The 230,686-nt window shown below is 40.8% G+C and carries 187 protein-coding genes, 2 tRNA genes, 1 other RNA gene, 1 pseudogene and 1 riboswitch (2 of these 192 cut by a window edge); of the genes and pseudogenes, 112 read left to right on the top strand and 79 right to left on the bottom strand.

Features of this window, described 5'->3' with window-relative positions:
• Positions 1-37, bottom strand: the 5' end (the start) of a protein-coding gene (rsmD, locus tag FFF34_006375) for a 16S rRNA (guanine(966)-N(2))-methyltransferase RsmD (protein TSD67022.1). It extends 515 nt beyond the left edge of the window; 37 of the gene's 552 nt are visible here — the first part of the coding sequence; its start codon is at positions 35-37; the stop codon falls past the left edge of the window.
• Positions 13-825: a DUF3822 family protein gene (locus tag FFF34_006370; protein ID TSD67021.1), complete on the bottom strand. Its 813-nt coding sequence runs from the start codon at positions 823-825 to the stop codon at positions 13-15. Before FFF34_006370 ends, rsmD begins: the two co-directional genes overlap by 25 nt.
• Before the next feature lie 64 nt (positions 826-889).
• Between FFF34_006370 and FFF34_006365 the strand changes: the two genes are divergently transcribed.
• Positions 890-2,329: an AAA family ATPase gene (locus tag FFF34_006365; GenBank protein TSD67020.1), complete on the top strand. Its 1,440-nt coding sequence runs from the start codon at positions 890-892 to the stop codon at positions 2,327-2,329.
• Between the two features lie 223 nt (positions 2,330-2,552).
• Here the strand turns inward: FFF34_006365 and FFF34_006360 are convergent, their stop codons facing one another.
• On the bottom strand, positions 2,553-3,884 hold the full coding sequence (locus FFF34_006360; protein ID TSD67019.1) for a HAMP domain-containing histidine kinase: 1,332 nt from the start codon (positions 3,882-3,884) through the stop codon (positions 2,553-2,555).
• Positions 3,885-4,082: 198 nt separating this feature from the next.
• On the opposite strand from FFF34_006360, the gene clpB reads away from it, so the two are divergent.
• The 13 genes from clpB to FFF34_006295 all read left to right on the top strand — a co-directional run bounded on the left by clpB (position 4,083) and on the right by FFF34_006295 (position 21,317).
• Entirely contained in the window at positions 4,083-6,695 is a 2,613-nt protein-coding gene (clpB, locus tag FFF34_006355; protein TSD67018.1) for an ATP-dependent chaperone ClpB, read from the top strand.
• A gap of 256 nt (positions 6,696-6,951) precedes the next feature.
• Complete coding sequence (locus FFF34_006350; GenBank protein ID TSD67017.1) at positions 6,952-7,296, top strand: glycosyltransferase family 1 protein; 345 nt, start codon at positions 6,952-6,954, stop codon at positions 7,294-7,296.
• Positions 7,297-7,635: 339 nt separating this feature from the next.
• Entirely contained in the window at positions 7,636-8,877 is a 1,242-nt protein-coding gene (locus FFF34_006345) for an insulinase family protein (GenBank protein TSD67016.1), read from the top strand.
• A gap of 2 nt (positions 8,878-8,879) precedes the next feature.
• Positions 8,880-10,157, top strand: coding sequence for an insulinase family protein (locus tag FFF34_006340; GenBank protein ID TSD67015.1), 1,278 nt, complete (start codon positions 8,880-8,882; stop codon positions 10,155-10,157).
• Between the two features lie 175 nt (positions 10,158-10,332).
• Positions 10,333-11,802 carry an IMP dehydrogenase gene (gene guaB, locus FFF34_006335; protein TSD67014.1) on the top strand — a complete coding sequence of 490 codons (1,470 nt, stop codon included), beginning with the start codon at positions 10,333-10,335 and terminating at the stop codon, positions 11,800-11,802.
• 88 nt (positions 11,803-11,890) lie between these two features.
• Positions 11,891-12,475: a TIGR00730 family Rossman fold protein gene (locus FFF34_006330; GenBank protein TSD67013.1), complete on the top strand. Its 585-nt coding sequence runs from the start codon at positions 11,891-11,893 to the stop codon at positions 12,473-12,475.
• Positions 12,476-12,736: 261 nt separating this feature from the next.
• Entirely contained in the window at positions 12,737-14,365 is a 1,629-nt protein-coding gene (locus FFF34_006325) for an acyl-CoA carboxylase subunit beta (GenBank protein ID TSD67012.1), read from the top strand.
• Between the two features lie 164 nt (positions 14,366-14,529).
• Positions 14,530-15,705 (top strand): membrane dipeptidase, encoded by a 1,176-nt coding sequence (locus FFF34_006320; protein ID TSD67011.1) that lies wholly within the window; start codon positions 14,530-14,532, stop codon positions 15,703-15,705.
• Position 15,706: 1 nt separating this feature from the next.
• Entirely contained in the window at positions 15,707-16,660 is a 954-nt protein-coding gene (locus tag FFF34_006315) for a hypothetical protein (GenBank protein TSD67010.1), read from the top strand.
• Positions 16,661-16,733: 73 nt separating this feature from the next.
• Positions 16,734-17,690, top strand: a complete 957-nt coding sequence (trxB, locus tag FFF34_006310) for a thioredoxin-disulfide reductase (protein ID TSD67009.1) — start codon at positions 16,734-16,736, stop codon at positions 17,688-17,690.
• A gap of 263 nt (positions 17,691-17,953) precedes the next feature.
• The gene (locus FFF34_006305; GenBank protein ID TSD67008.1) at positions 17,954-20,266 is read left to right on the top strand and encodes a family 20 glycosylhydrolase; all 2,313 of its coding nucleotides are present in this window, start codon (positions 17,954-17,956) and stop codon (positions 20,264-20,266) included.
• Between the two features lie 17 nt (positions 20,267-20,283).
• Positions 20,284-21,006, top strand: coding sequence for a hypothetical protein (locus FFF34_006300; protein ID TSD67007.1), 723 nt, complete (start codon positions 20,284-20,286; stop codon positions 21,004-21,006).
• Positions 21,007-21,029: 23 nt separating this feature from the next.
• On the top strand, positions 21,030-21,317 hold the full coding sequence (locus FFF34_006295; protein TSD67006.1) for a hypothetical protein: 288 nt from the start codon (positions 21,030-21,032) through the stop codon (positions 21,315-21,317).
• 1 nt (position 21,318) lies between these two features.
• Here FFF34_006295 and FFF34_006290 read toward each other — a convergent pair whose 3' ends face one another.
• Positions 21,319-22,416 (bottom strand): endonuclease/exonuclease/phosphatase family protein, encoded by a 1,098-nt coding sequence (locus tag FFF34_006290; protein ID TSD67005.1) that lies wholly within the window; start codon positions 22,414-22,416, stop codon positions 21,319-21,321.
• The gene (locus FFF34_006285) at positions 22,376-23,140 is read right to left on the bottom strand and encodes a ChbG/HpnK family deacetylase (GenBank protein TSD67004.1); all 765 of its coding nucleotides are present in this window, start codon (positions 23,138-23,140) and stop codon (positions 22,376-22,378) included. The genes FFF34_006290 and FFF34_006285 overlap by 41 nt, the downstream gene beginning before the upstream one ends.
• A gap of 599 nt (positions 23,141-23,739) precedes the next feature.
• Between FFF34_006285 and FFF34_006280 the strand changes: the two genes are divergently transcribed.
• The 12 genes from FFF34_006280 to FFF34_006225 all read left to right on the top strand — a co-directional run bounded on the left by FFF34_006280 (position 23,740) and on the right by FFF34_006225 (position 38,295).
• Positions 23,740-24,525, top strand: a complete 786-nt coding sequence (locus tag FFF34_006280; GenBank protein TSD67003.1) for a polysaccharide export protein — start codon at positions 23,740-23,742, stop codon at positions 24,523-24,525.
• 15 nt (positions 24,526-24,540) lie between these two features.
• Positions 24,541-26,970 (top strand): polysaccharide biosynthesis tyrosine autokinase, encoded by a 2,430-nt coding sequence (locus FFF34_006275; protein TSD67002.1) that lies wholly within the window; start codon positions 24,541-24,543, stop codon positions 26,968-26,970.
• A 48-nt stretch (positions 26,971-27,018) separates the two neighbouring features.
• The gene (locus tag FFF34_006270; protein TSD67001.1) at positions 27,019-28,071 is read left to right on the top strand and encodes an NAD-dependent epimerase; all 1,053 of its coding nucleotides are present in this window, start codon (positions 27,019-27,021) and stop codon (positions 28,069-28,071) included.
• A gap of 54 nt (positions 28,072-28,125) precedes the next feature.
• Positions 28,126-29,655 carry a lipopolysaccharide biosynthesis protein gene (locus FFF34_006265; protein ID TSD67000.1) on the top strand — a complete coding sequence of 510 codons (1,530 nt, stop codon included), beginning with the start codon at positions 28,126-28,128 and terminating at the stop codon, positions 29,653-29,655.
• A gap of 213 nt (positions 29,656-29,868) precedes the next feature.
• Positions 29,869-30,930, top strand: coding sequence for a hypothetical protein (locus tag FFF34_006260; GenBank protein ID TSD66999.1), 1,062 nt, complete (start codon positions 29,869-29,871; stop codon positions 30,928-30,930).
• The gene (locus FFF34_006255; GenBank protein ID TSD66998.1) at positions 30,927-32,078 is read left to right on the top strand and encodes a glycosyltransferase; all 1,152 of its coding nucleotides are present in this window, start codon (positions 30,927-30,929) and stop codon (positions 32,076-32,078) included. Before FFF34_006260 ends, FFF34_006255 begins: the two co-directional genes overlap by 4 nt.
• 14 nt (positions 32,079-32,092) lie before the next feature.
• Complete coding sequence (locus FFF34_006250) at positions 32,093-33,181, top strand: glycosyl hydrolase (GenBank protein ID TSD66997.1); 1,089 nt, start codon at positions 32,093-32,095, stop codon at positions 33,179-33,181.
• Positions 33,182-33,197: 16 nt separating this feature from the next.
• On the top strand, positions 33,198-34,157 hold the full coding sequence (locus FFF34_006245) for a glycosyltransferase family 2 protein (GenBank protein ID TSD66996.1): 960 nt from the start codon (positions 33,198-33,200) through the stop codon (positions 34,155-34,157).
• Positions 34,154-35,023 (top strand): glycosyltransferase, encoded by an 870-nt coding sequence (locus tag FFF34_006240; GenBank protein ID TSD66995.1) that lies wholly within the window; start codon positions 34,154-34,156, stop codon positions 35,021-35,023. Before FFF34_006245 ends, FFF34_006240 begins: the two co-directional genes overlap by 4 nt.
• Before the next feature lie 11 nt (positions 35,024-35,034).
• Entirely contained in the window at positions 35,035-36,102 is a 1,068-nt protein-coding gene (locus FFF34_006235) for a hypothetical protein (protein ID TSD66994.1), read from the top strand.
• 4 nt (positions 36,103-36,106) lie between these two features.
• Positions 36,107-37,195, top strand: a complete 1,089-nt coding sequence (locus tag FFF34_006230; protein ID TSD66993.1) for a glycosyltransferase family 4 protein — start codon at positions 36,107-36,109, stop codon at positions 37,193-37,195.
• Positions 37,195-38,295: a glycosyltransferase family 1 protein gene (locus FFF34_006225; GenBank protein TSD66992.1), complete on the top strand. Its 1,101-nt coding sequence runs from the start codon at positions 37,195-37,197 to the stop codon at positions 38,293-38,295. Before FFF34_006230 ends, FFF34_006225 begins: the two co-directional genes overlap by 1 nt.
• A gap of 4 nt (positions 38,296-38,299) precedes the next feature.
• On the opposite strand, the gene FFF34_006220 is transcribed toward FFF34_006225, so the two are convergent.
• From FFF34_006220 to FFF34_006185, 8 genes are all read right to left on the bottom strand, one after another.
• Entirely contained in the window at positions 38,300-38,779 is a 480-nt protein-coding gene (locus FFF34_006220) for an exopolysaccharide biosynthesis protein (protein ID TSD66991.1), read from the bottom strand.
• Between the two features lie 6 nt (positions 38,780-38,785).
• The gene (locus tag FFF34_006215) at positions 38,786-39,253 is read right to left on the bottom strand and encodes a polysaccharide biosynthesis protein (GenBank protein TSD66990.1); all 468 of its coding nucleotides are present in this window, start codon (positions 39,251-39,253) and stop codon (positions 38,786-38,788) included.
• 239 nt (positions 39,254-39,492) lie between these two features.
• The gene (locus FFF34_006210) at positions 39,493-40,680 is read right to left on the bottom strand and encodes a glycosyltransferase family 4 protein (protein ID TSD66989.1); all 1,188 of its coding nucleotides are present in this window, start codon (positions 40,678-40,680) and stop codon (positions 39,493-39,495) included.
• 71 nt (positions 40,681-40,751) lie between these two features.
• Positions 40,752-42,047 carry a hypothetical protein gene (locus FFF34_006205; protein ID TSD66988.1) on the bottom strand — a complete coding sequence of 432 codons (1,296 nt, stop codon included), beginning with the start codon at positions 42,045-42,047 and terminating at the stop codon, positions 40,752-40,754.
• Between the two features lie 30 nt (positions 42,048-42,077).
• Positions 42,078-42,734 (bottom strand): hypothetical protein, encoded by a 657-nt coding sequence (locus FFF34_006200; protein TSD66987.1) that lies wholly within the window; start codon positions 42,732-42,734, stop codon positions 42,078-42,080.
• Positions 42,735-43,126: 392 nt separating this feature from the next.
• On the bottom strand, positions 43,127-44,233 hold the full coding sequence (gene glf / locus FFF34_006195) for a UDP-galactopyranose mutase (GenBank protein TSD66986.1): 1,107 nt from the start codon (positions 44,231-44,233) through the stop codon (positions 43,127-43,129).
• 25 nt (positions 44,234-44,258) lie between these two features.
• Entirely contained in the window at positions 44,259-45,158 is a 900-nt protein-coding gene (locus FFF34_006190) for a glycosyltransferase (protein TSD66985.1), read from the bottom strand.
• Between the two features lie 70 nt (positions 45,159-45,228).
• Complete coding sequence (locus tag FFF34_006185; protein ID TSD66984.1) at positions 45,229-46,551, bottom strand: flippase; 1,323 nt, start codon at positions 46,549-46,551, stop codon at positions 45,229-45,231.
• Positions 46,552-46,694: 143 nt separating this feature from the next.
• Here FFF34_006185 and FFF34_006180 point away from each other — a divergent pair, with 143 nt between their 5' ends.
• Both FFF34_006180 and FFF34_006175 read left to right on the top strand, forming a co-directional pair.
• Positions 46,695-47,933: a glycosyltransferase gene (locus FFF34_006180; protein ID TSD66983.1), complete on the top strand. Its 1,239-nt coding sequence runs from the start codon at positions 46,695-46,697 to the stop codon at positions 47,931-47,933.
• 7 nt (positions 47,934-47,940) lie between these two features.
• Complete coding sequence (locus FFF34_006175) at positions 47,941-48,582, top strand: class I SAM-dependent methyltransferase (protein ID TSD66982.1); 642 nt, start codon at positions 47,941-47,943, stop codon at positions 48,580-48,582.
• A 256-nt stretch (positions 48,583-48,838) separates the two neighbouring features.
• Here FFF34_006175 and FFF34_006170 read toward each other — a convergent pair whose 3' ends face one another.
• Positions 48,839-49,309, bottom strand: coding sequence for an SRPBCC domain-containing protein (locus tag FFF34_006170; protein ID TSD66981.1), 471 nt, complete (start codon positions 49,307-49,309; stop codon positions 48,839-48,841).
• Positions 49,310-49,427: 118 nt separating this feature from the next.
• Here FFF34_006170 and FFF34_006165 point away from each other — a divergent pair, with 118 nt between their 5' ends.
• On the top strand, positions 49,428-50,408 hold the full coding sequence (locus tag FFF34_006165; GenBank protein TSD66980.1) for a helix-turn-helix domain-containing protein: 981 nt from the start codon (positions 49,428-49,430) through the stop codon (positions 50,406-50,408).
• 7 nt (positions 50,409-50,415) lie between these two features.
• On the opposite strand, the gene FFF34_006160 is transcribed toward FFF34_006165, so the two are convergent.
• A complete protein-coding gene (locus FFF34_006160; protein TSD66979.1) occupies positions 50,416-51,312 on the bottom strand; it encodes a helix-turn-helix transcriptional regulator in 897 nt (298 codons plus the stop codon).
• 153 nt (positions 51,313-51,465) lie between these two features.
• On the opposite strand from FFF34_006160, the gene FFF34_006155 reads away from it, so the two are divergent.
• The 5 genes from FFF34_006155 to FFF34_006135 all read left to right on the top strand — a co-directional run bounded on the left by FFF34_006155 (position 51,466) and on the right by FFF34_006135 (position 55,659).
• Positions 51,466-52,317 (top strand): aldo/keto reductase, encoded by an 852-nt coding sequence (locus tag FFF34_006155; GenBank protein ID TSD66978.1) that lies wholly within the window; start codon positions 51,466-51,468, stop codon positions 52,315-52,317.
• A 15-nt stretch (positions 52,318-52,332) separates the two neighbouring features.
• Complete coding sequence (locus tag FFF34_006150) at positions 52,333-52,821, top strand: nuclear transport factor 2 family protein (protein ID TSD66977.1); 489 nt, start codon at positions 52,333-52,335, stop codon at positions 52,819-52,821.
• 18 nt (positions 52,822-52,839) lie between these two features.
• Entirely contained in the window at positions 52,840-53,640 is an 801-nt protein-coding gene (locus FFF34_006145) for an ATP/GTP-binding protein (GenBank protein ID TSD66976.1), read from the top strand.
• 18 nt (positions 53,641-53,658) lie between these two features.
• The gene (locus FFF34_006140) at positions 53,659-54,819 is read left to right on the top strand and encodes a sorbosone dehydrogenase family protein (protein ID TSD66975.1); all 1,161 of its coding nucleotides are present in this window, start codon (positions 53,659-53,661) and stop codon (positions 54,817-54,819) included.
• Between the two features lie 249 nt (positions 54,820-55,068).
• Positions 55,069-55,659 carry a dihydrofolate reductase gene (locus FFF34_006135; GenBank protein ID TSD66974.1) on the top strand — a complete coding sequence of 197 codons (591 nt, stop codon included), beginning with the start codon at positions 55,069-55,071 and terminating at the stop codon, positions 55,657-55,659.
• Positions 55,660-55,679: 20 nt separating this feature from the next.
• Here FFF34_006135 and FFF34_006130 read toward each other — a convergent pair whose 3' ends face one another.
• The 4 genes from FFF34_006130 to FFF34_006115 form a co-directional block, all read right to left on the bottom strand.
• Complete coding sequence (locus tag FFF34_006130) at positions 55,680-57,176, bottom strand: PAS domain-containing sensor histidine kinase (protein ID TSD66973.1); 1,497 nt, start codon at positions 57,174-57,176, stop codon at positions 55,680-55,682.
• Positions 57,177-57,278: 102 nt separating this feature from the next.
• Positions 57,279-58,061: an exodeoxyribonuclease III gene (xth, locus tag FFF34_006125; GenBank protein TSD66972.1), complete on the bottom strand. Its 783-nt coding sequence runs from the start codon at positions 58,059-58,061 to the stop codon at positions 57,279-57,281.
• A gap of 56 nt (positions 58,062-58,117) precedes the next feature.
• Complete coding sequence (locus FFF34_006120) at positions 58,118-58,291, bottom strand: DUF3606 domain-containing protein (GenBank protein TSD66971.1); 174 nt, start codon at positions 58,289-58,291, stop codon at positions 58,118-58,120.
• 95 nt (positions 58,292-58,386) lie between these two features.
• Positions 58,387-58,914, bottom strand: a complete 528-nt coding sequence (locus FFF34_006115; GenBank protein ID TSD67974.1) for a peptidylprolyl isomerase — start codon at positions 58,912-58,914, stop codon at positions 58,387-58,389.
• Positions 58,915-59,128: 214 nt separating this feature from the next.
• Between FFF34_006115 and FFF34_006110 the strand changes: the two genes are divergently transcribed.
• Complete coding sequence (locus FFF34_006110; protein ID TSD67973.1) at positions 59,129-59,707, top strand: hypothetical protein; 579 nt, start codon at positions 59,129-59,131, stop codon at positions 59,705-59,707.
• A 60-nt stretch (positions 59,708-59,767) separates the two neighbouring features.
• Here the strand turns inward: FFF34_006110 and FFF34_006105 are convergent, their stop codons facing one another.
• The 7 genes from FFF34_006105 to FFF34_006075 all read right to left on the bottom strand — a co-directional run bounded on the left by FFF34_006105 (position 59,768) and on the right by FFF34_006075 (position 63,322).
• Entirely contained in the window at positions 59,768-60,697 is a 930-nt protein-coding gene (locus tag FFF34_006105; protein TSD66970.1) for a manganese catalase family protein, read from the bottom strand.
• A gap of 144 nt (positions 60,698-60,841) precedes the next feature.
• Complete coding sequence (locus FFF34_006100) at positions 60,842-61,576, bottom strand: AAA family ATPase (GenBank protein TSD66969.1); 735 nt, start codon at positions 61,574-61,576, stop codon at positions 60,842-60,844.
• A gap of 308 nt (positions 61,577-61,884) precedes the next feature.
• A complete protein-coding gene (locus tag FFF34_006095; GenBank protein ID TSD66968.1) occupies positions 61,885-62,196 on the bottom strand; it encodes a plasmid stabilization system in 312 nt (103 codons plus the stop codon).
• A gap of 4 nt (positions 62,197-62,200) precedes the next feature.
• Entirely contained in the window at positions 62,201-62,425 is a 225-nt protein-coding gene (locus tag FFF34_006090) for an addiction module component CHP02574 family protein (GenBank protein ID TSD66967.1), read from the bottom strand.
• Positions 62,426-62,518: 93 nt separating this feature from the next.
• Positions 62,519-62,606, bottom strand: a tRNA-Leu gene (locus FFF34_006085).
• A gap of 46 nt (positions 62,607-62,652) precedes the next feature.
• Positions 62,653-62,728: transfer RNA gene (locus FFF34_006080), tRNA-Gly, on the bottom strand.
• 111 nt (positions 62,729-62,839) lie between these two features.
• Positions 62,840-63,322: a regulatory protein RecX gene (locus tag FFF34_006075; protein ID TSD66966.1), complete on the bottom strand. Its 483-nt coding sequence runs from the start codon at positions 63,320-63,322 to the stop codon at positions 62,840-62,842.
• Between the two features lie 54 nt (positions 63,323-63,376).
• Between FFF34_006075 and FFF34_006070 the strand changes: the two genes are divergently transcribed.
• Positions 63,377-65,839: a bifunctional UDP-N-acetylmuramoyl-tripeptide:D-alanyl-D-alanine ligase/alanine racemase gene (locus tag FFF34_006070; GenBank protein TSD66965.1), complete on the top strand. Its 2,463-nt coding sequence runs from the start codon at positions 63,377-63,379 to the stop codon at positions 65,837-65,839.
• A gap of 14 nt (positions 65,840-65,853) precedes the next feature.
• Positions 65,854-66,447, top strand: a complete 594-nt coding sequence (locus FFF34_006065; protein TSD66964.1) for a DUF502 domain-containing protein — start codon at positions 65,854-65,856, stop codon at positions 66,445-66,447.
• Here the strand turns inward: FFF34_006065 and FFF34_006060 are convergent.
• From FFF34_006060 to FFF34_006045, 4 genes are all read right to left on the bottom strand, one after another.
• Positions 66,431-67,690, bottom strand: a complete 1,260-nt coding sequence (locus FFF34_006060) for a TCR/Tet family MFS transporter (GenBank protein TSD66963.1) — start codon at positions 67,688-67,690, stop codon at positions 66,431-66,433. The genes FFF34_006065 and FFF34_006060 overlap by 17 nt on opposite strands.
• Before the next feature lie 48 nt (positions 67,691-67,738).
• Positions 67,739-68,959 (bottom strand): TCR/Tet family MFS transporter, encoded by a 1,221-nt coding sequence (locus FFF34_006055; GenBank protein ID TSD66962.1) that lies wholly within the window; start codon positions 68,957-68,959, stop codon positions 67,739-67,741.
• Positions 68,960-69,031: 72 nt separating this feature from the next.
• On the bottom strand, positions 69,032-69,739 hold the full coding sequence (locus tag FFF34_006050) for a TIGR00730 family Rossman fold protein (GenBank protein ID TSD66961.1): 708 nt from the start codon (positions 69,737-69,739) through the stop codon (positions 69,032-69,034).
• Positions 69,740-69,829: 90 nt separating this feature from the next.
• Positions 69,830-71,317, bottom strand: coding sequence for a sodium:solute symporter (locus FFF34_006045; protein TSD66960.1), 1,488 nt, complete (start codon positions 71,315-71,317; stop codon positions 69,830-69,832).
• A 129-nt stretch (positions 71,318-71,446) separates the two neighbouring features.
• Between FFF34_006045 and FFF34_006040 the strand changes: the two genes are divergently transcribed.
• Complete coding sequence (locus FFF34_006040; GenBank protein ID TSD67972.1) at positions 71,447-72,217, top strand: tryptophan synthase subunit alpha; 771 nt, start codon at positions 71,447-71,449, stop codon at positions 72,215-72,217.
• Here FFF34_006040 and FFF34_006035 read toward each other — a convergent pair whose 3' ends face one another.
• From FFF34_006035 to sucC, 4 genes are all read right to left on the bottom strand, one after another.
• The gene (locus FFF34_006035; GenBank protein TSD66959.1) at positions 72,218-72,667 is read right to left on the bottom strand and encodes a hypothetical protein; all 450 of its coding nucleotides are present in this window, start codon (positions 72,665-72,667) and stop codon (positions 72,218-72,220) included.
• 60 nt (positions 72,668-72,727) lie between these two features.
• Positions 72,728-73,348 carry a threonylcarbamoyl-AMP synthase gene (locus FFF34_006030; protein ID TSD66958.1) on the bottom strand — a complete coding sequence of 207 codons (621 nt, stop codon included), beginning with the start codon at positions 73,346-73,348 and terminating at the stop codon, positions 72,728-72,730.
• Between the two features lie 144 nt (positions 73,349-73,492).
• Positions 73,493-74,029: a YceI family protein gene (locus tag FFF34_006025; GenBank protein ID TSD66957.1), complete on the bottom strand. Its 537-nt coding sequence runs from the start codon at positions 74,027-74,029 to the stop codon at positions 73,493-73,495.
• A 211-nt stretch (positions 74,030-74,240) separates the two neighbouring features.
• Positions 74,241-75,434 carry an ADP-forming succinate--CoA ligase subunit beta gene (sucC, locus tag FFF34_006020; GenBank protein ID TSD66956.1) on the bottom strand — a complete coding sequence of 398 codons (1,194 nt, stop codon included), beginning with the start codon at positions 75,432-75,434 and terminating at the stop codon, positions 74,241-74,243.
• A gap of 180 nt (positions 75,435-75,614) precedes the next feature.
• Between sucC and FFF34_006015 the strand changes: the two genes are divergently transcribed.
• From FFF34_006015 to FFF34_006000, 4 genes are all read left to right on the top strand, one after another.
• Positions 75,615-76,274 carry an ABC transporter ATP-binding protein gene (locus FFF34_006015; GenBank protein TSD66955.1) on the top strand — a complete coding sequence of 220 codons (660 nt, stop codon included), beginning with the start codon at positions 75,615-75,617 and terminating at the stop codon, positions 76,272-76,274.
• Between the two features lie 3 nt (positions 76,275-76,277).
• The gene (locus FFF34_006010) at positions 76,278-76,586 is read left to right on the top strand and encodes a hypothetical protein (GenBank protein ID TSD66954.1); all 309 of its coding nucleotides are present in this window, start codon (positions 76,278-76,280) and stop codon (positions 76,584-76,586) included.
• A complete protein-coding gene (locus tag FFF34_006005; GenBank protein TSD66953.1) occupies positions 76,567-77,184 on the top strand; it encodes an HAD family hydrolase in 618 nt (205 codons plus the stop codon). Before FFF34_006010 ends, FFF34_006005 begins: the two co-directional genes overlap by 20 nt.
• Positions 77,185-77,245: 61 nt before the next feature.
• Positions 77,246-78,775, top strand: a complete 1,530-nt coding sequence (locus tag FFF34_006000; GenBank protein TSD66952.1) for a hypothetical protein — start codon at positions 77,246-77,248, stop codon at positions 78,773-78,775.
• Between the two features lie 72 nt (positions 78,776-78,847).
• Here the strand turns inward: FFF34_006000 and smc are convergent, their stop codons facing one another.
• The 6 genes from smc to FFF34_005970 form a co-directional block, all read right to left on the bottom strand.
• Entirely contained in the window at positions 78,848-82,393 is a 3,546-nt protein-coding gene (smc, locus tag FFF34_005995; protein ID TSD66951.1) for a chromosome segregation protein SMC, read from the bottom strand.
• A 189-nt stretch (positions 82,394-82,582) separates the two neighbouring features.
• Positions 82,583-83,377 carry a PhzF family phenazine biosynthesis protein gene (locus tag FFF34_005990; GenBank protein TSD66950.1) on the bottom strand — a complete coding sequence of 265 codons (795 nt, stop codon included), beginning with the start codon at positions 83,375-83,377 and terminating at the stop codon, positions 82,583-82,585.
• A 10-nt stretch (positions 83,378-83,387) separates the two neighbouring features.
• Positions 83,388-84,044, bottom strand: coding sequence for an ATP-binding cassette domain-containing protein (locus FFF34_005985; protein TSD66949.1), 657 nt, complete (start codon positions 84,042-84,044; stop codon positions 83,388-83,390).
• The gene (locus FFF34_005980) at positions 84,041-84,346 is read right to left on the bottom strand and encodes a hypothetical protein (protein ID TSD66948.1); all 306 of its coding nucleotides are present in this window, start codon (positions 84,344-84,346) and stop codon (positions 84,041-84,043) included. Before FFF34_005980 ends, FFF34_005985 begins: the two co-directional genes overlap by 4 nt.
• 14 nt (positions 84,347-84,360) lie before the next feature.
• The gene (locus FFF34_005975; protein ID TSD66947.1) at positions 84,361-85,065 is read right to left on the bottom strand and encodes a deoxyribonuclease V; all 705 of its coding nucleotides are present in this window, start codon (positions 85,063-85,065) and stop codon (positions 84,361-84,363) included.
• 64 nt (positions 85,066-85,129) lie between these two features.
• Positions 85,130-85,990, bottom strand: coding sequence for an RNA polymerase sigma factor RpoD/SigA (locus tag FFF34_005970; GenBank protein ID TSD66946.1), 861 nt, complete (start codon positions 85,988-85,990; stop codon positions 85,130-85,132).
• A gap of 222 nt (positions 85,991-86,212) precedes the next feature.
• Here FFF34_005970 and FFF34_005965 point away from each other — a divergent pair, with 222 nt between their 5' ends.
• Entirely contained in the window at positions 86,213-86,863 is a 651-nt protein-coding gene (locus FFF34_005965; protein ID TSD66945.1) for a DUF2975 domain-containing protein, read from the top strand.
• 3 nt (positions 86,864-86,866) lie between these two features.
• Positions 86,867-87,070, top strand: a complete 204-nt coding sequence (locus FFF34_005960) for a helix-turn-helix transcriptional regulator (protein ID TSD66944.1) — start codon at positions 86,867-86,869, stop codon at positions 87,068-87,070.
• 120 nt (positions 87,071-87,190) lie between these two features.
• Here FFF34_005960 and FFF34_005955 read toward each other — a convergent pair whose 3' ends face one another.
• Complete coding sequence (locus FFF34_005955) at positions 87,191-88,030, bottom strand: MBL fold metallo-hydrolase (protein TSD66943.1); 840 nt, start codon at positions 88,028-88,030, stop codon at positions 87,191-87,193.
• Between the two features lie 90 nt (positions 88,031-88,120).
• Between FFF34_005955 and FFF34_005950 the strand changes: the two genes are divergently transcribed.
• The 12 genes from FFF34_005950 (at position 88,121) to FFF34_005895 (ending at position 101,625) form a co-directional block, all read left to right on the top strand.
• Positions 88,121-88,810, top strand: a complete 690-nt coding sequence (locus tag FFF34_005950) for a class I SAM-dependent methyltransferase (GenBank protein ID TSD66942.1) — start codon at positions 88,121-88,123, stop codon at positions 88,808-88,810.
• A gap of 8 nt (positions 88,811-88,818) precedes the next feature.
• Complete coding sequence (locus tag FFF34_005945; GenBank protein TSD66941.1) at positions 88,819-89,925, top strand: family 43 glycosylhydrolase; 1,107 nt, start codon at positions 88,819-88,821, stop codon at positions 89,923-89,925.
• Between the two features lie 88 nt (positions 89,926-90,013).
• On the top strand, positions 90,014-90,565 hold the full coding sequence (locus tag FFF34_005940; GenBank protein ID TSD66940.1) for a hypothetical protein: 552 nt from the start codon (positions 90,014-90,016) through the stop codon (positions 90,563-90,565).
• A gap of 181 nt (positions 90,566-90,746) precedes the next feature.
• Complete coding sequence (locus FFF34_005935; protein ID TSD66939.1) at positions 90,747-91,688, top strand: hypothetical protein; 942 nt, start codon at positions 90,747-90,749, stop codon at positions 91,686-91,688.
• A 7-nt stretch (positions 91,689-91,695) separates the two neighbouring features.
• A complete protein-coding gene (locus FFF34_005930; GenBank protein ID TSD66938.1) occupies positions 91,696-93,240 on the top strand; it encodes a phosphatase PAP2 family protein in 1,545 nt (514 codons plus the stop codon).
• Positions 93,241-93,253: 13 nt separating this feature from the next.
• Positions 93,254-94,057 (top strand): hypothetical protein, encoded by an 804-nt coding sequence (locus FFF34_005925; protein TSD66937.1) that lies wholly within the window; start codon positions 93,254-93,256, stop codon positions 94,055-94,057.
• 73 nt (positions 94,058-94,130) lie between these two features.
• A complete protein-coding gene (locus tag FFF34_005920; GenBank protein ID TSD66936.1) occupies positions 94,131-95,225 on the top strand; it encodes a hypothetical protein in 1,095 nt (364 codons plus the stop codon).
• A 99-nt stretch (positions 95,226-95,324) separates the two neighbouring features.
• The gene (locus FFF34_005915; GenBank protein TSD66935.1) at positions 95,325-95,789 is read left to right on the top strand and encodes a RidA family protein; all 465 of its coding nucleotides are present in this window, start codon (positions 95,325-95,327) and stop codon (positions 95,787-95,789) included.
• Between the two features lie 3 nt (positions 95,790-95,792).
• A complete protein-coding gene (locus FFF34_005910; protein TSD66934.1) occupies positions 95,793-96,902 on the top strand; it encodes a D-TA family PLP-dependent enzyme in 1,110 nt (369 codons plus the stop codon).
• Between the two features lie 9 nt (positions 96,903-96,911).
• Entirely contained in the window at positions 96,912-97,982 is a 1,071-nt protein-coding gene (locus FFF34_005905; GenBank protein ID TSD66933.1) for a peptidase M19, read from the top strand.
• A 9-nt stretch (positions 97,983-97,991) separates the two neighbouring features.
• Positions 97,992-100,595, top strand: coding sequence for a glucosidase (locus tag FFF34_005900; GenBank protein ID TSD66932.1), 2,604 nt, complete (start codon positions 97,992-97,994; stop codon positions 100,593-100,595).
• 103 nt (positions 100,596-100,698) lie between these two features.
• Entirely contained in the window at positions 100,699-101,625 is a 927-nt protein-coding gene (locus FFF34_005895) for a sugar phosphate isomerase/epimerase (GenBank protein TSD66931.1), read from the top strand.
• 21 nt (positions 101,626-101,646) lie between these two features.
• Here the strand turns inward: FFF34_005895 and FFF34_005890 are convergent, their stop codons facing one another.
• The 6 genes from FFF34_005890 to FFF34_005865 all read right to left on the bottom strand — a co-directional run bounded on the left by FFF34_005890 (position 101,647) and on the right by FFF34_005865 (position 108,018).
• Positions 101,647-101,910 (bottom strand): hypothetical protein, encoded by a 264-nt coding sequence (locus FFF34_005890; protein TSD66930.1) that lies wholly within the window; start codon positions 101,908-101,910, stop codon positions 101,647-101,649.
• 4 nt (positions 101,911-101,914) lie between these two features.
• On the bottom strand, positions 101,915-102,433 hold the full coding sequence (locus tag FFF34_005885; protein TSD66929.1) for a DUF4251 domain-containing protein: 519 nt from the start codon (positions 102,431-102,433) through the stop codon (positions 101,915-101,917).
• A gap of 188 nt (positions 102,434-102,621) precedes the next feature.
• The gene (htpG, locus tag FFF34_005880) at positions 102,622-104,505 is read right to left on the bottom strand and encodes a molecular chaperone HtpG (protein TSD66928.1); all 1,884 of its coding nucleotides are present in this window, start codon (positions 104,503-104,505) and stop codon (positions 102,622-102,624) included.
• Positions 104,506-104,670: 165 nt separating this feature from the next.
• The gene (locus FFF34_005875; GenBank protein TSD66927.1) at positions 104,671-105,255 is read right to left on the bottom strand and encodes a DUF255 domain-containing protein; all 585 of its coding nucleotides are present in this window, start codon (positions 105,253-105,255) and stop codon (positions 104,671-104,673) included.
• Between the two features lie 56 nt (positions 105,256-105,311).
• Positions 105,312-106,670 (bottom strand): HAMP domain-containing histidine kinase, encoded by a 1,359-nt coding sequence (locus FFF34_005870; protein TSD66926.1) that lies wholly within the window; start codon positions 106,668-106,670, stop codon positions 105,312-105,314.
• Positions 106,660-108,018, bottom strand: a complete 1,359-nt coding sequence (locus FFF34_005865; GenBank protein ID TSD66925.1) for a sigma-54-dependent Fis family transcriptional regulator — start codon at positions 108,016-108,018, stop codon at positions 106,660-106,662. The genes FFF34_005870 and FFF34_005865 overlap by 11 nt, the downstream gene beginning before the upstream one ends.
• A gap of 299 nt (positions 108,019-108,317) precedes the next feature.
• On the opposite strand from FFF34_005865, the gene FFF34_005860 reads away from it, so the two are divergent.
• The 20 genes from FFF34_005860 to FFF34_005765 all read left to right on the top strand — a co-directional run bounded on the left by FFF34_005860 (position 108,318) and on the right by FFF34_005765 (position 149,134).
• On the top strand, positions 108,318-109,574 hold the full coding sequence (locus tag FFF34_005860; protein TSD66924.1) for an efflux RND transporter periplasmic adaptor subunit: 1,257 nt from the start codon (positions 108,318-108,320) through the stop codon (positions 109,572-109,574).
• Positions 109,575-109,708: 134 nt separating this feature from the next.
• Positions 109,709-110,386, top strand: a complete 678-nt coding sequence (locus tag FFF34_005855; protein TSD66923.1) for an ABC transporter ATP-binding protein — start codon at positions 109,709-109,711, stop codon at positions 110,384-110,386.
• Between the two features lie 160 nt (positions 110,387-110,546).
• Complete coding sequence (locus tag FFF34_005850; GenBank protein ID TSD66922.1) at positions 110,547-112,922, top strand: FtsX-like permease family protein; 2,376 nt, start codon at positions 110,547-110,549, stop codon at positions 112,920-112,922.
• 14 nt (positions 112,923-112,936) lie between these two features.
• Positions 112,937-115,294 (top strand): FtsX-like permease family protein, encoded by a 2,358-nt coding sequence (locus tag FFF34_005845; protein ID TSD66921.1) that lies wholly within the window; start codon positions 112,937-112,939, stop codon positions 115,292-115,294.
• A 129-nt stretch (positions 115,295-115,423) separates the two neighbouring features.
• A complete protein-coding gene (locus FFF34_005840) occupies positions 115,424-117,811 on the top strand; it encodes an FtsX-like permease family protein (GenBank protein TSD66920.1) in 2,388 nt (795 codons plus the stop codon).
• Between the two features lie 29 nt (positions 117,812-117,840).
• On the top strand, positions 117,841-120,303 hold the full coding sequence (locus tag FFF34_005835; GenBank protein ID TSD66919.1) for an FtsX-like permease family protein: 2,463 nt from the start codon (positions 117,841-117,843) through the stop codon (positions 120,301-120,303).
• 46 nt (positions 120,304-120,349) lie between these two features.
• A complete protein-coding gene (locus FFF34_005830) occupies positions 120,350-122,704 on the top strand; it encodes an FtsX-like permease family protein (protein ID TSD66918.1) in 2,355 nt (784 codons plus the stop codon).
• Between the two features lie 75 nt (positions 122,705-122,779).
• Entirely contained in the window at positions 122,780-125,185 is a 2,406-nt protein-coding gene (locus FFF34_005825; GenBank protein TSD66917.1) for an FtsX-like permease family protein, read from the top strand.
• 209 nt (positions 125,186-125,394) lie between these two features.
• Positions 125,395-127,791: an FtsX-like permease family protein gene (locus FFF34_005820; GenBank protein ID TSD66916.1), complete on the top strand. Its 2,397-nt coding sequence runs from the start codon at positions 125,395-125,397 to the stop codon at positions 127,789-127,791.
• Between the two features lie 113 nt (positions 127,792-127,904).
• Complete coding sequence (locus FFF34_005815) at positions 127,905-128,933, top strand: DUF4097 domain-containing protein (protein ID TSD66915.1); 1,029 nt, start codon at positions 127,905-127,907, stop codon at positions 128,931-128,933.
• Between the two features lie 56 nt (positions 128,934-128,989).
• Entirely contained in the window at positions 128,990-131,359 is a 2,370-nt protein-coding gene (locus FFF34_005810; GenBank protein ID TSD66914.1) for an FtsX-like permease family protein, read from the top strand.
• Between the two features lie 20 nt (positions 131,360-131,379).
• Positions 131,380-133,779: an FtsX-like permease family protein gene (locus FFF34_005805; protein TSD66913.1), complete on the top strand. Its 2,400-nt coding sequence runs from the start codon at positions 131,380-131,382 to the stop codon at positions 133,777-133,779.
• A gap of 201 nt (positions 133,780-133,980) precedes the next feature.
• Positions 133,981-136,398 (top strand): FtsX-like permease family protein, encoded by a 2,418-nt coding sequence (locus FFF34_005800; GenBank protein ID TSD66912.1) that lies wholly within the window; start codon positions 133,981-133,983, stop codon positions 136,396-136,398.
• 122 nt (positions 136,399-136,520) lie between these two features.
• Entirely contained in the window at positions 136,521-138,947 is a 2,427-nt protein-coding gene (locus FFF34_005795; protein ID TSD66911.1) for an FtsX-like permease family protein, read from the top strand.
• A 233-nt stretch (positions 138,948-139,180) separates the two neighbouring features.
• Positions 139,181-141,553, top strand: coding sequence for an FtsX-like permease family protein (locus tag FFF34_005790; protein TSD66910.1), 2,373 nt, complete (start codon positions 139,181-139,183; stop codon positions 141,551-141,553).
• 117 nt (positions 141,554-141,670) lie between these two features.
• Positions 141,671-144,136, top strand: coding sequence for an FtsX-like permease family protein (locus FFF34_005785; GenBank protein TSD66909.1), 2,466 nt, complete (start codon positions 141,671-141,673; stop codon positions 144,134-144,136).
• 135 nt (positions 144,137-144,271) lie between these two features.
• Positions 144,272-146,635, top strand: a complete 2,364-nt coding sequence (locus FFF34_005780) for an FtsX-like permease family protein (GenBank protein TSD66908.1) — start codon at positions 144,272-144,274, stop codon at positions 146,633-146,635.
• A gap of 237 nt (positions 146,636-146,872) precedes the next feature.
• The gene (gene recR / locus FFF34_005775) at positions 146,873-147,487 is read left to right on the top strand and encodes a recombination protein RecR (GenBank protein ID TSD66907.1); all 615 of its coding nucleotides are present in this window, start codon (positions 146,873-146,875) and stop codon (positions 147,485-147,487) included.
• Entirely contained in the window at positions 147,487-148,335 is an 849-nt protein-coding gene (locus FFF34_005770) for a glycosyltransferase family 2 protein (GenBank protein TSD66906.1), read from the top strand. Before recR ends, FFF34_005770 begins: the two co-directional genes overlap by 1 nt.
• Positions 148,319-149,134, top strand: coding sequence for an SDR family oxidoreductase (locus tag FFF34_005765; protein TSD66905.1), 816 nt, complete (start codon positions 148,319-148,321; stop codon positions 149,132-149,134). The genes FFF34_005770 and FFF34_005765 overlap by 17 nt, the downstream gene beginning before the upstream one ends.
• Positions 149,135-149,153: 19 nt before the next feature.
• Here FFF34_005765 and FFF34_005760 read toward each other — a convergent pair whose 3' ends face one another.
• On the bottom strand, positions 149,154-150,098 hold the full coding sequence (locus tag FFF34_005760; GenBank protein TSD66904.1) for an ion transporter: 945 nt from the start codon (positions 150,096-150,098) through the stop codon (positions 149,154-149,156).
• 209 nt (positions 150,099-150,307) lie between these two features.
• Between FFF34_005760 and trpD the strand changes: the two genes are divergently transcribed.
• From trpD to FFF34_005695, 13 genes are all read left to right on the top strand, one after another.
• Positions 150,308-151,297, top strand: a complete 990-nt coding sequence (gene trpD, locus FFF34_005755; GenBank protein TSD66903.1) for an anthranilate phosphoribosyltransferase — start codon at positions 150,308-150,310, stop codon at positions 151,295-151,297.
• A 1-nt stretch (position 151,298) separates the two neighbouring features.
• Positions 151,299-151,937 carry a phosphoribosylanthranilate isomerase gene (locus FFF34_005750; GenBank protein TSD66902.1) on the top strand — a complete coding sequence of 213 codons (639 nt, stop codon included), beginning with the start codon at positions 151,299-151,301 and terminating at the stop codon, positions 151,935-151,937.
• Positions 151,921-153,102 carry a tryptophan synthase subunit beta gene (gene trpB, locus FFF34_005745; GenBank protein ID TSD66901.1) on the top strand — a complete coding sequence of 394 codons (1,182 nt, stop codon included), beginning with the start codon at positions 151,921-151,923 and terminating at the stop codon, positions 153,100-153,102. The genes FFF34_005750 and trpB overlap by 17 nt, the downstream gene beginning before the upstream one ends.
• A 201-nt stretch (positions 153,103-153,303) precedes the next feature.
• Positions 153,304-155,733: an FtsX-like permease family protein gene (locus FFF34_005740; protein TSD66900.1), complete on the top strand. Its 2,430-nt coding sequence runs from the start codon at positions 153,304-153,306 to the stop codon at positions 155,731-155,733.
• 45 nt (positions 155,734-155,778) lie between these two features.
• Positions 155,779-158,190, top strand: coding sequence for an FtsX-like permease family protein (locus FFF34_005735; GenBank protein TSD66899.1), 2,412 nt, complete (start codon positions 155,779-155,781; stop codon positions 158,188-158,190).
• A gap of 92 nt (positions 158,191-158,282) precedes the next feature.
• A complete protein-coding gene (locus FFF34_005730; GenBank protein ID TSD66898.1) occupies positions 158,283-160,649 on the top strand; it encodes an FtsX-like permease family protein in 2,367 nt (788 codons plus the stop codon).
• A 61-nt stretch (positions 160,650-160,710) separates the two neighbouring features.
• On the top strand, positions 160,711-163,107 hold the full coding sequence (locus FFF34_005725) for an FtsX-like permease family protein (protein ID TSD66897.1): 2,397 nt from the start codon (positions 160,711-160,713) through the stop codon (positions 163,105-163,107).
• A 34-nt stretch (positions 163,108-163,141) separates the two neighbouring features.
• Complete coding sequence (locus tag FFF34_005720; protein ID TSD66896.1) at positions 163,142-165,526, top strand: FtsX-like permease family protein; 2,385 nt, start codon at positions 163,142-163,144, stop codon at positions 165,524-165,526.
• Positions 165,527-165,589: 63 nt separating this feature from the next.
• Positions 165,590-167,998, top strand: coding sequence for an FtsX-like permease family protein (locus FFF34_005715; GenBank protein TSD66895.1), 2,409 nt, complete (start codon positions 165,590-165,592; stop codon positions 167,996-167,998).
• A gap of 62 nt (positions 167,999-168,060) precedes the next feature.
• Positions 168,061-170,475, top strand: a complete 2,415-nt coding sequence (locus tag FFF34_005710; GenBank protein ID TSD66894.1) for an FtsX-like permease family protein — start codon at positions 168,061-168,063, stop codon at positions 170,473-170,475.
• Positions 170,476-170,774: 299 nt separating this feature from the next.
• On the top strand, positions 170,775-171,452 hold the full coding sequence (locus FFF34_005705) for an ABC transporter ATP-binding protein (protein TSD66893.1): 678 nt from the start codon (positions 170,775-170,777) through the stop codon (positions 171,450-171,452).
• 13 nt (positions 171,453-171,465) lie between these two features.
• Complete coding sequence (locus tag FFF34_005700; protein ID TSD66892.1) at positions 171,466-172,800, top strand: TolC family protein; 1,335 nt, start codon at positions 171,466-171,468, stop codon at positions 172,798-172,800.
• A gap of 156 nt (positions 172,801-172,956) precedes the next feature.
• Positions 172,957-173,556, top strand: a complete 600-nt coding sequence (locus FFF34_005695) for a PorT family protein (protein TSD66891.1) — start codon at positions 172,957-172,959, stop codon at positions 173,554-173,556.
• A gap of 67 nt (positions 173,557-173,623) precedes the next feature.
• On the opposite strand, the gene FFF34_005690 is transcribed toward FFF34_005695, so the two are convergent.
• On the bottom strand, positions 173,624-174,733 hold the full coding sequence (locus tag FFF34_005690; protein TSD66890.1) for a DUF3667 domain-containing protein: 1,110 nt from the start codon (positions 174,731-174,733) through the stop codon (positions 173,624-173,626).
• Between the two features lie 85 nt (positions 174,734-174,818).
• The gene (locus FFF34_005685; protein TSD66889.1) at positions 174,819-176,078 is read right to left on the bottom strand and encodes an MFS transporter; all 1,260 of its coding nucleotides are present in this window, start codon (positions 176,076-176,078) and stop codon (positions 174,819-174,821) included.
• 152 nt (positions 176,079-176,230) lie between these two features.
• Between FFF34_005685 and FFF34_005680 the strand changes: the two genes are divergently transcribed.
• Complete coding sequence (locus tag FFF34_005680; protein TSD66888.1) at positions 176,231-176,833, top strand: PorT family protein; 603 nt, start codon at positions 176,231-176,233, stop codon at positions 176,831-176,833.
• A 51-nt stretch (positions 176,834-176,884) separates the two neighbouring features.
• On the opposite strand, the gene FFF34_005675 is transcribed toward FFF34_005680, so the two are convergent.
• Genes FFF34_005675 through FFF34_005665 form a run of 3 tightly spaced genes read right to left on the bottom strand, consistent with a single transcriptional unit; the run spans position 176,885 to position 179,255 of the window.
• On the bottom strand, positions 176,885-177,481 hold the full coding sequence (locus tag FFF34_005675; GenBank protein TSD66887.1) for a hypothetical protein: 597 nt from the start codon (positions 177,479-177,481) through the stop codon (positions 176,885-176,887).
• A gap of 26 nt (positions 177,482-177,507) precedes the next feature.
• Positions 177,508-178,485 (bottom strand): electron transfer flavoprotein subunit alpha/FixB family protein, encoded by a 978-nt coding sequence (locus FFF34_005670; GenBank protein TSD66886.1) that lies wholly within the window; start codon positions 178,483-178,485, stop codon positions 177,508-177,510.
• A 32-nt stretch (positions 178,486-178,517) separates the two neighbouring features.
• A complete protein-coding gene (locus FFF34_005665) occupies positions 178,518-179,255 on the bottom strand; it encodes an electron transfer flavoprotein subunit beta/FixA family protein (GenBank protein ID TSD67971.1) in 738 nt (245 codons plus the stop codon).
• A gap of 77 nt (positions 179,256-179,332) precedes the next feature.
• Between FFF34_005665 and FFF34_005660 the strand changes: the two genes are divergently transcribed.
• A complete protein-coding gene (locus FFF34_005660) occupies positions 179,333-179,671 on the top strand; it encodes a tetratricopeptide repeat protein (GenBank protein TSD66885.1) in 339 nt (112 codons plus the stop codon).
• A gap of 194 nt (positions 179,672-179,865) precedes the next feature.
• Here FFF34_005660 and dnaB read toward each other — a convergent pair whose 3' ends face one another.
• On the bottom strand, positions 179,866-181,431 hold the full coding sequence (gene dnaB / locus FFF34_005655) for a replicative DNA helicase (protein ID TSD66884.1): 1,566 nt from the start codon (positions 181,429-181,431) through the stop codon (positions 179,866-179,868).
• Between the two features lie 283 nt (positions 181,432-181,714).
• Between dnaB and rlmB the strand changes: the two genes are divergently transcribed.
• Positions 181,715-182,488 carry a 23S rRNA (guanosine(2251)-2'-O)-methyltransferase RlmB gene (gene rlmB / locus FFF34_005650; GenBank protein TSD66883.1) on the top strand — a complete coding sequence of 258 codons (774 nt, stop codon included), beginning with the start codon at positions 181,715-181,717 and terminating at the stop codon, positions 182,486-182,488.
• A gap of 82 nt (positions 182,489-182,570) precedes the next feature.
• On the opposite strand, the gene FFF34_005645 is transcribed toward rlmB, so the two are convergent.
• A complete protein-coding gene (locus tag FFF34_005645; GenBank protein ID TSD66882.1) occupies positions 182,571-183,656 on the bottom strand; it encodes a mannose-1-phosphate guanylyltransferase in 1,086 nt (361 codons plus the stop codon).
• Positions 183,657-183,898: 242 nt separating this feature from the next.
• Between FFF34_005645 and recQ the strand changes: the two genes are divergently transcribed.
• Entirely contained in the window at positions 183,899-186,091 is a 2,193-nt protein-coding gene (gene recQ / locus FFF34_005640; GenBank protein TSD67970.1) for a DNA helicase RecQ, read from the top strand.
• Between the two features lie 73 nt (positions 186,092-186,164).
• On the opposite strand, the gene FFF34_005635 is transcribed toward recQ, so the two are convergent.
• The 3 genes from FFF34_005635 to FFF34_005625 are packed head-to-tail and all read right to left on the bottom strand — an operon-like array spanning position 186,165 to position 188,904.
• Positions 186,165-188,066, bottom strand: a complete 1,902-nt coding sequence (locus tag FFF34_005635) for an OmpA family protein (protein ID TSD66881.1) — start codon at positions 188,064-188,066, stop codon at positions 186,165-186,167.
• 59 nt (positions 188,067-188,125) lie between these two features.
• Positions 188,126-188,749, bottom strand: a complete 624-nt coding sequence (locus FFF34_005630; protein ID TSD66880.1) for a 7-carboxy-7-deazaguanine synthase QueE — start codon at positions 188,747-188,749, stop codon at positions 188,126-188,128.
• A gap of 2 nt (positions 188,750-188,751) precedes the next feature.
• Positions 188,752-188,904, bottom strand: a complete 153-nt coding sequence (locus FFF34_005625) for a hypothetical protein (protein TSD66879.1) — start codon at positions 188,902-188,904, stop codon at positions 188,752-188,754.
• A gap of 35 nt (positions 188,905-188,939) precedes the next feature.
• On the opposite strand from FFF34_005625, the gene FFF34_005620 reads away from it, so the two are divergent.
• Positions 188,940-189,701 carry a hypothetical protein gene (locus FFF34_005620; protein ID TSD66878.1) on the top strand — a complete coding sequence of 254 codons (762 nt, stop codon included), beginning with the start codon at positions 188,940-188,942 and terminating at the stop codon, positions 189,699-189,701.
• 63 nt (positions 189,702-189,764) lie between these two features.
• On the opposite strand, the gene FFF34_005615 is transcribed toward FFF34_005620, so the two are convergent.
• Both FFF34_005615 and lepA read right to left on the bottom strand, forming a co-directional pair.
• A complete protein-coding gene (locus FFF34_005615) occupies positions 189,765-190,646 on the bottom strand; it encodes a bifunctional 5,10-methylene-tetrahydrofolate dehydrogenase/5,10-methylene-tetrahydrofolate cyclohydrolase (protein ID TSD66877.1) in 882 nt (293 codons plus the stop codon).
• Positions 190,647-190,651: 5 nt separating this feature from the next.
• Complete coding sequence (gene lepA, locus FFF34_005610) at positions 190,652-192,439, bottom strand: elongation factor 4 (protein TSD66876.1); 1,788 nt, start codon at positions 192,437-192,439, stop codon at positions 190,652-190,654.
• A gap of 421 nt (positions 192,440-192,860) precedes the next feature.
• Between lepA and FFF34_005605 the strand changes: the two are divergent.
• Positions 192,861-193,291: pseudogene (locus FFF34_005605) on the top strand (DUF1801 domain-containing protein).
• A gap of 26 nt (positions 193,292-193,317) precedes the next feature.
• Here FFF34_005605 and FFF34_005600 read toward each other — a convergent pair.
• The 5 genes from FFF34_005600 to FFF34_005580 all read right to left on the bottom strand — a co-directional run bounded on the left by FFF34_005600 (position 193,318) and on the right by FFF34_005580 (position 200,080).
• Positions 193,318-194,928, bottom strand: a complete 1,611-nt coding sequence (locus tag FFF34_005600; protein TSD66875.1) for a hypothetical protein — start codon at positions 194,926-194,928, stop codon at positions 193,318-193,320.
• Between the two features lie 102 nt (positions 194,929-195,030).
• Complete coding sequence (locus FFF34_005595; protein ID TSD66874.1) at positions 195,031-196,311, bottom strand: DNA polymerase IV; 1,281 nt, start codon at positions 196,309-196,311, stop codon at positions 195,031-195,033.
• 46 nt (positions 196,312-196,357) lie between these two features.
• Positions 196,358-196,741 (bottom strand): acyl-CoA thioesterase, encoded by a 384-nt coding sequence (locus FFF34_005590; GenBank protein TSD66873.1) that lies wholly within the window; start codon positions 196,739-196,741, stop codon positions 196,358-196,360.
• Positions 196,742-196,791: 50 nt separating this feature from the next.
• Positions 196,792-199,095: a 5-methyltetrahydropteroyltriglutamate--homocysteine S-methyltransferase gene (gene metE, locus FFF34_005585; protein TSD67969.1), complete on the bottom strand. Its 2,304-nt coding sequence runs from the start codon at positions 199,093-199,095 to the stop codon at positions 196,792-196,794.
• A gap of 154 nt (positions 199,096-199,249) precedes the next feature.
• Positions 199,250-199,452: riboswitch (cobalamin riboswitch) on the bottom strand.
• Positions 199,453-199,555: 103 nt separating this feature from the next.
• Positions 199,556-200,080 (bottom strand): damage-inducible protein DinB, encoded by a 525-nt coding sequence (locus tag FFF34_005580; GenBank protein TSD66872.1) that lies wholly within the window; start codon positions 200,078-200,080, stop codon positions 199,556-199,558.
• Between the two features lie 227 nt (positions 200,081-200,307).
• Here FFF34_005580 and FFF34_005575 point away from each other — a divergent pair, with 227 nt between their 5' ends.
• Together FFF34_005575 and FFF34_005570 are read left to right on the top strand one after the other, a co-directional pair.
• Positions 200,308-202,809: a glycoside hydrolase gene (locus FFF34_005575; protein TSD66871.1), complete on the top strand. Its 2,502-nt coding sequence runs from the start codon at positions 200,308-200,310 to the stop codon at positions 202,807-202,809.
• Positions 202,810-202,811: 2 nt separating this feature from the next.
• Positions 202,812-204,164 carry an N-acylglucosamine 2-epimerase gene (locus tag FFF34_005570; protein TSD66870.1) on the top strand — a complete coding sequence of 451 codons (1,353 nt, stop codon included), beginning with the start codon at positions 202,812-202,814 and terminating at the stop codon, positions 204,162-204,164.
• 14 nt (positions 204,165-204,178) lie between these two features.
• On the opposite strand, the gene FFF34_005565 is transcribed toward FFF34_005570, so the two are convergent.
• Positions 204,179-204,655, bottom strand: coding sequence for a hypothetical protein (locus FFF34_005565; GenBank protein TSD66869.1), 477 nt, complete (start codon positions 204,653-204,655; stop codon positions 204,179-204,181).
• A gap of 225 nt (positions 204,656-204,880) precedes the next feature.
• Entirely contained in the window at positions 204,881-206,182 is a 1,302-nt protein-coding gene (locus FFF34_005560; protein TSD66868.1) for a DEAD/DEAH box helicase, read from the bottom strand.
• Between the two features lie 116 nt (positions 206,183-206,298).
• Here FFF34_005560 and FFF34_005555 point away from each other — a divergent pair, with 116 nt between their 5' ends.
• Positions 206,299-206,904: a hypothetical protein gene (locus FFF34_005555; protein ID TSD66867.1), complete on the top strand. Its 606-nt coding sequence runs from the start codon at positions 206,299-206,301 to the stop codon at positions 206,902-206,904.
• Between the two features lie 67 nt (positions 206,905-206,971).
• Here FFF34_005555 and FFF34_005550 read toward each other — a convergent pair whose 3' ends face one another.
• Positions 206,972-208,348, bottom strand: coding sequence for a sigma-54-dependent Fis family transcriptional regulator (locus FFF34_005550; GenBank protein ID TSD66866.1), 1,377 nt, complete (start codon positions 208,346-208,348; stop codon positions 206,972-206,974).
• A 162-nt stretch (positions 208,349-208,510) separates the two neighbouring features.
• Between FFF34_005550 and FFF34_005545 the strand changes: the two genes are divergently transcribed.
• Positions 208,511-209,533, top strand: coding sequence for a hypothetical protein (locus FFF34_005545; protein TSD66865.1), 1,023 nt, complete (start codon positions 208,511-208,513; stop codon positions 209,531-209,533).
• A 67-nt stretch (positions 209,534-209,600) separates the two neighbouring features.
• Here the strand turns inward: FFF34_005545 and rnpB are convergent.
• The 6 genes from rnpB to FFF34_005515 form a co-directional block, all read right to left on the bottom strand.
• An RNA gene (gene rnpB, locus FFF34_005540) (RNase P RNA component class A) lies at positions 209,601-209,987 on the bottom strand.
• A gap of 101 nt (positions 209,988-210,088) precedes the next feature.
• Positions 210,089-210,550, bottom strand: coding sequence for a hypothetical protein (locus tag FFF34_005535; GenBank protein ID TSD66864.1), 462 nt, complete (start codon positions 210,548-210,550; stop codon positions 210,089-210,091).
• Between the two features lie 4 nt (positions 210,551-210,554).
• Positions 210,555-210,974: a cytochrome c gene (locus FFF34_005530; protein TSD66863.1), complete on the bottom strand. Its 420-nt coding sequence runs from the start codon at positions 210,972-210,974 to the stop codon at positions 210,555-210,557.
• The gene (locus tag FFF34_005525; protein ID TSD66862.1) at positions 210,971-211,630 is read right to left on the bottom strand and encodes an SCO family protein; all 660 of its coding nucleotides are present in this window, start codon (positions 211,628-211,630) and stop codon (positions 210,971-210,973) included. The genes FFF34_005530 and FFF34_005525 overlap by 4 nt, the downstream gene beginning before the upstream one ends.
• Positions 211,627-212,037 carry a hypothetical protein gene (locus FFF34_005520; protein ID TSD66861.1) on the bottom strand — a complete coding sequence of 137 codons (411 nt, stop codon included), beginning with the start codon at positions 212,035-212,037 and terminating at the stop codon, positions 211,627-211,629. Before FFF34_005520 ends, FFF34_005525 begins: the two co-directional genes overlap by 4 nt.
• A 13-nt stretch (positions 212,038-212,050) precedes the next feature.
• Entirely contained in the window at positions 212,051-212,539 is a 489-nt protein-coding gene (locus FFF34_005515) for a hypothetical protein (protein ID TSD66860.1), read from the bottom strand.
• 272 nt (positions 212,540-212,811) lie between these two features.
• On the opposite strand from FFF34_005515, the gene FFF34_005510 reads away from it, so the two are divergent.
• Positions 212,812-214,167: a beta-glucosidase gene (locus FFF34_005510; GenBank protein ID TSD66859.1), complete on the top strand. Its 1,356-nt coding sequence runs from the start codon at positions 212,812-212,814 to the stop codon at positions 214,165-214,167.
• On the opposite strand, the gene FFF34_005505 is transcribed toward FFF34_005510, so the two are convergent.
• Entirely contained in the window at positions 214,135-216,273 is a 2,139-nt protein-coding gene (locus tag FFF34_005505) for a GHKL domain-containing protein (protein TSD66858.1), read from the bottom strand. The two genes, FFF34_005510 and FFF34_005505, sit on opposite strands and share 33 nt — an antisense overlap.
• A gap of 82 nt (positions 216,274-216,355) precedes the next feature.
• Positions 216,356-217,537 carry an acyl-CoA dehydrogenase gene (locus FFF34_005500; protein ID TSD66857.1) on the bottom strand — a complete coding sequence of 394 codons (1,182 nt, stop codon included), beginning with the start codon at positions 217,535-217,537 and terminating at the stop codon, positions 216,356-216,358.
• 209 nt (positions 217,538-217,746) lie between these two features.
• On the opposite strand from FFF34_005500, the gene folB reads away from it, so the two are divergent.
• Both folB and FFF34_005490 read left to right on the top strand, forming a co-directional pair.
• The gene (gene folB, locus FFF34_005495) at positions 217,747-218,103 is read left to right on the top strand and encodes a dihydroneopterin aldolase (GenBank protein ID TSD66856.1); all 357 of its coding nucleotides are present in this window, start codon (positions 217,747-217,749) and stop codon (positions 218,101-218,103) included.
• A gap of 5 nt (positions 218,104-218,108) precedes the next feature.
• Positions 218,109-219,506, top strand: a complete 1,398-nt coding sequence (locus FFF34_005490) for an FAD-binding protein (GenBank protein TSD66855.1) — start codon at positions 218,109-218,111, stop codon at positions 219,504-219,506.
• Between the two features lie 88 nt (positions 219,507-219,594).
• Here the strand turns inward: FFF34_005490 and FFF34_005485 are convergent, their stop codons facing one another.
• On the bottom strand, positions 219,595-220,041 hold the full coding sequence (locus tag FFF34_005485; protein TSD66854.1) for an acyl-CoA thioesterase: 447 nt from the start codon (positions 220,039-220,041) through the stop codon (positions 219,595-219,597).
• Positions 220,042-220,176: 135 nt separating this feature from the next.
• Between FFF34_005485 and FFF34_005480 the strand changes: the two genes are divergently transcribed.
• The gene (locus tag FFF34_005480) at positions 220,177-220,614 is read left to right on the top strand and encodes an Hsp20/alpha crystallin family protein (GenBank protein TSD66853.1); all 438 of its coding nucleotides are present in this window, start codon (positions 220,177-220,179) and stop codon (positions 220,612-220,614) included.
• 202 nt (positions 220,615-220,816) lie between these two features.
• On the opposite strand, the gene FFF34_005475 is transcribed toward FFF34_005480, so the two are convergent.
• Positions 220,817-221,308 carry a YajQ family cyclic di-GMP-binding protein gene (locus FFF34_005475; protein ID TSD66852.1) on the bottom strand — a complete coding sequence of 164 codons (492 nt, stop codon included), beginning with the start codon at positions 221,306-221,308 and terminating at the stop codon, positions 220,817-220,819.
• A 161-nt stretch (positions 221,309-221,469) separates the two neighbouring features.
• Between FFF34_005475 and ppk1 the strand changes: the two genes are divergently transcribed.
• From ppk1 to FFF34_005435, 8 genes are all read left to right on the top strand, one after another.
• Positions 221,470-223,524: a polyphosphate kinase 1 gene (gene ppk1, locus FFF34_005470; GenBank protein ID TSD66851.1), complete on the top strand. Its 2,055-nt coding sequence runs from the start codon at positions 221,470-221,472 to the stop codon at positions 223,522-223,524.
• A complete protein-coding gene (locus FFF34_005465) occupies positions 223,521-224,396 on the top strand; it encodes an exopolyphosphatase (GenBank protein TSD66850.1) in 876 nt (291 codons plus the stop codon). Before ppk1 ends, FFF34_005465 begins: the two co-directional genes overlap by 4 nt.
• A 227-nt stretch (positions 224,397-224,623) precedes the next feature.
• A complete protein-coding gene (locus FFF34_005460) occupies positions 224,624-224,869 on the top strand; it encodes a hypothetical protein (GenBank protein ID TSD66849.1) in 246 nt (81 codons plus the stop codon).
• 41 nt (positions 224,870-224,910) lie between these two features.
• The gene (locus tag FFF34_005455; protein ID TSD66848.1) at positions 224,911-225,477 is read left to right on the top strand and encodes a UbiX family flavin prenyltransferase; all 567 of its coding nucleotides are present in this window, start codon (positions 224,911-224,913) and stop codon (positions 225,475-225,477) included.
• 164 nt (positions 225,478-225,641) lie between these two features.
• Positions 225,642-226,961: a tRNA (N(6)-L-threonylcarbamoyladenosine(37)-C(2))-methylthiotransferase MtaB gene (mtaB, locus tag FFF34_005450; protein ID TSD66847.1), complete on the top strand. Its 1,320-nt coding sequence runs from the start codon at positions 225,642-225,644 to the stop codon at positions 226,959-226,961.
• 31 nt (positions 226,962-226,992) lie between these two features.
• Positions 226,993-228,174 carry a diacylglyceryl transferase gene (locus tag FFF34_005445; GenBank protein TSD66846.1) on the top strand — a complete coding sequence of 394 codons (1,182 nt, stop codon included), beginning with the start codon at positions 226,993-226,995 and terminating at the stop codon, positions 228,172-228,174.
• Positions 228,167-228,652, top strand: a complete 486-nt coding sequence (locus FFF34_005440; GenBank protein ID TSD66845.1) for a GtrA family protein — start codon at positions 228,167-228,169, stop codon at positions 228,650-228,652. The genes FFF34_005445 and FFF34_005440 overlap by 8 nt, the downstream gene beginning before the upstream one ends.
• Entirely contained in the window at positions 228,618-229,409 is a 792-nt protein-coding gene (locus FFF34_005435; protein TSD66844.1) for an inositol monophosphatase, read from the top strand. The genes FFF34_005440 and FFF34_005435 overlap by 35 nt, the downstream gene beginning before the upstream one ends.
• 117 nt (positions 229,410-229,526) lie before the next feature.
• Here FFF34_005435 and FFF34_005430 read toward each other — a convergent pair whose 3' ends face one another.
• Positions 229,527-230,078, bottom strand: a complete 552-nt coding sequence (locus tag FFF34_005430; GenBank protein TSD66843.1) for a NifU family protein — start codon at positions 230,076-230,078, stop codon at positions 229,527-229,529.
• A 113-nt stretch (positions 230,079-230,191) separates the two neighbouring features.
• Between FFF34_005430 and FFF34_005425 the strand changes: the two genes are divergently transcribed.
• Positions 230,192-230,686: the 5' portion of a hypothetical protein gene (locus FFF34_005425; GenBank protein ID TSD66842.1), read on the top strand. 72 nt of this gene lie beyond the right edge of the window; only the first 495 of its 567 coding nucleotides appear in the window; its start codon is at positions 230,192-230,194; the stop codon falls past the right edge of the window.

Here is a 230,686-nt window from a genome sequence, read left to right as displayed (position 1 = left end):
GCCTTAGGCCCTTTAGTTTTCCTCCGATGATGCGCATAACGTAAGGGCAGCAAGGGTAAGTACTTTGTGCGATTGTACCTGCTCGGGCAAGGTTAATATAGCCAGTTGGTTTAGGCTTACCTTATTAAAAAATCCGGCCAGGTAGGTAAAGTTACGGTCGGTAGCATTAATATCGCCGCTTATTATAAGCGTAACGTTATGTGGCTGCAGTTTTACCTCGTTTACAGCAAGCGCGGTATAATATGCCAGTTCCTCGTGGTTTTTAAAGGTATACGCGTTGTAAAAGCGCAGGCTTCGGTTATTAAAATAAAGCACTTCAACCTTTTCGTCGCTTAGGTTTAAATATATTTCATCATCATTAGGGCGGCTGTCGGCCACTATGGTAACCCAACCTTTGGCGCTATAGTTAACCGTTTGGTTATCCAAGGTTGTAATAGCCGATGCTATGCTATCGTCAACTTTGTATATGATCACGTTATCATCAGTAAGTTGCTGCCAGTAAACCTTTTCGTGGTGGTTTACATCAAGCAGGCGTGCCACTGCGGCTACCCGGTTTTTATCAAACAAGTTACCCGGCATTAAGGTAAACACTGCCGACGACAGGCCAATAATAACCTGCTTGTAATTGGCTGTTAAAATATCGCGCAGTATTTGCGGGTCGCGCAGTTCCTCAACCGGATAGTTTTCGCCCCAGGCAAGCAATTGCTTTTTAAAAACTATGCCGTAGCTAAACGTATTGGCATCAATTTGTAACAACAAATTGTAACTATTGGCCTGGGTAAGGCTAAGATCATCGCTGGTGTAATTATATCTGTGGTCGCTCATGCAGGTTAACAAAAGTAATATTTTTTGAATTACTTAATTAACATACTTATCAGCATTTTTGCATGTGCCCACATCAGACCATATCACCGCCGCTTTCCCACACGAGCCAACCGCCCAGCAACTGGAGCTGTTTGGCAAGCTGCATACCTTTTTACAAAGCGATAACGGCGACGAATGCTTTATACTAAAGGGTTATGCCGGTACAGGTAAAACGACCGTGCTGGGGGCTTTGGTAAAGGCGCTGCCTAAGTACAATTTTAAATCGGTATTGCTGGCACCTACAGGCCGAGCGGCCAAGGTTATCACCAATTACTCGGGCCGCAAGGCCTTTACCATTCACAAGCGCATTTATCGTAAAAAATCAGCATTAAATGTCGATGAATCTTTTATGATAGCCGATAACCTGAGCGCCAATACGCTTTTTATTATCGACGAGGCATCTATGATATCTGACGAGCTGACCGGCAATAACCGCGAAACGCTGCTGCACGACCTGGTCAAATACGTTTACAATACCAAAAACTGCAAGCTGATGCTGGTTGGCGATACCGCCCAGCTACCACCCGTAGGTGCCGACGACAGCCCCGCGCTGGATGTTAAGCTAATGAAAGACCAGTTTGGTCTGGATGTTTATACTTATGAGCTTACTGATGTATTGCGCCAGCAAAAAGACTCGGGCATATTGTTTAATGTAACCAAAGTACGCGAGATCATTCGCCAGGGTAAAGAGCTGATGCCACAGATCGTGACCAAAGGCTACAAGGATGTTTACCGCATGCGCAGCGATGTTTTGGAGGATGGTTTAAATTATGCCTATAACAAGTACGGGCACGATGGCACCCTGATCATTTGCCGCAGTAATAAAAACGCCAACCTGTATAACCGACAGATACGCGGTCGCATTTTAATGCGCGAGGAAGAGCTAACCGGCGGCGACCAGCTAATGGTGGTGCGTAACAATTACTTTTGGCTGCAAGACCAGGAAGAGGGGAGTACTGGCTTTATAGCCAACGGCGACATAGCTAAAGTGCGCAAGGTGCGCCGGATAGAGGAGATGTATGGCTTTAGGTTTGCAGATGTACAACTCGAGTTTACTGATTATGCCGAAGACCCGGTGCTGGATTGCAAAATACTGCTGGATACGCTATACTCCGAATCGCCCGCATTGCAGTCAATAGATCAGAAACGCTTTTATTTGGAGGTGATGAAGGATTACGACCATATACCAAATAAACGAGCCAAACATAACGAGTTAAAGCTAAACCCATATTACAATGCTTTGCAAGTTAAATTTGCGTACGCTATTACCTGCCACAAGGCACAGGGCGGCCAGTGGGAAGCCGTTTTTGTTGACCAGGGCTACCTAACCGACGAAATGGTGAACACCGATTTTTTACGCTGGTTTTATACCGCCTGTACCCGCGCCACAAATGAGCTGTACCTGGTTAACTTTAATGAAAAGTTTTTTAAGAATTCCCCCGGATTGGCGGACGCTGATTTTTAATTTAAAGCTCCCCGCACTGCAATTTTTCGGCGATCGGAATTTTAGTTTTTTTGTGACTCGTTTTTTGAAATTAAATAACCAACCTGCTGTTTTCACTTTTTTAATTGAAAAATAATTTTATATTAGTGAGTGCAGGGTAGCGAAAAAAGTGAAAAAAATCCCTGTGTAAGCAACAAAAAAGTGGAATAATTAATAGCGGGGTGTGGAAAGTATAAAGCAATAATTAATCTGCCTGCGGTAATACAATTGTAAAGGTGCTGCCCTTGCCTTCCACACTGTCTGCTGTAATTTTACCGCCGTGGCTTTCAACAATTTCCTTAACAATACTTAGCCCTATACCGGTAGACTGCTCGCCCTTTAAACCAGTACGTCCGGCACCCGAAAACCGCTCGAATAGCTTGGTTATCATATCCTTAGGCATACCTAAACCATGGTCTTTTACCTGTATAACAATGTTGTTTTTCTCGCGGTTAAGGTGCACTTCTACCTTGTCGGTCTCCTTAGAGAATTTGAGCGCGTTACTGATAAGGTTATCAATCACCCTAGGGAATTTCTCGTGGTTTATTTGCGCGTAAACAGTCTTTATATTACTGATTAACAGCACGTTGCTATTGCCGCCCTGTTGTATTTTCCAGGTGTTTACAATGCCTTGTAGTAGTTTATTTAACTCGGTTTTTTTGGTGTCGAGGGTGTTGGCGTTCTCGTTACGGGCAGCATCAAGCAAGTCGTCTATAATGGTACGTGCCTTCACACATGATTCCCGCATCATGGTTAGGTTTTCCTGTGTTTCTTCGTCAATATCCTCCAGTTCCATCATCATCGCTAACGACTCAACCGCTGCTATTGGATTGCGTAAATCGTGCGCCACGGTGCCTAAAACCTGGTTTTTAAAGGTATTGGCTTTCTCGATCTCAGCATTCTTCAGCCTGATTTCTACTATTTGCCCGTAGTAGCTGGCTTTATAGGAAAAGAAATACCTTGATGTTAAATAAAAGCCACACAACAATATTGCCGAAATAAGCTGATTATGAGTCATTTCCGTAGGTCCGGACTGTGCATGAAACAGCAACACCGTAAAAAGCGCCTCGATGCCTATTAATAGAATTATCGTTTCGTAATACTCAAATACAAACAGGAAGCTAATGATACTCAGTGCTATAAGGTATAAAGTTAAGGCGTTGCTTGGGTCGGATGTTGATATAAAGCTGCTATACATGCCGCATACAATAATGTATATGGCAAACACAAAAACAAACAAAGCCATAGATGCGCTGGCACGTTTGGTTTTCTTCATTTGCTGCACCAGTAAGTGGCTAAACAAGTAAAAAAAGGGGGTTATTATAATGAAAATCCAGTTGATAAAGTTAAATTCCGGGAAGTTTTGCGCTTTGGTCAAACTCTCGGGGAATACATGATAAAAGATTCGGATAATCAAATTCAGCGTTAAAAATATAAAGCTTGCCGTACGCACACTTGTCAGGTTTTGATAAGTGTAGTAATTACGATAGGCAATCCTGTATTTAGGCGCTAATGATGTGAAAAAGTGAGTATCCAACGTTTAATTATGTAAGGGTAGTCAAAAAATATTAAAAATATTTTTTCATGGTATAAAAGTAGTATAATTCCCATTAGTTGTTAATGATATGGCTTTGTATATAGCTGTTTCTTGACAATTTGTCGGGTAAATTTAATTTTCAATGTCATTTCTTCATAAATCAGGTTGTGGCAACGGTTTTGAGGATGATATTGTACTATGAATTTTAACAATTTTACCATTAAAGCCCAGGAAGCTGTTCAAAAGGCTTCCGAAATTGCAACCGGTAACCAGCAGCAAGCCATTGAGCCAGCGCATATGCTGAAAGGGTTATTATTGGTTGATGAGAACGTTATATCGTACCTGTTAAAAAAACTTAACGTTAACCTTAACAGGTTAAATACTATATTGGATGAGCAAATAGCATCTTTCCCAAAAGTAAGCGGGAGCGACGTTTACCTATCATCGGGTACAAATACTGCTTTGCAAAAAGCGCAATCCTTTCTAAAGGAATTTAAGGACGAATTTGTATCTGTAGAGCATATATTGCTTGGTATTTTAGCTGGCAGCGATAAAACATCGGGCGCATTAAAAGACGCTGGTGTTAACGAAAAAGACCTAAAAAAAGCTATCGTAAGCCTGCGTGGCGATAATAAGGTGACCGACCAAAATGCCGAAGCTACCTACAATGCTTTAAATAAATATGCCCGCAACTTAAACGAGTATGCCGAAAGTGGTAAGCTTGACCCTGTTATAGGCAGGGACGAAGAGATAAGGAGGGTGATACAAATATTATCGCGCCGTACTAAAAACAACCCTATATTGGTTGGTGAGCCGGGTGTAGGTAAAACAGCTATTGCCGAAGGTATTGCTTTTCGAATTATTAAAGGTGATGTGCCCGAAAGCCTGAAAACTAAAACAGTTTACTCGTTAGATATGGGTGCACTTATTGCAGGTGCCAAATATAAAGGTGAATTTGAAGAACGCCTGAAAGCCGTGATAAAAGAGGTTATCCAAAGCGATGGCGAGATAGTTTTATTTATCGACGAGATACACACCCTTGTTGGTGCAGGTGGTGGCGAAGGCGCTATGGATGCCGCAAACATATTAAAACCAGCACTTGCCCGTGGCGAATTACGAGCCATTGGTGCAACTACATTGAATGAATATCAGAAATATGTAGAAAAGGATAAAGCCCTTGAGCGTCGTTTTCAAAAGGTAATGGTTGATGAACCGGATACCGCCGATGCCATATCCATCCTTCGCGGGTTGAAAGAGCGTTATGAGGCCCACCATAAAGTGAGGATAAAAGACGAAGCTATTATAGCATCGGTTGAAATGTCGCAACGCTACATATCAGATAGGTTTTTACCTGACAAGGCGATAGATCTAATGGACGAGGCTGCCTCAAAACTACGTTTAGAGATGGACTCTGTACCAGAGGCGGTTGACGTGTTGGAGCGCAGCATTATGCAGCTTGAAATAGAGCGCGAAGCCATTAAACGCGAAAAAGATGACGCCAAAATAAAAGAGCTAAGCAAAGAGATCGCTGACCTGTCTGCAGAGCGGGACTCGCTTCGTGCTAAATGGAGAGGGGAAAAGGATCTTGTAGATGGCATTAACCAGAAGGTTGAGCAAATAGAAAATTACAAACAGGAAGCCGAACAAGCGGAGCGTGCCGGTGATTACGGAAAAGTAGCCGAATTGCGTTACGGAACTATTGTTGAAGCACAGGCAGAGGTTGAAAAACTAAAAGCTGCGTTGTTAGAAAATCAGCAGGATAGCCGTATGCTGAAGGAGGAAGTTACTGCCGATGATATTGCAGGTGTTGTAAGCCGCTGGACAGGCATACCTGTTAGCAAAATGATACAAAGCGAGCGCGAAAAATTGCTTAATCTGGAAGATGAACTGCATAAACGCGTTGCCGGGCAACAGGAAGCCATAGAGGCCATTAGCGATGCTATACGCCGCAGTCGTGCAGGTTTACAGGATAAACGTAAACCTATAGGTTCATTCATTTTCTTAGGAACCACAGGTGTAGGTAAAACAGAGTTGGCTAAAGCTTTGGCTGAATATCTATTTAATGATGAAAATTCGCTTGTGCGTATAGATATGAGCGAGTACCAGGAACGCCATTCGGTATCAAGGTTAATAGGTGCTCCTCCGGGATATGTAGGCTATGACGAAGGCGGTCAATTAACCGAGGCTGTTAGACGCAAACCCTACAGTGTGGTTTTGCTTGACGAAATAGAGAAAGCGCATCCAGATGTGTTTAACATATTGTTACAGGTGCTTGATGATGGCCACTTGACTGATAATAAGGGCCGTGTAGTGAATTTTAAGAACACTATTATCATCATGACATCTAATATTGGCTCTAACATTATCCAGGAAAACTTCCAGGATATGGAGGATGCAAACAGGGATACCATTACCGCTAAAACAAAAAATGACCTGTTTACCTTGCTGCGTGCTACTATCAGGCCCGAGTTTTTGAACAGGATAGACGAGATTATAATGTTTACTCCGCTTAGCCGCGACGAGATAACTGATATTGTTAAGCTACAGTTTAAACAAGTGCAAAATACCCTTGCCGAAATGGGGGTAAGCATAGAAGCATCTGATGAAGCATTAGACTGGCTGGCACAATTAGGTTACGACCCGCAGTTTGGCGCCAGGCCACTAAAACGTGTGATCCAAAAGAAAATTTTGAACGAATTATCTAAACAAATACTGGCGGGGAAAGTGGATAGAGACAGTAAGATAAAGCTGGATATGTTTGATAATAACTTTGTATTTATGAATACTGGTGATAAACCGGAAACTAAATAAGCGCAATTTTATGTTATGTAAAAAGGCCCCATTGGGGCCTTTTTATTTGTTTTATTTTCGGTAAAGCGGTACATGGTTAATTAAAGGTGGAAGAAGCCTTGGTAATCTCTCATTCTTAATTAGTGACTTATCCATCATGAAATAATGAGAATTTTTACTTTTTACTTTGTATTTACTGCTATCGGCCAAAACAACATATGCTACTTTGGGGTTTAACACTTGATAAACTATATCGCAAAATATAAACTACACTATCATGAAAAATTTTGAAACATTAGTAGATGCTACTAACGACCTTACTAAAAGGGGATATACAGCTAACTTAAGCCTTGAAGGTGATACCATAGACGATAAATCTCAGGATATACATATGGCTGCAGAAGACTTTGAAATAGATGAGTTTTATCGTTTCGAAGGGCAAAGCAATCCGTCAGATATGTCAATTGTCTATGCTATTAGCTCTACTAAGTATAATTTAAAAGGGATTTTGATAAACGCTTTTGGTACTTACGCAGATGACAGTTCGTCGGCTATCGCCGCTAAACTGCATCACCATCAGGTGAGCGATAATCTGCACGGTGCCGACAGGCCGTCTGAATAGATAAGTTGGCATAGGCAGTTAGTTTATTAGGCTGCCTATTGCAAACTTTTTAAAAGCCATTTTCCAACAGATTGAACCGATGGACCACTATTGCAGCAACTAATTTTTCTAATTCTTCGACTATTTAATAGCCTATGCCCTAAGTTAAATAGTTTTTAGCAGTAAAGACCTTTACTGCTCCCTAACTTAGGGTCTGTCTTTAGATGATACTATTTATCTTGTAAGGTAAGGTCAATGCTACATTAAAGTAATTAATAGGCCAAAAGCTCCTCAAATCTTAAATCTCGTACAACCTCAACAAAAATTATACATTTGTCGTCCGTTTAATTATTGATTTACATGGTTAAATTCAACCGATTTACATTGGATAATGGCCTTAGGGCAATTGTTCACGAAGATAATACTACACCGATGGCTGTGCTCAATGTTTTATATGATGTTGGTGCCCGCGACGAAAACCCCGAACAAACCGGCTTTGCGCATTTATTTGAGCATTTAATGTTTGGCGGGTCGGTGAACGTGCCTGATTATGATAGCCCGCTGCAACGTGTTGGTGGCGAAAACAACGCTTTTACCAGTAACGACATTACCAACTATTACATCACCCTGCCTTCCGCTAATTTAGAAACGGCCTTTTGGCTGGAGAGCGACAGGATGCTAAGCCTTGCTTTTAATAAAAAAAGCCTGGAGACGCAGCGTAGCGTGGTGATAGAGGAGTTTAAGCAGCGTTACCTAAACCAGCCCTACGGCGATGTTTGGTTAAAGCTAAGGCCAATGGTTTATAAAAAGCATCCGTATCGGTGGGCAACTATAGGTAAAACCATTAAGCATATCGAAGATGCTAAGATGGAGGATGTAAAAGCCTTTTTTAAAAAGCATTATAACCCGCAAAATGCCATAATGGTGGTGGGAGGCGATGTGAAGCTTGAGCAGGTAAAACAGCTAGCTGAAAAATGGTTTGGGCCAATACCTGCAGGTGAAAAGTATCATCGTAACTTACCGCAAGAGGATGTGCAAAATGAAGAACGCCGCGAGAGTACATCGGCTAAAGTGCCGTTAAACGATGTTTATATCGCATTCCAAATGGAGGGGCGTTTAGATGATAGCTATTACAGTGTCGAGTTGATGTCTGATATCTTGTCCAGAGGAAACTCATCCCGTTTATATAAAAGCCTGGTGAAAGACCAGCCCTTATTTAGCGAAGTGCATGCCTATATTACCGGCAGCCTTGATAAAGGCATGTTTGTACTGGAGGGTAAGCCCCTGGAAGGTATAAGCATTGATAAAGCTGAGGCTGCACTGTGGGAGCAACTGGAAAAGATGAAGGCCGAAGAGGTACCTGATGAAGAGCTAACCAAAGTGAAGAACAAAACCGAGTCAACCTTGGTGTTCTCAGAAATGTCTTTATTGGATAAGGCGATGAACCTGGCATTTTACGAATTGATGGGTGATGCTGAAACCTTTAACCACGAAATTGATAAGTTTTTAGCTGTTACCGCTGCCGAAATAAAAGAGCAGGCCAATAAGTTATTTAGAAAAGAGAATTCATCCACACTGATTTACCTGTCAGAAAAGAATTAAAGATGTTAGATAGAAAGCAAGCGCCTGAATTTAACGGCGTAGAAAATATAAACCTGATAAAACCCGCTAAATCGCAACTGCAAAACGGTTGTAAAATATTCTCGTTTAACTCAGGGGGGCAAGATTTGGTGCGTATTGAGTGGATATTTAGCAATATACGCTTTAACCCCGTAAAACCGCTGTTAAATGTTGCTGCAAACACCATGCTTACCGAGGGCACCGGCACATTAACCGCTGCCCAAATTGCTGATAAAATAGACTTTTATGGCGCTTTTTTACAGGTAGATTATAGCTACGACCAGTCGCAGGTTACCTTATATAGCTTAACCAAACACTTGTATAAAACGCTGCCGGTTATTAAGGATATCTTAACCGATTCGATATTTCCGCAAAAGGAGCTGGATACGTTTGTGCGTAACCAGCAGCAAAAACTACAGGTCAGTTTACAAAAGAACGATTTTGTTGCCCGCCGTAACTTTAACAAGGCACTTTACGGCGACACAATATACGGATTAGGTGCCGAGCCCGGAGATTTTAAAAGTTTAACACAGCAGGATTTGCTTGCGCATTTTAAAGAAATGTACCAGCCGGCAAACTGTACGGTAATAATAGCCGGTAAGGCCGATCCGGAAATATTGGAAGCTGTAACCCAAACATTTGAGGGGGAGTGGGGAGCTAAAGCCTCTTCATTTGATATTACCCAACCCTCGTTAGAACCATCGGCAGAGCGATTTTTGTATACCAACAAGCCGGACGCGTTGCAATCAGCTATACGCATAGGCACCCCGCTTTTTAACCGTACGCACCCCGATTTCCCGGCTATGCAGGTACTTAATACCATTTTAGGCGGTTATTTTGGCTCGCGATTAATGGCCAACATACGCGAGGATAAGGGTTATACCTATGGTATCGGGTCGGGTATGTCTTCTTTTAAGCATACAGGAGCGTTTTTTATCGCATCAGAAGTTGGTGCAGATGTATGTAAAGCCGCCATAACAGAAATTGAAAAAGAAGTAAACCGCTTAAAGGACGAAACTGTACCTGATGAAGAGTTATCACTTGTGCGTAACTACATGTTGGGTTCGCTTTTAGGTAGCCTGGAGAATGTGTTTTCGCATGCCGACAAATTCAAAAACCTGTATTTTTCTGGTCTTGATTATGACTATTACGACCGCTATACCCAAACTGTTAAAACTATTACATCTGTAGATATACAGCAATTGGCTAACAAATACTTCGATTTTGATAGCTTTTATAAAGTTGTAGTAGGGAAGGTTTGATCTGCGAACACGTAAGTTTTGCGATTCCGGGATGTTTGTAAAGCCTGGAATCGCGAAATAAACGCCTATAATCACTCCATTGTCAGGATTGCATAAATCCGAAATCTCAATTCCAAAATCCGAAATAAAAATCTATCTTTGTCCGGCAAATAATAACTCCAAATAATTATTTGCTATGCAGTTAGACCCATCCAAATTTGTCGCCGAAGGATTAACCTATGACGACGTACTATTACTCCCCGCATATTCTGAAGTATTACCGCGCGAGGTTAACACCAGCACGTTTTTAACTAAGAAAATCCGCTTAAACATTCCTATTATTTCTGCCGCTATGGATACCGTAACAGAGGCTGGTTTGGCTATTGCCCTTGCCCAGGCCGGTGGTATAGGTATGCTGCACAAAAATATGACCATACAGGCACAAGCCGACGAAGTACGCAAGGTAAAGCGCTCTGAAAGCGGTATGATACAAGACCCAGTTACATTACTGGAAGATGCGTTATTAGCCGATGCATTTAATATAATGAAGGAAAACAGTATTGGTGGTATACCGGTAATTGATGCTGAGCACAAGCTGAAAGGTATCATCACCAACCGAGATCTGCGTTTTCAAAAGGATATGACGGTGGCGGTGAGGGATGTAATGACCAAGGAGAACCTGGTTGTGGCACCACAGGGTACAACCTTACTGGAGGCTGCTGCTATACTGCAAAGCAATAAGATCGAGAAGCTGCCGGTTGTAAACAAGGATGGTAAACTGGTAGGCTTAATTACCTATAAAGATATTCAGAAAGTAAAAAACTTCCCTAATGCCTGTAAGGATGAGTTTGGGCGCTTACGTGTAGGTGCCGCTGTTGGCGTAGCTGCAGATAACATAGACCGTGTTACTGCGCTGGTTAATGCCGGTGTTGATGTGGTTACGGTTGATACCGCGCATGGCCACTCAAAAGGGGTGATTGATATGGTTAAAGCCGTTAAAAGTCTTTATCCTGATTTACAGGTGATTGCCGGCAATATAGCAACTGCCGATGCTGCCATTGCCCTTGCTGATGCAGGTGCGGATGCCGTTAAAGTAGGTATAGGCCCCGGATCGATATGCACCACCCGTATTATTGCAGGTGTGGGTGTACCCCAGTTATATGCTGTTTATGAGTGTGCTAAGGCCCTTGAAGGCCGTGGTATACCTGTAATAGCCGACGGTGGTATAAAACAAACCGGCGATATGGTAAAAGCTATTGCAGCCGGAGCAAGCTCAATTATGGCCGGATCGTTATTTGCAGGGGTAGAGGAGTCACCAGGCGAAACCATTATATATGAGGGCCGTAAGTTTAAATCATACCGCGGAATGGGTTCTATTGAGGCCATGGCAAAGGGGTCAAAAGACCGCTATTTTCAGGATGAGACTGATGTGGTAACCAAGCTTGTACCCGAGGGTATTGTTGGCCGTGTGCCGTTTAAAGGCAACATGGCCGAAGTGGTGTACCAATATATAGGTGGTTTACGTGCCGGTATGCACTACTGTGGTGCCGCCAGCATCGAAGACCTGCAAAAAGCCAAATTTGTACGTATAACCGCAGCAGGCATGCGCGAAAGCCACCCTCACGATATTACTATAACTAAAGAAGCACCGAATTATACACGTTAGTAGGTAGTTGATCAGGTTGATTGAATAGTTAAATGACTGTCAATCAACCTGATTTTGCTTTAATACATTATAACCATTTACCAATAATATGCGAAGCATCTGTATCTTCTGCGGGGCTAATTATAACGGCGACCCTGCTTTAAAAGAGGCTATTAACCAACTTGCGCAGGTAATGGTGAGCCGTGGTATTGCCTTGGTTTATGGTGGCGGTAAAGTGGGTGTAATGGGCCTTATAGCCGATGCGGTACTTAGCAAAGGCGGGAGAGCAATTGGTGTAATACCAAAATTCCTGATAGATAAGGAGGTGGGCCACAATGGCTTAACCGAATTACATGTAGTAGATAATATGCACCAGCGTAAGCAAATGATGAACGACCTGAGCGATGCCATCATTATGCTGCCCGGAGGTTTAGGTACCTTAGAGGAGTTTTTTGAGGTACTTACCTGGCTGCAATTAGGCCTTCATAACCATCCTGTAGGGGTATTAAATGTAGGCGGCTTTTATGACCTGCTGCTACAGCAATTGGATGTTATGGTACAACAGCGCTACCTTAAGCCCGCCAATCGGGAGCTGGTTCTTACCTCGGCCAACCCAATTGAATTGATCAATTTGATGGATAACATCCAAATTAAGCCTGACGAGGTTTGGTTCCGCGACCGGAATTTGACTTAATTTTAAAGGTCACCTTTTTGCGTTTTAAGTATCAAGCAGTTTTTGCCGAATACGCTTTTTTCAATTCGAATTTATTACTTGTTTATTTTTGTCGACCTATACTTAACGAATTCCATATTTTTCGTTTTAATTCGTTATAATTCGTTTTTTTTCGTTCGGGGTGGTTAACTAATATAACATAATTAACCATATAAACAATAGGTGCCTGCCATATTCCTGATAAATTTTCCTAAAATTACATCACCAATTAACATCGCACCAATGGACATCGACTTTAATAAAAACGAGGATGTTAACAAACAACTTGTTTACGAATTTAACACGCGCCTCAAAAAAATATACCAGGGCGGCGGCGAAAAGGCCGCAGCCAAACAACACGAAAAAGGCAAGCTGCTTGCCCGCGAGCGTATAGCTTACCTGTTAGATAAAGACAAGCCCTGGCTGGAGGTTGGCGCCTTTACCGGCGATGGCATGTATGCCGAACATGGCGGCTGCCCAAGTGGTGGTGTAGTATGTGGTATTGGCTATGTAAGCGGCAGGCAATGCGTAGTGGTGGCTAATGATGCTACCGTTAAGGCCGGTGCCTGGTTCCCGATAACGGCTAAGAAAAACCTGCGCGCCCAGGAGATAGCGATGGAGAACCGCTTACCTATCATCTACCTGGTAGACTCGGCAGGGGTGTACCTGCCCTTGCAAGACGAGATATTTCCCGATAAGGAGCACTTTGGCCGCATCTTTCGTAATAACGCGATGATGAGCAGCTTGGGAATCATACAGATAGCTGCTATTATGGGTTCGTGTGTGGCGGGTGGGGCCTACTTGCCGATAATGAGCGACGAGGCGATGATCGTAGAAGGAACCGGTTCGGTGTTTTTGGCGGGCTCTTACCTCGTAAAATCGGCTATTGGCGAGGATGTGGATAACGAAACACTTGGCGGCGCAACTACACAATGCGAAATATCGGGGGTAACTGATTACAAACACCCTAATGATAAGGCTTGCCTTGATTCTATCCGTAATATTATGGATAAGGTGGGCGATTATAACAAAGCCGGGTTCGACCGTATCAAAGCATCAGCCCCTAAACTAAAACAAGAAGACATATACGGTATACTGCCCGATAACCGCGAAAAGCCCTATGATATGAACGAGATCATCCTGCGCCTGCTGGACGATTCGGAATTTGAGGAATACAAAGCAGGGTTTGGCCAGACCATTATTTGCGGCCTTGGCCGTATTGATGGCTGGGCGGTGGGCATTGTGGCTAACCAGCGCAAGGTGGTTAAATCAAAAAAAGGCGAGATGCAATTTGGTGGGGTTATCTATTCCGACTCGGCCGATAAGGCTACCCGCTTTATCATGAACTGTAACCAGAAGAAGATACCGCTGGTGTTTTTGCAGGATGTTACCGGCTTTATGGTTGGCAGCCGCAGCGAGCATGGTGGCATTATTAAGGATGGCGCTAAGATGGTGAATGCAGTTGCCAATTCGGTGGTGCCAAAGTTTACCATCGTGATAGGCAACTCTTACGGCGCGGGCAATTATGCTATGTGCGGCAAGGCCTACGACCCAAGACTGATATACGCCTGGCCATCTGCCAAGATCGCCGTAATGGGCGGCTCGCAGGCGGCTAAGGTATTGGTGCAAATGCAGTCGGCAGGTTTAAAAGCCAAAGGCGAGGAGGTGGACGAACAAAAGGAAGCCGAACTGCTTAAACAAACCACCGACCGTTATAACACCCAAACCACCCCATATTATGCAGCAGCAAGACTATGGGTAGATGGCATCATCGACCCGCTTGAAACCCGTAAGGTAATATCCATGGGTATTGAGGCGGCTAATCACGCGCCTATTGAGCGGGCGTTTAATGTGGGGGTGATACAAACTTAGGCGTAACCACCACGTCATTGCGAGGTACAAAGCAATCTCACGACTATTTATGACCGCCTGCACAGCGGTTTGTCCTGTGTAGAGATTCCTTCGTGCCTCGCAATGACGCACGGAGTAAATCCACTCCATTTTCTAATCTCCCATACATTTTCTATCTTCCACATATGAAAAATCTGCTGCTGCCATTACTACTGCTACTTGTTACCTATGCTTCGGCGCAAAATGCTGATAAGATACACCAAAGGGCTATACTGGTTGATACGCATAACGATGCCTTGTCTAACGAGTTGATTACAAAACTTGATCTGGGTAAACAGCAAACAGTAGGCAACTTTGATTTGCCTCGTGCTAAACAGGGAGGGCTTGATGTGCAGGTATTCTCCGTTTGGTGCGGCGAGCAGCATGGTAAAAACGATGCTTACGCATTTGCTAACCGCGAGATAGATTCGCTTTACGCGCTTATTAAAAGATACCCGGATAAAATTACACTGGTACGCACAGCGGCCGACTTGCAAAAAACGGTAAAAGAGCAAAAGCTGGCCGCCATGATAGGGGTAGAAGGCGGCCACATGATAGAGGACAGGCTGGATTATATTGATAGCCTTGCCAAACGTGGCATGGCTTACCTTACCCTTACCTGGAACAACAGTACCGATTGGGCAACATCTGCCCGCGATGAAACCTTAAAAGGCGACTCGTTACCCCAAAAGGGCTTAACAGATTTTGGCAAGCAGGTAGTGATCAGGTTAAACCAATTAGGGGTGATGATAGACCTGTCGCACCCCGGCGAAAAAACCTTTGCCGATGTAATGTCAATTACCACTAAGCCGGTTATTGCATCGCATAGCTGTGTTTATGCCTTAAACCCGCACAGGCGCAACTTAAAAGACTACCAGCTAAAGGCCATTGCCCAAAACGGCGGTGTAGTGTTTTTGAATTTTTACAGTGGCTTTATTGATAGTACTTACAACGCCAAAAACGAGGTGTTTTTGGCAAAGCATAAACCGGAACTCGACTCGTTATACAAAATATATAATGACGAGGACCTGGCCAGTATACGCCTGAACACCTTATATAAAGAAGAAGCCGACCTGATGCGCCCGCCCCTAAGCATGCTGATAAAACACATCGACTATATGGTAAAGCTGATAGGCGCTGACCATGTAGGCATCGGCTCGGATTTTGACGGTGCCGAATCGTACCCTTTAGGGCTTGACAGTGTTACCGACTACCCCAAAATAACCGCAGAGCTGTTAAAGATTGGGTACAGCGAAAAGGATATTGATAAAATATTAGGTGGTAATTTTATAAGAGTGCTCAAGGCTAATAAGGGGAAGTAGTATGAAAAGACTTATTGCTTTATTTATTGTTATACTTGTTTGCTTAAATGCCAAATCGCAAACATTAAAGCTTTTTTTAGATACAAATAGAAATGTTATAAATGATTCTACAAAATCCCATTTTTATGCCATAGCGCAAAAGTTAGAAGGAGATTCGGCTTGGGCAGGAAAAATCTATAATAAGCGTGGCGACGCGTTGAGTGTGGGTACTTACAAAGACGATAAATTAAAGATACCACATGGCAAGTTTGTTTTTTATGGATATGACCTTCAATTTAATACTGATTCTTCGTCCCATAAGTTATTTAGGTATTTACATAGTACAGGCTACTATTTAAATGGCGTACGATCGGGGCCATGGATGTATTTTTATAACGATGGAGTTAAAAATTTTATGTATACCTATGAAAATGGAAAGTTTAATGGACTTTATGAGCGATATGGCAGAGAAGGTGAATCTATAGAAAGGGGACAATATATAAACGATTTAAAAGAAGGAGAGTGGTTTATTCAATACGGCAAAACCATTAATGCTATTACTTATAAAAACAATCAAAAGGTTGATCAATTAGACAATAGTTCTCCAGCCGTTAAAAGACTACAGGTTGCTATTTTACACAACATTGTTATCAACGGTGGACCTGACTATGATTTTACAAAATATCTAAATCAAGCTATTAGTTCTCGTATTGCAAACGGTATTGATGGAGTTGTAGTTGTAAATTTTACGGTAGATAAAAAGGGTAAAATAAAACGGCCGAAAATCATTAGGAAGTTAAGTGATCCTGTTGATAAAGCAATTACAGATGCTTTACTTGCCGCCCCAAATTGGAGACCATTTAGACAAGATGGGAGTTATATTAGCCAGGAAATTGTGTATCATGTTATTCTCATTAATTCAAAAATTAAAATCCGTTTAACACATGACGGTCAGATCACAGATCCTTATTATTAACAACCAATCTTTTACTCCACACTGACGCTATTTAGCGGCATATTTATTAAATTCGCATCTTATAAAAATTGTAATGTCACAAGATACTGAACACGTTAAATGTTTGATCATAGGTTCGGGCCCGGCGGGTTACACTGCGGCCATTTACGCTTCGCGTGCCGACCTTAAGCCTGTAATGTATACAGGTATGCTGGCCGGCGGGCAGCTTACACAAACTACTGATGTAGAGAACTTTCCCGGTTATCCTGATGGTATAATGGGCCCCGAGATGATGGAAGATTTTCGCAAACAGGCCGAGCGTTTAGGTACCGATATCCGTTTCGGCTACGTAAGTTCGGTTGATTTTTCGTCGCTGCCGCATAAAGTAGTGGTTGACGAAAACAAAACTATACTGGCAGATACGGTTATCATTTCAACCGGTGCATCGGCAAAATGGCTGGGTTTGGAGTCTGAACAAAAATATAGCGGCTTTGGCGTATCTGCTTGTGCCGTTTGTGATGGTTTCTTTTTTAAGGGCCAGGATGTAGCTATAGTAGGCGCGGGCGATACCGCTGCCGAAGAAGCCACTTATTTAGCCAAGCTTTGCCGCAAAGTGTACATGATCGTTCGCCGCGACGAGTTCCGCGCCTCAAAAGCAATGGTACACCGTGTATTAAACACGGCCAACATAGAGATACTGTATAATACCGAAACCCTTGAAATTATGGGCGACGGCCAAAGCGTAAACGCTGTTAAGGTGTTAAATAACCAAAGCCAGCAGGAGCGTGTTTTAGATGTTACCGGCTTTTTTGTAGCCATTGGGCACAAACCCAATACCGAAATTTTTACCGACTGGATACACATGGATGAGACCGGTTATATAAAAACCAGGCCCGGATCAACAGAAACCAATGTTGAGGGCGTATTTTGCTGCGGCGATGCGCAGGATCATATTTACAGGCAGGCGGTGACCGCTGCAGGCACAGGCTGTATGGCCGCTATAGATGCCGAGCGTTATTTAGCTGCTAAAGAGCATGTTGTAACGGCGTAATTGGTAATTAGAGACTGGAGGCCAGAGGTTAGGGTATGCTAATTTTAACCTGCAATCAGAGACTGGAGATTAAAAAATTTCTAACCTCTAATACCTAACCTCAAACCTCTAACATTACCTAATTAAAATAATTTAAAAAGCTGCTTTCTTGCAAGAAAGCAGCTTTTTTGTTTCTGTTTGTGTAATTTTTAAGTGATTATAGTGCGTTTTTTTTAAAATATGCTAAATTCACCACTTCTAATATTAACCTGATTGTTTTTACTATGTATAATAAGGCCATTGCACTGCTATTTGCATTTGTTATTTGTTCAACACTTATAAAAGCCCAAAACACCGACCCATACGCCGGTATCATTCCGGCACCCGTATCTGTTAAAAAGTTAACCGGTGAGTTTATATTAAGCCAGGAAACCAAAGTACAGGCTGATACACCTAACAATAAGGCTGTTGTATTCTTCTCTTCGTTTTTAGCCGATAATATGGCCTACAACAAGCAGGTAGGCTTACGCAACACCAGCGCAACATCAAACGTAATTTACCTCACCTCAACCGGTACCGAAAATTTACCTGCCGAAGGTTACCGCTTAACCATTACGCCGCAGCAAATTACCGTAGCAGGTAAAGGCGCGGGCCTGTTTTATGGTATACAAACCCTTATACAATTAATGCCTGCCGATAGGGCCGCCACCGCCAAACTGCCTTGTGTGCAGATTGAAGATTACCCACGCTTTGGCTACAGGGGATTGATGCTTGATGTTGGTCGCCACTTTTTTTCGGTAGAGTTTGTAAAACGATACATCGACCTGATGGCTGCTTACAAACTAAATAATTTTCACTGGCATTTAACCGAAGACCAGGGCTGGCGCATCGAGATAAAGAAATATCCTAAGCTAACCCAAATAGCCAGTATGCGCGCCCAAACAGTTATTGGTAACTACCGCGACCGTACGCCGCAGCAATTTGATAATACCCCTTACGGTGGCTTTTACACCCAGGATCAGATACGCGATGTAGTAAAATATGCCGCTGCGCGATACATTAACATAGTGCCCGAAATAGAAATGCCGGGCCACTCGCAGGCTGTACTGGCGGCATACCCCGAACTGAGTTGCGACCCAAGCATGCAATACAAAACGGCCGAGACATGGGGTGTGTTTAATAACATTCTTTGTCCTAACGAAAAAACATTTACCTTTTTACAGGAAGTTTTAACCGAGGTGATGGACTTGTTTCCGAGCAAATACATCCACATAGGCGGCGATGAAGCGCCAAAAGTGGTTTGGAAAAACTCTAAGTTTTGCCAGGATATGATAAAACGCCTAAAACTGAAAGACGAACATGGCCTGCAAAGCTACTTTATACAGCGTATGGAGAAGTTTGTGAACAGCAAAGGCCGCAGCATAATAGGCTGGGACGAGATACTAGAAGGCGGGCTTGCACCAAACGCAACTGTAATGAGTTGGAGAGGCGAAGCCGGTGGTATTGCGGCTGCCCAGCAAAACCACGATGTGGTAATGACCCCAGGAAGCAATGGCTTGTATATTGACCATGGCCAGGGCAAACTAAACCAGGAGCCTTTAAGCATTGGCGGTAACGAGCCTGTATCAAAAATTTACAGTTATAACCCAACACCGGCAGCTTTAACACCCGATCAGCAAAAGCATATATTAGGCGTGCAAGCGAATCTGTGGACGGAATACATACCAACCGAGGCCAAAGTAGAGTTTATGCTGCTACCGCGTATGCTGGCCTTATCAGAGGTGGCATGGTCGCCTTTGGCTAATAAGAATTTTAAAGACTTTAACGAAACCCGCCTGCCTTACCATTATGCCTGGCTGGATAAAAACGGTTACAACTACCACGTACCGCAGGCTATAGGCGCAATTGATACTACCATGATAGGTACGCAATTAACGGTTAACTTAAAAGCACCGGTTAATGGCGCAACCATATTTTATACTATAGATGGCTACACCCCACGCGAAACGGATATGCCATACACTAAACCCATTACGTATAATGTACCAATTGATCAATACCGCGAGTTGCAAACCATTGTAATTACCCCGTCGGGTAAGCGCAGTTCGGTAAGTAAAATGGTGGTTTATAACAAAGCGCCTTTGGCACCTGTAACTTTTAACGGTACAAGCATGGGTATGAAGTATCAGGTATCGGCCGGAAGCTACGTAAACACCACTCAGATTAACCCGGCTGCCGTAATTGATACCGGCATAGCAAAAAGTTTTAGCACGGCTACCAGCGCCTTTAAAAAGGCTTTTGGTAAATATGGTGTGGTGTTTACCGGTTACCTGCGTGTAGATGCTGATGGCAACTACGGCTTCTCTACACAATCAAACAATGGGTCGGTACTGTATGTGGATGATGTACCCGTTGTTGATAATGATGGAAGGCACGGCAGCTTTGAAGAAGGCGGCGCCATACCTTTGCAACGCGGCTATCATCGTATTACTATCAAATATGTTGATGCCATGCCAACCAACAGCAGCCTGCGCGTTTTTATGACCATCCCGGGTAAGCCTAAGGGAGAGTTATCGCCCGATATGATGTACAATTAATTAATGCATTAAAATATATGTATGTTAAAAAGTGTTTACTGTTATCGGCTGCTTGCTTAGTATTGGCAAGCTGTGCCAACGATGATAAAAAGCCGCAGGATATACCGGTTATTAGTAAAAAGCCGGCATTGATGGAGCCTTTTAGATATCATAAAGATATTGAGGTTGCGCCGGGCCAAACTTACGATATAGTAAGCTGGGGCAGAGGGGCTGACACGGTAGGCTCGTTTGCCATACTACATTCCGACTCGGCAGACCGAAAATACACCACAACCACCGGCAACCTGGATGGGCACATTACCGATGTATATAATGCCGATATGGATACAGACGGCAATCCCGAGATATTGATACAATCGGAGGGGAAAGACACTATTAATTACACCAAGATATATGCCTTTGAGTTTAATGATAACCAGGCCAATAAGCTTGATTTTCCGAAACTAACTTCATCGCAAAAAAAGGGTTACCGAGGCGATGATAACTTTTATATAAAGGATGGCAAGCTGATAAGGGAGTTCCCGATATTTGACGGCAACACAAAAACCGCCAAACCAACCGGTGCAAAACGCCAATTGGAATATGGTTTGCGCGGCAACAGCTTTACCGTGCAGCAATTAAGTAAAGATTCGGTTATTGCTGCCGAACCAGTTGTCAAGCAGGAAGTTAAACAAGCCGAACCAAAAAAGAAAAGTACAGCGAGTGCGCCTAAAAAGAAAAAGCGCCGCCACCGCAGATAAGTGCAGCAGGTAATTTGAGCGATATGATACTAACAAACTTTTTAGACAGGCTTAAACAAGAATACTATACATTGGATGGTTTAAGCCAGGAAAACTATTATGCACGCTTATCTGGTTTATTTGTGTTGCTGGAGCTTGATGGCGAACGCCTTAACGTTGAGCAAGACCTGAATATAGATCAACTGTTAGAAAGGTTTGCCAACATTAACGAAGAAGAACTGCGAACTGACCTGTCGGCAAATGAACTGGCGCTTATCAAGCTTAAAGTTAAAGCAGGCTTAGCTATACTAATCAACACTATTGAGGGTTGATTTACTTGAGCAAAACATCGCTTATAACAGGCTTATGGTCTGATAGCTTGTTGTCTGCCGTAAAATAGTTAAGAATATCAAAGCTTTTACCAGTAAAAATAAAATCTATCTGCAAGGGGTAATTGCTGTAATAAGTTTTTAAAAACCCACTCCCTTTTGCTTTGAACGCATTTTGTAGACCACGCCCAATGGTATTTACCGAATAGGAAATAGGGGTGTCATTAAAATCGCCGGTTATTATGACCGGGTAGGGGCATTTATTAATATGCTGTTTAATAACGTCGGCCTGCTGGCTTCTTTTTTTAAACGCGCTTATCAGTTTGTTTTCTATAAATAAGGTTCTGTTAATAGATATCCTGCCTTCAAGGAACTTTGCCTTCTCCTCATCCTGAATTTGTACCGCCGCAAGGTGAACGCTGTATACCCTTACTATTTTACCCTGTATTTTAACATCGACATATATAGCCCTTGTAAAATCACCATTATTAAATAACACAGCCCCTGAATGTATAATAGGGTATTTGCTAAATATGGCATTGCCGGTAGAGTCGGTAGGGGTGATTTTAAATGGTTGAAAATATTTATACTTCGACTGCATTACCCTTCGGATAGAATCAGTTACATCACCATTATTATAAATAACTGAATAGAATTCCTCCATGCTAATAATATCCGGGTTGGTATTTCTCAGGAAGTTATAAATGCCTTTTTGTACAGCCTTTCCATTGTCGTCAAAAATGCCAAACGCACGTACATTAAATTGCATAATGCGTATAACTCCCATAGGCTTTTGTTGGCCTAAACTACTTTTAAAGTGCATACCGCAATAACATATAATATAACTAAAGCCAATGATAACACTTACCAGGGATAGTAATGAGTAAAGTTTAATGGGGCGAATTAGCCAATAAATTATAAAAATCATATTTACCGGCACCAGTATTGGATAGGCAAAACCCAAAACAGCTATTAAGCCGAACTTAGCCGGGTTGGCATATGGAGCAAGGTAGCTCATCAATAAAAATAAAGTGGCTACAATATTTATACAAAGGACTATCTTATCGGTAATAATTAACTTTTTCTTGAATATTGGCAACATTTTCTTTTTTAATATAGTTGATCCATTCCGTCAATACCGAGCCTTCAAAATGATCGGTAAGGTTGCCGTTAGTATCTAAATCGGGGTGCAGCATTATTTCTGTAACTACATTATTTACGTGGGCGTTATTCAAATAATAGCCAACCGTTTCAAACCTGTCCGAGTAGTTAAGATCATTAGCTATTAACTTGTTGTTAATGTATTTGCGATAGGTATATTTAATGTAGCTGTTCTCTTTATATGATTGTGCAAGCCTTAGTTTAAGATTGTGTTTTTTTGCGGCATTAAAAAAAACACCTTGAAATTGCGGCAGTGTGTGTACGTGATTATGGGAATCGAAATGTGTAATGGTAACATTATGGGATAGGGCCTTATTTATCTGAGCATCTATTTCAGCAGTAAAGGCGGTCTTCGCTTCGGCATTTAAAATGCTAAGCACTTTTGTGGTTTTTAAACTGTCCCAGTTACCCTCACTGTCCAGGTATTTTTTTAGTTTAAAGTTGCTAACAGGTTTACCTTCAGTAAAATTAACATGTACACCTACGTTTTGTATGACTGGGTTTTGATGTAAGGTATTTACGGATTCTTCAAATAAAATAGTGTTTGTTAAAAACGATGTACTGTTAATAACACTCAAATCAAAGCACTTTAATATAGCCCGGTTTACAGAAGAACTTAAGCCAAAATCATCTGCAGTGGCAATTACATTTTTATTTAGCAGCATTTATAAATTTAGCTAATTAATAACTATAAACCATCATTCAGCTACCTTACCCAAGGTACTCAACAAATCTCGCCAAATTAGTAGGATAAACAATATTGATTTCTATCTTAAAGAGTTTGTTTATTTTTAATAAAATCTTTGGGTTTAATATTGCGTAAAATGTTAAAAAAATATACGTAAAAATCATCTCATTAACTATAAATTTATAATTATACCTTTTTATTAATCCATACAAATGTTAATAGAAACATTGCATAACTATAAAAAAGTGCAATAAAATGTTAGTATTATTTAATTTAATGAAATTTTAATGCGCATTCTGTCATAAAATATAATCTAAGAGTGATTTTTTTTATTATTTTTGGGACGTAATCTAATTGATTTAATAATATTGATAATGCCTTTAGCAATCGCATTTTTTGAGGTTGTTTTGGCTTAAACACTTAACAAAAACTATTACTTGAGCTCGTTTCACTTTGCTCACAAATATGAATCGTTTCTATTTCAAATGGAATATTTTGTATTTAAATGTCGATATATATTTATCGTGCGCATATCCGTGCTCATGGCTTCATAATTAATGCTATCAAATAATAAACATGAAATTTAAAAACTTACATTTTACATTTTTTATTTTAATACTCATTTCATTTTGTTCATGTACCAGTTATAAAAATGTACCTTATTTTCAGAATCTAAAAAAAGATAGCCTTTTAGTAACGGAAACCATAAACAATTACGCCCCGTTAGCCATTCAACCGGGCGACTTGTTGGGCTTGCACGTAACCAGTTTAAACCCCGAAGCTGATGCGGCTTTTAACTATAATTTGCAGCGCCTAAATGGAAACAATCTGGATCTAAGAAACGCCAATGAAAACGCTGTATTGGGTTTTTTGGTTGATCAGGACGGAAATATAACCCTGCCTTATGTAGGTGCGGTTAAAGTTGCAGGGTTTACTACCTCGCAAATAGCTGCCGATGTTCAATCAAAGCTTACTAAGTATTTAACCAACCCAAATGTTAATGTGCGTATACAAAACTTTAAAATTTCTGTATTAGGAGACGTTGGACGCCCGGGTACTTATGATGTATTTAACGAACGTATAACTTTTACCGAAGCATTAGCCCTTGCTGGTGATTTGAATGTTACCGGTGTACGAAACAATGTATTGCTGGTAAGAGAGGTGAATGGTAAAAGAGAATATTACACTGTAAACTTAACACAGAAAGAGCTATTCAATTCGCCGTATTATTACCTTAGAAATAATGATGTAATATACGTGCAGCCAAACCGCGACAAGGTTTCGTCAAGCGACTCGGCCTATCAAAAAGCTTCATTGGCAATAGCCGCATTATCCATTTTGGCCATACTATTAACTCGATAATATTACTTCGTTTTTATGAGCAAACAGCAAACTCAAATCACTACTCTTGCACTTCCTGCCGGCGGGAATGACCCGTCATCTAACCTGAGTATCTTAATTAAGAAATATTTATATCACTGGCCATTATTTGTTGTAGGTGTAGTATTGGCTTTAACAGCCGCTTATTTTTATTTGAAGCTTGCTAAGCCCGTTTACCCTATTGTAGCTACGCTTGAATTTAAAACGCCAACAGCATCATCAGCTTCATTAACTGTAAATCAAAGTTCGACAGAGCAACAGCTTGATCCTATTGATAAGCCTGTTATTGTCGAAAACGAGATAGAAGTAATGAAATCGAAAAAACTGATCTATCAAGTAGTTGATAATTTGCAGTTGTGGGTTTCATATTATCAAAAAGATGGGCTTAGAAGTGTTGATTTGTATGGCAGAAATCCTGTAAAGTTTCAGTTTGTAAAAAAACATGAAAATGTTGGCCCTGCAGGTCAAGTGATTGATGTTATATTAAACACAAATTCTTTTATACTAAAAAATAAGATAGAAGGTGACAAAACTTATAATTACGGTAGCCCGGTAGCAACTAGCTTTGGTACCTGGAAACTTGATGCAACAGACGACTTGCAAGGCAGTATTGGTAAAGACCTGAAAATAATAGTTCAAGACCCTGATTTGGTAACAGATGGCTACCAGGGTGGGATCAAAGTAGAATTGGAGAATAAGGATGCCCCGTTTGTAAACCTAACATCTACAGATCAGGTGCCTCAACGTGGTAAGGATATACTAAACTCACTTTTGGCTTTGTATCTTCAGTATGCAATGGAGGACAAGAATAAGCTATCTCAAAAAACATTAAAGTTTATTGATTTTAGGCTTGATTCGCTTAAAAAAGAATTAAATTCAATTGAGGCACAGTTTGAGCAATATAAAAGCAGTAACAACATAACTGATATTAATGCGCAAGCGCAAAGTTACAGAGACTTACAATTGGCTAATACCCGCTCGCTTAACGACATTAATTTACAATTAAGTATACTCAACTCGCTTGAAAGATATGCTAATTCTTCTCAAAACTCGCAAAAAATGCCTGCGATAAATGCAAACCTGGGCGATCCAACCTTAGTTGTGTTATACGACCGGTTAACTCAGTTGCATTTAGACAGGCAAAAACTTCTGGCAACAACGCCCGAGGCGAACCCCTTATTTATACCAATTGATAAACAAATAGTTACTTTAAAAAATGATTTTAAAGATAAAATTGGCATTATAAAATCATCATTACTTGCTCAAAAAAAGCAAATAGAAAGCGTAGGTACAGGTGTGCGTTCTGACTTGAAAATGATACCTGGTCAGGATAAAGAATACTCTTCTTTAAAGCGTTTGCAAGAAACCAAAGAGAACGTATATAAATTTTTGTTAGAGAAACACGAGCAGGTTGCTTTGCGTTACGCTTCCTCAATATCCGACTCGGAAATTGTTGATGATGCCCATGCCGGAAAAGTTAAATGGCCAATTGTGCCTTTAGTATATGGGCTTGCTTTTATAATAGGGCTTGGTGCCGCCGCAGGTTTGTTATTTGCAAGAGAAAGCTTTAACGATTTAATTACCAGCCGTAAACAAATTGAAGATGAAACTGAGATCCCTATTTTGGGTGAACTATCTTATCAAACAACAGATAAACAAATTGTTGTAACCGAGGGCAGGAGCAAATTTGCTATTGGAGAACAGTTTAGGGTGCTGCGTACCAATTTATATCACCTACACGGCAATAGCGATAAAGGCCGTGTAACACTGTTTACGTCAAGTGTAAGCGGTGAAGGTAAGAGCTTCGTTAGCTCGAATCTTGCAGTGACCTTGGCGTATGCGGGTCGTAAGTCGATAATTTTGGAGATGGACTTACGTAAACCAAAGGTGTCCATAAGCTTCGGTTTATCACCGGATAACCCTGGTATCAGCGATTATTTAGCAGAATTAACAGACGATGTAAAAAGACTTATCCAGCCATCTGGAATACCAGGACTTGATATTTTAAGTTGCGGCCCAATCCAACCTAACCCATCAGAGTTATTGGAGAAAGACAGGTTAGACCAGTTGATTGAAAAATTGAAAGAGATGTACGACGATGTTGTGATAGATTCACCACCAATACACCTGGTAACAGATGCACTGATCATATCAAGGGTTGCAGATGCATCTTTATACGTGGTTCGTCAGGGGTATACCCATAAGTACGAACTAGAGTTTGTTAACGGCATTAACGAAGCTAATCGTTTCCCTAAATTTACTATCGTATTTAACGGTATCAATAAGGATTCGGGCGGTTACGGCGGCTATGGCTATGGGTATGGTTACGGCGGCTATGGCGGCTATAGTAATTCATACAACTCGTATGCTACAAAAGAAAAAACCACCTTTAGAAGCGTAATGAAAGGTGTTTTGAGTAGGTTTTAATTTAAAGATGTACTAAGTACTCATTTACTATTTTATAACAGTACAATAATGAAGATACTTGTTACAGGTGCGGCTGGTTTTATTGGCTTTCATTTAGTTAAAAAATTAATAGATAATGATACCGAGGTGGTTGGCGTAGATAATATTAACGACTACTACGACCCGCAATTAAAGTTTGCCCGCCTTGCAGAATGTGGGATTGATAAAGAAAGTGTAAACTGGCATTGCGAAGTAATAAGTTCTACGTATAACAACTATCGTTTTATACGGATGAACTTGGAAAGTAAAGGGGAGTTAGTGTCTCTTTGCCATAAAGAAGGCTTTGATATTATAGTGCATTTGGCCGCACAGGCTGGTGTACGATATTCCATCCTCAACCCCGATGCATATGCGCAATCTAACCTGGTAAGCTTTTTAAACATTTTAGAGGTAAGCCGTAATAACAAAATAAAGCACTTGGTTTATGCAAGTTCGTCAAGCGTTTATGGCTTAAATGCTAACATGCCTTTTTCAGTACATGACAATGTAGATCATCCGGTATCTTTATACGCTGCAAGTAAAAAGGCTAACGAGTTAATGGCCCATACCTACAGTCATTTATATAAGATACCAACTAGCGGTTTACGTTTTTTTACGGTTTACGGCCCGTGGGGCCGGCCGGATATGGCCTATTTCTTATTTGCCGATGCCATATTAAACGGTAAGCCGATAAAAGTTTTTAACCATGGTAAAATGAAAAGAGATTTTACCTATGTGGATGATATTGTTACCGGTATTATTAATGTAATGAATAAACCGGCAGAACCGGATGAGAATTGGGATGCTAAAAATCCCGATCCCTCGCGGTCTACCGCGCCCTACAGAATATATAATATCGGCAACAACACGCCGGTAGAGTTAATGGATTTTATAAAACAGATAGAAACCAGCATAGGAAAACAGGCTGTTTTACAATACCAGGATATTGAACCGGGTGATGTAACATCTACCTGGGCAAATGTTGACGACTTGATAAACAATTTTAATTATAAGCCAAATACTACTATCGAAAATGGCTTAAATGAATTTGTGGAATGGTATAAAGGATATTATAGCGCATAAAGCAATGTGCCTTAATGCTTAATGAATTAGTCCCCGATAACTACATTTAACTAATTGGAAACATCTAACAATAAACGTATAGCCAAAAATACCTTTATGCTGTATTTTAGGATGCTGCTTAGTATGGTAGTGTCTTTATATACAGTTAGGGTAGTATTGCGAACGTTAGGAGTTGTAGATTATGGTATATTTAATGTTGTTGGTGGAGTTGTAGAGATGTTTTCGTTTTTAAGTATCACTATGGCATCTGCTACACAAAGATTTTTTTCATTTGAGTTAGGACGTAATGATTTAGTTAAACTTAAACGAACTTTTAGCTTGACGGTAATTATATATGCGTTAATTGCTTTTATTGTTTTGATTATGGCAGAGTCTGTGGGCCTTTGGTTTTTAAACAATAAGATGGTTATACCATTAAATAGAATTGTAGCTGCAAACTGGATATATCAATTTTCAATTCTGTCTTTTATTTTCGCTATGATGACTATCCCTTATGAAGCAATTATTATTGCTAGAGAGAATATGTCATTTTATGCTTATATAAGTATAGCTGAAGTACTACTGAAATTAATAATCGTTTACCTTTTAGTTTTATTTTCTGTTGATAAATTGAAGTTATATGGCTTTTTGGTTTTTACTATTACTGGTATAATTACTTATTTATATCGTTTAGTATGCCGTCGCAATTATGAAGAAAGTCGTTTTCAATATCATTGGGATAAGGAACTGTTTAAAACTTTAATTAATTACTCGGCGTGGAATTTATTTGGAGCAATTACATATGTTGCTAATAACCAGGGAATGAATATTATATTAAATATATTTTTTGGACCAGTTGTAAACGCCGCCCGCGCAATAGCTTTTAGGGTTAGTACATCTATTAATTCATTCTCAACAAATTTCTATACAGCAGTGAATCCACAAATAGTGAAATCTTATGCTTCGGGAAAACGAGAAGATATGATTACACTTGTTTTTAAAAGTTCTAGAATATCATTTTATCTTTTATACATAATAGCCTTACCTATTTTATTAGAGCTGGATGTTTTTTTAAAAATTTGGCTAAAGAATAGTACTGAATATATGGTGGTTTTTACACGTTTGGCAATAGTATTTTCATTAATAAATTCGTTAGAAAACCCATTAACACAAACAGCAAGGGCAACGGGAGATATTAAGAATTATCAGGTTTGGGTAGGTTCGTTTACTTTACTAACCTTGCCAATCTCTTATATATTATTTAAAAAAGGTTTACCCGCAGAAACAACCTTTTATACGTTAATATTGGTATATTCGATAGCGCTCTTTATCAGACTATTAGTGTTACGTAAATTGATTAATTTATCAATCTATAGTTATGTAAAAGAAGTTTTATTCACTGTTATATTTGTCTCTGTTTTGGGTTTAGCTATACCGACATTTATAAAGCTGCTAATTGGTGATGGATTTTTCCAATTTTTTACGGTTGAGATATCAGCTGTATTATGGGGAATCATTGTTATTACAGTTGTGGGCTTAAAGAAAGACGAGCGGCAATCCTTATTCAATTTGGCGAAATCACGTTTCACAAAGTCATTTAATTAAAAAGGTAAAATTTAGGTCTCCTATAATATGGCTTCTAAAAGATATACTGATACATACAATTCTTACGAAGTATTTCAAAACCCATCTTATAAAGCTAATCGTTTTTTTGAGTATACTTTTAAATTTGGATACCTGCTTTTATTTCTGCAATCGTTATATTCATGGTTTACGTGGGATTTGACCCAATTGGTTACATCAATAATTTGTTTAATAATGAGCTGGCCATTTATATGGCAAGTAAGAGCATCATCGTTAAAATTTAATGCAAAGACTATAGTTCCATCTATTCTTTTAATAATTGCATACTTTTTAACGATTGATCTTAATACCGAGCTCAATTTAAACTTCTTTGTCGGAGGGTTCCTTCCAATTTTACCTATAATACTACTTATTCAACTACATGATTCCATTAAAGTGGATTTGTTGAAGTTTATTACTACAACTGTAGCCGTCATTTTATTTTTTTCAATACTTATTTGGATTTTACTTTTATCAGGTATAGACTTACCAAGTTTAGGTAGAGTGTCAAATCCTGCATGGGATGCTTATGTATATGACAACTATTTTTTCTGTTTAAGAAATATCCTATTATATCCTAACAGGTTTTGCGCAATATTTTTAGAACCCGGGCATTTAGGTATGGTAGGGGCATTTCTGCTTTATGCTAATAATTTTCAAATACGTCGGTTGCCTGTATTAATTATTTTAATAGCTATTTTTTTTACCCTTTCATTAGCTGCTTATATCCTAACCATTTTCTCATTTACCTTATACGTTCTTATCTATTCTCGCCAAGTGCTAATATACTTGGTTATCTGGCTTATATTACTAATTAGCGGGTATTACTTTTTTACTACTTATCAGGGAGGGGCAAATGTTATTAATAAAAAGATCATTTCGAGATTGGAATACAATGAATCTAAAGGAGATATTGAAGGGAATAACCGGGTGCAAAAATCGTTTGATAATTATTATTCGTCCTTAATAAATAAGGATGATATTTGGTTTGGTATTGGAGCAAAAAGATATAACGAATTGAAGTTTGGACAGGGTGGTAACGCTGGCTATAAAGTTTACTTAGTTCAAAATGGTATAGCGGGAACGGCTATTGTCTTTTTGTTTTACCTTTCTCTTGTTTTATACAATAGGTCTAAATTAGGCTTAGCGCTGCTTGTTATATATATATTGGCATTTATTCAACGGGCCTATCCGCTTTGGTCATGCGAATTAATTATATTTATTACGGTTCTTCCACCTAAATTGTATGACGAATGAAATCTATAAATGTAGCCTATGTGATGCATTCTTCGACGCTTCAAGAAGGTTCTAATAGATCATTATTAAACATGTTAGATGGATTGATGATGAAAGGAGTGTCGCCATATTTGATTTTACCGGAAAATGAAGATAAAAGTATTTACGACGAAATTAACAAGAGGAAAATTCCTTATATTGTATTAACTTATTTCCTGTCGGTTTGGCCTTATGTTGGTGGTTTAAAAGACTATGTTTTGTTTATTCCCAGGTACATTAAGATACGAATGTGCAATCTTATCGCATTATTAAAAATAATGCGTTATGTAAAACTTAACAAAGTTGATATAATACATTCAAATGTTGGGCCATTGTTAATAGGTTATCAGTGCGCCCGAATACTCAATATCAAGCATGTGTGGCACTTAAGAGAGTATCAAGATTTAGATTTTAATTTTAAAACTCTCTACAGTAAAAAATCCTTTAAAAAAAAACTTCTAGCAGCAAACAATCATGTAATAGCTATTACATTGGGGATTTACAATCATTTTGATTTATCCAAAAACTCAAGGATAATTTATAATGGTATAATGAGGTCAAATGAAGTTTATTTTTCTGAGCATAAAAAAAAATATTTTTTATATGTTGGGCGATTAACAGAAAATAAAGGTGCAAGGGTTTTGGTGGAAGCATTTATAGAATTTACAAAAGATAACAATGAATTTTATTTATATTTTGCTGGACAAGTAACACCTGACTATCAACAAACGCTGATTGATTTAGCTAAAAAGAATGGTATAGAAAATCAAATAAAATTTTTAGGACCTAGGGATGATGTATACGAATTAATGCGTCATGCTTATACTTTAATTGTTCCTTCGTTACACGAAGGATTCGGCCGTATAACGGTTGAAGCTATGTATAATGGATGTTTAGTTATTGGGAATAATTCAGCAGGAACCAATGAGATTTTAGAGAGAGATAAATTAGGGATACTCTATACCGGAACAAAAGGTTTATTACATGCAATTAAAAATGTTGTGAACAATGGCATAGAATTTTATTTTCCGATGATACATATGGCTCAAATTACTGCAGCCAAGCTATATTCTCAGGAAGCAAATTCGACTTCAGTTTATAATTATTACAAAGAAATCATAACACACTAATACCACTCTTGAACATGGAAGTGCAAAAAAAGCTCAGAGCGATATCAATATATTTACCACAATACCATCCGATTGCAGAAAATGATAAATGGTGGGGCCGAGGTTTTACTGAATGGAGAAAGGTTGTTAAAGGAAAAAAAATACATAAAAATCAGTACCAACCACATTTGCCTGCCGATTTAGGTTTTTATGATTTAAGATTGCCTGAAATTAGGCAACAGCAAGCTCAGTTAGCTAAAGAAAATCAAATTTATGGTTTTTGCTATTATCATTATTGGTTTAATGGAAAACTTCTTTTAGAAAGACCACTTCAAGATGTAATAAAGTTAAAAGAGCCAGACTTTCCATTTTGTATTTGTTGGGCTAATGAAAATTGGACAAGGAGATGGGACGGAGAAGAACAAGAGATATTAATAAAACAAGATTACTCGCTTGAAGACGATATTAAACATATGCGATATCTATGCGAAAATATTTTTTGTGACGCCAGATATATCTCGGTCGAATCTAAGCCGGTTTTTATAATTTATTCACCCCAATCTATTCCTGACTTTAATAAAACAATTGACATTTGGAATAAAACTGCTAAAGAATATGGCTTTGATGGACTTTACATTATTGCCTTTGTAAAATGGAACACAAGCACATCATATGCAAATAATATTAATGTAAACGCACTTGCTGAATTCGCACCATTTTTTAACGTTCCTCCAATAAAAAGAACACTTTTAGACAAAGTTTTAGTTAAACTTAAAATACCACTTACAGTCAAACAGAAAAATAATCTTTATAATTATAAGGATATGTTAAAGGCGCCTAAAAAATATTTTGATAAATTATTGTATCCCTGTGTTACGCCAATGTGGGACAATTATGTTAGAAGGAATAGGGGTAAGGCAAGTATATATTTAAATTCTACACCGGATTTGTATAAGCAGATATTACAAAAGCGATGCGATGAATTTAGCCCGGGTAAAAGTGATGAAAACTTTGTTTTTATAAATGCGTGGAACGAATGGGCTGAAGGTAATCATTTAGAACCATGCGAAAAATGGGGTGACGCCTATTTAAAGGCAACAGCAGAGGTCATGAGGCGATTTTAGCTTAATAGCTATCATAATGATGTCAACTAAAAAACTAGCAATTGTAATTCCAGCATATAAAGATACTTATCTTGAGGCTACATTAAATTCTATTTTATCACAAACCGATAACCGTTTTACAGTATTCATAGGTGACGATGCCAGTCCCTTTGATTTATATTCAATCGTGTCGAAGTTTGAAAATAAAATTGATATTAATTATGTAAGGTTTAAAGAGAATTTAGGTGCTAAGAATTTGGTAGCTCATTGGGAGAGATGTATTGATTTATGTAACGAAGATTGGATATGGCTATTCTCAGATGACGATATAATGGATGCAACTTGTGTTGAGTCTTTTTACATTGAAGTTGAGTCTCACCCCGAAGAAGCACTGTTTCATTTTGATGTTGAGATAATTGATAAAAATGGTAAAACAATATCATATCTACCATTTTCAAAACAATTGAATGCTGAAATATTTTTTTGGGGTAAAGTAACCCGACAGTTATCAAGTTTTGTTGTAGAGTATATCTTTAAAAGGACATTATATATTGAAAAGGGGGGGTTTGAAGAGTTTGACCTTGCGTGGGGAAGCGACGATGCTACATGGATAAAGTTTATGGGTAATAAACCAGTATATACTATATTCGGATGTAAGGTTTATTGGCGTTTCAGTAGTTCTAATATCTCCTCAAATAATGGTGACAAGAGTTTTGTAGAGCGCAAGATTAAAGCGAACCTCCAATATTTGTCTTGGATCGATAGATATTTTAAAGACAATGATTTAATAGATATTACAACCAAGTTAGATAAACTACGATGGATGATTGAAAGTATTAAATATACTAATATTGGTTTGGGCAAAAAAATTCAAGTGATGAAGTCAGCCTCTAATGGAATTAATGCCGGCCGATATTACACTTTATTTGGAGCAATTTATTTAATATTATTTACTTTAAAGACATACACAAAGGGTTTTACTTTATTTAAAAAATGATTAACTACAGTATTATAATTTCAACCTATAATAGGGCGAGTTACTTAGAAGATACAATAAAATCGGTTTTGGAAGCTCTTGTTAATAGAGATGATTTCGAACTACTTATTATTGATAATAATTCTACAGATAGTACTAAAACAGTTATTGAATCATTTTTAAAAAATTTAAGTGTACGTTATATAGCTGAATACAATCAGGGGCTATCTCACGCACGTAATCGAGGCATTAAAGAATCAATTGGAGATGTGTTAGTTTTTTTAGATGATGATCTGGAGCTTGATATTAATTACTTTAAAATATTAGATAGCAAATTTCTAACACCAGGTAATGACATAATTGGAGGTAAGGTGTTGCCATATCAAGCAATTATACCTAATTGGTTACCTTCAAAGTATTATTATTTGGCGAGCGTTTTTGATTTAGGCGATGAAGAGAAAGAAGTAGGCGTGGTGATGGGGGCAAATTATGCGATGAGAAGACTGGTTGCGGTTAATATTGGAAAGTATGATATACACCTTGGGCGTAATGGTAAAAAGTTATTAGGTGGTGAAGAGGTAGATTATATGAAAAGGGCCACATTAAAAAATTACAAAATTCTTTATACACCACAATTAATTGTTTATCATAAAATAAATGAAAAGTTAAACCAAAATTACATCTATAATTACGCCTATATGCTAGGTAAGTCTGAAATTATTATTGATGGCCTATACAGTATCAAAAAAGCTAACTTTAAAAAGATAAAGGCAAAATTGATGGTTTTATTTTACCCGCTCATAAATATAATGGTGTTAAATTCAAAAAGTAAAAGCTATCTAAAAATAGCAAATGAGTTTTCTCGGGGATATTTAAATATTAACTAATTTTGGTACTTATGATTATGTCAGTATTCAATAAAATACTTATTATAAATATCGCATGTTTAATATGCCTTAACATACCCTCATTTGCTCAAACAAAAAATGTGAAGGTTGGCGCGTATTATTTTGACGGCTGGACAGGCACTTACCCGTATCATATAACTGATAAGCTAAAAAATACATATAGCGAGCGTAAGCCGATATGGGGATGGATCACGAGTTCGCAAAAAATTGTAGATAAGCAAATACTGGCAGCTTCGCAATCAGGCTTATCTTTTTTTAGCTTCTGTTGGTACAATGATGTAAAAGATACCGCCACACCTTTAAACAACGCTTTATCATATTACTTAAAATCTCCTTATCAAGACAAATTGAAATTTTGTTTAATGATAGCTAACCATAAAGGTAATGAGGTACGCGAACGAGACTGGGATAAACTCACTACCGAATGGATAAAGTTATTTAAATCAAAAAATTATTTAACCGTAAACAATAAACCGTTGATCATATTTTTCACGCCGAAAGGCCTTAATGAGGAATTTGGTTCGTTTATAAACGTTAAACAGGCTTTTGATAAATTTCGGCAAAAGGCAATTGCATGCGGCCTTAAAGGTGTAACAATAGCAGCATGCGTAGGAAGTAACGGTGTAGATATAGCATCGGCTAAGTTATGCGGATACGATGTGTTAACAGGATATAACTACCACTACGCCGGATTCACGGGGTCCGAAAAAGTTGTCCCGATTGAGAAGCTCCAGCAGAATGAAACGAAGGAATGGAATAAGATTTCAGGAAACAAATTACCTTATATACCGGTATCTACACTAAACTGGGATCCAAGGCCATGGGCGGATCAAAACCAATCATATGCAAACTCACCCCGGTACACCGGATTTTCTACAAACTCTGTATATAAGTCGGTAGCTAATATTTGCAAATGGGTAAATACTCATCCTAATAATACGCCTAAAGAACGGATTGCTTTGCTTTATGCTTGGAACGAATATGGGGAAGGTGCCTGGTTAACACCTTCAAAAACAACAGATTTTTTACCTGCAATTAAACAAGCTAACAATCAATAGTGAAATGCTTCGAGTTTTAATGATTGCCAGAAATACTTTAAATTTAAGCCCTGGGGGTGATACAATTCAAATAATTTCTACGGCTAAATATTTACAGAAACTAAATGTAAAAGTAGATATCCATTTAACTGGTGACATAATTGATTATTCGCAATACAACTTAATACACTTCTTCAACATTATTCGCCCTGATGATATTATACCACATATCATACGTTCAAAGTTACCTTTCGTAACGTCAACAATATTTGTTGACTATAGCGAATATGAAATTAGAAATAGAAGTGGTTTGACTAATTTATTTTTGAGACTTTTAAATAAAGATCAAATTGAATATCTTAAAGTGATAGGCAGGTTTTTAAAAAATGGAGATAGAATTAACTCATTATCTTATTTATTAAAAGGGCATAGGGCATCGGTTAGGTATGTGGCCAAACGTTCGGCTATTTTGCTGCCAAATTCTCATAATGAATATAAAAGGTTCACAAATCACTATTGTGTAGATGCGAAATATAAAAAAGTTTTTAATGCAATAGATACTGAAGTGTTTAACGAAACAATTGAGGTAAATGAACAATTCAAAGATTATATCATATGTGTAGGTCGAATTGAAGGTAGAAAGAATCAACTCAATTTGATTAAAGCCGTGTTAAACACCGATTTAAAACTTGCAATAATTGGAAAGCCTTCTCCTAATCACATGTCTTATTATAATGAATGTAAAAGCCTAGCTGAAGGTTCTAATAATGTAGTTATTATTGAACATATCTCACAAATAGAGCTTAGGGCGATTTATAAGGCAGCAAAAGTTCATGTGTTAGCAAGCTGGTTCGAAACTACCGGTCTAAGTTCACTTGAAGCAGCAATTATGGATTGTAATATAGTAATAACTAATAAAGGTGATACTAAAGAATATTTTAAACAATATGCTTTTTATTGTGAGCCAGATAATGTAACTTCAATAAAATCCGCTATAATTAAAGCATATACTACTTCTGTAAATCCAGGTCTGAAAGAGTTAGTTTGCCAGTATACATGGTTAAGAGCAGCCGAACAAACCTTGGAGGCATATAAAGAAATACTTAAAGACTGATGCGAATTGCAATAATAGGAACCCGAGGAATTCCTAACCATTATGGAGGTTTTGAACAATGTGCGGAATATTTAGCATTCGGCCTTGCAAAGCGTGGTTTCCAGGTTGTTGTATATAACTCGCACACACATCCTTATAAAAGTAAAGAATGGAATGGTGTTGAGATTGTACATTGTTATGACCCTGAAAACATGTTGGGTACTGCCGGGCAATTTATTTATGATTTAAACTGTATTTTAGATAGTAGGAAAAGAAATCTCGATATTATCTTACAATTAGGCTACACAAGTAATAGTTTGTGGGGGATGTTATTGCCATCTAAAGCGGTAATAACGACCAATATGGATGGATTAGAGTGGAAACGGACAAAGTATTCCAAACCTGTGAAGTCTTTTTTGCTTTATGCTGAGAAATTGGGCATTAAACACAGCGACCACTTAATCGCCGATTCTCTTGGTATCCAAGAGTACCTATTTGAGAAATATGGTAAAAAATCAACTTTTATCCCTTATGGCGCCCACTTGTTTGAAAATCCGGATTTAAGTGTCTTAGATAATTATCAATTAAAGGTGTTTCAATATAACTTATTAATAGCTCGGCTAGAACCTGAAAATAGTATTGAAACTATCTTAGATGGGGCTGTTTTAGCAGAAAGTAATTTAACCTTTTTAGTTATCGGAAAGCATACAACTACATTTGGCGAATATTTAAAAAAGAAATTTGAACAACATAATAACATAAAGTTCATTGGCGGTATATATGATATAAACCAATTAAATAATCTTCGCTATTTTTCTCAATTGTATTTTCATGGGCATACTGTTGGCGGTACTAATCCATCATTATTAGAAGCAATGGCATCTAATAGTTTGATATGCGCTAATGATAACCCATTCAATAAATATATATTGGGCGATGATGCATTATATTTCACTAACAGTACGGATGTGCGAGATGTAGTAAAAAAGGCGGACAAAACTGATAATAAATCTGCGAGGATGTTATCTAACAATCATCAAAAAATCGAAGAAAAATATAGCTGGAAAAGTATTGTAGATCAATACGAAGAGCATTTTAAAGCAATAGCTAAAAGGAAGTAATCAATTACAACTTTTTCAAATACTCTAATATCACATCAGATATATTTTCTTCTACAAAAGGGTAGGGCACCGGTTTAAATGTGGGTATCTTGTTGATAATATCCTCAAGCTTTTCTCCTTCGTTCCATCCTAATATGTACCCTTTGTTTACAAAAGTGTTCAGGATATCTAATTGATGGTCATCTATATGCTCTTCGTACCTTGCAAGGCGGGCTACTGATATAACCTTCTTATTGCTTTTTAAGCCATGCATAATAGAGCCTTCTCCCGCTTGTACTATAACAAACGATGCATCTTCATATAATCGCTCAAAATCTATTTTATCATAAAAGGGCTTATGTTCAAATAAATCAAAATCACAAGGTGTATTACCAGTTTGTACTATAACCTGTTCGGTTATAATACCATCTTTAACTAATCTTTCTACTTCCTTTAAAAGGCGATAAAATGGCATAGTCCAGGTACCAAAAGCTACAAGTATCATTCGTTATTAAAAAAGGGGTCCAACATAAATAGCTTTTTTGTAAAATTTCTTCATGTCTTCCCACTGTACAAAAAATAAATCGGCAATAGGGTAAATGAGGTTCGCGCTCATGGCTTTCGATTTAATTCTTGAAAAGGAAAGTATAAAGGCAACTTTACATCCAAGTAATTTTCCAATATAGCAAAATGGAACTGCAGTATGGCTGCCGGCTGAGACAATTATATCTGGCCTGTACTTCATTATGATCTTAAAAGAAACGAAAAAATTAATAATCAAATTTTTCCAAAACTTTAAGTCACGGTTCTTTCCGTTACTTCTAACAAACTTATAATCATAACCATTTAATATGGTCTTATTGATCGGAATGTCTTCTGTAACTACTAAACAATCGTGTTCTGCAAAGAGTTTTTTCAATTGTAATACCTCGTTCAAATGCCCGCCTGTTGATGATACAATTAAAATTTTTTTCCTCATTTTATAATCTAAAGATTCATAGTAAAATCTAAACCAATTAAGTTTTTACTATTAATGTGTAATTACGACTTATAAACTAATATAGATTTATCAAGTTAAATTAACCTTTATTAGTATCAAAAGTACTTAAAATATGCGTCTGTTATGCTAATTATTTGAATTTAACTGTAAGTATGTTGTTATATAAATAATTAAAAAAATTCAAATCAGTTAATATTAAAGCCTTATTAATAGGCTTTTTAAATCTTATCCCACCCTAATGTATTGTACCGGCCGTCCCAGGCGTTTATTATGGTAGAATTAAATAACCCAGGTTTTTTAAACCTGCTGCCGGCAATTTTACTTAATCCATTATACAAACTATGCCCCATATTTTGATAATCCATCGCTTCAATCATTTTTAGGGAAGCAGCGGACATCTTTTGTTTCTTATCAGTATCCAATTCAATATATCTAAGTATGGTGTTTGCCATCCCATTAATATCTAACGGGGCAAAGCTATAACCATTAAAGTTTTCCTTTAATAAGCTGCTTATAGCATTTACTTTGTTGCTAAGCAAAATTGGTAAACCCGCTGCCATTGCTTCATTAACTACCAAGCCCCAAGTCTCAGATAAACTAGGTAATATTAGCGCATCTGAATAATAATAATGCTTTGCAATGCCTGCATTATCAACATTGCCTAAAAAGCTTACACTGTTAAGATTAAGGCTTGCATGTATGCTTTGCAAATAATCGTGTTGCTGGCCGCTACCGATAATATTAAGTTGATATCCAGTATTACTTTGTTCAACTATTTTCCATGCCTTAAGTAAGTTGTCTAAGTTTTTTACCGGCACTAATCGTGCAACGCATAGTATGCTTTTATTATTAAGCGGCTTGTTTTCTTTGTAATAAAAAAGGCTATTATCAATACAACTAAGTCCATGAAAATACGTCATAGGCTTGCCCAGCATTTTGTCATAGGCCATATCATAATCCACATCAGGAACCCATAGAGCATCTGATTGTTTCATGATTAAATTCTTAATGGTCTGCACAAAAAAATTTCTTTTAACTTGTATGGGCTTGATATCATCAAACATCACGAATTTTTTTTTGTTCTTTTTGGCCCATTGCATACCAAGGGCACCGGCAAAAAAAACTATTGAGGGGGCAATAACAATATCCGGATTTACTTTATCAAGAAAATCAAAAGTAATATTTTTTATTGTATTTTTTGATAAATCGTTTGAACTGTGATCAGGAAATAAACAATTCCACCAGGCATGTTCATTATTGTATTGGTCAAAATCATAAGCCGTACCCTTACCAAAAAACTCTGCAGCGGTAAATTCTATATTTTTTTCGGCAAAATATTGATGAAGGAATTTTAATCTGCCTTTCCAATAAACTCTGAAATCATTATTTAAGATAGTAATTTTCAATAGATCATTTATTTGAGATGTACATAATCGTGAAATTAGGCTATTATTTGGCTTAAATTATGGCTCGCTATTTAATTCTCTATTTTTAATTTAGTCTTAATGGGAGGCATATCAAGATCGGAAAATTTAACTCTACGTACTTTAGCGTTAAATAAGTTTAGTTGTTTTAAATCAATAAATAAAAATATTAAAAATAAAGGCAGGGTTAATACAGGTTCACCAAAACCAAGTATCAAAAATATCAACAAAAAGTAAATTAGATGTTCTATATTTCTTATATAGTTTAAACAAAATTTTGAATACTTATATAGTACATATATCAATCCAAGAAATCCAAATCGTGCTGCGAAATCAAAGATTCCATTTGATATATCGATGTCGTAAATCTTGTTGGCAATTACCTCGTATTTGTTACTAACACCTAATAACAACTTAAAGCCAAAAGTATCGTAAATAAAAGCCATGCTTGAAAATCTATTTAAAGGAATTTGAGACCTGATATGCCTATAAAAAGGTGCCAGCTTATTTAGGCGGTTTAAATCAGCCATATCTTTCGTATAGGTGTTTGTGATTTTGTCACCTAATACTGGTATATAAATAACAAGAATAACGGAGATCAAAACCAAAAAAATAGCACCGACATTAAGTTTGACCACTTTTATTCGATATCTACAAAACAAAAGAACCAGCAATGAAACGTAATTAGTTGTAGATAATGTTGTTAACATTGCGACAATTAAAATTTTTGCCTTTCTGTCAATTGTAAAATTGTTTAAAAAGAAGTTTAATATCATTGTGATAATAAGGAAACAACCAAAAGCGCCAGGTTCCCATACAAATCCTGCGTTCCTGAATTCAGAACCTCTTAAAAAGGTGAAAATGATAAAATTGGTATAGTCTTCAAAATCGCTTTTTGATTTTAAACCCAAGGCAGAGGAGTATTTGAAAATATAATCACCTAAACCAATTAATTGTAACGCGTAAAAAACAAAAGAAATAATTGTTAAATGCACCACAACTTTAACAACATATGTTGCAAGTTTTTCCTTTAATATTTTACAGAATACAAAACTTAATAAAATATACTTAAAAAGGTATAATGTATCGCTTACAATAAAATCTAAGTCTAATTTATTAATAACAATATCTCTAAAAAAATATAATATAAGATAAGCCAGCGCAAATGTTGAAAATATCCTGACGTCCTTTAAATTTATTAGTTTTTTTACAGCAGCAACAGAACACATAAATAACAAAATCAAAAACCAAATAACATCGTTAGAAGCCAGTATATTGGCATTTGAAGATAGCAGCAGGAAAAGTAAAGTAACTATGTAATATATATTGATTTGTTTAAAAAAATTCATCGTTATTCTGTTGAAAGGATATTTTTAATATTATAAATGCTGTCGAACTTGTTTTAAAGATAAAGTTAAATATTGTCCGGTAGTTACATTTTTATTGAATTGTTTTAGATTGTTTTTGAAAGCTTGATACTCCTTATAAGTTATGTTTAATAACTTATCATCAATATCGTGTAAGCTGCTTATCGTAAATCCAATCCCATTATTTATTACAAAATCAGCCAGGGCAGCTTGTTCCCAAATAATTATGGGCATATTAATAGCAATATACAGCGATAGTTTATGCGGGTTATTCATTTTTAGATATTTGCCATATACCCCGCTACAGGTTTCAATAGAATCGCCATCCCAAATTAATCCAAAATGCGAACCTGCCTCAATAATTGGCATATTTGGATCAAAACTACCGTGGTATTTAGTAGTTATAGTTTGTATGTCTTCTTCAAGGCCCAAACCATACAAGTTTAACAACCAGTTTTTTTTATCGAGTTTGTTTGCCAAATAAATGAAACTGCTTTTTACTCGGTTTAAGTTACCGCAATATATAACATCCCATTTTTGGGGTATACTTTGGGTTTGCAGCGGCTCAATTAAATTTTGTTTGTAGATATCATTAAGCAAATAATCAAAAATACCTAATGGGTATAGTTTTATATTAGGGTCTAAACGATCCGCTAAAAAGCTTTTCATGATTTGGTTGTGTACGATAATAGAATTAAAGCACGACATGTACTTATCTTCTAAGTGCCTTGCGAAATCATATCGTTCCCCTTCAACATCATGTATCAATAAAATAAGGTGGTTTTTTCTAAATCGCATTATCTGCGTTGCTAATATCAAAAAACGCCAGTTAGTTATGGGGTTTTCCATAAAAACAATAGCATTTGATAAACGAAGCGTTTTTAGAATAATAAGCAGGCTATGATAATATCTGGATAATCTGCCTTTAGCGTCAGATATATATACAATAGGTATAAAGCCTTCTTTATCCAGTGTTTTATAAGTATCGGCCTTTGCTTTCGGCCCGGCATCCAAATCTTTTTTTACAGCTTGTTTTATGTAATACCTGCCAGTCACTTTTATTAAAATTTGCTTACAATATCTAAAGCTTCTGCTATCACATGGTGCATATCCATGTATCTGTAGGTGGCTAAGCGACCTAAAAAGGTATAGTTATTTAATTGATGTAGTTCTTGTTGATATAAGGCCAGTTTTTCCATGTCGTCCTTTAATCTTTTAGGATAAAAAGGAACATCTTCTGTTGTAGTTTCCTTGCTATACTCTTTAAAATATACAGTTTTCTCGTGCTGCTCCCACGGCGTAAAGTGTTTATGTTCGTGCACGCGTGTGTAAGGGATATTGGCATCTGCATAGTTAATAACCGCATTGCCCTGGTAATCACCACTAGCCTCGCCCTTTTCAAAAAATACAGTACGATAACTCAGCCGGCCATGTTTGAACCCAAAAAATGAATCTATAGGGCCTGTATAAAAAATATGATCGTAGCCTGCTGTATCAAACGCACTATCGAACTTTGTATTCAATAAAACATCAATACTTGGATGATTAAGCATTTTCTCAAAAATAGCCGTATATCCATCCTTTGGGATACCTTGGAGGGATGTATTATAATAGTTGTCATTATAATTAAAGCGAACCGGCAGGCGCTTTAAAATTGATGCAGGCAGGTCGGTAGGTTCGCACCCCCATTGTTTTTTGGTATAACCATAAAAAAAAGCTTTGTAAAGGTCGTGCCCAATAAATTTTATCGCTTGTTCTTCAAAGTTTTGCGGCTCTTGTATGCTCTTATCGCCAATTCCATCTATAAATTCTTTTGCCTGCTCTGGGTTAAATGTCTTATTAAAAAACTGGTTAATAGTATGCAGGTTAATAGGGAAGGAATATATAGTATTTTGATAGTTTGCCTTAACACGGTTTATGTATGGCATCATTTGGCAAAACTGCTGTATATATTCCCAAACTTCATGATTATCTGTGTTGAAGATATGAGGCCCGTAAGTATGTACCATTACGCCGGTGTCGGCATCCCGTTCGGTATAACAATTGCCGCCTATATGTGTGCGTTCGTCAATTAGGGTTATAGTACAATTTTGTGTGCGGCTTAAACGTTCGGCAATAACCGCCCCCGAAAAACCCGCCCCAATTATTAGGTAGCGTTTAGTGCTCATTTACGTTAACTAAGGTTAATATTACTCAAACTATTTTATCAATTTTGGGATCGAAAAATACCGATCTCCAGGCCGAATTTAATACAACGCTTATAAATTTAAACTTATCACCTTTACGTATGCGCAGGATGTTGTAAATTTTTACAATAAGCGTTTTTATAAGCCATATAGAGTAATAAAATAACCCTTTATTTTGTTTTGCCATAAAAAATTCATTCCGGAAACCATAACTGTGTTTCCACAAATTTGGAACCGTATCGTTATAAAAATCAGGAAAATAATTAACCTTTGTTTTATGTAAAGCAAGGCTATCAAAACAGTACAAGCCTAAATAATTATTATTTGTTATGCGTTTTGTATACTCCTGATCGTCGCCCCAAATAAAAAACTCCTTGTAGGGGAGGCCAACAGCGCGCACCGCTTCGGCATTAATAAGTATCGATACAAAAGACGACATCTCTGCTAACAATAACCCTTTGCTATCATACTTGTTAAATGGGGTGTTTTTATACACTGCGTTTTTTATCACAGGTATATTCATCAAATGCGGGTTGCCATCTGTCCAAATGCACTTACTACCTATAAAACCTACTGGTTCTTCAACAAAAGGCAGTTTTTCTACTAACCTAAGCAATGTATCAGGCTGGCATATGGTATCATCGTCCATTAGCCATATCCAGTCTGCGCTGTTTGCTGTAGCTGCTTTAATACCTGTATAAAATCCTCCGGAACCACCCAGGTTTTGCTGGTGAATAACTGTTATATCGGTTTGAGCATCAAGCCACTGGTGGGTGCCATCATTACTATCGTTGTTTACTACAATAATGGTGGTTGGTAGATACGTTTGTAGCCGTAAAGCCTCAACCGCTTCTTGTAATAGGGCGAGCCTGTTATTTGTAACAATTACAGCAGCTATATTAAGCATATTATCAGCAGTAAAAGTAATTAAAAAAGCTTAATCCTATATATTATTAAGTGCTTACCCATATATATGGCTACTTCCTTTTTAGAGAGGACAGAGTTGATTGAAATAGCAGTTGGATTTTTTTTGGGTGAAAATCTGCTAATGCAAAAATGTTGATGTTTTGTTTAAGCAGGTACACGATAAAAGCGATAGTAATAAAACTTTCGGTTATAATTAAACTAAACCCCGAACCCAGACCACCATATAATGGTACTAATAAAAAGTTTGAACAGATGCTTATTATACAGCCGCAGGTGGTTATCCTAAAAAACGCCTTATCCATTTTTAAGCTTAACATTACGTGCAAGCCATAAACGTTGCTTACACAAATTAAAAACGGAACTAATGATAGTGTGACGAAGATTGGAATACTGGGTTGAAACTTAGCGCCATAAAATAAGCCCAGCACCAGCGGACCCAATGTAACCATACCCACAAATGCTGTTAAGCTAATAAGTGCTACAATGGGCAATACTTTGCGAGCTGCTGCTATACCTTCTTGTTTACTTCTACCAAATGCGGTACTTACATAAGGGAAAAAAGAATTGGATAACGGTAATGTAATAAGGGATTGCGCTATCTGTATAAACCTTAAAGCAGCCGAATAAAACCCTACCTGGGTATTATCTGCCAAACTCCCTAAAATAACAGTGTTAGTGGCTGTGTACAGATATATAACTACCTGCGAGAAAAAAAGTATGCGATCATCCTTTATAATGGTGATGATTTTTTTTAAAGGGATGGCAATAACACGTAAATTATATCTGCGCAAAGCGTATCTGAAAGAGTAAAACCCTATTATTACCTGTGCTGCACCTAATACAAGTGGCTGGTAAACGTAATCTGATTTTTGCTTTACAATAAGTAAAATAGATATAGTGAATATTAGTTTTACTAAAATATTAAATACTGCTACCCGGTGTAATTCCTGCATACCCTGGTAAAGCCAGTTAGTAGTAACTACTGATGATATAAGTATAATGTAGCTATAAGCCATTAATTTCCATTCTGCCTTAAATAATGGAAAAATGGCGAAGCAAGCTAAAAATATGATGAGTGTGAATAGGAAAAATAACAGCTTGCTCCAAAGTACTGTGCTAAAAAGCTCTTCCAAGTAAGCATTGTCATCCTTGTTTTGGGCTACTTTACGGGTTGCAGTAAGGTTAAAGCCATAATCAACAATAAGTACAAAGTAACCTATAACTGCCGCAGCATAATTAATTAGCCCAAACTTATCCGGACCTATTATGCGTACTATTACGGGTATACTAATCATGGGCAGCACATAGTTGGCTACCTCTACCGAAAAAAGGCTTGATATATTTCCTAATAAAACCCTTTTTTCTTTACTCATATATTATATGCTCTTTTAAAAGCCCTAAAGTACTTGTTTAATCATTAAGTTATAATTAGTTTTAGGAGAAAAACGCAACAGATATAGTTTAAAACAATTTGTAGTTTTGTGCTAATATTTATATAAAAAACTAAAAATTAAACTTGAAAGTACTTTGGTTTTCCCTTTCTCCAGGTTTAGGAGATGTACATCTCAATGATAACAATAAAGGCATTGGATGGATAAAAGCACTTCAAAAAAACATACAGGACAGTGTCCAACTATCTATTGTTTTTTACCTTGATACTAATGTAGAGCCCTTTACCTTGGGGACAACCCGGTATTTCCCGGTTAATAGGTATCGCAGCGGCAAAATATTGAAAGCTAAAGAGCGGATGCTTAACGCCATTGAACCGGAAGCAGATCAGCAGGTATTTTTAACTATAATAGAGCAGGTTAAGCCAGATATCATTCATATACACGGTACAGAAAGCCCCTTCGGTCTAATTCAAAAATACACTCAAATTCCAACGGTAGTATCTATACAGGGTATTATTACTGTATACAGGTATAAATACTATTCCAAAATATCTTATTGGGACGTTTTGCGCAATTCGGCATTTAAAAGTTTTTTATATCAGCGCGGTTTTAATAATATATATAAGCGCTTTGCTGGCATGGCACAGCGCGAAAAAGAGATTTTTAAACTATCGGGTCATATTATAGGCCGCACCGATTGGGACAGAAGAGTAACTACAGTGTTGTCGCCCAATGCCATTTATTACCATAACGATGAAGTGCTGCGCGAATCGTTTTATAAACATGCATGGAATAACACATTATCTGGCTGTCTGACACTGTTTACTACCACAGGTGCCGATCTTTATAAAGGGATAGAAACTGTGCTATATTGCGCCGCGCTCCTGGACAAAATAGGCGTTAACTACCAATGGCAGATAGCGGGCCTAAGTAAAAGTGATGAACTTGTACATATTGCCTCGCGATGTATAAAAACTCCAATATCGCCCAATATTAAGTTTTTAGGTGGTTTAAATGAGAAGGCTCTTGCACAATCGCTATTAAATGCACATATTTACATAGCCTGCTCGCATATTGAGAATAGCCCCAACAGTTTATGCGAGGCGCAAATATTAGGCTTACCCTGCATTGCAACTAATGCAGGAGGTACAAATACCTTATTAAAGGATAAAAAGGACGGCCTCCTAATTCAGGATGGTGACCCTTACTCATTGGCAGGCACAATTATAGAACTAAGAGATAATTATGCACAGGCAATTGCATATGGCAAAAGTTCAAGACAAAAAGCGCTTTTAAGGCACAATCCGGCTAAAATAACCGCTGAATTATTAGAAATTTATAAAAAAGTCATACAATCAAATTAAACTCCTGATGAAAAAAAACTACTTGAACTCAATTATAAAATTAAATATTTATAAGGTGTTTTATTCTACCATATTATATCGCTTTGGTTTTGGTTACAGAGTAGGAAAGGCCGTTTGGGATAAAGAGTATGAAAATAACGAATGGGAGTATCTTGCTTCAGAGGATGAAAAAGAACATTACAAAGCTACTATAAACCAGGTTAATAGCTACGGAGGCGCACCTGTGATATTAGACATAGGTTGCGGCCATGGAGTGTTATATAAGTATTTTACCAAGCTATTAAAGCCTGGCTTTGGCTATCTTGGTATTGATATATCAGACGTAGCTATAGAGAAAGCAACAGTAAACCACCCGGAAGCAGCGTTTAAAGTAGTTGATTACGATTTTGAAAAGGTTGAAGGGGAATTTAATATTATTGTTTTTAACGAGGTGCTCAATTATTTCGTTAAGCCTATAAAAACCCTTTTAAAGGCATGTAACGACAATTTGTCCGAAGGGGGTGTTATCATTATATCTATGTATCAGCACGATAATGGAAAGGTAAACCTTATCTGGAAAGATATAGATAAGAACTTTAAGGTGCTAAACTCGGAGGTGGTTACAAATGATAAGGGCTTAAGCTGGACTATTAAAACAATCACACTATAGTTTACAGGTCTCCCTATAAACCATTCCATATTTTTGCGTATAATTCGTTTTTATTCGTTTATTTTCGTTTGAGGTTATTAACTAAGATAACATTATTTGGCATATAAACAAGCGAAAAAAGCGTCAAACGGAATTTTGGATAAGCGTTTCGCGCAAAAAACCGGTGATTGCAACTGCCTTTTTTCGGATATCGTTAATTAGTTGGGGGGGCCGTGCATCTTTGAATCAGGTTATTAAAACTATCATCCGGGGTAGCTTAGGTTTGTTTATCAGCTATCGCTTTTGCAAGCACATTGGGGTTGGCCTTACCGGTAGTAATAAAAGGCAGCAGGCTCAGCTGCAAATAGTGTGTCCACCCGTTCGAGCAATCTTTAAAGCATTGTATTTTTGGTGTCAGGCCTAAATGGCTAAAGGTGAGCCTGGTTTTATCGCCTTCTGTTGCAATGTCGAATACACAGGTAGTGCCGTTCCATTCCTTTTTGTCGTTCAGGAAGCTTAGGTGGCTATCAAGTGTTAGCCATACCACTTTTTGGTTAGGCACCAGTTGGGTTATTTTGTGTTTGGAGTAATGCACATCGGCAAAGCGTACCGCAAACTCGTCGCCCTGGTTTTGTGAGCTGCCGCTAAAATCTTCCGACCACCAGGTTTGTACATTGTTAATGGCGTCAAATACCTGCTCAGGGCTTTGGTCTACCAAAAAAGTGAGGCTGAAATTCTGATCGTTCATGGTATATATGCGTACGTTGATACAACAAATGTATCGCCAATATCATTAATATGTGGGGTGCCAAATAGACATTATGGTGGGTTGATTTAGACATTCATGTTTACGTATCTTTACTACCATGAAGCATATCACCATACTGGCGCCCCTTGGGCAAAACAACTTAAGCAGCATTGTAGGCAGTTATAAAATACTGATGCGGGCCAACCAATACTGGCAGCAAAAAGGCAACCGCAGTTTGTATAACATACAGGTAGCCGGCGTAAGCGACAAGGTGGAATATTACGATGGCCTGTTTGCCGTAAAGCCGCACACCCATATAACCGATATCAAAAAAACTGACCTGCTCCTGATCCCATCACTCAACCATAACTACCAAAGCGCGATAGAAGATAACCAAGAAATGATAGACTGGATAGCCGCGCAGTATAAGAACGGGGCCGAAGTGGCCAGCGTTTGTACAGGGGGCTTTTTGCTGGCTGCTACAGGGCTGCTGGATGGAAAAAGCTGCTCTACACATTGGATAGCTACCGACGACTTTCGTACTATGTTCCCTAAGGTGCAATTGCAGGCCGATAAGCTGATCACCGACGAGAATGGCATCTATACAAATGGCGGTGCTTATTCTTTCTTAAACCTGCTTATTTACCTTATAGAAAAGAAGTTTGACCGCGATACGGCCATTTACTGCGCCAAGGTTTTTCAGATAGAGATGGACCGCCAAAGCCAGAGCGCCTTTATTATATTTAAAGGGCAAAAGCAGCATCACGACGAAATGGTTAAACAAGCGCAAACCTATATCGAAACCAACTTTAGCGATAAGCTATCGGTAGAGCACCTATCGGCCAGGTTTGCCATAGGCCGCCGCAATTTCGACAGGCGTTTTATAAAGGCAACCGGTAATACCCCGGTTGAGTATTTGCAGCGCGTAAAGATAGAGACCGCCAAGCGCGCCTTTGAAAGCAACCGCAAAACCATCAACGAGGTAATGTATGAGGTGGGCTACCAGGATGTAAAAGCCTTTCGCGAGGTGTTCCGCAAAATCACCGGCATGTCGCCGCTGGAGTATAAGAGCAAGTATAATAAAGAGGTGGTAGGGTAGGTGGTGGCTAATTAAGATTACGATAATCTAGTGGGCTATGGCCTACTCGTTTTTTAAATACCCTGGCAAAATGTTGAGGATATTTAAAGCCCAATTCGTAGGCCACCTGGTTAATGCTTTTACTGCCATCAAATACCTTTTCTTTGGCTATATCAATCAGTTTGGCCTGTATATATTCCTGCGCGGTTTTGCCTGTTTCTTTTTTTACAAGGTCGCCAAAGTAGTTAGGCGATAAATTTAAGTTATCGGCACAATAGGCAACGGATGGTAAGCCTATGGTTTGGGGCTTTTCGGATACGAAGTAGTCGTTAAGCAGTTTTTCAAATTTTTCTATTACACCCTGGTAAACATGGTCACGGGTAATGAATTGTCTGTCGTAAAAACGCACGCAGTAGTCTAAAAACAAGCTGATGTTAGATACGATCAACCGTTTACTGTGCTTGTCAACACCACGCTCAAGTTCATAGTCTATTTTCGAAAAACAATCTAAAACAATACTTTTTTCTTTTTCGGATAAATGCAACGCTTCGTTAGATTGGTAACCAAAAAAATTATAATCCTGAATATGCTTACCAAGCGAGCTACCATGTATTAAATCTGCATCAAATGCAAGCACATGTCCTTTGGGTTGGTAATACTCGCCATTACTATTTACACCCGCTACCTGGCCCGGTGCCATAAATACTAAAGTGCCTTCCTGGTAATCATAAGTATTACGGCCGTAAGTAAGGTCGCCGCATATCACATCTTTTAAAAAAACAATATAAAAGCCAAAATACATTTTTGAGCCCTGCCGCGGGGCTGCCTTTGACAGGTCTACCACGCTAATCAATGGGTGTTTGGTTTCGTTGTTATTAAACGCGTTGTATTCGCCGATAGTGTTAAAACGCCTAATGGTATCCATAGCCTGTTGTTTTAGTATTCAAAGCTACTTTAATATTTAATGCTTTATAAATATGATAGTTAAAATCAGTAAAAATGGTATATGTTGCCGTAATATGTATCATTAGTATACCAATTATAGGTACGACCTTTGTAATGTTGAGTGAAAAAGATTATGCAAACAGTAAAATTAAATAACGGTGTAGATATGCCCATATTAGGGTTTGGTGTGTTCCAGGTTACCGACCTGGCCGAGTGTGAGCGGAGTGTTGCAGAAGCTATTGAAACCGGCTATCGCCTGATAGATACGGCGCAATCTTATATGAATGAAGAGGCGGTTGGCAAGGCCATTAAACAATGCGGTGTTCCCCGTGAGGATTTATTTATTACCACAAAACTTTGGATACAATCTAAGGGGTATGAGGGTGCGAAGAAAGCCTTCGAAAAGTCCTTAAAAAAGCTACAGCTTGATTATCTGGACCTGTACCTGATACATCAACCATTTGGCGATGTGTATGGCGAATGGCGGGCAATGGAAGAGCTTTACAAAGAAGGGAGAGTTAAGGCGATAGGTGTAAGTAATTTCCATCCCGATAGATTGATAGACCTAATCATACATAACGAGGTGGTACCGGCTGTTAACCAGGTAGAGACGCATCCATTCCATCAACAATATGCTGCGCAGCAGTTTATGATGGATAATAATGTACAGATAGAATCGTGGGGGCCATTCGCCGAAGGTAAGAATGACCTTTTTAAGAATGAGGTATTAAAGTCCATAGGGGATAAGCACAATAAGTCAATTGCTCAGGTGGTTTTACGTTGGTTAACACAGCGGGGCGTTATAGCCATTCCTAAATCTGTACGCAAGGAACGTATGGCCGAGAACTTGAACAGCCTCGACTTTGAATTAACTGCGCATGATATGGAAGCTATTAAAACACTTGATACCAATGCCAGCAGCTTTTTTGACCACCGCGACCCTAAGATGGTGCGTTGGTTGGGTGAAAGAAAACTAAATAATTAAATATAAACCAAAATTATGAGAATTACCATTATCGCGTTGTTCCTGTGTATTGCAGGTGTACAACTATCCTTTGGCCAGGCCAATTTACCCGGTACCGCCACAACAAGCACAAATAAAGATGAACAGGAACTGCTTGAGCTATCAAAAACCAAATGGCAGTGGATGGCCGACAAAAACGTAGATGCGCTGACCGGCTTATTTGCCGAGAAATGCGTGTTTGTACATATGGGTGGCAGTTGGGGCAAAACCCAGGAACTGAATACCATAAAAGGCGGCTTTATATGGTATAAAAAGGCCGAAGTATACGGTGCATCGGTAAATATTTTTGGTAACACTGCCATCCTGTTAAATGATATTGACCTGTTGGCAGTAGTGGGTAATAACGAAGTAACCCACGCTTTTATGGTAACCGAAGTTTACCTTAAAGAAAACGGCAAATGGAAAATGGGCTCGCTTACTTTTTCGACGCTGCTTAGGCCTGTTAAGATGAATAATCAGAAGTAATAACCTAAATGCTTTATTATGAAAAAGTTATTGTTGTTAATTGTTATTACGCTGCTATGCGCAACATCCTTCGCACAGCATAACCTTGAAAAATTATGGGAGTCGGATTCGGTAACCATAAAAGGGCCGGAGTCGGCACTATTTGATGCAAAGTCAAACTCACTTTATGTTTCCAGTATGGGCTCGGGCGCTGTTGTCAGGCTTGATCTAAAAGGAAAAGTGATCAAGGCTGACTGGGCAACCGGTTTGAAATCTAACAAAGGGTCGGCATTTTTTAACGGGATGTTTTATACAGCCGAAACCTCGGCTGTTGCTGTAATTGATAGTAAGGGTACGGTTATAAAACGTATACCTATTGAGGGTGCAGGAATGCTGAATGACTTGGCGATAGATTCAAAGGGTGTAATTTATGTAAGCGATACACGAACAGGAAAAGTACACCGTATTGAAAATGATAAACCAACTGTTTACCTTGAAAACATCCCCGGAGCAAATGGCTTGTTTATTGCAAATACCGACCTATACGTAGTGGGATCTGCTATTTTCGAAAAAGTGAATGCCAATAAAGAGGTTACCAAAATAGCCGACGGTTTTGAAAATGGGCTTGATGGTATTGTAATGTTATCAGATAGGGAATTTATATTGAGTAATTATACGGGCATTTTATACTATGTTAATGCAGATGGAACAAAACAGGTACTACTTGATAGCCGAGCTAACCGTATAATGGCAAACGATATTAGTTACGATGGCAAAACAAAAACCCTTTACGTTCCCTCTTTTAGTACTAATCGCATCATTGCCTATAATGTTAAATAGTATTTAAATCAACTCCACATGAATAAAATAATTATACCCTTTGCAGCTGGTTTAACCGGTTTGGTTTTACTTGTTAATACAACTTCGCCAACAATAAAAATTAACGACGGTTCGGTTGCTGCCATTACCCATGCAAGCGCTGCTTTACCGCTTGATAAAATAAAAATGCCCGCTGGTTTTTCTATCAGCGTGTATGCCGAGGTTGCAGGCGCACGATCTATGGTAATGTCGCCATCGGGGACGCTTTTTGTTGGCACCCAAAGAGGCGGTAAAGTTTATGCCGTAAAAGATGCCGACGGAGACAATGTAGCAGATAAAAAATGGGAGATTGCCACAGGTATGAACAACCCTAATGGTGTAGCTCTTAAAAACGGCGCGTTATATGTTGCCGAGATAAGCAAGGTTACCAAATTTGTTGATATCGAAAAAAACCTGGCGGCGCCGGGTAAGGGCGAGGTTATCTACGATAAATTCCCTACCGAGTGGGCGCACGGTTGGAAATATATTGCATTTGGCCCTGATGGTAAACTTTATGTACCTGTAGGCGCTCCCTTTAATATTGGTATGCCAGACGACCGCCATGCGGCTATATTTAGAATGAACGACGATGGAACCGGGATTGAGAAATTCGCCAGTGGCGTGCGTAATACCGTTGGTTTTACCTGGAGCCCCACCACAAAAGAGATGTGGTTTACCGATAATGGCCGCGACATGCTTGGCGATGACGTTCCATTTTGTGAATTGAATACTGCACCAAAGGCAGGTATGAACTTTGGATATCCTTACTTTCATAGTGGTACAATTAAGGACCCTGAATTTGGCGGTACGCATCAGGCATCAGAATTTACTGCCCCCGCGCAAAACCTTGGCGCTCACGTAGCACCGCTTGGCCTTAAATTCTATACAGGTGACATGTTCCCCGCGGTATATAAGGATCAGATATTTATTGCGGAACATGGCTCGTGGAACCGCAGTAAGAAAAACGGTTACAGGGTAAGCCTGGTTAAGGTAAAAGATGGTAAAGCCGCCGGATACGAAACATTTGCAAGCGGCTGGATGGATGATACTACCCAAGGAGTTTGGGGCAGGCCGGTAGATGTGCTTGTACTCACTGATGGCTCTATGCTGGTTTCAGATGACATGGCCGGTGTTATTTACAGGATATCTTATAAAAAATAGTAAACCAAAAGTAATGGTGCAGCAATAAAAGCTGCACCATTACTAATTCGGGTTTAAATCCGACATCGCATACTTGCTAATTGTATGTATTGGCTATTCCCTCGCCCCTCAAGCAAAATCTTATATTAATTCCTACCTGATCTATACATCTATTTGTCGCATATTGCCCTTATAATGGCGGTATTGCACCCTTTGCAAGTGTATTGCCTGTTTTATCTTTGGAGTATCAATTAAACCAATACCAACAACATGAGAAAGATAAAGATCATCGAACACATATCGCTGGATGGTGTCATCCAGTCGCCGGGTGGGCGCGAGGAAGACGCACATGACTTTGCTTATGGCGGATGGACGACAGCATTCGGCAGCCCTGCCGCATACGAAGCAGTGTTGGAAGCACATGGCAGCAGTTTCGATCTGTTGCTTGGCCGCCATACCTACGATATTTGGAGCGGCTATTGGCCACACGCGGCAGCCAGCCCTTTATCAAACGGTATTAATGGTGCTACAAAGTACATTGCCACCCACCGGCCCGATAGCCTTAGCTGGGGACCCGTACAGCACCTGGGGACAGATATTGTAGCAGGTATACGCGCCCTAAAATTAACAGATGGCCCCGACCTGATACTTTGGGGCAGCTCGACCCTAACGCCGGTGTTGCTCGAAAACGGACTGGCGGACGAGGTGGTGCTATTTATATACCCCGTGTTACTTGGCCAGGGCAAGCGTTTCTTCCCGGTTGATGGCAACCCCTGCCAACTGGCCTTTACAGGTACCAAAACCACACCAACGGGCGTGTTTATAAATACCTACAAATTTATTGGGCCGCTGCAAAGTTAAGTAACGCCGCCTGGTTTGGGTTATAATGGTAAGGTAAACCAAAAGGTGCTGCCAACGCCGGGCTGGCTTTCGGCCCATATGCGGCCGTTGTGCCGTGTCACTATCTCATGCGACAGGTATAGCCCTATACCCAGGCCGGATATATTAGGGTTGGCGTCATCAACACGGTAAAAACGCGAAAATATTTCGCCCAGTTTACTTGGTTCAATACCAACACCAAAATCCTGTACGCCTATCTTTACCTCATTAGCTTCGGCGGTAAGGTATACCAGTATATTGTTACTACCCGGCGAGTAACGTATGGCGTTGGTAAGCAGGTTAATAATTACCTGCTCTATGCGGTTAGGGTCGCCAATTACCTTTAGTGATGTTATATTGGTATTCAGCTGTATTTGGTACTTGTTGTTGCCGTTTGATAGTAGCTCTATAGCGTCGTCAAGCACCTGCCTTATGTTAAACGTTTCTACAGACAGGGCCAGTTTGCCTGCCTCAATTTTAGATATATCGAGCAAGTCGGACACCAGCGCGCCAAGTTTTTTTACCTGCTGCCTTGTTTTATCCACAAACGAGCGGGCCTTTTCATCAGTTATAATACCACTTAATATTTGCAGATAACCGCTTATGCTGGTTAAAGGGGTTTTTAATTCGTGGCTGGCCAACCCTATAAACTCGTCTTTTTTGTCGTTCAATATTTTTACCTGCTCATACAGTCGTGCCTTTTCTTCCTGGGCATTTAACCGTTCGCTTATATCGCGTATGATCTTAGAGGCACCAATAATATTGCCCGACCAATCGGTAACGGGCGATACGGTTACAGACAGGGCAATATCAACGCCGTTTTTGGTTCGGCGCTTAGTTTCAAAATGGTCTATTTTATTACCACCGGCAATATTGCTGATGATCACCTCTTCTTCGCCTAATCTGTCGGGCGGGATGATAAGCGAAATATGTTTGCCTATTGCTTCAGCTTCGGTATAACCAAACATCCTTTCGGCTGCGGGGTTCCAGCTGGTGATAATACCCTGAAGCGTTTTGCTGATAATGGGATCGTCTGAACTGGCAACAATGGCCGCCAGTATCGATTGCTTTTCGTAGGCGGTATGCCGGTCTCTTATATCGCGGGCTATTTTTGATGCACCTACCACATTACCATTGCTGTCTTTTATAGGTGATACCGATAAAGATATAGGGATAAGGCTACCGTCGCGCGCCACGCGTATGGTTTCAAAACGCTCCACACGTTTGCCCTGGGTTATTTGCCCTATAATGTAAGCCTCTTCATCAATCCGCTCAGGCGGGATGATAATGGATATGTGCTTACCTATAGTTTCACTCTCGCTATATCCAAACATGCGCTCGGCCGCCGGGTTCCAGCTGGTGATAATGCCCTGTAACGTTTTGCTGATTATCGTATCGTCGGATGCGGCAATTATCGCGGCAAGCACCGCTTGCTTTTGCTCGGATAGGCTAAGGCTGTCTGCCAATAATCGCGATTGGTTCAGTCCATCTTTATGCATAAACAAATTAACTATTAATATTCCATTTTGTTGTAAAGTAAAATAAATGTATTAGTAGATAAGATAAGTAAGCTGTAGGTATCAGTTGGTTAAGGCTGTTTTTTATTGGCCGTCATTTTCAAGTTCTATCCAAACGGGTGCATGGTCGCTGGTACCTTGCCAGCCGCGTACATGTTTATCAACCGTAGCGCTTAGCAAGCGGGGGGCAACTTTTTTATTTAACAAAAAGTGGTCTATCCTCATGCCCGCATTGCGGCCATAAGCATTGCGAAAGTAGTCCCAAAATGTATATATCTGTTCGTTTGGATAAAGCTTTCTAATGGCGTCGGTCCAGCCCTGGTCTACCAGGTTTTTATATGCCTCTCGTGTTTCTACCCTAAATAATGCATCATTCAGGTATTTCTCCGGTTTATAGGTATCCATCTCTGTAGGCATCACATTATAGTCACCAATAAGTAATACCGGCAGGTCGCGGTCAACCAGGTCTTTGGCATGTGTGGTCAGCCTGTTAAACCAGCGCAGTTTGTAGTCAAACTTGGGGCCGGGGTAGGGGTTGCCATTAGGCAGGTAAATACAACCTATTACCATGCCATTTATAAAAGCTTCGATATAACGGCTGTGAGTAAATTCATCATCTTCGCCCGGCAGATCTTTTCGCAACTCCTTTATCTCGGTTTTTGAGAGGATGGCAACACCGTTCCAGCTTTTTTGGCCATGCCATATCGCGTTATAGCCGGCATTTGCTATAGCTTCTTGGGGGAATTTGTGGTCTTCGGCTTTTAGTTCCTGCAGGCATACAATATCGGGCTGCGTTTCGTTTAACCAGCGCAGTAGTATTTCTAATCGTCCGTTTATACCGTTAACATTATAGGTGGCAATTTTCATGGGCTAAATATAACAAAGCCCCTTGTAGGGGCTTTTATTTTTAAGGTCGGTACGGCTTATTTTTTACCGTTAAGTTTGCTCTCAACTTTACCGCGTTGATTAGAGCCGGTCGATTTTTTTGCGTCTTCAACCTTTTTGGCGGTTGTGCCTTCTTTCCGTGCTTCGTAATTTAATTCATGTGGTTGTTCCGATATGGAATGCCTCTCCACTTTTGCTCCTCTGGTTGCCATATTTTATTTATTAGTAAATTATTTAACTACAACAGCCAAATTAAAAAAGGGTTTTACTATTGGATTTATGACGATCAATACTGTACCGTAATTTCCTATTCCCTGCTTATGCTGTAAATTACAATAGGTTTAATAAGGTATTGCGCGTCGTCTTTTTGTGCTTGTATTTGTTTAACCACAGCCATACCTGCTGTTACTTTACCAAACGCGGCAAAGCCTTGCCCATCCGGGTTGCGGGCACCACCATAATCTAATGCAGGCTGATCGCCGATGCATATAAAAAATTGACTGGTGGCGCTGTTTGGGCCCATGCGCGCCATAGATAGGGTGCCATCCTGATGTAACAGACCGGTTGTTTTGGTGGTTTCTATTTTTATACTATCCATACTTAGGCTGTCGGGCACATTACCGCCTTGTATTACCTGTATCTTTACCTTCCGTGTGGCTTCGTTAGCAGGGGTGCACACCCTGAAAAAGCTGCTGCCATTGTAAAGTTTCTTATCAACATATTTTAAAAAGTTAGCTACAGTTGCCGGGGCTTTATCAGGGTAAAGCTCAATAGTTATATCGCCTAATGAAGTTTTAATAAGGCAGTGTACAGGCGCTTGCGCAAACGTAAACATTGGTAATACTATGGCTATATATAGGATGATGATTTTTTTCATATAATTAATGGGTATCAGGCAGTAAGTTACTATTTTATTAAGCTTAATTTATTTATTCCTGCTATTTTAGTGCAGCCTATCAATAACAAATCAGCATGGAAAAGCAATTGCAGCCACAGCAGCAAGCAGAGCTAGTAGGTACTTTAAAGGTATAATTTTATAAATTTTGATGATGAACCCGGAAGTTGATTTCTTTTTTACCAAAGCCAAAAAATGGCAGCAGGAGATACTACAGTTGCGCCAAATAACCCTTGATAGCGGCTTGAACGAAGAATTGAAGTGGGGCTGCCCTTGTTATACCCGTAATGGCAATAACATTGTGCTGATACATACTTTTAATGAATATTGCGCGCTGCTGTTTTTTAAAGGCGTTTTGTTAAACGACCCCAGTGGAGTTTTGGTACAACAAACGCCAAATGTACAGGCTGCCCGCCAAATAAGGTTTACCGGTTTAATGGATATAGTAGACAAGGAAGCCGATATAAAAGCCATCATCAGGCAAGCCATTGCGGTAGAAGAGGCTGGCTTAAAAGTAGAGTTGAAAAAAACTACTGAATTTACCGTTCCAGATGAATTTCAGTATCAGTTAGATCATATCCCTGCCTTAAAAGCAGCGTTTGAAGCTTTAACACCTGGCAGACAGCGGGCCTATTTGCTACATTTTGGCGCACCCAAGCAAGCCAAAACCCGCCAGGCACGTGTAGAAAAGTATATGCCGCAAATTATGGATGGAAAAGGCCTGAACGATTAGCAATAAAAAAGCCCGATACTTTTGTATCAGGCTTTTTAAACAGTTAACACTTAATTTGTTCTAATAAGTGCTCCACTGAGCCACGCCTTTAGGGTCGGCCTTTTTTACTTCTTCACTTTTTTCGGCGCTCATTTCTTTGTTAAGTTTTTCGGTAGCTTTTAGTTCTGCATTCATTTCCTTGGGTTGTTTGGTTAAACCCTCGCTTTCGCGTACGTAGGTTACCGGGTTTTCTACATATACAAAGCTTTTACCCATGCCTTTAATTTCGCCTTCATTCCACGGGCCGCGTACTGTTGTACCGTCAGACATGTTGTATGCTTGCTGCAAATAGCGCGGGTCGGCAGCTAAAACAGCAGGAGGGAAGTTTGGCTGTATGCTATCTAAGGCAGCCTCAAACATTTTATAGTGCGTAACCTCCCTTGTCATTAAAAACGATAGTGTTTCCTGTACATAAGGGTCGTCGGTAAATTTCATCAGGTGCTCATATACCAATTTAGCTCTCGATTCTGATGCCAGGTTGCTGCGCAGATCTACCGTTAAATCGCCATTTGAATTAATATAAGATGCACACCATGGTATACCCTGGCTATTGCGCGGTGTCGGCCCGCCACCCGTAATAATAGGGAACTGAGGGTTGGCTGTTAGGGCTGCGTGTATAATATTTTCCTTGGCTTCGGTGCCGTTCATCACCTGCATTATTTCCGAATTGTCTGCAGCGTCTTTCAGTTCGCCGTTTACACCCGTTAAAAGCATTTGTATGGTAGCGCCAACAATTTCCAGGTGACTAAACTCTTCGGTAGCTATGTCCATCAACATATCGTATTTGTCGGGATGGGGCACTTTTGCGCCAAAAGCCTGCGTGAAATATTGCATTGCAGCAGCAAGCTCGCCGTTTTCGCCGCCAAACTGTTCTAATAACAAATTAGCGAAACGCGGATCGGGTTTAGAAACCCTTGCATTAAACTGGAGGTCTTTTACGTGGTGAAACATATTTTTAGTGGTTGGTATATATAAATAATCAATCGTACTAATATATGTTTTAAATTAAAATATTTATTTAAAAAGATAATTTATACTGTTGTAATTAATCATAACGAATACTATAGCTTTTTTTTTTAAAGATTATAGCTGCTGTTATTCATCCATTAAGTGCCTAAGGTAAAGCGATGGGTTGTTTAAAAATGATTTTGTGAGCGAGAAATGTTCGGTATTCTCATATGTAGTTTCATTTACGCCTGTGTCATCAAACTGGTAAATAGCAGCACCGGGGTAGCAAATAAGCATGGGCGAATGGGTAGCTATTAAAAACTGAGCCCTGCCGCTTTTATCAAGTTGGTGTATAACAGCCATAAAGGCCATTATCCGGGCCGGAGAAAGCGCAGCTTCGGGCTCATCAAGTATGTAAATACCGGCTTCGAACTGATTATTGAACAAAGATAAAAACGACTCGCCATGCGACTGCTCATGTAACGACCGGCCGCCATATGCTTTTAATATCCGGTTATCATCCCTGGCTAATTCATCAATATACGAGGCGAAGTTAAAAAAGCTTTCGGCGCGCATAAAAAAGCCCTCGCTAATGCGGCGCGGTGTCCAGGCTAAACTTAAAATTTGTGCCAGTGCCGATTCGTAGCCTTCAAACCGATAGCCGGTATTATGGTTATGATTGCGGTTACCGCCCCTTAGGCTAAAACCACATTGCTCTGCAATACCTTCCAGCAGGGTAGATTTGCCCGAACCGTTCTCGCCCACAAAAAAGGTTACATTCTGTTTCAGGTTTAGGCGCAAGCCATTCTTTAGGCTGGGGATATTTTCCAAATAACCGGCATGCTGTAGCGGTGGGAGGGATATACCGGATAAAAATGGCATGTGATATAGCTTGTTATAACAAAACTACAATTCTTATCGTGTTTTATATAATGTGGTTGTTTTTAACACAAAGTTCACTGAGGAAGCGCAGAGGAACACAGAGGTGTAATTCACTATGTTTTAGCTGCGCTCTTTGTGTCTTCTCAGTGCGCTCTGTGGTTAAATAGGATTTACTAATTAATATAAACTATCAAAGATGGGGAAAAGCTTTAAACAAAAAAGCCCGACACGGGCATATATCGGGCTTTGTACTCAGAGCGGGAATCGAACCCGCACTCCTTTAATGGGAACAGGATTTACCATTTGAGTCACATTTCATCGCTTCTGTTATAAGGTAATGATGGATTTCTGCGTTGATGGATAATCGCAATAATTACTACATGTTGTGCATCCTCATCAATGTAGAAATGTACGGCATACGGAAAAACTTCTGTAAAAGCTGTTCTTACATTTTTATATTTAACTTCATATCCCAATGGATTTTTCTGTAAACGGAAGATGCATTTTTTAACTTCAAGAGCAAAATATTTGTCTAAGCCGACTTTCTGATTTTTATACCACACTTTTGCTTCCTTGATGTCGGTTTTAACAACATCAAGATAATGTATAGTGAAAGCCATTTAATTACTTATCCAATTCATCCAATAATTCCGAAATTGGCCTGATAAGTTGTGGGTTTTTCTCTATAGCATCCAATCGGGCATCTATAAGGTCTTTATGCCATTGTGGAAGTTTAGCATCTAAATGATCTACATCAGGATACTTGATCTTTATCAATTCCCATTCTTCAATAGGTAATTGCACTGCGGTAACCTGCCCTTTTTCGTCAGAAAGATATTGAATGCTCATATAATCAAATTTAACTAATTAATATAAATTATCAAAGAGGGAGGTAGGAAAGGACTTTAAACAAAAAAGCCCGACACGGGCATGTATCGGGCTTTGTACTCAGAGCGGGAATCGAACCCGCACTCCTTTAACGGGAACAGGATTTTAAGTCCTGCGTGTCTACCAGTTCCACCATCTGAGCAGGCGATTAACCTTTTAACAATAAATCCCTTCGGTAAGGAAGGGATTTGAGCGAAAGACGAGATTCGAACTCGCGACCCCGACCTTGGCAAGGTCGTGCTCTACCAACTGAGCTACTTTCGCGTTTGGTATTCCGTTTGGCTGCTAAGGTTGTTACCTCTTTGCCTTGCGGAGTGCAAATATAGGCAGAAAAGCATATTCTGCAAGGAAAAGATCAAACTTTTTTAAACTTTTTTATAAGTCGCTGTTTTTCAAAAGGTCAGCGGTAAGGTCGGTTTCGTATCCGCGGCTTAAAGCGTACTGTTGTAGTTTATAACGGCGTTTATAGGTATCTTTTTCCGGTAGGGTAGCAGCCTTTTTAGCTATTACCTTTTGCAGGGTCAGGCGGTAATCGTCTTCATCGATGGTTAACAATGCCTTTTTTATCAGTACCGGCGATACGTTTTTTAGCTTAAGGCCCATCTTAATTTTAATTTTGCCCCATTGCTTTTGGTTAAATTTGCCTTTGGTGTAGGCTTTGGCAAAGCGTTCTTCGTTTAAAAAGTTATCTTCTATTAACCTGCTTATAATGTTTTCTACAGCTGCCGTCCATAGCCCCCATTCGTATAATTTATTGCGTACTTCCTGCTGCGATCGTTCCTGGTAGGCGCAATAATTTTCGGCTTTGGCTAATGCGGCCTTTTCATCGGTTATTTTTTTTGCTTTGGGGCTATCCATTAAAACCAAAATTCGCTAAAATTCTTCTATTCGTATAAATATAAGCAAATTCGTATCATGCAAAATTCCTACACCGTAAATGATGTAAAGCAGGTTATAAATGCCACAGGCGATGTGGTAAACAACGAAACCATTAGCACCCTGCTTACCGATAGCAGGCGTATTATAAAACCTGCCGGTTCGTTGTTTTTTGCATTAACCGGCCGCCGCGAAGGTGTAGACTTTATTGTTGACGCCTACACAGCAGGGGTACGTAGCTTTGTGGTAAAGCACCGCCCCGATACGGTAATGCCCGATGCTAATTTTTTAGTAGTAGCTGATGTATTGACCGCTTTACAGGCACTTGCTGCACATAGGCGCAGTCAGTATAGTTTGGAGGTAATAGGCATTACAGGCAGCAATGGCAAAACCATTGTTAAAGAGTGGCTGTACCAGTTGCTTTGCCCCGAAAAGAACATTGTACGTAACCCTAAAAGTTATAATTCGCAAATTGGTGTGCCGCTTTCGGTATGGCAAATAAACGAGGCTAACGACCTTGGTATTTTTGAGGCCGGGATATCAACCACAGGTGAAATGGAGCAGCTTGAGGCCATCATACAGCCTACTATAGGGATATTAACACACATGGGCACCGCACACGATGAGGGTTTTGCATCACCAAAAGAAAAATTAGAGGAGAAATTAAAGCTGTTTAAGAACAGCAAGCTACTGGTGTATAATTACGAAACACTGCTTGATTACAAGGATGAATTAAAAACCCGCGAGTGTTTTGTATGGAGCCGTACCTTTAATCAGGCCGACCTGTATGTGTTCAGCGAAACCAGTATATCGGGCAAGTATTACCTGCGCGCCATGTATAAACAGCAGGAGATAGAATGCCTGATACCATTCAGGGATGCGGCATCAGTAGAAAATGCTATTGTTTGCCTGGCCACTATGCTGGCACTGGGTTATAAGCCTGAGGTAGCAGACGACCGTATCGAGCGCTTAATAGCCGTTAGCATGCGCCTTGAGCTTAAAAACGGCATTAATGATTGCTCGGTGATAGATGATTCGTACAATTCGGATATACAATCTCTGGAGATAGCCCTTAACTTTTTAGATCAGCAAAATCAGCATCAAAAGCGCACCCTCATATTATCTGATATCTATCAATCAGGCTTAGGACAGGATAGCCTTTACCGCCAGGTTGCCGAAATGATAAGCAATAAAAAGATAGACCGCTTTATAGGGGTAGGCGCATCTTTACAGGAGCATCAGCAGTATTTTGATGTGCCCGATATGCACTTTTACCCCGATACTGCTACGCTGCTTAAACAATTGGGCAAACTGCATCTAAACCAGGAGACTATACTGATAAAGGGATCGCGTAGCTTTGAGTTTGAAAAAGTAAGCCGTGCATTAGTACAAAAAGCCCACGAAACGGTTTTAGAGATCAACCTGAACAATATGCTGGGTAACTTAAACTATTACAAATCAAAGCTGCATCCTGGTGTTAAGCTTATGGCAATGGTTAAGGCATTCTCGTATGGCAGCGGTACTTTTGAGGTAGCTAATATATTGCAATATAACAAAGTTGATTACCTGGCGGTTGCCTATACCGACGAAGGTATTGCCCTGCGCGAAACCGGTATAACCTTACCGATAATGGTGTTAAACCCAGAGCCGCAGGCATATGATAAGTTGGTAGCTAAAAGGTTAGAGCCATCTATATATAGTTTTACTTTGCTTGATGAATTTGTAAAATATGCCCAAGATGCTGATGTAGTTAACTACCCGGTACACCTTAAAATTGATACCGGCATGCACAGGGTGGGTTTTGAGGAGACCGACATGGATGCCTTATGCGACTTGCTTGAAATTAACCAGTATATACATGTACAAACCGTTTTCTCACACCTGGTAGCCAGCGATTCGGAACAGCATGATCTGTTTACATTGAAGCAAATTGGCCAATTTGAAAAAGCATTTGCAGCCATAGAAGCTGCCCTTGGCTATAAGGTTGTTAAACATATATGTAATACGTCGGCTATAGTGCGCTGGCCAACCGCGCAGTACGATATGGTAAGGTTGGGTATAGGTTTGTATGGTATAGACGCTGCCGTACCGGCCGACGATACAGCATTGAAACCAATAGCTACGTTAAAAACTACGGTATCGCAGGTAAAAAAGGTTTTGGCGAGCGATACCATTGGCTATAACCGCAATGGCAGCCTTAAAACCGATGGAAAAATAGCCACCGTACGTATAGGCTATGCTGACGGCTATTTGCGTGCGTTTGGTAATGGTGTAGGCAAAATGCTGGTAAATGGCACCCTTGTACCTACAGTTGGCAATGTATCAATGGATATGTGTATGCTGGATGTTAGCGCCGCCGAGGTGAAAGAGGGAGATGAGGTAATTGTATTTAACGAGCAACAACGGATAGAAGAGCTGGCCCTGCAAATAGGTACCATACCCTATGAAATATTAACAAACATTTCGCAACGGGTAAAAAGAGTGTACTTTTACGAGTAGATACACTTGGAGTTATGAAAAGGATTTTTAGAGCCTTATTAAATTACTTTGCTAAGGGGCTGTTGATAGTAGTGCCGCTCGGCGCCGCTTTCTTTTTAATATTCTGGGCCGTTTCGCGGGTGGATAGCGCGCTTAACTTGAGCAGCGAGATATGGGTTGATAAAGCAGGTAAACCTGTATATATACCCGGCCTGGGCATATTAAACGTAGTGGTGGTGATACTGATTGCCGGCATACTGGTAACCAACGTAATTACTGATCCCATAAAAAGCTGGTTTAACCGCTGGATAAACCGACTGCCTCTTTTTAAGTTCCTTTATTCATCCATTAAAGACCTTACCGAGGCATTTGTTGGCGAAGAAAAGAAATTCAATGAACCGGTTTTAGTGGAAGTGAACGAATTTGGATTAAAAAAGATCGGTTTCCTGGTACAAAAGGATCTTAATGTTATAAACCTGCCCGGCGAGGTTGCGGTATACTTCCCGTATTCTTACTCGTTTGCGGGGCAGGTGGTTATTATATCGGCCGATAAAGTAAAGCCTATTGACAAAAGCGCCGCAGATGTAATGAAATTTGTAATATCAGGCGGTGTTAGTGGCCTGGAGTAGTTTGCACCAATAACTTTTTTGGTGCTTTCTTTTTAAAGCTCCGATAGGCTAAAATAATACTTACTGCCATTAAAATAGCCCCCATTAAAAATGGCGCGCCGGGGAAATAAACCGAAGCACCGGGTATGGTAAAATGATGAAATAGGGTAGTCATGATCAATGGCCCCACCACATTGGTAACGCTTGAAAGGCTGGTAAGCGCGCCCTGCAGCTCACCTTGTTCGTTAGCGGGTACATGTTCGGATATAAAGCCCTGTAACGCGGTACCGCCTATGCCCCCCAGGCAATAAGGGATCATAAACAAATACATTAACCAGCCGGTATTATTAAAGGCAATGAGTATTAAGCCTATACCATAAAAAGTTATACCCGACATGATATTGCGCTTTAACCCAAATTTTGGTATGGCCCAGCGCACCAGGCCGCCCTGTATACCGGCTATTAATACGCCAATAAATATTCCCAGTAAACTTATACTGTGTAACGACCATTTAAATTTTTCGAGCAGGTAAAAAGGCAGGGTACTTTCAATAGCCTTTTGGCCAATATAAACCAGTGTGTAGGCAGTAATTAAAGTACTTACAGCCCTTGAGTAATGCCTTAAACGCAACAACGACCCAACAGGGTTTGCGCGTTTCCATTCAAATTTTCTGCGGTTTTCTAATGATAATGATTCGGGTAATATAAAGTAACCATATATGGCGTTTAAAAATGCCAAACCGGCGGCAACCATAAAAGGCAGCTTTATATTTAAGGTACCCAAAAAGCCACCCATACCTATGCCCAATATAAACCCGAGTCCTGTAGCCGCGCCAATTAAACCAAAGTTAGCAGCGCGCTTGTCTCCGGTGCTTACATCGGCAATATAGGCAGTGGCAGTTGTTGTGCTTGCACCAGCTATGCCCGCAATAAAACGGCCTACAAAAAGCCATATAATGGTGGGAGCAAAGGCCATAAACAAATAGTCGACCCCGAAACCGAATAAACTCAATAGCAACACCGGCCTGCGCCCAAATCTGTCGCTTAAATTGCCCAATACCGGTGCAAAAACAAACTGCATAGATGCATAGGTAAATGTAAGGTAGCCGCTGTATTGACTGGCCATACTTAAGTCGATATGCCCTAATTGCTCTAATAATTTTGGAAGAATAGGGATGATGATACCTAAACCAAGCACATCAATAAACAGAGTAACAAATATAAATCCTAACGCAGCTTTGCCCTCACCAACAGGTTTATTCATAAAATTACGTGTCCTTAAAGGTATAAAGGTTTAGCGGGGGCATTTGTGTTATTTTTTCTTAAAACTACGTACAGCTAATATAGCGCTTAAAAGCATTAATGCCGAAGCGATAAAATATGGGGCGCCCGGTAAATAAACAGGCGCTTTAGCACTGGTAAAGTAATAAAAGGTATAAGTCATAAACCATGGGCCGAATATCGAGCTTAAACTCATTAAACTGGTTAAACCGCCCTGTAGTTCGCCTTGTTCGTTAGGTGGTACTTCGCTGGTCATTACCCCTTGCAGGGCCGGGCCGGCAATACCGCCCATGGCATACGGCACCATAAAGGCAAACATCATCCAGCTGTGGTTAGCCAGGCCAAATAACAGCATGCCTACGCCGTATAGTACCAAACCTATCCATATACTGCGTTCCTGCCCTAATTTTGGGATGGCAACACGTATTAGCCCGCCTTGTACAGCGGCTATACTTAAACCTATAAAGCCTAACGAGTAACCTACAATATCTTCGGTCCACTTAAACTTTTCCATTGTGTAGAAGGTCCACACGCTTTGTACCGCGTGGCTTGCAAAGTATATAATGAAAAGGCATAGGGCCAGGCCAATAACAGCCGGATACTTTTTTAATTGTAATAATGAGCCCAGCGGATTAGCCCTTTTCCATTCAAATTCGCGGCGGTGAGACTTATCTAATGATTCGGGCAGGATAAAGAAACCATAGGCGGCGTTTAACAAAGCCAGTGCAGCAGCGGCATAAAACGGGTAGTGGGTATCCATTTTTCCTAATATACCGCCTATTACGGGCCCTATGATGAAGCCAAGCCCAAATGCAACACCTATCATCCCGAAGTTTTGCGCTCGTTTTTCGGGTTCGCTTACATCGGCAATGTAAGCCGATGCTGTGGTGAAACTGGCACCGGTAATACCGGCTATTATACGGCCCACAAATAACCAGCCTATACTTGGCGCAAACGCCAGGAATAAATAATCGATTCCAAAACCTAATAACGAAAATAGTAATACCGGCCTGCGGCCATATTTATCGCTAAGGTTGCCTATAATGGGCGAGAACAGGAATTGCATCACCGAATACGCCACCAGCAATAAGCCCGAATAGCGTGATGCCTGGCTAAGGTTGCCATGTATTAGCTTCTCTATTAGCTTTGGAAATACCGGGATAATGATAGCCAAACCAATAATGTCTATCAGCAGGGTAACAAATATAAAGCTTAACGCGGCCTTCTTTTTAGGTTGGTCTAAGGTGTTCATTGGTTTAAATAGCCAGCTAAAATAAGCTTATGCGGCCATATTGCCAAAGCCGGGAGCATATAATATTGTTTGTCAGAAGTTTGGCTTTAATACATACTTGTCGTAAAAACGGAAAATATGCTCGGCTGCTTCTTCGGCGGTATCAACAACGCGGTAAAGGTTAAGGTCATCAGGGCTAATATTATGCTCATGCTCCAGCATTTTTTCTTCTACCCATTTAAACAGGCCGCTCCAATAATCAACGCCTAAAAATACAATAGGGAAACGGGCTATTTTACCGGTTTGTATAAGGGTTATAGCCTCAAAAGATTCATCCATGGTACCAAAACCACCCGGCAGAACGATAAAACCCTGCGAGTATTTCATGAACATTACCTTGCGGATAAAAAAGTAATCAAACTCCAGTATCTTATCCCTGTCGATATATTTATTATGGAATTGCTCAAAGGGCAGCTCGATATTTAAACCTACCGATTTACCCCCGGCTTCGTAAGCACCTTTGTTAGCAGCCTCCATTATACCAGGCCCGCCGCCCGATATTACACCATAACCACGCTCGGTAAGCAGGCGCGCGGTGTTTTCGGCCAGTTTGTAGTATTTGTTATCGTTATGGGTGCGTGCCGACCCAAATATGGATACGCAGGGGCCAATTTTGGCCAACTTCTCAAAGCCGTCAACAAATTCGGCCATTATCTTAAATATTTGCCAGGAGTCGGTTACCTTAATTTCCTGCCAGTTTTTGTTCTCGAATGCTTGTCTTATTTTTTCGTCGCCTGTCATGGTTTTATTTTGATCCGAACTACCGAAAAAGCAGGTAAGGCCCGGAAGATATATCTTAATAATACAATAATGTGCTTTTTAGGTTTGCTGCTATGCTACTTTAGTACTCGCCGCTTTACTGCGCGAACACAGCAACAAGCCGGCAAATGTAATTAATCCGTTCACAATGATAAGCTCGTTGTCGAAAACATAACCACCCAAAAGTGCCTTAGATTCGGTACTTAAGAAGAAACATACAGCCGGGGATATTAAACAGATAAAAGGTACCAGTTTGTCGTTCACCTGCCTGCTGCTCATAAATAAGCCAAAGCTATACAGGCCTAACAATGGCCCGTAAGTATACGATGCTACCTTAAATATAGCCGTTACTACCGCATCGTTATTTAAGGCGTTAAACAGGATGATTGTTAAAAACATCAGCCCCGAAAACGCGATATGCACATAGTGGCGCACATTTACCATCTTTTTACTATTTGTATCGCCGCGTTTGTTAAAGTTTAAAAAATCGACACAAAAAGAGGTCGTTAACGCCGTAAGTGCCGAATCGGTAGTGGCAAAGGTGGCGGCTGTTAAACCAAGCATAAACACCATTGCCGGTATAACGCCCAGGTATTTTAAGGCGATGGTAGGGTATAAGTAGTCGGTTTTCTCAACAGTGATGCCGTAGCGTTGCGCGTATATGTACAACAAGGCACCCACGCTTAAAAAGAAGATGTTAATGATAACAAATACGCCGGTAAAGCTGAACATATTTTTTTGCGCTTCTTTAATGTTTTTCAGGCTTAAGTTTTTCTGCATAAGGTCCTGGTCAAGCCCTGTCATACCAACAGTAATGAACAAACCCCCAAGGAATTGCTTGCCTAAATGGAAGTGGCTGCTCATAAAATCGTCGAGGAAGAATATTTTAGAATAGCTGCTGTTTTTAATGGCTTCGGCCGCTTCAAATACATTATAATTGAGGCTTTTGCATATAAAGTAGATGGATAAGAATACCGACGCTACCAGAAAGAATGTTTGCAGACTATCGGTTATTATAATGGTTTTTAAGCCACCTTTAAACGTATACGACCATATAAGCACCAAACAAATAAGCACTGTTACCGCAAAGGGAACGCCATAGCTATCAAAAATGAATTTTTGCAGTACAATAACCACCAGGTATAGCCTGAACGACGAGCCGATAGTACGACTAAGCAAAAATATGCCTGCTGCTGTTTTATAACTCCAGGTGCCTAATGCCTGCTCTATGTAACTATAAATAGATGTAAGCCTTAGGCGATAATAAAGTGGCAGCAACACCGTAGCGATGATAATAAAACCCGCTGCATTACCTAGTACGAATTGGAAATAGGCAAACTGGTCGCCGCTTGGTGCACCTACCTTGCCTGGTACCGATATAAAGGTAACCCCGCTTAACGCGGTACCTATCATCCCGAAAGCTACCAAATACCATTTAGAGTTGCGGTTGGCCACAAAAAAAGTATCGTTATCTGATGATTTTTTTGAGGTGAGGTACGATATCACCATCAATACCAAAAAGTAACCAATGATGAACGTGAGTAATATTCCGGGTGCCATAATTTATTCAGGTAAAATGGATAGCCCCTAAAGTAGGTGTTTAAGCGGTATCAAGCAAAAATTTAAATATCATAGCTAAAACCTGATTAATAACAATATTTTTGCTGAATGGATAATACCGCCGCTCCCATGAACCGATTGAACAAGCTTTTTACTGCAAAAAATAAAAACCTGTTATCTATATATTTTACGGCCGGGTATCCTGCGCTTAATACTACAATTGATATTGCAGAGGCGCTGGAAAAAGCAGGAGCCGACTTCTTAGAGATCGGTTTCCCATACTCAGACCCGGTTGCCGATGGGCCAACCATTCAGCATAGTTCGCAAACGGCATTAGATAACGGCATGAACTTGAATTTACTGTTTGAGCAATTAAAAGATCTGCGTAGCCGTGTTAGCTTGCCTATTTTATTGATGGGCTATGTAAACCCTATTGTACAATACGGTGTAGAGCGTTTTTGCAAACAAGCCGCCGCGGTAGGGGTAGATGGCATAATAGTACCCGACCTGCCCATGTACGAGTATGAGATGCTATACAGCAACTATTTTGAAGATAACGGATTAAGCAACATATTTTTGGTTACGCCGCAAACATCAGAAGAGCGCATTCGCAAAATTGATGGATTGAGTAACAGCTTTATTTACCTGCTGTCGTCATCATCTATCACCGGTGGCAATTTACAGCTTACTGATAGCATTGAAGGTTATTACACCCGTATAAAAGGGATGCAACTGAAAAATCCAACAATTATCGGTTTTGGCATAGCAGATAACGCATCATTTAGCAAAGCTTGCCAATACGCAAACGGCGCCATTGTGGGTAGCGCTTTTGTTAAACTATTGGCGCAAGATGATTATATGAAGAAAATACCGGGATTTATTGCAGGAGTTAAAGGATAATTACAGATCTATGTCAAGCGAAAGGGTATAACTTCTAATCATTACTTCCGGCTTGATTTGTTTTACGGTGAGTATAAACTCATCCATATTTAATAAAGTAATACGAGGATAAAAATAAACTGACTTTTCTTTGTCTTCAGAAAGATAATTTATTTTCCACATGGTTCTGTAAGTACCGTAATGGGGAGTAACAGCTATTAAATTTATATTTTCAAAAAGTACTTCTTTTTCTGCTTTACTCCCAATATACAAACGATCATTACTATAAGTAACCTTATTGGTATACCAAAAAAGACTATAAAAAGAGTTGGTTATTAAAACAAAGGCTAAAAGAAAAAATACAATAGGTATAATAGGCATAGTTATCCAAGCAACAACAACTATTAATGTAATTACAATTAATATAATTTTGTCTAAAATGAGTTTGCTTGATAGTATTACCTTGGTCATATAAAACTAATATGATAGATTATGGCTTGATTTAAGCTCATTCCAAAATAAATATAATTTTTACAAATATTCTTCCAGCTCGCCTTTACCTTCGCGGATAATTTCGAAATCGCCCGAGGTGCAGTCAACTACTGTAGACGGGATGTTATCACCATAGCCGCCATCTATTACAATATCTACCAGGTCTTCATATTTCTCGTGTATCAGCTCGGGGTCGGTTGAGTATTCGATTATATCATCTTCATCATGTATTGATGTTGATAGGATGGGGTTACCCAAAACCTTTACAATGTCGCGGGCTATGTTATTATCGGGTACGCGTATACCTACCGTTTTTTTATTGCTGCTTAACAGCTTTGGTACCGCGTGGCTGGCATTAAATATAAAGGTAAAGGGCCCAGGCAATGCCTTTTTTAATACCCTGAAAGTGGTGTTATCAATGGGTTTAATATAATCTGATATATGGCTAAGATCATAGCAAATAAAGGAGAAATTAGCTTTGTCGGGCTTTATATTCCTGATCTTGCATATCCGCTCTATTGCTTTTTGATTTGTGATATCGCAGCCCAGCCCATAAACCGTATCGGTAGGGTATATGATAATGCCACCTTTACGCAGCACCTCGGCTACCTGTTCAATAGCTTTTTCGTTGGGGTTTTCGGGATAGATCTTTATCAGCATGTTTATATGACAAATATACCGCTACAAAGTTTAAAACATCTTAAAACCTTGTAATTGTTATAATCCATAAAAAACAAAAGGGTTGCAGAGGTTTAAAGTACATACCCTTTAACCCTCTGCAACCCTTATAACCCTTTGACTTAATTACGCTTGTTTAGCAAACTGTACGTTGATGGTGAGTTTAATATCTTCGCCAACTACTATCGAGCCTGCTTCGGTTACACCGTCCCAAGTTAAACCAAACTCTTTACGGTTAATTTTTCCGGTTACTTCAAAACCAGCTTTAGTGTTACCATAAAAATCGTCGGTCGATCCGCCAAACTCTGCCTTAAGTGTTACCGGTTTGGTAACGTCTTTGATGGTCAGGTCGCCGTTTAATGTATATTCATCATCATCAGTTTTTTTGATAGATGTTGATTTAAAGCTGATTTTTGGATACGTTGCCGCATCAAAAAATTCCGGGCTTTTTAAGTGTTCATCGCGTTGTGCCTGGTTAGTATCAATACTGTTAACATCTAAAGAGAAGCTGATGTCCGAATCTTCGAAGTTGTCGTCAGTTGTGGTTAACTCACCTTCAAACGATTTAAAAAAGCCGCTTACGGTAGATATTACTAAGTGTTTAACTTTAAATTGTACTTCTGAGTGCATTGGGTCTAATACCCATTTTGTTGCTGTTGCCATGGTTTTTATTGTTTTGTTGAGACAAATGTAAATATTATATGTTTAAACATATAATATTGTTATGCAAGTTTACAATCATCAGACAAATTGTGTTTTTATAACCTACCAGGGTAGGGATTTGTTTTAATATTTGATCCACTATTCAAATTTGCAGCAACAAAAAAGGGAGCATTGCTGCTCCCTTGTATTTTTATTTAAATCTCTTATTTAATTATAAGGCTAAAACTTCTTTAACCCTGTCAGCTGCTTCTTTAAGTAATATGGCAGAGTATACTTTAAGTCCAGAGTTATCTATCAAATCTTTAGCTTCTTTGGCATTTGTTCCTTGTAAACGAACGATGATAGGTACAGGTATGTTGCCAATTTCGTGATAAGCATCAATAACACCTTGTGCAACACGGTCGCAACGAACAATACCACCAAAGATATTGATCAGGATAGCTTTAACATTAGGGTCAGACAGGATGATGTTAAAACCAGCCTTAACTGTTTGCGCGTTAGCTGTACCACCAACATCCAAGAAGTTAGCAGGTTCGCCGCCGGCTATTTTAATAATATCCATAGTTGCCATAGCTAAGCCGGCTCCGTTTACCATACAGCCAACGTTACCATCAAGCTTAACATAGTTTAAGTTGCTTTTGCTTGCTTCAACCTCGGTAGGGTCTTCCTCATCAGTGTCGCGTAAAGCGGCATAATCAGGGTGGCGGTACAAAGCGTTATCATCTAAGTTTACTTTAGCATCAACAGCTAAAATTTTGTTGTCGGATGTTTTTAAAACGGGGTTTATCTCAAACTGAGACGAATCGGTTGCATCATACGCTTTGTATAAAGCAGTAATGAATTTAACCATATCCTTAAAGGCATCGCCTGACAGGCCCAGGTTAAAGGCAATTTTACGCGCCTGGAAACCTTGTAAACCTACTTTAGGGTCAATTTCTTCTTTATGTATCAATTCAGGGGTAGAATGCGCTACTTCTTCAATATCCATACCGCCTTCGGTAGAATACATAATGATATTACGGCCTTTAGCACGATCGAGCAATACGCTTACGTAAAACTCTTTTGTTTCGCTTTCGCCGGGGTAGTATACATCCTGTGCAACCAATACCTTTTTAACCAATTTGCCTTCGGGGCCGGTTTGTGGGGTAACTAATTGCATGCCTATAATTTTGCCTGCAATTTCTTTTACTTGTTCAGCATTTTTAGCCAGCTTAACGCCACCGCCTTTACCGCGGCCACCTGCGTGTATCTGTGCTTTTATAACTGTCCAGTCCGACCCATAGTCTTCCTTCATTTTCTGAGCAGCAGCTACAGCCTCTTCGGGTGTATCTGCAACTATGCCTTCCTGTACTCTAACGCCAAAGCTTTTAAGTATTGCTTTGCCCTGATATTCGTGAATATTCATATGTATGTTGAAGAATTTGCGGTAAAGCTACTATTTTGTTTAATAAGTTGTGAGTTGAAAGTGTGGTAAAAGTGATAAGAGTTTTAAAGGTTTTACATTATTTAAATAAATACCATAAGCTAAAACCAAATTACCCATATTACTATTACAACCTTTACAACCAAAAATTTAACTTTGGCAATGCTTAAAGCACAATCAATAAATAAATCATACGGCAAGCTGCATATTTTAAAAGGGGTGAACCTTGAAGTTAACCGCGGCGAAATTGTTACCATAGTAGGGGCATCCGGCGCAGGTAAAAGTTCGTTGCTTAATATTTTGGGCACTTTAGATAATGCCGACTCGGGCCAGTTGTATATTGATGGTGTAGAGGTTAGTAAGCTTAATAATAAAAAGCTGAGCGAGTTTCGTAACCATAAAATTGGCTTTATTTTTCAGTTCCATCATTTATTGGTAGAGTTTAACGCGCTTGAAAATGTTTGTATACCTGCATTTATAGCTGGTGTACCGCGCGCCGAAGCTGAAACAAGGGCAAAAGAGTTACTGGAGATGCTGGGGCTTGGCCATAGGCTTACCCATAAACCAGCCGAACTATCGGGAGGGGAGCAGCAACGTGTGGCTGTAGCAAGGGCATTAATTAATAAGCCGGCACTTATTTTTGCCGACGAGCCATCGGGTAACCTCGATTCGGTAAATGCGTTAGAATTGCACGAACTTTTTGTAAGGTTAAGAAAAGACTTTAACCAAACATTTGTAATAGTAACCCACAACGAGGAATTAGCCGGTATGGCCGACCGTACTATATTGATGAAGGATGGTTTGATAGTAAATAGCTTATAAAACTTGAAAATACTGATAACCGCAGCTACCACCGCATTGGCACACAAGCTAAAAAGCAAGCTAAACAGCCCCGATGTAATTTTAGGCGACTACCTTGAATTACCCGCTTTTATGCTGGAAAAACAAGGAATGCTGCAATTGCCCAACCCGGCGGCAGATAGTTACACGCACTTAATGCTGGCGCTGTGTTTAGATAATGATATAGAAACAGTTTACCTCTTAAATAAAGCAGAGGCGGATGTACTTTTGCTATCAGAACAACTATTTAAAGAGTATAATATTAGCTTAGTTAATGGCACGATTGAAATATAGCGATATAGATGAACGCAAAAAGGCATTTGTATTTGAACTGGATAATGTACTTTACCCCGAAAAAGACTATTACTACCAGGTTTATTACCTGTTTGCTAACTTGTTGGAGTATACCGATCTAAATGACGCTAAAGAGACAACCGACCTGATGGTTAATACGTATAATACTAAAGGCGGCGATGCTGTTTTTGATGAGTTGGTTAATGTTTTAAAGGTTGACGAGAAGTATCGAAAAAATTTAGAGGTGCTATTGTTAACCGCTAAGCTTCCGTTAAAACTGCTATTATACCAAAATATGCTTAGCTTTATGCAAGAGGTGGTCACCGACCGTAAAAAGTTGTTTATTGTTACCAACGGCAACCCGCAGCAACAATTAAATAAGCTAAGGCAAGTAGAGTGGCATGGTTTACAACCTTATTTAGTTTGTTATTTTGCAGACGAAACATCGCCAAAGCCAGAGCCGGACGTACTGCATTTATTGATGCAGCAACATAATTTACAAAGGCGCGACCTGCTGATGATAGAAAACTCGGAAACCGACAGGTTATGTGCAGAAGCTACCGGCATTGATTACATTAATGTAAACGACTTATTGTAAATGCCGGCTATAATAATACAAATAACAAAACCGTTAAGTAACACATATTACACTATATAACATGCGCAAAATATTTTACTCAATCATATTGCTTTCGGCAATAGCTTTTACAGCTTGCAAAAAAGATAAACCTGGTACCGGTACAACCGACCCTACCGAGCCAACAAAGGTAGGTTCGACATTAGACCTGATTAAAGATTCGGTTTACCTATATTCAAAAGAAACGTACTATTGGAACGATGCGTTGCCAAGTTATGCCGACTTTAAACCTCGCTCGTACACCGGTAGTGATGATTTAACAGCCTTACAAAAAGAGGTTGATGCCATATCTCAGTTTAAAATTAATCCGGCTACAGGCAAGCCATACGAATATTCTAATTCAGACCCCGGAACAGCTAAATATTCTTTTATAGATGACGGCTCAGTATCTACCGAATTAGGAGGCACCAACGGCGACTTTGGTTTTGCACCATTTTATAATGATTACACAGACCTACGTGTTAAATATGTTTACCCCGGCTCTCCGGCTGCTGCTAAAGGCTTAAAGAGGGGCTACCAAATAGTGGCTATAAACGGCCGGACAGGATCTGGCTTAACTTACGACGGTGACGGCTCAGGTACAAATTTAAATTTTGTTATTGACGCGCTTTTTAATAGCACCAGTGTAACCATGACCCTTAAAAGGCCCGATGCTACGACCTTTGATGTTACCATAGCCACGGCCAACTACACGGTAAATCCGGTGTTGGCAACCAAGGTTATTGATGCCGGAAACGGGCACAAAATAGGCTACATAGTATTCAACACCTTTACATCAGATGCAAACGCCAAACCTAAACTTGACGCTGCTTTCAGTACGTTTGCTTCAAAGGGTGTTACCGATTTGGTGGTAGATCTTCGTTATAATGGCGGGGGATACGTATCAACAGCAGAGTATTTGAGTAACCTTATAGTTCCATCATCAAAAAACGGATCGTTAATGTACACCACTTATTATACAGACAACCTGCAGAATAACAAGCATCCGTTATTGAGCAAGATATATAATATCGGTCCTGACGATTTCTTACCTGCTAACAACAAGGTAATGTTTCAAAAAGCAGGATCGTTAAATGCGACAAGGGTATTTTTTATAGTAACCAGTAGCACAGCTTCGGCAAGCGAACTTACTATTAATAACATTTTACCACAAATGGATGTGAAGTTAATTGGCAGCACCAGTTACGGTAAACCTGTTGGTTTCTTTGGCCTTGATATTAATAAATATCAGCTATATGTGCCAAACTTTGAAACCAAAAACGCTTTAGATAAAGGTGGCTATTACGCCGGGATGACACCTGGCTCCCCTTCATATCCAGGGCACGAGGATCAGGATGATGTAACCAAAGATTTTGGTGACCCAACTGAAGGCCTACTTGCTGATGCTATAGGTTATGTTAAAACCGGTACTTTTGCAGTAAGCGGGAGAAGAATACAAAGCCTGTCGGGTGCTAAAACATTCTCTGTTGCCGAAAGCAGCCAGGCAGCTATAAAAATGAATGTCAGTAAATTTAACGGCATGATCAAGCTGAAAAAATTAAACAAGAAATAAAATAATATAAATCCACAAAAAAGGCGGTCTCAGATTTTATCAGGGACCGCCTTTTTTATGCTTTATAGATAGCTAATCTGCCAATTGCCTTAAATCCACAGGTACTACGCGCGATATGCCTTGTTCTACCATTGTTACGCCGTAAATAATATCGGTACAGGCTATGGTGCGCTTGTTGTGCGATATGATAATGAACTGCGATTCCTTTGAAAATTTACGTATAATGTTGTTGAATTTATCAATGTTGGTATCATCCAGTGGCGCATCAACCTCATCAAAAATACAGAAAGGAGCGGGCTTTAACAGGTAAAGTGAGAATAGGATAGCCGTGGCTGTCAATGTTTTTTCACCACCCGATAGTTGATTGATGGATAATGGGCGTTTACCCTTTGGCCGGGCAATAATGTCAATTTCAGATTCCAGCGGGTGCTCAGGGTCGCTCAGTGTTAAATCGCACGAGTCCTCCTCGTTAAACAACGACCGGAATACTTTTATAAAGTTTTCGCGAACCATGGTAAAGGCTGCCATAAATTTCTCTTTAGCAGTATCGTCTATCTCCTGTATGGTAGCTAATAAAGATGCTTTAGCTTCGGCAAGGTCCTTTTTTTGTGACTGTATAAATTCGTGGCGCTCGCTCATTTCGTTATAAGCTTCAACGGCCATTGGGTTTATAGCGCCAAAATCGTCTAATTGTCTTTTAAGCTTTTCGGTACGTTCGCGTATGTCATCTTCATTCTCCGTTTCGTTGCTATCAACATCCAGCAAATCGTTAATGTCAACATTAAACTCTACAGAAAGGCGCTCCTTTAACGCATTAAGCTCTAACTTAAGGTTGTTGCGCTGGTCTTTAAGCTCGTTCTCAATAGCTTCTGTATCATCTTTGCGGCGCCTTAATTTAACCACCTCATTCTCACTTTCGGTTATCTTAGCCCGCCATGCATAATATTCCTGCTCGGCCTCGGCGGTGGCCTTTTCCAGGGCATCTTTTTGCTCGTACATTTCCAGCAAGCTTTCGTCACTATCGCCGGTTTGTTGCAGGTTTTCCATTATTTGTGCCTTTACTTTTTCAAGTTCGGCACTATTTTGTTTGATGCGGATATCTAAGTGCTCCAATTGGGTTTCGCGATACTCCAGATCTTTAACCAAACCCGAAACCTTATTCTGTTGCTGATGAAAACGGATATTTTCCTGGTTATAGGTGTTTGATTGTACCGAAACCATTTCATTAAGCTCGTTAAACGCTTGTTGCTTATCCAGCATCAAATCGTTTTGTATTTCCTTTTGGGTTTTAAGTTCGGCTAGTTGCGGGCCAATATTGGCTATTTCTTCAATTATGCCGGCTACTTTATTGGCTATATCTTGCTTACGGTTAAGGCTGTTCTCAATAAACGCCTGATATTGTTCCTGTTTTGTTTTAACAGTTATCAGTTCGGTATTCAGTTGATTTAGCTCAAACTGTTTCTGGCGCACCTCGTTAGCTTTATTTGATGCTTTTAAGGCGGCCAGCCGGCTTTGTAGCTCCTCGGCGTTGGTCTTGTAATTATGAATGCGGTTTTCGGCTTGCTTTATTTCTTTAAGCAGGTTGTCTAAATTTTTTGCCCTGCCAATGCGCTTACCTTCAAACAAACCAACCGAACCGCCGGCCATAGTGTATTTAGATTTGTTGAACTTGCCGCTTTTACCTATTAGCACCACATCATTGTCCAATTTTGATGCATTTATGTCCTGCTTAGTGTTATCGTTAACCAGGTAAACATTCTTCAACAAGTGGTTACAAAGCGGCTTATAACGATCTTCAACCTCAACCACCGATAGGGCGGGGATAGCACCCGCAATTGAGGATTTCTCGTTTGCAGCACTATTAAGCGAGGTGTATTTATCCAATATAAAGAACTGCGCCCTGCCTTTTGCCGAATTGCTTAGCAAGTTTATAGCTGCTATGGCCTCATCGTAAGTGTTTACCACATAGTGGTTCATTAATGGCTCCAGGTAGTTTTCTATAGCTACCCGGTATTCTTCCTTACAAAACAATATATCGCTAAACAGCGTGACTGTTTTGGCCCATCCTGTTGCCTTCTTTAGGAAACGTATAGATTCGGGAAACCCTTCAAGGTTGTCAACAAGGCTTTTAGTTAAATTGTACTCGTTTTGCTTAGCGTCCAATTTACGGCCATCAGCTGCAATACTGTCGTTAACGGTTTTTAATTCTGTTTCTGTTTCAGCTATCTGTTCTTGCAATTTGGTTTCGGCATCAACTGCTAATTCATATTCACCTTTCAAAGTATCAACTCTACTGCCCAACTCGGCAACTACCTTATTGAAGTGCGAAAGTTCCGCCTCTTTATTGGTAGTGTCCTCCATATTACGCTGGCTTTCCTGCTCAAGCGCCTGTTGTTGAATGTTTAGTATGTCGATATCTTTTTCGGCTTTATAAACCTGGTTTTGCAAGCGGCTGTTAACGGCATTTAACTCGTTTAATTGGTTACGGGCATCAGTTTGCTGTAATCTTAATTCATCAACGGCTTCCTTTAATTCGGCAACGCGCAAGGTAATGGTGTGCAGGTTCTCATCTTCCAGCAGCTTTTCTTCTGTAAGGCGCTTTATATTATATTGAACATGCTTAAACTGATTGTTGTCGCGCTCTAGTTCGTCTTTCAACCGTGTTTCTTTATCCTGCTGATTTTTTAATTGCTCGTTCTTAACACGTTTTTCGCTTTCGTAGGCCCGTATTTTGCTGGTAAACTCGTTTGTGGTTTTTTGTTGTGCCGCCAGATTTTTCTCTTTGGTAAGGCTATCCAGCTTTTGCTGTTGTAGTTCAGCCTCAAGCGTGTCTATCTGCGTAGCAAAGCCCGATTTTTCGAGTCGTTGTACCTGTTCTTTCTCTTCAATTTGAGCTAACGACTTGCTAAAGCTGGCTATACGGAATGATGCCAGCGATATACTTAACATTTTATACTGTTCACGTAGCTTGTAATAACGTTCGGTTTTTTTGGCTTGGTTCTCTAAGGTCTTTAAGTTTTTTTCAATTTCAAAAAGCAGGTCCTCTACGCGTTCAAGGTCGGCTTCTGTATCTTTTAATTTATTAAAGGTTTGTTTTTTGCGTAGCTTATATTTAGATATGCCCGATGCTTCTTCAAACAAATTCCTGCGCGAGCCTTCTTTATTGTTAATGATCTCATCTATCATCTTTAGTTCGATGATAGCATAGGAGTCGGCACCAATACCGGTATCTAAAAAAAGATCGGTAATATCTTTTAAACGGCATTGCACATCATTTAAACGGTACTCACTTTCGCCGGTACGGTAAAGCCTGCGCGTTAAGGTAACCTGCGAAAAATCGGTAGGGAGTACGTTTTTGGTATTGTCAAACGTTAATGATACCTCGGCCAGGTTGGCTGCCTTACGGCTTTTAGTACCATTAAAAATGATGTTGTCCATTTTATCTGACCGCAGTGCACGTGTGCTCTGTTCGCCCAAAACCCAGCGGATAGAATCGACCACGTTTGACTTGCCGCAACCATTAGGGCCTACAATTGCCGTAACACCCTCATTAAAATTAATGGTGATCTTATCGCCAAAGCTTTTGAAGCCCTTGATTTCTAACTTGGTAAGTTGCATTAATAGGGTTGCGTGTACTGAAAATTTAAGTTCGGAAAATAAGCAAAAAATATGGAGCACCCAAGCCTAAATCCATTGCAGATTTTTGTATATAATTCGTTTCTTTTTATTTTAATTCGTTTTTTTTCGTTTTAATTCGTTTTAATTACTCGAAATTCGTGATTTGAATAGTTTTAGCCAAAATAACCGTTAATCTGCCAAGATTTGTATCTCGCCGCGCAAATACGTAACCGCTTTGCCGGCCATTATTACCCTGTCGCCTTTTAGCTCGCACCACAGTTCGCCTTTGCGGGCAGATACCTGGTAGGCATGCAGTTTGCTTTTGCCCAGCCTGGCGGCCCAATAAGGTATCAGGTTACAATGTGCCGAGCCGGTTACCGGGTCTTCGGGCACACCGGCTGCAGGGGCAAAAAAACGCGATACAAAATCAACATTTTTACCGGGTGCGGTTACTATGATGCCGAGTGTAGGTATCTTAGCTAAGGCAGAATGATCGGGCACCATATTTAAAATATCTTCTTCGGTTTCGTAAACCAGCATATAATCGCGGCTGCGTAAAACCTCTTTGGGCTTAGCACCGCCTAATGATGCTACCAGCCCCTCGGGCATATCTGCCGCAAATGGCGGCCTTGATGGAAAATCCATCGAATATTTATCGCCATCGCGTTTTACTACAAGCGTTCCAGCTTTCACCGTATCAAAGTAAATGGTATCCTTATCATAACCCAATTGCGTAAACAGTATATGCGCTGTAGCCAATGTAGCATGGCCGCAAAGGTCAATCTCCAATTCGGGCGTAAACCATCGTAACAAGTAGCCATTGGCATTTTTTACAAAAAAAGCAGTTTCAGCCAGGTTGTTCTCTAACGCTATTTTTTGCATAACATCATCGGGTAACCAATCGTTTAGCGGACATATAGCAGCAGGGTTGCCACCAAAAAGCTTATCGGTAAAGGCATCGGCCTGGTAAATTGGGATAGTCATGATACTTAGATTAATTACCGCTAATATAGCCGTAAGTAATTAATTCATCATTATTGGTAATGTGTTTTGTGTGGCCGTCTTTCAGTAAAATTACTTTATCACTCACATCTAAAATATTGCGGTACTGGTGGTCGGTAACAATAATACCCTTGCGTTTAGCACAAGCGCGTATCACCGGTTTAAATTCATCGGCCTGGATAGGAGAGATGTGTGTAAAGGGCTCGTCCAGCAAAATAAAGTCGGCCCGACTGTGAATGATCATCATGGTTTCTAACTGGCGCAATTCACCGCCCGAAAGCTGGGCAATGGTTTTATTAAAGCTGAGTTTATAAATGGACAGTTCGGTAAATTCATCCCAGGTTACAGGGTCAACTATAATACGGGCAAGTTTGCTTATCAATATACCCGATGGCAGGTAATTATGTTGAGGCAGGTAGGCTATACGATTATTAATATATCCTTTATGTATAAATTCGTTGTTAATACTTACATACTTATGTTGTGCTGTAAGCGTGCCAAAAATAATTTTTAACAGTGATGATTTACCGCAACCGTTACGGCCTAATAAGCCGATCACCTCGCCCTGGCTGCAGTTGATAAAAACGCTTTGCAATATTTTGCGGCCGCTAAATTCCAGTTCAACACTATCTACCTTTAGTATGTTCATGCTTTGGTGGCAAGGTAAGCTGTTAATAATATCACATAAATACAAAAGTCTATCAGGTAAGTATAGGCATACATCTTCCGGATGCTGTAACCGGCGTTGCGGTAATACATATAAACATTTTTGGCAGTGTAGCTTTGCAAAAAGGTGGTTGATGCATAGCCCATTAATTTAAAAAAGAAAACAAAGCTGTTTACTTTGGTGCCGTAAAAGGCAATTAAGCCCACACAAATAAGGGTAAATGCCAGGTTCCACAATAAAATGGGTTTGTAAAAATACCAAATAAGTGTACGCAGGTTGCCCATTTATTGTTGTGTGATCAGTCGAACAGTCCCATTTGTTTAGTAGTATTATCTCCGTCCTCTATCCTTATTTTATTTACTAACAGGTGGGCCTGCCTGGTTGGTTCGGGTATACGATAACCGCGAATGCAATTTTTAATCACATCAACGCTTTGCTGCATATCTATATTGTGCCCCGGCGAAATGTATATGGGATTGCAGTTTTTTTTGCTGCGCAGGGCTATGCCAATCAATTCGCCTTTATCATACATCGGGCTTTGGGCAAAGGGTGTGTTTGCAGGTTCTTCATATTTGCCGGTAAGCCTGCTTTTGGCACTGCCTATGGTAGGTACGTTAGTTAATAAGCCAAAATGTGTGGCAATACCTAAGCGCCGTTCATGAGCAATTCCTTGTTCATCAAGCACTAATAAGTCGGGTTTAGTATCTAATTTTTGCCATGCCTCCAGTAATGCCGGTACTTCGCGAAAAGCTAACAAGCCCGATATGTATGGAAACGTGATGGTACAAATAGTTGTTGCGGTGCCAATTATCCTCATATCAGGATAATTAAACAGTACTATACCTGCATACACCACATTTGAGTACTTGTTGAATGAAATATCAGCACCGGCGATAATACTTATTTCCTTATTAAGTGGTTTTATTTGTATTTGCCGCCGCAACTCGTTTTGATAGGCTATGGCTTGGGCTGGGGTAAGGTTTTGATAATCGGATGGCAGCATAAATTTAACAACATAAAAAAGCCCCTGCTTGTTTAAGCAGGGGCTTCAATGCTAACCTTATAGGTTATCCTAAGTATGATTTAAGGATCTTGCTCCTTGATGTATGGCGCAACCTTTGTAATGCCTTGTCTTTTATCTGGCGTACACGTTCGCGGGTTAAATTGAATTTTTCTCCAATTTCTTCCAACGATAACGGGTGATTTGAACCTAAACCAAAGAATAGCACAATTATCTCGCGTTCACGCTCGGTTAGGGTAGAAAGGGAACGTTTGATCTCTTCAGATAATGATTCGTTGATCAATATCGAATCGGTATTAGGTTCCTGGTTTTCTAATACATCTAATAACGTGTTTTCCTCGCCCTGTACAAACGGTGCATCCATAGATACATGGCGGCCACTGTTGCTCAGCGTGTCAGATATTTTATCTACAGTGGTTTCTAATATGTCGGCCAGTTCTTCCGGAGAAGGCTCGCGTTCAAACTCCTGCTCTAATTTAGAGAAGGCCTTACTAATTTTACTTAACGAACCTACCTGGTTCAAAGGCAAACGCACAATACGGCTTTGCTCGGCAATAGCCTGTAATATTGATTGGCGTATCCACCATACAGCGTACGATATGAATTTAAAACCTTTGGTTTCGTCAAAACGTTTAGCCGCTTTAATTAAGCCTAAGTTACCTTCGTTAATAAGGTCGCCAAGGGTTAAGCCCTGATTTTGATATTGTTTAGCAACTGATACCACAAAACGAAGGTTAGTTTTGGTTAAACGCTCTAATGCGGCCTGGTCACCTTCTCTAATTTTCTGTGCTAAGATTACTTCTTCTTCGGCAGTTATTAGGTCAACTTTACCAATCTCGTGAAGATATTTGTCGAGGGACTGCGACTCACGATTGGTAATGGATTGAGTTATTTTGAGTTGTCTCATTTATTTAATTAACCTCGATTCTTAATATTTAGAATTGAACGTGCAAAGGTACAAATTTGTTTCTAAAAATAATATTTAAATACTAATAAACACAGTATTTTACTATTAAATGAAAAATGATTTTTATTAATTGTTAAATAGATAATATTTATTGCTATTCAATAAATAAATTTTGATTTATAATAAACATTAGCTCTATTTGTATCATGTAATAAAATCACTATGAAAAGAATACGGTTGTTACAAATACTGGTTTATGTTGTGTTTGCCCTTTTAGTGCTTAAGGATATTGCCCCTGATGCTTATAGGGGAGCTATAGACGGTTGGAACGATGGATACAGAAGCATGGATGCTACACCTCACCATAGCCGATTATTGAGCCATGTTGCTTTAGACGGGGCTTCGTTTACAGGTAAAAAAGACACGGTATTAAAAGCCGGCACCGATTACAGTGTGCAAAATATAAGCGTTGTCGGCGATGTTAGGCTAAACCCAGATGTGGTAAATACGCCCTGGTGGTTTGATGTGGTGATGGTTGCCTTAGCTATATTTATCCTTATTTTGCTTATCAGAATAGTGCGCAACATTAACAAGGTGTTGGTTATTATATACAAAGGAACCATGTTTAATGAGGCCTGTAGTATTGTACTGCGTGATGTTGGGATAGCGTTAGTATTATATAGCATTGCCAACTACGCGTTTGAGCGGTTAAACTACATCGAGAAAACTTACCTGGTATTGCCGCCGCTTAAAGCAATTGACACATCTACATTTGATTTAGGCGCAGTATTAATGGCCATATTTGTTTTTATTATCGCTGAAGTTTTTAAACAGGGCAGCCGTTTAAAAGAAGAGCAAGACCTAACTATTTAAACTATGCCAATTATCATCAACCTCGACGTAATGATGGCCCGGCGAAAAATGTCGTTAAATGAGTTAAGCGAGCGGGTAGGCATTACGATATCTAACCTGTCTATTTTAAAAACCGGCAAGGCTAAGGCTATCCGTATAGAAACCCTCGAAGCTATTTGTAAAGCATTGGACTGTCAACCCGGAGATATTTTAGAGTATCAATCTTAAACTTTTAAATCCTAAATCCTAAACTCTAAATCCGAAATTCTAAGTTTTAATAGTATTCTCAATGTTAGATTTTTAGAGTTTGGAATTTTAGAATTTGGTGTTTAGATTTTAGTCTCTTAACTATATCTCGTCTAATCTAAATGTTTCCTTAACTCTAATTCCTTTTTCGGTTTGTTGCAGCGTGCAGCATTCATTAATAGGGTCGTGTTCCAGGTATAGGACGTATTCTTTTTCTACCGCTTCGTTCCAGTATAGTTTACGCTCGGTTAGGGTTTTAAGCGGGAACATATCATAGGCCATAACATAGGGCAGGGGTATATGCCCAACAGATGGCAGCAGATCGGCCATATATAATAATTGCTTGCCCTTGTAGGTAATTTGCGGCAGCATCATGGCATCTGTGTGGCCAAAGGCAAAACGGATGCTTATTTCGTCAGTAAATTTCACGCCATCCTCAGCCTCAATAAACTTAAGCTGTCCGCTTTGTTGTATTGGCAGTATATTATCCTTTAAAAACGATGCTTTTTCGCGCTCGTTAGGGTTTACCGCCCAATCCCAATGTTGGGGATTGCTCCAATAGTTGGCATTTTTAAATGCAGGTTGTAGTTTTTCACCATTGCGAATTACAGCGCCGCCAACGTGGTCGAAATGCAGGTGGGTTAAAAACACATCAGTAATATCATCGCGGTGAAAACCCTTTGTAGCTAACGAACTATCTATTGTTGCGTTACCATGCAGGTAATAATGGCTAAAAAACTTATCGTCCTGCTTATTGCCTATACCCGTATCTACTAAAATTAAACGTTTGCCATCTTCTATCAGCAGGCAGCGCATAGCCCATGTACATAGGTTGTTCTCATCGGAGGGATTTGTTTTTTGCCATATAGCTTTGGGCACTACGCCAAACATGGCACCGCCATCTAATTTAAAAAAACCGGTATCAATGGTATGTAATTTCATGCTGATGAATTATGCAGTGAAGTTAATATTTCTTTAATATACTTAAATGGATTTGCTTACTTTGGGTTATATAACACCATTATAATTACCGTGCAGGATATATTAGGAACCGCGTTGTCAGATCATTTTGAAAATGTGCAAAGCAACAAACTTTGGATAAATAACCGCTATGGCCCAAAGGAAGAAATGCCGCTTGATGTATTTTTTAGAGATTACGCCGATATGCCCGAGCTGGAGCAAATAGCTTTGACTAAATGCCATGGTAAAGTGCTTGATATTGGGGCAGGAGCAGGTAGCCATGCTTTAATATTGCAAACGCAGGGCTTTGATGTAACCGCTTTAGATATATCTGCCAAAGCGGTAAATATTATGAAACTGCGTGGCGTTGTTAAAGCCATAGAAGGAGATATATTTACTTACACAGGCCATAAATACGATACCTTATTATTAATGATGAATGGTATTGGTTTATGCGGCACAATTAAACAATTACACTTATTTTTACAGCAAACCAAACATCTCCTGAACCCGGGCGGCCAATTATTATTCGATTCATCCGATATTGCTTATTTGTACGATGGTGATTTACCTGCCGATAACTATTATGGTGAACTATGGTATCAATACACTTATAAAGGCAAAAAAACAGACTGGTTTAAATGGCTTTATATAGATAAGGTAGCGCTAACAAACGTTGCCAGGCAGGGGGGCTGGACGGTGGAGATTTTGTATGATGATAGTATGGACCAATACTTAGCCCGGTTAACGCCGGTAGACTGATTTGTTATATGAGAAGATATTTACAATTATTAGCGCTGTTTATTATTGCATTTAATGCTGCAAGCGCGCAGCAATTGCCAGCCTGGGCTTTCGGGCCATTTGTTAGGCCAGCGGGTGTTAATCCATTAATTAGCCCGGATAGTACCACCCGCTTTTACGACCCAATGCGCAAAAAGCAAATGGATTGGGAATCTAACGACACCTTTAACCCGGCTGCCACCATTAAAAACGGTAAAATATATATCCTATACCGGGCCGAGGATAAGTCAGGGACAGGGATAGGGGGGCGGACGTCGCGTTTGGGACTGGCGGAAAGCAGTACCGGCACATCTGTTAAACGTTCGCCGGTACCTGTGTTGTACCCCGATAACGATAGTCAGAAAGCGTTTGAATGGACAGGCGGTTGCGAGGACCCTCGTGTTGCTATGACAGCGAACGGCACCTACGTGGTTTTTTATACACAATGGAACCATGATATCCCTCGCTTAGGTGTAGCTACTTCAAAAGATCTGAAAAAATGGACCAAGCACGGGCCTATATTTCGTAAAGCTTATCATGGTAAGTTTTTTAATATCGCCAGTAAATCTGCTTCAATCATTACAAAAATAGCTGGTGGTAAACAGGTTATTGCCAAAATAAATGGTAAATACTGGATGTATTGGGGCGAAACAGGTGTGTATGCCGCAACATCTACCGATATGGTAAACTGGCAGCCGCTAATTAATGCCGACAGTACTTTAAAAGCATTGATATCCCCAAGAAAAAATTACTTTGATAGTGACTTAACAGAGTGTGGCCCTCCGGCAATAGTTACACCAAAAGGGATTTTGTTACTGTATAATGGTAAAAACAATATCAATTACGGTGATAAAAACTATACGGGTAATTCGTATTGCGGTGGCCAGGTTATATTTTCGGTTACCGACCCTACAAAACCATTGCACAGGCTTGATAAACCATTTTTTGTGCCAAAAGAGCCTTTTGAAAAAAGCGGCCAATACCCCGCAGGTACTGTTTTTATGGAGGGATTAGTGTTTTTCCATCAACAATGGTTCCTTTATTATGGCTGCGCCGACTCAAGAGTAGCTGTAGCCGTATACAAGCCGCGTAAATAAGCTTGTTTTTTTGTAATTTATTTGCATTAAATAATTAATTATATATATTTACCTTGTATTAAACCTAATTAATACCCCCTAAAGATAAGTGAAAAGGTTTTTTGCTATAATTCTGTTAAGTATGCACCTGTTTAATACAGGTGGCTATACCCTTATCTTTCAATATTTTATCCACCAATCAGAAGATCAAATTGTTAAAAGTATCTACGAAAACAAAGTAGATGCCACACAATTGGTACAAATAAAACTTCCGGTAAAAACCCCGGGTATACAGGATTGGCCCGACTATGAACATGTGCAAGGTCAAATTCAGCTAAAGGATAATTATTATCATTACGTTGGTGTTAAAATGACCAGAGACACCATGTACCTGGTTTGTATTGCCAACCCAACCAAAACACGCTTAGAAAACGCCAACCTTATCGTAGCCAAAAATATGAGCGATGTACCGGTAAGCAAAAAAGGGCAGGAATCCGCCGTTAAAAAAGTTGCTACAGGGTTTGAATGTAATATGCCCGTGGCTGATCATGAATTCCTTTCATTCACAAACTCCGCCTTAAAGAGGGAAAACCCTATATCTATCGGTTTAACAAATCCATACATCGAATCTCCCGGCAAACCGCCAAACCACATCGGTTGATTAATATTATTTAAGAACTTTTATCGCCTTACGTTAACATTTGTATTGATGCTTTTTCATTTTGTCATCAATGCTATGTAATCGCGTATGCTGTGGTATAAATATTATGCATCAACTGCTGATTTTGAGACGATTGGCAGTTGATGCCTGATATAACTTTTTATCCTTTTAATCCTTATTCATGAAACAGATTTTACAAAATACATACAGGTATTGTATGGCAGTTTTGGTTTGCATGGCCCTTTCACAATTTGCCAGCGCCCAAACCGAAACAGATGCCTTAATGATACCCAAAAATTACTTTTGCGCAGCAGGCGTTTACACACACAACAGTTGGGACCATTACTGGGAGGGAACCTTTAGACGCAAAAATTTAAACTTAGGCACAGTTAGCAGTAATGTTTACGCTGTAGGCGGCAACTATGGGTTAAGTAACCGTATCAATTTATTATTTATGGTTCCTTATATAAAAACCAATGCATCGGCAGGTACCCTTAGAGGCCAAAGCGGTGTGCAGGACATTAGCCTTGCCTTTAAATGGATGGCCGTAAAGCAAGAAGTTGGTACAGGTTTATTAAGCGTACATGGTATTTTATCAGGAAGCATCCCATTAAATAAGTACGAGGCTGATTATTTACCGCTTGCCATTGGTATGCAAAGTAAAAGCATAGCACTACGCGGATTGGTGAATTATCAGGAGGGTAGGTTTTTTATTGCCGGTGCAGGCCAATATGTACGTAAAGACAATATCACTATTGACCGCGACTCGTACTACACCACCTCAATGCACTATACCGACCAGGTGGCAATGCCAAATGCGACCAACTTTTTGTTAAGTGCCGGTTACCGCAGTTTAAAATTTAATGCCGAAGGTACCTGGACTAAAGTAACCTCGTTGGGTGGCTTTGATATCACTAAAAACAATATGCCTTTTCCAAGTAACCGAATGAATGCTACTATGGTAGGCGCAATTTTTAAATACAGCTTTCAATCGCTTGAAGGGCTTGAATTTACAGCAGGTGGTAACCACGTAGTAAGCGGCCGCAACGTAGGGCAAAACAACTCGATCTTTGGCGGCGTGTATTATGTATTTGCTGTTAAAAAGGATAAATCAGATAAATAAGAAGACCATGAAAAAACATATACTATATATAACGCTTTTATCTGCAGCTCTTTTTAATACGTCGTGTAAGAAAACGATAGAAGAGCGTAATCAGCTATACAAGCAACTAAACCCTACCAATATTGATGCCGATGCTGGTAACTGGAAAACCATATTAATAGATACGGCTACGCTTACTATAGCTACGCCAGATCCAATTACATCGCCAAACTACGCGGCCGATATTAACGAGATAAAAAGCTACCAGCAAAATCTAACCACCGAGCAAAAGAATATTATTAACTACTGGAGCGCCGGTTCGGTTTTACGTTGGAACGAGATACTACGCGAACTGGTTGCTAAACACAATCTGCCACCGTATCAAAACGATGATGGAAGCTATCCTTTCCCCGATGCTACCAATCCATTAGCTTACCCATTATTTCCTTTCTCAAACCCGCCGTATGCAGCACGTGCCTATGCTTACGTAAGTGCAGCCCAATACGATGCTTTGGTGGCCGCCTGGAAGTTTAAAAAGAAGTTTGGCCGTTTAGCCCCATACAAAAACAACCCATCTGTTAAGGCTTTGGTGCCGCAATCAACATTGCCATCGTACCCAAGCGAAGATGCTGTTGTAGCAGGTGCTACAGCTAAAATGATGGAATTGCTTTTCCCTGGCGATCTGGCTTATATACAGCAAAAAGTAGCCGAAGAAAAGTTATATCGTATAATGGCCGGTGCTAATGTGCGCTCTGATATGGATGCCGGCGAAGCATTAGGTAAACAAGTTGCCACAGTATTTTTAGCACGTGCACGTACCGATAGGGCCGGTAAAGCAATCGGCACACCCGATTACTGGAAAAGCCTTGAAACTACCACCACTGCCAAAGGCTTAACCCCATGGGTTAGTTTGGAGTTACCAAAAAGGCCACCAATGTTGCCATTATTTACAAAGGTTTTGCCATTTTTATTTGATACCCTTACCGTAGTAGCATTGCGCCCGCCTGCACCATATGCAACTGGTTCTCCTGAGTTTAAAAAGGAATCGGACGAGGTTTTACGCATGAGTGAAGACAAAAGCCGCGAGCATGAGCGTATAGTTAACTTTTGGGCCGATGGCGTGGGTACAGTAACCCCTCCGGGTCATTGGAACACTATTGCAGCAGATGAGTTTGTAAAACACAACTACAGCGAAGTGCGTTGGGCACGTAATTTTGCCTTGTTAAATATGGCCGAAATGGACGCCGCCATTGTATGTTGGGATGCTAAGTATTACTACTTTAACCCTCGCCCAACACAAATGGTAATGAATATTAAAACGCTTACTGGTATACCAAACTTTCCGTCGTATACATCAGGTCACTCTAACTTTAGCGGTGCAGCTGCAACGATATTAGGTTATTTGGTTCCCGAAAAAGCAAACGCTTTTATGGATATGGCACACGAGGCAGCAATGTCTAGACTTTACGGAGCCATCCATTACCGCAGCGATTGCGAAGTTGGTTTGCAAACCGGTGTAAAAGTAGGCCAATACGCCATAAACCGTGCGAAAATAGACGGAGCAGGCAACTAAAGAACTGACGAAGATGGCAACGCTTAAAAACGAACAAAAGATATATTACATACTGCGCATAGCAATTGCTATGTGCTTTATTGGCCATGGTGCTTTTGGTATCATAACCAAGCAAATTTGGTGTAATTATTTCGCGGTGTTTGGTATAGGCAAAGAGATGGCTTACACCCTGATGCCCTGGGTTGGTGTATTTGATATAACCATGGGCTTAACTATGTTATTTTTTCCTATACGTGCAGTTGCTTTATGGCTGGTTATCTGGGGTACATTAACGGCTTTTTTGCGGCCGGCATCAGGCGAGCCTTTTGCCGAGTTTATTGAGCGTGCAGGTAATTTTGGTGCCCCGCTTGCGCTGCTTATACTTACCGGCGGTGTGCAAAGCTTCAAACAGCTATTTAAACCAATTGATCCTGACACCGATATTGATGCAACCTCAATAAAAAATGTAACACTTTGCCTAAAATTAGTTGGCTTTATGTTATTAGCAGGCCATGGCTGGTTAAACTTAATAGAGAAAAAAGGATTGCTTAGCCAATATGCATCGCTTGGGTTTACTAACCCAGGCAGGCTGGCACAATTTATTGGTGTATTTGAATTTGCTGCCGCATTTACAGTGCTGATAAGCCCTGTGCGTAATATCCTGTTAGTAGTTATAGTATGGAAAATAGTAAGCGAATTACCTTACCCACACTATGAATTGTTTGAATGGATAGAACGTGGAGGGAGCTACGGTACATTAATAGCGCTTTGGTTTGCACTAAAACAGGTCTCGTCAGGGTTTCCTATACATTTTTTCAACCGGGCACTTAAACATTAATTATTAGCAATTACAAAATCCTGTATTTACAGGTTGCAGCTTAAGGTTGTATCACTTATTAACCTACAACACAATGAAATCATATTTAAAACTCCTTACCGGGGTTGCTTTATATTTATTTATCAATAACACTACCGCAAGCGCGCAAGGTTGCGTTGCTATTAGGGGTAACGGTTCGTTTCTAACAATGGAACATCCTATGCTTGATACTACTGCCGCGTCTGACCAGAGCTGGTATTTTACTTCATCATTCCGTTACTTTAAATCATTCCGCCACTTTAAAGGCAACGAAGAGCAGAAACAACGCCAGGTATTAGGTAACGAGGTTATTAATCACCAAACCACTATCGACCTTGCACTTACCCGTAACTTTGATAAATACTGGTCGGTAACGGTTGGTATACCTTACCTTATTAACGCCCGTTCATCATTGTATGAGCATGGTTTAACCGAAAGGCATAGCACACATTCGCACGGTTTTGGCGATATGCGTATTGTAGCCGACAGATGGATATGGGATAGCCACAAAGCTACAAAAGGTAATATACAGGCTGGTTTAGGTATTAAGTTGCCTACCGGCGATTACAACTACATGGATCATTTTTATAACGTTACCCCATCAGAACGCCCGGTAGATCAATCTATCCAGTTAGGCGACGGCGGTGTAGGTATTATTGCCGAGGTAAACGGCTTTTTAAATATAACTAACAACTTTGGCTTATACACCAACTTATATTATATGGCCAATCCGCGTAATACTAACGGTACACGTACCTATTTAGAGTTATTGAGCCCTACCTTGGCGGAGTCGGATATTATGAGCGTACCCGACCAATACTTAGCCAGGTTAGGTGCAAACTACTCATTCGGTACTACCAAGGCATTTACTATATCTGCCGGTGGCCGTTTAGAGGGTGTGCCCGCTTATGACCTGATTGGTAAAAGCGAGAAATGGCGCCGCCCTGGCTACGTTGTATCAGCAGAACCTTCGTTAAACTATAGCTTTAAGCGCATGAATATATTTGCCAACGTACCAATTGCGGTTGTTCGTAAGCGTACCCAAAGCTATAACGACAAGCAAAATTCAATAAAAACCGGAATTGTAACCTATGGTGATGCTGCCTTTGCAGATTACTCTATCAACTTCGGCATTTCTTTCAAACTTTAGTTAAAAGGGTTATATAAAGCGAAAGTCCCCTGGTTTTACCGGGGGGCTTTTTTTGTTTATGGGTGATGCTAATTTGTTTTTAAATAATAGTTTTACATTATGAATTCAGCTGAACAAAACTTTAAAGAATTGGGTTTAAGCCTGCCACCCGCACCAAAGCCGCTGGGTGTTTATAAACCATGTTTAATTGATGGCAAGTACCTGTATCTATCGGGCCACGGCACAGTAAAAGATGATGGTAGCTTAATAATTGGCCGCATTGGCGAAGATATGACACCCGAAGAGGGTAAGCTTGCGGCAAAGCAGGTAGGTTTAGCTATGCTGGCCACCATTAAAGCTAATTTAGGCAGCCTGGATAGGGTTAAACGCGTTATAAAAGTATTGGGCATGGTTAACTGCAAATCAGATTTTGAGAAACACCCATTTATTATTAACGGCGCAAGCGAATTATTTGCCAGCGTTTGGGGCGAAGACAATGGTATAGGCGTGCGCAGTGCGGTAGGTATGGGCTCGTTACCCGACAATATACCTGTTGAAATTGAAGCTTTATTTGAATTGGTTTAAACCATGGCCAATAACTGGTACAATATTAATAACGTAGCCGAACTGGATACCCCCACATTGGTAGTTTACCCTGATAGGGTAAAACACAATATTGCTTTGGTAAAAACCTTTATAACTGACGTACAGCGTTTACGCCCGCATGTTAAAACACATAAAAGTTCCGAGGTTAGCAAATTAATGCTGCAGGCCGGTATCACCAGGTTTAAATGTGCAACCATTTCCGAAGCCGAAATGTTAGGTATGTGCGATGCCCCTGATGTGCTATTGGCTTACCAACCGGTGGGGCCAAAATTGAAACGGTTTATTAGGCTTATAACAGCCTATAAGGACACTTCTTACTCTTGTGTGGTAGATAATGTTGCTACTGCCCAAACTATCGCCACAGCGGCTTTAAATGCTGATATAACTATACCGGTTTATATCGATCTTAATATTGGTATGAACCGTACAGGTATCATCCCTGCCGACGCCTTACTGTTATATGAGGAATGTATGGCTATGGACGGGATAAAACTATTAGGCTTGCATGCCTATGACGGCCATATACACGATAGTGATTATGTAACCCGGCAAATTAAGAGCGATAATGCTATGGCGCCTGTTATTAAACTTGTTGCCGCTATACAAGCTAATGGCCATGCTAAACCGGTTGTAATTGCAGGCGGTTCCCCAACGTATCCAATATTAGCCGTGCGTAACGATGTAGAATGCAGCCCCGGTACTTTTGTTTATTGGGATAGGGGGTATCAGTTGGCATTCCCTGAGCAGGAATTTCAGACAGCTGCGTTGATCGTTACCCGCGTTATATCCTTACCCGATGAAACTAAGCTTTGTTTAGATGTTGGGCATAAATCGGTATCGGCAGAGAATGAACTAAATAAAAGAATATACTTTTTAAATGCACCCAAACTTAAATTTATAAGCCAAAGCGAAGAACATTTAGTAATAGACGCAGGAGGAGATCATCAATTTAAAGTAGGGGATATTTTATATGGCTTACCTTACCACATTTGCCCTACTATAGCTTTATATGAGCGCGCTATTACTATTGAAAATGAAGACGTTACGGGTGAATGGTTGAATATAGCGCGCGACCGGAAAATAACAATTTAGCAATACACAATGTTTATTATTGATGCCCATTTAGACTTAAGTATGAACGCCCTGGAATGGAACCGCGACCTTACCCGGCCGGTCGCCGAAATAAACCAGCGTGAACTTGGGTTATCTGATAAACCCGACCGTGCCAAGGCAGTTGTATCATTCCCCGAATTGCGTAAAGGCAACATTGGCTTGGTAGTAGCTACACAAATAGGCCGTTATGTTGCACCCGGTAATACTTTACCCGGCTGGCACTCACCGGCGCAGGCCTGGGCACAAACCCAAGGGCAACTGGCTTACTATAATGTCATGGAAGACGCAGGCGAAATGTACCGGGTATACAACCTGGAATCCCTTGAAAAGCATCTGCAAAATTGGTGTAATGGCGAAGACAACGCCAATAAGCCAATAGGCTATATATTAAGTTTAGAAGGTGCAGACTCAATTGTCGACATAAGTTACTTAGACGGGGCATACCAAAATGGTTTGCGTGCAATAGGGCCTGCACATTACGGCCCCGGCAGGTATGCCAATGGCACCGATGCAACAGGCAAAATGGGGCAAAATGGTATCGACTTGTTAAAAGAAATGGAACGGCTTAATATAATATTAGATGCCACCCATTTATGCGATGACGCCTTTTGGCAGGCACTTGATAATTTTGGCGGTAATATTTGGGCAAGCCATAACAATTGCCGCGCATTGGTAAACCACAACCGCCAGTACAGCGATGAGATGATAAAGGCGTTAATTGACCGTGGCGCGGTAATAGGCGCAGCCCTTGATGCCTGGATGATGGTGCCCAATTGGGTAAGAGGAGAGTCAACGCCACGTAAAATGAATTGCAATTTGGATGTTATGGTAAATCATATCGATCATATTTGCCAGATTGCAGGCAATACACAGCACGTAGGTATGGGTACCGATTTAGATGGCGCATTTGGGCGTGAGCAATGCCCCTATGACCTGGAAACCATTGCCGATATGCAAAAGGTACCTGGTCTATTAAAAAAACGTGGCTATACCGAAACGGATATTGAAAATATGATGTATGGTAACTGGCTGCGCTTTTTAAGAAACGCGTGGAAATAAACGAAAGATATGGGCGCAGAGCAGGATAGGTTAAAAACTACAGGTTGGAAAAAATGGGGCCCTTACGTTAGCGACCGCCAGTGGGGAACGGTACGCGAAGATTATAGCGCCAATGGGGATGCCTGGAACTATGTTACTCATGACATGGCCCGTAGTAAAGCCTACCGGTGGGGCGAAGAAGGTATTGCGGGAATTTGCGATATAGGCCAGCATTTATGTTTCGCAATAGCGCTTTGGAATAAAAAGGACCGTATACTTAAAGAGCGCTACTTTGGTTTAAGCAATTCGGAAGGCAACCATGGCGAGGATGTAAAAGAACTGTATTATTACCTGGATAACACGCCAACCCACTCGTATATGAAAATGCTGTACAAATATCCGCAGCAGGCCTTCCCTTACGATCAACTGGTTGCAGAAGCAAAAAAAAGAGGCCGCGACCAGCCCGAATTTGAGATAATTGATACAGGCACTTTTAACAATGACGAATATTTTGATGTTTTTGTAGAATATGCCAAGCAGGGTAAGGATGATATCCTCATAAAAATAACTGTACATAACCGTGGTAATACTGATGCAAGTTTAAATGTGTTGCCAACCCTTTGGTTTCGTAATACATGGGCATGGGGGTACGATAGTGATAAACCTTCGCTTAAAGCTGGCGACAACAAGCATATTAGTATTTACCATAAACAGTTAGGTCAGCTTTTTTTAGCTGCCGAGAAGGAAGCCGAAACATTGTTTTGTGATAATGAAACAAATACCAGGCGCTTTTTTAATACAGGCGATGATAAACAGTTTTATAAGGACGGGATAAATAATTATATCATAAACGGCGACAAGTCAATCAACGCTGATAAAACAGGTACAAAGGCTGCCATTAATTATGATATCACCATACCGGCACAGCAAAGTACAACTATACGGTTAAGGCTATCGCCTAATGCTGATGTTGTATTCGACGATTTTGAGACCATATTTCAATCGCGGCAGCAAGAGGCGGATGAATTTTATAAAGCCATACAACCCAATCAAAATAACGACGAACGTGCTGCCATACAGCGCCAGGCTTATGCCGGAATGTTATGGAACAAGCAGTTCTATTACTATGATATACACCAATGGCTTACAGGCGACCCATCAGAGCCAACACCACCTGCCGAACGCCTGAACGGGCGTAACCATAGCTGGCAACATTTTAACAACCGTGGCGACATTATATCGATGCCCGATAAATGGGAATACCCCTGGTTTGCCGCCTGGGATCTGGCTTTTCATTGCATACCGCTGGCTAATATTGATATGGCCTTTACAAAAAGCCAGCTAACATTACTGATACGCGATTGGTATATGCACCCCAATGGGCAACTACCTGCTTACGAATGGAATTTTGAAGATGCCAACCCGCCAGTACATGCCATGGTTACCTGGAAGGTTTACCTGCAGGATAAAAAGGCAAATGGGGGCAAAGGCGATACTTACTTTTTAGAGCGCATATTTCATAAGTTGATGATCAACTTTACCTGGTGGGTTAACCGTAAAGACGAAGCAGGAAACAACATATTTGAAGGCGGCTTTTTAGGCCTGGATAATATTGGGGTATTTGATCGTAATACCAAGTTCTCAAACGGGGCGCATCTGGAACAAGTGGATGGCACCAGTTGGATGGCAATGTACTCGCTTAACCTGTTGCGTATTGCTGCCGAGCTTGCGGTGACCAATAAAGCATATGCTGATATCGCTTCTAAGTACTTCGAGCATTTTATTTATATATCAGGTGCTATGTCCAGCCTGGGCGAAGGTGGCCGTAGCGGCTTATGGGATGAGGAAGAAAGCTTTTTTTACGACCAGCTACGTTTTGCAGATGGCAGCGCCGAGAAAATGAAAGTGCGCAGTATTGTAGGTTTCATACCCTTATTTGCTACAGAGGTATTAGATGATGCAGATATAGCCAATAACCCCATATTTAGCGACAGGATGGATTGGTTTACCGCCAACCGGCCCGATCTGTCTTCGCTGGTATCGCGCTGGGATGTAAAGAATAGCTCGGGCAAACATTTAATTAGCCTGTTACGTGGCCACCGTATGATAGGCATATTAAAGTACATGCTGGACGAGAATGAATTTTTAAGCCCTTATGGCATACGGTCGGTTTCGAAATACCATTTAAATAACCCGTTTAGTATTAACATGAACGGCTCGCAATTCAGCATAAAATATACCCCTGCCGAAAGTGATATACCCATGTTTGGCGGCAACAGTAACTGGCGTGGCCCAGTTTGGGTGCCTATCAACTACCTTATCATTGAAAGCCTGAATAATTTTTATGAATACTATGGCGACGACCTGCAAGTAGAGTGCCCTACAGGGTCGGGCAATATGATGAATTTAAAAGATGTTGCCAACGAGATATATAGCCGTATATCAAGACTGTTTTTACGCGACGAAAATGGGAAGAGGGCAGCCGACGGCAACAGCGATATAATTCAAACCGACGCGAATTTTAAAGATCATATACAGTTTTACGAATACTTTGATGGCGATAATGGCCGTGGCTTAGGCGCGTCGCACCAAACCGGCTGGACAGGCCTGATAGCCAACTGTCTATATCATTAACAGGCAAATATTAATGTTATTGTGTTTTATTGACACAATAATTTTTTTATTCGCTTTTTTGATTTAGATTTACTTAAACCAAGTAAACTAAATTACCAAAAAAATGAATTTTAACAGGCGCAAGTTTTTGCAAAGTACAGGCACTTTGGTGCTTAGCAGCGCAGTTTTATCGGGTAAAGCTGCATCAATATTAAATATGGCCAAACACCCGGTAGGTGTGCAGTTATTTACCTTTTTTACATCTATAGATAACGATGTAAAAGGCACCTTAAGCCAAATAGCAGCAACCGGCTATAAAGAAATAGAATCGGCATTTAGCAGAAAAGGTGGCTATTATGGAATGAAACCCAAAGAGTTTAAAGCCGTAGTAAACGACCTTGGGATGAAATGGAAATCGCACCATGTATTGGGTGCACCATTTAAATTGCCGGCAGGTGCTAAAATGCCAACCATGCCCGATGGTAAGCCAATGACTATACCTGTAATGGCTAACCTACAAGATAATATGCAGCAACTGGTTGATGAAGCTGCCGAAGGCGGTGTTAAATACCTGGTTTGCGCTAATACGCCAACCGGTAATATGGACGAACTTAAAGCATCTATAGCGGTATTAAATAAAACAGGTGAAGCTGCTACAAAGGCAGGATTAATATTTGCCTATCATAATCATGATATGGAGTTTAAGGCTATGGATGGTAAAGTGCCTTACGACCTGCTGTTATCAGAAACAGACAGCAAACACGTAAAAATGGAACTTGACCTGGCATGGGCAGTTAAAGCCGGCAAAAATCCGGTTGAATTGTTTAAGCAAAATCCGGGTCGTTTCCCGCTATGGCATGTTAAGGATTTGGATGCAGCCAGGGAGATTATATTACCTGTAGGTAGCGGCACCATTGATTTTAAACCAATTTTTGCGGCGGCAAAAACCGCGGGAATGGATAGCTTTTTTGTAGAGCACGATATGCCTAAAGACGCGCTTGCAAGCATACAAAGCAGCTTTGCTTATATAGATAAGAATTTAAACGCTTAAATAAAAATGAATTTGTGCAGGCTATTGCAAATAAGTCTGTACAAATTCATCGTTACTTATAACGCTAACCAACGTGTTAATGATGCCTTTTTCGGGTGTATCATTATCCAGCGAAGAGGAATGATCTTCTAACTCATCAAGGTAGGCAACAGCCTGTTCCTCGCTATCAAATAACAGTATTACATCGCCGTTAATTTCCATATCTGTGCCGTTTGGCAACTTGGGTAAGCCATACTGCTCAAATACATTATGTGATATGTTTGAAGGAAGATCTATCTTTAACATGGTTTTATTTTTTTGCTTGTTCTTTTAAATAACCGTCAAAACGTATCCGCTGGCGGTTTTGGCTTATTACAGCAAGGTCGGTTCGGCCGTTGGTTTGTACGGTAAATAACAACTGTGTGGCATTGCCAACATCCTTTGGTTTAATAACAACATTCCAGCTGCCATTTTTAGCCTGCTGGCTTTTGTAGTCAAAATCGGTTGACGTAAACTTTATACCATTATCGGTACTGCTATTATAACCCGCACCCGAATACACCTCACCAAAATAGGGCAGGTAAGATATTACGCTATCTGCAGTAACCGTTACATCATACGTGGTATTTAAATAACGCAAACCACCATAAGCCGGGTACATGTTATTGGCCTGAAAAGTGAATTTTTTTGAATCGATCATTTGTTTTACATCAGCTGCTAAACTTGCCTTTTTATCGGCTTTACTTTGCTGTGCTGTAGCTGGTTTTATATTGACCGCAATAAGTGCCAAAACAACCATCATCCTTACTAAAGTTTTCATTTTAAACATCTTTTAACTTAATATTTGTTAGACTTTTTACACACCTTTTGGTTTAAACTATATAACCAATTTATAGTAGGATGTATTTATCAAAGCGTTTCCATAAAATATATTAAAATTGTTAAAATAGCTATATATTAAACAACAAAGCCACCCGATTTTAGTTCGGGTGGCTTTACTATTTTTTATGCTGTAAGTTATATAAGGCTAACGCTGCGGTTAACAAACTCTGTCAACTCAGCACCTGTTAATAAACCTTGCGATAGTAAGGCCAAATCAAAAGCTTGTTTAGCTAATTGTGCCTGTACATCTGCATTATCATCCTGCAATATGCGAGTAATTAATTTGTGGTTACCGTTAACTACTACTTTGTAATTGTCGGGCATGTTGCCGTAAAAGCCCATTCCGCCGCCCATGGCAGCCATATCTTTCATACGGCGCATAAACTCGTCCATAGTTACGGTTACAGGTAACTCATCAGGGTTAAGGCTTTCCAGTTCTACTTTGTAAGCAGGCTTATTAATAGCCTTATCAAATATCTCTTTTATTTTTGTCGACTGCTCTTCAGTTAACACATGCTCTGGGGCATCATCTTTTTTGATCAGCTTATCTGCAACATCGGCATCAACGCGCTTTAACGATGTTTTTTCAAGTTTATGCTCAAGGTGACTGATAAAGTGTGTATCAATAGGGGAGTTCATCAACAACACATCGTAACCCTTTTTATTAGCCGACTGTATAAAAGCATCCTGCTTTTGGGGGTCGTTGGTGTAAATATATACCAACTGGCCATCTTTGTCTGTCTGTAAACCTTGTACTTTTTCTTTGTATTCGTCTAAAGTAAAGTTCTCTTTAGCGGTGTTGGTTAACAAAACATAATCTTTGGCTTTATCATAAAATTTGTCTTCGCTCACCATACCGTATTTTATAAACAAGCCAATATCTGTCCATTTTTCTTCAAAGGCTTTACGGTCATTTTTAAACAGGTCGGCCAGTTTATCAGCCACTTTTTTAGTGATGTAGCTGTTTATCTTTTTAACACTGCTATCGGCCTGTAAAAAGCTACGCGATACATTCAATGGGATATCGGGCGAATCTATAACGCCATGTAAAAGCATTAGAAACTCCGGAACGATATCTTTTACCTCATCAGTAATAAATACCTGGCGGGAAAATAATTTGATCTTGTTTTTTTGGAACTCAAAATCGTTTTTCAGCTTAGGGAAATAGAGTACACCGGTAAGGTTAAAAGGATAATCAACATTCAAATGAATCCAAAATAATGGGTCTTCACTGAAAGGGTAAAGTTCTTTGTAAAACTTAAGGTAATCTTCGTCCTTTAACTCATTTGGTGCCTTTGTCCATATAGGGTTAGTATCGTTAATAATGTTATCAACCTCAATATCTGTATGTTTTGCCTTACCTTCTTCATCAACTCCATCTTCAACAGATTCGGTTTTGGTGCCGAACTTGATAGGCACAGGTAAAAATTTGCAATACTTATCTAAAATTTCGCGTAAACGGTGTTCGCTTAAAAACTCTTCCGATTCAGAATTAATATGCAGGGTTATTTCGGTACCACGCTCTTCCAGGCTGCCCTCGCTTATTTCAAACTCGGTGCTGCCATCGCATACCCAGTGCGCGGGTGTAGCGCCATCCTGATAACTTAGGGTTTCAATTTCAACCTTATCCGCCACCATAAATGCCGAGTAAAAGCCCAAACCAAAGCGACCAATAATCTCATTGGCATCTTTAGCTTCCTTAAACTTCTCCATAAACTCGGTAGCGCCTGAAAACGCTATCTGGTTAATGTATTTTTTTATCTCTTCGGCAGTCATACCTATACCGTTATCAGATATGGTAATGGTCTTTTTGTCTGCATCAAAGGCAACCTCAACACGCAGGTCGCCAAGTTCGCCGTTGTAGTTACCAAGCGAGGCAAGGCGTTTTATTTTTTGTGTTGCATCAACGGAGTTAGATACCAACTCGCGCAGAAATATCTCTGTATCAGAGTATAAGAATTTTTTAATGATCGGGAAAATGTTTTCGGTGTGTATCGAAATTGTTCCTTTTTCTTGCATGGTACTATGTTTTTAGAAAATTTTAATGATTTACTAAACCCAAATAACAATGCCCGTTCCAAAGCGAAGTATTTGCCAAATTGGCAGGGAGGGAAGATGTGAAGATTACAAATGTGTAGATGAAAGTTAATTGGCTAAGCTTGTGCTTAGCCAATTAACTGGATATTATTTAGTACCCGCAGGTTTTATAACAGGGGTAGGTTTATTTAATGCAAAACGTTTAGCTACAATAGCCAATTGGTCGTCGGTTAATTTAGATGTTGCTTTTAATATCCCGGTTAAAAAGGCAACTTCGTTATCGGCAGCAGGGCAACCTACGTTTTCGCCGGGTGTGGTTAATGCAGCGCCTGCGGGCCTCATTTGGCTATCGGCCAAAACCGTTCCTTTAGCATCTAAAACCAACCAAAAAGGTAAGCCCGATTTTTCGCCGCCAAATTTGGCCAATACTTCTGTAGAGCCCGGATTCTCCAAATTCTTTTTTTCAGGTTGCTCTAAAACATCTAAATGTGCTATAACATAGTTGGCATCAAATAGCGGCTTAAGGGCAGCATCGTTTATAGATGCGTCCATTTTTTTGCACCAGCCGCACCACGATGCATGGAATATTAATATTACTTTTTTGTTCTCTTTGGCTGCCTGTGCATAAGCCTTGTTTAGCACACTCTCTGACGATGGCAAAGCCGACTGTGCAAATGCACCTACTTTAGCAGCAAGTATAAATACAAACGATAGTAAAATAATTTTTTTCATGGCGATGTTTTGATGAGCTTAAATTACTAATAAGAATCTGCAATTCCAGCCATGGACTAATTATTAGCAAACGTAAGTATAAACGTAGAGCCTTTACCTTCGGTAGATTGTACCTGTATATTACCTTTATGCAATAGCATTATTTGCTTACATAAGCTTAAGCCTATTCCGCTACCTGTTTTACGCGTGCTGAAAAACGGGATAAATATCTTATCCAGCAATTCGTGCGGCATGCCCAAACCGTTGTCTGTTACTTTAACCAGTGTTTTACTATTGCTTTGCACCTCGGCAGATAGGGTGATACGTGCTTCTTCCCGGTCTTTTACCGCCTCAATAGCGTTAACTAACAGGTTTATCATTACCTGGTCAACCAAATTACTATCCAGTTCGATGGCTAAGGCCGGGTCGCGAAGGATAATTTCCAATTCGATGTTTTTCTTCTCTAAAGTAGGGCGCATCAGGCTGGCCAGGTTCTCGAACATGTTACGCACCAACACCTTTGTAGTATCCAGTTTGGTTATTTTGTTAAGGCTTCGGTAGCTTTCGGTAAACTTAAGCAAGCCTTCGCTGCGGCGTTTAATGGTATCTATGCCTAATGAAATATCCTCAAGGTCGGCACTTTGTATGCTGCTGGCTATATCAGGGCTCTCTAAACGGTTTTTTAGTGTATCAGCCAATGACGAGATAGGGGCAACCGAGTTCATTATCTCGTGTGTCATTACGTTTAATAGTTTCGACCATGCCTTTGATTCAGTCTCATCTAAAGCCTCGCTAACGTTTTGAAAAGCGATGAGCTTGTACATCTTTTCATCACTACGCATAATACTCGCGGTAACCAGCATTTTTACCTGCTGCTGTTCGCGGGTAATGCTCATTACCTTTGCATCACCTGGCTTTAAGGTTGTTATATCTTTGTACAGTATTGGTTCGCGTTTTTCTAATGAGTGAATGGTTTTTAAATAAGGGATGCCTATCAGTGTTTTAAAAGCCTCGTTAATCCAGCCCGTTTCGCCGGTTTCCTGCTCGTACGACAAGATACCAGTATCTACCAGTTCAAGTATCTTCTGCAGGTAATGGTATTGTGTTTCGCGTTCGCGGCTTATTAATTTAAAAGTGGTATTAATATCGTTAAAGCCTTTGCGCAGTGGCTTTAATTCGTTAGGTGCCTTGCGCACATCAAAGTGGCGGCTAAAATCGCGGTAGTGTATAGATTCTACAAACTGGTTCACCTCGTCCTGCGCCTTTTTGTTAAAGCGTATAAGGTCTAATACAGAATACACTACCAGGGGTACCGTAATTACGCCGTATAATAGCACACCATTGCCGTTTACCACAATTAACGCGGTGGCGGTAACAGCAAAAAATAATAATATAATACGCAGCACCAGCCGCCATTCGTAACGGTTAAATATCATATTTGCTTAGTCTGCGGTATAAGGCTGTGCGGGTTAGTCCTAATTCTTTAGCTGCCCGTGTAATATTGCCATTGTGCTTTTCAATAACGCGCAGTATGGCGTTTTTTTCCAGCGTGCTTAGCTGGATGTTGTCATCATCAATAATATTTTCGCCGGGTGTTTCCAGTATCGAAAAGATTAGATCGTCGGCCCTTAAAATATGGTCGTCGGCCATAATTACAGCACGCTCTATAGTGTATTGCAGTTCGCGTACATTGCCGGGATAATTGTACATCCTCAATTTTTGTAATGCTGCCGGTTCAAAGTCCATTGTAGGTTTAAGGTATTTACTGGCATACATTTTTGAGAAATGCTTAGCTAGTATCACAATATCTTCGGCGCGTTTGCGCAAGGGCGGCATGTTTATTTCAACCGTGTTAATACGGTATATTAAATCCTTTCTAAAACGGTTCTCGTTAGCCAACTCAGATAAAGGTACATTGGTGGCACATATCAGCCTTATATCTATATCAACCGCCTTGTTTGTGCCTAAGCGGGTAACCTGCCTGTTTTGCAGTACGGTTAGCAGTTTAGCTTGCTGTTGCAGGCTTATATTACCAATCTCGTCTAAAAATAAGGTGCCGCCCTGTGCATCTTCAAAACGGCCGCTGCGGTCTTCACGGGCATCGGTATAAGCACCTTTTTTATGGCCGAATAATTCGCTTTCAAACAAGGTGTCGGTTAACGCGCCAACATCTACCTTTATAAATGGTTTATCGGCCCGTAACGATCGCTCGTGTATGGCTTTTGCCATCAGGTCTTTACCGGTGCCGTTTTCGCCTAATATCAATATATTGGCATCGGTAGGGGCTATTTTATTAACCTTGTGGAATATATCCGACATCACTTCAGATTCACCTAAAATAGAGGTGTCACCCTTTCCATCTTTACCGGATGGTTTGTTAGGTTTGCCGCCACCTTCCTTTTTATCAAGCAGGTCCTTTATGGTATCTATTAGTTTCTCATTATGCCATGGTTTTACCACAAAGTCGTTGGCACCTTCCTTTAACGATCGTACAGCAAGGTCAATATCGCCATACGCGGTTATCATAATAACGCATACGTTAGGCTTCCATTCCTTTATTTTGCGCAACCAGTAAATACCCTCGTTGCCTGTGTTTATTGCACTGTTAAAGTTCATGTCAAGCAATACCAGGTCAACCTGGTTACGTTGCAGCAGCCAATTCAGGTTTTCCGGGTTCTTCTCGGTAATTATTTCCTGTGTTTCTGTTTTTAGCAATAACTTAACAGCCGTAAGTACATCGGGGTCGTCATCTACAATTAAAACGGTTGCTTTTTTAAGTATCATTATATTGTGATTAGTTCTTTGTGGCGTGTATATATACAATATTGTAAATTACTCCTGCAAATTAATAATTGGATGTTAAATATCATACCATTTATACGAATACAGCTATTAAACTGTAAATCAACCATGATTAGCGCCTGGTAACTTTTCAAGGGCTTTTTACACTGTATCATTACCGAACACATGCTGTAACAGAAGCGTACGGTGCAATATGAGGTTTATGCTTTAAAGTGTTGTAATACAGCAATTTAATTTGTGGCATGTGTTTTTGTATCTAAGTACAAATTATTAAATATACCGTGGATAGAGTTATACAAAAAAAGAAATGGAGTACCAAACGGCTAATGACCATAGCCGGAATTACAGGCTTGGTAATTTTAGTTACCGGCGCCGTGTTTTTAAACTCGGGCAAAAGCAAATTAAATGTAGATACTGAGCGTATTACAGTTAGCGATATTAAAAAAGGCCCTTTTCAGGAGTTTATACCTGTTAATGGTGTGGTGATGCCACTTACAACCATCTTCCTTGACGCTATTGAAGGCGGACGGGTTGAAGAGAAATATGTAGAGGATGGTGCAATGCTTAAAAAAGGCGACCCGATTTTAAGGTTATCAAATACCGATCTGGAGCTGAGTTTAGCTAATCAGCAAACCGCAGTGTTCAACGTGTTAACACAAATGCAAATATCGCGCGACCAGGCACAGCAAAACACCATCAGTAAATTAAATTCGATGGCCGATGTGGATAACGCCTTGAAAGAAGCTGAAAGGGTTTATAAACTGGATAAGAAGTTATACGACCAAAAAGCGATAGGATTACAGGAGTATCAATCTGCCGAAAACTTGTACAACTACCAGGTAAGGCGTAAAAGGCTTGCTTCGCAAATATTAAAGCAAGATACCGTATCTACAAGTGCTCAGCTAAAACAATCTACCGAGTCGTATGCCAACATGAAGGGAACGCTTGAGCTGATGAAGAAAAAAGTAGGCGACCTTATTGTAAGGGCACCTATTGACGGGCAGCTTACATCAATGGATGCAGAAATTGGCCAAAGCAAAAACAAAGGCGAGCACCTGGGCCAGTTAGATGCACAAAACGGCTTTAAGGTTAGGGTTGATATTGAAGAGCACTATCTGTCGCGTATATATAACGGCTTAATGGGCGATTTTACCTTCGCCGATAAAACTTACAAACTGGTTATCAAAAAGGTATTTACCTCGGTTGAAAAAACAGGCCGCTTTAACGTAGATATGCAGTTTGTTGGCGCAGTGCCTAAGGGTATACGTAAAGGCCAAACTTTACAGATACGTTTAGCACTAAGCGACGAAACTACAGCTGTATTAGTACCTAAGGGTGGCTTTTATCAGCAAACAGGTGGTAACTGGATATTTAAAGTGAGCGAAGATGGTAAAAAAGCCTACAAGGTTGATATACAGATAGGCAGGCAAAACCCCGACTATTACGAAGTTATAAGCGGTTTAAAACCTGGCGATAAGGTGATCACATCCAGCTATGAAAACTATGGTGACATACAGGAGCTGGTACTAAAAAAATAGCGGTTGTAACCTTATTAAAAAAGATGCGTCTGTTATAAAACCATAAATAGAGAGAATATAAATTATTAAAATATAAATCACAATTAAAACAAAAAGGCTTCTTCTGCACCAGCAGGAGAGGCTGGGGAGGCCAAATGATTAAAATTACAAATCTTGAGAAATTTTACCGCACCGAAGAGGTAGAAACCATTGCGTTAAACAAGCTAACGATGGAAGTTAACACCGGCGAGTTTGTTGCCATAATGGGCCCATCGGGCTGCGGTAAATCAACCTTGCTTAACATCCTTGGCATGTTAGATGATCCGGATGATGGCAGTTATGTATTTAACGGTATCGAGGTAGCTCATTTTAACGAGCGTAAACGTGCCGACCTGCGGAAACACAATATTGGTTTTGTGTTTCAAAGCTTTAACCTTATTGATGAGTTAACCGTTTTTGAAAACGTTGAATTGCCATTAATATACACCGGCGTCCCATCGGCCGAGCGTGTAAAAAGGGTAGAAGAGGTGTTAGACAAAATGCAGATCATGCACCGTCGTAACCACTATCCGCAACAGTTATCGGGTGGTCAGCAACAACGTGTGGCTATTGCCCGCGCGGTTGTTAACAAGCCTAAGCTGATACTTGCGGATGAGCCTACCGGTAACCTGGACAGCAGCAACGGTAACGATGTTATGGAACTGCTTACCGATTTAAACGAACAGGGAACCACCATTATAATGGTTACCCACTCTGAGCATGATGCCCGTTACAGCCACCGTATTATCCGTTTATTGGATGGCCAAACTGTAATGGAAAACATTATGGTATAATACAACTATCGCTGATACAAAATAGTTAATATAATATAGTTAAATGTGCCTCCTGCTACCCTCTCCACCTTAAAAAGTGGAGGGGATTGCTCGAGAATTGCCCCAATATTTGGCCCGACGGCAGCATTAAACTATCATGATTTATGTAAATAACAGTATCATGTTTAAAAACTTCATCAATATAACCTTTAGGAGCCTTACCAAAAATAAGGCTTATAGTTTTTTAAATATTTTTGGTTTAGCAATAGGGATAGCGTGCGCATCCCTTATTTTTTTATGGGTGGAGGATGAGGTAAACTTCGACTCGCACAACGTAAAAAAAGACAGGATATACCTTGCCCGCGAAAACCAGAAGTACGATACCTATGTATTTACTGAAAGCTCGACACCTGGCGTTATGGGGCCTGCTATACAAGCCGAGATACCGGGTATTGCCAATACCTGCCGCACCAATGAGGGTACCGAATCGTTAATGTTCTCTTACGCTGATAAACCTGTACTTGCAGAGGGTAAGTATGTAGAAAAATCCTTCTTTAACATATTTACCTTGCCATTTGTACAGGGTAACGCGGCTACGGCTTTTACGCAGCTACGCTCGGTAGTTATCACCGAAAAAGCCGCCAAAAAGTTCTTTGGCAACAACAAAAATATCATCGGTAAAAATATTAAGGTAGATAACAAGGAAGAGTATACGGTTAGCGGTGTACTAAAAGATCTGCCATCCAACTCAAGTATCCAGTTTGAATGGTTGATGCCTTTCCAGATATATTTTGATAAAAGCCCCTGGCTAAAAAGTTGGGGTAACCAATCGTTAAGCACCTACATCGAACTTAAGCCGGGTGTTAGCCCCGAATCAGTTAATAAACAATTATACAATGTAATTCAAAAACGCGAGCCTTCAGCTTTGGGCCATGTGTTTTTATTTGCCATGAACGACTGGCACCTGTATGATAGCTTTAAGGACGGCCTAAAAACAGGTGGCGGGCAAATAGAGTATGTGCACCTATTTACAGTTATAGCCTGGATAATACTTTTTATCGCCTGTATAAATTTTATGAATTTGGCCACAGCCCGTAGCGAAAAACGCGCCCGAGAAGTTGGTGTACGCAAAGTATTGGGTGCAGGCAAAAAATCGTTGGCCATGCAGTTTATTGGCGAAGCTTTATTTATGGCTTTTATTGCCATGTTTTTTGCAGTAATTATTCTTGCATTAGTATTGCCGGCATTTAATACCCTTGTTCAAAAACAGCTTACGCCTGGTTACGATAATGTATACCACATATTAGGTTTACTACTTATTACTACGCTTTGCGGTTTAGTAGCAGGTAGTTATCCATCATTATATCTTTCTTCATTTAACCCGGTATCGGTACTTAAGGGCATTAAATTAAAAGACAGCGGTGCATCGCTTATCCGTAAAGGTTTAGTGGTAATGCAATTTACCGCATCGGTAGTGCTTATTATCAGTACCGTAATTGTTTACCAGCAAATACAGCATGTAAAAAGCAGGCAGTTGGGTTTTAATAAAAACAATTTAGTTGAAATGAATTTGCAAGGCGACATGGCCAAAAACTATAGCGCTATTAAACAGGAAATGTTAAACACCGGCTATGTTGAGAGTATGGCCTTATCAGACCATGCGATAATTTATGGCGGTAATAATACATCAGGCCTTACCTGGGACGGCAAACCTCAGGGTTCGCAGGTGCTGATATCACAACGATATGTTACGCCTGAATTTTTAGAAACATCGGGCCTTAAACTAATAGATGGCCGTAACCTTACCGTTGCTGATACCAGTTCAAAACCCATTGCTATGCTTATTACCAAAAGCATGCAGGACCTGATGGGCAAAGGCAGCGCTATAGGTAAGCGTGTACATGGCGAAGGGGATACCACATCGGCAGTTGTTGTTGGGGTGGTTAATGATTATGTATACGGCAACATGTACGGCAAGTCTGATCCTGTTATGTTTTTTAGTTCGGCGCCACAGCATACTACTTTGATGTATGTGCGCTTTAAACAACAAAAAGGGGTAGAGGCTTCATTGGCTGCCATACAAAATGTTTTAAAGAAAGATAACCCTGCATATCCTTTTGATTATCGTTTTGTTGACGACCAGTTTAGTCAAATGTTCTCAAGTGAAATGCTGGTAAGCAAACTATCAAGGGTGTTTGCAGCATTAGCCATTATTATATCGTGCCTGGGTTTGTTTGGCCTGGCAGCTTATACTGCCGAACGCCGCATTAAAGAAATTGGCATACGCAAAGTGTTAGGTGCCAGTGTATCGGGCCTGGCAAGTTTGTTATCTAAAGACTTTTTAAAGCTGGTGCTTATATCATGCGTTATTGCGTTCCCAACGGCGTTTGTGCTGATGAAAAACTGGCTGAAAGGCTATCAATATCACATACAGATACAATGGTGGGTGTTTGCTTTGGCTGGTTTTGCGGCTGTGTTTATAGCAGTTGCAACCATTAGCTTCCAAGCTATTAAAGCGGCGTTAGCCAACCCGGTAAAAAGTTTAAAAAACGAATAATATAAACTAATACGATGTTTAAGAATTACATAAAAATAACTTGGCGCAACTTGTTAAAAAACAAGGGCTTCACCAGTATAAACATTGCTGGCTTGGCAGTAGGTATGGCCAGCGCGGCGCTTATTTTGCTTTGGGTGCAAAACGAGGTTAGTTACGATCAGTTTCATGAGAAAAAGGACCGGCTTTACCAGATGTATAACCGCTCGGTTTTTGATGGTAAGCTTTGGTGCTGGGGTACTACACCCAAGCCAATGATGAAAGCCCTTAAACAGGATTATCCGCAGGTTGAACAAACTACGCGTGTTAACAGTTCTAATTTTTTGTTCACGGTAGGCGATAAACATTTAAATATTCAGGGAATAGTTACCGATCCCGATTTTCTGACCATGTTTTCATTCCCGTTACTTAAAGGGAACCCTAAGACAGCAATAAATGACATGAAGAACATAGTCATTACCGAAAAAATGTCGAAGAAGCTTTTCGGCAATGAGGATGCAATGGGCAAAACGGTGAAGCTGGATAGCGTGGATATGTTTACGGTTACAGGTGTAATGAAAGACTTGCCTAACAACACAAGCTTTGATTTTGAATATATTTTGCCTTACTCATACACCGAAAAACTGTATGGTAACGACGAAAAGAATTGGGGCAATAACCAGTTACAAACCTACATTTTACTAAAACAAGGTGTTAACGAAGAATTTTTTGATAAACGAGTTAAAAACATTACCCGCTCGCACTCGGATATAAAGGATATTGATGTTTTTGTACACCCCATAACTAAGTGGCGCTTATATTCAAAATTCGAGAATGGCAAAATAGTTGGCGGAAAGATTGAGACGGTTAGATTGTTTAGCATAATAGCTGCATTTATACTGCTTATAGCCTGTATCAACTTTATGAACCTGAGCACCGCACGCAGCGAGAAAAGGGCGAAAGAGGTGGGTATACGTAAGGTGGTAGGCGCATCAAAAACAAGCCTGATAGCGCAGTTTATGGGTGAATCTATACTTATTGCGTTAATAGCAGGTGTGATAGCCTTGTTTGTTGTGCAGGCAGCTTTGCCGTCTTTTAATGATCTTACCCAAAAGCATTTGTTTTTGCCATTTATTAATCCGGTGTTTTGGCTGATAGTAGTTTCATTTATACTGTTTACGGGCTTAGTGGCGGGCAGTTACCCTGCATTATACCTGTCGGCATTTGCACCTGTAAAGGTTTTAAAAGGCACATTTAAAATGGCTAATGCAGCTATATCGCCGCGTAAAATATTGGTGGTTACGCAATTCACCTTCGCCATTGTGCTTATTATCAGTACCATAATTGTACGAGAGCAACTGGACTACGCACAAAAACGCGATACCGGTTACAAAAAGAATAACCTGGTATATACCACCATGTCGGGTACTATCGACAAGAATTATGCGCTTATACGCAACGAACTATTAAACAGCGGCGCGGCTACAGCCGTAACCAAAACCAGCGCTCCAATTACCCAAGGCTGGAGCGATTCGTGGGATTACAACTGGGCAGGTAAAAACCAAAACGAGAAACTGGACTTTAACGTGTTTAACACCGATGGCAGCTTTACCAAAACAATGGGGCTAAAAATAATACAGGGCCGTGATATAGACCCGGTTAATTACCCTGCCGATTCGCTTTCGATATTATTGAATGAGGCCGCACTTAAAGTAATGGGATTTAAAAACCCAATTGGCCAAATTGTAAGGCGTGGCGATACCAAATTAACTATAGTAGGTATTGTAAAAGATTTTATACTGCAATCGCCATACGAGCCGGTTAAGTCCATGATCATACAGGGCCCAAAATCGTGGTTCAATGTGGTGCATTATAAGCTCAATGATAAAAACACAACGGCTCAAAACCTTAAGCTGGCCGAGGCCGTGTTTAAGAAATTCAATTCCGAATACCCATACGAATACCAATTTGTAGATGAAGAATATAGTAGAAAATTCCAGGATGAGCAGCGTATAGGTGTGTTAGCATCGCTGTTTGCCGGCTTAACTATATTTATTTCGTGCCTTGGTTTATTTGGCCTGGCCACTTATATGGCGCAAAACCGCATTAAAGAAATTGGCGTGCGCAAGGTTTTAGGGGCATCGGTATTTGGCATTACATCAATGCTTTCAAAAGATTTCCTGAAACTGGTAGCTATATCTTTTATTGTGGCTACGCCATTAGCGTGGTATGGTATGCACCAATGGTTACAAGGTTATACCTACAGAGTTGATATACGAATTTGGGTGTTTGCCAGCGCGGCATTCTTAACTACGCTGCTCTCTATCGTAACAGTTAGTTTCCAGGCTGTAAAAGCAGCCTTAACAAACCCCGTGAAGAGTTTGCGCAGTGAATAGTGAATGGAGATAGTGAGTAATACTTACCCGTTTAGGGTTTAGGATTTTAGAGGTTAGCGTTTAGAATTTAGGGTTTAGAATTTAGCATTTAGAATTAGAGTTTACAGTTGGTGTATTAAAATAAATATCATGATAAGGAACTATTTAAAAACGGCTTGGCGAAACATATTAGGTAATAAGTTTTATGCCACCATTAATGTAGCAGGCCTTACCGTGGGCCTTGTTGTAGGCCTGTTTATGCTGCTTTGGGTGCAGGACGAACTGAGCTTTGACAGTAACAACAAAAACGCCAAACATATATACAAGGTGGGCATTGTTGCCGGTACCGGTATCAGTAAACAAATTTTTAATAATATAATTGCTCCGGTAGCAACATTTGCTAAGGCCGAGATACCTGAAGTGAAGGATGGCGTGCGCATTATGAATATTGGCAGCGCCCCTTTTAAATACAAAGACAAAGTGTTTTATGAAGACAACTTTGCCTTTACAGATCCTTCGTACTTTACGGTGTTTGATTTTAACCTGATACAGGGCGATAAACGTAACCCTTTCCCTGACAACAACTCTTTGGTTATTACCCAATCGACCGCTAAAAGGTATTTTGGCAATGAGGACCCCATTGGTAAAGTAGTAATGATGGGGCAAAACGAGCAATGCAAAGTAACCGGAGTAATTGCAGATTATCCTGAAAACTCCAGCTTTAAATACCATGTATTGTTGCCCATGTCTCGCTTCAACTACCTGGCCTATGTAAAAAGGAAGACCAGCTACGACGGTAAAAATGTGGTATCATCTATGGATGCAGACTGGAGCGCCTTCGCGTTTCAAACCTACTTGTTGGTTAAAGGAGAGGTAAACACTACCGTTTTAGAGAAAAAGTTACAAGCCATACACGAGCGCCAAAAGCCTGAAGATGCACCGGTGCCCTACTTAACACAACCCTTGCTAAAAATGCACCTGTACCAGGCAGATGGTACCGATGGCGGTTTCTCTACCGTACGCACATTTGCTATAGTGGCTTTAATGATATTGATCATCGCATGTATTAACTATGTAAACCTTTCAACAGCGCGATCTATGCTGCGTGCCAAAGAGGTAAGCATGCGTAAAATTATAGGAGCAGGCAAATTCCAGTTGTTCATGCAGTTTATGGTAGAGACCGCCTTGCTGTTTGGCATAGCGGCCATATTTGCTTTGCTGCTAATGTTTGTGCTATTACCTTATTACAACCAGTTTTCGGGCAAGCAATTAACGTTTAGCTTAAGCAGCTACAATATTTGGCTAAGCATAGGGCTTACCATGATAGGTACATTAGCCGCATCAAGTATATATCCAGCCTTGCTTTTATCATCTTTTGAACCATTGAAGGCTTTAAAGGGTAAAATAACCGTGGGAATAGGTAACGCGGCATTCCGCAGGGTGTTGGTGGTGCTGCAATTTGCCATATCTATCATACTCATCATCGGTACATTAGTTATCAGCAATCAGCTAAGCTATATACGCCATAAAAATTTGGGGTACGATAAAGAGAACGTGCTGGCATTCACCATGCGCGATGATATGGTTAAACATTTTGATGCTGCAAAAGCCGAGCTTGTAAAATCACCGGCAATAACAGCGGTTACACGCATCAGTCGCGATATAATCACAGGCGGCAGCTCTACCGGTGATAATGATTGGGATGGCAAGCCGGCAAATTCAAATATGTGGTTTAACCAGGTATATGGGGATAAGGATATGCTTGGCTTCTTTAAAATGAAGTTAGTAAGCGGGGCGAACTTTACCGGCGCTGTTGCCGATTCGGCCCACTTTATTATTAACGAAACGGCAGTGCATGAAATGGGTTTAAAAGACCCGATAGGTAAAAGGCTGCGCGTACAAACCATCAACGGAACTATTATTGGTGTTGTGAAAGATTTTCACTTTACTACCATCCATAAAAAAATAGAACCAATAGTGTTTCAGTACAACCCCGACAGATGCTGGAAATTATATATTAAAACTACCGGGCAGGGTGCGCAACAGGCTATAGCTGCCGCGCAAACTGTTTGGAAACAATACAATAACGATGTGCCTTTTACCTACACTTTTTTAGATGAAAGCTATAATAAGCTTTATACTGATGACCAGCGCCAGGGCACTTTATTCAACATGTTTTCGGCTATCGCTATCATCATATCCTGCTTAGGCTTATTTGGCCTTGCCACTTATTCGGCACAAGTTAAAACGCGCGAGATAGGTATACGCAAAGTGCTTGGCGCAAGTGTTGCCAAGATCATCGGCTTGCTGGCTACTGAATTTATGATACTGATAGTACTTGCCATTATAATAGCTGTGCCCGTTGCCTGGTATGCCATGAGTGGCTGGCTGCAGGATTACGCCTACAAAATAAACATCGGCTGGATGGTTTTCCTGATAGCAGGAGGTGGCGCCACTTTTATAGCGCTGGCTACTATCAGCATACAATCTGTTAAGGCGGCATTGGCGAACCCAGTGAAGAGTTTACGGAGTGAGTAATTTAGTCCATCGTCTATAGACCATAGTCGATGGTGATTTATAAATACTATGGACTATCGACAATGGTCTATGGACAAACAATAAAGGGCATGTTTAAAAATTATCTTAAAATAGCGCTGCGCAACCTGCAAAAGCAAAAGCTTTATAGTGCCATCAATATTACAGGGCTGGCAGTTGGCCTGGCGGTTTGTATAATGATAATGTTGTACGTTACCCACGAGATGACGTACGACCGGTTCCATGCCAATGCTAAGCGTATGTATAAACTACAGGCCAGCATAAAAATGGGCGGCAAGACCATGAATATGGATTACATGAGCCTTGCTGCAGGGCCCTTAGTTAAAGAGGCACAGCCTGCCGTGCAGGATTATATGCGCACGCTTAGCTATTTTAAACCGGTAAGTGTAAATAACCCGCTAAGCCCTAATGCTAAGTTTATAGAAAAGAATTTATTATTTGCCGACCCGGGCTTTTTCAACTTTTTCTCGTTTAAACTGCTCTCTGGCGATAGGCAAACCGCGCTGGCAAGTCCTTTTTCGGTTGTTATATCCCAGGATATGGCCAAAAAGTACTTTGGCGACAGCGACCCTATAGGTAAAACTATTACCCTACGTACCGATAGCGCCTATAACTACCAGGTAACCGGGGTGGCCGAAAATAACCCTTCAAATTCATCTATCGAGTATAGTTTTATAGCATCGGTAAGCAGTTTAATGGCTACTAAAGAGGCCAAATTATACACAGGCCAGCAGGAACTTGGCCCGGGTTCGTTCAGCTTGTACCTGTTAACAAAAAACAATGCAGATACCGCAAGGTTAGTTCACGGCTTGCAGGCTATGGTCAGCAAAAAAGAAAAAGCCGAACATGGTTACGAGACCCACTTCAAATTATCGTCTATAACCGACTTACATCTGCACAACAACTTTGGCGATTCCTCTAACATTAAATACCTAAAAATATTCCCGTTGGTTGCCGTGCTGATATTATTGCTGGCGCTGGTTAACTACATGAGTTTAACAACCGCAAGGGCTACACTACGCGCTAAAGAGGTAGGGGTGCGTAAAGTATCGGGTGCCAGCCGTAAAAGCATCGCTGCACAGTTTTATGTCGAGTCGGGCTTGTACAGTTGCCTGGCGTTTGTTTTGGGTTACTTGCTTTGCTATATGTTTAAGCCCTGGTTTTTAAACCTGCTCGATCTTAAGATAGATAATTCGTTTTTATACAGTCCGCTGGTATTAACCTTATTATTTGCTTTACTGTTATTAACAGCCTTAATTGCAGGTATTTATCCATCGGTTATATTGTCGTCGTTTAAACTGGTAATCACGCTAAAGGGTAAAATGAGCAGGCAAACAGGCGGTACTGCCGTACGCAGGGTGTTTACCACCTTGCAATTTGCCATTGCGGTAGGGCTTATCATCTGCGGTATTGTAATTGACCGCCAGTTATACTATATGCGCCATGTAGATACCGGCATGAACCGAGAGAACGTAGTGATGATACCTATTGGTAAAAGCTTTGGCAACAACTATACCGCCTTTAATAAGGATGTTAACGCGCTGGCAGGGGTAACTGATGTGGCTACATCGCACTATGCCATGTTTGGCGGCTACGACATGTATTTTATGGAGGGCAAAACCAAAGATCAAAGTATAGCGCTTTCCGCCTTGTCGGTAGACAGGCACTATCTTACAACCCTCGGCCTTAAATGGAAATATGCACCCTTGCCTAATGCAGATATTGCAGGCGAAAGCAAAGTGGTTTTAAATGAGCAGGCCGTTAAAAAATTTGAACTAACAGGCAACCCGGTAGGCCAATACCTTAAAAACGGCGACCAGCGCATATTGGTAACGGGCGTTGTTAAGGATTTTAACTTTAGTGCGTTAAACAGCCCGATTGAACCCCTTGGTTTATTTGTTGCGGCTGATACTTTAAATGCCTGGAGCCGGGTAGGTGCCAATTTGTTTGCGCGCATAAAACCGCATACCAATTTGCCATCCCTTATCAGCAATATTCAAAGCCTTTATAAGAAATACGATAACGACACCCCATTCAGCTACACCTTTATGGATGATGCCTTTAATAAGCAATACAAGGCCGAGGACAGGCTCGCGTCTATCTTTAGCACATTTACCTACATCACTATTTTACTGGCCACACTGGGCTTGTTTGGCCTTGCAGCGTTCACTATAGAACAACGCACCAAAGAGATTGGCATACGCAAGGTTTTGGGTGCAAGCCTGTCGGCCATTACTACTTTGGTATCAAAAGATTTTTTAAGGCTGGTGGTATTATCGGTTGTCATAGCGTCGCCGGTTGCCTGGTGGGCCATGCATAACTGGTTGCAAAATTTTGCTTACCGTATTACCATATCGTGGTGGGTATTTGCTGCAGCCGCCTTTATAGCACTGCTTACTACTGTATTAACGGTTAGCTATCATGCTATAAAAGCTGCCATTGCTAACCCGATAAATAGTTTGCGAAACGAATAAGCCTCACTTAGGAGGGGCCGATTAAACACTATTAAAACCAATTGTCATGATAAAAAATTATTTTAAGATCGCATGGAGGAACCTTATACGCAATAAGGGCTTCTCTATCACCAATATACTTGGCCTTACCATAGGTATCACCTGTAGTATATACATCTTTTTATGGGTAAAGGACGAAGTGTCGTTTGATAAGTTCCACGCCAACCACCAAAACATTTACCAGGTGATGGCCACAAGGGACTTTAAGAACAACATATTTACCGACCCTAACATGGCTTTCCCTTATGCTAAAGCGTTAGAGGGTGGCAACCCGCAGGTAATACGCACGGTAGTTACTTCACATCAGGAATCGCACCTGGTTGAGGTTGGCAACACCAAGCTTAAAAAAGACCTGTACCAGGTAAGCGACCAGTTTTTTAAAATGTTTAGCTGGAAATTTGTAAAGGGCAACGCGGCTACTGCTTTAGCAGACCCTAAATCAATTGTAATTACCCAATCGGCTGCAAAATCATTTTTTGGCGATAACGACCCGATAAACAAAGTAGTTAAAATTGATAACCAGGAAAATTATAAAATAAGCGCCGTAGTTGCCGATCCTCCCGGCAACTCTACTTTTAAGTTTGATTTTGTTGCACCGTTTGATTACTCGTCTGCATATTTAGTTGGCCGAATGAAAGAGTGGTACAATTCATCACACACGGTGTTTATACAAACCACACCCGATGCCAATATGAAGGCCGTAGACAGGTATGTAGATAAAGTTAAGCATGACCACGCGCCAAACGATAAAATAAGCACCTACTTTACCTTCCCGATGGATAAATGGCATTTATACGCCGAGTTTAAGGATGGTAAAAACATAGGCGGGATGATAGAATATGTAAAGCAATTTAGCGTCATCGCCATCATCATATTATTAATAGCCTGTGTAAACTTTATGAACCTGAGCACCGCCCGCAGCGAAAAACGCGCAAAGGAAGTGGGCATACGCAAAACATTAGGTTCGGATAAAAGGCAACTTATCACACAATTCTTCTTCGAATCTATAATATTGGCACTTATTGCCTTTATACTTTCGGTAGCGACTGTTTATTTGCTGATGCCTTTGTTTAACTCATTAGTTAACAAAAACCTGCACCTGGATACATTCGAGCCCTTTTTCATCCTGATGTCTGTTGGTATTGTAATATTTACCGGCATTGTTGCGGGTAGTTATCCTGCTTTATACCTGTCATCGTTTAACCCGGTTAAAGTGCTTAAGGGCACGTTTGCCGCGGGTAAAAAAGCGGTATGGCCAAGGCGCGTATTAGTTACCGGCCAGTTTGTAATGTCGATATTGCTGATATCGGCAACCATTATTGTTTACCAGCAAATACAGCACATTAAGGATCGTAAAATAGGGTATAACCCCAATAACCTGATAATGGTACCATCATCAGAAGATATTGACAAAAATTACTCGGCCATTAAACAGGAGCTGTTGGGTACAGGCATAATAAGCAGTACCACGCGCACTTCATCGCCTATCACCGAAATATGGTGGAAATCGCCTTCGCCTGATTATGCGGGTAAGCCTGCTGATGCGAGCATTATTTTTTCGGGCATGAATGCCGATGTGGACTTTACCAAAACAATGGGTGTTAAAATATTACAGGGGCGCGATTTTAATAATACCCCCGGCGATTCGTCGGCCATGCTGCTTAACAAGGCTGCTGTAGATGCCATGCACCTTAAAAACCCTATTGGTATGGAAATGCGTTACGGCAAAAAATACACTGTGATAGGGGTAATAGATAATATTGTAATGGATTCGCCATTTACGCCGGTTGACCCGCTGATGGTATACTATAACCCAAATGGATCGGCCATGGTTAGCGTACGCCTAAAAGATGGTGTGGCTCCACAAAAAGCTATAGCATCGTTAGAGGGCATCTTTAAAAAGTATAACCCAAAAAACCTGTTCGAATACCAGTTTGTAGACCAGGAGTTTGGTAAAAAGTTTGCCACTGAAGAACTGATCAGCCATATCACCAATATATTCTCGGGCCTGGCCATATTTATATGCTGTATCGGTTTAGCCGGCCTGGCATCCTTTACTATCGAAAAGCGTTTCCGCGAAATTGGCGTGCGCAAGGTAATGGGCGCGTCGGTACAACAACTGCTGATGCTGATATCAACCGAGTTTTTAATAATGGTGTTAGTAGCTTTTGTAATTGCCGTACCACTCACATGGTGGCTTATGCACAATTGGCTGCAAAAATATACCTACCACATCAGCATAAGCATTTGGATGTTTACCATTGTAGGTGTGTTGATATTACTGCTGACGCTGGTGGTGGTTAGTTTGAATACTTTAAAAGCCGCGCTCGCAAACCCGGTAAAAAGTTTGCGAAGCGAGTAAAAACGCTTTTTTTATGTGCCGTAATTTTTTTATTAGGTAAGCTACAGTGACAAATAAAACGCAAAATCTTTCCGCATGATTAAGAATTATTTAAAAATCGCCCTGCGTAATATGCAAATCCACAAGGCTACCAGCATTATTAATATTGCCGGCCTTTCGGTTGGAATGGCAGCAGCTGTACTCATATTTATTTGGGTGCAAAACGAGTTCAATTTTGATAAGGACGAGAAAGATAGTGCCAGTATTTACCGTATAAAGAGCTACCTGGCCATTGATAAAACAAGTACCTGGGTATGGGAGTCATCGCCCTACAGGTTAGGCGAGGAAGGTAAGAAACAAATACCCGAAATAGAGGATATAACGCGCATATTACCAATGACTTATGCGCCCATGTATTTTAACATTAAAGGCGATTTTTTTCCCGAAAAGAAGTGCGCTTATGTAGATGCGGGGTGGTTTAAAGTATTTAAAAATGAGGTGGTTAGCGGTAATGTTACAGCGTTTAATCAAAACCCGTTCAGCATTATATTTACAGAAAGCAAGGCCAAAAAGTACTTTAAAAACCAGGATGCCGTAGGTAAATTCATCAAAATAGACTCGATAAACTACCAGGTACAAGCCGTGATCAAAGACAGGCCGGCCAACTCCAGCTTTGTGTTTGATGTGCTGATACCCATAGCTGCCCGCCAAAGCAGAGCCAACGAAAAACGTAACGACATGAGCTGGGGCAACTTTAGTTACCTTACATTTTTAAAGTTGCGCGATGGTGCTGATAGTAAGAAGGTTGCGGCTAAATTGAAGGATATCATGCGTAAAAACCGCGATCAGGATAACCTTAAGATCGGCCTTATGCCCTTAACCGGTATACACTTCGAAAATGACCTTCAAAATTCATCTATTACGCATGGCGATAAAAAAGTGACCTATATATTTGTAGTGTTGGGCATTTTATTGCTGTTGATAGCTTGTATAAATTATGTTAACTTAACTACGGCACGTGCCAGTTTACGGGCTAAAGAGGTAAGTATCAAAAAGATAGTAGGTGCAGGCAGAAGCCAGTTGTTTATGCAATTTATAGCCGAATCGGGCCTGGTAAGTTTGCTATCGCTGGTACTTACGGTAATCATAATATCCATCTGCATGCCTGTATTTAACGAATTTACCGAACGTAATTTCAGCCTGTCGCTAAGCTCGGTATACTTGTGGATGATACTGTTAGGTACATTATTTACTGCAGTTATATTAAACAGCATCTACCCGGCGCTGCTATTATCATCCTTTAAACCTATAAATTCTTTTAGGGGGGCAAGCGTATTGCGCATGAAAGACAGCTCGTTACGTAAAGGCCTGGTGGTAATTCAGTTCACGTTTTCTATATTCCTCATCATTGGCGTAATTACCATTTACAGGCAAATGAATTTCATACGATCGCAAAATCCGGGTTATAACCGGGCGCAGGTAATGTCATTCTCGATGCCTTTTAAAGCCTTTTATAAGTATAACGACCAGCAAAGGAGCGCATTAAGTAAAAGTATTAAACAATCTTTGTTACAGGAGTCGGGCATAAACAATGTTTCTGTTATTGGTACGCACTCTATACAAGATAATAGTAGCTTTTCATCGGGTGGTGCCGACTGGGATGGCAAGGCTAAAGGATTTGACCCTGCTATATCTTATTTTAATGTAGACCCCGATTATAACAAAATTGTAAAGCTAAAGATGGTGGCAGGCAGGTGGTTTACGCCCGGCAGCCAGGCCGATGCACATAATGCCATATTAAACGAAACCGCTGTTTTGGAGTTAGGCTTGCATAAACCCTACGTTGGGCAACGTTTTATTTCGCAAGGCGATACCGGGCACGTGATAGGTGTGGTAAAAGACTTTAACTATCAATCATTTCATGCTAAAATAGGGCCTGTTGTGTTAAAAAACCATGAAGATTATGTATCCACCTTCCTTATAGGTGTGGCAGCCGGTAAACAAGCGGAAACCTTAAGCAAGGCAGAAAAGATTTGGGCAAGCAATTTCCCCGGTGAGCCTTTTGAATATACGTTTCTTGATCAGGAGTTTGATAAACTATACCGCAACGATGCCAAAACATCAGGCCTGATGTCAGTTTTTGCTGTAATAGCGGTTATTATATCTTGCTTAGGTCTATTTGGTTTGGCAGCATTTACAGCAGAACAAAGGGGCAAAGAAATAGGCATCCGTAAAGTATTAGGCGCAACGGTGTCGGGCATAGTATCGCTACTATCAAAAGATTTTGTGGTATTGGTGCTGGTAGCCCTTATTATAGCTTCGCCATTGGCCTGGTGGCTAATGAATAAATGGCTGGAAAACTTTGTATACCGCATCAATATATCCTGGTGGATGTTTATTCTGGCGGGTATAATAGCAGTGCTTATAGCCTTTATAACCGTAAGTTTCCAGGCAATTAGAGCTGCTGTTGCTAACCCGGTAAAAAGCTTGAGGTCCGAGTAGTTTTTATCGCTATAGTCTGTAGTCTTAAGTATTATTTAACTTTAGGCTACAGACTTTCGACTTTATACTTAAACCACTGTATCATAACCGAACATGCACTGTTACGCTTGCGTACGTATAATAAAATAGTTTATAATACTAAGTAGCTGATAATAAGTTATTTATTAAATTGGCACTGGATTTAAGTGTTAGTTATAAACAACATTGTTATGATAAAGAACTATTTTAAAATAGCCTGGCGAAACCTGCAAAAGCACAAGGCGTTTTCTTTTATCAATATATTTGGCCTTGCGGTAGGTATAGCAACTTTTTGGCTGATAACATTGTACGTTACCGACGAATGGAGTTTTGACCGTTTTAATACTAAAGCTGATAATATATTTAGAGTAGTACAACATGGCCAGTGGAACGGCGGTAAGTTTGATATTGCTGTTACCTCGCCACCATTTGCCCCAACGCTAAAAGCCGAGTTTCCGCAGGTGCAGGAAGCTGCACGTATTGATGCGGAAGGCGGCGGCAAAATAACCGTTGGTGAAAAGCAAATAAACGAAGGTGGTATGCTGATAACCGATAACAGCATATTTAATATATTTAGCTACCAGTTTTTATATGGCGACGCACAAAATGCCCTCACCAAGCCAAACACAATAGTTTTAACGGCTGATTTAGCCACAACCCTGTTTGGCAACGCAGAAACCGCTTATAATAAAACCATTACTATTGATAACACCCCAACCACGGTTACCGGTGTAATAGCTAATATACCGGTAAACTCGCACTTTAGTTTTAAAGCCTTAAGATCATTCCCTGCGGATTTTACAGCGAATGAAGCGAATTGGGGTAACTCAGGCATATACACCTACCTGCTTTTAAAAAACCACGACGATTATAAAACGATAGAGGCTGCATCAGACAGCTTTTTTAGTAAGCACCTTAAAGCAGGTATGGGTTCCATGAGTTTCAAGATGGAACTGCAGCCGCTTACCGATATCCACTTACGGTCTAACCTAAGCTATGAGTTAGGGTCTAATGGAAATATCACCTACATGTACGTATTTAGCATTACCGCCATTTTGATATTACTTATCGCGGTTATCAACTATGTAAACTTAACCACTGCCCGTTCATCTATCAGGGTAAAAGAAATAGGGGTACGTAAAGTGATCGGATCTGACAGGACGCAGCTAATGTTCATGTTTTTTGCCGAATCGGTGTTACTTACTTTTATTGCAACTGTGCTGGCAGCGGTTATCATTCAGTTTGCATTACCCTACTTTAATAACTTAGCAGGTAAAAACTTAATATTGCTACAGTTTGGCATGGCCAAAACTGTTACAATATTCATTGGCTTCTCGTTTTTCGCGGGCATTTTAAGCGGTGTTTATCCTGCATTATTTTTATCCGGATTTAAAACCATCCCTGCAATGAAGGGACAGTTGGGCAGCCAATTCTCCACTATATTGTTCAGGAAATCGCTGGTGGTATTTCAGTTTGTTATTACTATCGTGATGATAGCCGGGTCGTGTGTTATTTATCAGCAGCTTAGCTTTGTGATGAAAAAAGACTTGGGCTTTAACAAGGCACAAACGCTTACATTTCACTTAAGCCAGGGTGTACGCAGCAAAATAGATGGATTAAAACAACAATTACTGCAAAACCCGAATATAGAAGCAGTAGGTATAGCAGGTAACCCCATAGGCAACAATAATATAGGAGGCGGGGATTTTAATCTTGGCCCCGATGGTAAAGCAACTTCCGAATCGAAGATCGTTCAAAACCTGCAGATAGACGCTGATTTTATACCCACTCTGCAAATAAAGATGGCAGCAGGGCGTAACTTCTTAGTCTCTAACATCAGTGATGTAAAGGATGCTATAATTGTTAACCAAACTTTGGTAAATGAATTGGGTTGGAAAAACCCGGTTGGCAGGGTAGTGCGCACAGGGGTAGACCAACAGGGCAAGGTTATACAACAAACCATAGTAGGTGTTGTGAAGGACTTTAACACCTACTCGTTACAGCATAAAATTGCACCAATGGTGCTAAGCATGCCTGGCCAGGACCGCGATAAAGATAACCTGTATGTGCGCGTAGGTAAAAATAATATACAAGCCTCACTTAACTTTATAAGTAAAGTTTACACCAATTTCGATAATGAAAACAAGGCCGAGTTCCATTTTCTTGATCAGAACTTTGCCGCACAATACCAAACCGAGCAACGCCAGGGTACCATACTGTTGATATTTACCATACTGGCTATTAGTATAGCTTGCTTAGGCTTGTTTGGCCTGGTAACCTTTACTGCCGAACAGCGCGTGAAAGAGATAGGTATTCGCAAAGTATTGGGTGCAAGTGTGGCAAGTATTGTAAGCCTTTTATCAACAGACTTAATGCGATTGGTTATAATAGCTACCATAATTGCATGCCCCATAGCCTGGTACGCTATGAATGTATGGCTGCAGGATTTTGAGTATAAAATAAACATTGCGTGGTGGGTATTTGTGTTGGCCGGCGGCGGTGCCGCTTTAATAGCTTTAATCACTGTAAGCTTTCAATCTATTAAAGCAGCATTAACTAACCCGGTTAAAAGCTTAAGAAGCGAATAAAACTACGATATAATAGGGGTACACAAATACTTGGGTGTACTTAGGTAAATAATTAAATATACATGCAACTAATTCTGCTAAAAGGCAGTCTTATAAAAAACACTAAACCCATTATGAAAAAGTATCTATTCTTATTATTGATCGCTTCGCAAAGCTATGCAGCTTTGGCACAGGAGCGCACACCTTATTTTACCAAATCATTAGCTAATGATGGTATAAAAAATGTATTTGTAAAAACCAGCGGCGGCAGTATTGCTGTTAGCGGTGCCGATGGCCAGCCGGCCCGAATAGAAGTTTATGTAACCGGCAACAACGGCAACAACGACCTAAGCAAAGACGAAATTAAGAAACGTTTAGAAGAAGACTATATTCTGGATATTGACGTGCACGACGGTGAACTGCATGCTACTGCAAAAAACAGGCGCAACGGTATCAACTGGAGAAGATCATTAAGTATCGGCTTTAAAGTTTACGTGAATAAGCAAACCGCAACCAATTTAAATACCAGCGGTGGCAGCATCAGCATAGATAATTTAAATGCCGACCAAAACTTTAGCACCAGCGGTGGCAGCTTAAACGTAAACCGTATTACCGGTGTAATTAAAGGATCGACCAGCGGCGGTAGTGTAAACGTTTCTTATTCTAAAAAGGATATTGAATTAACAACCAGCGGTGGCAGCGTTACAGCACGCAGCTGCGAAGGCAACATCAGGTTAACCACATCAGGCGGCTCGTTAAACCTTAGCGACCTTAAAGGTTATATCAACGCTACTACAAGTGGCGGCAGTATACATGGCAGCAACATCAGCGGCGAGCTAATAACAGGCACATCAGGTGGCAGTGTTGACCTTAACGGCATATCAGGTGCTTTAGATGCCTCAACCAGTGGTGGTAGCATGCATGTAGAAATGCTTGCCCTGGGCAAATATGTAAAATTAGACTCAAGCTCTGGCCATATCGATCTGCAATTACCATCAGATAAGGGCGTTGACCTTGACCTGCGCGGCGACCGTGTTGACCTGGCAACCTCAGGATCGTTTAACGGCACTAAAGAAAAAGATAAAGTGGTGGGTAAACTAAACGGTGGTGGTGTACCGGTTGAGGTACGCGGCGATAGCCGGGTTACAGTAAGCTCAAGGTAATATACATTATATGGGGTGGCAGTAGCCACCCTTTTTTACATTATAACTATTGCTATATGTTTAAGAATTACTTAAAAATTGCCTGGCGCAATATCACCAAGCACAAAGGATTTTCGATGATAAATGTAGGTGGTTTGGCTTTAGGAATGGCCAGTTGCCTGCTTTTGCTGCTTTATGTGAATTACCATTTACATTACGATAAGCAATTCGATAATATCGATAACATATACTTAGTTGAAAACAACCAGCCCGGCGATGGTAAAATTTACACCTTTGCTGCTACACCAAGGTTGGCCGCAGCTACCATTAAAACCGAAGTACCCGATGTGGTACAATCAGTGCGTGTTATTGATTATACCGCCGAAGGTTTACTAAGCTATAAGGACAATAGCTTTAAAAAAGCAGGCTTATTTGCCGATGAGGGTTTCTTCAATATATTCTCGTATCATTTTATAAAGGGCAGTGCTGCAAACGCCTTAAAGCTGCCTAATTCAATTGTAATTACCCAAAAGCTGGCTAAAACCCTATTTGGCAACGAGGACCCAATGAACAAAATAGTTAAGCGCAATAACCAACTGCCCTTAACTGTTACCGGTGTAATTGCTGACTTGCCTGCAAATGCTACATTTCAGTTTGAATTTGTTTTACCATGGGTAATGTTTGAAGATTCAAATGCATGGGCAAAAGATTCGGGATGGGGAAGTAACTTTGCGCGCACAGTTGTGCAGTTAAAAAGCTCGGCCGGCTTGGCAAAAGCCAATAAAATAATGAATACCATGGTAGGCAGGCATAATGATGGTAATAAAAATCAATTGTTTTTGTACCCTTTTGCTAAGCTGCACCTGTACTCTAACTTTGTTGATGGCAAGCCCGCAGGCGGTATGATAGACCAGATACACCTGTTTATTACATTGGCCATTTGTATACTCCTTATCGCCTGTGTTAACTTCATGAACTTGTCTACTGCCAGATCTGAGGAACGCGCAAAAGAAGTGGGCATACGTAAAGCGATAGGCTCCGGCAGGGCTTCACTTATCAGCCAGTTCATCATCGAATCGGTAATATTATCGCTGGTATCAACTATTATAGCTGTTATTATCGTGGTGGTATCCTTGCCTTACTTTAACGATCTGTTGGGCATTAAACTAATTTTACCACTTACCGAAACTTACGCATGGTTAAGTATATTGGGTATCGGTTTGTTTACAGGTATACTTGCAGGCAGTTATCCGGCATTTTATCTATCGGCGTTTGAGCCAATAAAGGTGTTAAAAGGCATGTTTAAAGGCGGGGGCGCTGCATTGCCATTACGTAAAATATTGGTGGTGGTGCAGTTTTCGTGCGCGATATTTTTAATTACCGCCACTATTTGCATTTACTATCAAATAAAATTTGTGCAGGATAAATCAATAGGCTTCGAAAAAAACAACCTGGTTGAGATACCCATAGAGGGCGACTTGCTAAAACAAAGCGCTGTATTGATCAATCAGCTTAAAACCTCGGGGGCAATTACCAATGCAACCATGTTATCGCAAAGTATTACGCAAAGCGGTAGTAACACATGGGGTATAAACTGGCCGGGTAAGCGCGACGATCAGCAAATACTGTTTGATATACTGCATGCAGGCAACGATTTTACTAAAACCGCAGGCGTAAGACTATTACAGGGCCGCGAATTTTCATCAGGTAACCCCGCTGATACTGCCGGCAAAACCGTGATGATAAACGAAACGGCAGCCAAAGTAATGAATGTGAAAAATGTTGTTGGCAGTATAATAAAATGGGGCGATAATAATCCCTTAACCGTTATCGGCGTTTATAAAGATTTTGTTTGGGGCTCGCCGTACGAAAAAACAAGGCCAATGATATCAGAATATACAGGTTCCGGTTCGGTGTTAGTTTTGCGCTTATCACAAGGCCGCAGCATTACCGCCAATGTAGATGCGGTAAACAAGGCCCTAAAAGGAGTGAACCCGTTTTACCCGCCAACAATAAATTTTGTTGATAAAGATTTTGGGCAAAAATTTCAAAATGAAAAGTTATTAGCCACACTGGCAAACTTGTTTGGTTGTTTAGCCATCATTATATCCTGCCTTGGTTTGTTTGGTTTAGCAGCCTACGCGGCCGAGCAGCGTGTTAAAGAAATTGGTGTGCGCAAGGTATTGGGCGCTACGGTATTAAATTTAACCACGTTACTATCAAAAGACTTTTTGAAACTGGTTATCATAGCCATTGTAATAGCCGTGCCTTTATCTATATGGGGCATGAACAATTGGCTGCAAAAATTTGAATACCATATTACCTTAAGCTGGTGGATGGTAACTGCAGCCAGCTTTATTACTATAGCAATTGCCCTGGCAACTGTTAGTTACCAGGCAGTTAAAGCATCATTAGCTAACCCTGTTAAAAGTTTGCGGTCGGAGTGATTTATACTAATAGATAAAATATGATAAGGAACTACTTAAAAATAGCATGGCGTAACATTGTTTCTAATAAGCTTTTTACATCGCTTAATATTGTTGGTCTTGCAATAGGCATGTGTGTTTGTATCACCTTGTTTGCAAGCATTTCGTACGAACTGAGTTTTGACAGGATGTACAAAAACTCAAAAAACATTTATAGAGTAAATACACAAACTACGGCCCAGTACAACTACAAAGTTTGGGCTGAGCTGCCAAATTCTGTTGGCCCTGCAATAGCGCAAAGCATACCCCAGGTTAAAAGTACAGTCCGGCTTATTAAGCATGATTTTGGGGCCAAAGTATCGCTTAAAACCGACGAAAAAAACTTTACTGAAAAGGGCTTATACCTGGCGGATTCAACCGTGTTTGGCTTTTTTGATGTGAGGTTTGTTGAGGGTAATGCACGCACAGCTTTTAGCCAGCCAAAATCAATTGTAATATCACAATCGGCCAAACAAAGGCTTTATGGTAACCAGCCTGCATTTGGAAAGGTCATCTATATCAATAATCGCGATACGCTGCACGTTTCGGGTGTTTACGCAGATTTGCCAGCCAACAGTACCATCGACTGTGATATGATCTATAACATTATGGATTCGTGGATGGGAAAAGATGTTTACTGGAGCAATTCCAGCTATGAAACTTATTGTTTGCTGAAGGACGGCGCAAATGTTGCACAAGTGCAGGCATTGGCTACAGCTTTAATTGATAAGAATGTAAAAAAAGAGGATAAGTTTTTTACTGATTTTATATTGCAGCCATTAGCTGATATCCATCTTTATTCGGCTGATATACGTGAAGGCTATTCGGGCAAAATTGGCAGCATTGGCACAGTAAAAACATTAGCGATCTTATCGCTACTGGTTTTAATAATAGCCTGTATTAATTATATGAATTTGGCTACCGCCCGTTCGCAAAAGCGGGCCAAGGGTGTAGGCGTTAATAAGGTTTTAGGCGCAAACAGCAGGCATTTGCTGGCACTATTTTATACCGAAACCGCCTTACTATCGCTTATTGCAATTGTTATTGGCTATATACTTGCTTTAGCTTTAAGGCCAATGTTCCAAAACATTACAGGTTTCGATTTGAGCACATCGGCGTTTTTAGCACCACCAATTTTGTTGGGCTTGCTGGCAACCTGGATATTTGTAACATTAATAGCCGGTAGCTACCCTGCATTTTCGCTATCAAGTATTTCGCCGCTGGTGTTAATGAACAAACTGAAATTAAAACATTCGTTTGCCGATTTCGTCCGCCGGTCGCTGGTTGTATTTCAGTTCGCATCATCTATTGTGCTAATTATCTCGGTTGTTGTAATACTACAGCAAATGAAATATATCCGCAACCGCGACCTCGGTTATAACCCTAATGGAGTAATAGCGCTTAATATTAAGTCGGCCCAGGATAAACAACAAGTCGCATCATTTATGAATGATCTGCGTGGGGTAACTGGTGTCGAAAGCTTTTCGGCTGTTCAGTCTATTCCGGGTGATGTAGAGAGTGGCAGAAGCGTAAGGAAATTTGCTACCGATAAAGAAGGCATGCCGGTAAAAACATGCCATACCGATGGCTCAATTGTTAAAACTATGCGCCTAAAGTTACTCGCCGGCGCTTCACTCCCTCAAAAAATTGCCGAGGGTGATACCATATGTTACGTGTTACTAAATGAGTCCATTGTAAAATATCTTGGCTTCAAATCACCCCAGGACGCTATTGGCAAATACGTAAACACCGAGATGGCTAATAAATCGATAGTTAGCGGTGTGGTTAAAAACTTCAATTACCAATCGGTAAAAAGCGAGATAGGGGGCTATGTGTATTATGAAATGAATAATGCCCCCGAATCATTAAGAACACTACTTATCCGCTACAACTCCAAAAACCTGCCGGGTTTTATGCAGCTATTACAGAGCACCTTTAATAGTAACATGCCCAGTTCAAGCTTTGACTACGAATTTCTGGATAGTCATATCCAAAATTTGTACACTTCAGAACAGCGTTCAGCTAAAACCGCAACAGTGTTTTCAATATTGGCCATATTTGTTGCATGCCTGGGGTTATTTGGATTAGCTGCTTTTATTGCGGAGCAACGAACAAAAGAAATTGGAATCCGTAAAGTGCTTGGTGCAAGCGTATCGGGTATAACCAGTTTATTAACCGGCGACTTTTTAAAGCTGGTTATAATTTCCATAATAGTTGCTTCGCCGGTAGCCTGGTATCTTATGGATAAATGGTTGATGGCATTTAGTTACCGTATTAATATAAATGCATGGCCTTTTGTATTGGCCAGTATAACAGCTATTGGTTTTGCCCTGCTTACCATTAGTTCGCATGCTATAAAGGCTGCATTGGCTAACCCGGTAAAAAGTTTGCGGTCAGAATAGTATTGAATCTAAAGCCAGAAGCCTATGGTCTTAGGTGTTGAACAACAACTACTTAGATCATAAGCTTTGTATTTGTACTGTATCGTAACCGAACACCCACTGTTACGCATACGAACACACGAACAATTTCGTACTTAATGCATCTTATTGATAATCAACTAATTGAATGTTTGGTATCAAATTTACATACTTGTTATTACTATGATTAAAAATTACCTAACCATCGCATGGAGAAGCCTTACCAAAAACAAGGTATTCTCGTTTATAAACATATTTGGTTTAGCTATTGGTATTACTTGCTGTATGCTTATCAGTGCTTACATATACCAGGAAGTTAACTACGATACTTACGCTGTAAAAGCAAAAAACATATTCAGGGTTGGCCTGCATTTAACCGAAGGTACAGGTGTTACCGATTTTGCCTTAGTAGATGAAGCAGTAGGCCAGGGTATAAAAGATAATATTGCGGGCATAGAAGCATCAACCCGTATTAGTGCTCGTGGAGCGTTGTATGTAAAATTTGGCGACAAAAGTTTCAAAGAAGAGCATTTTGCAGCGGCTGATTCTAACTTTCTGTCGGTATTTTCTTTACCACTCTTACAGGGCGAAGACCGCAGGGCGTTAGTTGAACCGAATAGTGTGGTGATCACCAAAAAATTAGCGCAAAAATATTTTGGTAACACACCCGCCCTGGGCAAGTTGATGGACATACAAGGTGCAAACCCTTTAAAAGTTACCGGTGTGATAGATGAGGTGCCAGATAACTCGCACTTTCATTTTGACGCGTTTATCAGCAAAAGCACTTATCCGGCTAAGCGCGAAACCTGGAGTAATATTAGCTCATATACTTACCTGGTTTTAAAAGATCCAGCTGATGCTAAAAAAATAGAAGCACAATTCCCCCAGTTAGTGCTTAAATATGCCGCGCCCGAAATTCAGAATGACATGGGTGTTTCTTTGGCCGAGGCTCAAAAATCGGTGAATACTTTCCGCTTCTTCTTAATGCCGCTTACTGATATTCACCTGCATTCGGCTACTAAGTTTGAGATGGAAGCCAACGGCGATTTGAGTTACGTGTACATATTTAGCGCACTTGCCGTGTTTATTTTATTATTGGCTTGTATCAATTTTATGAATTTATCAACCGCGAGTTCGGTGAAACGGGCCAAAGAGGTGGGTATACGCAAGGTTATGGGCTCGTTAAAAAGCTCGTTAATATCCCAATTCCTTACCGAGTCGGTTGTGATCACCACATTTGCAATGGCAATAGCGTTGGTATTGGTTTATATCACCTTACCCTATTTTAACAGTGTGGCCGATAAACAGTTCACCATTAACCTGTTTTTAAGCCCCAAAGCCATTATAACCGAATTAATATTAGTGTTGGTGGTGGGTATTGTAGCGGGGATATATCCTGCATTCTTCCTGTCGTCATTTAAGGTTTTAAATGTGTTAAAGGGTAATGCGTCTGCAGGCCCTGCAAACCGCAACTTTTTGCGCAGTGGGTTGGTAGTTTTCCAATTCTTTATTTCTACATCGCTTATTATAGCAACCATGGTGGTATACCGCCAGCTAAACTACATGCAAAACATAAAGCTGGGTTATGATAAAGAGCAGGTTTTGGTTATAAACGATGCATACTCCTTAGGTAATAATATCGATGCCTTTAAGCAACAATTATTACGCGACACAAGGGTTAGTAATGCTACGGTAACCGGCAGTGTACCTGGTAGCCGCAGTATGGATGGCACCCAGATATATGCTAAAGAATTTAACGACAAGCAGGAACATAAAGAGATACATACCAACATTTACCACGTAGAGGATAGTTACATACCTACACTGGGCATAAAAATGGCTGTAGGCCGCAATTTCTCGTCATCCTCACCAGCAGATTCTTCGGCTGTAGTGGTGAACGAAGAACTGGTACGCGAATTAGGCTGGAGCAATACCGACCCGATTGGAAAAACCATTGTACGATCGGGCCAGCGCGAGTTTAGGGTGGTAGGCGTAGTACAAGATTTTCATTACAAATCGGCTAAAGAGAAAATAGCACCATTAATGTTATTACCCGGCCGCAGCAATATGCTAATGGCCGTTAAGGTAAAATCGGCCGATATGCAGGGCTTTTTAAATGATGTTAAGCAACAGTGGGGGGCATATCGTGCTACCGCGCCGTTCAGCTATTCTTTTTTAGATGAACAGTACGCAGCCTTATATACATCAGAGCAGCGTACGGGAAAAATTTTCACCTCGTTTGCTATTATAGCGGTAATTATAGCCAGCCTTGGTTTGTTTGGTTTGGCAGCATACAGCATAAGGCAGCGTGTTAAAGAAATTGGCATCCGCAAGGTTTTGGGCGCGTCATCGGGCACCATAACAGGTATGCTCTCTGCCGAGTTTTTAAAGCTGGTAGCAATAGCCATTGTAGTAGCTATACCGCTTACCTGGTATGCCATGTACAAGTGGCTGCAAGACTTTGCCTACCGGGTAGATATATCGTGGTGGGTATTTGTATTGGCAGCCCTGGTAGCCTTATTTGTGGCCTTTATTACGGTTAGCTTTCAATCGGTTAGGGCAGCATTGGCAAACCCGGTAAAAAGTTTACGAAGCGAGTAACCTGAACCCCATACATGTAGTCAAAGGTATTGATAGTTTATCAATACCTTTTTTAATTACGTGTAAATAGCGTAGGGGTAAACGTATAGTTAGTTGTATTAACAATATAAACCATTATCACCATGTTTAAAAACTACTTTAAAACGGCACTGCGGGGCCTAAAAAAGAATATCGGCTTTACCCTTATCAATGTGTTTGGTTTGGCCTTGGGCCTGTGCGTATGCATGCTTATTGTTTTTTATGTTATTGATGAGGTGGGTTATGATACCTACAACGCAAAAATAGACCGTGTATACCGCGTAAATAACGACGTTAAATTTGGTGGTAATGCCAACTCTTATGCGGTTTCGCCGGCACCTTTGGCTCAATCGCTATTAAATGATTTCCCCGAGATAGAAACTGCCACAAGGTTTAGGGGCTGGGGCAGCTATAAAGTACGCAAGGGCGATCAGAACGTGCAGGAAGATAAAATGATATTTGCCGACCCGCAGTTATTTGATGTATTTACCCTGCAAATAATACAAGGCGACCCCAAAACAGCTTTAAAAGAGCCTAAAACAGTGGTGATAAACGAAACCACAGCCAAAAAGTATTTCAATTCGGTAAATGTTGTGGGTAAAACGCTTACCCTAAACGATACCCTTTTATACAAAGTAACCGCTGTTATTAAAGATATACCCAAGCAATCGCACTTTAATTACGATTTTTTCCTGTCGATGCCGTCGTTGGCCGAGAGTAGGGACATCAGTTGGCTAAGCAATAATTTTAATACTTACATCGTATTAAAACCCGGTGCCGATATTAAAAAGCTGGAAGCAAAAATGCCGGCTGTGGTCGAAAAATATGTTAGTCCGCAATTGCAAACCATGGTACACATGACCTATAAGCAACTTGTAGCGGGCGGCAATTACTTTAAGCTAAATTTTACACCTTTAAAAGATATCCACCTAAAATCAAACCGTGTTGCCGAATTAAGCGGAAACAGCAATATGCAGTACGTTTACATGTTTTCGGCGGTAGCGGTGTTTATCCTTATTATTGCCTGTGTTAATTTCATGAACCTGTCTACAGCGCGTTCATCAAACCGGGCCCGCGAAGTAGGTGTGCGTAAAGTATTAGGCTCGCCACGTAAATACCTTATCTTCCAGTTTCTATCCGAGTCAATTATTGTAACTACGGTTGCTACAATAATAGCCGTTTTAGGCGCATGGATTCTGTTGCCCTTCTTTAACGACACCTCAGGTAAAGAGCTGGCCTTTACGTTAAGTACATTTGTATGGTTAACACCTGCCTTACTGCTAACCATTGTTGTTATTGGTAGCCTGGCAGGCTCGTACCCCGCGTTTTTCCTTTCGTCTTTTCAACCTATTGATGTATTAAAAGGAAAGCTGTCGGCAGGGTTTAAGGGCGGTTGGCTGCGCAGTTCGTTAGTAGTTTTTCAATTTTTTATATCCATCATACTTATCATCGGTACCATGGTGATATATCACCAGCTTCAATATATTCAAAGTAAAGACCTTGGCTATAACCGCGACCACGTGCTGGTAATAAACAATGTTGATGCCCTGGGTAATAACGGCAAAGTATTACGCGAAGAACTAAAACGCCTGCCGGGTGTGTTAAATACCACCATGACCGGCTTTTTACCAACCGGCGGCTGGCGAAACAGCACTACCTTTTTCCAAACACCAACACTTGATACCAAAACGGCGGTATTAACGCAGCTATGGGAAGTTGATGAAGATTATTTAAATACAATGGGTATGAAAATAATTGCCGGACGTAGCTTTTCAAAAGAAATGAAAACCGACTCGTCGGCACTTGTTGTAAACCAGGCCGCGGCCAAAATGCTGGGCTTTAAAGATCCGCTAAATAAAGAAGTATATTACCCTACCGATAACATGGCTAAAAACGTTAAGCGCATGCAAATAGTAGGGGTGATAAAGGATTTTAACTTTAACTCGCTGCGCGAAAACATAACCCCTGTGATATTTATTTTAAGCCATTACAATGGCGGTAATATAGCAGTGCGTTTAAATTCGGCTAACATACCGGCTTTGCTTGCGCAAGTAAAAGATAAGTGGCGTAGTATATCGCCTAACCAGCAGTTAAACTACTCTTTTATGGATCAGGATTTTGATGCCACCTACCGCACCGAACAGCGTATAGGAAAGATATTTGTATCATTCACCACAATGGCCATCCTGATAGCTTGTTTAGGCTTATTTGGCCTTGCTGCGTACGCTGCCGAGCAGCGCACCAAAGAAATTGGTATACGTAAAGTATTAGGCGCAAACATATCGGTGATCGTAGCTATGCTATCTAAAGATTTTTTAAGGCTTGTGTTCATATCTATTGTATTGGCTACACCGCTGGCCTGGTACTTTGGGCATTTGTGGCTGCAAGGCTTTGCTTACCGCGATGGTATAAAATGGTGGATACTGGCTTCAGCAGGGGTTATGGCTATCATCATCGCTTTTGTAACCATCAGTTTTCAATCTATAAAAGCAGCGCTTACCAATCCGGTTAAAAGCTTGAAATCGGAATGATAAGAGGTTTGAGATTAGGGATTAGGAAAAGGTGATTGGTATCCAGTCACCTTTTTTGATTTTAATAAAATTGTTTACACAAATCTCTAATCTCCAACCTCTAACCACTAAGGTGTATCATTACCGAACAATCACTGTTACACATGCGTACACAATTGTTTATGTTAATTCTTTTAATTAATTGCAATTCAGCAAGTTAAATAATTGGTATTGGTTTTAGGTTATATGGCATTATGATAATGAATTACTTTAAAATTGCATGGCGTAATTTGTTTAAAAACAAATTGTACAGCCTCATAAACATAGGTGGTTTGGGCGTTGGCATGGCCGTAAGCTTTATGCTGCTTTTGTATGTGTATAACGAGCTTACTTACGACAGTTTTTATAAAAACAACGATAGAATTTACCAGGTTTTGCGCAGCCAACCGGCTAATGGCGAAATTCAGACAGGTAACAGCATATCGGTACCGGTAGCTGCTGCCATGAAAAAGGATTTCCCCGAGATTGAGCAGGTAAGCCGGGCTACCTGGTTAAACAGCCGCCTTTTTAAATATAACGATAAAGCTTTAAACCTGTCCGCATTTTCGGCAGATCCATCTATATTTGACATTTTTAGTTTTGAATTTGTAAAGGGCAATAAACAAACGGCCTTTACCGATGTATCATCAATAGTATTATCCGAAAGTGGTGCAATGGCATTGTTTGGTAACGATGACCCGATTGGTAAAATTGTAAAAATAGACAATACCCGCAGCGCAAAGGTTACCGCTGTTATAAAAAACCAACCCGAAAACGCTACCCTTAAGTTTCAGGCATTAAGCTCGTGGGATATGCTGGAGGCCGACCAGCCATGGGTTAAAGACCAAAATTGGGGTAATTTCTCTTTCACCACTTATGCAATGGTTAAGCCCGGTGTAAACGTAGCGGCCTTAAACAAAAAATTGGCGGGTTTGGTAGGTAAGTATAACCCTGCTAATAAAGAAAATAAACTGTCTTTATACCAATACTCGCGTCAGCATTTATATTTCGATTTTAAAAATGGCATGCCTACCGGCAGCGGCGCTATACAATACGTACGCCTGTTTATGTTTTTAGCTATTGGCATACTGCTTATTGCCTGTATCAATTTCATGAACCTTTCTACCGCCCGTTCAGAAAATCGATCGCGCGAGGTTGGTGTGCGTAAGGTAGTGGGGGCAAGCCGCTTTTCTATCATACAACAGTTTATGGGCGAATCGTTGTTAATGTCGGCTATATCGTTTGTATTGGCCCTTATATTAACCAGTTGGTTATTGCCCTATTTTAACATTATCATAAATAAACAATTAACCATACCCTATAACTCGGTTTACTTTTGGTTGGCAGGGTTAGGTATAACTATGGTAACGGGCATTGTTGCCGGCAGTTACCCTGCATTGTTCCTGTCGTCGTTTAAGCCTGTTAAAGTATTAAAGGGTATAAACAAAGCCGGTAACGCCACCTTAAGGCCAAGGCAGGCTTTAGTTGTTATACAATTTTCGTTTGCAACATGCCTTATCCTATCAACCATTTTAATATATAAGCAGCTTATATATATCAAAAACCTGCCTGCTGGATACGATAAAAACAGCCTGGTTGAGCTGCCGCTTGATGGCCGTATATATAACGAGTTTGAAAGTTTCCGTAGGGATGCTATAAACACGGGTGCTGTTACCGATGGCGCAAGCACTTCAAACAGCATTACCGGCAGCGGTGGTGCATCGTGGGGTATCAACTGGCCGGGGCAATTACCGGGCGAGGATAAACTACCTATTTCGCAAATGGTGGCCACCTATCATTACATCAGCACGTTTAACCTTAAAATGGCCGAGGGGCGCGATTTTGATATTAGCCGCCCGTCAGATTCAACCGCTATTATGCTAAACCAGGCCGCTGTAAAACTAATGCGCCTGAAAGAACCCCTTGGCGCAAAAATAAAATGGCAGGGTGCCGATCGTACCGTAGTGGGTGTAATTAAAGATTTTATATATGATTCGCCATCTAAACCTATCGAGCCCTTAATAGTGGGTTACATGAAGGGATGGGCGGGTACTATAACCGTTAAGTTAAATAACAAATTATCGGTATCTGATGCATTGGCTAAACTAAATGCGGTTTATAAAAAGTACAACCCCGATTACCCCTTCGATTATAAGTTTGTAGATGAGCAGTACAATAAAAAGTTCCAAACCGAACAGTTATTGGGTACACTGGCAAAATCGTTCACTATACTGGCTATAGTAATATCATGCCTGGGCCTGTTCGCGCTGGCATCATTCTCGGCCGAGCAGCGCCGCAAAGAAATAGGCATCCGCAAGGTACTAGGGGCTACCATAACCAACCTTTGGATGAACCTTTCAAAAGAGTTTGTGGTATTGGTAATAATAGCTTTTGTAATTGGGGCGTCGTTCAGCTGGTATTTCATGAACCAATGGTTCTTTAGTAAATATGTGTACAAAACTGATATTAGCCCCTGGGTATTTTTGGCAACTATAGTAATAAGCTTGCTGGTTACTTTAGCTACGGTAAGCTGGCAGGCCATTAAAGCAGCTTTAACTAACCCTGTAAAAAATCTGAGGAGCGAATAAAATATAAGCTTATAGACGATAGTCCATAGCCCATAGTAAGCACTACTACGGTCTATGGATTTTGTGATGATATACTGTTAACTAAGCACTATAGACTACTAAACAAACACTTAAAAGATGATAAAAAACTACTTTAAAATTGCGCTGCGCGGGTTTCGCAGGCATAAGCTGTTTACATTGATAAACATTGTGGGCCTGTCAATAGGTATCAGCGCCGCGGTGGTTATTTACCTTATCGTTCATTTCGATTTTACCTTCGATCAATCGCATAAAGATGCCAACCTGATTTACCGTGTTACCAGCGATTACTCGTTTGCCGGAGAAGTTAGCCACAATAGCGGTGTAACCATGGCATTAAACGCCGCTGCTAAAACCGAGGCCACCGGCATTGATGTTGTAGCACCATTTTATATTTATGGCGAAACCAATGTTATTATCCCAAATGGTTCGACGGGTGATAAAAAACTAAAAAAGCAGCCTGGTTTAATATTAGCCGACGAAAACTATTTTAAGATAATAGATTACAAATGGATAGTAGGTTCGGCAAAAACAGCTTTTAAAAACCCAAACCAGGTGGTAATTACCACTACAAAAGCTAAACTATACTTCCCTAAGCTAAGCTATGGCGATGTAATTGGCAAAGAGGTGGTGTACGACGACTCCGTAAGAACTACGGTAGCCGGGGTAATAGAACCTTTAAGTTATAATACCGATTTTATCTATCAAGATTTTATATCCTACATAACCGGTACCACCAGCAGCTATTTAAAAGATAATTTCCCTGTTACACAATGGGGTAATACCAATTCGGCAGGGCAATTGTTTATTAAATTGTCGCCGAGGGCATCAGCAGTGGGGGTAGAAAAACAATTGAATGCCTTATTAAAAAAACATAACCCGCCAACCCCCGAAGACAAGGGCAATTACCACGGCTTTCATGTTCAGCCATTAAGCGATATCCACTTCGACCAGGTGTACGGTGGTATGGATGGTGTGCGTACAGCCAATAAAACCACGCTTTACGGCTTATTGGTAATAGCCGCCTTTTTGCTGATACTGGGCTGTATCAATTTTATTAACCTTACTACCGCGCAGGCATCGCAAAGGGCTAAAGAGATAGGTATACGCAAAACCATGGGCAGCAAGCGCAGCCAATTGATATTACAGTTTTTAAGCGAAACATTTTTGATCACGTTGTTCGCGGTTATCATATCAACTGCTTTGGCGCCGGTGGTGCTTAAGTTGTTTGCAGATTTTATCCCCCCGGGTGTATCAGCCAATGTGTTTGGCCAGCCTAACCTTATTGTGTTTTTAATAGTCCTCACTTTTGTAGTAAGTATCCTGTCGGGCTTTTACCCGGCATTGGTGTTATCGGGCTATAAACCGGTTGCGGTGCTTAAAAACCAGGTGACCAATACCAGCAAAACCCGTAATGCCTGGCTGCGCAAATCGTTAACGGTTACACAGTTTGTTATAGCGCAGTTTTTTATAATGGCTACCATACTGGTGAGCAAGCAAATATATTACGCCCTACATAAAGACCTTGGCTTTAAAAAGGATGCCATTGTTAACATATCTACGCCTTACAAAAGCATAGGTACTGGCAAGCAGCAGGTGTTTATGGATGCTATTAAAGCTATCCCTCAAATACAAATGATAAGTGTAGGGGGCGCGCCACCATCGTCGGGTAATACCAATTCAACCACGGTTACCTATAAGGATGGAAAAAAGGAAATTAAAACAGATCTGCAGCAAAAATTCGCCGACGAGAACTACATTAAACTTTACCAGATAAAACTACTGGCTGGCCGTAACTTACGGGCATCTGATACAGTATCGGGCATAGTTATTAATAATAATTATGCTAAGGTATTAGGCTTTAGTAACCCTAACGACGCTATAGGTAAAATGCTTGATTATAACGATAAGAAAAGGGAGATAGTAGGTGTAACGGCCGATTTTTATCAAAGATCGTTACACGCGCCAATTAAGCCTTTGGCTATACTGTTACCTCATAACCGCACCTGGAACAACCGCACTTTCCATATCGCCCTTAAACCGCAAACCGCAGGTGGTACAGAATGGAAAACCGCTATTGCCGGGATTGAAAAAGCATGGAAAAAAATATATCCCGAAGATGATTTTGAGTATCATTTTTATGATGAGGACATTGCTAAGTTTTATACCGCCGAGCAAAACACCTCAAAACTGTTAACATGGGCTACAGGGCTGTCTATCTTTATTAGCTGCCTTGGTTTGTTAGGTTTAGCTATTTATACCACCAGCCAGCGCACTAAAGAGATTGGTGTACGTAAAGTACTGGGTGCATCGGTAGCACAAATTGTTACGCTGCTATCAACAGAACTGATATGGTTGATAGTACTGGCTTTTGTACTGGTAACACCAATAGCCTGGTATGCCATGCACAAATGGATGGAAAACTTTGCCGACCGTACCACCATTAGCTGGTGGGTATTTGCGGTAAGCGGGGCAGGGATGTTACTGGCAGCCTTGTTTACTTTGAGTTTTCAAACGGTTAAAGCGGCCGTTACCAACCCGGTAAAAAGTTTAAGAAGCGAATAGTTAGGTTGACAATTACAACAAAGCATAAAATAGCGATGGGTTAAAAGCTCATCGCTATTTTGGTTTAGTTAATAGATGTTAAAAATTACTATTTAACATTTATAGTACTGATATTGTGGCTATAACCAACACCACATGATAAGAACTTACTTTAAAATAGCCTGGAGGAATATCGCCAACAATAAAATTTCGTCTGTTATAAATATTGGCGGGCTGGCAGTTGGTATGGCTGTAAGTTTTATGCTGCTGTTGTATGTGTACAACGAGTATAGTTTTGATAAGTTTCATGCAAACGGCGACCACCTGTACCAGGTGTTTAAAAACCAGCCAAGCAATGGCGAAATACGCACAAAATGGTTTACACCGCAATTGCTGGCCGGCACACTAAAAAAAGATTATCCCGAAATAGCCAACGCAGCCCGTATAAATGAGCCACAGAATATACTGGTAACCTACAAGGATAAAGGCATAAAGTTTAATACCGTAGCAATTGATGCGGCCATATTCGATATGTTTAGCTTTGAGTTTATCCAGGGCAACAAGCGCGATGCTTTGTCAGACCCTTCATCTATTGTATTAACCGAGTCGAGTGCTAAGGCGGTATTTGGCAATATTAACCCGGTAGGGCAGGTTGTAAAATTTAACAACCAATTCCCGATGAAGGTTAGCGCGGTTGTTAAAGACAATTCAAACTCCAGCCTTAACTATAAGGCCATTATATCATGGGATGCATTTATGACCCAACAGCCATGGCTAAAGGGCGAAAACTGGGACATGTATGCCTATGCCACTTATGTGCTTTTAAAACCCGGTGCATCAGCTACAGTTGTCAACGCAAAAATAAAGAACCTTATAGGCGAGCATTTTCCAAAAGATAAAGACGTTAAACTATTCATTTACCCCTTTGCCGATCTGCACCTGCACAGCGACTTTAAAAATGGCGTTAATGTAGGGGGTAGTATAGATTATGTTCGCCTGTTTTTATTGTTGGCTATCGGCATATTGGTAATCGCCTGTATCAACTTCATGAATTTATCTACGGCGCGTTCAGAAAAGCGGGCACGGGAGGTTGGTATCCGCAAGGCTATCGGCGCACGCCGTATCACGCTTATACAGCAATTCCTTGGCGAATCGTTATTAATGGCCCTGCTGGCCTTTGTCTTGTCGTTAATTATCATCATCGTATTAATGCCGGTATTCAGCAACCTTATAGGTTTGCAGCTAAGTGTGCCTTATGGTAACTGGGTAGCCTGGGCAATAGCTTTATCGGTAACTGTGCTTACCGGGCTTTTCGCGGGCAGCTATCCCGCTTTATTTCTTTCAGCATTTAACCCTATTAAGGTACTAAAAGGCCAGTTTTTAAACAGTAATGCAAGCGTTAAGCCCCGGCAGGTTTTGGTGGTTATACAATTTACATTTGCCACCTGCCTTATCATATCAAGCATTGTTATTTATAAGCAGATAAACTATATTAAAGACAGGCCGGTAGGCTATAATCGCAACGGCTTAATTGAAATGCCTGCCGATGGCGCGATGTACGATAAGTTTGAAAGCTTTAGGCAAGATGCCATTAGTGCCGGTGCCATTGTGGACGGTGCCAGTATTTCGGAGCCAATAACAAACATCACCAGCGCTACATGGCAAAACAAATGGCCGGGCCAATTAGCCGGGGAGGAGAAGACCCCGATAGATTGTATAGGTGTTACCAACCACATGTTAAACACCTACCAGATAAAAGTGATACAAGGCCGCGATTTTGCTACAGACAGGCCATCGGATTCAACCGCGGTGGTACTAAACGAAGCCGCCGTAGCCCTGATGCGGTTAAAGGATCCCATAGGCCAGAAGATAACCTGGATGAATGCAGAACGTACCATAATTGGTGTAGTAAAGAATTTTGTATGGGCATCGCCCTACGAGCCTGTAAAGCCGGCTATAATAGGGTTTGTAAAAGGTTGGTCGGGTAATATGGGGTTAAGGCTAAATCCTGCTAATTCGGTTTCAAAAAACCTGAATATGCTGCAAACCATCTATAAAAAGTACAACCCATACTATCCGTTTGATTATAAGTTTACTGATGAAAGCTTTAGCCAAAAGTTTAAAACCGAGCAGCGCTTGGGTACAATGGCCATACTGTTTACCTTGTTAGCCATCATCATATCGGGCCTTGGGCTTTTTGGGTTAGCTGCCTTCTCGGCCGAGCGGCGTGGTAAAGAAATAAGTATCCGTAAGGTACTGGGTGCCGGTACTGCCGAGCTTTGGTTAAAGCTATCGCAGGAGTTTGTAAAGCTGGTGGTGATATCCTTTATCATTGGCGCTGCAATAAGCTGGTACAGCGTGTATCAGTGGTTAAGTAGCTACAGTTACCATACATCAGTAAACCTTTGGGTATTTGCTTTAACCTTATTGCTTAGTGTGGCAATTTGCCTTGTCGCGGTAAGCTGGCAAGCCGTTAAAGCGGCCCTGGTAAACCCCGTTAAAAATTTAAGAAGCGAGTAGGAACCGGGCTACAACTCATTAAAAAAATGCCCGTTTTAACTAATGCGCTTTTTTAATTGAAATAATATTTTATATTAGTTAGTGCAGGGTAACGAAAAAAAGCGAAAAATTCCCGCTATAAGCAACAAAAAAATGGAATAATTTATAGCGGAAGGAAGAAAGCCTAAACCTATAAATGCTGTAAAGGCAAATTTTAACAATCAGCCATATCTGCGTTAAAATCGCTATTTTCGCACAATGAATTTTTCGTCGAAATTGTTGGAAGATGCCGTTGCTGAGTTTGCGAAATTACCGGGCGTGGGCCAAAAAACCGCCCTGCGTTTAGTATTGCATCTGCTTAACCGCGATAAGGATGAAGTGCAAAAATTCAGTGCAGCCATAAGCAAACTGCGCAACGAGATACAGTTTTGCCAAACCTGCCATAACATATCCGATCAGCGTATTTGCGAGATATGCGCCTCCCTAAAACGCGACCATTCACTGATATGCGTAGTAGAGGACACCCGCGATGTAATGGCCATTGAAAATACCAACCAATATAATGGCGTTTACCACGTATTAGGCGGCCTTATATCGCCCATGGATGGCATTGGCCCTGCCGACCTGCAAGTAGATAGCTTGGTAGAACGGTTAAAAGATACTGCTGTTAAAGAAATTATTTTTGCCCTTAGCGCAACTATGGAGGGCGATACCACCATTTTTTATCTTCATAAAAAATTAAAACAATTTAATATTAATATTTCAACCATTGCACGTGGCATAGCTTTTGGAGGAGAGTTAGAGTATGTGGACGAGATTACTTTAGGACGATCTATCGTAACCCGAATCCCATATGAGAATTCTTTATCCTAATGCCTATGAAACTTTCTGTAATAGTTGTAAATAATAACATGTCTGTACTACTAAGGCAATCACTTAATTCTTTAATTAATGCTTGTAAGGATATAGACTATGAACTACTTGTGGTAGATGATGCATCAACAGATAATTCTGTTACGATGTTACAGAGAGAGTTCCCCGAAACTAAGTTGATCCTAAATAAAGAAACCTTAGGCATGGCTAAATCGCGTAACCTCGCGTTAGAGCAGGCCAAAGGGCAGTATGTTTTACTGGTCAATGCGGATACAATAAGCGGCAAGAAAACTATACAGCATGTAGTAGACTTTATGGACTCTCACCACGGTGCAGGTGGCGTAGGTGTAAGGATGTTAACCCCCCGAGGAAATTATTTGACAGAATCGCGTATTGGTTTTTCAAACGCGTGGGCATCATTGTTGCGCTTAACAGGGTTGGCCAGGTTTTTCCCAAAATCGCGCCTATACAAAAACATGGATGAAAGCAGGGTAGAAGAAGACGAATTTGCAACTACCGAAGTGGATGTTATAAACGGCGCATTTATGCTGTTACGCAGCTCGGTATTAAACCATGTGGGTATGTTTGACGAGCGTTTTATGACTTTTGGAGCGGATATCGATCTTTCGTTCCGTATGCGTATTGCCGGTTACAAAAATTATTACTTCCCACGTACCTATATACTTAACTTTTGCAAGCAGTTAAAGCCTCAATTTACCTGGCACTACATTAAGGATTTTTATGGTGCTATGATTATATTCGCTGCAAAGTATTTGTTCCGCATGCCTGAAATTAAGATACCGGCCATGCAGCAAATGTTTGCCCCGAAATATGAAGTTGAAAGATAAAACAGTAGTAATAACAGGTGCATCATCGGGTATAGGCAAGGCATTAGCCATACAATTTGCCCAACAAGGGGCCAACCTTGTTTTAGCAGCCCGCCAATATGTTACCTTATGTGAAATAGCGCAAGATATTGAGAAACAGCATGATGTTAAAGCCCTGGCTGTGCAATGTGATGTTTCGATAGAAGAAGATTGTGCCCATTTAATTCAACAAGCAACCGCTACCTTTGGTAAAATAGATATTTTGATAAACAACGCCGGGATATCTATGCGGGCCTTGTTTAAAGACACAGATATTAAAGTGCTTAAAAGCCTGATGGATGTAAACTTCTGGGGCACAGTTTACTGCACAAAATACGCTCTGCCCCATATAATCCAGACCAAAGGCAGTATTGTAGGCGTATCATCAATTGCAGGCTATAAAGGGCTACCCGGCCGTAGCGGCTACTCAGCCTCAAAATTTGCCATGAATGGCTTTTTGGATGCGCTTAGGGTAGAGAATTTAAAAACAGGTGTGCATGTAATGGTAGCCTGTCCTGGTTTTACAGCATCAAATATTCGTAATACCGCTTTAGATAAAAACGGCACTCAACAAGGCGAAAGCACGCTGGAAGAAGATAAAATGATGACTGCCGAACAAGTAGCCACCATTATAGTTAAAGGGGTTGAAAATAGGGAGCGCACCCTTATCATGACAGGGCAGGGTAAGTTAACCGTATTTTTAAATAAGTTCTTACCGGCCTTTTTAGATAGCCAGGTTTACAAAGTGTTTTCTAAAGAGAAAAATCCGTTATTGAAGTAAGGCCCACTATTAAACGGCATTAATTAACCGTTGTGTATTGGCTAATTCTGCTCATATCCAATACTATACGTCCATCTTCATCACGGTCAAACGCAGGTATAAATTTGGCACCCCAAACCATATCGTTAAAGGTATAAGAGGTACGCGAATGTACGGTTTGCGAAAAAGTATCATCAAACGCCTTTAATAATACCGAAAATGCCGCTTGCGAATTTTCAAGTTCTTCGGCTGTCATATCAATCAAAGGGCTATTCTCATCAAGGGGGTGTACAATAGTCCAATTTAAAGTAAGCAGGCTAACATTTTTACGTTCAACCTCTAACGGAAAAAAACGCCTGAGCGGTTTACCATCTACTATCTCGTTATACGAAAAAATGATCTCCACCTGCAGGTCTATCAAAACATTGCGGCGTAAGTTGGCCAGTCTAAACATTAAGCCCCGGCCGTTTACCTGGTAGGGTGCAACCAGGATATTATCGCTGTAGATTATCTTGGCTGATGGTTTAGAAAAACGCCCGTATAACAAACCTGTAGCCAGTGCAAAAGCCAATAAACCTATCATAGATTCAAAGGCGGCTACACTGTTAGCTACTACACCACGAGGGCTAATATGCCCATAGCCTACAGTAGATATAGTTTGTGCGGAGAAGAAAAATGCATCTAAAAAGTGGCTACATTCGCCGCTGCCCGATGCGCCATCCAAACTGTCCATACCTATTAGCACATAAATAGTGGCAAACAAAAGATTAGCCAATAAATAGCCGCTTAATACTACAAACCAAAACTTACCCCAGCTCATTTTTATAAGCGTATGGTAATTGTCGGCAGTATTAAAAAGCGAAAGACCTTTTCGCCTAACGTTTACAGACCCATCCTTATTAATAAGCGGCTGGCTTTTAATAACAGGCTGCGGGCCAAAGCCCAGGTCATTTTCGGGATTTATTTTTTGTTGATGTATGGCCATTAGGGGGGCTTTTAACGTATCTGTGTAAAAATATCATTCTGCTTGCTTTTAGTGAAAACTATTTCCATATTTGCTTCCATAATAATATGAAAACAATAAACAACAATTGGTGGTGGCTAAACGAGATATCGTAAGGCAGCCTCATTTTTTGTTTTTTTAGATATTACAGAAGGGTTGCCACATGGCAGCCCTTTTTTTATGCATAATTTATGAAACAGATACTTAACCACTTATTTGAACATAAAACCTTCACCCGCGAGCAATCAAAAGAGATTTTGAAGAACATTGCTTTAGGTAAGTACAACAATTCGCAAATGGCAGCCTTTATGACCGCCTATTGTATGCGCAGCATTACGGTAAACGAACTGGAAGGATTTAGAGACGCCATGCTGGAGCTTTGCCTGCCTATTGATTTAGAAGCAGGCGAACTGATTGACCTTTGCGGTACAGGTGGCGATGGTAAGGATACCTTTAATATATCTACACTGGCATCGTTTGTAGTGGCAGGGGCAGGGTATAAGGTTGCCAAACATGGTAATTATGGTGTATCATCGGGTTGCGGTTCATCTAACGTGATGGAGCATTTGGGTTATGTGTTTACCAATGATACGGATAAACTAAAAAAGAGCGTTGACAAAGCCAATATTTGCTTTTTACATGCGCCGCTGTTTCACCCGGCTATGAAAACTGTGGCACCAATACGCCGCGAATTGGGCGTAAAAACCTTTTTCAATATGCTTGGCCCTCTGGTTAACCCGGCTAAGCCTAACAATCAGTTAGTAGGTGTGTTTAATTTAGAGCTGGCAAGGGTTTATGCTTACCTGTATCAAAAATCGGGTATTAACTATACCATCCTTAATGCTTTAGATGGTTATGACGAAATTTCCCTTACCTGCGATTTTAAAACGTTTAGTGCCGAGGGTGAAAAAATAAACAGTATCGAAGCCTTAGGCTTTAATAAGCTGAATGAAGATGAAATAACCGGCGGGCATACGGTTGGTGATTCGGCTGATATATTTATGAAGGTTTTAAACGACGAAGCTACAAGTGCCCAAAGCAGCGTGGTATTAAGTAATGCCGCAATGGCCATTAAAACCATCAAACCGGATAAAAGCTTTGCCGATTGCTTTTACGAGGCAGAAGAATCGTTAATAAGTAAAAAGGCGTTAAATAGCTTTAAAACATTGATAGTCAACTAACATGAAAATTAAGGTTTGCGGTTTAAAATATGCTGATAATATCGCGGATATAACCGCTTTATCGCCCGATTATATAGGCTTTATTTGCTATGATAGATCGCCACGTTTTATAGATGATTTAGATAAGGGTATTTTGCAAGCAATACCCACAGGCATAACCAAAACCGCGGTTTTTGTAAATGAGGCAGCAGAGACTATTAGCGAATTAATTACCCGATACGGGTTTGATGCGATACAGTTACATGGAACAGAAAGTCCCGATTTTTGCGAGCAGTTTAAAGGGAAAGTAGTGGTTATAAAGGCTTTTGGAGTTGATGAGGCGTTCGCCTTTGAGCAATTAAGACCCTACCTCAACAAAGTGGATTATTTTATGTTCGATACCAAAACGCCGGTGCATGGCGGGTCTGGTAAAACGTTTGATTGGGCCATTTTAACTAAATATAAGTTAAACGTCCCATTCTTTTTATCTGGCGGCTTAAGCGCTGATAATATTGAAGAGGTAAAAAGTATTAATCACCCGATGCTTTACGCACTTGATTTGAACAGCAAGTTTGAAACAGCGCCGGCATTAAAAGATATTGACAAACTAACACAGGCATTTAATACGATTAAAATATATAGCAATGAAATACGGAGTTAATGAACAGGGATACTATGGTGATTTTGGCGGCGCATATATCCCCGAAATGCTATACCCCAATGTGGAGGAATTAAGGCAACAGTACATTAAAATAATAAACGAGGATGATTTTAAAGCTGAGTTTGACCAGTTATTGCGCGATTATGTGGGCCGCCCTTCGCCGCTATACCATGCCAAACGATACTCTGATAAGTATGGTGCCAATATATTTTTTAAACGCGAAGACCTTAACCACACCGGATCGCACAAAATAAACAATGCCATAGGGCAAATATTACTTGCAGAACGCTTAGGCAAGAAACGAATCATAGCCGAAACAGGTGCAGGGCAGCATGGTGTGGCTACCGCCACGGTTTGTGCCCTAAAAGGGATTGAGTGCGTGGTTTACATGGGTGAAATAGACATGGAACGACAAGCCCCTAACGTGGCCCGTATGAAGATGCTTGGCGCAAAGGTCGTTCCGGCTACATCGGGAAGTAAAACGCTTAAGGATGCCACCAATGAGGCCCTGCGCGACTGGATAGGGAACCCTGTTGACACCCACTATATCATCGGATCGGTAGTTGGCCCGTACCCGTATCCCGAAATGGTGGCAAAATTTCAATCGATCATATCCGAAGAAACTAAAAAACAGCTATTGGAGCAAACCGGTAGAGATTTACCAACTTATGTAATGGCATGTGTAGGTGGTGGCAGCAACGCAATGGGTATGTTCTACCATTTTTTAGATGACGAGGATGTGAAGTTAGTAGCCGTAGAAGCCGCAGGCAAAGGTGTAAATAGCGGTCACTCGGCAGCCACCACTTTTTTAGGTAAGGAGGGTGTTTTACACGGCAGTCGCACTATATTGATGCAAACCGCCGATGGCCAGGTAGAAGAACCGTACTCCATTTCAGCCGGGTTAGATTATCCCGGTATAGGCCCGCAACACGCGCACTTGTTTAAAATTAACCGTGCGCAATACGTAAGTATTACCGATGACGAGGCTTTAGATGCGGGCCTGTTATGTTCACAGATGGAAGGTATTATTCCGGCTATTGAGACCGCCCATGCATTGGCTTATTTAGAGAAAATGACCTTTAGTAAAGGCGAAAACGTGGTGATATGCCTTTCGGGTAGGGGAGATAAGGATCTGAGCACTTACATCAAGCATTTCGGATTTTGATTATTTGAGATCAGGGATTAAAGTTGAAGTAATTGCTTTATCAACGGATCCCTGATCTATAATTATACTGTATCATAACCGAACACAGACTGTTACACTTACGAACACATCGTAAGTATTTGGGCTTATTTAAACTATTGACTATTAGCTTATTAACAGTTTGGTATATGTTTTAACCATAGTTGTGTAAATCACAATGCTATGTTTAAAAACTACTTCAAAATAGCCTGGAGAAATATCATCCGTCATAAGGCATATTCTATTATAAATATTTCGGGTTTAAGCGTGGGTATAGCCGCATGCCTGCTCATATTTGTTGTTTTGCAGTTTGAATTGAGTTTTAATACCAATTTTACCAGCTACAAAAACATTTACCATATTATAACCAAACAGATAGGCGAAGATGGTGAAAACTTTAACCCCGGTATATCTGTACCTGCAATTGATGCTTTACGTATCGATTTCCCTCAATATAAATTCGCAGCGATAAATTCCAGCTACGGCAGTCAGATAACCGTTCCCGGTAATAATCCTGCAAATACGTCTGATAATAAAAAATTCACCGAAAATATTGGCGTGTTTTTTATTGAGCCGCAGTTCTTCGATATTTTTAATGCAGAGTGGCTGGATGGTAATAAGGATGCGCTGAAGGAACCCAATATGGTGGTGATAGATAAAAAAACAGCCACCAAATACTTTGGCAACTGGAAAACCGCCATGGGTAAAAACCTTAAAATGGATAATTTTTTATCATTAAAGGTAGCCGGTATAGTTGGAGATTCGCCCGATAACAGCGATTTTCCTTTACGCGTGCTGGTATCTTACATCACCCTGAAACAAAATGGCGATTATTATAATTTTTCGGGCAACTGGCACAGTTTAAGCAGTAATTTTCAGGTATATACACAACTCCCCGAAAATGTAACGGCGGCAAGTTTCGAAAAACAATTAGTAGGCTTTACCAACAAACAAAGCGATCTTAATAAAAAGAAAACAACCCGCGTACACTTGCTGCAACCCCTTAGTATGTTACACTTTGATACGCGTGTAGGTAATACCCTTGGCGACCACCTAACCAGCAAAGCCACTTTAAGTACCCTAACTTTTATAGCTGTATTGATCATCATTATGGCTTCTATCAACTTTATTAACTTATCAACTGCGCAGTCGGTTGGCCGGTCAAAAGAAGTGGGTATACGTAAGGTTTTGGGTAGTACCAGGCAGCAACTTATTATACAGGTAATTGGCGAAACCACCCTTATCATTATAACATCGGTAATATTGGCTATGGCTATTGCCAAGCTGGCATTACCATTCCTTAAAAACATAGCCAGCGTGCCAGATGATATTGCCTTGCTAAACGCAGGTACAATATCATTCCTGTTAATTACAATGGTGATTGTGATTTTATTATCAGGCATTTACCCTGCCTTGGTTATATCAGGTTTTAAACCGGTGATGGCTTTAAAAAATAAAATAACCGCAGCATCAATTGGTGGCATACCATTGCGCAGGGCATTAGTTGTGGCACAGTTTGCCATAGCGCAATTATTAATAATAGGCACCATTGTAGCAGTTAACCAAATGAACTTTGTTAACCAGGCCGATCTGGGCTTTAACAAAAATGCCGTGCTGGTTATACCAGGCTCGTCAGATAGTGTTACGCTAAGTAAAATGCAGGCATTTAAGCAACAGCTTTTACAAAACCCGGAGATCAAATCGGTGAGTTTTAGTTCGGATGCACCATCATCAGAAAACAATTGGGGTACCAACTTCTATTTTAACAATTCTAAAAAAGACCCAACATTTAGCACTTTCCTTAAATATGGCGATGCCGATTATTTTAAAACCTATGGCTTAAAGTTTGCCGCGGGGCAGGGCTACGATCAAAGCGATACCGCCAGGCAGGTTGTAGTGAACGAAACCTTTATCCATAAACTGGGCATACAAAAAGCCGAAGATGCGATTGGTAAAACAGTAAAAACAGGCGGAATGCCTACCTGGGCACCTATAGTAGGAGTGGTTAAAGATTTTAAAACCAATTCGCTGCGCGATGCCGTTAAACCAATTGTAATGATGCCTTACAAAAAAGTTGAATCGCAGGCTGCTATCAAGATCGAAACAAAAAACCTTACCCGCACAGTTGCCGGCATACAAAAGCTATGGGAAACCACCTATCCGGAATATGCTTACAACGGTTTCTTCCTTGATGAAAATATAGCCCAGTTTTATAAACAGGAAAACCAACTGGCTATGGTTTACAAAATATTTGCCGCTATAGCCATTTTTATATCCTGCCTGGGTTTATATGGCCTGGTATCGTTTATGGCTGTACAACGCACCAAAGAGGTGGGTGTGCGCAAAGTATTAGGCGCATCAGTATTCAATATCGTATTACTGTTTTCTAAAGAGTTTATGATACTGATAGCCATATCGTTTGTAATTGCCATGCCAACCGCATGGTACATCATGTCAAACTGGTTGCAAAATTTTGCTTATCGGATAACGCTATCAGCAAGCGTGTTTGTGTTGGCTATATCTGTATCCATCATTATAGCCTGGGTAACCGTGGGTTATAAGGCGGTAAGGGCAGCATTAGTTAATCCGGTAAGAAGTTTACGTTCAGAGTAGAGGGCAATAGATTAGAGATCACGGTTAAAAACTTAAAATAAAAGCATGTTTAAAAATTATTTAAAAACTGCCTGGCGCAGTTTAATTCGCAATAAAAGTTACACCACTATAAACATTATTGGCCTGTCCATTGGTATTGCGGCTTGTCTGCTTATATTTTTGGTGATCAATTTTGAAACGAGCTTTGATAATTATCATACCGATAAAGATCAGATATACCGTGTTTTAACCAAGCGCATTTCACCTGATGGTGTCAAATACCGCATGGGTGTGCCGTTCCCCACAGCCGAAGCCTTACGTTTAGACTATCCCCAATTAAAATATGTAACCAATGTATTTAACGATGACGACAAGCAGTTAAACGTACTTAACGAACATAACGGGCAGTCGAAGAAGTTTAAAGAAAACGACTTGTATTTTGTTGATACGCAATTTTTTAAAGTATTTGATTTTGGGTGGTTAGCCGGCAACAAACAAACTGCTTTAACCGAACCCAACAGCGTAGTGTTAACACAGAAAATAGCCGAAAAATACTTTGGTACCTGGCAAAATGCTATAGGCAAAGTGGTTAAATATGATAACAAGCTTGATTTAAAGGTAACAGGCATATTAAAAAACCTGCCTTTAAATACTGATTTGCCTGTTAACATTGCCATATCATTCAGTACCATGAAAAGTACCGATTTTGCGGGGAGTTTAAAAGACTGGCATAGTACTTTTGGCTCAAACAGTTGCTTTGTGGTATTGCCTAAAAATGTATCAATGGCAAGCTTTGATAAAAATCTTACTGCCTTCATAAAAAAATACCGCCCCGAAAAGGATAACAAAGATAGCCAGTTTTTACAACCGCTTAGTCAAATGCACTTTGATAACAGGGTAGGTGTTTTTAGTGGTCAGGTGTTCAGTAAAGAATTAATAAACGCTTTAAGCCTGATAGGCTTGTTTTTACTGGTTATAGCATGTGTTAATTTTATAAACCTGGCAACCGCGCAGGCGGTTAACCGTTCAAAAGAAGTAGGTATACGCAAGGTGTTAGGTAGCCAGCGTAAACAGTTGATCATTCAGTTCATCAGCGAGACCTTTATTATCACATTATTTGCCATTGTACTTGCAATAGGCATAAGCGAGGCGGGTTTGCCTTACTTAAACAAGTTATTAGAATTACAGTTAAGTGGTAATTTTATAAACAACCCGGTTGTTGTTTTATTTTTAACAGTGGTACTGGTAGCGGTAACCTTTTTATCAGGTTTTTATCCTGCATTGGTACTATCGGGCTTTAACCCTATAACCGCTTTAAAAAACAAAGTTGCAGTAGCCCGTACCAATGGCATTACCTTAAGGCGCAGCCTGGTTGTTTTACAATTTGGCATTGCACAAGTGCTGGTTATTGGCACTATTGTAATTATAAGCCAGCTAAACCACATCAAAAGCACACCATTAGGCTTTAATAAAGATGCAGTTGTTACCATACAGCTGCCAAACGATAGCCTAAGCCGCTTAAATATGGGCAGCCTGCGTAATCAGCTACTGCAAAATCCGAACATTAAAGGTTTTAGTTACAGCTTCGCGTCCCCATCTGATAATACTAACTGGGGCACAGATTTTAAGTATGACGATTCGCCGAAAGAGGTTGATTTCAGGATCAGCTTAAAATGGGCAGATGCTGATTATTTTAAACTGTACGATATGCATTTTGTGGCTGGGCAGGCCTACCAAAAAAGCGATACTGTAAAGGGGTTTGTGGTTAATGAAACACTACTGAAAGAGTTAGGTGTAAAGGATCCTAAAGATGCCATTGGCAAAAACATAAGTATATGGGATGAAAAAAAGGCGCGGATAGTAGGCGTTGTTAAAGATTTTAATACTACATCGCTGCGCGAAAAAATACCCGCCGTAATAATGGCATCATGGAATGATCAATACCTAAAAGCCAACATTAAATTAGGCAGCGGCAATATAAAAGAAACACTTGCCGCAATTGAACAAGCATGGAACAAAACTTTCCCTGAAACGGTATACGAGTACAAATTTTTAGACGAAAAGATAGCCCGCTTCTATCAAAAAGAAGATCAGCTATCACAGCTGTATAAAATATTTGCCGGTATGGCCATATTTATATCCTGCCTGGGCTTATATGGCATGGTTTCGTTTATGGCGGTACAACGCACAAAAGAGGTTGGTATACGTAAAACGCTGGGTGCATCGGTGGCAAACATTGTATACCTGTTCTCTAAAGAGTTTACCCTGCTTATTATAGTCGCTTTTGTTATTGCGGCGCCTATTGCCTGGTATTTTACACAACAGTGGTTGCAGGATTTTACCTATAAAATAAAGCCGGGGGTAGGTATATTCCTGATATCCATCGCATCTTCCATCATAATAGCATGGATAACGGTAGGGTATAAAGCCGTAAGTGCTGCCCTGGTTAACCCCGTAAAAAGTTTAAAAAGTGAATAGTAAGTTGATACAATAGTTAATTAAGTACTAAGCTCTGGGTTTATATGCCCGGAGTTTGGTGTTTGTGATAATTACATCTAAAACCAAATAGCATGATAAAGAATTATTTTAAAATAGCGTGGCGCAATATGTTAAACAACAAAGTTTACAGTGCCATAAATGTTTTGGGCCTTGCCGCAGGTATGGCAGTCGCATTATTAATTGGTTTGTGGGTAAACTATCAGTATGCTTATGACAAATTTTTGCCTAACTATACGCAATCGTATCAGGTTAGGCGCAATTTTAACAGTAATGGCGATACTTTAAACTTTGCCAGCACATCGCTTAAACTGGCTGATGCATTGCGTACCGGCTACCCCGAAATTGAATATGTTGCAGAAAGCGATGGCGGCCGGGAGCATGGTTTGATGGTTGGTAATACCAAGCTGTTTTCTAACGGCGTACAAGCCGGCTCCGATTTCTTAAAAATATTCCGCTACCCGTTTGTACAGGGTAATGCCGATGGTTTAAAAGACCCTTACTCAATAGTTATTACCGAATCGACCGCTAAAGCGTTGTTTGGAAATAAAAACGCCATGAACCAAATGGTAAAAGTGGATAACAAAGACAATTTAAAAGTAACCGGTATTATCAAAGATATACCGGCAAATTCAACCTTAAGTTTTAACTACGTTATCCCCTTTAGTTATTTTGAAACTGCCGACCCGGGGGTTAAGGAGTCGCGTAAAGGAAGTTTTGGCAACAATGGCTTTGTGCTATATGCCAAACTTAAAGATGGTATTAAATACACCCAAATTGCTCCAAAAATTAAAAACATGGAGAAGTATGAAGATAACCTTAATGCTAAAAACTCCGAAGTAGTTATGCAACCTCTGCAAGACTGGCATTTGTATAACACCTACATTAACGGTAAAGCAAGCGGCGGTTTTATTGAGTATGTACACATATTCAGCATCATTGGCATCCTGGTATTGGTAATTGCCTGTATCAACTTTATAAACCTGACCACAGCCCGTTCAGAGAAACGCGCACGCGAAGTTGGGATACGCAAGGCCATAGGTTCGCAACGCAATCAGCTTATTATACAATTTTTGACAGAATCGGTGTTGATCACCTTTATAGCCTTCCTGTTTTCGGTAGGTGTGGTGCAACTGGTTTTACCTTCATTTAATACATTAACGGCCACAAATATTACCATCCCCTATACCAGCACAGTGTTTTGGATAATTACTATTGGTTGTACATTGTTTACCGCCCTATTAGCCGGTAGTCGTCCCGCATTCTACCTGTCATCGTTTAACCCTGTACAGGTATTAAAAGGTACTATACAAACAGCACGCTCGGCAGCGTTGTCGCGCAAGGCATTGGTTGTATTACAGTTTAGCTGCTCTATAGCGCTTATCATTAGTACGGTTATTATTTATCAGCAAATACAGCATGCTAAGGATAGGCCTACCGGCTACAGCACCAGCCGCCTGGTTACTACCATGACCAATGATGATTTGAGTAAAAACGCCGCTGCCTTAAAACAAGATTTGCTGCAAAGCGGAGCAGTAACCTCAATTACCACGGCAACCAGCCCGGCTACGGGTGTTTGGTGGCACAGCGATGTAGAAGCATTCCCGGGTAAAAATGCCGGCGAAACAGTTGAGATGGGTACAATATTAGTTTCAAGCGATTACTTTAAAACCCTTGGCATGCAGCTAAAACAGGGGCATGACTTTATTGGCAACGAAAAAGCCGATAGCACTAATGTAATATTAAACGAATCTGCAGTAAAACGCTTGCGTTTAGCTAACCCGCTTGGGCAAACCATTACCAAATTTGGGAGGCAAATGCACATTATAGGTGTTGTAAAAGATGCGCTGATGGAATCGCCATTCCAGGCGGCCGACCCAACCATGTTCTTTTTTACTGGTGGTAGCAATATTATTTACCGCTTATCACCTAAAGTAAATACCCACGAAGCCATTGAAAAGATAACCAACATATTTAATAAATACAGCCCGGCATACCCTTATACTTACCGCTTTGTCGACGAAGATTATAACCAAAAATTCAACCTGGAGTTATTGGTAGGCAAACTGGCCGGCATTTTTGCGGGTTTGGCCATATTTATAAGCTGCCTTGGCTTATTTGGCCTGGCTGCATACATAGCAGAACAGCGTACTAAAGAGATTGGTGTACGCAAGGTTTTGGGAGCAACGGTAACCCAGGTTTGGGTACTGCTTTCAAAAGACTTTATTGTACTGGTGCTTATTAGTTGTGTTATCGCATCGCCGGTAGCCTTATACTCTTTACAAAGCTGGCTGCTTAAATATTCGTACCGTATTACAATAGGGCCGGGGGTATTTATATTATCGGCCGCGGCAGCAATTGTAATAACACTGCTTACCATCAGTTTTCAGGCTATAAAAGCGGCTTTAGCTAACCCGGTAAGGAGTTTACGAAGCGAGTAACAGCGGCTGTTGAGTAAAAGAATACAACATCAGTTAATAGTAGATATTTAAACATTATAACATGATAAAGAACTATTTTAAAATAGCGTGGCGCAATTTATGGAAGAACAAGGTTTCTTCGGTAATTAACATTGTTGGGCTGGCCGTAGGTATGGCCGCCTGTATGGTTATTTTATTGTTTGTATCGTACGAACGCAGTTTTGATAATTTTCAGCCCGATAACGTTTGGCGGTTAAACGAGGTGCAGAAATTTCCAGGGATGGTATCATCGCAAAAAGTGGGCTTATCCATGTTCCCGATGGGCCCTGCTTTAAAAGCTGAATACCCCGAAGTGCAGGACTTTACCCGTGCCAAATGGGACGATAAATATCAAATGACATTTGGCGAAAAGCGCTTGTTTTTACCGCGTGTTTTAGCGGTTGATTCATCATTTTTTAAAATATTTAACTTTAAAGTTTTAAAAGGTGATGGCCAAAGCGCCGTTGAAAAACCTAATAGCATATTACTTACCGAAGAAACCGCCCAAAAACTATTTGGTAAAGAAGACCCTATAGGTAAAACCATTAATCACTTTGGCGGCGATACGCTAAGTTTTACCGTTACGGGAATATTGGCTAATATCCCTAAAAACTCTCAAATGCAATTTGATGCCCTGTATTCGTTACCGGGCATTAAACAAAAATGGATGGATAGATGGGGAGGCAACTGGCTGAACACCTATTTAAAAATGAAACCGGGAGCCAATATAGAAGCCTTTAATAAAAAAATGCCTGCTTTTCTAAAAAAACACATGAACGGCGACGGATGGAAATATTATGAGGTGTTTTATCTGCCCTATAAAGACATACACGCAAACACTGCAGATATAGGTTTAGATTATATCAACTTCCAAAAATTTGATAAAAATTCAACTAACCTGTTTGCCATAATAGCGCTTATTGTGCTTATTATCGCCTGTATTAACTTCATGAACCTAAGTACGGCACGCTCTGCCGATAGGGCCAAAGAAGTAGGGATACGTAAATCAATTGGTGCAAACCGTTCACAGTTGGCCTTGCAGTTTTTGGGCGAAACTATATTATTATCATTATTGGCCTTGGTGTTGGCGGTTATATTAGTAGAGCTTGCTTTACCTTATGTTAACAGCCTTAGCCAGCGCGAACTAAGCTTGCCTATATTTAATAGCCTGCAGTTTTTGTTTTATATGCTGTTAGGTACTGTGTTAGTGGGCGTGTTATCGGGTATTTATCCTGCTTTATTTTTATCGTCTTTTCAGCCGGTAAAAGTGTTAAAGGGAGCTGTAGACACCGGAAAAAGCAAGGGTATGCTGCGCAATGTGCTGGTAGTGGGTCAGTTTACCAGCGCAGTATTTTTAATGATAGCCACGGTATTTGTGTTAAAGCAACTCGACTTTATGCAAAAGAAAGACCCCGGTTTTACCCGCAACCAGGTAGTTACCATACCGCTTGACCAGATAAGCGGCCGCAACTACGAGTTGTTTAAGCAACAACTATCGGGCAATACATTAATTACCGGCGTTACGGCAGCACAAGACCAATTGGGTAGCCATTTAGATCAGTCGGGCGTTACCTTTCAATATAAAAATAACCCTAAGCGCGATATGGCATCAACACAATTAATAGTTGATCCGGATTACCTTAAAGTGTACAACATTAAATTGGCCGCCGGTAAAAACTTTTCAAACGAAAAGGCGGCAAACGGGCGAGAGTACATCATTAACGAGGAAATGGCCAAAGAGCTGTTAAAGGATTACCCCAAAGAAAAAATGGAATCGTTAATAGGCCAGCGCTTTGGTTACGACTCGCTTGGCGTTATTACAGGCATTGCCAAAAACTTCAATTTTAACTCGCTGCATTACAAGGTAGAGACCATGTTTATTGTAAACCAGAAAGATTGGGGCTACAGAACCGTATCGGTAAAAGTTAAGGCGGGATCATCCAAACCGGCCATTGCCTTTATAAAAGCAACATGGGAAAAACTTAATCCAGATTACCCTTTCGAATACCAATTTTTGGACGACCACTTTGCCGAAGTTTACAGTGCCGATAACCAGGTGAGTAAAATTGTAGGTATACTGGCAGCATTGGCCATTATTATTTCGTGCCTGGGCTTGTTTGGCCTGGCATCCTTCTCGGCAGAGAAACGGGTGAAAGAAATAGGGGTACGCAAGGTTTTAGGTGCGTCGGTACAAAACATAGTGTTGCTGTTATCCGGCCATTTTATAAAGCTGGTACTGCTGTCAAACCTTATTGCCTGGCCGTTGGCCTGGTATGTAATGAACCGCTGGCTGCAGGGATTCGCTTTCCGTATAGCTATTACATGGGGTACGTTTGCATTTGTTGCCCTGTTATCTGTGTTAATAGCACTGCTTACCATTAGCTTCCAATCGGTTAAGGCGGCTATAGCCAACCCTGTAAAAAGTTTACGAAGCGAGTGATTTTAATACTACAGTTTATAATAATACTTATATCATGATAAAAAATTATTTTAAAATAGCACTGCGTAACCTTTGGAGGCACCGCGGCTTTTCGTTTATTAATATTACAGGCTTATCTGTTGGCATAACAGCTTGTTTTTTTATTTTTATGTATGTAGCCTTCGAACTTAGTTATGACAGGTTCCATACCAAGGCCGATCGCATTTATCGTATTGTAACAGATATTAAAACACCGTCGGAAACTATTAATACCGGGGTAACCTCATGGGCTTTTGCGCCGAATTTAAAGTTAGATTTCCCCGAAGTAGAATCTTTTGTACGCATCAGCGGCGGTAGTTTTTTAGTAAGAAAGGGGAACGTAAAGTTTCAGGAAGAACGATCAATTTTTGCTGATTCGACATTCTTTAAAGTATTTGATTTTAAACTATTAAAGGGTAACCCTAATACCGCGCTTAGTGCACAGGCAAGTGTTGTTTTTACCGAAACCGCCGCCAAAAAGTATTTTGGCAATACCGACCCTGTGGGACAAACCATATTAATTACGGGCGACGCTATACCTGCACTGGTAACAGGCGTAATGAAAGATATCCCCGAAAACTCGCAGATAAAAGCCGATATGCTGATATCCATGTCATCGCTTACCCAAAAGTTTAGCAAGGGCATCGAGGAGCAATGGGGCAACTATGGTGCTGTTAGTTACTTACTATTAAAACCGGGTACCGATTGGAAAGTATTGCAATCAAAGTTCCCGGCTTTTATGGAAAAACGTAACGGTACCGAGGCTAAAAAGAGCCAAATGTTTGCTACGCTTTTTTTAGAGCCATTAAAAGATGTTTACCTGCACTCTAAACGGGGCGGGTTAGAAACAGGCAGTATAAGCAATGTTTATGTATTTAGTATTGTAGCGGTATTTATATTGCTGATAGCTTGTATCAACTTTATTAACCTTACCACGGCGCGATCGGTTGAGCGTGCTAAAGAGGTGGGCATACGTAAAGTTGTTGGTGCTGCAAAAGGAGAGTTAGCCGGGCAATTTATGGGCGAAACTGTTGTTTTGTGCCTAATAGCTTTTGTTATAACTGTTATCCTGTCTGTATTGTTATTGCCGGTATTTAACCAATTGTCTGGTAAAACAATTAGTCCGGGTATATTTTCAACTCCTTGGTATGTGCTTAGTTTATTTGGCTTATCAGTTGGTATTGGCTTGCTCGCGGGCATCTATCCGGCAATAGTGCTTTCGTCTTTTAAGCCAGTTTTGGTGTTAAAGGGCCGGTTTTCTACCGGCACCAAGGGCAGCCTTTTACGCAAAAGTTTGGTTGTGGCCCAGTTTAGTATATCTATCGCGCTTATTATAGGTACCATAATTGTATATAATCAAATGGATTTTATGCGCAACCGCGACCTTGGTTTTTCCAAAGATCAAACCCTTGTAATGGATACCAATGGCGACCCGGGTAAAGAGGCCTTTAAACAAAGTGTAAGCTTGTTACCCGGTGTAAAATCAACCACGTTATCATCAAGCGTACCCGGGGGTGGTAATGCCGGTGCATACTCCGAGATCGAAAACAAAAAAGGCGACCTGCAAATTGCCAATCTCGACCTGTATTTTGTCGACTTTGATTACGTTAACCAATTTAAAATTAAAATGGTTGCCGGCAGGCCATTCTCAAAAGATTTCATGTCTACCGATACCTCCCAGGCCATGTTGTTGAATGAGGAAGCGGTTAAAATGTTCGGCTATAGTTCGCCACAGCAGGCTATAGGCAGGCGCTTTAAACAGTGGGGCCGCGAAGGTAAGATTGTTGGGGTGATGAAAGATTTTCACTTCCGCTCGTTACAAGAAAAAATAAAGCCTTTAAGTATGCGCGTTGAGTTACGTAACCTTAACATGGTATCGGTAAAGGTATCGTCGGCTAACTTACCGGCAACCATCGCCGGAGTAGAAGCTAAATGGAAAGAGCTTATACCAAACAGGCCATTCAGTTATTTTTTCCTTGATGAGTTTTTTGATAGACAGTACCGCAGCGAGGAACGCTTTGGTAAACTATTCTTTAACTTTTCTATCCTGGCTATAGCTATATCCTGCTTAGGCTTATTGGGCCTTGCATCTTACAGCACCTATCAGCGCACACGCGAGATCGGTATACGCAAGGTTTTAGGTGCTTCAACCCCGGGTATAGTGAATATGCTATCGGTTGATTTTATGAAATTGGTGGCTATATCCTTTATAATAGCAACACCCGTTGCCTGGTACTTTATGTATAAATGGCTACAGGATTTTGCCTACCGTATAGATATACAGTGGTGGGTGTTTTTGCTGGCCGGTGTTATGGCTATGGTGGTGGCATTAGTCACCATTAGTTTCCAGGCTATAAAGGCGGCACTTAGTAATCCCGTCAAAAGTTTAAGAAGCGAATAAACCTCACGAATAATATAAATAACATGGGCCATTGACTATGGTCTATGTGTTAAAATAGACATCATGATAAAAAATTATTTAAAAACGGCCTGGCGTAACCTGGTTCAAAATAAAACCACCTCTATAATAAGTGTAGCTGGGTTAGCAGTTGGTATTTGCTGTTTTTTACTGCTTACCACTTACCTTATAAACGAGTTACGGTATGACCGCTTTAACGAAAAAGCGGACCGTATAACACGTGTGATTTACAGCTATAAATCGCCAAATTTTGATGAGCCGAGGGTTACTGCGGTAACGCCTACAGCCGCTGTGCCGGTTTTTAAACAGGAATTTTCGGAGATAGAAGATGGTGTGCGCATAGTAGATTATTCGGATATGCGCGGTGGTATTGTACAGTTTAATGATAAGTTATTCCGCGAAAAGAAAATACTAATGGCTGATGATGCCTTTTTCAAGCTGTTTACATTTAAGTTTATAGCAGGCAATGCAGCATCGGCATTAGCTAACTCCACATCAATTGTTATCACCAAAAGTATAGCCAACAAGTATTTTGGTGCTGATGATGCAATGGGTAAGATACTTAAGGTTGACGGAACCAACATGATGGTTGGCGGAGTAATACAGGACGTCCCGGAATATTCGCAGATAAAATTTGATATGATAGGCAATTACGCCAGTATGCCACGCTCGCTTACACGTGCCTGGGATTCTGCTAACGACTATGCCTACTTCCTGCTAAAACCCGGCGCAAATAGGGTAGCGGTGGAGAAAAAAATGAACACTTATTTGGATAACCTGTTTAAAGACAACAGCAGCACAGGCGAAAAGGTATGGTATAACCTGGAGCCTTTAACTAAAGTGCATTTATACTCGGCAGTAAGCGGTTTAACGCCGGCTGGCAACATAAAATATGTATATATACTTGGTTTTGTAGCTATAATATTATTGGTACTGGCTTGTGTAAATTTCCTGAATTTAGTTACAGCCCGCTCGGCAGAACGTGCCAAAGAGATAGGGGTGCGCAAGGTAATGGGTGCCCAGCGCAAGCAATTGTTCTTTCAGTTTATAACCGAGGCGGGTATTATTACGCTGTGTTCTTTACTCATAGGAATATTTTTAGCCTCCATCAGCTTCCAGGGCTTCAGTAACTTTGCTGGCCAGCAAATGGACTTTAATACCTGGAACAGATCGTGGTTAATAGAAGCCATGGTGGCCTTGTTCTTTATCGTTACTTTATTGGCGGGTACGTATCCGTCGTTGTATCTGTCGGCTTTTAAGCCTGTTATTATTTTAAAAACAAAAAGCACCGGCGCTGCGGGTGGCAACCTGTTACGCAAATCGTTAGTCGTATTTCAGTTTGTGGTATCGGTGTTCTTTATCATAGGTACGCTTATAGCCGGCAGTCAGCTGCAATACATGCGCAATTTAAACACCGGGATGGATAGGTCGCAGGTAATGGTATTAGATATTGGCGGCATGGGTTTCGATCAGCTACAGCCCTATAAAAATGCTTTAGCGCAACAACCGGGTGTGTTGGGTGCAACCGCATCATATAACTCGCCGGTTAATGTTAGGGGCGGCTATTCTATAAACAGTGCCGAGGGTAAAACATCCGACTTTAACCTGCCTGTTACCGCTACACCTGTAGAGCGCAGCTTTATTAAAGTAATGGGTATGAAATTAGTGGCCGGCCGCGATTTAGACCTCAGCGATGAAAAGCAGGTTTTAAACCAGGTAGATAGCCTGCGTAAATACAGCTTTATTTTAAATGAAACCGCAGTTGCGGCTATGGGCTGGAAACCTGAGCAGGCAATAGGTAAACATATTGGTTTAAACGGGCGCGTAGGCACCATTAAAGCGGTAGCTAAAGATTTTAACTATTCGTCGTTACATGAAAAGATAGAACCGATGGTAGTATTCCCCGAATATAGCTGGTTTGGAAAACTCCTGGTTAAAACTAACGGTAGAAACACAGCGAATACCATTGCCGCGATAGAAACGCAATGGCATAAATTTTACCCTAACTCGCCTTTTGAGTACCACTTTTTAGATGAAGAGTTTGAAGCTATGTACAAAAACGACCAGCGTACAGGCGATATATTGAAAGCTTTTACAGGTGTAACCATATTTATATCGTGCCTGGGGCTATTTGGGTTGGCTGTATTCTCAACCCGTCAGCGTGTTAAAGAAATTGGCATCCGTAAGGTACTGGGCGCCGGAGTTGGCACTATCGTACGCCTGATATCGTTTGACTTTTTAAAGCTGGTATTTATTGCCATCCTCATATCGTCGCCATTGGCGTGGTATGTAATGCACCAATGGCTGCAGGACTTTGCCTTTAGGATAAATATATCCTGGTGGATATTTGCGCTTGCCGGCTGTATGGCTGCTTTAATAGCCTTTTTAACGGTTGGTTATCAATCGGTAAAAGCGGCATTATCAAATCCGGTAAAAAGTTTACGAAGTGAATAATGAATGGAGGGTAGTGAGTAGTTCTCACGCGCTTAGTCTTTAGAAATTATAATTTAACTATTATGTTTAAAACCAACCTTAAAATAGCCTGGCGCAGTTTGTGGAAACACAAAGCCTATTCGCTTATTAACATTATCGGTTTAAGCACCGGGTTAACTGCCTGCTTAATTGTGGCTACTGTTGTTATTGATGAGTTATCTTATGACCATCAATGGAAAAACGCCGATAACATTTACCGTGTTTTATCTGCAAGCACTAATGTAAAGGGCGAGGAACTGATGCCGGTTACCTTTTCGGGCCTGGGCCCTGCGTTAAAAAAAGATATGCCGGAAGTGCAGGAGTATTGCCGCGTATCTGTAGGCAGCCGCAGGCTTGAACTTGGTAGCTATAAAGAGGGGGTGAAGTTTAAGGTTTTAAGCGCCGAACCTACTGTTTGGAACATGCTTGATTTTAAGATATTGCAGGGTAACCCTAAAAAGTTTGTAAAGGGGTACACCAACCTGGTGATCAGTAAAACCATGCAGGAACAATACTTCCCGAATCAAAGCCCCATAGGTAAAATAATAATGACTGTACCCGAGTTTGGGCAGCCACAAAAATACCTGATAACGGGCGTAGTGGCCGATCTGCAACAAAATACGCATCTGAGAGCGGAACTGATGATTATAGCGGAACCAAGACCAATTGACAATGAGGTGCCAAATGGTAGTGGTTATTATACATTTAATCCACAATACCTTTTGCTTAAACCAGGTATTAATATAGCTGCCTTTACTAAAAAGGTAAATACTTGGTACGTAATGCAATGTAAGGGCAAAAAAGCTGATTACAGTTTCAAATTCCAGCCGATGAAGGATGTGTACTTAAAGTCAGATTTCCCGGCGGTGCAGGATATTCATGGCAGTATACAAAACGTATACATATTTTCGGCAGTAGCAGCCTTGCTGCTCATCATCGCCTGCATCAACTTTGTAAATTTAACCATATCGCGGGTTTTTAGCCGCGCTAAAGAAACAGGCGTACGCAAAGTATTAGGCGCAGGCAAAGGGCAGTTACTGGTTCGTTTTTTATCAGAGTCGGTATTATTTTTTGTTATAGCATTTTTGGTAGCCATAGTGCTTTACCCGCTTTTGCTAAAACCGGTAGAAAGCTATTTGGGCCATGCATTAGTAGCTAACTTATATAATTCGGTATTTTTATTAGTAACCGTGTTAGGCGTATTGTTAGTGAGCATTGCTACCGGTTTATACCCGGCATGGTTCCTGTCGCGCCCGAAGCCGGCGGTAATCTTAAGGGATAAGGTATCAACAGATATACGCCTTAATTTGCTTAAGAAAGGATTGGTGGTTGGGCAGTTTGCTATATCGGTAACAATTATTGTAATCACTATTATTGTTCATAACCAGATAAACTTTATGAGCAGTAAAGACCTTGGCTTTGACAAAAATAACCTCATCAATATTGATTACACCGAATGGGGCAAAACAGGCGATGCCTTTAAACAAGATGTAAAGGCTATTACAGGCGTGCAAAGTGCCAGCATAACCAACTGGTACCCTTCGTCGGGCTCGGGCAATATGTCGCGCCAGGTAAAGGTGGGTGCCGAAAAAATCAACGTTTACTTTATTTGGGGCGATGCCGATTTGCCGGGTGTATTAAAGCTGCAGGTAAAATCAGGTCGGGTATTTGATCCTGCTCAAAAGAGCGACGCCATGAATGCCGACTCGCTAATGGGTGGTAATAGCAAGGAAACCAAGGCACTTAAGGATGTGCAACCCTTATTACTTACCAATTACACCGCCAACCTGCTGGATATGAAGCTAAATACCCGCTCGGCTAAGTTTGAGGGCATCCCGGTAGGTATCATTAAAGATTTTTACAGCGAATCGTTCCATAGCAAAATAAAACCAACTGTTATACAAGCCATCGAAAAGCCAGACTACGGTGCTATGCTGATACGCGTGGTACCGGGCAGCGAAAAGCAGGTGCTGGAAGCTATAAACAAACTATACAAGCAATATTACCCCTCAAAACCATTTGATTATAAATGGGTGAACGAACTGATAGACGAGCAATATAAAGCGGAGTTTAAGTTGCAGCAATTATTTACCTGCTTTAGCCTGCTTATTGTGTTTTTAGCCTGCCTGGGGCTGTTTGGACTGGTAAGCTTTACCGCAGAGCAACGGGTGAAAGAAATTGGCATACGCAAAGTATTAGGTGCCAATGTAGGGGATATAGTTGGTTTAATATCAAAGGACTACCTGTGGCTGGTGCTTATAGCGGTTGTCATCGCATCGCCAATTGCATGGTACGCTATGGATAAATGGTTGCAGGATTTTGCTTACCGCATTAACATACAGTGGTGGGTGTTTGCGCTGGCAGGCATATTGGCTGTTGTAATATCTTTATTCACCATTAGCCTGCAATCGGTAAAAGCGGCTTTAGCTAACCCGGTAAAGAGTTTAAGAAGCGAGTAGTTCTAAGTCTGAAGTCGAAAGTATTAAGTCTTAAGTTATGAATGATTCGTTTTATTCATTACTTAAGACTTTTTGTTCGGGCATATGTATAACTTAAGACTTTTGACTCAACACTCCGGACTTTAAATAACTGTATCATAACCGAACGCACGCTGTACATAAGCGTACAGTTTTTACATTTAAGTTTCTGCATAAATAACTGATAATTAGTCGATTAAAACTTTGGTATATTATTCATACTTTAATGCCAAAATCAATTCACAGATTGCGGTCAATATTTATTAATACAAATAATTAAAATGTTATCACTTCAACATATTTCAAAGTACTACCAGGCCGGCGGAAATAAAAATTTCGTTATTAACGACATCAGCCTTGATGTTGATGAAGGCGAATTTGTATCTATTATGGGCCCATCGGGCTCGGGTAAATCAACATTGCTAAACATTATAGGCATGTTAGATGAGCCATCAGAAGGGTACCACTATTTTGTTAACCAGGCCGTTCACCAGCTTAAAGAGAAACAGCGTTCGGCTTTATATAAGCAATACATTGGTTTCGTTTTTCAGGCTTACCATTTAATTGACGAGCTTACCGTTTACGAAAACATCGAAACCCCGTTAATTTACCAGGACGTAAAAAGTTCTGAACGGAGGGCAATGGTTGCCGATATGCTCGACCGTTTCCAAATTGTAGGAAAAAAGGATCTTTTCCCGGCGCAATTATCTGGTGGGCAGCAGCAATTGGTGGGTATAGCCCGCGCGCTTATTGCCAAACCAAAGCTGTTATTAGCCGATGAGCCTACCGGTAACCTAAACTCAAAACAAGGCGAAGAGATAATGGAGCTTTTCCGCAAGCTGAATAAAGAAGATGGCGTTACTATCATCCAGGTAACACACTCCGAAAAAAACGCCGAGTATGGCTCGCGTATTATTAACCTGCTGGATGGCAAGATAGAATCTTCAAGAAAATTCTGAACTATTACACAAAATGCGATACTTTAAATTTATACTTTTTAGCATAATTATATCATCACCGGTGTTGGCATACAGCCAGGCCGATACCGTAATTACCCTACAACAAGCGGTTGACATTGCCCTTAAAAATAACCTTGATGTTAAACAAAGCGCCTTGCAAATGGAGGTTAGCCATGTAAATTACAACCAGGCTAAAGACAACCTTTTACCTTCAATAAACGGCCAGGTAGACCAAAGCTTTAATCAGGGCCGTGCCTTAGATCAGTCTACCTACAGCTATATCAACCAGTCATTTAAATCGGGTAACTACGGCTTAAGCGGCGACCTTACCTTATTTAGCGGTTTGCAATACCTTAACAAAATAAAACAAACATCATTAGCATACCAGGCCGGTAAGATGGATTATCAGCAGGCAAAAGACCTGGTTACCATAAATGTAATAACCGCTTATTTGCAAGTGTTAGACAACGGCGAATTACTTAACCAGGTACAAAACCAACTGGACGTATCCAAAAAACAGGTAGAGCGGTTAAACATATTAGAAAAGGAAGGTGCTAATAAACTACCATCAGACCTTTACGACCTTAAAGGTACCTACGCTGATAACCAGGTATCGTATGTAAATGCAAAGGCAACGCTGCAAACCTCAAAACTCAACTTATTGCAGATATTAAACATCCCCTTTAACGGCGCCATTAAGTTTGAAGCCATTAGCGGGCAAGACCTTAAAAATGTATCAGAATCGGCCGACCAGGTTTATGCAACTGCGTTGCAGCAACTAGCTTATATTAAAGCCGCTACGTTAAGAAGGCAAAGTGCCGAAAAAGCTGTGGCAGCGGCTAAGGGGTCGTTGTTTCCTACCTTATCATTGTTTAGCGGTTTAAGCACCAACTACTCAAGTGCTGCGCAATTAAATAACCAAAATATCCGCTTTTACGATCAGTTTAAAAATAATTACTATTCGCAAATAGGCCTAAGCCTGCGTATACCTATTTTAAACTACCTGCAAAAACGTAATAGCGTAGCCCTTGCTAAAATAGACTTGCTTAACTACACTTATGTTGAGGATAACAGCAAAATTAAGTTAAGGCAAAATGTTGAGCAGGCCTACCTGAACATGACATCGGCTTATGAGCGATACAGTACACTGCTTGAACAAGTAGCTGCTTATAAAGAATCGTTCAGAACGGCAGAAATACGTTTTAACGCCGGTGTTTTAACCTCTGTAGATTTTGTGGTTGCTAAAAACAACTTAGACAGGGCAAACCTAAACCTTATAAATGCACGCTACGATTGTTACATCTACAGCAAAATATTAGATTATTACCAGGGTAAACTGGCCTTGTAATCATAATAAGTATTAACTTTATCACATTATATCCGGTTGAGTGCTGTAGTACACAACCGGATATTTGTATTTTAGCAGCGTCTAATTTTGATATTTAACCTATTAATAACACAATTTCTCAACTTTATCGTTAACCTTAAAAAAATCACAAATCGTATGAAAAAGTTTCTACTTACATTATCAATATGCCTGGCTGTAACAGCAGTTACCAAAGCCCAGTTAATACCAAAATTTCAGTTTGGTGCTAAGGCAGGTTTAAATTTAACCAGCCTTGCTACTAATACCAGCACTTTTAACAGTAGCAACCGCGCCGGTTACCTTGGTGGGGTATGGGCACGTTTTGGCGCATTAGGCTTCAACTTTCAGCCCGAGCTTTACTTAACAGGCAAAAACGTTAAAATAGACAATGGATCCGGCGATATTACCGATGCTAAATTTACCAGTATTGATGTGCCTTTATTATTTGGCGGCAAGGTTGGCGCATTTGGTTTAGGGGGCAGGTTTTACACCGGTCCTTTAGCATCTTTTGCTATCAATAAAAATCAAACATTTGGTGGCGCCGCTGCCAATGCTGTAAAATTGAATTATAAAGATGCCAACTTTGCCTGGACGGTTGGCGCGGGCGTAGATATTCAAAAACTATCTATTGATTTGCGTTATGAGGCCGGCTTAACCAAACAACAATATTACAATAACAGCCACACCAGGGTTAACCTGTTTAACCTTAGTTTAGCTTATACACTATACTCATTATAAAAAACATATTAAACAAAAAAGGCTCCCTGCAACATAGGGAGCCTTTTTTGTTTAAACTGGTTTTTATTTAAACGCTGGTAAGCGCTGTTATAGTGGCTAAGGTCATAAAGCAGAATACAAGCGCTATCATATTCATGAATGCTATCCCTATCATTTTACTGATTGTACGCCCCGGGCTGCGCTGATAAACGGCTCTTAACGATTTGTATACATACCAGGTACCGTATATAAAGGCAAATATCCCTATCCAGTCGTTTACCTCCTTCCAATCTCCGGGTAGGATAAGACGTAATAACAGCGTAATTGTAAACAGCAGGAAAAAATAGCAATGCAGATGGATAGCGTATATCAAATGCTCTACGTAAAATTTGTTGTTCTTTAAAAAAGCCAGCCTAAGTATTACTGCAAATAGGGGTAGCAATAAAAACATCATTTTTGGTGTATTGTGGTTAAACGACTCGGTAAACATTTCCTTACCATTTTTGCCCTGACTTTTCCACAGGTAAGCTTTCTTTTTTAAATACCTCTTCAAAAAATTATCGCGCTCATTGGCCGGTAGCTTACTTTGTTTTAGTAAATAATCATCGTAGGTATCGCTATCCTTACTATTAACACCAAACATCGACATACCGCCTCCGTCATCATCGCTTTCTTTCTTTTTAACCTTGCTTGTATCAGCCGCTTGTTTGCTGGCTTTAGCGGTATCAGCTTGCGGTACAAAACCCTTTATAGTACCGGCTATAAGCTTTCTTTGAGCTGGTGTCAGGTTCTTATCTTCTGCAAGGTTTTTATCCAGGTCGTTTTTAAAACTATAAGATAAGCCTTTCTCTGTTTTTGGCTTTTTATTTACCTCTATAGGTTCGTGCTTGTTGTTTTGAAAATACAGGAAGAAGAAAACCAAACTGATAAATATGTACATCTTAACCGGGTGCAGGTATTGCATCCTACGGCCGGCTATGTACTCGTTGGTTAGTTGGCCCGGCTTAAATAGTAAAGGTTTTAACGTATGAAAAAACTGGTGATCGAAGTGGAAGTAATCGCTTACGGCATGGTTAACCATATGCCCAAAGCTTTCTTTTATCTGCAGATTTTCCTGCCCGCAGTTATGGCAATATTTGCCTTCTAAAAGCGTACCGCAGTTAAGGCAATCGTCTTCGTGCCGGTAGTGTTTCTTCATCAGTTAATTGTGCGTCCGTTCGGTTTGTTAATATATTTCTAAGATAATAAAAAACCATTGCACGGGTGCAAAATATCAAACTCGTTTAAGCGTGTTCAATGGCATGTTTAAGCGCCGCATTATGCTTGTACCTAAATACAAAAGGGAATATAACGGCTATAACCAGCGCGTAGGCTGCAAAGGTAAGCCATATGCCGTGCCAGTTTTTACTTTGGTCGGGCAAGGTAAAAAACTTATCTATTAACAAACCGCTGGTAAAACTGCCAAATAAAGCGCCAAAGCCGTTTACCATCATCATAAACAAACCCTGCGCGCTGCCGCGTATCTCGGGTGTGGTTTGTGTTTCAACAAATAACGACCCTGATATGTTAAAGAAATCGAAAGCCATACCATATACTATGCACGATAGTACTATCATCCAAAGGCCGTTGGCAGGGTCGCCAAAGGCAAACAAGCCAAAACGCAGCACCCAGGCCAGCATGCTAAACAACATAACGTATTTGATACCAAACTTGCGTAAAAAGAAGGGTATGGCCAGTATAAACAACGTTTCGGATATCTGCGAGATAGACATGATAATAGCCGGATACTTTACGGCAATGGTATCCCTGTAAGTGGGTACATTTTTAAAATCGTGTATAAAAGTATCGCCGTAAGCGTTGGTTAGCTGCAACGCGGCACCCAACAAGAGCGAGAATGCGAAGAAGATGGCAAAGCGCGGTGATTTAAACAACGCGAACGCGTTTAGGCCCAACACATTGGTTAATGATTTATTTGCGGTGCGGCTAAGCAATGGCGGGCATTTGGGTAATGTAAAAGCATATACACCCAATGCAAGCGCTACAGCAGCCGCAATGTAAAACTGGTTAGACGATGTTTCATTATGGGTTAGGCTAACGGTCCACAAGGCCACTATAAAGCCTACAGTGCCCCATGTGCGTATAGGGGGGAAGTGTTTAACCACATCAATACTTTGGCCTTTTAAAGCCGAATAAGCTACTGTAATAGATAGGGATAGGGTAGGCATGTAAAAGGCCATATTTAGCAGCATTACCCAAAAAAAGGTAGTAGGGTTAGTTACCATGGGCAGTATACATAAAACCACTGCACCCAATATGTGCATTATGCCGTAAAGCTTCTCGGCATTTATAAATCTATCGGCTAAAACACCCATAAGGGCAGGCATAAATATGGCCGAGATACCCATGGTAGAAAAGATGGCGCCAAACTGCGCACCCGACCATTGTTTGTTTTGAAACCAGTAAGCCCCGATGGTAAGCAGCCATGCCCCCCATATAAAAAACTGCATAAAATTCATCAGTATTAAGCGGAACTTAATATTCATAGAGGCTGGCGTAATTAAATTAACAATTAAAATATAAAGGCGAAAATTAGCGAAATAATGCGGAAATGGAAAGATATATAGCCCGCTTAATAGTTTTTTGAGTGAAAGTATGTTATTAAACCATACCTTAGTTTAAACCAAAACCCAATTTCATGAACAAATTTTTTACCACATTACTTGTTGTATTGACTTTCTCTGCAACGGTATTTTCGCAAACCAAGGGCACTAATCAATTTGCTGTTCACATTGGCTATAATGCGGCTACAGCAACATCACAGTATGCAACTGCCGATTACCTTGGCGGCTTTAACGCCGGCGTTTACCTCGATCACTATTTTTCTGATAAATGGAGCTTAAAAACAGGCTTAAATTACGACCAAAAAGGTTGGGCCAATGGCTATTATGATGATGTAAGTAGCTTTACTGTAACTGATTACCGGCTGAATTACATCACCATACCCGTAATGGCTAACTGGCATTTTGGCAAAACCAAAAACTGGTATTTAAATTTTGGCCCTTACATAGGCTTTTTATTAGATGCATCAACACGCGAAGGGCAGGATGTAAAAAGCTATTTTAACTCGACAGATGGGGGGCTTGATATAGGTATAGGAGTAAAATTCCCGGTATCTAACACTACAAGGCTTTTTATTGAAGTTAATGGGCAAGCCGGTTTTTCGGATTTAAGCAACGCCACTAACGGCTCAAACGTCAGAAACAGTGTAACAGGCTTTAATATCGGCCTTGCTTTTTAAACCGGTATTTAATAAAACAAAAAAGGAGTTACCCGATGGTAACTCCTTTTTTTATGATGATTTTCTTTTGCTTAACTCGTCCCTTATCTTGGCAGCTTTTTCGTAAGCCTCGTCGGCCAGTGCTTGTTTAAGGCGGGTTTTCAACTCGTCGTCGCTAACACCGTTAAAGCCGGCCATAGGGGTGCTGGTTTTTTCTTCGGGCGTTTCGTTTATATTCTCCAGGTACACAAAATCGTTACCTTCAATCACAATGCCCGCTGTAGACAGGATAAACTCGTAAGTATAAATAGGGCAATCAAACCGTACCGATACGGCAATGGCATCAGATGTGCGGGCATCTATCTCCACCGTTTTTTTACCGTCAAAACATATCAGCTTAGCGTAAAATATGCCATCAACCAGGTTGTATATGATAATTTCCTGTACGCTGATATTAAATGCCTGCCCAAGACTTTTAAAAAGGTCGTGCGTTAAAGGGCGGCTGGGGGTCATCTTCTCTATCTCAATAGCAATAGCCTGCGCCTCAAAGCTGCCAATTATAATGGGCAACCTGCGCCTACCGCTTACTTCGCCCAAAACCAAAGCATACGCGCCGGATTGTGTTTGGCTGTAAGATAGCCCTACAATGTCCAGCTTTATCTTTTTCATGTCGTTCCCCATCACCACAAATATAATTAAGCTGAGGCTTTATATTCCTTAACGGCTGCAATTAATTTTGGCAACACTTCAAAAGCATCGCCAACAATACCATAGTCGGCCACTTTAAAAAACGGCGCTTCGGCATCTTTGTTTATCACAACAATAACTTTTGATGCACTTATGCCCGCCAAATGCTGTATAGCGCCCGATATGCCTATAGCAATGTACAAATTAGGGCTAACGGCTATACCTGTTTGGCCAACGTGCTCGCTATGGGGGCGCCATCCGGCGTCTGACACCGGTTTAGAGCAGGCTGTAGCCGCACCAAGCAAGTTGGCAAGCTCTTCTACCATACCCCAGTTTTCGGGCCCTTTAAGGCCGCGGCCGGCAGATACTACAATCTCGGCATCGGGTAACGATACCTTATCGGTAGAGCGTACAATATCCTTGATCATTTCCTTAAAGTCAGATGCCTTGGCTTCCACGCTAAAATCTTCTACAGGCGCAACACTGCTGCCATCAACTACTTTGTATGAATTTGGAGTCAGGGCTATCACCTTATTGGTTGATGTTAATTCGACCACAGCAAAGGCCTTACCGGAAAACGCTGTTTTTTTAACCGTGAATTTACCATCATTTTGTTCAGGCAGCGAAACGGCACCATCGGCAACACCGGCTTCCAGCTTAACACCCAAACGCGGAGCCAACCCGCGGCCGCTAAACGAGTTTGATAAAACCACAATATCCGCACCCTGCGCCTTAGCAGCTTCGGCAATAACCGATGCATACGCCTGGTTAATGAAATTCTTTAGCTTATCGTTAGTTACATTTAAAACCTTTGCGGCACCATATTTACCCAATGCGGCTAAATCATCATTAGCAACATCGCCTATAGATATGGCTGTAAGCGTAGTGTTATTTTGGTCGGCAATGGCTTTGGCGTATGATACGGCTTCAAAAGTTGATTTTTTGAATTTACCGCCTGCATTTTCCGCGTATATTAAAACTGACATAGTAGAATGATCTTCGTGAAAATTTGATTGAATTATATTACCCTTGCCTGCGTATGCAGCAGGTCTACCAGTTTGGCAGGGTCATCCGCAGGCACTAAGTTCACCTGTCCGCGTGGGGCAGGGGTTTCATAACTGATGATCTCTGAAAAAGTTTTTACTTCAACAGCCTCAACCACCGTAAGGGGCTTTGTACGTGCGCTCATGATACCGCGCATATTGGGTATTTTAGGCTCGGCAACACCCTCGGCACAACCGGCCACAAAAGGGAAGGGGATGGTTAACACCTCTTTACCGCCTTCTATTTCGCGTTCTACAGTGGCATCGGCAGCAGTAGCCTCCAACTTTTTAATGATTGATACCGATGGAATATCCAACAGTTCGCCCAGCATCGCGGCTACCTTCGATCCATTGTAATCGATAGACTCGCGCCCGGTCAAAATAAGGTCGAAAGGGTTGGCTTTAACATATTGTGCTACCTGGTAGGCCACATACCATGCATCGTGCGGTTTGGCGTTAATGCGTATAGCATCGGTAGCACCAATTGCTAATGCTTTGCGTATGGTGGGCTCTGTACCGGCTTCGCCAATGTTTATTACGGTAACACTGCCATTGCCGCCATCGGTTAGTTCAATTGCGCGTGCCAATGCAATTTCATCGTAAGGATTTAAGATAAACTGCACCCCGGTTGTATTAAATTGGGTGTTATTATCAGTAAAAGTTATTTTTGTAGTGGTATCCGGAACATTGCTGATACATACCAGTATTTTCATCATCACAATTGGTTTATATTTTTACAGGTATTGTTAAAGGGCTGCTGCAAATTTAGTTAAAAAAGAGAGAGTTTAAAATGGACACAAGCAGATTAGATAAGCTATTGGCATTTATACAGAACGAACCAAACGATGAGTTTTTAAAATACGCCTTAGCTACAGAGTACCTTAGGCTAAACGACAGCGAAAAGGCCTTAAGCTATTACGAGGACCTGGTGCAGAACCACCCTAACTACACCGGCACCTATTACCATTTAGGCAAGTTGTACGAAGCACTTAACCGCCGCGACGATGCCGAGCGCACCTATGTAACCGGCATGGAATTAACCAAGGCAAAACGGGACATGCATGCCTTTAGCGAACTGCAGGCGGTATACCGCGAGTTGGTGGGTTACGAAGACGAGTACGACGATTAACAGTTGCCATGATGGGCGCAAAATCACCAACCCGCTATCGAATAAAAATGTAGCGGGTCAAAAAAATAGGCTATAAAACTTGTTTATATGCCCGATTTTTTTATCTTGGTGAATGACAGGGAGCGAAAAAAACGAAAAATTTACGCATAGTCAGCAAAAAAAGCGAATGTTGCTAAGCTAAGGGAGCAATAGAATTAAAAGGGTGGCTCGTCGTCAATATCATCCATCCTTGACGGGCGAATGATAAAATTGCTTGGCTTACTCTCAAAATCCTGCGATGGGTTTAGTCCCGCAAAGGCGTTATTGGAGGCCTCAAAGCCATCCATGCCGCCATCCAGATCCTGGAATTTAACGTATTTACCCACAAATTTGAGCCTTACACGGCCGGTTTCGCCGTTACGGTGCTTGGCTATAATAACTTCGCCCACACCCTGTGTAGGGTTGTTATCTTCATCCACATCAAGCCCATAATACTCTGGCCTATAGAGGAATAGCACCATATCAGCATCCTGCTCGATAGAGCCTGATTCACGCAAATCTGAAAGCATTGGCCTTTTTGAGCCGCCTGGCCTGTTCTCAACCGCACGGCTTAACTGCGATAGGGCTATTACAGGCACGTTAAGCTCCTTAGCCACAGACTTTAACGCGCGAGATATGCTACCTATTTCCTGCTCGCGGTTGCCTCCGCCTTTGCTGCCTTCGCTCTTACCATGCATCAATTGCAGGTAATCGATGATGATCAGCTGTATGTCGTGCTGCGACTTTAAACGGCGGCATTTGGCCCTGAATTCGAATATATTAAGGGCAGGGGTGTCGTCAATGATCAATGGGGCCTGCTCTAAGCGGCCTATTTTTGAGTGTATCTGTTGCCATTCCCACTCCTCTAAAGTCCCTTTACGTATCTTCTCTTGTTCAATTTCGGTTTCGCCGGATATTAAACGGTTAACTAACTGAACTGATGACATTTCCAGTGAAAATACAACCACAGGTTTATTAAAATCAACAGCGGCATTACGGGCGCAGGTAAGTACAAAGGCTGTTTTACCCATTGCGGGGCGTGCAGCAATAATAACCAAGTCAGATTTTTGCCAACCTGAGGTCATCCTGTCCAGGTCTGTAAAACCTGATGCTACACCTGTTAAACCGTCTTTTTTGTCTTTAAGGGCCTCAATTTCCTTTAGCGTTTCGTGCATCAGGTCATCCATCTTGCGCGAGTCGCGGCGGAGGTTGTTTTGTGCTATCTCAAACAGGTTTTTTTCGGCCTTATCCAGCATATCCAGTACGTCGCTGGTATCTTCATACGCGCTGTTTATCACCTCGGTAGATATCCTTATCAGCTCGCGCTGAATGAATTTTTGGATGATGATACGGGCGTGATATTCAATATTGGCTGCTGATGCAACACGGTTAGTTAGTTCGGTAATATAGTAGGCACCGCCTATCATTTCCAGCTCGCCTTGCTGGCGCAACTGGGCTGTAACAGTTAAAATATCTACCGGAGAGGTTTTTTCAAACAAAGTATGTATAGCCTGGAATATTTTTTTGTGGCTTTCGACATAAAAAACATCAGGTTTAAGTATATCAATAACAGACGATAGCGCGTCCTTTTCGAGCATTAATGCGCCTAAAACAGCTTCTTCAAGATCTGTAGCTTGTGGAGGCAATTTGCCTAAACCGGCATACGTGGCAGGGTTGGTTATCCTGCTTCTACGGTCGGTAGTGTTCGGCTTGTAATTAGGTGATTCGTTCTCAAAATTCATGACACAACAAAAATATACAAAATATGTTCTTCAAGGCTTGCTAATAGTCCACATAGTGTATCGGGTGATTAACAAAATCATTATCAGCACTATAATTTTTAGGGTAAGTAATTAACATTGTATGTGTATAACGTGTTAATTACTTTATAAGTGATTGATTATTAAATATGTTGATAAATGTTTAGCATTGTTAGGTATTTTAAAAAAACCGATATGGTACTTCAGTACAATAAGGGTTAAATCAGTTAATATAGCTACTTTTGACGAAAATAATTTATTAAAAATGACATATAATTCTAAACCTGTGCGCGAAGGCAACCAAATGGTTTTTGGTATACGGGCCGTTATAGAAGCCATACTGGCAGGTAAAGAAATTGAGGCTTTATACCTACAGCGCGGATTAGGCGGAGGCCTGCTAAACGAACTGAAAGAAGTAATGGCTGAATATCAGATAGCAGGCCAGCAAGTGCCGGTTGAAAAGCTGAACCGTATTACGATGAAAAACCACCAGGGTGCTATTGCTTTTATATCGCCCATTATTTACCAAAAAATAGAAAACATTATACCAGAGGTGTTTGAAAGGGGCGAAGTGCCTTTAATTTTGGTATTGGATAGTATTACCGATGTCCGTAATATGGGTGCTATTGCCCGTACGGCTGAGTGTGCCGGCGTACATGCCATTGTTATCCCGGCAAAGGGCTCAGCCCAGATAAACCCTGATGCTATAAAGACATCTGCCGGGGCTTTGTATAAGATACCGGTTTGCAGGCACGATAATTTTATGCAAACGGTTAAATTTTTACAAGAATCGGGCCTGCAACTGGTTTGTTGTACTGAAAAAACGAACGATTACATCTATACCCCTGATTATACCGCCCCAACAGCTATAATAATGGGTTCTGAAGAGGATGGTATCCGTAATGAGATTATCCGAATATCAGATTACCTGGCCAAAATACCCATGTTCGGCGAAATAGAATCGCTAAATGTATCGGTATCAACAGGGGTTATATTGTACGAGGCGGTAAAGCAAAGGGAGGCGAGTCTTAAGTCTTAAGTTTAAAGTCCCAAGTTCTAGGTCAAACAAAAAAGCGATAAGTAATCTTATCGCTTTTTGTTTTATAGCTTAAAAACTGAATCTAAATATACTTGGTTCCGAACTTGTTTTTAACATCGGCTACTACTTGCTTTATGTTTTGTTCCTGGTCGCGCGGGCATATCAATAGGGAGTTATTTGATTCTACTACAATAAAATCGTGCAAGCCTTGTAATATCACCAGTTTTTCGCCGGGCACATTTACCATACAGTTTGATGAATCGTACATGATCACCTTATCTGACGGGATAACCGCGTTGCCTACATAATCCTTATCAGCTAATTGATAGATAGATGCCCAGGTACCCAGGTCGCTCCAGCCAAATTCTGACGGCAATACATATACATTTGGCGCCTTTTCCATAATACCATAATCGATAGAGATGTTTACACAGCGTTGGTAAGCCTTATGTACATAGGGTTTTTCATCATCTGTATTGTAAAATGGCCTTGCATCGGCAAATATTTCAAACATTTCGGGCAGGTGGTTACCAAACGACTCAACTATTGCTTTTGCCGACCATACAAATATGCCGGCGTTCCACAAAAAGTCGCCGCTTTGTATAAAGGTTTTGGCAATTTCTAATGTAGGCTTTTCGGTAAAGGTCTTAACCTTATGAAACTCATCATTCAGGGTGTTATCGGTGTATTGGATATACCCGTAACCCGTATCGGGCCTTGATGGTTTAATACCAAGGGTTATCAGGCACTTTTCCTCGCTCGCTGTTTTTAACGATTTTTCGATGGCGGTAACAAAGGCCGCTTCGTCTAATATTAAGTGATCTGAGGGTGCTACAACAATTGCAGCATCCGGGTTAAGGCTTTCTATTTTAAAGCAGCCGTAGGCCACGCAAGGGGCCGTGTTACGCATTACCGGCTCAGTAAGTATCTGCTGGTCGGCCATATCAGGTAATTGGTGCTTTACCAGCTTGGTATAATTCTCGTTTGTAACTACATAAATATTCTCTTTAGGGCAAACCTTTAAAAATCTATCGTAGGTATTTTGTATCAGCGTTTTGCCGGTACCCAATATGTCAATAAATTGTTTTGGATGGGATGTTCTGCTAATTGGCCAAAATCGGCTGCCAATTCCGCCCGCCATAATTATGGCATAGTAGTTTTTATTCATGTTTTAGATAAAGAATTTTTATTTGGCAAATACCCTGTAAAAGTGTACAATAGTTTGTAAATTTAGTATTAAATAAAACTAAAGTATCTACGTTATTGGTTTACCACTTCTTTAACCCGATAAATAAACAAATTGTTTTTAATAGAATAATCATTTAAGTATAAAATTTTTAACAATACCTACCGTTTATTTATAAATTTTTGTTATTTTGAAACAATATTTCCAAACGTTATTAAGTAATGATAGAGACTAAAAAGTCGCTTTTTGATAATCTTCAAAATTTTTTCGGGTTCGATAATTTTAAGGGAGAGCAAGAGGCGATCATCACAAATATTTTAGCAGGTAACGATACCTTTGTGATTATGCCCACAGGTGGCGGCAAATCAATGTGTTATCAGTTGCCTGCGTTAATGAGCGAAGGCACAGCAATTGTAATTTCCCCGCTCATCGCACTAATGAAAAATCAGGTCGACCAGTTAAGGGCCTTCGGAGGATCAGATAGTATCGCTCACTTCCTGAATTCATCGTTGACAAAAACAGATATTTTACGTGTTAAGGATGATGTGCTAAGCGGCAAAACTAAACTGCTTTATGTAGCACCCGAATCTTTGACCAAGCAAGAGAATGTTGACTTTTTAAGATTAAACCAGGTATCGTTTGTTGCTGTTGATGAAGCGCACTGTATATCTGAGTGGGGGCATGATTTTAGGCCTGAATACCGAAAAATAAGGCAGGTCATAAGCAACATAGGTGATGATATACCAATTATTGCCTTAACAGCCACAGCAACGCCTAAAGTACAGCAGGATATACAGAAAAACCTGCAAATGAATAATGCAACGGTTTACAAGTCATCATTCAACAGGTCGAATTTATTTTATGAGGTTAGGGCTAAGCGTAATGCCATAAAAGAAATTGTAAAATTTGTAAAACAAAACCAGGGTAAATCGGGCATTATATACTGCCTTAGCCGTAAAAAGGTTGAGGAAGTTGCAGAAGCACTTAATCTTAACGGTGTAAAGGCTTTGCCTTATCACGCGGGTTTAGACCCTAAAGTGCGTGCCGATACACAAGACAAATTCCTGATGGAAGATGTAGATGTGATTGTGGCCACTATTGCCTTTGGTATGGGCATAGATAAGCCGGATGTTCGTTATGTTATCCATCACGATATGCCAAAAAGCATGGAAGGCTACTACCAGGAGACCGGCCGCGCCGGCCGCGATGGTGGCGAAGGTGTATGTGTGGCGTTTTATTCGGGAAAGGATATTGATAAACTGCAAAAGTTTATGAAAGACAAGCCCGTTGCCGAACGGGAAATTGGCACCCAAATACTGAAAGAAGTAATAGACTACGCTGAGTCATCGGTATGCAGGCGTAAACAATTGTTACATTATTTTGGCGAGAACTTTAACGAGGCTGGCTGTAATAACATGTGCGACAATTGCTGCGGCCCTAAACAACATTTTGACGGGGAATTACACCTGCATAAAGCTTTGAGCCTGTTAAAACAGATAGGAGAGAAGTTTGACGATAACCACCTTATCAATATTTTAATGGGTAAGGATGATGCACAGGTGAAAAGCTACGAGCATGATAAGCTGGAGTATTTTGGTTCGGGTATTGCAGATGGCGAAAATCTTTGGAACTCGTTATTAAGGCAAGCGCTGTTAAACAACTTCCTGGCTAAAGATATTGACCAATATGGATTATTACACTTAACCAAAACCGGTAATGCCTTTATTGATAACCCATACAGTATACGCTTTTTGCTGAACCGCGAAATGGGCCCAACAGATGAAGATGAAAGCGAAGACGGCCCTAAACAAGGCGGCGGTGCATTAGATACCGAGTTATTGCAGATGCTGAAAGACCTGCGTAAAAAGCTGGCAAAGCAAAAAGGATTGCCACCATTCGTTATTTTTCAGGATCCTTCGTTAGAGGAGATGTGCACGCATTATCCAATCAATACCGAAGAACTGAAACAGATATCGGGCGTGGGTGCCGGTAAGGCTTTAAAGTTTGGCGCGCCGTTTATTGATCTGATCAAAAAGTATGTGGAAGATAATGATATTGACCGCCCGGTTGATATGGTTATAAAAAGCGCGGCTAATAAATCGGCACTTAAAGTTTTTATTATACAAAACATAGACAGGCACTTAAATTTAGACGATATAGCGGCCTCTAAAGGCCTAACTTACGAAGAGATACTAAAAGAGGTAGAAACAATAGTAAACTCGGGCACAAAGCTTAATTTGAACTATTACATCGACGAGGTAATTGATGAAGATAAGCAGGAAGAAGTTTACGATTACTTTAAAACGGCCGAGATAGACTCGATCGATGATGCCTTATCTGAATTAGGGGCTGATGATTATACCCGCGAAGAAGTACAGTTGATGCGCATTAAATTCCTATCAGAAGTAGGGAATTAAAGTATTAGCAAAAACAAACGATAAAAGCAGATGGCCGAAAGACTTTCTGCTTTTTTATTTAAAGCTTCCAGCTTTATTTGGCTATTATCTTAAACTCTGTTCTGCGATTTTTACTGCGGTTATCTTCAGAAGTGTTGGGGGCAATCGGTTCGGACTTGCCATAGCCTTTATAAACGAGTCTGGACGCATTTATAGCATGCGCGGCTATATAATTATAAACAGCCTTCGCCCGGCTCTCTGATAGCACTAAATTGGCCTGATCGTTCCCTACATCATCTGTATAGCCCGATATTTCGATATGTACTGTAGGATTGATGGTTAAAAATTCTATCAATTTCTGAAGTTCAGTTTTCGATTCGTTTTTCAGCTCATACTTATTACTATCAAAAAAGATATTCTTTAGTATCACTTTGTTACCCACTTCAATAGGTGACAATTGCACCGATAAATTAAAAGCTGTTTTATCTTTTAAGCCGATTAATGAAAAGTTATCAGAGTAAAACAAATAACCTGCCCTTGATATGTTTAAGCCATAATTTTTCCCTGCCGAAAGCGTAGCCAAAAAATCACCTCGATCTTCCGAACTATAATCCTGGTAAACGGCTATATCCTTTTGCAGGTCTATAATTTCTACAGCAGCTTCTAAAGGCTCTTTCGTTTTAACATCAGTTACATTGCCTTTTACATAGGTCACAATATTGGGCCGCAGGTTGGCAGGCAGTTCAAAGGTGTATATATCATATCCGCCAAAGCCTTTGAGGTTATCAGATGAGAAAAAGGCGTAAGAACCATTGGCCGTTAGCGTAAGCCCATTTTCGTCGCCGCTGGAGTTGATGGGATAGCCCAAATTTTCGGGCTTTTGCCAGTTACCGTCCTTACCCAAACGGGTAATAAACAGGTCCTTGTTACCCATTCCCGGCCAGCCGTTGCTGCTAAAGTAAAAGGTGCTATCGTCGGGGTGTATAAACGGCGATTGTTCGTCGTATGCTGTATTCACATTAGGCCCCATGTTTTCCGGTTCACTCCAGCCTTTATCAGACAACGTCGATCGCCATATATCGTATCCGCCGTAACCACCTTTACGGTTGCTAACAAAATATAGCGTACGGCCATCGGCACTTATAGATGGTTGGGCTTCCCAGCCCGGTGTGTTTACAGGAGCGCTAAGGCTAAACGGTTTATCCCAATCATCGCCTTTTTTTTGTGCAATGTAAATATCACATCTGCCTAATCCATCGGGGCGGTTACAGCCGGTAAAAAACAAATATTTACCATCCTGAGATATTGACTGCGCACCCTCGTTAAAGGTAGGTGTGTTAATTATATTACTCAGATATACAGATGTTTGCCAGCTATTATTTAACTTATCACTTTTATAAAAATCCTCGTTATTATTTACCTTGCGTGTAAATATAAGTGTACTTTCATCAGCAGTTGCTACCGGTAAATATTCGTCGTTAACAGTATTTATATTGGCCCCCATATTAACAGGCTTAAATGCTACTGGATGTAACAATGCCTGTATACTAAACTTACAATCGCTTATTAATTTTTGAGCGTAAGCTGTGTTTTGCGCGGTAATGTTAGGGTAAGTGAGATACTTCTCCAGGTGCTCTTGTGCAGGCACATATTGTGCATCTGTTACTTCACTATCGCCAAGCTTTAAATATATAGCCCTGTTATATTCGGGGTTTAAGGCCAGCACTTTACGGAATTGATCAATTGCAGGTTTATATTGCCGCCTTAAACGTAATACATCACCCAACACGGCACGGGCTTCTACAAATTTAGCATCGGCGTTAATAGCTAAGTTCAATTGCTGTATAGCTTCGTCGTACAAATGTTCGTCTAAGCTTCTGTTAGCTAAGGCAAATTGCTTAATAGCTTCACTATCCGTGGTAGAATATTGCCTTTGCTGGGCATATAAACCAAGAGTAATTAAGCACAATAAAATTAATAATGACAAGGCTCGCATTTATAACTGATACGTTGTTGGGTACACTAAGTTACAAATTATTAAGCAGCAGGATTGTTTTAGGGAATGTTTAAATACTTATGTGTTTGTAAGGATATTTCCCATTTTGGATTATTCATTACGTAATCAACAATAAGCGGGGTCATTTCTTTATTTTTCGACCATTCGGGCTGTAGGTACAATTTACAGTTGGGGCCAACCAGTTTTGAATGATGCTCTGCAAATTCAAAATCGGATTTGTTAAATATAATAACCTTTAATTCGTCGGCTTTGTCTGCAACATTTTGCATGGGTGCCTTAAACTTTTTAGGCGAGAGGCATATCCAGTCCCAACTGCCCGAAAGGGGATAAGCACCGGATGTTTCAATAAAGGTTTTTATGCCTTTTTGCTGTAGTTTAGTAGTAAGATAATCTAAATTATATATTAACGGCTCACCACCGGTTACCACAACGGCTTTTGAAGGGAATTGAGAGGCATTATCAGCAATTAAGTCAGCCGATGTTAAGGCATGCAGTTCAGCATCCCAGCTTTCTTTTACATCGCACCAGTGACAGCCCACATCACAGCCGCCAAGGCGTATAAAATATGCGGCCTTGCCGGTATTAAAGCCTTCGCCTTGTATCGTATAAAATTCTTCCATTAAAGGAAGCAATGTGCCATCTTCCGGGACTTGGTGTGCCATATTTAAGCCGCAAAAATACGTTTTTGAGTCGAAAGCGTAAAGCGCAAACGAAAAGCAGCCCCCGATACCGGGTTAAGTTTACAAAGCGATGGGATTTCTAATAGCGTCAACGCACAATTAATTACATATGGCCTTTTATTTATCACAATTTGCACTTAGCTTTATATCGTTTAAAGCATCTGTAAAACACATGAAAAAACTTTACTATCCTGTTATAGTTTTTGCGCTGCTCTGCCTGAGTTCGTGTGTGGATATTGAGGAGCATTACGATTTTAAAGCCAATGGTGCTTGCAATGTAACTTATGGCTTTGACATGAGCAAAGCGGTATCGGTGTTAATGAACCTGATGGCCGATTCTGTTAGAGAGACCCCACAATTTGCGATGGTGAAAGATACCAGCCTTAATTTTTATACCGCCCTGCCGGATAGTATAGCACTTAAGCTAAATGCGGAAGAAACCAAAATGGCGCAGGGGAGTGACCTGGCTGTAAAAATGGATCTGAAAAACAATATCATGAAGGTAAGTATCAGGCACGAGGCTAAGGATGCTGCCGAACTTGAATACTATCTTCAGCATTTAAGCAATATGTCTATGAGTAATCAATTGAACAGTGTTGCTAAAAACAATCAGCTTAGAAGCTTTGATACACAGCAATTAATGACGGGCCAAAGCTACTACAACTACCAGGTTACTCCACATAAATTCGCCCGGATAATAGACAAGGTTAAATTTAATAAGTTCCTTAAAACTGTAGGGGCAAAGTTTGCTATGGCTAAGGCGATGCTTATAGATATGCCCTACAAGGTGGTACTGAACTTTGCTAAACCGGTAAAAAAGGTGAACAACAAAAACGCCATCGTATCTGCCGACCGCCGCCGAGTTACCATAGAAACCAGCATGGATGAGGTAATAAAAAACCCCGCGCTAATGAATTTAGAGGTAGATTTTTGAGTTTGGTTAAAGTGCTATTAATCCCCTATGGCTTTAACTCTTTACAACACCTTAAACTTTATATTATTGATAAACTTCCTTATTCGCGGATGCCAAAGTGTTCTTTAATAAACCAATAATGGTCATTAGTCCAACGCCGCCGGGTACAGGGGTTATATATGATGCTTTGGGTGCTACACCTTCAAAATCAACATCGCCGTAAAGCTTAAAGCCCGATTTAGTTAGGGTAGAGGTTTCGCGGTTCATGCCCACATCAATTACTACAACACCATCTTTAACCATATCGGCAGTGATAAAATTCTTCTTACCTATCGCTACGATCAGTATATCGGCGTCAAGTGTGAATTTTTTAATATCGGGGGTGCGGCTATGGCAAATAGTTACCGTGCAGTTACCGGGTGTGGTATTTCTTGCCATTAAAATGCTCATTGGCGAGCCTACAATATTACTGCGTCCAACAACTACGCAATGTTTACCGGATGTTTCTACACCGTATTCTTTTAGCATTAAAGTGATGCCATATGGCGTAGCAGGGATAAACGATGGCAGATTGCGTTGCATACGGCCCAAATTTACCGGGTGGAAACCGTCTACATCCTTTTTAGGATCTATACGCTCAGTGACTTTTTCAGGGTCGATATGTTTGGGTAGGGGCAATTGCACAATAATACCGTCAATATCCTCGTCAGCATTCAGTTCGGCCACTTTAGCGAGCAATTCTTCTTCAGTAACGGTATCCTCGTAACGCACCAGGCTCGATTTAAAACCCACCGCTTCGCAGTTTTTCATTTTACTGGCTACATAGGTTTCGCTGCCGCCGTCGTGACCCACCAATACAGCTACCAAATGCGGCTTACGGCCGGTACGCGCTAATATCTTAGCAGCCTCTTCAGCTATTTCTACCTTTAATTTTTCCGAAACGTATTTTCCGTCAAGTAATTGCATACTGATTAATCTAATTTCAACACCGCCATAAACGCCGATTGTGGTATCTCTACGTTACCTACCTGGCGCATGCGTTTTTTACCTTTTTTCTGTTTCTCTAACAGTTTACGCTTACGCGATATATCACCACCATAACACTTGGCAGTTACATCTTTACGTAATGCTTTTACTGTTTCGCGGGCGATGATCTTGGCACCAATAGATGCCTGTATAATGATCTCGAATTGCTGGCGGGGCAATAGCTCTTTCAGCTTTTCGCATATCTTTTTACCAAAATCGTATGAGTTACCGCGGAAAATCAATGATGACAAAGCATCCACCGGCTCGGCGTTAAGTTTGATATCTAAACGTACCAGATCACTTTGGCGATACCCTATCTGGTGATAATCAAAAGAGGCATAACCCTTTGATATGGTTTTAAGCTTATCGTAAAAGTCAAACACGATTTCGCCCATCGGCATCTCAAATACCAGCTCCACACGGTCGGACGTTAGGTACGACTGATTTTTAATGAAACCACGTTTTTGAATACAAAGCGACATTACAGGTCCCACAAACTCAGATTTGGTGATGATGGTTGCCTTAATGTAAGGCTCCTCCACAAAGTCTATCTTACTCGGGTCTGGCAAGTCCGACGGGTTATTTACCACTATGGGCTCGCCGCGTGTGGTATAAGCAATGTATGATACGTTGGGCACAGTGGTGATCACCGTCATATCAAACTCGCGCTCCAGGCGCTCCTGAATGATCTCCATGTGCAGCATACCCAGGAAACCGCAACGGAAACCAAAGCCTAACGCTGCAGATGATTCCGGTTCAAAAACCAGTGATGCATCGTTTAGCTGCAGTTTAGCCATCGATTCGCGTAGTTCTTCGTAATCCTCGGTATCTACAGGGTAAATACCCGCAAATACCATCGGTTTCACTTCTTCAAAACCCTGTATACCGGTTTCGCAGGGGCGATTGATAGTGGTAATGGTATCACCAACCTTTACCTCGCGCGATTCTTTGATGCCCGAGATGATATAACCCACATCACCGGTTTTGATCACATCTTTGGGTAGTTGTTTCAGCTTAAGCGTACCAACTTCTTCGGCTATGTATTGCTTTTCGGTTGCGAAGAATTTTACTTTATCGCCTTTGCGTATCTCGCCGTTAACTACCTTAAAATAAGCTACAATACCACGAAACGAGTTATAAACCGAATCAAATATCAATGCTTGTAAAGGTGCTTCAGGGTCGCCAACAGGGGCGGGGACACGCTCTACAATGGCGCGTAATATATCGTGCACGCCCATACCAGTTTTGCCCGATGCGGCTAATATCTCTTCGCGTTTGCAGCCTATCAGCTCTACTATCTGGTCTTTAACCTCCTCGGGCATAGCGCCGGGCAGGTCCATTTTGTTCAGCACAGGGATGATCTCCAGGTCATTCTCTAAGGCCAGGTAAAGGTTTGATATGGTTTGTGCCTGTATACCCTGCGCGGCATCTACTATCAATAAAGCACCCTCGCAGGCAGCTATTGAGCGGGATACCTCATAGCTAAAGTCTACATGGCCGGGGGTATCTATCAGATTAAGGACGTATTTCTGCCCGTCAAGCTCATAGTCCATTTGTATGGCATGGCTCTTTATGGTAATGCCGCGTTCGCGCTCAAGGTCCATATCATCAAGTAGTTGGGCCTGGCTTTCGCGCTGTGTTATGGTATTGGTATATTCTAATAACCTATCGGCAAGGGTACTTTTACCATGGTCGATATGCGCTATTATACAAAAATTACGTATGTGCTTCATTCAGGCGCAAAAATAACTTTTTAGGCGGATAATTTGGCATAGTAAATTGCTTTACAGGGCAAATGCATTAAAAATTATTGAATTGGCGAGCGCCTCTTTTGTTGGATAGGGTATTAACGATGAAAATATGGCTCCGGAGCTCGCAAAGCACTAAACCTTTCCATTTTCCGCTGTAAATTATTCCATTTTTTTGTTGGCTATAGCGGGATATTTTCGTTTTTTTTCGCTACCCCTTGCTTACTAATATAAAATTTAATTTGAAAAAAAAAAGCGTTTTGTGGTTTCCCGGCTTTTTAATTTAAATAATGGGCCAATAAAATTTGATGGCAATTTGAAGGGGGTGAAAGAATGGATTAGCGTTTCACCAAAAATAAAACGAGATTTGATAGGTAAGCAGCCAAACCAAAAACCCAATTTTAATATGAACCTTCAAGATCAAATCGAAGCGTACCTTAACAGCCACCCCGAGCCCAAGCGCAGCGACATGAATGAATTGCATACGCGCATATTACAGGTTTACCCGGATGTAAATTGTGGTATGATGACGGCAAAAATGCCGACAATAAGACTGTTACTAACCCTACCATAGGTTACGGATCGTACACCATTAAATACGCTGATGGCAAGACCCGTGAGTTTTTCCAGATCGGGTTAAGCGCCAACAAAACCGGTATATCCGTTTATGTCCTCGGCATTAAGGATAAGACCTACCTGGCCCAAACCTATGGTAAAGAAATAGGCAAGGCCAGCGTTACCGGGTATTGCATTAAGTTTAATCATTTAAAGGATATAAACATCAGCATACTCCAGGCCGCGATACTATCAGGGGTTAAGGCTACAACTGAAGGTTAGTGCTTAACACAACTATACATCTTTGCTTATTTTGCCTGCACAAACATGGGGGTTTCGGTAACGGTGAGTTTGAGCTTGCCGTTAGCGGTGGGCATATCTTTTTTACTCATTTCCTTGGCGCCGGGCGTTAAGGTGTACACTGTAGCCGATGTTGCCTTACCCAGATCGAGCGTATAAACGGCCTTGCGGTTCTTTTGATCGGGAATGGATAGTACATACATTAACTTGCTATCCAGCTGATACATATCTACAACAGGGTCGGCATTTAGGGTGCCTTTATAGCCGTAATTACCCATTAACTTATTAACCTGTAATATATAATCGCCTGATGGCCGCATTTTTACGCCTTCGGCAAGGCCCGATGTTGCGTATTGCTCGCCGCTGCCGGCGTTAGCATCAAATAACTGGTAAAAAAACACGCGTTTAATGCCATGGCGTATATACATTAACGAGGTACGCAATATCCAATCGGCCTGGGTGATCAGTTCTGTCTTTGTGCCAATAGGAGGGGCATGCTGGTAACTGGCCTGGTTAATATCGTACCCGGTTTCGGTAACCCATACCGGTATATCTTTGGCTACCTTCATAAAATCATCGGCAATTTTTCCCGACTCCGACAGCTCGGGCGCCACGCCGGTAGTAGCCTTGATATGCGAAAGCACACTGCCATTGTTAGAATAAAGGTGATAATTGATCACATCAAAGCATAAGTTAACCTTTCCGTTGGGGCGGTAGCCGCGGTTCTTTTTACACCAGTCGATAACACGCTGTACATATTTGGCATCGGCTGTGGCCAAACCACCCATCACTACCATCATGTTAGGGTCGGCGGTTTTAACACCCGCGTTGTTGCCTAAAGCACCTTTGTGCCCATCGTAAAAAGCAGACAGGTTAGCGGCATATTCTTCGGGTGTTTGGGTGGCTTTGTCGCCTTTCCACCAGCGGTCGGGCTCGTTATTGCATTCAATGTATTTGATCAAACCCATACCTATTTTAACCTGGTTGGGCGTGTCGTTGTTCCAGCGGGGTTTAGTGTTTGCCTTTACCAGCGATGGCGTTACAGCGATATTGTAGCCATAGCGCGCAGCAAACTGAAATGCCGTTTGAGCTTGTACCAGGTATGATTTGGGCAGGCTTTTATTAGCACCGAAATACACAGGTGTGTTTTCGTCATCCCGCTGGTCGGCAGGGTAGCTGTTCATCATCCATTCAGGCAGGTTTTTCATATCGGCCAGCACCAATATGCCGTCTGCTTTGCAGCGGGCGTATATTACATCATAATACCAGCTACCCCTGTTGGTGGGGTTATAGGTGTAATCGCCCTGCGTGTTCTCCAGTTGGTTCCAGTTCATGTAATGCCTTACCGCGCTAAAGCTTTTAATAAGGGTCATATTGGCCTCGTAAATATGGTTACGGTCGTTAGGGGCGGCGGGGTTCTCTAAAAAGTTCCACTCATAGCTATTTACGCCAAACATATTTTTAAGCGGGGTAAGCCCGGCATCGCTTGCTGCTACCTGCCCAATTTTAATGGTGTCTTTAACCTGTGGAGCAATATTTTTTTCGCTGTGACAGCGCGACAGGCCAAGTATGGCAATAAAGGCGGGTATAAATAGCTTTTGGTAAAAAAAAGGGTTCATACGGCGTAAAAGTGGGGGCATTAGCAATGTGTATAACGATACTAATATACACGCTTTTTCTGCTCAAGCAACCAATTTAATGCTTGGGTTGTTGTAATAAACTCAGGCAGTTTTATAATCCAGATCGCTCAGGTCCTTTACCGAGCCAAAACCAATTACATCTTTTATTACTTTGCCATCCGTCATCTCTACCGCTCGTATCAGCTTGTCAGATCCAAACTTATCTTTTATCTCGTGCATGGTTTTAAGCGCGGTTTCCTTCCGGTCCATATCTTCAAACAAGCTGTACAGCATATTGCCATTATTAACAAAGTTGGTAACGGCCACCCGCATTTGGCTTATTTCAGTATTCATTACCGGGCCGGTGCTATTAAGCTGTTCAAATTTGGCAATGCGTATGCGTATCATCCGCATTAAGCTGATGGCATCCTGCACAGGGGTACTTACGGTAAAGGCATCATCCCAGCGGCTGCCATCTACATAACGGGCGGTAAACCCCACCGATTTACAATAAAATTTATGATGCACCATCCGTTTCTCCAGCGTAAGGCAAAGCGTCATAAACAACTGATCTATATAGTTGATGTTTTTACGCTTTTCGGCAGAGATCTGGCGCATGGCCTGCATGCCTTTATAATCGTGGGCGGTTATATTGGTTTCGATAAAATTTAGCCGGTAATGCCAATAAATACCATCTATACTTTTAAAAATGGCCTTTAAGCGTTGTGGTGTGGCGTAACGCATTTGCAGGGGCGTGTTTATACCAGCCCGCTCTAACCTATAAGACATGTTTGACCCAATACCCGGCAAATCGCCAAGTTTTAACTCACCCAAAACCGAATCGATATTTTGCGGCGTTATCATCATTAAGCCATTGCGCTTTTTACCCCTAACAGAGGCCAGCTTGGCCAAAAAGGCATTAGGCGCTATCCCAACCGAACAGGTCAGCCAGTCGCCAACCTTTTTCAGGATATCATCCTTAATACTCATGGCTATTTTCATGGGGTCTACATGGTCGTAGTTACTCAGGTTGATGATAGCTTCGTCTATACTTTTGGGCACAACATCGTTGCAGTACTCGCGTAAAACGTTAATTATTTTGGTATGATACTCACGGTAACGTGCCGGGTTGCTTTCTACCGGCACCAGGTCGGGGCAAAGCGCCATAGCATCGTTTAAACGCATACCCGCCTTTAAACCACGCTCTTTAGCTTCGGTAGATAGTGATATTACACAGCCGTACTTACCGGTATAAACGCAAACACCTACGGGGCGGCCGCGCAGCCAAAAGTTGGCCTGCTGCTCGCAACGCGCAAAGTAACTGTTCATATCTACAAACAGCACACGGGCTTCGGTTTGTACCGCTATTGAGTTTTGATTCACTTAACAAAAATGCTAATTATTTTAGCAAAAGCAAATCTTTTTATAATTAAATAACTTTTATAGCTTGTTTATTTTCATCAATAGCTACAAAGGTAAATGTGCCGGTAATGGCTTTCTCCCTGTCAAACGAGTACATTTCTTCTACAAAAATATCTACTGATATTTTAAGGCTGGTATTGCCAATGTGGGCCACCTTGCCAATAAGCTCTATTATAGTTCCGGCTGCTATCGGCCTTGTAAAGTCAATCCTGTCCGACGATACGGTAACCATTCGTTTGCGGGTAAAACGCGTAGCGGTAATAAAGGCAACCTCGTCCATCATGTGCATGGCAGTGCCGCCAAATAGCGTATCGTAATGATTGGTGGTGTTTGGGAAAACCGCTTTAAATATGCGTGTTTCGGATAATTTTATTCTTTCTTCAATGTCCATAGGTGTTACTTAAAAGCCGTGCAGTTTACCTGCACGGCTAAGGTTTGTTATTATATAAGTTGTTCGGTATAAATTAACCGTGCCTGTTTAGCTGCCTGTACCATGTTGGCAAGCGCGGTTTCGGTTTCGGCCCATTTGCGTGTTTTTAAACCGCAGTCGGGGTTTACCCATATATTGGTTACGGGCAGTTTATCGGCTGCTTTTTTTAACAGATCTACCATCTCTGTTACAGTAGGCACGCGTGGCGAGTGTATATCATAAACACCAGGGCCTATTTCGGCCGGATATTTAAAATCGGCAAAAGCCTCTAGCAGCTCCATTTGCGATCGGGACGTTTCTATCGTGATCACATCGGCATCCATATCGGCTATATGTTTAATTATATCATTAAACTCGCTGTAGCACATGTGGGTGTGTATTTGCGTTACATCCTGCACGCCGCTTGCCGATATACGGAAGGCCTTTACGGCCCAATCCAAGTAGGCAGCCCAGTCTGCCTTGCGCAGGGGCAGGCCCTCGCGTATGGCGGGTTCATCTATCTGTATCATTTGTATGCCTGCTTTTTCTAAGGCTACCACTTCATCCCGAATGGCTAAGGCTATCTGGTTGGTGGTTTCTGACCGTGGCTGATCATCGCGCACGAATGACCATTGCAAAATGGTTACCGGCCCGGTTAACATACCCTTCATCATTTTTTTGGTATTTGCCTGCGCAAAGGCACTCCACCTAACGGTCATATCCTCGGGGCGGCAAATATCACCATAAATAACAGGTGGCTTAACACAACGGCTTCCATAGCTTTGCACCCAACCGTTTTTGGTAAACAAAAAGCCGTCCAGCCGTTCGCCAAAATACTCCACCATATCGTTACGTTCAAACTCGCCGTGCACCAATACATCCAGCCCAATATCTTCCTGCCAGCTAATGGCAGCTATCGTGGCTTTTTCTATTGCTTTATCGTAATCATCCCCGCTAATTTCGTTCTTTTTTAATTTGGCCCTCAGCTGGCGTATATCATCCGTTTGCGGGAACGAGCCAATAGTAGTAGTAGGGAAGAGCGGCAGCTTAAATTTTTGCTGCTGCACTTTTTGCCTGATGTTAAACTCGCTTATACGACTGGCGTCTGCATCAGTAATAGCAGCGACGCGCTGTTTAATGGCCTGCTTATGTATCAGTTTAGACAAGTTACGGCTGGATACGGCCTGCAGATTGGCCTGCATTAAGGCATTATTGCCGTTGATGATCTGATCAAGATCGTTCAGTTCATTTAACTTTTGTTTAGCAAAAGCCATCCAATTTTTTATCTCCGGGTTGATGGTTGTTTCCAGGTCAAGGTCAAAAGGGGTGTGCAATAGCGATGAAGAGGGCGCTATCATTACCCTATCAATGCCAATAACCGCTATGGCCTTTTTTATATGCGCTGTAGCGCGCATGTAATCATTTTTCCAAATGTTGCGGCCATCAACCACCCCTAAAGAAAGCATCAGTTTATCCGGGATAAGCTTTAACACTTCATCCAGTTGTTTTGGCGCCCTTACCAGGTCAATGTGCAGTGCGTTTACCGGTAGGTTTACCGCTAAGCCCGTATTTTGATGCAGGCTTTCAAAATAGGTAGCCAGCAATATTTTCAGGTCGGGGCATTGTTTTCTGATCTCGGCATAGGCGTAGGTGAAGGCCTCTTTTTCTTTAACAGATAGGTCTAACACCAAAAAAGGCTCATCTAACTGCACCCATTCGGCGCCAAGGCTTTTAAGGCGTTTTAATACCTCCACGTATACCGGTACAAGCTTTTTAATAAGGTCAATCTTATTAAAGCCGGCTTCTTTTTCTTTACCCAGCAAAAGGTAGCTCAACGGGCCAATTAATACCGGTTTAGGGGTAACACCTGTTACCTGCTTAGCAAAGTTAAATTCCTCAAACACCTTATCAGAAAACAACCTGAAAGTTTGATCTTTGGTAAACTCGGGTACAATGTAATGGTAGTTGGTATCAAACCACTTGGTCATTTCCATAGCGGTTATGTCCAGCCCATCTTTTTGGTAACCCCTTGCCATGGCAAAGTACAGGTCGGTCTCGGTATTGCCTTTGTTTTTAGCCAATACCGGTGTAAACCGTGGTGGTATAGCCCCAAGCATCAGCGAGGCATCTAACACATGGTCGTAAAAGCTAAAATCGTTACAGGGAATAAGGTCGACACCGGCATCAATTTGGGTTTGCCAGTTTTGTTTACGAATAGTACGTGCGACTGTAAATAATTCGTCGCTGTTAATTTTGCCTGCCCAGTACTGTTCACAGGCTTTTTTGAGTTGACGGTGGGTACCAACACGAGGGTACCCGAGATTGTTTTTGAGCATACGCATAAAACTTGTTTGGTAAAACATTAATTAAATTAATGCTCCTTACGGTTTTCGGTATGCTTTCGGGAATGGGTAATAAAAGGCCAAGCATATACAATAGCATGGGCTACGCATATCCTTTTCCTCTGACTACTGCTTCAAAACGCGAAAGCATTGTCTTAAACAATGGGGCAAGTATCCTGGCTTGTAACATTATTGCCGTCCTTCTCATCTCTTATAAAAAAGACAATGGACATATTGGGTGAAGGCAATAACCTTTGTGTTACTTACAGTTGCGCGACAGCCCGTGATTTACACACGGTTCCTTTTTAATTCCGGGATATAATCCCAAAAACCTCACTGCGAAATAAAGTAAAGAACTGCTGTAAATGTAGGTTTTTTATATGTAAAAGCCATTAAAACAAAATAGCCGCAAAGTTTTGCGGCTATTTTGGCTATTGTTAAATAGTGGTAAGTATTAAAACAGCATTTCGGGCGGCGGGGTAACACCTTTTAAGCGCAGGTAAATGGTAGCCTGCCCGCGGTGATGTGTTTGGTGCTCGAAACCTTTGGCTAATATTAAGCCTTTGGCAACTTTCATGTCCTTGCCAAAGGTGGTTATTTCCTGCATTTGCGCGTCTGTCATACCTTGTATGGCGGCAATGGCATAATCGTAGCTATCTAATACAGCCTTTGTAGTGGCTTCTTTAGTTTGTGCCACAGTTTTCTCTACCGATGTTTGGCCAATGGGGCTTGCTTTACCGCTTGCCGAGCCTACAAAAAAGTAATTAGCGTCCGCAAGGTGTAACATTTGTCCGGCAAATGTGCGCACTTCGGGTGTTGCCTTAAAAGTAAAGCCGTCAGCAGGCATGGCATCAAGGTAAGCTTTGGTGTAGGCTTTGGCGCGTGTCCACTCCGCAACGGTTTGATCTTTTGTTATTTGTGCAAAAACGGTACTGCAGGCAAAAACCGCCAGGGCAGTAAATAGTAATAACTTTTTCATGAGATTTTTAGGTTTATTTTAATAAACTAAGATACATATATACCTGTGGTTTGGTGAATTATATTTATTTAAATACTAAATAACACAACTGATACTATTATAACTCATTAATTAAAATATATGTTAAAATGATAAAATTCTATTAGCCGCCGGGCCTATTAAAAATGTAATTTAGGCCGTTAAACTTATGCCGTTCAGGCTGCCAATTTTTAAACCCTTACCGTTATATGAAACTTAAATTTACTTTAACCGCCCTTTGTATATGCTGCTTTTTGTGGCATGGTTCATTTGCACAAACTGCCGGTAACGCAGGCAAAATGGTATTAAACAACCAGGAGTACCTTGAATATAAAGGAGTAAACGTTATGCTTGCGCACGATTTTTATCCCGAAGGTCACCAGGGCGGGGTTGGGGTTATTCAAAACGGGCAGCGTGTTGCCACCAATGGCGATATTAGGTTAGAGCCCACACCCGGGCAATGGGCGCCTATACCCAAGGTGGGCAAACGCGTAGTTAACAAGGCAACCGGCGAGGTAAGCGTGCGTATGGAATTCCCGAACCAGGAGATCAACCGCAAGGGCTTTAACCCGATAATTTACCCTGATCTGAATTTCGCTTATAACATCAGAGTGTTGCCGGCCGGCAAATCGTTTAAAATCATTGTGGATTTAGATAAACCCCTGCCGGATGAGTGGATAGGGAAGGTTGGTTTTAACTTCGAGCTTTATCCGGGGATATTGTTTGGCAAATCGTACTACATGGATAAGCAGTTTGGCATATTCATGCAGCAATCCAGCGAGGATGTTTATAAAGATAAAGAAGGGGAAACACAAGTTAAACCCATTGCTGCAGGCAAAAAACTAACCATAGCCCCCGAAGTGGCCCTGCAACGCATGACCATTGAAAACGTATCGCCGGGTAATTTGGAGCTGTTAGACGGGCGTGCAAAGCACAATAACGGTTGGTTTGTAGTACGATCGTTAATAGCTAAAGGTGCCACCAAAAACGCCATAGAGTGGCTGGTTACACCAAACGCGGTTGAAGGCTGGCTATCATCGCCGGTGGTGCAGGTATCGCAGGTGGGCTATCACCCGGCGCAGCAAAAAATTGCCGTTATCGAACTGGACAAGAACGATAAAAAACGGCTGCCTGCATCGTTATTACGCATTGATGAAAATGGCGGCTTTGTAACCGCATTAAAGGCTATACCTGCCGAATGGGGTAACTTTTTAAGATACCATTACCTGCAACTGGACTTTACAAAAATAACAGCCCCCGGCATGTATGTGGTGCGTTATGGTAACTACCAAACCGAGCCCTTTCAGATAAATAAGGATGTGTTTAAAAACGATGTGTGGCAGCCTACGCTGGCTTATTTCCTTCCGGCGCAGATGTGCCACATGCGTGTAAACGAAAAATATAGGGTATGGCATGGCCTGTGCCATATGGACGATGCCCGCATGGCACCAATAGACTCGAACCATTTTGATGGTTATATACAAGGACACAGCACGCTTACGCAATACAAGCCCGGTGATAATGTGCCGCTGCTAAACCGTGGTGCGTGGCATGATGCCGGTGATTTTGACCTTAGGGTGGAGTCGCAAGCCGAAACGGTACATGGCTTAACACTGGCCTACGAGGCATTTGATGTAAAGTATGATAACACCACCATCGACCAAAAAAATCATGTGGTAGAGATTCAGCAGCCGGATGGCAAACCTGATATTTTACAGCAGATAGAGCATGGTTTGCTATCCATTACCGGCGGATACCAGGCAATGGGCCGTTTTTACAGGGGAGTTATTGAGCCTACCTTAAGGCAATACACCGTGTTAGGCGATGCGGCTAACATTACCGATAACAAGCCATTTGTAACCAATGCCAAAAATATCGACCCTATATTAAACACCCCGGCGCCGGCAGACGACCGCTGGGTATTTACCGAGAACAACCCAAGGCGTTCCCTGCAAACTGCCGCTGCTTTAGCAGCGGCCAGCCGTGTAATGAAAGGATATAACGACACCCTTGCCACACAATGCCTGCAAATAGCCAAAGAAGTATGGGACAAAACACCCGACCAAAGTGTAGGCGGCAGGGTAGCACTGGCAGTAGAATTACTGGTAACCACCGGCGATAAAATCTACGCCGATTTCCTGATAAAAAACACGGATGGCATTACCCGCAACATTGATAATACCGGCTGGCTGGTTGGCCGTACCATTGGCCTAATTAAGGATAAAGCTTACCAGGATGCCATAACGCAAGCCGTACAAAAACTTTTTACAAAAATAGAGCAGCAGGGTACCAAAACACCTTATGGCGTACCATACGAACCTAATATATGGGGAGCCGGTTGGGGTATACAAAATTTTGGCTACAAACAATACTTTTTATACGCCAATTTCCCATCGATATTTAAGGATACCTATATGCTGCATGCTATTGATTTTATATTGGGTTGCCACCCGGGCTCAAACACCGCTTCATTTGTATCGGGGGTGGGTGCGCGCTCAATGACTACGGCTTATGGCTTTAACCGTGCCGACCGTTCGTACATCCCCGGTGGTATTACATCAGGTACGGCTTTAATAAGGCCCGACTTCCCCGAACTATTAAACTGGCCATACCTTTGGCAGCAGGGAGAATATGTTTTAGGTGGTGGTACATCAGATTACCTGTTTTTGGTATTAGCTGCCGACCATGTACTAAACAAAAGCAAGCATTAAGTATGAGAAGAACGTTCGCCATCATATCCTTTACGGCTTTACTTGTCCTGCCTTTTTTTTCGTTTGCGCAAGGTAATAGCGAAAGGCTAAAAATAGCCGCAGAAATGCAGGAATCAATGGTAAACAAGCTGTTAAAGCAATGGTACCCCTTAGCTGTTGATACGGTATATGGTGGGTTTTTAAGCTCGTTCTCGTACGATTTTAAGCCGGCAGGCAACCAGGATAAAATGATTGTTACCCAGGCAAGGCACGTTTGGAGCAACAGCAAAGCTGCGGAGCTTTTCCCTGCTGTTGGCTACTATAAAGCTGGTGCTAAACAGGGCTTTGAGTTTTTAAAGAACGTGCTATGGGATAAACAATACGGTGGCTTTTATACCTTTACCACCAGGCAGGGGCACCCAAAAAAGGGAAATTTTGCGCCAAAGGAGGCATATGGTAATTCATTTGCTTTGTATGCGCTTGCGGGGTATTACCATGCATCGGGCGATACCAGTGCTTTAAATATGGCTAAACGTACCTTTTGGTGGCTGGAGAAACATAGCCACGACCCTGTTTATAAAGGCTACTATCAGCACATGCAGATGGACGGCACACCAATACTAAGGGATGCCACGGTACCTTCAACCGCTGAAACAGGGTATAAAGATCAAAACTCGTCCATTCACTTATTAGAATCGCTTACCGAATTGTATACCGTTTGGCCGGATAGTTTGGTTAAAGTACGCCTGAATGAATTGTTATTGCTGGTACGCGATAAGATAACAAATGATAAAGGTAACCTTATCCTGTTTTTTAAACCCGACTGGACGCCTGTATCATACCGGGATTCGACAGAAGCAAGTATAAAAAAACACCACAACCTAGATCATGTATCATTTGGGCATAATGTAGAAACTGCTTACCTGATGCTGGAGGCGTCGCATGCCTTAGGTATGAAAAACGATAAGGTTACCTTGCGCGTTGGCAAAAAAATGGTTGATGATGCCTTAGAAAGTGGATGGGATAATAAGGTAGGCGGCTTTTATGATGAGGGTTATTATTTTAAAGGCAGACCCGGCATCACAATTACTGAAGATACCAAAAACTGGTGGGCGCAAGCCGAGGGTTTAAACGCGCTACTGCTGATGGCCAACAAATTCCCCAACGATAAGCACCGGTATTATGACCATTTTAAAACACTTTGGCAATATACACAAACTTACCTGATAGACCAGGAGCACGGCGATTGGTACCAGGGCGGTATTGATAAACAACCCCAATATAAAATGGCTTTAAAAGGTCAAATATGGAAGGGGACTTACCATAACTTTAGGGCATTGATGAATTGCGTAAAGCAGTTAAAAACGGATGAGTGAAAGAAAATAGGGTTTTATTCTTGTCTTAGTTTACGAATTTGCTCTAGCGCGACAACATCGATTTGATCTTTAGGCCTGTTGACTATCTTTTTATTTTCGATAAGCTGATTAATATGCAGAAAGGGGACACTTACATTTTCAATATCTGCAACTGATGCCATTTGCAGGCATTCGTCAAATGTATATCCTTCTAAGCCTTTCATTTCGCTTAAAATATCTAAACGCAGGCCGTTATTTAAGCTAAATTCGGTCCAGCCGGGTATAAATTGCATGTATTCTATCATCGGGTAATCACCCATATCACAACTTAAAAAAGCTTTACGTAGTTGTATTCTGTTCTCTAACGTGTCTTTAAGCCAAATATCTAAATCGCCGGTAAAACGCTGATAGCCATGTAAATTAATAGCATAACCGCCAACCATAATATATGCCACGTTATGGTCTTGAAGTGCTTTCCAGAAACTTAATATTTCCTCATCAAAAACGTCCACCGTTATTTACTTAGATAAGGTTTATGGGTAATGGTAGCTTTATTCATAGTTTGCTGTATTTTGTACAAGCGGGTAGCCATTTCAAAACGTTCTTTATAAGTTCTTTTTAAGCCATCTTTTAATAGCTCAAGTTCTGCCTCGTCAAAACTTTGGTTCTTTTTTTTCATCACGATTTACCCTTTATCAAATTTAGGCAAAAGCAGTGTACTAACAAGTAAAATTTACCTATCTCGATATATCAATCTTTATCTTCCGGCCTTTTATCTTTTCGTTTTTAACCAGTTCCACTGTGCGCTCTATTTGTTTGCGCTTAACTGCAGCGTACGACGAGTAGTCTAATACCTCTATCAATCCAAGGTCTTCTTTAGCTAATTCGCCTTTTTTAAGTAACAGGCCTACAATATCTACCTTGTTTATCTTGTCTTTTTTGCCTGCTGCTATGTACAAGGTTGCCCATGGCGATGGTTGCGGGATAATAGCCTTTTCGGGCAACTCCTCTATTTCTGGCAGTTCGGTTAAGTAAGCTGGTTTTTCGCCGGATGCCAATAGCAGGTAGGAGGTACCTTTTGCGTGCATACGGGCGGTGCGGCCATTGCGGTGCGTAAATGCTTCCAGGTTATGTGGCAGCTGGTAATGTACCACATGCTCAATTTCGGGGATATCTAACCCGCGCGAGGCCAGATCGGTGGTGATTAATATGCGGTGACTGCCATTCCTGAATTTAATTAATGCCCGTTCGCGGTCGTCCTGCTCCATACCACCATGAAATACATCATGAAACAAACCCTTTTCCCAAAGCAGGTCGCTGATACGGTCAACGGCTTCGCGGTGATTACAAAATATAAGTGTTGGCTTATCGCTTATTTTACATATCAGGGCAAAAAGGGCATCTAATCGGTCGGCAGGCTCGCAAATCACCACTTTTTGCTTCAGGTCGGGTGCTGATGCGGCATTGGTTAAATAATCTAGCTTTACCGGTCGGTTTATTTTTGTAAACGATGGTATCTCATCCATCTGCGTGGCCGAGGTAAGCATACGCTTATTAATATTTGGCAAACACCTGATGATGTAAGCCATGTCTTCCTGGAAACCAAACTCCAGCGCCTTATCAAACTCATCTAATATTAGCGTAGCCACGGTTGAGGTATCAAAAGTATCGCGGCGCAGGTGATGCGCAATACGGCCCGGTGTGCCTACCAAAACAGCCGGCGGTTGCGACAGGTTATTCATTTCTATTTTAAGCGGGTGGCCACCATAACAGCAATTTACCTTAAAACCGCTGCCCATTGCCCTAAAAACCTGCTCTATCTGCAAAGCCAGCTCACGGGATGGCACCAGTATCATAACCTGAACGGTGGATATTTTTGCATCAAGCAAACCCAGCAGCGGCAATAAAAAGCCCAGTGTTTTACCCGAGCCTGTAGGCGATAGTAAAATTACATCGGCCTTGGCAGCGGCGCTGATAGCAGCCTCCTGCATAGGGTTTAAGGTACTTATCTTTAAATTTTGAAGTGCTTGCTGTATCATATTATGGGATGGAGAAGCGGCAAAGATAAGGTATTGCTACAGTGTTAAATTATTTATACTTTAATATGTGGAATAGATAACCAATTTGCATCATATGCAATATTAAACAGCCAAGTATGAAACTCTCTGTTTTTCTGCTATTGATAATATTTCCGTTATTATTAAATGCTCAAAAAAAATCCACATCGACAAATAAAGATCAAAAGGAATTTAAAAATCAAGGTGAACAAGAAGATTACTTGACAGAATTGTTCTTTGCAAGAAACTACAAAGAACAATCTTTCAGAAAATTCAATGGTGAAATTATTGTAACGAACATTGATGTTTACCGATACAATAACCAAGTACTAATTTTGAATAATCTTGACTATGCATCAAAGACCATTTTTGAAAAAGGATTATTTTACCCGGAAATAATTACCGGAAAGGTTATTTTAAAATTGAAAACCGAATTAGATTCGCTGACAATGGAAAAACGAGCCCTTTATAATTATATAAACCAAGATACTCTTAATATATCAAGTTTTGAAGAGTTGAAACAATTAAATAAAACACCACAACAAAGGAGATTTAGATTTTGGCTGTTTAGAAAAGGAAGATTAAATCCCACCGTTTGTTTTATTGAATTAACAAACATTAATGCAACAGTTAAAACTGATATATCGGCGTTTATAGCTGGCTCAACCTTGACTTTCCATAAAGAAGGTTGGATTATTATTTAACTAATAAACCGCTGACTATTAAAATCAGCGGTTTATTTGATTACTGATCAGAGCGTTATTCAATAAATTATTCGCCTCTTTTCAATCCGAACTTTTCTATCTTACTGTATAAGTGACTGCGCTGTATATCGATATCGTCGGCAGTTTTTGATACGTTCCAGTTGTTTTTTTCCAGCTTGAATTTGATGTATTCGCGTTCCGCGTAATCTTTATACTCCTGAAAATTAGTAAACTGGTCAAAATCAGTTTGCGGGGCAGCGGCAGCTACCGGTGCAGCAACCGTAGCCGATGGATTGGCAAACGCCCTAACATCGCCATCGGTAATGGTTTTATCACTTAAAATGATCAAACGCTCTACCATGTTGCGCAACTCGCGTATGTTACCCGTCCAAGGCAAGGCTTTTAAGGCATCTAAGGCCGCGTCTGATATCTTTTTAGCCGGCATGCCATATTCGTTGCATATCTCCTCTAAAAAGCTTTGGGTAAGCAGCGCAATATCATCCCGGCGCTCGGTAAGTGGCGGTACATGAATTAATATCACACTTAAGCGGTGGTACAAGTCCATCCTAAAATTACCAGCCTCTATTTCTTTTAAAAGGTCTTTGTTGGTTGCCGCTACTACACGTACATCAACATCTATCTCTTTTTCGCCGCCTACACGGGTAATTTTGTTTTCTTGCAAGGCACGCAGCACCTTCGCCTGTGCCGACTGGCTCATATCGCCTATCTCATCCAGGAAAAGCGTGCCGCCATTGGCACTTTCAAATTTACCTATACGCTGTTTGATGGCCGATGTAAACGAACCCTTTTCGTGACCGAACAATTCGCTTTCTATCAGCTCCGAAGGAATAGCCGCGCAGTTCACCTCGATAATAGGCCCGTTTGAACGATTCGATTTTTCGTGCAGCCATCGGGCCACTAACTCTTTACCGCTACCATTGGCACCGGTAACCAGTACACGCGCATCGGTAGGGCCAACCCGGTCGATAGTTTCTTTTATCCTTAATATGGCTTGCGATTCGCCCAGGATAGGGCGCACCTTAGATACTTTGCGTTTTAATACTTTGGCTTCAACAACCAGGCTTCCCCTGTCAAGAGCGTTGCGTACGGTTATCAACAGGCGGTTAAGATCCGGTGGTTTTGATATAAAGTCAAACGCGCCTTTTTTACTGGCTTCTACAGCGGTTTCTACCGTGCCGTGGCCCGATATCATTATAAAAGGCAGGTCGGGTTTAATAGCTAAACCTTCGGTAAGCACTTCCATGCCGTCCATCCGGTTCATCTTTATGTCGCACAGTACAAGGTCGTAGTCATTTTTGCGTATCAGCTCCAAGCCGTCAACACCATTATCAATATCTTCAACCGTATAATCTTCGTATTCTAAAATCTCGCGCAGGGTGCTGCGGATAGACCGCTCATCGTCAATTATTAAAATTTTTGCCATGTGTTGTTAAAACTCAATATTTAGGTAGAATGTTTGAGCGGCTAATATATAAATTGTATAGTATATAACACACTTTATTTTGATGAGTAGTGAATGGTTGGATATGTTCTAAAGCTCAAAGGCGAAATAAATTAGTAAGTTTGATAGGATGATTAACACATTATGAGAGTTTATATCAAACAGGTTGTTTTGACTGCAATGCTATTACTCGGCGCTGCTATCAGTGAAGGCCAAATACGCTATCCTTATCAGGACTACAATAATATTATCGTTTCTAATAGCTTAGTATATACGTTAACAGATAGCGGAGCACTTGAAACCTTCGATTTGTACAACGATAAGCTTGTCAACACTTACAAACCAAAAAGCAAAATAAAATTCCTTTCGCAAGATCATTTTGGAAACTTAATTATAGCAGATGAACAAAATGTAATTAAACGAAAGAATGGTACTGGTTGGGTCACGTTGATGGTTTATAAAGACAGCGATTTATATAACATTGTTTTTAACAGCCGGAATGAGTGCTTCTTGATAACTAATAAAGGTATAATAGATAATAGCACAGCGAGGATTTTTAAACCAGACCATACGTTTTCTCATTCTGAATGGAGTAATGGAAGGAGAGACGGCTGGGGTTGGGGTAGGTTCGCTTATTACAGCCCCGCTTTCTTGGACAGCAAAGATAACTTATGGGTGGTATCTGACCACGGCGAATGGGGTGCTGACTTATTTACATTTGATACAAAAACTAAAAAATTTATAGATCAAACATGGGTTGCAGCATTCCCGTCATTTGAATTCAATGGCAGTGTTTATGCAGCGAAACATGGTCTTTTCTATTCATTTATTGCTAAGTACGATAAAGCTACAGATAAAGATGGAGCAGATATTTTTAAGGGCCGGGTTATATTTAATACGGATAGCGATAAGACCCTGCCTGTAAAAAAGAGTATACAGGAACGTATTAAGCCAACCTATATTATGAGCTGTATTTATAATAAATATGATGGATATATTTATATAAACTCCACTGAAGGTTTATTACGGCTTGACCCTAAAAAACACAATGAGAAATTTAAAGATCTAACTGTTTTAAAAGCTTCAGAATATCCCTCTCAAATAAAGATCATCAAGGGTGGTAATTTGGTGTTATTGCCGCCTGGTAAGCCTGTCAAACGTCAATAGAGGAATAGCAACCACGCAACTCATTCAACCATTCACAAAAAAAACCCCCTCAAAAGAGGGGATTTTGAACAGCTGCAAACCTGTAAGCCGGGTTTTGTACTCCCGTAAGGGAACTTCTATCATTAATCTGATCCTGCTATTGCTAACAGGCTTTATCAACCTACCCATTCTGACGGCCCCGACAAGCCGGGACACGGAAGCGAGCAGCTCCGCTTTCAGAACCTATTTGGTTTTTCAACTCCTGAGGTTTACCGCGATCCCGGTCGCCCGGAAAAGCCGTGAGCTCTTACCTCACGTTTTCACCCTTACCACTAATAAATTAGTGGCGGTATCATTTCTGTGGCACTTGCTGTCGCCCGCTGCGGGCGCCTTCCCGTTAGGAAGCAGGATGCTCTGTGTTGCCCGGACTTTCCTCCATCCACGTTAAGCGAACAGCGATAGAACGTTTTGCGGCGTAAAGATAGGGATTAGTTAATAGATGATGATGCTGTGTAGAAAATTAAACTCCTGCTTAGCATCCCCTGCGAGAGCCTCCTGAGGTGACACTAATCTTTATTACTTTACCTCATTTAACAATGTTTCAATTTTATTTTGTAGTCGTAACTCCTGGAATCTATAAACAAACCAAAACCATAACAATGTCACTGGAAAAACAACCAAATTAATCCAAAAAGGAATATATTGACTACCGAATAGTTCGGTATAAACTACTACTAACCATATGATTATTACCATATAGAGCTCAATTCTTATCCGCGTTTTCATGGTAACTTCCGTTAACTTACTATCAAGCGGATTAAGAGAAACTTGAGTTTTTATACCATCTACTAACCCTGCGCCACCTTTTATTATTAACGTCCCTATTGAGCTATTTGCAAGACAAGTATATTGAAGATCATCTATTTTCTTTAAGATGTATTTGTCGTCATTACCTGCTTGTAATATTTCTTGAACGATATCTACCGACTTGCCCAGACTGAATGTCTTGGTCAAAACCACCTTATCTAAAAAGCTCATAATATTATTTACATTCTTTCAAATACACATCGGCCTGTTCGGAGGTGATGGTGCCCATATGGTTGCCAAAAGAGTTGCCTATATAGGTAAGCACCTGTGCAACTTCAACAGGGGCAAGGTCAGTAGCAGGCATGGCGCCCTCATAACTTTTGCCATTAACCGTAATAATGGTTTCTTTAATACCATATTTAACCATACAGCCTAGTTGTGCTTTGTTCTTTTTAAGATAAGCGGTATCGGTAAGCGGTGGTATCAGGTTTGATAAACCTTCGCCTTTTGTACCGTGGCAGTTTTGGCACTTTTGCTGGTAAAGCAATACGCCGCTGGTGTAATAGCGTTTAAACTCCAGCTGCTCGTCGCTTTGGCAGGCTATTGCCAATATACCAATCAATAAAGCAATTACACTTATCGCTTTTAGTTTCATTGGGCCATGGTAACATTAGTTTCGGTGCGTAGTATTTTTATGTCATCTATTAATTTGGCAACTTGTTTTTCGTCTGTGCCATCGTAATAACCGCGTATACGTTTTTGTTTGTCAACCAAAACAAACCAGCCCTGGTGTACATAGCCACCTGCAGTACCATTATCCTGCTTAACCGCAACCAGGTAACTTTTTTGGCCAAGTTCGTAGGTTTGCTCTTTATTGCCCTGTAGCAGCCACCAGCTATTGCCCTTAATACCCAGTTTATCGGCGTATTTCTTTAATACGGCAACGCTATCGTGCTTAGGGTCGATAGTGTGCGATATGATCTTAAAATCGCTTACGTTTTTATATTCGTTATAAACCGTAAGCATATTACGGTGCATAATAGGGCAGATGGATGGGCAAGTGGTGAAAAAGAAATCGGCTACATATATATCACCATTCAGGCTTTTATCGCTAATACTATCGCCATATTGGTTTACAAATTTAAATGATGGTATCGTTTGATAAACCGTTTCTGTAACAGGTTTTCCGTTTACAATAGTAGTAGCGGTATCGCGGTTACCAAAAATAGGTAGTTTAGGCGCCTCGGTGTTATTAAATTTACAGGCGCTGTACAAAAGTAGCAGCGCAATTGCCCCGGTTAGTTTTTTCATTTGGCTTTATTTTCTTTTATAAACTTTGCCGAAGATGCTATGGCTTCGTTCAACTCTTTATCAATATCCTGAATTTGCTTTTTTTGATCGGCTAAATATTTCATCACCTGATCGTGCGATTTTCCTGTATTTTCAGCATCAAACTTATGCATCCAATTCTCCATATGCGCGTCGGCAGTATCTAATTGCTTAGTTAGGCCGGTTGCTACCATATTTACATCAGGGGCTTTGTTTTGCTTTAACAACGTATCCAGTTGCATTTTATTGGTAATAACCAATTCGTCTTTAGCCATTACCTGGTCATGAACTTTTATCACTTCATTTAACAGGTCCTGTTCTTGTTTTTTGGTGTCGGTACAGCTAAATAATACAAAGCTTAATACAGCGGCGGCAAATATTTTTTTCATTTTTTAAGGATGGTTATAGGTTATTTAATTGGTGTACATAGTAACTATAATCGGTTACAGGCAACTTGTCGTCATCATTAAGTTTTAAATGCTGGCCGGCTTGTGCCCTTGTGTGGGTGCCATGGTTAATAACATGGGCAATAATATCAGACAACAGCATATTATATTCTACCCCTAACGAATTTTTATAATTGATCGTTTTATCAAAGTCCGCTTCGTTTAATTCGTTCAGGTAGGCAACCCATTCGGCATGGTTAGCGGCTATTACATTGGTTACAGTATGGGCATCCCAATCCGGCCATATAGGGCCTGCTTGTGTAAGTATGCCTTTGCAGCGCTTTAACCATATTTGTTCGGCGCCAAGCAAGTGTGCCATTAATTTGATCGCCTTACCGCTATCATTCTTTTTTACAATAAGTTGGTTAATTTGTGTGTTAGCAAATTCGTTGTAATTAAACAGGCGGATAAAATAGTTTTTCATCGCACCAAAAGTAAGCATCATTGCCTTAATTAAATGGACAGGTACTATAAAATGTATTAATAATTATATAATAACAATTATACATTAAGCTTATATGGAGGAGGTATATTTGATTAACATCAAAATTAATGATACCATGAAACTGATGAGCAAACTATCAAAATTAATGAGCGGTTTTCGCGAGTGGTTATTTTTAAAAAGCATGCGTTCGAGCTTTATACACTAAGTTTTTTAACGCAACGCTTTATTTATACAATTATAATGTACATTTTGGGCTGGCTTAGCTCAATTTAATGGATACTTCTAACTCCGGTCTGCATTTAACAAAACAACTTTTTGGCGATACGTTTGCCTGGGGGGTATCTACGGCCGCGCTGCAGATAGAAGGATCGTGCGATGCCGATGGCAAGGGCCCATCTATATGGGACACCTTTTCGGCCAAAAAAGGAAAGATACTTAACGGCGATACGCCATTAACAGCCTGCGACTTTTATAAAGAATACCAAAGGGATATTGACCTTGTAAAGGAGCTTAATATTCCCAACTTTCGCTTTTCTATCGCCTGGAGCCGTATTTTGCCCGAGGGTACGGGGGAAATTAACCAGGCAGGTATAGATCATTACAACAAGGTTATTGATTATTGCCTTGCGCAGGGCGTAGACCCTTGGTTAACTGTTTATCACTGGGATCTGCCGCAGGCCTTAGAAGACAAAGGCGGCTGGACAAACCGCGAAATTGTTGACTGGTTTAGCAATTACGTAACCATATGCGCCAACAGCTTTGGCGACCGTGTAAAACACTGGATGGTAATGAATGAGCCTGCTGTGTTTACCGGTGCAGGATATTTTTTAGGCATACACGCGCCCGGTCGCACCGGTTTAAGTAATTTTTTACCCGCCATACATCACGTAGTTTTAAGCATAGTTGCGGGCGCACGTATATTGCGCAAGTTGTTACCACAGGCACAAATAGGCAATACATTCTCCTGCTCGCATATTGAGCCATACGGGCAAAGCAAAAGGCATATTAACGCGGCAAAGCGTGCTGATGCCCTTATTAACCGTTTGTTTATTGAGCCGCTTTTAGGCCTTGGCTACCCAACAGAAGAGGTTACGGCATTAAGGGGAATTAAAAAGTTTATACAGCCCGGAGATGAGGCCGATATTAAATTTGATTTTGATTTTATAGGCATACAAAATTATACACGCGAAATTGTAAAGCATTCGTTTTTTACGCCATATATATGGGCCAGCCTTGTAAAAGCCGAAAATAGAAATGTAGAGCTAACAGAAATGAAGTGGGAGGTACACCCGCCTGCCATTTACCATATGCTTAAAAAGTTTAACGCCTACCCGCAAATTAAAAAGCTGATAGTAACTGAAAATGGCGCGGCTTTCCCGGATACAGTTATTGATGGAAAAGTTGATGATACCAAACGTGTAACCTACCTGCAAACACATTTACAACAAGTATTAAAAGCTAAGCAGGAGGGGTGCAGGGTTGACGGCTACTTTGTTTGGACCTTAACCGATAACTTTGAATGGGCGGAGGGTTTTCACCCCCGCTTTGGTTTAATATACGTGGATTTTAAAACGCAGCAACGCATCATAAAAGCGTCAGGCCACTGGTACGCTAACCTGCTGCGGTAGGTTGGCAGGGTTGTTAGCTGTTGATAAGGGCAAACTAATGTAAAAAGTAGTGCCCTGGTTAATTTCGCTATCAAACCATATTTTACCGTTGTGTTTCTCCATTATTTGCCTGCAGATAGACAGGCCCAGCCCGAATGATTTTTCGCCATTGGTACCCGGCCTTTGGGCACTGGTAAACATATTAAATACCTGGTCTCTTAGTTTCTCGGGGATGCCTATACCATGATCTTTAACAACTATAACAACCTGGTTGGTTTGCTGGGTAACTTTTACATTTATAGTTGCGCCGGTTGGGCTAAACTTAATGGCATTACTTATCAGGTTGCTTATCACGCGCCATATTTTTTCGCGGCTAATGTATAATTCTTGCTGCTTATCTAACGTTTCCAGCAGGATCGTTTGGCCTTTTTCGGCGGCTTTAAAACGTAATAGCTCTACACTATTGCTTACCAGCGAATTTATTTCAACCTGCTCAAGGTTAAGGTTAACCGAATTCATGTTGGTTGCCTCTAAAATTTCGTTGATCAGCTCAAGCGAGTTAAACGAGGTTTCCTTTACCAGATTGATCAGTTCTTTTTGCTCATCGGTATACTCGTCATCAGCCATCATGGTTGTTAATGATGCGATGCCACCTATAGGGTTACGTAAATCGTGAGCTACTGTACGTAAAATGCGGTCTTTTTCCTGACTGCTTAGTTTTATTTCGGTTAAGGCATCCTCCAAAACACTGTTCTGCTCATTAATTTGCTGGTTTAATACATTCACAACCTGCACATCCTTTTTTGACCGCCGCCAGTTACGCACCACCAAAAAGATGATAATAAGCGACATTACCGCAAAGAATATACTTACATATAAGTATATCACCTGTAGCTTGTTATTGTTGCTTAGCAGGTCTATTTCGTGTTGTTTCTCGTAATTGGCCAGCTGCTGGTTCACATCTGTTTCCATCAGCAAACTGGATATCTTAGCTATCGAATCTTTTTGTGTGTTGTATAGCTGTATATGGTCTATAGCTTTGCGCAAATCGCCTTTCGTAATGTAGTAATTACCCAGCAAGCGGTTATAATCGGCCTCGGCATCAGGGTTTTTAACCGTATCTAACTGGTTGCGTAAATCGCCCAGTAAGGTAATCAAAGAGTCGCCTTCGTTTTGTTTAAGGTACAATTGCCCCAGTTTAACTTCGGTTAACTCCGCGTCGTGGTTGTCGTAACCCGGTTTAAGGTTAATACTGATGCTCTTTTTAAGCAGTTCGATGGCCGGCAGGTTATTACCTTTTTGTATATAAACTTCGGCCTTGTTACCATAAACAACGCCCAGGGCCATTTCTAAATGCTGTTTACGGTCGGGGAATTTATAGGCATTAGCGTTTATATATTTTAATGCCTTGTCAAAGTATACAATGGCACTGTCATTCTCGTTGTTGTGCCTATAGCTTAAGCCAATATTATCTAAAAGCTCCTGTGTGCGGTAAAATCCCACAAAATCCTTATTGGTTGTAAGGCCCTGGGTAATGTTTTGGTTAAAGCTATCTTTAAAATACTTAGCAGCTAACTTGTAATGGCCTTTTTTGTACATTATCATACCCATGCGGTAAGTATAATCGGCCAGTGCGGCTATATTAACATAGTTTTTACCGGTTAGGTAACCCTGGTAGTACGATTGGTATGCATCTGTAAACTGGTTAAGTTCAAAATACGCATCGCCGCGTGCAAAGTTAGCCTCGGCATAAAGCGATGAATATTGCTTTTTATTGATGCTTTTATTGGCCATGGCCAGCATACTATCGGCATATACAATGCTTTTGTTATAATCGTGCTTAAATTTTTGCCAATACACATAATGCGTGGCGTACGTCCTAAAACGATCGCTAACGGTAGCATTAGGTAGCTTATTTAATGAGGAGTCGAGAAAGTGAAGGCTGTATTCGGGGCTTTTTGAACCCCAATATTTGTCTACTTTAGATAGAATAGGTAAAAACTCGTTTGAATAGTCGCCCTTATCGGTTGTTGTTTTTTGCTGACACGCCGCTAAAACAATTAAAAAAGCATAAAGCCAACAATGCCGCAATATACTTTTGGCGGTGTTATCTTTAATAAGCGTCAATGTTCAGTAGTTAACAGGATAAGCACAAATATAATATTATTGCGCAAATTCGTACTACCTATAGCTATAATTTTTTTCAGTTTTATTTAAACGCGTCCTCGCCGGTCACATCCATACCGGTTATCAGCAAATGAATATCGTGTGTGCCCTCATAAGTAATTACCGATTCCAGGTTCATCATGTGCCTCATTATTGGGTACTCACCGGTTATACCCATCCCTCCAAGCATCTGTCGCGCTTCGCGGGCTATATTAATAGCTATCTCTACGCTGTTGCGTTTTGCCATTGATATTTGGGCGGCTGTTGCACGGTTCTCGTTTTTTAACGTTGCCAAACGCCAAACCAACAGCTGACCTTTGGTTATTTCCGTTATCATTTCGGCAAGTTTTTTTTGCTGTAGCTGAAAACCCGCTATAGGGCGGCCAAATTGTACGCGTTCCTTTGAGTAACGCAGCGCGGTGTCGTAGCAATCCATAGCGGCGCCTAAGGCACCCCATGCAATACCATAACGGGCCTGGTTTAAGCAACCTAACGGCCCTTTTAAACCGGCTACATTAGGCAAAATATTTTCCTTCGGGATCTTTACGTTATCAAAAACCAACTCGCCGGTTGCCGATGCGCGTAACGACCACTTGTTATGTGTTTCGGGAGTGGTAAAACCTTCCATGCCGCGTTCGGCAATCAGGCCGCGTATCTTACCGCTCTCGTCTTTAGCCCAAACAATGGCAATGTCGGCAAACGGGGCGTTTGATATCCACATTTTGGCACCGTTAAGTATATAATGGTCGCCTGCATCTTTAATATTGGTGGTCATACCGCCCGGGTTTGATCCATGGTCGGGTTCTGTTAATCCAAAGCAACCCATCAATTCCCCCGAAGCCAATTTAGGCAGGTATTTCATTTTTTGTTCTTCCGACCCATAAGCATTGATAGGATACATCACCAACGAGCCCTGCACCGATGCCGCCGAACGAATGCCCGAATCGCCACGCTCTATCTCCTGCATAATGATACCATAGGCCATGTAATCTAAACCCGCGCCGCCATATTCAACCGGTATAGTAGGGCCAAAGGCACCTATCTCGGCAAGGCCGCCAATCAGTTGTTTCGGAAACTCAGCCTTTTGGGCGTAGTCTTCAATTATAGGGCTCAATTCCTTCTTCACCCAATCGCGTACCGATGTGCGGATCAGCTTATGTTCTTCGGTTAGCAGTTCGTCTAAAAGGTAATAATCAGGTGCTTCGTAAAGGTCGGTCTTTGCCATAAAATCATCAATTGGTTGGCCAAATATATAGCATTTGGCCTGTAGTTAAACACAGTAAAATCCTTGTTTTTGAATACCACAGGGCACTTTATATCAAAAAGCAGGTTTAAACGGTTTAAAGCTATTTTTTATAAAAAAATAGCTTAATAAATATTTTATAAATTATTAAACCTGCCCTTGTAAATCAAATAAACCACTACTTTTGAAGTATGATAACAGTAGGTTTACAAGGCGCTGAGTTTTTTGCATACCATGGTTTTTACCCCGAAGAGCAATTAACAGGCACTCATTTTTTGGTGGATATACAGGTGGCCTTTGATACAGGTACAAATCTTAGCGACGATAACATTAGCCATACAGTAAACTACGAAACCCTTTATGAGATTGCCGACGCAGAAATGCAGGAACCCAAAAAACTGATCGAAACTGTGGCGCAAGCCATACTAACACGTGTTACCACGGCCTTTACTTTTATACAAACAGCCGAAGTAACCATCCGCAAGCTTAACCCACCGTTTAAAGGGCCTGTTAAATATTCGGTGATCACGCTTAATTACCATAAGTAATAACCATGACCTACAATAAAATTACCGGGGATATATTGGCGGCAATAACCGCTATTGCTGGAGCCGGAGCCGTATTGACCGAGAAAACTGCTATTGAGAACTATAGCCACGATGAAACCGAAGACCTTGTTTACTACCCCGAAGTAGTCGTAAAGCCATCAATTGTTGAGCAAGTGTCGGCATTGATGAAACTTTGCAATGAGCATTTAATACCTGTAACACCACGCGGGGCCGGAACCGGTTTAGCAGGTGGCGCACTGGCCATAAACGGCGGCCTGATGCTATCAATGGAGCGTTTTAATAACATCCTGAATATTGATGAGCAAAACCTGCAGGCTACAGTAGAGCCCGGCGTAATTACCGAAACATTTATTGATGCCGTGGCGCAAAAAGGCCTGCTTTATCCTGTTGACCCGGCAAGTAAAGGCAGTTGCTTTATTGGCGGCAATGTGGCTAATTGCTCCGGCGGCCCAAGGGTTGTTAAATATGGCACCATACGCGAATATATATTGAATTTAGAAGTAGTATTGCCTAACGGCGATGTGATATGGACGGGAGCTAATACACTTAAATATGCATCAGGTTATAACCTTACGCAATTGTTAATAGGCTCGGAGGGTACGCTGGGTATCGTTACCAAAATAGTAACTAAATTAATACCTAAACCAACTTTAGACGCGTTGATGCTGGCATCGTTCCCAACCAACGAGGATGCCTGCGCCGCTGTATCGGCTATTTTTAGGGCAGGTGTAATACCATCGGCGGTTGAGTTTATGGAGCGCCGGGGCATTGAATGGGTAATACAGCACGATGGCATTACCTTCGATCTGAAAGATGGTATCGAAGCATTTTTGTTAATAGAAGTTGACGGCACTAACCAGGATGTAATATTTGCCGATTGCGAGCAGATAAATACCGTTTTAGAGCAGCATAATTGCCAGGATGTATTATTTGCCGATTCATCGGCCCAAAAAGAGGAGATATGGCGCGTTAGGCGCACCATGGCCGTTTCTGTTAAATCAAACTCGGTTTACAAAGAAGAAGACACTGTTGTGCCACGTGCTGCTTTGCCATTACTTATAAAAGGCATTAAAGAGGTAGGGGCTAAGTACGGCTTTTCATCCGTTTGCTATGGCCATGCCGGCGATGGCAACCTGCATGTAAACATTATTAAAGAAAGCATGAGTGATGCCGACTGGAACAGCAAATTAAAAGATGGCATCACCGAAATATTTGAACTAACGGTAAACTTAGGCGGCACCATATCCGGCGAGCATGGCATTGGCCTGGTTCAAAAAGATTTTATGCACCTAAAATATACGCCACTACACTTTGCCATTTGGAAAGGTATAAAAGCGGTATTTGACCCTAACGGTATATTGAATCCAGGAAAGATATTTTAACCGATTTCAAATTTCAGATGTGCAGATATGCAGATGAAAAAATCGACTGACAGGCATCTGCACATCTGAAATTTGCACATCTGCACATCTAATTTGTATTTAATATCAGCCTTGGCTCGTCATATTCAATCATTTTTCGGCGCCCCTCTGCAGGAATAGGCATCGATTTATTGGTATCATAATCGTAGCTGATGCATACTGTTTTACAGGTAGTACATATTTCTTCGCCCTTATCCGTGATTTTTGTAAGCACGTGCATAACATCAAAACTGCTGTTGCCAATCCGTATCACCCTTACGTAGCATAATAATTGGTCGTTAATGGTTACGGGCTTTAAATAATTGATCTCTGACCGGCCTACAATAATGTCTGTTTCCTTCACATCTAAATTGGTAACCTCGCGCCAATAGTTAAAACGAGCCGCTTCAAAATAAGTAAGGTATACTGCATTATTTACGTGGCCAACTGCATCTATATCCGAAAACCGAATGGTGATAGCAGTTTTAAACTTATAATCTGATATTTTTTCAGCCATTTTAAGACTTTTTGTCGGGTAAATTTTAAAAGTAACGACATTATGTCGCTAAAAGTATTTAAAAACGTATTGGTATAAGTGTTGATTATACAGTTTACGAAAATAGTAAAACAAAATTTTAAGGAGACTATAAAAATGACACTGGTAAAATTTAACAACGGACTAAAAAGTAATGCAAGCCCATTCTTTAACGATGTATTCGATTCGATATTGAACGATACATTTTTAAGCGACAAATTGGTAACCCGCGTACCTGCGGTTAACATTGCCGAAAACGATAACGAATTCCATATCGAATTGGCTGTACCGGGCTTAAAAAAGGAAGATTTTAAGATCAACCTTGACAAGAACATTTTAACTATATCAGCCGAAAATAAAAGTGAAGAAACTGCTGAATCTAAAAAATACAGCAAACGCGAGTACAGCTACAGCTCATTTGTAAGGTCATTCACCTTACCTGATAGCGCCGACCATTCAAAAATCGAAGCTGATTATACCGATGGTATATTAAGGTTAACTGTAGCTAAAAGAGAAGAAGCTAAATTTCAATCAAGAGAAATAGCTGTAAAGTAAGCTGAAAGCCCACAGGCAAAAGCAAAAAGCCCCGGTCTGTTTATACGGGGCAACTAAAGATTGTTTTCATAAAAGTTGGTTTAGTTAGAAAGGCCGCCCTATAATGGGGCGGTCTTTTTTTTTGCTCACCCAGCCTTCTCCAAAGGAAAGAACTTGAAAATTTATAAAGCTCCCTCTCCTAACGAGAGGGATGGGGTGAGGCCTAATCCCTCATATTAATATACTGCACGGGCTGGCCAAAATCTTCTTTACGGCACAGGCTGATAACCGCTTGCAGGTCATCTATCTTTTTGGCTTGTACACGCACCTGGTCGTCCATAATAGATGCCTGTACTTTAAGGCCGCTATCCTTTATCTTCTTCACTATCTTTTTGGCCGCTTCTTTATCAATACCTTCTTTTATCTTTATTTCTTTACGTATCATGTTGCCCGATGCGTAATGTTCCTTTCCAAAATCAAGCGCTTTAGCGTCAAGGCCCTGTTTAACCATGCGGCTAATAATTGCGCCTTCAATGGCTTTTACGCGCATGTCGTTTTCGGTAAGTATGTCTATCTGGTTGGTTTTTTTGTCCAGTTCAATGGTGCTTTTAGAGTCGTTGAAATCGTAACGGTTTAAAATCTCTTTTTTGGCAACGTTAATAGCATTATCAAGCGTTTGGCCATCTATTTTGCTTACAATATCAAATGAGGGCATATTTTTTGGTTTTAATAATTAATACAAAGCTAATGTTTGATTTGTATTAGCCACATATATTGGCGCTGTTTATTGTACTTAATATAAAGCACACATTAAAATACCAATAAGTTAATATAAAATTAACAAATAAATAAGCAGTTTTGTAGAGCAGGGCATATATGGATACTAAAAACATTCCTTTAATTAATCGGGAAATAAGCTGGCTATACTTTAACGACAGGGTTTTGCAGGAAGCTGCCGACCCGGCTGTACCCTTAATTGAACGGATAAGGTTCCTGGCCATCTTCTCATCCAACCTTGATGAATTTTACAGGGTAAGGGTAGCCACGCTGTCGCGCCTGGCCAACTTAAACGAGAAAGCAAAAGAAATTTTAGGTTACAACCCCAAAAAAGTACTGGCCCAGATAAAAACCATAGTGGTAAAGCAGGAGCGCAAGTTTAACCACCTGTACGAAGATATTATTGTAAAAGAACTTGCTGAAGAAAAGATATTCCTGCTGAACGATAAACAGCTAAACGTTACCCGTGGCGAATTTGTAAAAAGCTTTTTCAGGGAAAAACTATTATCTACACTGGTACCCATAATGCTGGATGACACCCTGCCGATGCCGGAATTGCGCGACAGGGCCATTTACTTTTTTGTAAAGCTTACCAATGGTAAAAAATCAAGGTTCGCGCTAATAGAGTTTCCGGATAATTTACCCCGCTTTTTGGTACTGCCCGAAACCAACAACCTGAAGTTTATTATCCTGCTTGATGATATCATCAGATATAATTTAGAGGACATCTTCTTTATTTTCGATCATGACAATATCGAAGCTTACTCGTTACAGCTAACACGCGATGCCGAGCTTGACCTGGACAAAGAAGTAAGCGTAAAATTCATTGACGCTTTAGCCAAAAGCCTACAAAAACGGAGCAAGGGTAAGCCAATGCGCCTGTTATACGACGGCGAAATGCCCGAGGAAATGCTGAATTACCTGGTAAAAAAAATGAAACTGGGTAAAGAGAATTTGATACCCGGCAACCGCTACCATAACTTTAAAAACTTTATCGCTTTTCCTAATGTAGGCCGGCCCGACCTTGAATACACCAAAAATCTGCCGCTGGCGGTTGATGGCCTGTCGTTTGGTAAAAGCCTGATGGGGATGATAGCCAAAAAAGACTTCCTTATCAGTACGCCATATCAGTCTTTTGATTATGTAATACACTTTTTACGCGAGGCAGCTATCGACCCTAAGGTTAAAGAAATAAGCATAACCGTATACCGCCTGGCCGAAAACTCAAAGATCATTCACGCGCTTATTAATGCCGCTAAAAATGGCAAGCGGGTATACTGTTTGGTGGAGCTGCGCGCAAGGTTTGATGAATCGAACAATATATACTGGAGCAACAGGCTGGAGGAGGGTGGAGTAAACGTTTTATACGGCATGGATGGTTATAAGGTGCACTCAAAAATATGCCTGGTAACCCGTATGGAAAAAGGCAAGCAGGCTTACTACGCCTGCCTGTCTACCGGTAACTTTAACGAGAAAACGGCTGCTATTTATGCCGACCACACCTTGCTTACCGCAAATAAAAAAATAACCGCCGATTTGGTTAACATATTTAGGGCCCTAAATAAAAACACCTTACCCAAAGGTTTAAAAAACCTTATTGTATCGCCAATAGATTCGCGGCCAAACATATACCAGCTTATTGATAACGAAATAAAGCTGGCTAAAGCAGGTAAAAAGGCCTACATGATATTTAAAATGAACAGCCTTGCCGATGAACAGCTTATAGCAAAATTATACCAGGCAAGTAACGCCGGGGTACGTATAAAGCTGATCGTTCGTGGTATGTGCTGCCTGATACCCGGTGTAAAAGGCTGCAGCGAAAACATTAAGATCATCAGCATTGTAGATAAATACCTTGAGCATTCGCGCGTTCATATTTATGGCAATGGTGGCAACGAACTGATATACCTTACCTCGGCCGATTTTATGACACGTAATATAGATAACCGGGTAGAAGTTGGTTTCCCAATATACGACGAGAGCCTTAAAAAAGAGGTGAGAGATATTATTGATATACAACTGCGCGATAATACAAAGGCCCGCGAAATTACCGGTACAAGTGTAAATAAATACCAAAAAACAAAAGAAGAAACGCTTACACGCGCCCAGATAGACATTTACAACTACCTTAAAAACAAAAATACAATAAATTGAGATACGCTGCCATTGATGTGGGATCGAACGCTGTAAGGCTGCTTATAGCAGATATTATAGAGAACAACGGATCTATATCCTTCAAAAAAAACACGCTGATAAGGGTGCCTGTACGTTTAGGCGATGACGCTTTTTTAAACAAACACATATCCGACAAAAAGGCTACCGATTTGATCAAATCTATGCAGGCCTTTCGTAACCTGATGGATGTTTACAAGGTAAGCGCTTACATGGCATGCGCCACATCGGCCATGCGCGAGGCACTTAACGGGCAGGAAGTTGTTGCACGTATAAAGGATGAGGCCGACATTAACCTCGAGATCATCCATGGCGAAAAGGAAGCTAAAATTATTTATGCCAGCCATGCCGAGATCAATATTGATAAGGGCAAAAACTACCTGTATATTGATGTAGGTGGCGGTAGTACCGAGCTTTCCTTATTCAGCGATGAAGAGTTGGTGGCTTCGCAATCGTTTAACCTGGGCACCATACGTATATTAGATAACCAGGATAAAGAAGAGACCTGGAATGAAATGCGCGATTTTATACGCGAAAATACCCGCTCACATAAAAACATTTGGGGCATAGGTACCGGCGGAAATATTAATAAACTTTACCGCCTATCTAAAGAAAAAGATAACGCCCCTTTAAGTTACGCCAAACTTAAAGATCTGTACAACTACCTTAGCTCGTTTTCGTTAAAAGACCGCATCAACGTTTTAGGGCTTAACCAGGATAGGGCAGATGTTATAATCCCAGCCTGTGAGATCTATTTAACCGTGTTAAAATCGGCCAATATTAAACATATTTATGTGCCTACCGTGGGTATGGTAGACGGTATCATTCAAACACTTATCGAGAAAAATTATTAAATAGAAGGTTAAATTTATTTTAACAAATTGTTTAATAATATAAAAAACACTTATTATATTTGTGATGCCCGCTCAAAGGGCATGTTTTTCATAGGTAGATGTAGGGTCGAGTACGAGTTATTCGACCCTTTTTTATTCTCCTAAAAAGCATTTATAGCCAAACACATAACCGTACATAAAGATTATATACTGCCTGCAAGCAGTTTCTTACGCCTAAACCTGTACTCATGAAATACCTGCTGGTATTTGCACTATTGCTTTGCATTTCGTGTGCAACAGAGCGGCCGTTGTATAAACCGGGCGACAGGGTTTATCATGTGCGCTACTCGCAATACTTTACCATAGATAGTTTACATATGCGGCCCGGCTCGCGGGTTGTGTTTTACTACGCTACCCGTACAGATGGGGTTAAATACAAATGGCTGCCACAACGGTCGATAGAAAAATTCTGGCGTAAAGATTTTAGGTACTAAGCCCATACATTAAATTTATTGGCTTACTTTGTATAATAATTATGACAAAGAAGAAAATTGTAGTAGCCGTTACCGGTGCCAGTGGGGCCATTTATGCCAAACTATTGCTTGATAAATTGCAGCAATTACAAAGCCAGATAGCTGAGGTGGCCATAGTGATGAGCGACAATGCCAAACAGGTTTGGGAGTTTGAACTCGATAATAGCAACCATAGTAACTACCCATTTAAGGTTTATGCCAAAAACGATTTTATGGCGCCATTTGCATCAGGCTCTGCACGGTTTGATACCATGGTTGTTGTACCATGCAGTATGGGTACACTGGGCCGCATAGCATCCGGCGTATCTGACGACCTGATTACCCGCGCTGCCGATGTGATATTAAAAGAACGACGTAAATTGATACTGGTAGCCCGCGATACCCCTTTAAACCTCATCCATATACGCAACATGGCCACCGTTACCGAAGCAGGAGGTATAATATGCCCTGCAGTGCCATCTTACTACAACAAACCTAAGACCATCGAAGATGTAGCCATGACGGTAGTAAACCGCGTGATCGACCTGATAGGGCTGGAGAACCAGAGCTACAGGTGGGAGGGAATGTAATTAAATTATTGAATGACTGATTTATAGAATTATTGATTGATAAAGAAATATCATTAATCTAACATGTTTAGCTATCCTCTTAAAGTAGTTGACATTGTGGTTACATACAAATCAACAACTCATTAATTCCGTAAATCAATAATTGTTATCTTTGCGCCTTGCAAATGAACAAGAAAGTAGCTTTTTATACATTAGGTTGTAAACTGAATTATTCGGAGACATCATCTATTGGCCGCATGTTTAACCAGGCCGGTTTTGATACCGTTGATTTTACAGATAAGCCGAATGTGTATGTTATCAACACCTGTTCGGTTACTGATAATGCTGATAAAAAGTGCAAAAAGATAGTTAAAGAGGCTCTTAAAATATCTCCTGATGCGTTTATTACCATCGTTGGCTGCTATGCGCAATTAAAACCGAAAGAGATCGCCGAAATACCCGGTGTTGACATGGTTTTAGGCGCTGCAGAAAAATTTCAGCTGGTAGATTATATTACCGATTTGACCAAAAACCCAAAGGCTATTGTTTATAACCAGCCGGTGAGCGAGGCCAACCAGTTTGTGCCTTCATATTCGTTTGGCGACCGCACCCGCACATTTTTAAAGGTACAGGACGGCTGCGATTACTCCTGCACATTTTGCACCATCCCGCTTGCGCGTGGCAACAGCCGCAGCGATACCATCGAGAATGTTTTAACCCAGGCCAAAGAAATTGCCGCATCGGGTGTTAAGGAGATCGTATTGACAGGGGTTAACCTTGGCGATTTTGGCATACGCAACGGCCAGCGCGAAGATAAATTCTTTGACCTTGTAAAGGCGCTGGACGAGGTGAAAGGCATTGAACGCATCAGAATATCATCTATCGAGCCAAACCTGCTTAGCGATGAGATAATAGCTTTTGTAGCCACATCAAAACGCTTTGTGCCGCACTTCCATATCCCGTTACAATCAGGGTCTGATAAAATATTAGGATTAATGCGCCGCAGGTACAAACGGGACTTATATACCAACAGGGTAGCAAAAATAAAGCAGCTAATGCCCGATTGTTGCATTGGTGTTGATGTGATAGTAGGTTTCCCCGGCGAAACGCGTGAAGACTTCATAGATACCTACAACTTTTTGAATGACCTGGATATATCTTACCTGCATGTATTCACCTATTCGGAGCGTGAAAATACCCTTGCTACCGAAATGAGCGGTTCGGTACCTGGGTCTACCAGGGCAGACAGGAGCAAGATGCTGCACATACTATCCGACAAAAAACGCCGCGCTTTTTACGAAAGTCAGCTAAATAAAACCGACCAGGTACTATTTGAGGGCGATATTAAAGACGGCTTTATGCATGGCTTTACACGCAACTACGTAAAGGTAAAAGCCAAGTACGACCCTATACTGGTTAACGAACTTAAAACGGTTTATTTAACGGCAATTTCACCGGATGGTGATGTTGAAATAACAGAAAGCGAAGAAATATTAGTGCATTAACTATTATATTCGCCCTTACAAAAACCTAAATATGTTTCCAACCCTTTCTTCGCTGATAGATTACTTAACCGGTGTTAACATTCCCTTGCCCATACAAACATTTGGCTTTTTTGTAGCTATTGCCTTTATGGGTGGATATTGGGCCTTTAGCGAAGAATTTAAGCGTAAAGAAAAATTAGGCTACATACATCCATTTGAAAAAACAGTTGTAGTTGGCGGCCCGGTATCTGTTATAGATTTAGTGGGCAATGGCTTGTTCGGCTTTATATTAGGCTACAAACTGCTCGATTCTGTTTTAAATTACAGCGCACTGATAGACGATCCGCAAAGCTTCCTGTTATCGCTAAAAGGTAATTGGCTGGGTGGTATTTTAGGTGCCGCGGGCTTTGCCTACTGGGCATACGCCGAAAATAAAAAACAGGTTTTACCCAAACCCGAAACACACCGCATTACCGTGCACCCGCACGAATTGATGGGTAGTATTTTACTATGGGCAGCCATATGTGGTTTTGCAGGCGCAAAATTATTTAACGCCTTAGAAAACTGGGGCGAGTTTATGCGCGACCCGGCAGGCATGCTGATAGGCTTTAGCGGCCTAACATTTTACGGGGGGTTAATTTGCGGTGGGGCAGCAGTGCTATACATTGCCTACCAACACGGTATTAAACCCTTTAACATGCTGGATATTGGCGCGCCGGGCATGATGCTGGCTTACGGCCTTGGCCGCATAGGCTGCCAAATGAGCGGCGACGGCGATTGGGGAATACCCAACCTGGCACCAAAACCCGGTTGGTTAAGCTGGGCACCCGATTGGATGTGGAGCTTTAAGTTTCCACATAATGTAAATGGTAATCCTTACGACCAGACGATGGAGCATTTGCCTGATTGTGTTGGCAAGTTTTGTTATGCATTAAAACTACCGGTATATCCCACATCATTCTACGAATCAGTTATTTGTCTGTTATTATTTTTAGTATTGTGGCAGCTTAGGCACAAATTAAAAGTACCGGGCGTATTGTTTGGCATCTACATGATACTGGCCGGTGTAGAGCGTTTCACTGTTGAATTGATACGTGTTAATACAAAATATGTAGTAGCCGGTGTACCATTCACTCAAGCAGAAATGATCTCAGTTATCATGGTAATTGGTGGTGCCGCCTTAATATATACAGGCTATAATCGTTACAAAAAAGCACCGGCTGCAAATGCCTAAAACACTCTGGTATAAGATAACCAAAAGCCAGGTTATACGTTTTTTACTATCGGCGGGATCGGGCTTTTTGGTAGATATTGGCGCATACTATTTGTTCTATCGCGTGGTACTTACGCAAATCACCTATGTAATATTTAATTATACGGTTCGCAATTCCACGCTGTCGTTATTTATATCCTTCTTTTTGGGTGTGCTGGTTAACTTTACCATGACACGCTTATTGGTGTTTGCCGAATCAAAACTGCCGCTGCACAAGCAATTCTTCAGGTTTATATCGGTTGCTATTGTAGGTTTTTTTGCCAATTTGGGTGTATTAAAATTACTGATACAATCTTTTAATATTTATCCGCCGGTGGCACGTATATGCGCGGCATTAAGTTTGTTTGTAGCAAGTTATTTTATACATAAATTCTTTTCGTTCAGTTTATCACTCAGAACACATCATGCAGCTAAACCAGATCATCAGCCAGGTAATTGAGGTATCTAAAGAAGCCGGCCAGTTTATCAGGCAGGAGCGCAAAACCTTCGACCCCGATAAAATAGAATATAAAGGTTTAAACGACCTGGTATCGTATGTAGATAAAACCGCCGAACAAAAAATTGTAGCCGGTTTAGAAAAGATCTTCCCTCAAGCGGGTTTTATTACCGAAGAAAAAACCCAGAACAGGGTAGAAGAGCGCTTTAATTGGGTAATAGACCCCTTAGATGGCACCACTAACTTTATACACGGACTGCCAACGTTTTCGGTTAGCATTGCCTTGCAGGAATACGATGAGCCCGTATTAGGTGTAGTTTACGAAGTTAACCAGGATGAATGCTTTTATGCCCATACCGATGCGCCTGCTTATTTAAACGGCAACGAAATAAAGGTAAGTAACATACCAACCGTAGGCGGCAGTTTGCTGGCAACAGGTTTCCCATATTACGATTTTAGCCTGCAGGCCCGCTATCTGGAACTGTTTGCCCACCTGATGCGCAATTGCCACGGCATCCGCCGCATAGGCTCGGCCGCTGTCGATTTGGCTTACACTGCCTGCGGTCGTTTTGAAGCTTTTTATGAATATAACCTTAACGCCTGGGATATTGCAGCCGGAATTGTTATTGTAAAACAAGCAGAGGGACAGGTGGTCAACTTTACCGGCGGTAACGAAGTGATAAAGAAACGGGAGCTATTAGCTACTAACGGCTTAATAACGCAGGAATTATTGGATTATATCAGCAGTTATTTTAACTAACACTAATTGCACGAATTGATACGAATTTCACTAATCAATGATATAGAAAAAGCCCACTGATAAATCAACGGGCTTCGTATTTTAATTCGATTCAATTAGTGAAATTCGTGGCAGATATTAAAGTGCTTCAGAAACTACCTCGGTAACTTCGGGCACCATGCGTTTAAGCAGGTTTTCGATACCGGCTTTTAACGTTACGGTAGATGAAGGGCAACCACTGCACGAACCGCGAAGCTCGACAGTAACTACACCGGCATCAAACGAGCGGTAGCTAATAGCACCACCATCCTGCTCAACAGCCGGGCGAACGTAATCGTTTAATATTTGCTGTATTTTAATTTCGGTTTCGGTACCTTCAAAATCAACATTTTCGGCTTGTTCAACCGCTTGCACCTTTAATTCCGATTCAACCGCGCCTTTAACAAACTCTTTCAGTATCGGTTGTATGTCTTCCCAATCACTGCCCTCGGTTTTGGTAACTGTAACAAAGTTACTGGCGAAGAAAACACCGTTAACAAACGAAAATTTATATAATTCTTTAGCAAAAGGCGATGCCTCTGCACTTTCTTTAGTGGCAAAATCCACGCTACCGTTTATCAGCAACTTGTTTACAATAAACTTCATTGTTGCCGGGTTCGGTGTGGTTTCGGTATATACGCTGATATTCATCTTTGTAATTTTTGTATCTTATTGAACAAATGTAAGCAGGTTTTTGGTTGTTTGTGTTTGTTATTCTTAGTTTTACTTGACACTGACAGACAAAACCAGTCCAATCCAATTAAATGAAATCTCTTAGGGTGTTCTTTATTACGATTTTTATATTAATAAATGCATCGTGTTATTATAATTCTGCAGAAAGAAATAAAATTAAATTTAAAGACAATGCATCCGATGTTCAAAATGCTTTATTGAAAATGGAAGTGCTAATTAATAAACTTCCAGCCAGTGAATTCAATACCAATTATGAAATCAAAAACGGCGTGATTGAAATTAATGGTGGTCCACGGGAGGGAGACTCTACTTCTTACTATACCAAACAAGGGCTTTCAGTGTTTGAAACTACAGAAAGAAAACAATTTATTTCTTTGGCCAAATATTTAGAAAGAAACTATATTACTGCGGGTTACTTAAATTATAAATCGACTGTCTGTTTCTTTACGTATCGAGACGACCCGGATAATACTTTCGATGATTTAAGAGAAATTGCATTTCTAAAAGACGTTTCAGGAGATGTTATTAAGTCCGAGTGCAAAATCCTTGATAGGAAAGACCAGCTG

It is taken from the genome of Inquilinus sp. KBS0705, assembly GCA_005938025.2.
In the GTDB taxonomy this organism is placed as follows: Bacteria; Bacteroidota; Bacteroidia; order Sphingobacteriales; family Sphingobacteriaceae; genus Mucilaginibacter.
The sequence above is the reverse complement of the archived record's forward strand: the minus strand, read 5'-3'. Positions and strand labels throughout refer to the sequence as shown.

Excerpts from the sequence above, each read along its gene's own strand:
- FFF34_005960 (TSD66944.1), top strand. The coding sequence starts at position 86,867 with ATGCCAATTATCATCAACCTCGACGTAATGATGGCCCGGCGAAAAATG.
- FFF34_006185 (TSD66984.1), bottom strand. The coding sequence starts at position 46,551 with ATGAGTAAAGAAAAAAGGGTTTTATTAGGAAATATATCAAGCCTTTTT.
- FFF34_005500 (TSD66857.1), bottom strand. The coding sequence starts at position 217,537 with ATGGCAAAGACCGACCTTTACGAAGCACCTGATTATTACCTTTTAGAC.
- rlmB (TSD66883.1), top strand. The coding sequence starts at position 181,715 with ATGACATATAATTCTAAACCTGTGCGCGAAGGCAACCAAATGGTTTTT.
- FFF34_006270 (TSD67001.1), top strand. The coding sequence starts at position 27,019 with ATGAAGATACTTGTTACAGGTGCGGCTGGTTTTATTGGCTTTCATTTA.
- FFF34_005840 (TSD66920.1), top strand. The coding sequence starts at position 115,424 with ATGATAAGGAACTATTTAAAAACGGCTTGGCGAAACATATTAGGTAAT.
- FFF34_005885 (TSD66929.1), bottom strand. The coding sequence starts at position 102,433 with ATGTTTAAAATGAAAACTTTAGTAAGGATGATGGTTGTTTTGGCACTT.
- FFF34_005725 (TSD66897.1), top strand. The coding sequence starts at position 160,711 with ATGATAAAGAACTATTTTAAAATAGCGTGGCGCAATTTATGGAAGAAC.
- FFF34_005525 (TSD66862.1), bottom strand. The coding sequence starts at position 211,630 with ATGAAAAAACTAACCGGGGCAATTGCGCTGCTACTTTTGTACAGCGCC.
- ppk1 (TSD66851.1), top strand. The coding sequence starts at position 221,470 with ATGGATACTAAAAACATTCCTTTAATTAATCGGGAAATAAGCTGGCTA.
- FFF34_005485 (TSD66854.1), bottom strand. The coding sequence starts at position 220,041 with ATGGCTGAAAAAATATCAGATTATAAGTTTAAAACTGCTATCACCATT.
- FFF34_006350 (TSD67017.1), top strand. The coding sequence starts at position 6,952 with ATGAAAAATTTTGAAACATTAGTAGATGCTACTAACGACCTTACTAAA.
- FFF34_006015 (TSD66955.1), top strand. The coding sequence starts at position 75,615 with ATGCTTAAAGCACAATCAATAAATAAATCATACGGCAAGCTGCATATT.
- FFF34_006160 (TSD66979.1), bottom strand. The coding sequence starts at position 51,312 with ATGGATACCATTAGGCGTTTTAACACTATCGGCGAATACAACGCGTTT.
- FFF34_005435 (TSD66844.1), top strand. The coding sequence starts at position 228,618 with ATGCAGCTAAACCAGATCATCAGCCAGGTAATTGAGGTATCTAAAGAA.
- FFF34_005845 (TSD66921.1), top strand. The coding sequence starts at position 112,937 with ATGTTTAAGAATTACATAAAAATAACTTGGCGCAACTTGTTAAAAAAC.
- FFF34_006205 (TSD66988.1), bottom strand. The coding sequence starts at position 42,047 with ATGAATTTTTTTAAACAAATCAATATATATTACATAGTTACTTTACTT.
- FFF34_006315 (TSD67010.1), top strand. The coding sequence starts at position 15,707 with ATGAAAAGACTTATTGCTTTATTTATTGTTATACTTGTTTGCTTAAAT.
- FFF34_006170 (TSD66981.1), bottom strand. The coding sequence starts at position 49,309 with ATGAACGATCAGAATTTCAGCCTCACTTTTTTGGTAGACCAAAGCCCT.
- FFF34_005720 (TSD66896.1), top strand. The coding sequence starts at position 163,142 with ATGATAAAAAATTATTTTAAAATAGCACTGCGTAACCTTTGGAGGCAC.
- FFF34_005455 (TSD66848.1), top strand. The coding sequence starts at position 224,911 with ATGACAAAGAAGAAAATTGTAGTAGCCGTTACCGGTGCCAGTGGGGCC.
- FFF34_006045 (TSD66960.1), bottom strand. The coding sequence starts at position 71,317 with ATGGCACCCGGAATATTACTCACGTTCATCATTGGTTACTTTTTGGTA.
- FFF34_005600 (TSD66875.1), bottom strand. The coding sequence starts at position 194,928 with ATGAACCCTTTTTTTTACCAAAAGCTATTTATACCCGCCTTTATTGCC.
- FFF34_005815 (TSD66915.1), top strand. The coding sequence starts at position 127,905 with ATGAAAAAGTATCTATTCTTATTATTGATCGCTTCGCAAAGCTATGCA.
- FFF34_006130 (TSD66973.1), bottom strand. The coding sequence starts at position 57,176 with ATGCATAAAGATGGACTGAACCAATCGCGATTATTGGCAGACAGCCTT.
- FFF34_005675 (TSD66887.1), bottom strand. The coding sequence starts at position 177,481 with ATGAAAAAGATAAAGCTGGACATTGTAGGGCTATCTTACAGCCAAACA.
- dnaB (TSD66884.1), bottom strand. The coding sequence starts at position 181,431 with ATGAATTTTGAGAACGAATCACCTAATTACAAGCCGAACACTACCGAC.
- FFF34_005695 (TSD66891.1), top strand. The coding sequence starts at position 172,957 with ATGAAAAAGTTTCTACTTACATTATCAATATGCCTGGCTGTAACAGCA.
- htpG (TSD66928.1), bottom strand. The coding sequence starts at position 104,505 with ATGCAAGAAAAAGGAACAATTTCGATACACACCGAAAACATTTTCCCG.
- FFF34_005535 (TSD66864.1), bottom strand. The coding sequence starts at position 210,550 with ATGAGCTTTTTAGATAAGGTGGTTTTGACCAAGACATTCAGTCTGGGC.
- FFF34_005475 (TSD66852.1), bottom strand. The coding sequence starts at position 221,308 with ATGCCCTCATTTGATATTGTAAGCAAAATAGATGGCCAAACGCTTGAT.
- FFF34_005900 (TSD66932.1), top strand. The coding sequence starts at position 97,992 with ATGGGCGCAGAGCAGGATAGGTTAAAAACTACAGGTTGGAAAAAATGG.
- FFF34_005875 (TSD66927.1), bottom strand. The coding sequence starts at position 105,255 with ATGAAAAAAATTATTTTACTATCGTTTGTATTTATACTTGCTGCTAAA.
- FFF34_006150 (TSD66977.1), top strand. The coding sequence starts at position 52,333 with ATGAGAATTACCATTATCGCGTTGTTCCTGTGTATTGCAGGTGTACAA.
- FFF34_005965 (TSD66945.1), top strand. The coding sequence starts at position 86,213 with ATGAAAAGAATACGGTTGTTACAAATACTGGTTTATGTTGTGTTTGCC.
- FFF34_005700 (TSD66892.1), top strand. The coding sequence starts at position 171,466 with ATGCGATACTTTAAATTTATACTTTTTAGCATAATTATATCATCACCG.
- FFF34_006235 (TSD66994.1), top strand. The coding sequence starts at position 35,035 with ATGATTATGTCAGTATTCAATAAAATACTTATTATAAATATCGCATGT.
- FFF34_006325 (TSD67012.1), top strand. The coding sequence starts at position 12,737 with ATGGACATCGACTTTAATAAAAACGAGGATGTTAACAAACAACTTGTT.
- FFF34_005930 (TSD66938.1), top strand. The coding sequence starts at position 91,696 with ATGAAAAAACATATACTATATATAACGCTTTTATCTGCAGCTCTTTTT.
- FFF34_005780 (TSD66908.1), top strand. The coding sequence starts at position 144,272 with ATGATAAGAACTTACTTTAAAATAGCCTGGAGGAATATCGCCAACAAT.
- FFF34_006250 (TSD66997.1), top strand. The coding sequence starts at position 32,093 with ATGGAAGTGCAAAAAAAGCTCAGAGCGATATCAATATATTTACCACAA.
- FFF34_006215 (TSD66990.1), bottom strand. The coding sequence starts at position 39,253 with ATGAGGAAAAAAATTTTAATTGTATCATCAACAGGCGGGCATTTGAAC.
- FFF34_005770 (TSD66906.1), top strand. The coding sequence starts at position 147,487 with ATGCCTATGAAACTTTCTGTAATAGTTGTAAATAATAACATGTCTGTA.
- FFF34_006120 (TSD66971.1), bottom strand. The coding sequence starts at position 58,291 with ATGGCAACCAGAGGAGCAAAAGTGGAGAGGCATTCCATATCGGAACAA.
- FFF34_005935 (TSD66939.1), top strand. The coding sequence starts at position 90,747 with ATGAAACAGATTTTACAAAATACATACAGGTATTGTATGGCAGTTTTG.
- FFF34_006060 (TSD66963.1), bottom strand. The coding sequence starts at position 67,690 with ATGAATAAACCTGTTGGTGAGGGCAAAGCTGCGTTAGGATTTATATTT.
- clpB (TSD67018.1), top strand. The coding sequence starts at position 4,083 with ATGAATTTTAACAATTTTACCATTAAAGCCCAGGAAGCTGTTCAAAAG.
- FFF34_005530 (TSD66863.1), bottom strand. The coding sequence starts at position 210,974 with ATGAAACTAAAAGCGATAAGTGTAATTGCTTTATTGATTGGTATATTG.
- FFF34_006300 (TSD67007.1), top strand. The coding sequence starts at position 20,284 with ATGTATGTTAAAAAGTGTTTACTGTTATCGGCTGCTTGCTTAGTATTG.
- FFF34_006165 (TSD66980.1), top strand. The coding sequence starts at position 49,428 with ATGAAGCATATCACCATACTGGCGCCCCTTGGGCAAAACAACTTAAGC.
- FFF34_006155 (TSD66978.1), top strand. The coding sequence starts at position 51,466 with ATGCAAACAGTAAAATTAAATAACGGTGTAGATATGCCCATATTAGGG.
- FFF34_005520 (TSD66861.1), bottom strand. The coding sequence starts at position 212,037 with ATGAAAAAAATATTTGCCGCCGCTGTATTAAGCTTTGTATTATTTAGC.
- FFF34_005740 (TSD66900.1), top strand. The coding sequence starts at position 153,304 with ATGTTTAAAAACTACTTCAAAATAGCCTGGAGAAATATCATCCGTCAT.
- FFF34_005955 (TSD66943.1), bottom strand. The coding sequence starts at position 88,030 with ATGAAATTACATACCATTGATACCGGTTTTTTTAAATTAGATGGCGGT.
- lepA (TSD66876.1), bottom strand. The coding sequence starts at position 192,439 with ATGAAGCACATACGTAATTTTTGTATAATAGCGCATATCGACCATGGT.
- FFF34_006220 (TSD66991.1), bottom strand. The coding sequence starts at position 38,779 with ATGATACTTGTAGCTTTTGGTACCTGGACTATGCCATTTTATCGCCTT.
- FFF34_005975 (TSD66947.1), bottom strand. The coding sequence starts at position 85,065 with ATGCTGCCATCCGATTATCAAAACCTTACCCCAGCCCAAGCCATAGCC.
- trpB (TSD66901.1), top strand. The coding sequence starts at position 151,921 with ATGAAATACGGAGTTAATGAACAGGGATACTATGGTGATTTTGGCGGC.
- FFF34_005440 (TSD66845.1), top strand. The coding sequence starts at position 228,167 with ATGCCTAAAACACTCTGGTATAAGATAACCAAAAGCCAGGTTATACGT.
- glf (TSD66986.1), bottom strand. The coding sequence starts at position 44,233 with ATGAGCACTAAACGCTACCTAATAATTGGGGCGGGTTTTTCGGGGGCG.
- FFF34_005905 (TSD66933.1), top strand. The coding sequence starts at position 96,912 with ATGTTTATTATTGATGCCCATTTAGACTTAAGTATGAACGCCCTGGAA.
- FFF34_005575 (TSD66871.1), top strand. The coding sequence starts at position 200,308 with ATGAAACTTAAATTTACTTTAACCGCCCTTTGTATATGCTGCTTTTTG.
- FFF34_006035 (TSD66959.1), bottom strand. The coding sequence starts at position 72,667 with ATGACCAAGGTAATACTATCAAGCAAACTCATTTTAGACAAAATTATA.
- FFF34_005835 (TSD66919.1), top strand. The coding sequence starts at position 117,841 with ATGGTGATTTATAAATACTATGGACTATCGACAATGGTCTATGGACAA.
- FFF34_006030 (TSD66958.1), bottom strand. The coding sequence starts at position 73,348 with ATGCTGATAAAGATCTATCCCGAAAACCCCAACGAAAAAGCTATTGAA.
- FFF34_005665 (TSD67971.1), bottom strand. The coding sequence starts at position 179,255 with ATGAAAATACTGGTATGTATCAGCAATGTTCCGGATACCACTACAAAA.
- FFF34_006000 (TSD66952.1), top strand. The coding sequence starts at position 77,246 with ATGCGCAAAATATTTTACTCAATCATATTGCTTTCGGCAATAGCTTTT.
- FFF34_006370 (TSD67021.1), bottom strand. The coding sequence starts at position 825 with ATGAGCGACCACAGATATAATTACACCAGCGATGATCTTAGCCTTACC.
- FFF34_006290 (TSD67005.1), bottom strand. The coding sequence starts at position 22,416 with ATGTTGCCAATATTCAAGAAAAAGTTAATTATTACCGATAAGATAGTC.
- FFF34_005820 (TSD66916.1), top strand. The coding sequence starts at position 125,395 with ATGATAAAGAACTATTTTAAAATAGCCTGGCGAAACCTGCAAAAGCAC.
- FFF34_006285 (TSD67004.1), bottom strand. The coding sequence starts at position 23,140 with ATGCTGCTAAATAAAAATGTAATTGCCACTGCAGATGATTTTGGCTTA.
- FFF34_005830 (TSD66918.1), top strand. The coding sequence starts at position 120,350 with ATGATAAAAAATTATTTTAAGATCGCATGGAGGAACCTTATACGCAAT.
- FFF34_006055 (TSD66962.1), bottom strand. The coding sequence starts at position 68,959 with ATGAACACCTTAGACCAACCTAAAAAGAAGGCCGCGTTAAGCTTTATA.
- FFF34_005855 (TSD66923.1), top strand. The coding sequence starts at position 109,709 with ATGATTAAAATTACAAATCTTGAGAAATTTTACCGCACCGAAGAGGTA.
- FFF34_005990 (TSD66950.1), bottom strand. The coding sequence starts at position 83,377 with ATGACTATCCCAATTTACCAGGCCGATGCCTTTACCGATAAGCTTTTT.
- FFF34_005690 (TSD66890.1), bottom strand. The coding sequence starts at position 174,733 with ATGAAGAAACACTACCGGCACGAAGACGATTGCCTTAACTGCGGTACG.
- FFF34_005765 (TSD66905.1), top strand. The coding sequence starts at position 148,319 with ATGAAGTTGAAAGATAAAACAGTAGTAATAACAGGTGCATCATCGGGT.
- FFF34_005790 (TSD66910.1), top strand. The coding sequence starts at position 139,181 with ATGATAATGAATTACTTTAAAATTGCATGGCGTAATTTGTTTAAAAAC.
- xth (TSD66972.1), bottom strand. The coding sequence starts at position 58,061 with ATGAAAATTGCCACCTATAATGTTAACGGTATAAACGGACGATTAGAA.
- FFF34_005795 (TSD66911.1), top strand. The coding sequence starts at position 136,521 with ATGTTTAAAAACTACTTTAAAACGGCACTGCGGGGCCTAAAAAAGAAT.
- FFF34_005670 (TSD66886.1), bottom strand. The coding sequence starts at position 178,485 with ATGTCAGTTTTAATATACGCGGAAAATGCAGGCGGTAAATTCAAAAAA.
- FFF34_006140 (TSD66975.1), top strand. The coding sequence starts at position 53,659 with ATGAATAAAATAATTATACCCTTTGCAGCTGGTTTAACCGGTTTGGTT.
- FFF34_005825 (TSD66917.1), top strand. The coding sequence starts at position 122,780 with ATGATTAAGAATTATTTAAAAATCGCCCTGCGTAATATGCAAATCCAC.
- guaB (TSD67014.1), top strand. The coding sequence starts at position 10,333 with ATGCAGTTAGACCCATCCAAATTTGTCGCCGAAGGATTAACCTATGAC.
- FFF34_006305 (TSD67008.1), top strand. The coding sequence starts at position 17,954 with ATGTATAATAAGGCCATTGCACTGCTATTTGCATTTGTTATTTGTTCA.
- FFF34_005970 (TSD66946.1), bottom strand. The coding sequence starts at position 85,990 with ATGAGACAACTCAAAATAACTCAATCCATTACCAATCGTGAGTCGCAG.
- FFF34_005685 (TSD66889.1), bottom strand. The coding sequence starts at position 176,078 with ATGAATATTAAGTTCCGCTTAATACTGATGAATTTTATGCAGTTTTTT.
- FFF34_006050 (TSD66961.1), bottom strand. The coding sequence starts at position 69,739 with ATGACAGGCGACGAAAAAATAAGACAAGCATTCGAGAACAAAAACTGG.
- FFF34_005890 (TSD66930.1), bottom strand. The coding sequence starts at position 101,910 with ATGTTAAAGATAGATCTTCCTTCAAACATATCACATAATGTATTTGAG.
- FFF34_005750 (TSD66902.1), top strand. The coding sequence starts at position 151,299 with ATGAAAATTAAGGTTTGCGGTTTAAAATATGCTGATAATATCGCGGAT.
- FFF34_006025 (TSD66957.1), bottom strand. The coding sequence starts at position 74,029 with ATGGCAACAGCAACAAAATGGGTATTAGACCCAATGCACTCAGAAGTA.
- FFF34_006095 (TSD66968.1), bottom strand. The coding sequence starts at position 62,196 with ATGGCTTTCACTATACATTATCTTGATGTTGTTAAAACCGACATCAAG.
- FFF34_006230 (TSD66993.1), top strand. The coding sequence starts at position 36,107 with ATGCTTCGAGTTTTAATGATTGCCAGAAATACTTTAAATTTAAGCCCT.
- sucC (TSD66956.1), bottom strand. The coding sequence starts at position 75,434 with ATGAATATTCACGAATATCAGGGCAAAGCAATACTTAAAAGCTTTGGC.
- FFF34_005550 (TSD66866.1), bottom strand. The coding sequence starts at position 208,348 with ATGGCAAAAATTTTAATAATTGACGATGAGCGGTCTATCCGCAGCACC.
- FFF34_005925 (TSD66937.1), top strand. The coding sequence starts at position 93,254 with ATGGCAACGCTTAAAAACGAACAAAAGATATATTACATACTGCGCATA.
- FFF34_006065 (TSD66964.1), top strand. The coding sequence starts at position 65,854 with ATGAAAAGGATTTTTAGAGCCTTATTAAATTACTTTGCTAAGGGGCTG.
- FFF34_006225 (TSD66992.1), top strand. The coding sequence starts at position 37,195 with ATGCGAATTGCAATAATAGGAACCCGAGGAATTCCTAACCATTATGGA.
- FFF34_005515 (TSD66860.1), bottom strand. The coding sequence starts at position 212,539 with ATGATGCTTACTTTTGGTGCGATGAAAAACTATTTTATCCGCCTGTTT.
- FFF34_005945 (TSD66941.1), top strand. The coding sequence starts at position 88,819 with ATGAGAAGATATTTACAATTATTAGCGCTGTTTATTATTGCATTTAAT.
- FFF34_005910 (TSD66934.1), top strand. The coding sequence starts at position 95,793 with ATGGCCAATAACTGGTACAATATTAATAACGTAGCCGAACTGGATACC.
- FFF34_006105 (TSD66970.1), bottom strand. The coding sequence starts at position 60,697 with ATGTTTCACCACGTAAAAGACCTCCAGTTTAATGCAAGGGTTTCTAAA.
- FFF34_005555 (TSD66867.1), top strand. The coding sequence starts at position 206,299 with ATGAAACTCTCTGTTTTTCTGCTATTGATAATATTTCCGTTATTATTA.
- FFF34_005985 (TSD66949.1), bottom strand. The coding sequence starts at position 84,044 with ATGAACATACTAAAGGTAGATAGTGTTGAACTGGAATTTAGCGGCCGC.
- FFF34_005920 (TSD66936.1), top strand. The coding sequence starts at position 94,131 with ATGAAATCATATTTAAAACTCCTTACCGGGGTTGCTTTATATTTATTT.
- FFF34_006320 (TSD67011.1), top strand. The coding sequence starts at position 14,530 with ATGAAAAATCTGCTGCTGCCATTACTACTGCTACTTGTTACCTATGCT.
- FFF34_005630 (TSD66880.1), bottom strand. The coding sequence starts at position 188,749 with ATGGCACACCAAGTCCCGGAAGATGGCACATTGCTTCCTTTAATGGAA.
- FFF34_006295 (TSD67006.1), top strand. The coding sequence starts at position 21,030 with ATGATACTAACAAACTTTTTAGACAGGCTTAAACAAGAATACTATACA.
- FFF34_005510 (TSD66859.1), top strand. The coding sequence starts at position 212,812 with ATGGATACTTCTAACTCCGGTCTGCATTTAACAAAACAACTTTTTGGC.
- FFF34_005785 (TSD66909.1), top strand. The coding sequence starts at position 141,671 with ATGATAAAAAACTACTTTAAAATTGCGCTGCGCGGGTTTCGCAGGCAT.
- FFF34_005460 (TSD66849.1), top strand. The coding sequence starts at position 224,624 with ATGAAATACCTGCTGGTATTTGCACTATTGCTTTGCATTTCGTGTGCA.
- FFF34_006145 (TSD66976.1), top strand. The coding sequence starts at position 52,840 with ATGAAAAAGTTATTGTTGTTAATTGTTATTACGCTGCTATGCGCAACA.
- FFF34_005680 (TSD66888.1), top strand. The coding sequence starts at position 176,231 with ATGAACAAATTTTTTACCACATTACTTGTTGTATTGACTTTCTCTGCA.
- FFF34_006330 (TSD67013.1), top strand. The coding sequence starts at position 11,891 with ATGCGAAGCATCTGTATCTTCTGCGGGGCTAATTATAACGGCGACCCT.
- FFF34_006040 (TSD67972.1), top strand. The coding sequence starts at position 71,447 with ATGAACCGATTGAACAAGCTTTTTACTGCAAAAAATAAAAACCTGTTA.
- FFF34_006090 (TSD66967.1), bottom strand. The coding sequence starts at position 62,425 with ATGAGCATTCAATATCTTTCTGACGAAAAAGGGCAGGTTACCGCAGTG.
- FFF34_006100 (TSD66969.1), bottom strand. The coding sequence starts at position 61,576 with ATGCCATTTTTATCCGGTATATCCCTCCCACCGCTACAGCATGCCGGT.
- FFF34_005715 (TSD66895.1), top strand. The coding sequence starts at position 165,590 with ATGATAAAAAATTATTTAAAAACGGCCTGGCGTAACCTGGTTCAAAAT.
- FFF34_005805 (TSD66913.1), top strand. The coding sequence starts at position 131,380 with ATGATAAGGAACTACTTAAAAATAGCATGGCGTAACATTGTTTCTAAT.
- FFF34_005580 (TSD66872.1), bottom strand. The coding sequence starts at position 200,080 with ATGAAAAAGTTATTACTATTTACTGCCCTGGCGGTTTTTGCCTGCAGT.
- FFF34_006110 (TSD67973.1), top strand. The coding sequence starts at position 59,129 with ATGAACCCGGAAGTTGATTTCTTTTTTACCAAAGCCAAAAAATGGCAG.
- folB (TSD66856.1), top strand. The coding sequence starts at position 217,747 with ATGATAACAGTAGGTTTACAAGGCGCTGAGTTTTTTGCATACCATGGT.
- FFF34_005735 (TSD66899.1), top strand. The coding sequence starts at position 155,779 with ATGTTTAAAAATTATTTAAAAACTGCCTGGCGCAGTTTAATTCGCAAT.
- FFF34_006075 (TSD66966.1), bottom strand. The coding sequence starts at position 63,322 with ATGGATAGCCCCAAAGCAAAAAAAATAACCGATGAAAAGGCCGCATTA.
- smc (TSD66951.1), bottom strand. The coding sequence starts at position 82,393 with ATGCAACTTACCAAGTTAGAAATCAAGGGCTTCAAAAGCTTTGGCGAT.
- FFF34_005870 (TSD66926.1), bottom strand. The coding sequence starts at position 106,670 with ATGATATTTAACCGTTACGAATGGCGGCTGGTGCTGCGTATTATATTA.
- FFF34_006190 (TSD66985.1), bottom strand. The coding sequence starts at position 45,158 with ATGCTTAATATAGCTGCTGTAATTGTTACAAATAACAGGCTCGCCCTA.
- FFF34_005645 (TSD66882.1), bottom strand. The coding sequence starts at position 183,656 with ATGAATAAAAACTACTATGCCATAATTATGGCGGGCGGAATTGGCAGC.
- FFF34_005445 (TSD66846.1), top strand. The coding sequence starts at position 226,993 with ATGTTTCCAACCCTTTCTTCGCTGATAGATTACTTAACCGGTGTTAAC.
- trpD (TSD66903.1), top strand. The coding sequence starts at position 150,308 with ATGAAACAGATACTTAACCACTTATTTGAACATAAAACCTTCACCCGC.
- FFF34_005660 (TSD66885.1), top strand. The coding sequence starts at position 179,333 with ATGGACACAAGCAGATTAGATAAGCTATTGGCATTTATACAGAACGAA.
- FFF34_006245 (TSD66996.1), top strand. The coding sequence starts at position 33,198 with ATGATGTCAACTAAAAAACTAGCAATTGTAATTCCAGCATATAAAGAT.
- FFF34_005850 (TSD66922.1), top strand. The coding sequence starts at position 110,547 with ATGTTTAAAAACTTCATCAATATAACCTTTAGGAGCCTTACCAAAAAT.
- FFF34_005570 (TSD66870.1), top strand. The coding sequence starts at position 202,812 with ATGAGAAGAACGTTCGCCATCATATCCTTTACGGCTTTACTTGTCCTG.
- FFF34_005590 (TSD66873.1), bottom strand. The coding sequence starts at position 196,741 with ATGGACATTGAAGAAAGAATAAAATTATCCGAAACACGCATATTTAAA.
- FFF34_005635 (TSD66881.1), bottom strand. The coding sequence starts at position 188,066 with ATGCGAGCCTTGTCATTATTAATTTTATTGTGCTTAATTACTCTTGGT.
- FFF34_005705 (TSD66893.1), top strand. The coding sequence starts at position 170,775 with ATGTTATCACTTCAACATATTTCAAAGTACTACCAGGCCGGCGGAAAT.
- FFF34_006200 (TSD66987.1), bottom strand. The coding sequence starts at position 42,734 with ATGAAAAGCTTTTTAGCGGATCGTTTAGACCCTAATATAAAACTATAC.
- FFF34_005430 (TSD66843.1), bottom strand. The coding sequence starts at position 230,078 with ATGAATATCAGCGTATATACCGAAACCACACCGAACCCGGCAACAATG.
- FFF34_005490 (TSD66855.1), top strand. The coding sequence starts at position 218,109 with ATGACCTACAATAAAATTACCGGGGATATATTGGCGGCAATAACCGCT.
- FFF34_005545 (TSD66865.1), top strand. The coding sequence starts at position 208,511 with ATGAGAGTTTATATCAAACAGGTTGTTTTGACTGCAATGCTATTACTC.
- FFF34_006340 (TSD67015.1), top strand. The coding sequence starts at position 8,880 with ATGTTAGATAGAAAGCAAGCGCCTGAATTTAACGGCGTAGAAAATATA.
- FFF34_006280 (TSD67003.1), top strand. The coding sequence starts at position 23,740 with ATGAAATTTAAAAACTTACATTTTACATTTTTTATTTTAATACTCATT.
- FFF34_005980 (TSD66948.1), bottom strand. The coding sequence starts at position 84,346 with ATGGGCAACCTGCGTACACTTATTTGGTATTTTTACAAACCCATTTTA.
- FFF34_006005 (TSD66953.1), top strand. The coding sequence starts at position 76,567 with ATGGCACGATTGAAATATAGCGATATAGATGAACGCAAAAAGGCATTT.
- FFF34_005760 (TSD66904.1), bottom strand. The coding sequence starts at position 150,098 with ATGGCCATACATCAACAAAAAATAAATCCCGAAAATGACCTGGGCTTT.
- FFF34_006240 (TSD66995.1), top strand. The coding sequence starts at position 34,154 with ATGATTAACTACAGTATTATAATTTCAACCTATAATAGGGCGAGTTAC.
- FFF34_005895 (TSD66931.1), top strand. The coding sequence starts at position 100,699 with ATGAATTTTAACAGGCGCAAGTTTTTGCAAAGTACAGGCACTTTGGTG.
- FFF34_006255 (TSD66998.1), top strand. The coding sequence starts at position 30,927 with ATGAAATCTATAAATGTAGCCTATGTGATGCATTCTTCGACGCTTCAA.
- FFF34_005865 (TSD66925.1), bottom strand. The coding sequence starts at position 108,018 with ATGATACTTAAAAAAGCAACCGTTTTAATTGTAGATGACGACCCCGAT.
- FFF34_005620 (TSD66878.1), top strand. The coding sequence starts at position 188,940 with ATGAAAAAACTTTACTATCCTGTTATAGTTTTTGCGCTGCTCTGCCTG.
- FFF34_006275 (TSD67002.1), top strand. The coding sequence starts at position 24,541 with ATGAGCAAACAGCAAACTCAAATCACTACTCTTGCACTTCCTGCCGGC.
- FFF34_006345 (TSD67016.1), top strand. The coding sequence starts at position 7,636 with ATGGTTAAATTCAACCGATTTACATTGGATAATGGCCTTAGGGCAATT.
- FFF34_005710 (TSD66894.1), top strand. The coding sequence starts at position 168,061 with ATGTTTAAAACCAACCTTAAAATAGCCTGGCGCAGTTTGTGGAAACAC.
- FFF34_005810 (TSD66914.1), top strand. The coding sequence starts at position 128,990 with ATGTTTAAGAATTACTTAAAAATTGCCTGGCGCAATATCACCAAGCAC.
- mtaB (TSD66847.1), top strand. The coding sequence starts at position 225,642 with ATGAACAAGAAAGTAGCTTTTTATACATTAGGTTGTAAACTGAATTAT.
- FFF34_005800 (TSD66912.1), top strand. The coding sequence starts at position 133,981 with ATGATTAAAAATTACCTAACCATCGCATGGAGAAGCCTTACCAAAAAC.
- FFF34_006260 (TSD66999.1), top strand. The coding sequence starts at position 29,869 with ATGAGCTGGCCATTTATATGGCAAGTAAGAGCATCATCGTTAAAATTT.
- trxB (TSD67009.1), top strand. The coding sequence starts at position 16,734 with ATGTCACAAGATACTGAACACGTTAAATGTTTGATCATAGGTTCGGGC.
- FFF34_005915 (TSD66935.1), top strand. The coding sequence starts at position 95,325 with ATGAATTCAGCTGAACAAAACTTTAAAGAATTGGGTTTAAGCCTGCCA.
- FFF34_005730 (TSD66898.1), top strand. The coding sequence starts at position 158,283 with ATGATAAAGAATTATTTTAAAATAGCGTGGCGCAATATGTTAAACAAC.
- FFF34_006135 (TSD66974.1), top strand. The coding sequence starts at position 55,069 with ATGAGAAAGATAAAGATCATCGAACACATATCGCTGGATGGTGTCATC.
- metE (TSD67969.1), bottom strand. The coding sequence starts at position 199,095 with ATGCTCAAAAACAATCTCGGGTACCCTCGTGTTGGTACCCACCGTCAA.
- FFF34_006115 (TSD67974.1), bottom strand. The coding sequence starts at position 58,914 with ATGTTTACGTTTGCGCAAGCGCCTGTACACTGCCTTATTAAAACTTCA.
- recR (TSD66907.1), top strand. The coding sequence starts at position 146,873 with ATGAATTTTTCGTCGAAATTGTTGGAAGATGCCGTTGCTGAGTTTGCG.
- FFF34_005560 (TSD66868.1), bottom strand. The coding sequence starts at position 206,182 with ATGATACAGCAAGCACTTCAAAATTTAAAGATAAGTACCTTAAACCCT.
- FFF34_006175 (TSD66982.1), top strand. The coding sequence starts at position 47,941 with ATGAAAAAAAACTACTTGAACTCAATTATAAAATTAAATATTTATAAG.
- FFF34_005615 (TSD66877.1), bottom strand. The coding sequence starts at position 190,646 with ATGCAATTACTTGACGGAAAATACGTTTCGGAAAAATTAAAGGTAGAA.
- FFF34_005480 (TSD66853.1), top strand. The coding sequence starts at position 220,177 with ATGACACTGGTAAAATTTAACAACGGACTAAAAAGTAATGCAAGCCCA.